Source organism: Pseudomonas brassicacearum, from assembly GCF_000585995.1.
GTDB lineage: Bacteria > Pseudomonadota > Gammaproteobacteria > Pseudomonadales > Pseudomonadaceae > Aquipseudomonas > Aquipseudomonas brassicacearum_A.
In genome coordinates, this window is sequence record NZ_CP007410.1 from 4,693,052 (window position 1) to 4,922,427 (window position 229,376).

Here is a 229,376-nt window from a genome sequence, read left to right on the forward strand (position 1 = left end):
CAGTTCGATACGCAAGCCACGGATTTTCACCTGATGGTCCATGCGCCCGGCGTATTCGATCACACCGTCGGTGCGGTAGCGCGCCAGGTCGCCGGTGCGGTACAGCCGCTGGCCGTGGCCAAAGGGGCCGGTCACGAACCGCTCGGCCGTCAGCGCGGCGCGGCGGTGGTATCCACGGGCCAGTCCCTCGCCCGCCAGGTACAGTTCGCCGATCACGCCCACCGGAACCGGCGAAAGCTCATCATCGAGGATGTAGGTCCCCAGGTTGGCGATCGGCTGGCCAATCGGCACGCTGTCGCGACCCTCCTCGACACAGGTCCAGTGAGTCACGTCGATGGCGGCCTCGGTCGGGCCATAGAGGTTATACAGGCCGGCGTTCGGCAGTTTGGCGAACACCTGCTGTTGCGCGTCCACCGGCAGGGCTTCACCGCTGCAAACGATGCGTTTGAGGCTGGTGCATTCGGCCACGTGGGGGTCTTGCACAAACGCCTGCAACATCGATGGCACGAAGTGCAGCGTGGTGATGCGCTGCGCCGTGATCAGCCCGATCAGTTGCGCCGGGTCGCGATGCGCTCCCGGCGCGGCCACCACCAGCGTCACGCCGGTCAGCAGCGGCCAGAAGAACTCCCACACCGACACGTCGAAACTGAACGGCGTTTTTTGCAGCACGCTGTCGCTGGCATCGAGCCCATAGGCCTGCTGCATCCAGCACAGGCGGTTGACCAGCGCCGAATGACGATTGCCCGCGCCCTTGGGCTTGCCGGTGGAACCGGAGGTGTAGATCACGTAGGCCAGGTTCTCGCCGTCGACCACCACGTCCGGATTTGTGTCGCAACCTGCGTACACCCCGCCATCAGGCAGGTCCAGCACCAGACTGTCGATCCCCTGCGGAATCGGCAATTGATCAAGCAAATGCTGCTGGGTCAGCAGCAAACCGATGCCGCTGTCTTCGAACATGTAGGCCAGGCGATCCCGTGGGTATTCCGGGTCCAGCGGCACATAGGCACCGCCGGCCTTGAGAATCGCCAGCAGCCCCAGGACCATTTCCACCGAACGTTCCACGGCAATGCCCACCAGCACATCCGGGCCGACGCCATGCTCGATCAAGGTGTGAGCCAGGCGATTGGCCCGGGCGTTGAGCTCGCCGTAGCTCAGGCGTTGCTCGCCGAACACCAGCGCCGGAGCATCCGGCGTCCGGCGTACCTGTTCTTCGATCAACCCCTGGACACTGCGATCGAGCGGGTACGCAACTGCCGTCGCGTTCCAGTCGACGAGCAGGCGCCGACGCTCGTCAGCATCCAGCAACGCCCACTGCGCAACCGGGCGATGCAGGTCCTGCACCAAGCCGTGCAACAGGTTGAGCCAATGCTGGCCCATGCGCTTGAGGGTGGCCGGCTCGAACAGGTCCGTCGCGTAGATCAGCGCGGCGTGCAGGCCCTGCGGGCTGTCGGTGGTCTCCAGGCTCAGGTCGAACTGCGCGGTGCGCTGCGCCCAGCCAAGGGGTTCGACCGTCAGGCCCGGCAATGCGTCTTCAAAGGCCGAGGCGGTTTCGTTGCGATGGTTGAACATGGCCTGGAACAACGGGCTGTGACTCAAGTTACGCTGGGGCTGCAAGGCATCGACCAATTGCTCGAACGGCAGGTCCTGGTGCATCTGCGCCGCCATAGCCGTCTGCTTGAGCTGTTGCAGCAAATCGGCCCCGGTCAGATCGCTGTGGAACTCGGCGCGCAGCACCTGGGTATTGACGAAGAAACCAATCAACCGCTCGGTTTCCAAGCGTTGGCGGTTGGCAATCGGCACCCCGACACGGATGTCGGCCTGGCCGCTGTAGCGGTGCAGCAAGGCTTGGAAAGAACCGAGCAACAACACGAACAGCGTGACGTTTTCCCGCCGGGCCAGGGCCTTGAGGGCATCGCTCAACGCACGATCCAACACAATCGGCAGCCGCGCGCCGCGCAGGCTTTGCTGGGCCGGGCGCGGATGGTCGGTGGGCAGTTCCAGCAGGGGTTGCTCGCTGCCCAGTTGCGCGGTCCAGTAGGCCAGTTGTCGATCCTGTTCACCGGCGGCCATCCATTGGCGCTGCCAGACGGCATAGTCGGCGTATTGCACTTCCAGCGCTGGTAACTGCGCGGGCTGCCCCTGGGCGAACGCCGAATACAGGCTCATCAGGTCATCGACCATCACCTGCAACGACCAGGCGTCGGAAACGATGTGGTGCAGGGTCAACGCCAGGACGTGGTCCTGCTCACCCAGTTCCAGCAATGCCACGCGCAGCAGCGCATCGCTCAAGAGGTCGAACGGGCGTTGTGTCTGCTCTTCGAGGAAGGCCTGAATGCTGGTCTCATCCGCTCCGGGCAAGCATTGCTCGATAAAACTGACTTGCCCTTGCGGGCGAATCACCTGGCAGGTGCGTCCATCGTCCTCCACGAACACGGTGCGTAAGCTTTCATGCCGTTGCACCAGCGCTTCAAAGCTGCGGCGCAAAGCGACTTTGTCCAAGGTACCGCGCAATCGCAGCGCCGTGGGAATGTTGTAGGCGGCACTGTCCGGGTCCATTTTCCACAGGAACCACTGGCGCTCCTGGGCAAACGACAGCGCCAGCGGCTGGTCCCGCGCCACGGCGACCATGGCCTGCGGCTGTGGGCCCGCCCCGGCGTCGAGGGCCGCGACAAAATCCTGCAACGTGCTGTATTCGAACAGGCTGCGCAGCGGCACCTCGATGTCCAGCACCCGACGGACCCGCGAAACCACCTGGGTCACCAGCAACGAGTGCCCGCCCAACTCGAAAAAGTTGTCGTGCAGACCGACACGCTCAAGCTTGAGAACCTCCTGCCAGACCTGCGCCACTTGCTGCTCGCGCTGGCTGCGGGGCGCCACGTAGGTACGTTGCAATTCGCTGGCATCCGGGGCCGGCAACGCCTTGCGATCGACCTTGCCGTTGGGCGTCAGCGGCAGTTGCGCCAGGAACAACAGGTGCGCCGGGACCATGTACTCGGGCAGCTGCGCCTTGAGCGCGGTTTTCAGCGAGGCGCGCAATGCGGCCTCGGCCTCTGTGTCCAACACTTCACCGGTGGCCGCCACCACGTAGCCCACCAGTTGCGCCCCGGTCGGGCCTTCATGGGCTACCACCACGGTTTCACGCACGCTCGCCTGGGCCAGCAACGCCGCTTCGATTTCCCCCAGTTCGATCCGCAAGCCACGGATCTTCACTTGATGGTCGATACGACCGATGTACTCGACCACGCCTTCAGCCCGATAACGGGTCAAGTCGCCGGTGCGGTACAGCCGCTCGCCCGTGCGCGAAAACGGATCGGGCACGAAGCGTTCGGCGGTCAGGGCCGGGCGTTGGAAATAGCCGCGGGCCAGGCCTTCACCACCAATCAGCAGCTCACCCGGCGCACCGGGTGGATTGAGCGTCAGGTCGCTGCCAACGATGTACAGCGCGGTGTTGTCCAGGGGTTTGCCCAGGAACGGACGGCTGCTTTCCAGGCTCAAGGGGTGCACCGCCGACCAGATCGTGGTTTCGGTCGGGCCGTAGAGGTTCCAGACCTTCGGCGAAAGGGCCAGCAAGCGTTGCGCCAGCTCCAGGGGCAGCGCCTCGCCGCCGCACAGGAACGTGCGCCCGGCCAGCAGCGCGGATTGTTCGTGGTCCAGCAGCATGCGCCAGCTCGAAGGGGTGGCTTGCAGTACGGTCACGTCATGGCGCTCGATCAGCGCCAGCACCGCTTGCGGATCCTGGTGGACGTTCTGGCCGGTCAGCACGATGCTGGCCCCGGCCGACAGCGGTCCGTAGATTTCCAGGCCAAAAATGTCGAAGGAAAACGTCGTCAGCGAGAGCATACGGTCGCTGGCCGCAAGCCCCGGCTGGGCGACCATGCTGGCGACGAAATTGCTCAGCGCGCCATGGCGCACCATCACGCCCTTGGGTTTGCCGGTGGAGCCGGAGGTGTAGATGACATAGGCCAGGTGTTCGGCGCTCAGTGGCACCACCGGACAGCTGCGCGGTGCGGCCTGCAGCGCGGCGTCGGGCTGGTCCAGCAACAAGGTTTGCAGGGTGGCCGGAATCGGCAGCAGCGCTTGCAAACGGGCCTGGGTCAGCAGCAGTTGGATGCCGCTGTCCTCGATCATGTAGGCCAGGCGATCCTCGGGATACGCCGGGTCCAGGGGCACATAGGCGCCACCGGCCTTGAGGATCGCCAGCAGGCCGACGATCATCTCGACACTGCGCTCCACCGCGATGCCCACCGGCTGGTCAGGCGTCACGCCCAGGGCCATCAAACGGTGGGCGAGCTGGTTGGCGCGCGCGTCCAGTTGCCCATGGGTCAGGGTCTGTCCATCGATGGTCAGCGCCAGCGCGTCGGGGGTCTGGCGCGCCTGTTCGGCGATGCGCCAATGCACGCATCCGGTTCCGGCACCGTGCTCGGCCACGCGGTACCAGTCTTGCTGTGTCAGGCGCTGCTGGGCGGCGTCGAGCAACGGCAACTCACCGATACGTCGTTGCGGCGCCTCGACAATGCCTTGCAGCAGGTTCTGCCAGTGCTGGGCCAGGCGTTCGATGGTCTGCGGCTCGAAGAGGTCGGTGGCGTAGGTCAGCTCGGCGGCAACACCCTGCTCGGTTTCATAGGTGCCCAGGGTCAGGTCGAACTGGGCGGTGCGTCCTTCCCACACCAGGTCCTCGATGCTCAGCTGTGGCAGCTGCAACTGCCGGTCCTGGGTATCGCCGGCTGTCTGGTGGTTGAACATGACCTGGAAGATCGGGCTGTGGCTCAGGCTGCGTTCCGGTTGCAGGGCTTCGATCAACTGCTCGAAGGGCAAGTCCTGATGCGCCTGGGCGGCCATGGCCGACTGCTTGACCTGATGGAGCAAACGATCGAACGGCAACTGCCCATCGACATCGGCGCTGAGCACCTGGGTGTTGACGAAAAAGCCGATCAGGCCCTCGGTCTCGACCCGGTTACGGTTGGCCACGGGCACGCCGACGCGGATCTGCGGCTGGCCACTGTAGCGGTGCAGCAACGCCTGGAACGACGCCAGCAGCACCATGAACAGGCTGGCCCCTTCACGCTGGGCCAATTGCTTGAGCGCCGCGCCCAGTTCCGACGACAGGTTCAGGTCCAGGCGCGCACCGCGAAAACTCTGCACGGGTGGGCGTGGGTGATCGAGGGGCAGCTCTAAAACCGGTTGTTCGCCCCCCAGGGTCTGGATCCAATAGGCCAGTTGCCGCTCGCGCTCACCGGCCTCCAGCCAGTGGCGCTGCCAGATGGCGTAGTCGGCGTACTGCACGCTCAATTCCGGCAATACCAGCGGCTGGCCAGCGGTGTCGGCGGCGGTGTTGAAGGCATAGTGGCGCACCAGCTCATCCACCAGCACCTGCATCGACCAGCCATCGGAGATGATGTGGTGCTGGATCAGCGCCAGCACATGGTCATCTTCGGCTATTTGCAACAGCGAAACCCGCAGCAGCGGTCCTTGGCGCAGATCGAATGGGCGCGCGCTTTGCGCCTCGACGAAGGCTTTGATGCTGTCGTCCTGGCTGGCCGGCGAACCGGCGGGTAATGCCTGGACCGCAATACGCAGCGGCATGTGCGGGTGGATGACCTGCACGGCCTGCTCGCCATGCTCGATGAAGGTGGTGCGCAGGCTCTCGTGGCGCTCGACCAGGGCGTTGAAGCTGCGCTCCAGGGCGACCACGTCCAACGGCCCCTTGAGGCGCAGGGCACTGGGGATATGATAGGCCGAGCTGTGCGGGTCCATCTGCCACAGGAACCATTGGCGTTCCTGGGCGTAGGACAGCGCGATGTGTTCGAACCCGGAGCGCACCTCGGGGATCGGCAGGTTGGCCGGCGAGACGCCCTCTTCGAGCATCTTTTCCAGGTACAGCCGGCGTTTGTCCAGCGGCAGAGTGATAAAGCGCTTGGCAATCCTCAAAGCAACACTCTTATCCATCAGACTTCCTCCATTTCATCAAGCAGGGCTTCCAGCTTGTTCAGTTTCTGTTCGTTGATTGGCCCGTCCCCGGTGTCGAGTTGCGCGACAAAATCCCCCAGGACGGGGTGCTGGAAAATCAGTTGTGGGGTCAGCGTCAGCCCCAGTTCGAGGGCCAGGCGCGAGACGGCATTGACCGCCAGCAGCGAATGGCCGCCCAGCTCGAAGAAGTGATCGTTCAGGCCCACGCGTTCCACCGTGAGCACCTGGGCCCAGATCGCCGCGACCTGCTGCTCGAGTTCACTGGCCGGCGCGACATAACCGGCTTGCAGCAAGCTGGTCTCCGGGGCCGGCAAGGCCTTGCGGTCGAGCTTGCCGTTCGGGGTCAGCGGCAGTTGATCGAGGAACAGCAGATGGACCGGAATCATGTAGTCGGGCAAGTGTTCCCTGAGACCGGCCTTGAGTTGATCGCGCAGGGCGCGCTGCTCTTCGCTGGCGTTCAAATTCAACGACGGGGCAACCACATAGGCCACCAGTTGCTGGCCTCCCGCCGCGTCCTGGGCCAGGACAGCCACCTCACGCACCTCGGGTTGTTGCAGCAGCCGCGCTTCGATTTCCCCCAGCTCGATACGGAAGCCGCGGACCTTCACTTGATGGTCGATCCGGCCCTGATATTCGAGCACGCCATCGACGCGATAACGGCTCAGGTCGCCAGTGCGATACAAGCGCTCGCCGTTGCTGGAAAACGGGTTGGGCACGTACTTCTCGGCGGTCAGCGCGGCACGGCCGAGGTAGCCACGGGTGATGCCCGCGCCGCTCAGGTACAGCTCGGCCGAGACGCCTTGGGGCACCGCTTGCAAGTCACTGTCCAGCAGGTAACTGGCGGTGTGCTTGAGGGGCCGGCCGATGTTCGCGGTGCCGCCGACGGTGCGGCGGGTCCAGGTGGAATAGGTGGTGTCTTCCGAAGGGCCGTAGAGGTCGTAGACATGCTCGATGCCCCCTTTCAAAGGCGACTCGGTCAACTGTGGGAGCGAGCCTGCTCGCGATGGCGATCCATCTGCTGGCTTATGTGTAATTGATCCACCGCTATCGCGAGCAAGCTCGCTCCCACCTTGGTACACACATTGGTACAACGCTTCCACCAGGCTCTGCTTCAACGGCTCGCCGGCCAGGTTGATGATGCGCACGCTGGCCGGGATTTCGCCGCTGCGCTGCAACGCGGCAATCGCCGACGGCACGGTGTTGATCAGGCGCACCTGATCCCGGGCCGGCAGGTGCGGCAGTTCCAGGGCGTTACGCGCAATGATCAGCGAACCGCCATTGGCCAGGGTCACGAACAGCTCCCACACCGACAAGTCGAAACACACTGAAGTGGAGGCGAGCACGCCTTGGATGTCGTCGCGGCTGTAGACCGATTTCGACCAATCGATCAGCGCCAGCACGTTGCGATGGGCGATCGCCACGCCCTTGGGCTGGCCGGTGGAACCGGAGGTGTAGATCACGTAGGCGAGGTTGTCTGGCGTGACCTGGGTGTGGGGTACGCTCGATGGATATTGCGTCAAGTCGAGCTGATCCAGCCGCAACACAGCGGTCTCGGCCGCAACGGTCAGCGTCGCCGCCACCGCGTGCTCGGTCAGCAGTACCCGCGCACGGCTGTCGTCGAGCATGTAGGCCACGCGTTCGGCCGGATAGTCCGGGTCCAGCGGAACGTAGGCGCCACCGGCCTTGAGCACCGCCAGCAAGGCGATCAGCAACTGCTCGGAGCGCGGCATTGCCACGCCTACTCGCACTTCCGGGCCCACCCCCAGCTCAATGAGTTTATGGGCCAGGCGATTGGCCTGACCGTCCAGTTCGCCGTAGCTCAGGCGGGTGTTGGCGAAGGTCACCGCCAGGGCATCTGGCGTGACTTCGACCTGACGAGCAATCAGCTGGTGAATGCACAGCGTTTGCTCGAACGGAGCGTCCACCGGGTTCCAGTCATGGGTCAGGCGCTGATGCTCATCAGACTCAAGCATCGACAGTTCACCCAGGCAGCGCTCGCCATGGGCGCTCATCTGCCCCAACAGTTGCGCCAGGTGCGCCGCCAGTCGCGCCACGGTGGCGGGCGCAAAACTGGCCCGCTGGTAGCTCATGTGCACTGACAGCTGCCGATCAAGGCCCACCAACAGCGTCAACGGGTAGTTGGTCTGCTCCTGGGTGGCCACCGGGCCGAAGCGCAGGCCGTCTGGCGCGCCTTGCTCCAAGGCTTGGGCAATCGGGTAGTTCTCGAACACCAGCAGGCTGTCGAACAGGGTTTCACCGCCCTGCCCGGCCCAGCGCTGGATGTCCAGCAATGCGGTGTGCTCGAACTCCCGCAGCGCCAGGTTCTGCCCTTGCACCGCTTGCAACCAACTGTCCAGGGACTGCTCGGCCCGCGGGCTGGCGATCACCGGCAAGGTGTTGATGAACAGGCCGATCTGCTGCTCGATGCCGGGCAGATCCGCCGGGCGACCGGCGACCGTCGCACCGAAGGCCACCGTGTCTCTACCGGTGTAACGCTGCAACAGCAGTAGCCATGCCGCCTGCACCAAGGTGTTGACGGTGACTTTCGAGGCACGGGCGAAGGCTTCCAGGCGTCGGGTCAGCGCTTCGTCCAGCACCTGGACATGATCGCCATAACCGGCATCGGCCCGTGCTGGCTTCGGCATGACGTCGGCCAGGCGGGTCGGGGTCTCCAGGCGTTGCAGCGCAGGCGTCCAGAACGCTTCGCTGATGGCCTCGTCCTGGCGTTGCAGCCAGGCAATGTAGTCGCGATAACGCCCGGACGGACGGGCCACGCTGGCACCCCGGTAATGCTGCAAGACTTCACCGAGCAACTGCGCGCTGCTCCAGCCGTCCATCAGGATGTGATGGTTGGTGTAGATCAGGTGATGACGGTCGGTGGCGGTGCGTACCAGCACCAGGCGCATCAGCGGCGCCCGGGTCAGGTCCACGCCTTGGGCACGTTCTGCATCGGCCAGGGTTTGCAGGGCGCTATCAATATCAGTGCGCCCGTTCCAGTCGAGCACACGGAACGGCACCTCGACCTGTCGCTGCACGATCTGCACCGGCTGCGCCAGGTCGCCCTGCCAGAAGAAGCCGCTGCGCAGGATGTCATGGGCATCGACCGCCGCTTGCCAGGCGGCGCGGAAACGCTGCGAATCGATGCCCTCGACGTCGAGGCGCATCTGGTTGATGTAGTCGCCACTGCCCTGGCCGAGCAAGGAATGAAACAGCATGCCCTGCTGCATGGGTGACAACGGGTAGATGTCGTCGATGGCCTGGGGGTGTTGCACCAGGGTGTCCAGCTGCGCCTGGGTCAGCCGCGCCAGGGGGAAATCCGACGGCGTCACGCCGCGGCTGTTGTCGTCGCAGCAATGGGCGATGAGCGCAGTGAGCTCCTGCACATAGTCGTCGGCCAGGCGCTGAATGGTCGCGACGTTGAACAGGTCGCCGCTGAAGGTCCAGCTCAAGTCCAGCTCGCCGCCAAACACTTGGCCATCGAGGGCCAGCGGACTGCCCAGCGGGCCTTGCAGGTTCACTTCTTCGCCACCGCGCTCGGTGGTCGGCACGAACAAGGCGTCGTCAGTCCCATCGAAACTGCCGTCGAACTGGCCGAGGTAGTTGAAGGTCAGTTGCGGTTTCGGCAAGGCTTGCAGGGTCTGGCGCGCAGAGTCATCGCCCAGGTGTGCCAAGGCGCCGAAGCCAATGCCTTTGTTGGGAATGGCGCGCAGTTGTTCCTTGATCTGCTTCAGCGAGGCGCCGAGATCGGCAGCCGGGGTCAGCTTCGCGGGGAACAGGCTGGTGAACCAGCCGACGGTACGGCTCAGGTCGACGTGGTCGAACAGATCTTCGCGGCCGTGGCCTTCGAGTTGTACCCACACGCTGTCGTCGCCGGTCCAGCGCACCATCACCCGCGCCAGCGCGGTCAGCAGCAGGTCGTTGATCTGGGTGCGATACGCCGCCGGGGCTTGCTGCAACAGTTGCCGGGTGAGGGTTTTATCCAGTGCCGTGCGGATCGTCACGGCTTGGCCGTGTTGCTGCCCGCCCTGAGGATTGTCCCACGGCAACCCCGCCGAAGCGCCTTGCAACTGTTGCTGCCAAAAGCCCAGCTCAGCCTGCAAGGGTGCGCTGGCAGCGTAGTCCTGCAACGCGGCGGTCCAGGCTTTGACCGCGCTGGTCTTGGCCGGCAGTTGCAGCGCTGCGCCTGCGAGCATCTGCCGATAAGCGCTTTGCAGGTCTTCGAACAGAATCCGCCAGGACACCCCGTCTACCACCAGGTGGTGCACGATCAGCAACAGCCGCTGCGTGCCGTCGGCGAGGTTCGCCAGCAGCCCGCGAAGCAGCGGCCCGCCATCCAGTTGCAGGCTGCGCTGGGCCTGATTGCCCAGCACTTCCAGCTCAGCGAGATCGGCGACGTCGGCATGCCACAGCAGTGTGCCCGCCGCCTGCGCCTCGACGTCACGATAACGCGCGGTCCAGCCTTCGCCCTGCTCGATAAAGTCCAGGCGCAAGCTGTCGTGGTGCGCGATCAGCGCGCCCAAGGCCCGCTCCAACGCCTGCGCATCCAGTGCCTGCGCCGGCTTGAGCATCACCGATTGGTTCCAGTGATGGCGGTCGGGAATCGGCTGGGCGAAGAACCATTGATGGATCGGCAGCAGTGCGGTTTCGCCGGTCACGGGTTGCTGGTCGATCGATTGCAGTGGCCCGCCAGTCTGGACCACGGCGGCCAGGGCCTCGATGGTCTGGTGCTGGAACAGATCCTTCGGCGTGAAATGAATGCCGGCCAGCCGGGCGCGACTGACCACCTGGATCGAGACGATAGAATCGCCCCCCAGTTCGAAGAAGTTGTCCTGCAGGCCGACTTGCCCAAGCTTGAGCACGTCCTGCCAGATGGCCGCCAGTTGCTGCTCCAGCGGGCTGCGCGGCGCCACGTAGGTTTGCTGCAATTGGCTGACGTCGGGCTTGGGCAGGTTCTTGCGGTCGAGCTTGCCGTTGGGGGTCAGCGGCAAGCGTTCAAGCAGCAGCAGATAGGCCGGGACCATGTGCGCCGGCAGGGTCGCCTTGAGCTGTTCGCGCAGGTGCTCGGCGAACGCCTCACGTTGGGCTGCGGGCTCATCAGCCACGACATAGGCCACCAGGCGCTTGCCGCTGCCGGCAGTGCCTTCCTGGGCCACCACGACCGCTTCGCGCACGCCATCCAGGGCTTGCAGGCTGGCTTCGACTTCACCCAGCTCGATGCGGAAACCGCGGATCTTCACTTGGTTGTCGATACGATCCAGGTAATCGAACGTACCGTCGGCGCGTTGGCGCACCAGGTCGCCGGTGCGGTACAGCAAGCCGCCTTCAGCGCTGAACGGATCCGCCACAAAGCGCTCGGCCGTCAGGCCCGGACGGTTCAGGTAACCCCGGGCCAATCCGCTGCCGCCCAGGTACAGTTCACCGGCCATGCCTTGGGGCAGCAGGCTCAGGTCAGCGTCCAACACGTAGGCACTGCGGTCGCCGATGCGGCTGCCGATGGGCGCATACGCGGCGCCGCACGCCACGTCACGACCGGCCTTCCAGATCAGCGGCGTGACCACGGTTTCGGTCGGGCCGTAGCCGTTGATGATGAAGTCCGGATCGAGGGCGCGCTTGACCCGTTCGAAACTGGCGTTGGCCACCGCATCGCCGCCGAAGCAATAGATGCGCACCTTGGGTGGGTTGCCTTCGCGCTCGGCGTGTTCGGCCAGTTGTTGCAGGTACACCGGCGGGAACGCCACCACGGTCACGCCGTGCTCGCGCATCGCGTTGTAGGTTTGCTCCGGGGTCCACAGGCTGTCGTCGCGAATCAGCAGCGACGCGCCGTGGGTCAGGCTGGTGAGCCAGCGCTCATGGGCGCCGTCGAAGGCGAAGGACATGAAATGGAATTCGCAATCGCTGCCCTGCATTTCATAGCGCTCGCCGATGGCCTGGCAGTGCATCGCCAGCGGTCCATGGGCCACGCTCACGCCTTTGGGGTTGCCGGTGGAACCGGAGGTGTAGATCACGTACGCCAGGTTCTGGGGATCGACCTCGATCGCAGGTGCATGGATGGGTTGCAGGCTCAGGTCCAGGCGATCGAGTTCCAGCACCTGTGCAGCACTTTCCAGGGGCAGCTGCGCCGACACCCGGGAATCGGTGAGCAACAGCGCCAACCCAGAATCCTCGATCAGGTACGCCAGGCGTTCACGAGGGTAGCTGGTGTCCAGCGGCACGTAGGCAGCGCCGGCCTTGAGCACCGCCAGCAGCGCGACGATCACCCCTTCGCTGCGCGGCAGGGCCACGCCGACGCGGGTTTCCGGGCCCACGCCACGAGCGACCAGCGCATGGGCCAATTGGTTGGCCCGGCGGTCGATCTCGCCATAGCTGAAGCGTTGTCCATCGAAAATCACCGCCGTGCCGTGCGGTTTCAGCGCCGCCAGATGGGCGATGCGTTGATGCACGGCAATGTCGGTCGGGTACGGTTGCGGGTAGTTGGCAGCCTGTTGCGCTGTATGTTCCTCATCGTTGGCCAGGGCGATCTCGCCGAGGCGACGCTCGGCGGATTCGGCAAACCGCTCCAACAGGTGCAGCAATTGCGCACTCAAGCGCTCGATGGTCGCGACGCTGAAATGCGCCCGGTCAAAACTCATGTGCAGCGCCAGCGTCTCGCCCAAGGTCACGCCCAGGGTCAGCGGATAGTGCGTCTGATCCTGGTTGGCGACTTCGCCGAACACCACGCCTTGGGCGGTGCCGCGTTGCAACGCCGCAGAAATCGGGAAGTTCTCGAACACCAGCAAGCTGTCGAACAGCGCTCCACCGCCCTGCCCGGCCCAGCGCTGGATGCTCGCCAGCGGCGTGTGCTCGAATTCGCGCAGGCTCAGGTTCTGAGCCTGCACAGCGGCCAGCCAGGCTGCGACCGTCTGGTCCGGACGAGAGCCTGCGATCACCGGCAAGGTGTTGATGAACAGGCCGACCTGTTGTTCGATGCCAACCAGCTCTGCCGGCCGCCCCGCCACGGTGGTGCCGAACGCCACGCAATCACTGCCGGTGTAACGCTGCAACAGCAGCAACCACGCCGCTTGCACCAGGGTGTTGACGGTGACTTTCTGCTGGCGGGCGAATGCATTGAGACGGCCCGTGCGCGACGCATCCAGCGTGTAATGCCTGAGCGCGTGAGCGCTTTCGCTGCGCACTTCAGCACTCGCCGCGGCGGCGTTTGCGAGCAGCGTCGGCTCCTGGAGATCGGCCAGTTGCCCCAGCCAGAACGTTTCGCTGAGGGCCGTGTCCTGGCGCTGCAACCATTGGATGTAATCGGCATAGCGGCTGACCGGACGCGGCGGCTGTTGACCGGCGTAACGTTGCAGCACTTCGCCAAGCATCTGCGCGCTGCTCCAGCCGTCCATCAGGATGTGATGGTTGGTGAAAATCAGGTGATGACGCTCATCGCTCAACTGAATCAGCGTGACCCGCAGCAGTCCGGCCTGAGTCAGGTCGAACCCCTTGGCCAGGTCGGCGGCGGTGAAATCCTTGAGGGCCTGGGCGACATCATTGCGCCCGCGCCAATCGAGCAGGGTGTAAGGCAGCGCCAGGCGGCGATGGATGATCTGCAACTGCTCCTGCAACTCACCCTGCCAGATGAAGCCGCTGCGCAAGATCTCGTGGGCGTCCAGGGTCGCCTGCCACGCGGCGCGGAAACCCTCGGGGTCGAGGCCATCGACATCCACGCACAGTTGGTTGATGTAGGTGCCGTTGCCCTGCTCGTACAGGGTGTGAAACAGCATGCCTTGCTGCATCGGCGACAGCGGGTAGATGTCCTCGATAGCGGCAGCCGGCACTGGGATCGCGTCCAACTGCGCCTGGGTGATGCGCGCCAGCGGGAAGTCCGACGGTGTGGTGCCCATGGATTGGGCCTGGCAACAATGACCGATCAGCGCTTCCAGTTCGCGGGCATAGTCATCGGCCAGACGGGCGATGGTCGCCTCGTTGAATTGCTCACTGCTGAACGTCCAACGCAAATCAAGCTCGCCGTCGTACACCTGACCCTCGACGCCCAGCCCGTTGTCCAGCGGCGCATCAAGGCTCTGCTCGAGCCCGGCGCTTTCGTCCGCCGGGCTGAACAGCGCGCCCTCGCTGGCATCGAAACTGCCGTCGAACTGACCGAGGTAATTGAAGGTGATGCACGGCAATGGCAAGGCCTTGAGACAGGCTTGTGCCGCGTCGTCGCCCAGGTAGCGCAGCACACCAAAACCTATGCCCTTGTTCGGGATCGCCCGCAGCTGCTCCTTGATCTGCTTGATCGCGGCAGCCACGCTGTCGGCCGGAGTCAGGCGCACCGGGAACAGGCTGGTGAACCAGCCGACCGTGCGGGTCAGATCGACGTCGCTGAACAGCTCTTCGCGGCCATGGCCTTCCAGTTGAATCAGTGTGTCGGCACGCCCGGTCCAGCGGCAGATCACTCGCGCCAGGGCGGTCAGCAACAGGTCGTTGACCTGGGTGCGATACGCCGCAGGCGCCTGTTGCAGCAGTTGCTGTGTGAGGGTTTTGTCGAGTCGGCTGTGCAGCACTTTTGCGTATCGGCTTTGCCGGCTGCCTTGGGGGTTATCCCAGGGCAGATCCACCACGGCGCCTTGCAGTTGTTGCTGCCAGAAGGTCAACTCGGCCTGCAGGTTTTCAGTGCTGGCGTAGGCCTGCAAATGTTCGCCCCAGGCCTTGTAGGCGCTGGTCTTGGCCGGCAACTGGAGGGTGCTGCCAGCACTGGCCTGTTGATAAGCCCGTTGCAGATCTTCCAGCAGGATGCGCCACGACACGCCGTCCACGGCCAGGTGGTGCACGGCCAGTAACAGACGCTGGCTGCCATCGGCCATGTTCGCCAGTACTGCACGCAGCAGCGGGCCATTTTGCAGATCCAGGCTGCGCTGGGCCTTGGCACAGAGGTCTTGCAGCTCAGCGGCGCTCAGGTTGTCCGCAGTCCACAGCAGCTCGGGGTCGATCGCGATCGGCGCCACGTCGGCACGCCAGCCCGTCGGGGTTTCGGTGAAGCGCGAACGCAAGGCATCGTGATGCGCCAGCAGTGCGTTGAGCGCCTGGAGCAGCGCTGGCGCCTGTAATGGCAGGTGGCTGCGCAACAGGACAGCCTGGTTCCAGTGGTGGCGCTGGGCGATGGTGTCCTCGAAAAACACCTGCTGGATAGGCAGCAACGGCAGCTCGCCGCTGACCGGTTCTTGATCGATCTGCAAGCCACTGCCGCCTTGCTGCGCGACGCTCGCCAGACCTTGCACGGTTTGATGCTGGAACAGGTCACGGGGGGTGAAATGGATCCCGGCCTGCCGCGAACGGCTGACCACCTGGATCGAGATGATCGAGTCGCCGCCCAACTCGAAAAAGTTGTCGGTCAGGCCGACCTGCTCAAGCTTGAGTACGTCTTGCCAGATGGCCGCGATGCCTCGTTCCAGCTCACTGCGGGGCGCGATGAAGGCTTGCTGCAGTTGGCTGGCATCGGCTGAAGGCAATGCCTTGCGGTCGAGCTTGCCGTTGGGGCTCAGCGGCAATTGCGCGAGGAACAGCAGCTGCGTCGGCACCATGTAATCCGGCAGGTGTTCCTTGAGTTGCGCCTTCAGGGTTTCCCGCGCCGCGCCTTGTTCCTCGGCCGAGGCCGACACCAGCGATGGGTCCTTGGGCACTACATAGCCCACCAGTTGCAGGCTGCTGCCGCCCTGCACCGCCAGCACGACCGCCTCATTTACCGCGTCCAGTTCCAGCAGGCGCGCTTCGACTTCGCCCAGCTCGATGCGCAAGCCGCGGATCTTCACTTGATGATCAACGCGACCGACGTATTCGATCTGGCCCAAGGTGTTGAAGCGTGTCAGGTCGCCGGTGCGATACAGGCGCGCGCCAGTGGTGGAAAACGGATCAGGGATGAACCGTTCGGCGGTCAAGCCCGGACGCTGGAAGTAACCGCGCGCCAGCAGCTCGCCGCCAATCAGCAACTCGCCGACCACGCCCACCGGCGTGGGTTCGAGGTGCGCATCGAGCAGATAGGTGTGCCGACCTGGAAGCGGTTGGCCAATGGGCAAGGTCAGCGGCAGCGGCCGGCGATTGAAGACGTAGTCACTGCAATCCAGCGTGGTGGCGGTGACCGTGGCTTCAGTCGGGCCGTAGGTGTTGAGCAGCTTGACCTGCTCGAGCCCGGCCCGGCGCCAGGCCTGCACGCCTTCGGGCGGCATCGCTTCACCACCGCTGTGCACCTGGCGCAACGCCGCGTAGTCACGCGGACCGACAGCGGCGAACTCCTTGGCGATCATGTTCCAGTAGGCAGTGGTCAGGTCCATGACCGTGATGCCCTGCTCGACGATGTGGCGGTACAGGGTTTCGCTGTCCCACACCTCGTTGCCACGCAGCAGCACCGAGGCGCCGCAGGTCAGCGGCCCGAACAGTTGCTCGCCAAAGGCATCGAAGTTGAACGTGGCGAATTGCAGCACGCAGTCGGCACTGCTCAAACCGTAATAGTGCTGCGAGGCGAACGCATGCTTGCTCAGCGCGCCGTGGCTGATGCCGACGCCCTTCGGGCGCCCGGTCGAGCCGGAGGTGAACATGACGTAGGCCAGGCTGTCGGCCCACACCTGGCGCTGCAGATTGCCGGGCTCGGCGTCTTCCCAAGACTGGCTCTGATCCAGACACAAGCAACGCACGCCATCGGGTACAGGCAGGCGTTCAAGCCAATGGCTTTGGGTCAGGAGCAGGCGACTGGCGCTGTCTTGAATCATGAACCGCAGGCGGTCAACCGGGTACTGAGGGTCCAGCGGCACATACGCACCGCCGGCCTTGAGCACGGCAAGAATGGCGACCACCAGTTCCTGGCTCCGGTCGACAGCAATGCCCACCAGCACGTCAGGACCGACACCCGCCGCCACCAATGTGCGCGCCAGGCGATTGGACCGGGCGTTGAGCTGGCCATAGGTCAATCGTTGTCCATCGCAGATCAAGGCGATGGCGTCCGGGCTGCGTTCAGCTTGCGCCTCGAACAGTTCGTGCACCGGGCGCTCGCTCGGCCAGGTCGTGTCGTGACGCCCCACTCTGTCACCAACTGCCGATATTCAGCCGGCGCCAGCAACGCGAGTTCGCCGACGCGCTGCTGTGGATCGCTGACGATATTGCGCAATAGCAGCGTCCAGTGCCGCGCCATGCGCTCGATGGTTTCGGGGTTGAACAAGTCGCTGGCGTAGGTGAACGCGGCATGCAATTGGCCGCCCTTTTCGTAGGTGTCCAGGCTCAAGTCGAACTGGGTGCTGCGCGACTCCCATTCGATGACGCCCAGCTCCAGACCGCTGCCGACTTTCAGCGTGGTGACATCGGCCACTTCCGGCTGGTGGTTGTACATCACTTGGAACAACGGGTTGTAGCTCAGGCTGCGCTCAAGCTTCAGCGCCTCGACCAGCCGTTCGAAGGGCAGGTCCTGGTGGGCCTGGGCGCCGAGGGCGGTTTCCTTGATGTCACGCAACAGGTCGCCAAGGCGGGCCTGGCCATCCACTTGCACCCGCAACACCTGGGTGTTGACGAAGAAACCGATCAGCCCTTCGATTTCCTGGCGGTTGCGGTTGGCGACCGGGACGCCGACCCGCAGGTCGGCTTGTCCGGTGTAACGGTGCAGCAGGATATTGAAGGTGCCCAGCAACAGCATGAACAAGGTCACCCCCTGCTGCCGGGCAACGCCGCGCAGTTGCTCGACCAGCGCGGCCTCCACCACATGCTCCAGGCGGCAACCGCGATAGCTCGGCAGCACCGGGCGTGGATAGTCGAGAGGCAGTTCCAACACCGGATGCTCGTCGCCCAGTTGCGCTTGCCAGTAATCGAGTTGCCGCTGCAGCTCGCCGGCCTCCAGCCAACGGCGTTGCCACAGGGCGTAGTCGCTGTACTGGATCGGCAAATCAGCCAACTGCGGGGCAACGCCCGCCTCATGGGCGTCGTAGAAACGGATGAACTCATCGATCAACACGTTCATGGACCAGCCATCGGAGACGATGTGGTGCAGGGTCAGCAGCAGCACGTGCTCCTGCTCATCGAGCTTGAGCAATTCGACCCGCAGCAACGGGCCGCAGGCCAGGTCGAAGGGCCGCATCGACTGGGCCTCGGCGGCCAGGCGAACCGCCTGCTCGCGCTCGGCGGCCGGCATGGCACTGAAGTCTGCGTGGTCGATCACCAGCGGCGCGCTGGCCGGCACCTGCAGGAGACGGTCGTCGGCCTGGCGCTGGAACACCGTGCGCAGGGTTTCATGTCGTGCCACCAGGCTGGCGAAAGCCTGCTCCAGGGCCGACAGGCTCAACGTGCCTTTGAGACGCACCGCCCCGGGCAGGTTGTAGGCGCCGCTGTCCGGCTCCAGTTGCCAAAGAAACCACATGCGCTGCTGGGCATAGGACAAGGCCTGGCGATCCTCGGCCTCAACGCCCTGGGGGATGGGAAAACCGCTGAACTCCACGCCCTCCTTGGCCAACGCCGCGAGGAACATCCGGCGCTTGTCCAGGGGCAACCCGATAAACCGGCGAGCAAGTTTCAAGGCGTCTTCAGCATTCATTTCTGGGGTATCCGGAATCAGTGGGCACAAGGCACAAAGGCAAGTCGTCCCTATAAAACGAATGCAGACCGGAAAAATTAGCGTTTGAGAACAGGTATCAGGAAGTGAGGTAGAACGGGGATTTTGAACATGATGCTGGTTACAAATGTGGGAGCGAGCTTGCTCGCGATGGCGCAGGATCAGCCAACGTATAGGCAAGCTGACACACCGCTATCGCGAGCAAGCTCGCTCCCACATGGGACTGCATTCCAATGAACTTGGGAATCAAATCACGCGCTGATCGCCAACCCATGCCGCCGATGATGCACGCTCAACTGATCCTTGATCAGCCGCAGCACCCTGGCCTCGTGCTGGTGAATGAAGAAGTGCCCACCGGCCAGCATGTCCACCGAAAAACTGCCCGTGGTTTCCTGGCGCCAGCCAATCAGTTGCTCGGTGGTGGCCTTGTCGGTAGTGCCGCCAAGCACATGCACCGGGCAGTTGAGCCGTGGTCGCACCCGGGGCTGGAAACGTCCGCACAGCAGGAAGTCCGCCCGCAGGATTGGCAAGGTCAGGGCCATCAGCTCTTCGTTGGCCAATATTTCCTCGCTGGTACCGTTGAGGGTGCGCAGCTGGTCGATCAGTTCAGCGTCGGTTTTCGGCTCGGCGAAACCACGGTCGTAGTCAGCCCGCATCGTCGGCGCCGCAGTACCCGAGGCAAACAGCGCCACCGGTTCGGGGCAGCCGAGTTCGCGCAAGGCGTAGGCGATTTCACAGGCCAGCAGCGCGCCCAGGCTGTGACCGAACAGCGCGTACGGGGCCTGGATCGAGGGCAGCAGCTCTCGCGCCAACTGCATCGCCAACGGGCCCATGTCGGTGTGCAGCGGTTCGTCGAAGCGCGCCCCGCGCCCCGGCAGCTCCACGGGCTGCACGTGCAGCCACTGCGGCAACGTGCGCCGCCAGCGGCTGTAAACCATTGCGCTGGCGCCGGAATAAGGCAGGCACAGCAGGGTCAGTTGAGTCACTGCGGTTTTCTCCGATCGGTCGTGTATGGAGGATAACGAAGCGGCGGCACGCAGAATTAATCAAAGAACGCTGCATGCGCTACATCCTGTGTACTCCCCCTATACTGGCGGCACCTCGACTCACTCCACCACAAAGGAGCAAGCCATGAGCTGGTCCGCCAAGCAATACGTCACCTTCGAACAGGAACGCACCCGCCCGGCCCGGGACCTGCTGGCCGCCATTCCCTCCGTGGAAGCGCGCTCAGTGATCGACCTGGGTTGCGGCCCCGGTAACTCCACCGAGCTGCTGGTGGAACACTTCCCCGGCGCCACGGTGCGCGGCCTGGACAGTTCCAGCGACATGATCGAGGCCGCACGCCAGCGCTTGCCCGCCGTAACCTTCGACACGGCGGACATCGGCCGATGGAACGAACCCGGGCCGTTCGACGTGATCTTCGCCAACGCCGTGCTGCAATGGCTGCCCGACCACGCCACCCTGCTGCCTTCGCTGGTGAGCAAGCTCGTCGAGGGTGGCAGCCTGGCGGTCCAGATGCCCGACAACCTGCACCAACCGTCCCACCGATTAATGCAGGAAGTCGCGGCCAACGGCCCCTGGGCCAACCAACTGGCCGGGGTGGCTGATATGCGTACGAAAGTCGAGGACACCAGCACTTATTACTCGATCCTCAAGCCCCACTGCACCCGCGTCGACGTGTGGCGCACCACCTATCACCACCCACTGGCCGGCGGTGCCGCGGGCGTGGTGGAGTGGTTCAAGGGCAGCGCGTTGCGGCCGTTTCTCGAGCCGCTGGATCAGGCGCAACGCGAGCAGTATCTGGAGCGTTATCTCCAGGCGATCGAACAGGCTTACCCCGCCTTGGACGATGGCACGGTATTGCTGCCGTTTCCCCGTGTGTTCATGGTCGCGACGCGCTAGGGCGACGGTCAGCAGCGAGGGCTAAATTTCTGAGGGAGGCCCTCGTTACCTGCTAAGACCAAAACCCACAAGAGTGACCGCCGTGGACCTGCAAACCATCCTGGGCAAACTGTTCGCCAATGCCGGCGCCGTCGGTATCGAAGGCGTCTTCCAATTCGTGTTCGGCCCGCATCAGGCGTATTGGTCTGAGGTCAAAGCCAGCAGCCACACCCAGGCCGGTCGGCACACCAGCCCCGACGTCACCATCGAGGTGGCGGAACAGGATTTTCTCGGGATCATGGCCGGCATGGCCAATGTCGAAGAACTGTTTGCCAGCGGTCGCCTGAAGATCGGCGGCAACATGGGCCTGGCGACGTTGCTGCCGCAGATCATCGACCATGCCCGTCATGGCGGTGGCATGGTGGAAAAGGTCGACATGAACAAGCGCTACCCCACCCCGGCGCGTTTCAGCGAAAAACTCACCGCCAGCCTGCCCACTCAATACAGTGTGGAACGACGACCGCGTAGCGAGCTATCGGTGCAGGAGTTTCAAGCACGCTACCTGCCCCATGGCGTTCCGGTGGTCATCAGCGATGCCTTGCAGGACTGGCCGTTGTTCAAGCTCAGCCGCGAGCAATCCCTGGTGCACTTTGCCGAGCTGCAAGGCATCACCCGCCATGGCGACTACGTGAAGAAAACCTTCTCTACCGAACGGGATTTCCGCTCCACGTCCATGGCCGACTTCATCGCCTCCCTGGACAGCCCGGCGGTCAAGGGCGCCGACGGCGAACCACCGGCCTACATGGGCAACAACATCCTGCCGGCGCAGTTGATGGAGCAGATCCAATACCCGCCCTATTTCGACCCGTCACTGTTCATCCCACCGCGCATCTGGATCGGCCCCAAGGGCACCCTGACGCCGCTGCACCGCGATGACACCGACAACCTGTTTGCCCAGGTCTGGGGGCAAAAAACCTTCACCCTCGCCGCCCCCCATCACCGCGAAGCGCTGGGTACTTGGTCCACAGCGCCCCAAGGCGGGCTGGACGGTTGTGACTTCAACCCCGATGCGCCGGACTACCAGCGCTTCCCCCACGCCCGGGACGTGACCTTCCTGCGCGTGACGCTGGAGGCCGGGGATCTGTTGTTCCTGCCGGAAGGCTGGTTCCATCAGGTGGAGTCGGTGTCCACGTCGTTGTCGGTGAATTTCTGGGTGAATTCGGGGCGGGGTTGGTAGCCGCCGAACACTCTGTTTTTGTGAACACAGACCTGTGGCGAGGGAGCTTGCTCCCTCGCCACAGGGTTAGCGTCCAAATGTGGCTGAAGTGTGAAGATCGCTTCACCCAAATGAACTCTGCACGCTTCACGCCAGTCAGCAGGTAAGGCCCTCAGTTCAAGGTGCTAGACCCATGCAGATATCCCTCGCCCAACAAGTCGCCCTCGTCACCGGCGCCAGCTCGGGCATTGGCGCAGGTTCGGCCAGGGCGTTGGCGAACGCCGGGGCCGCTGTGGTGCTCAACTACTATTCCAGCGCTGGTCCGGCCGAAGACCTGGCCCGTGAAATCAATGAAAACGGCGGCCGTGCCATCGCCGTCGGTGCCGACGTCTCGAAGGAAGATGACGTCGAGCGCCTGTTCGCCCAGGCCCTCGACGCCTTTGGCACGCTGGACATCCTGGTGGCCAATTCCGGCCTGCAAAAAGACGCCGCTGCCGTCGACATGAGCCTGGAAGACTGGAACACCGTGATCGGCACCAACCTCACCGGGCAGTTCCTCTGCGCCCGCGCTGCCCTGCGGATTTTCACTCGCCAGGGCATTCGCCAAGGCGTATCCCGGGCCGCTGGCAAGATCATCCACATGAGTTCGGTGCACCAGCGCATTCCCTGGGCCGGCCACGTCAATTACGCCGCATCCAAGGGCGGCGTCGATCTACTGATGCAGAGCCTGGCCCAGGAAACCAGCCATCAGCGCATCCGCATCAACAGCATCGCCCCCGGCGCCATCCGCACGGCCATCAACCGCGACGCCACCGAAGGCGCACAGGAGCAGAAACTGCTGGAGCTGATTCCTTATGGTCGCGTGGGCGACGTGGAGGACGTCGCCAATGCGGTGGTCTGGCTGGCGTCGGATTTTTCCGATTACGTGGTAGGCACCACGTTGTTCATCGATGGCGGGATGAGCCTTTACCCGGGGTTTCGCGGCAATGGCTAATGATCACGAACCACAAAGTCCTATCGAGAACCACGGCATCATTGGCGACATGCGCACCGCCGCGCTGGTCAACGACCGCGGCAGCGTCGACTTTTTCTGTTGGCCGGAATTCGACAGCCCGTCGATCTTTTGCTCGCTGCTGGACACCCCCGAAGCGGGGATTTTCCAACTCGCGCCAGACCTGCCTGAAGCTCGTCGCCAACAAATCTACCTGCCCGACACCAACGTGCTGCAAACCCGCTGGCTGAGCGACGGCGCCGTGGTGGAAGTCACCGACCTGCTGCCCATCGGTGACAGCGAGGATGATTTGCCGGTGTTGATGCGCCGGGTCCGCATGACCATTGGCAGCGCGACGTTTCGCATGCGCTGTGCGGTGCGCCACGACTATGCCCGGGCCGCCACCACGGCGCGCCAGGACGGTACCGACATCTGTTTCGAGGCGCCGGGGCAACCGAGCCTGCGCTTGTGTTCCGACCAGGCCATGACGCTGGACGGCAACACGGCGGTGGCCGAGTTCACCCTGGAACAGGGCCAGACCGCCGAGTTCCTGTTGGGCGGCATCGACGACCCGCGACTTCAGGATGACGTCAGCGCGATCTGCCTGGAACGCACCCTGGCGTTCTGGCGCGGCTGGATCGGCCAATCGAATTATCGCGGGCGCTGGCGGGAAGTGGTCAACCGCTCCGCCCTGGCGCTGAAGCTACTGACCTCGCGCAAACACGGCGCCATCCTCGCTGCGGCCACCTTCGGCCTGCCGGAAACCCGTGGCGGCGAGCGCAACTGGGATTACCGCTACACCTGGATCCGCGACGCTTCGTTCACCGTCTACGCATTCATGCGCCTGGGCTTCGTCGAAGAAGCCAACGCCTACATGCGCTTCTTGCGCAATCGAGTCAGTGACTGCTGTGACCAGCCGACCAAACTCAACATCCTGTACGGCCTGGATGGCCGGCTGGAGTTGCCGGAAACCGAGCTGCCGCACCTGAGCGGTTTCGGTGGTGCGCAGCCAGTGCGCATCGGCAACCTCGCCTACCAACAGGTGCAGCTGGATATCTTTGGCGAGTTGATGGACGCGGTGTACCTGGTCAACAAATACGGCGAAGCCATCTCCCATCAGGGCTGGAAACACACCGTCGACGTGGTCGACCAGGTGTGCAAGGTCTGGCAGGACAAGGACGTGGGCATCTGGGAAATGCGCGGCGACAAGCAGCACTTTCTGCATTCGCGGTTGATGTGCTGGGTCGCCGTCGACCGCGCCATCCGCCTGGCCGAAAAACGCTCCCTGCCCGCCCCGTTCGCCCGGTGGGATGAGACTCGCCAGGCCATTTACCAAGACATCTGGACAAATTTCTGGAACGAGGAACGCCAACACTTCATCCAGCGCCAAGGCAGCACCGCCCTGGACGGTTCGATGCTGTTGATGCCCCTGGTGCGCTTCGTCAGCGCCCGCGATCCGCGCTGGTTATCGACCCTGGAGGCCATTGAAAAAAGCCTGGTGCGCGACGGCATGGTGTACCGCTACCGCAACGACGACAGCCCCATCGACGGCCTCAGCGGCACCGAAGGCTCATTCGCCGCCTGCTCGTTCTGGTACGTCGAATGCCTGGCCCGCGCCGGCCGCGTGGAAAAAGCCCAGCTGGAATTCGAACAACTGCTGCGCTATGCCAACCCGCTGGGGCTGTACGCCGAAGAGTTCGACAGCCATGGGTACCACTTGGGCAATACCCCGCAGGCCCTGACCCACTTGGCGTTGATCAGCGCGGCGAGTTTTCTGGATCGCAAGTTGAGTGGGGAGAAAAATCATTGGCAGCCGTGAGCCTTGGATTAAACGCGGTCCCCTGTGGCGAGGGAGCTTGCTCCCGCTCGACTGCGCAGCAGGCGCAAAATCCTGGGGTCGCTTCGCAACCCAGCGGGAGCAAGCTCCCTCGCCACAAGAGCGGTGTGTCAGTTAGCTGGTCGGCTCGATGTCATCCAACGCCCGATTGGCCAGCAACGTACCCAGTTCGATCAACTGCTGAATACCCAACGCCACATGCCGCCGCGAGCCCTCCAGCTCGAACGCCAAGTCACTGACCATGACATTGGCGGAGGCCAGGGTTTCGCTGAGGCTGGTCAGCACCGATTCGGTGTTTAGCCCGGGGACCACGGTGAACACCTGGCCGTCCTGGGTATCGGGTTTGGCTGGGGTGGGAGACAAGTGAATGTTCAGTGCCCGGTCGGCGGCTTCGCGGAGTTTTTTTGTGTCGAGGGTGGTGTAGGCAGAAAGGTCTTCGGCGCGTGGGGGGTTGGGGGTGATCTTGACCATTGTGAAACTCCTGACTTGAAGTTGAGCTCACTCACCTCGTGACCAAACGAGGATGGTGGGCTATACGCAGGTTGGTCAACCGGGAAGTCAGGCACCCGGCGCACTCGAAAGTGCCCCGCGCACAGCCCACCGCAAAGCATACCGACAAGCACATAAAAAAGCGCCGACATGCTGAGGTTGGCGCGTGTGCGCCTGACATTGGACGGGTGACCAAACCCGGTCGCTGATTTTGCAGCGACCGGCAAAGCCTATCCCCGCCCCTTCCGAACCGGCAACCGCCGCGACTCGTCGGAAAATTCCGGTTTACCTAATTTTTTGTAGGACACAAACCCCGTGGCGAGGGAGCTTGCTCCCGCTCGACTGCGCAGCAGGCGCAAAAATCTTGGGGTCGCTTCGCAACCCAGCGGGAGCAAGCTCCCTCGCCACAAGAGCGGTGCGCGCATCAAGCCTATCGATCACCACAACCCGTTACAGGTTGCCAGCCCCCCAAACCCCTCCTAAGATCGATGCACTCACGGGTGCAGCGGAGCTGCCCGATAAAAACCCGACTCAAGGACCTGACATGACCCATATCAAACGCCCCATCACCACCCCACCCCGAACAGGCCTGACCCGGGAAGACCTCTGGGAAGGCCAGGACCGGGGCTTGATCAAATGCTGGGAAATCGGTCGCGACCGCGCGCTGAAGTTTCCGGAACTGGCGCAACGCTGCCTGGCCGGTGAATTGCCGGTGCTCGGCTGGAAAGGCGGCGTCAGCCGCAGCCTGAAGAAAACCGCAAAATTCGGTTGTCTCAAATATCTCGCCCAATGGCAGGGCCTGCGCGGTGAAGACCTGGACATCGACCTGACCCAGGAACGCACCCTGACCTGCTCGAGCACGAACATGATCGTGACGTTCACGCCGGATCGGGCCAAATACGTGAATCAGGAACCTGCCTGAGCGCAACCACGCAATGCCGGAGGCCAACATGAACCTCGAGCCCAGGATCAACTTCGCAGTGACGCCGTTGTTGCGTATCGCCTACGAAGAACACGGCCCCGCCACCGGCGAACCGGTGATCCTGCTGCACGGCTTCCCCTACGACCCAAGGGCGTTCGATGAAGTCGCGCCGGCTCTGGCCCAGCGCGGCTATTGGGTCATCGTGCCCTACCTGCGCGGCTACGGCCCGACCCGGTTCAACAACCCAGCTATCCTGCGCTCCGGCCAACAAGCGGCGCTGGCCCAGGACCTGCTGGACCTGATGCACGTTCTCTCCATCCCCCAAGCGGCGTTGTGCGGCTATGACTGGGGTGGTCGGGCCGCGTGTATCGTCGCGGCGCTGTGGCCCGAGCGCGTGCGCTGCCTGGTGACCGGGGATGGCTATAACCTGCAGGATATTCCCCGATCCAAACAACCGCTGGACCCGCAAACCGAACATCGCCTGTGGTACCAGTATTACTTCCACACGGCGCGGGGCGTCGAGGGCCTGACGCAGAATCGGCGCGAACTGTGCGAGCTGCTCTGGCGTCTGTGGTCCCCCACCTGGAAGCGTGGCGCAGAACTCTATCCCCTCAGCGCCCCGTCGTTCGATAACCCGGATTTTGTCGACGTGGTGATTCATTCCTACCGTCATCGCTTCATGTACGCACCGGGCGATCTGACGCTGGAGTGGCTGGAAGAACGGCTTGCCAAGCAACCGGTCATCAGTGTGCCGAGCATTTCCTTGTGCGGAGCCGACGATGGCGTGGGGCCTGCGCCGGAACACGATGAAGATGCCGAGCATTTCAGCGGCTTCTACGAGCGCCGAGTGCTGGCCGGTGTAGGCCACAACATTCCCCAGGAAGCCCCTGAGGCCACGCTCAAGGCGTTGCTGGATCTGCTTGAGGGCTGAGCGCAAACCGCTCGCGATACGCCTGGGGCGTCACCCCCATGGCCCGCAGAAAACTACGACGCAGGGTTTCTTCGCTGCCAAAGCCGCATTGCACCGCCACGCGCTTGATCGACAGCGCCGTGTCGGCCAGCAGGCGCCGTGCGGTTTCCACGCGAATCAGCTCCACCGCCCGCGCCGGGGTCTGGCCGGTGTCGGCGCGGTAGTGACGGACAAAACTGCGTTCACTCATGCCCACCTCGGCGGCCAGGCTCGGCAAGCCCAGGTCGCGGGTGAGGTTTTCGGCGATCCACGCATGCAGGTCGTCAAAACGGCTGCCCTGTTTCTGCAGCGACAGCGTCACGCTGAACTGCGATTGCCCGCCAGGCCGCTTGAGGAATACCACCAGGTGCCGGGCGACCTCCAGGGCCACGGCACGGCCCTGGTCTTCCTCGACCAGTGCCAAGGCCAGGTCGATACCGGCGGTAACGCCAGCCGACGTCCAGACCGGGCCATCGTTGATGAAAATCGGATTGGGTTCGACCCGCAGTTGCGGATGCTGCTCGGCCAGTTGCTCACAGCGGGTCCAGTGGGTGACCACTCGCCGCCCGTCCAGCCAACCGCTGGCGGCCAGCAGGAAGGCCCCGGTACACACCGACGCCACACGCCGCGAGCGCAGGCCATGCGCCTTGACCCAGGCCACCAGCGTCGGATCCTTCGCCGCTTCGTACACACCCCAGCCGCCGGCGATCAGCAAGGTGTCGCTGCCTTCGCTCGGCAGCGGCTCGGCCATCAACGCCAACCCTGCCGATGACATCACCGCCCCGCCACCGGCGGCGATCACCGTCGGCGCGTACGGCAACGGCAAGCCTTGCTGGCGAGCCAGGTCATTGGCTGAGGCAAACACTTGCAAGGGCCCGGTGACATCCAGCACTTGCACGTTGGCGAAGGCCAGGACGTGAACGGTTTTCGGGGCGTTTGGCATATTGGCGTAATTCGTGGGCTTATTGGCGGATGCGCCAGATCCTACGAGCCTAAAGTAAAGCCGTCCACCCCTCGGGCATCACTTAAGGAGAAATCACCATGACGCTGCAGATCGGTTTGCTGTTATTCCCCCAGGTTCAGCAACTGGACCTAACCGGTCCTTATGACGTGCTGGCCTCGTTGCCTGACGTGAAGGTTCACCTGATCTGGAAGGACTTGGCGCCGGTCACCTCCAGCACCGGGTTGATGCTGCTGCCTACCACCACATTCGAGGATTGCCCCAAGCTTGACGTGATCTGCGTCCCCGGTGGTACCGGCGTCGGCCCGTTGATGGAAGACGAGCAGACCCTGGCGTTCATCAAGCGACAGGCCAGCCACGCGCAATACATCACCTCGGTGTGCACAGGTTCGCTGGTGCTCGGTGCGGCGGGCCTGCTGCAAGGGAAACGCGCCACCACCCATTGGGCCTACCACAGCTTGCTGTCCACCCTGGGCGCGACACCGATCAAGGAACGGGTGGTCCGCGACGGCAACCTGCTTACCGGTGGCGGCATTACCGCCGGGATCGATTTCGCCTTGACCCTGGCGGCGGAGTTGTTCGACCAGGACACCGCCGAACTGGTCCAACTGCAACTCGAATACGCCCCTGCCCCGCCGTTCAACGCCGGCTGCCCGGACACTGCACCCGCGCAAGTATTGGAAGAAGCCCAGCGGCGCGCGGCGGAGTCGTTCCGGATACGCTCGCAGATCGCCCAGCGCGCTGCGGCGCGGTTGGAACAGGCGTAACGATCAGTCCCGATCCGTGGTGAGGGGACTTATCCCCCCACCACAAAGGGTCTTCGGTTCATCACTCCTCCTGGCGATACAGCACCATCCCCGCGTGATAGAGCACGCCTTCGCGAAAATCCCCGTCGGCGGTAAAACCGGTGTCGTCGTGGTATTCGATATGGTCGTCCTGCAACCAGTAATCGCCTTGATAAGCACTTTCACGCAAACCCCGTGCTTCGTCATAGCGTCCACTCGGCAGCAGCCGATGGCGGATCACGCCATCGGCCGTCACCCACAGGCCGACGAATTTGTCCTGGTCTCCAAATGCCTTTCTCATGGAGCATCTCCCGTCGTTTGGCTCGGTTCAGAACGGGCTGGCGGTTGGCCGCACAATCAGTTCGCTGACGTCCACATCTGCCGGTTGCTCGATGGCGTAGGCAATCGCCCGGGCAATCGCTTCGGCAGGAATCGAGATTCGGCGGAATTCGCGCATTTCGGCACGGCCACCCTCATCGGAAATACTCTCGGCCAGCTCCGACTCCGTGACCCCGGGGGAAATCACTGTCACCCGCACATCACCGCCGACCTCCTGGCGCAGGCCTTCGGAAATCGCCCGCACGGCATACTTGGTGGCGCAATACACGGCAGCGGTCGGGCTGACGGCATAGGCACCAATGGACGCGATGTTGATGAACTGGCCGCTGCGCTGGCGCTGCATCAAGGGCAGGCCGGCCGCGATGCCGTGGAGCACGCCACGGATGTTGACGTCGATCATGCGGTCCCACTCCTCGACTTTCAGCGCCTCAAGTTTGGAGAGGGGCATGACCCCGGCGTTGTTGATGATGACGTCGACTTTGCCGAAACGCTCGACAGCGAAATCGATCAGGTTCTGGACATCATCGCGGCGAGTCACGTCCACGGCTTTGCAGACGGCCTGCTGGCCGGCGCCTTCGAGCTCCTGGACCAACGCCTGCAAGCGCTCGACACGTCGCGCCCCCAGTACAACACGAGCGCCCCGGGCCGCCAGCAGCCGTGCAGCAGCTTCGCCAATTCCACTGCTGGCACCGGTGATGACTACGACTTTGTTTTGGATATCGGACATGATGGGTTCCTCGTCTGGATGTGCTGGCTCCCGGTGGGAGCGTTTGGACACATTCAGATTAGGGAACCGGTCGATGTCTGGGTTAGCCGGATCCTCCTGTGCGCTTGCACGATCCTGTAGCGAGAAAACGGACTCTAGTCGCCAGCCGCACAATCGGCTTTACTAGCGCGATCTACGCATTTGGCCAGGGAGATTGAGCGGCATGTCGGTATCCACGTCCATCCACATTGCGGCTGATGACGGCGTCAATCAGCGTCGCGCCGAACTGGCGGCGCTGATGAAGCGTTTCGCGCCGGAATACGGCGTCCACCCCACGGCCATCGAGGCCTTGCACCTGATCCGCAGCGATCAGCCGAGCGAAGCCTTGCACGTCGTGCACAAGCCCGGTCTGTGCGTGATCATCGAGGGGCGCAAGGAAGTGCGCCTGGCCGATGAATGCTACGTGTATGACCCGCTCAACTACCTGGTGGTCTCGGTGACCCTGCCGTTGGCCGGCCAGGTGATTGAAGCCAGTCCCGAACGTCCTTATCTGTGCATTCGCCTGGACATCGACCCGGCACAGATCTGCCGTCTGATCGCCGATGCCAGCCCTATCGGTGTACCGGTCCAGCGAGCCGGGCGTGGGCTGTTCCTGGACCGCATCGATGCGCCGCTGCTCGATGCGATGTTGCGCCTGCTACGGCTGTTGGACAGTCCGGATGATATCCCGACCTTGGCCCCCCTGGCCCAACAGGAGATTTTCTACCGGCTGCTGCGGGGTGCCCAAGGCCAGCGCTTGCACGAAATTGCGATTCCCGACACTCAGACCCATCGCATCAGCAGGGCCATCGAGTGGCTCAATACCCATTACGCCGAGCCGCTGAGCATCGACAGCCTCGCGCAAATGATCAACCTCAGCCCTTCGGCATTGCATCACCGGTTCAAGGCCGTGACCGCCATGAGCCCGCTGCAATACCAGAAACAACTGCGCCTGCAAGAAGCCCGACGGTTACTGTTGGCGGAGAACAGCGACGTTTCGTCAATCGGCTACAAGATGGGGTATGAAAGCCCCTCACAGTTCAGCCGCGAATACAGTCGTCTATTTGGCGCGTCACCGAGCAAGGACATAGCTCGTTTGCGTGCCCTGGCGCTGCAGGCCAGTAGCACCTGATCCTGCATACAAACAGGATCAGGCAAACCGCGGGCAGTATCCGTCTAACGATCGCCCCCCCTCCGCCCTAATCTGAACCCATGCAGCAAGACAACCGTCCGCGCTGCAACGGGTTCAGCAGATCACGACATCTGAACGACCCGGCACTCAACCCTTGATATGACCGGAGTCTTTACCATGAAAACTTTCAGTACTTTGATCGCCGCTACCACCTTTGCCCTGAGCGCCGGCGCGTTTGCCTTGCCGAGCCAGCAGCAAGACCGTTTCTTTACCCAGGCCACCGAATATCAACAGCCTGTGGCCGCTGATGGGGCGGACCGTACGCCGGGTGGACAGACCTTGGCTGCTGATGGCGCGGATCGTACGCCGGGTGGGCAGACCTTGGCTGCCGATGGCGCGGATCGCACGCCGGGTGGGCAGACCCTGGCTGCTGATGGCACGGATCGTACGATGACTCGGCGTCTAGCATGATCGGCACCACTTTTTCACACACGAAAAAAAACCCGCCTAAGCGGGTTTTTTGAGGACCAATTTGACTCCCTGTCCGGCATTCCATGCCTGGTCCAATCATCCATGACCCCGAGCACTCCCTGTACTCAGTGGATGAACATAGATTAGTCCCACCACTGCCTTGGAAAAAGACGAGAAAGCAGCGCCAACGTGTAAGCATTTCGCTATACAGCGCCTTCGGGCCTTTTTTATGGACGAAAAAAAACCCGCCGAAGCGGGTTTTTCCAAGACCATTACGACTCCCTGTCGGTAGCCATCCTTGCAAGGTCGATCGTCCCTGATCCTGAGCACTTCCTGTGCTTCAGTGGATGAGTCCAGATTACGCCTCGGATCCAAAGTGCAATAGACGACATAGCTACCATCTCGTGTAAGACATTCGCTATACCAGCGCTTCCGCAAACCCTTAGCCTCGCCAGGCATCGCAGCATTTGCGTCAGCGGAGAAAGATCAGGCGTTGCTCAGAAACGCCTCAATGTTAGCCATCTGTTCGTCCCAGCCACGGCTGTCCATGCGAAAGGCCTTGAGTCGGCGCGCCTCAGGAATATTGTTGAACCCCGACTCCACCACTTTCAGCAAGGTGCCGCCATCCATGTCTTCAAGTTCGAATTGCACCCGTGTTTCGGACTCTTGAGAGTAATCAACCTGAGGCTCGATGGCGTATGGATGCCAGCGAAACGAGAACACCCGCTCGGGCTCGACCCGCTCCACCGCCACGTCCCAAATGAGGTGTTCATAACCTGGATAAGTGATCTGTCCCTGCGTACGCTCGCCCGCCACAAACCGCTTGCCCTCAAGGGCGACGCCAAACCATTGGCCAAAGGCTTCAGCATTGGCCAGGGCACGCCAGACTTGAGAGCGCGGCGCCTTGAGCAGGATCTTTCTTTCAATGCGATCGGATGAATACATGGGTCACCTCCTGTGTTCAACAGTAGGCTTGTAAGACCACGAGGCCAACCGGAAAGTTGTATCAGTCCATTGTTTGGGTACACTCCTCCGGCATTTTGTCCCCCCCTCAAGGAGAGATCGACCATGCCACCACGCTTGCTTCTGGCCCTCACACCGTTGTTTTTTATCACCGCGGCTCAAGCCGACGACTGCGCCAATGCTACTACTCAGGGTGAGATGAACCAGTGCGCGGCCAAAGAAAACAAGGCCGCCGACAACGAGCTGAACAGCCTTTATAAGCAAATCACAGCACGCCTGAAAGACAATCCCGAGGCCAAGCAAATGCTGGTCAAGGCACAACGGGCCTGGATCGGCTTCCGTGACGCCGAATGCAATTTCTCCGCGTCTGGAGTCGAGGGTGGCAGCGTCTATCCGCTGATCTACAGCAACTGCATCACAGCCCAGACCAAGGCTCGGGTCGAGGCATTCAAGACCTATCTCAAGTGCAAGGAGGGCGATTTGAGCTGCCCTGTACCCGAGGCCTAACGACCCGGATAAAAAAGATGACCTCTAAAGGTCATCTTTTTTTGGAACAAGTTTTTTCTAGCACAAAAACAAAACCCCTACCTGCGTCAGCAGATAGGGGTTTCGGAATTTAATCTTGACGATGACCTACTCTCACATGGGGAAACCCCACACTACCATCGGCGATGCATCGTTTCACTACTGAGTTCGGGATGGGATCAGGTGGTTCCAATGCTCTATGGTCGTCAAGAAATTCGGTAGCCAGCGCGTGCCTTGCGGTCACGTTCCAGCGAATGGGTATGCGATAGTTTGTGTGTTGCTTTGTGAGCAGCGTCGAACTTTCGGTTCGTGTCGTCTTCACACACCGCAATCTGATGCTCCGTATTAAAGAGCCGACTCAAATTGCTTGGGTGTTATATGGTCAAGCCTCACGGGCAATTAGTACAGGTTAGCTCAACGCCTCACAGCGCTTACACACCCTGCCTATCAACGTCGTAGTCTTCGACGGCCCTTCAGGGGACTCAAGGTCCCAGTGAGATCTCATCTTGAGGCAAGTTTCCCGCTTAGATGCTTTCAGCGGTTATCTTTCCCGAACATAGCTACCCGGCAATGCCACTGGCGTGACAACCGGAACACCAGAGGTTCGTCCACTCCGGTCCTCTCGTACTAGGAGCAGCCCCTCTCAAATCTCAAACGTCCACGGCAGATAGGGACCGAACTGTCTCACGACGTTCTAAACCCAGCTCGCGTACCACTTTAAATGGCGAACAGCCATACCCTTGGGACCGGCTTCAGCCCCAGGATGTGATGAGCCGACATCGAGGTGCCAAACACCGCCGTCGATATGAACTCTTGGGCGGTATCAGCCTGTTATCCCCGGAGTACCTTTTATCCGTTGAGCGATGGCCCTTCCATACAGAACCACCGGATCACTAAGACCTACTTTCGTACCTGCTCGACGTGTCTGTCTCGCAGTCAAGCGCGCTTTTGCCTTTATACTCTACGACCGATTTCCGACCGGTCTGAGCGCACCTTCGTACTCCTCCGTTACTCTTTAGGAGGAGACCGCCCCAGTCAAACTACCCACCATACACTGTCCTCGATCCGGATAACGGACCTGAGTTAGAACCTCAAAGTTGCCAGGGTGGTATTTCAAGGTTGGCTCCACGCGGACTGGCGTCCACGCTTCAAAGCCTCCCACCTATCCTACACAAGCAAATTCAAAGTCCAGTGCAAAGCTATAGTAAAGGTTCACGGGGTCTTTCCGTCTAGCCGCGGATACACTGCATCTTCACAGCGATTTCAATTTCACTGAGTCTCGGGTGGAGACAGCGCCGCCATCGTTACGCCATTCGTGCAGGTCGGAACTTACCCGACAAGGAATTTCGCTACCTTAGGACCGTTATAGTTACGGCCGCCGTTTACCGGGGCTTCGATCAAGAGCTTCGCGTTAGCTAACCCCATCAATTAACCTTCCGGCACCGGGCAGGCGTCACACCCTATACGTCCACTTTCGTGTTTGCAGAGTGCTGTGTTTTTAATAAACAGTCGCAGCGGCCTGGTATCTTCGACCGGCATGGGCTTACGCAGTAAATGCTTCACCCTCACCGGCGCACCTTCTCCCGAAGTTACGGTGCCATTTTGCCTAGTTCCTTCACCCGAGTTCTCTCAAGCGCCTTGGTATTCTCTACCCAACCACCTGTGTCGGTTTGGGGTACGGTTCCTGGTTACCTGAAGCTTAGAAGCTTTTCTTGGAAGCATGGCATCAACCACTTCGTCACCCAAAGGGTAACTCGTCATCAGCTCTCGGCCTTAGAATCCCGGATTTACCTAAGATTCCAGCCTACCACCTTAAACTTGGACAACCAACGCCAAGCTGGCCTAGCCTTCTCCGTCCCTCCATCGCAATAACCAGAAGTACAGGAATATTAACCTGTTTTCCATCGACTACGCTTTTCAGCCTCGCCTTAGGGACCGACTAACCCTGCGTCGATTAACGTTGCGCAGGAAACCTTGGTCTTTCGGCGTGGGTGTTTTTCACACCCATTGTCGTTACTCATGTCAGCATTCGCACTTCTGATACCTCCAGCAAGCTTCTCAACTCACCTTCACAGGCTTACAGAACGCTCCTCTACCGCATCACCTAAGTGATACCCGTAGCTTCGGTGTATGGTTTGAGCCCCGTTACATCTTCCGCGCAGGCCGACTCGACTAGTGAGCTATTACGCTTTCTTTAAAGGGTGGCTGCTTCTAAGCCAACCTCCTAGCTGTCTAAGCCTTCCCACATCGTTTCCCACTTAACCATAACTTTGGGACCTTAGCTGACGGTCTGGGTTGTTTCCCTTTTCACGACGGACGTTAGCACCCGCCGTGTGTCTCCCATGCTCGGCACTTGTAGGTATTCGGAGTTTGCATCGGTTTGGTAAGTCGGGATGACCCCCTAGCCGAAACAGTGCTCTACCCCCTACAGTGATACATGAGGCGCTACCTAAATAGCTTTCGAGGAGAACCAGCTATCTCCGAGCTTGATTAGCCTTTCACTCCGATCCACAGGTCATCCGCTAACTTTTCAACGGTAGTCGGTTCGGTCCTCCAGTTAGTGTTACCCAACCTTCAACCTGCCCATGGATAGATCGCCCGGTTTCGGGTCTATTCCCAGCGACTAGACGCCCTATTAAGACTCGCTTTCGCTACGCCTCCCCTATTCGGTTAAGCTCGCCACTGAAAATAAGTCGCTGACCCATTATACAAAAGGTACGCAGTCACCCAACAAAGTGGGCTCCCACTGCTTGTACGCATACGGTTTCAGGATCTATTTCACTCCCCTCTCCGGGGTTCTTTTCGCCTTTCCCTCACGGTACTAGTTCACTATCGGTCAGTCAGTAGTATTTAGCCTTGGAGGATGGTCCCCCCATATTCAGACAAAGTTTCTCGTGCTCCGTCCTACTCGATTTCACTTCTAAGATCCTTTCGCGTACAGGGCTATCACCCACTATGGCCGCACTTTCCAGAGCGTTCCGCTAAAATCAAAGAAGCTTAAGGGCTAGTCCCCGTTCGCTCGCCACTACTAAGGGAATCTCGGTTGATTTCTTTTCCTCAGGGTACTTAGATGTTTCAGTTCCCCTGGTTCGCCTCTTGCACCTATGTATTCAGTACAAGATAACCATCTTATGATGGCTGGGTTCCCCCATTCAGACATCTCCGGATCAAAGTCTGTTTGCCGACTCCCCGAAGCTTTTCGCAGGCTACCACGTCTTTCATCGCCTCTGACTGCCAAGGCATCCACCGTATGCGCTTCTTCACTTGACCATATAACCCCAAGCAATCTGGTTATACTGTGAAGACGACATTCGCCGAAAATTCGTACGCTTGCTCACTTAAGAGCAACTCACAAATTTTACCTTAGCCTGAGCCGTTACCAGTGAAAGTAACGTCCAGTCTATCTTTCTATCACATACCCAAATTTTTAAAGAACGAACTAGTCAAAGACTAGAAATCAACATTCACCATCGAACCGATGGAATGCTCATTTCTAAGCTTTACAAGAGAAGCAGTAGTGGTGGAGCCAAACGGGATCGAACCGTTGACCTCCTGCGTGCAAGGCAGGCGCTCTCCCAGCTGAGCTATGGCCCCGTATTTCTACAGGCGTTTCCCACACAAAATTGGTGGGTCTGGGCAGATTCGAACTGCCGACCTCACCCTTATCAGGGGTGCGCTCTAACCAACTGAGCTACAGACCCAATTTCGGGCTGCTTCTTTCGTCTTCTTCAATGAATCAAGCAATTCGTGTGGGAGCTCATGGAGCAGCTGCGGTCGTCGATTAAGGAGGTGATCCAGCCGCAGGTTCCCCTACGGCTACCTTGTTACGACTTCACCCCAGTCATGAATCACACCGTGGTAACCGTCCTCCCGAAGGTTAGACTAGCTACTTCTGGTGCAACCCACTCCCATGGTGTGACGGGCGGTGTGTACAAGGCCCGGGAACGTATTCACCGCGACATTCTGATTCGCGATTACTAGCGATTCCGACTTCACGCAGTCGAGTTGCAGACTGCGATCCGGACTACGATCGGTTTTGTGGGATTAGCTCCACCTCGCGGCTTGGCAACCCTCTGTACCGACCATTGTAGCACGTGTGTAGCCCAGGCCGTAAGGGCCATGATGACTTGACGTCATCCCCACCTTCCTCCGGTTTGTCACCGGCAGTCTCCTTAGAGTGCCCACCATAACGTGCTGGTAACTAAGGACAAGGGTTGCGCTCGTTACGGGACTTAACCCAACATCTCACGACACGAGCTGACGACAGCCATGCAGCACCTGTCTCAATGTTCCCGAAGGCACCAATCCATCTCTGGAAAGTTCATTGGATGTCAAGGCCTGGTAAGGTTCTTCGCGTTGCTTCGAATTAAACCACATGCTCCACCGCTTGTGCGGGCCCCCGTCAATTCATTTGAGTTTTAACCTTGCGGCCGTACTCCCCAGGCGGTCAACTTAATGCGTTAGCTGCGCCACTAAGAGCTCAAGGCTCCCAACGGCTAGTTGACATCGTTTACGGCGTGGACTACCAGGGTATCTAATCCTGTTTGCTCCCCACGCTTTCGCACCTCAGTGTCAGTATCAGTCCAGGTGGTCGCCTTCGCCACTGGTGTTCCTTCCTATATCTACGCATTTCACCGCTACACAGGAAATTCCACCACCCTCTACCATACTCTAGCTTGTCAGTTTTGAATGCAGTTCCCAGGTTGAGCCCGGGGATTTCACATCCAACTTAACAAACCACCTACGCGCGCTTTACGCCCAGTAATTCCGATTAACGCTTGCACCCTCTGTATTACCGCGGCTGCTGGCACAGAGTTAGCCGGTGCTTATTCTGTCGGTAACGTCAAGACAGTTACGTATTAAGCAACTGCCCTTCCTCCCAACTTAAAGTGCTTTACAATCCGAAGACCTTCTTCACACACGCGGCATGGCTGGATCAGGCTTTCGCCCATTGTCCAATATTCCCCACTGCTGCCTCCCGTAGGAGTCTGGACCGTGTCTCAGTTCCAGTGTGACTGATCATCCTCTCAGACCAGTTACGGATCGTCGCCTTGGTGAGCCATTACCCCACCAACTAGCTAATCCGACCTAGGCTCATCTGATAGCGCAAGGCCCGAAGGTCCCCTGCTTTCTCCCGTAGGACGTATGCGGTATTAGCGTCCGTTTCCGAGCGTTATCCCCCACTACCAGGCAGATTCCTAGGCATTACTCACCCGTCCGCCGCTCTCAAGAGAAGCAAGCTTCTCTCTACCGCTCGACTTGCATGTGTTAGGCCTGCCGCCAGCGTTCAATCTGAGCCATGATCAAACTCTTCAGTTCAAACATCTTTGGGTTTTGAGAAAACCCTAAACTTGGCTCAGCAATCGTTGGTTACATCTTTGATTTCTCGCGGAGTAACTTGTGATGCTGATAATCTGTTGACTAGCAGTCTGACTCCACAAGCACCCACACGAATTGCTTGATTCAGTTGTTAAAGAGCGGTGGGTTGAGCCTTTCGTCTCAACCGAGGCGCGCATTCTACAGCGCCTCGTGCATCTGTCAAGCGGTTATTTTCAGAAGTTTTCAAAGTTTCGTTTGTGAAACATCAACAACTTCAACCACTTGCGCTTCCGATCTCTCGTTAGCGGGAGGCGAATTCTACAGCGTTACTCGCTGCTGTCAACACCTCTTTTTCTCCGCTTTCGACCGAGAAGATCGAACCGTCAATAAGGCCAAACAAACCACCTTATTAGCTGCTTCCCAGGCTTCGATGATCTGAAGCCCGACACTCTCAAAACAAGGATAACTCATTGAAACTCAAGGAGTTTTCCGTTTCGACTGCGCCGGAAGTGGGGCGAATTATAGACGTCCAGGATTTGCCGTCAACCCTTAATTTCGCTTTTCTATCCGCAGGACGCAGTCTTAATTAAATCTGCCTTATATATAGACGGAAGCGCCTCAAGTGCGCAGTATATTGCTCAAATCAGATCCCACCGCCTTTGCTCTGGACGACATTCCGTAATGACTCCCCCACATCGCAGCCTGGCATCCGCCCTGTACCCGGTGGCCCTGCTATTAATAGCCATGGCATCCATCCAATCTGGCGCCTCCCTGGCTAAAAGCATGTTCCCGGTAGTAGGCGCACAAGGCACCACGACGCTGCGGCTCATTTTTGCCAGCATCATCATGCTTATATTGCTTCGCCCTTGGCGCGCCAAGCTCACGGCCCAATCCCTGCGCACCGTGGTTGTGTACGGGATGGCCTTGGGCGGCATGAACTTTCTCTTCTATATGTCACTGCGCACCGTTCCACTGGGAATCGCCGTCGCGCTAGAGTTCACTGGCCCTCTGGCGGTGGCCATTTACGCCTCGCGCAGGGCCATCGACTTTCTCTGGATCGCCCTGGCAGTGATTGGCCTGCTTCTGTTGATACCCACTGGAGCCGCCAGTGCCGGCATTGACTTGGTCGGAGCCGGCTATGCACTGGGCGCCGGATTCTGCTGGGCGTTGTACATTCTATTTGGCCAGAAGGCCGGGGCGGACAATGGCGTGCAAACCGCCGCGCTGGGGGTCATGATCGCCGCCCTGTTCGTCGCCCCTATCGGCATCGTGCATGCCGGCGCCGCACTGCTGACGCCGAGCCTGATTCCAATCGCCATTGGAGTCGCCATTTTGTCTACCGCCCTGCCCTACACCTTGGAGATGATCTCCCTGACCCGAATACCGGCCCGCACCTTCGGCACCCTGATGAGTATCGAACCGGCATTCGGCGCGTTGTCGGGGCTCGTGTTCCTCCAGGAGTACTTATCACTGGCCCAATGGACAGCCATTACCTGCATCATCCTCGCGTCTGTCGGCGCCACACTGACCATGGGCAACACAGCGAAGCCCGCCATCGCGGCAGATTGAAGTAGGAATTAACGAAGGACTGGTATTTACCCCGCATTTAGGCCATGTTTAGCTCCGTAACCCAATGCCAAACATGGATTTTTTTCACACAGGACGTCATGAACGCTTCAAGCGAAAGCGAACACAACCGTATGTGGGCATAAGATCCACGACGGTATAAGGACGGGAATGAAACGAATTTTGATATTGATCGCCGTACTTGCAGTTGCGGGCTGCGCGGCGACATCGAAAACTGAAGTCAAGCGCGGTAAAAAGGGTCTGCACATCAACTGCTCTGGTCTTTCCTCATCCTGGGACCAGTGCGCCGCCAGCGCCGCCAATTCATGCGCCCCCAAAGGCTACAAGGTCATCGCCAAGTCCGGTGACGTGGTCGAGGAGCCAGGGGATTATCCTTTCGGACTCAACCCCGCCGGTTATACCAGCCGCAGTATGATCGTCATCTGTAAATAAGCGGGCGTCAGTCGAGCCGTTGTTCGACGATTCGACGACTGATCTCGTCATAGTTGGACTTGAGGACATCACGCTGGACCTGCGGCGTGGCCAGCATCCGCGCTACAACCAGCGCACCCACGCATTGGGACAGGATGGACCAGGCCAGGCTGTCGCTTCCCAATATCCGCGTCCAACTTTCATGCAGCCGGCAGATCCACGTTTGCGCCGCCTCCCTCACCTGCCCATCCGATCGCGCGATCTCGGCGCCCAGCACCGGCAATGCACAACCGGCCTGCGGTTGCTCAACGTGACTCATGCTCAGGTACTGCTTGAGACAGCGCTGCAGTTTCGTTGCATCCATGACCCCATCGCCGCTCAAGCGATCCAGGCTTTGGGTCAACTCCCGCTCAACAATCGCCTTGAACAGCTCATCCTTGGATGAAAAGTGGCTGTAGAACGCCCCGCCGCTCAACCCGATCGCTTTCATCAGGCCATCGACACCGACCGTGGAGAAACCCGATTTCTTGGCGGACACAGCACTGCTGGCGAGCAGTTTCTCTCGGGTTTCCATCTTGTGATTGGCTGAATAACGCATTGTCCTGCCTCTGATTACTCACCTTGACGCTCGGCGAATCTTAGCATAACGTCCGTTTAGTTAACGATCGTTTACCAATGAGGCTACTCATGAATAACAAGAAGGTCGTACTGGTTGTTGGCGCGGGTGATGCCACTGGTGGGGCGATTGCCAAGCGTTTCGCGCAGGAAGGGTTTATCGCCTGCGTCACCCGCCGCAGCGCCGACAAACTCGAGTCCTTGGTTGACGAGATCCGCGCCCAGGGCGGGGAAGCTCACGGTTTTGCCTGTGACGCCCGTAAAGAGGACGACGTGATTGCGTTGGTCGAGCAAATCGAGAACCAGATCGGCCCGATTGAAGCCTTTGTGTTTAACATCGGCGCCAATGTGCCCTGCAGCATCCTCGAAGAAACCGCGCGCAAATATTTCAAGATTTGGGAGATGGCCTGTTTCTCGGGTTTCCTCAACGCACGGGAAGTGGCCAAGCGGATGGTCAAACGCCAGCGTGGGACCATTCTGTTTACCGGGGCAACGGCGGGTTTGCGCGGAGCCTCAGGGTTCGCCGCGTTCGCTGGCGCCAAGCATGGCATTCGGGCATTGGCCCAGAGTATGGCGCGGGAACTGGGCCCGATGAATATTCACGTGGCTCATGTGGTGGTGGACGGCGCTATCGACACCGATTTCATCCGCGATAATTTTCCAGAAAAATATGTCACCAAGGATGAGGACGGCATCCTGAATCCCGAGCACATTGCCGACAATTATTGGTATCTGCACAGCCAACCCCGTGATGCCTGGACCTTTGAGCTGGACCTGCGCCCCTGGAATGAACGCTGGTAAACCCTCCCCCACAACAATAAGAGAGCAGATCCCATGAGCAAATCGGTGGAGTTTTACTTCGATCTCGGCAGCCCTACCACGTACCTGGCCTACACCCAGTTGCCGACGCTTTGTGCACAGACGAACAGCCAACTGGTCTATCGCCCAATGCTGCTGGGAGGTGTTTTCAAGGCCACCGGCAATGCGTCACCGGTCACCATACCGGCCAAGGGCCCTTATCTGTTCAAGGATTTGAATCGCTTCGCCAAACGCTACGGCGTTGCCTTCAAGCTTAACCCTTACTTTCCCATCAACACGCTATTGCTGATGCGTGCCGTGACCGGCATGCAACTGCGCCACCCCGAACGTTTCGAAGCTTTTATCGACTGCCTGTTCCGCGCCCTGTGGGTGGATGGTCGAAACCTCAACGACCCGGGAACGGTGGCAGCGGTCCTGGATGAAGGAGGTTTCAATCCTGAATATGTACTGGCCATGACGACCGACGAACAGGTCAAGCAGGCGCTCAAGACCGCCACCGAGGGAGCCATTGAACGGGGCGTGTTCGGCGCCCCGAGCATGTTTGTCGGCGACGAGCTGTTCTTCGGTCAGGATCGGCTGGACTTCGTCCGTGAAGCCCTTGCCTGATCGCCTGCGTCAGATCGCCAATGTCCGCGTGTTCAGCCATTGCAGTGCGTCGCCTTCCAGCAACGGGCTCAATCGACGCTGAACCTCGGCGTGATAAGCGTTGAACCAGTCTTTTTCGTCCTGGGTCAGCAGCGACGCCTCCAGGCAACGGGTATCGATCGGGCAGAGCGTCAGGGTCTCAAACTCAAGGAACTCACCGAACTCGCTTTTACCTGCCTCGCGGTTCAACACCAGGTTCTCGATGCGTACACCCCAACGGCCCGGACGATAAGTGCCCGGTTCAATGGAGGTGATCATGCCCGCCTGCATCGCTGTCTGCGGCGCGGCAGCGGCCTGATAGGCAATCACCTGCGGACCTTCGTGAACGTTGAGGAAATAACCCACGCCATGGCCGGTACCGTGCCCGTAATCCACCTGCTCGGCCCAGATCGGCGCACGGGCGATGGCATCCAGCAAGGGCGACAGAATGCCTCGCGGGAATTTGGCCCGGGACAAGGCAATCACGCCTTTGAGCACGCGGGTGCAATCACGCTTCTGCTCGGCGGTGGGTGTTCCGACCGGCACCATGCGGGTGATGTCGGTGGTGCCGCCGAGGTATTGTCCGCCGGAATCGATCAGCAACAAGCCATCGCCTTCGATGACCGCATGGGCTTCTTCGGTGGCGTGGTAATGGGGCATCGCGCCGTTGGCGTTGAACGCAGCGATGGTATTGAAGCTCAGGGAAACAAAATCCGGCCGACGGGTGCGGGCGGCGGTCAGGTGCTCATCGATGGTCAGTTCGGTAATGCGCTCGCGGCCCCAGGCGCTGTCCAGCCAGGCGAAGAATTCGCAAAGAGCCGCACCATCCTGCTCCATGGCCCGACGGATGTGCTCGGCATCGGCCAGGCTTTTGCGGGACTTGGCCAGCGTCGTCGGATTAAGGCCTTCGACCAACTTCACGTCACTGCCCAGGTTATCCAGTAAGCCGACCGTAACCCGCGCCGGATCAATCTGCAGACTCGCCCCGCCCGGTATTTCACGCAACACGGCCGCTGCTTCGCTGTAATCGCGCAAGGTCACGCCGTCCTGTTCGAGAACGGCACGCAACGGTGCGTCAACCTTGTCCTGGGCCACGAACAGCGTTGCCTGTTGCTGGCTGATCAAGGCAAAAGAGACGAACACCGGGTTGAACGACACATCCGCGCCGCGCAGGTTGAACAGCCAGGCGATGTCATCCAGCGTGGCGATGAAATGCCAATCGGCGCCGCGCTCCTTGAGGGATTCGCGCAGCTTGGCGAGTTTCTCGACCCGGCTGACGGTCGCCTGCGGGGGCAAGTGCGCGTAGACCGGCTGATCGGGCAGGCTTGGGCGATCAGTCCAGACCTCCTTGAGCAGATCGATGTCAGTGCGCAATCGCGCGCCGCGTTCCTCGAGCTTGCCGCTCAGGGTCCGGGCCGACGCCACGGCCATGACCGCACCGTCGACCGCGACCACGCCACCTTCAGGCGTCTGTTCGGCGAGCCAGTCCAAAGGCCCGGGCTGGCCAGGAATGAGCTTGACCAGCTCGATACCGCTGCCCTCCAGTTCCTTGGTAGCCTGTTCCCAATAACGGCTGTCAGCCCAGACGCCGGCGAAACTTGCGGTGACAATCAACGTGCCCACCGAGCCATGAAACCCCGACAGCCATTGCCGCCCCTGCCAATAGCCCGGCAGGTATTCCGACAAATGTGGGTCGGCCGACGGCACCAGCAGCGCGTGAATGCCCTCCCGGCTCATCAGTTGGCGGATTCGGGTCAGGCGCTGGGGAACCAGTCCATGGGTCAAAGGCTCGGTGCTCATCGTTTTTCCTGTTCATCAATAATTGTTGTTCGGTACCGAAGACGCTCGGCTTACGGGGTCGCGGCCCAGAACGCCGGCGCAGTCGCGCAGGCTGCCTTGATCAGCCGCACCGCCTCGTCGATATCCTGCTCGCTGGTAAAACGCCCCAGGCTCAAACGAATGGTCCGCCCAGCTGTGCGTACATCGTGCCCGAGGGCCAGGAGTACGTGAGACGGCGCGTTACTCGCTGAATTGCACGCCGAAGTCGCGGAAAATGCAATCGACGCGCCCAAGGTTGCCGGGTTGAATTCACCTTCGTTGAACGTCAGGCTCAGCGTGTGAGGAATTCGCTGGGTCGCACTGCCGTTTATACACACACCAGGCAAAGCCAGCAGCGGCTCAAGCAAACGATTGCGCAACCGGGCGATTTTAGCGAGTTCTTCGTCGAAGGCCTGGGCGGCCAGTTCGAATGCAGCGCCCATGGCGGCGATCTGATGGGTCGCCAGGGTGCCGGAGCGCAAACCGCCTTCATGTCCGCCGCCATGAATCTGCGCCGACAGCCGTGGCCGGGCGCGGTCGCCGACGTAAAGGGCACCGATGCCCTTGGGGCCGTAGATTTTATGCGCGGAAAAAGACATCAGGTCCACCGGCCAACGGGCCAGGTCGATCTTCACCTTGCCGGCGCCCTGGGCCGCGTCGACATGCAACAGCGCACCGTGCTCGCGAACGATCTCGCCAATGGCGACGATGTCATTGACGGTACCCAGCTCATTGTTCACCAGCATCAGCGACACCAGGAACGTATCGTCACGCAGGGCTTCGCGAACAGCTTGCGGGTTGATCAGGCCTTCGGCGTCCGGCGCCAGCCAGGTCACCGCGACGCCGCTTTCTTCGAGCTGCCGCGCCGTATCGAGAATGGCCTTGTGTTCGATCAGGCTGGTGATGACATGGCCGCCGGAACCGCTGCGCGCCTGGGCTACACCCTTGAGGGCCAGGTTGTTGGATTCGGTTGCGCCGGAGGTCCAGACGATCTGTTCGGACTGTGCCCCCACCAATTGCGCCACCTGCTGGCGCGCCCGCTCCACCGAGCGCCGGGCCTCCTGGCCGAAGGCATGGGAACTGGAGGCCGGGTTGCCGAAGTTACCGTCAAAGCCCAGGCATTGGACCATGACCTGGATGACCCGCTCATCCACTGGGGTGGTGGCGGCATAGTCGAAATATAAAGGACGTTTATTCATAGGAATCTCGCAGAGCCTGTTCCGGGATCGGGTGCCCTCGTTGGGTTCGAGACAAGCTGTACCTGATCAAGACCTTAAAGAAGTCGGACTTCGTTTAAAAGTGCGTAGGAACGCTCCTGAACAGCGAGCTTAGCAGGCATCGCGTCGAAGCTCAGCCCTCAACGGAGGCTTTCGAGCAACAATGGATACAGCGAGGCGACCAACAATAGCGCCATCCCCCAGTTGAACAGGCGCAGCCAGCGGCGATCACGCAGCAAGTTGCGCAACAGGCTGCCACAGACCACCCACAGGCTCACGCTCGGCAGGTTGATCAGGGCAAACACCGCCGCGATCACCACCACATTGAAGAAATAACCTTGAAGCGGTGTATAGGTGCTGATCGCACCGATGGCCATGATCCACGCCTTGGGGTTGACCCACTGGAAGGCCGCCGCGCCCCAATAACTGATCGGCGTATTGTCCCCTGCCTGACTTTCCGACACCGGACCGGAGTGAGCAATTTTCCACGCCAAATACAACAAGTACGCCGCACCGATGTAGCGCAGCGCGGTATAGAGCAGCGGGTAAGTCTGGAACACCGCCCCCAAGCCAAGGCCTACCGCCAACACCAGGGAAAAGAACCCGCAGGTGATACCCAGCATGTGAGGAATGGTGCGGTTGAAACCGAAGTTGACACCTGAAGCCAGCAACATGGTGTTGTTGGGGCCAGGCGTGATCGAGGTCACGAGGGCAAACAGGGCGAAGCCCAGCAGCAGGTCAAGCGAAAGGGTCATGGCAGGTCAATCCATCGGGGCAGTCGGTCAAGTCATGACCCTACCCCACGTCCCGGCGCAAACCCATGGACAGTTGGGCAAAACTTCGAGCGGTACAGTCCTTCAGCTGGACCGGCCAGGCTGTTGCACGACCCGCTCGGCACTCATCTGGCCCTGATCGTCGAAACCCACGTTTTTTGGCGAAGTGCCGAGCAACTCGGCTTTTTTCGCGTGGTATTCGTCGAACGACAGGCCACGGCGATTCAACGCTTCGAGGGCCAGCTCCCGGGTTTCTTCGGCGGTGTAGGGGCGCAGCTCAGGAGACGAGGTAGAGCAGCCGCTCAATACGGTGGCAGTCAACAGCAGCAAAACAGCGAGGGTACGGTTCATGGCGGGTGTCCGGCGTTCTGTCGTTGGGCGATGAACAAAGGCTACCCGCCGGCCCTGTCCGGCAGAAATCAACCCTCTCGATAGTGGGTATCGCCCCCTCGGATCTCCCGCTGCGCTCAATCGACCAGCGGGCAATGCAACGCTTTGTCCAAGCTGCGCTCAATGTTGCGCAGGACCTGGAATGAGCCAAATGTCACGGCTTTGGCGCGGTGTGCCTGGATCAGCCGCCAAAAATCCTGCTCGCCGCTTTCAAAGTGTCGAAATGCTGCTTCACCCGCCTCACGGGTTTGCCACTGCAAGTAATTGAGCACGCGTCGACCGTCTTCACTGGCCTGGATACTGGCACTCAAGAATCCCTGATGATCCCGGGCCAGGCGCTCGGTCTGTTCTGACAGGGCCGTAACCAGCGCCTGCAGCGATTGCGGCTCGATGTCGAATTCCATGAGTTGAGTGAAGCTGTGATTGTTGCTTGGCGATTGCATGAAAAGCTCCCCGATGCTCGTAAGGCGAATCTTGCGATCCGAAGGCATGCAGGGTAAAACCTCTAGTTAACTCAAGGTCAAGCAATGAATTCAGACAATGGCACAGCTCAATATCCACAAGGAACTCACCGTCGGCCAAGTGGCCGCCCGCAGCGGCGTGGCGGTCACGGCCCTGCACTTCTATGAATCCAAGGGGCTGATCAAAAGCACTCGTAACCAAGGCAACCAACGCCGCTATCCGCGGGAGGTATTGCGCCGTGTTGCGCTGATCAAGGTCGCCCAGCGCTTGGGCATTCCTTTGGCGGAAATTGGCGAAGCGCTGAAAACCCTGCCGGACAACCGCGCCCCAACGGCCGCTGACTGGCAGATCTTGTCGGCGCGCTGGAGCCGGGACCTGGATGCGCGGATCCAGCAATTGATGGCACTGCGCGATCGGCTCAACGGTTGCATCGGTTGCGGCTGCCTGTCGATGGAAGCTTGCCCGCTGCGCAATTACGGTGACGTGTTGGGTGAGCAAGGTCCGGGCGCGCATCTGTTGGACGAGCCGCAGACGCTCGTCGGGCCGTGAGCCGGCCCCAAGGTGCTGGCCTATAGTGGATAGGCGCAAATCGACGAAGACCCACTTCGCCTCCCATAACAACAAGGAGAACCGTCATGGGCGTCAAATCTACTCCCGAAGGTTTCAATAACATCACGCCCTATCTGGGCATCCAAAAAGCCGCCGAAGCCATCGACTTCTACAAAAAAGCCTTCAATGCCACCGAGGTCATGCGTCTGGCCATGCCCGACGGGGGCATCGGGCATGCTGAGCTGCGGATCAATGGCTACCCGATCATGCTCGGCACGCCTTGCGATCAAGGCCCGCTGAGCAACCCCGACCAATCGCCGTCGGTCGGCCTGCATTTATATGTCGAGGACGTGGACAGCGCCTTTGCCCAGGCGATTGCGGCTGGTGGCAAGGTGATTTCCGAGGTCAAGGATCAGTTTTATGGTGACCGCACCGGCACCTTGAAAGATCCCTATGGGCACGTGTGGTTCCTGGCGACACACAAGGAGGACCTGACCCAGGAGCAGATCGAGCAGCGGGCCCGGGAGATGTTTCAGCAGCAAGGCTGACGTGTTCTAACGCTCATCGACTGTGGCGAGGAAGCTTGCTCCCTCGCCACACGTCATGGACATTAAACGCGAAACATTTTCTTTCATCTTTCCCTTCAGGATTTCACTGACTCGTTCGTCTCAATTAGATGCAGCAGGCCGCGTCGGCAAAAGCCACGGCCGGCCTTTCAGGGTTCAGGGTATTGCGAAGCCCGTAATACCGAGCCTTTCATCGAATCAAGACGTTCAATCATGTCGAAGAAGTCCCGCTCCAAACTCTGGTTCCTGGTTCATAGCTGGCTGGCCCTGCCCATCTGGTTTTTCGTGCTCATCGTTTGCGTGACCGGCACCCTCGCGGTGGTCAGCCAGGAGATCGTCTGGCTGGTCAATCCCGACATGCGCGCCAGCAAGCCCTCGGACGATGCCCCGCTGCTCAGCTATGACCAAGTGATTGCCGCGATCAAGCAAGCCCAACCACAAACCCAGGTGCAAGGCATCACGCGTCCGGACGAGTCGCATTTTGCGCTGGAGGCCAAGGTGACCTACCCCGACGGGCGCCCCGACACGGTCTACGTCAACCCATACAGCGGCGTTATCCAGGGCTCGGCGCCGGCGTTCAATTTCAGGGGTTTCACCCGCGCGCTGCATGGCTGGTGGTTGGTGCCGTTCACCAACGGCTATAGCTGGGGCTGGTACCTGGTGTCGCTCCTGGGCCTACCGTTGCTGGCGTCCCTGGTGACCGGCCTGGTGGTCTACAAGCGTTTCTGGAAAGGCTTTTTCCGTCCAACCCTGCGGATCCGCCACGGCGCACGGATTTTCTGGGGCGATTTCCACCGGCTCAGCGGGATCTGGTCGATCTGGTTCATCGCGGTCATCTCCATCACCGGCACCTGGTTCCTGATCGAAGCCATGCTGTCCGACAACCAGATTTCCATTTCCAGCGCCCCGGTCATTCCAGTCGTCGCCCGGGAAAGTGTGCCCTTGTCCGCCGATGGCGGTGCGCCGCCGCAACTGAACCTGGACCGCGCCATCGAGATCGCCCAACAGCGCATCCCAGGCTTGGAAGCAAGCTTCGTCAGCCTGCCCGGCAACGCCTACAGCCATCTGGAAGTCGGCGGCCGTGGTTGGTACCCGCTGATGTACCAGACCGCCACCATCAATCCCTACAACGGTGACGTAGCGGCCTCACGGCTGTTGTCGGACCGTACGACGCTGGAGTTCGTCACCGAGTCCATGCGCCCACTGCACACCGGGGATTTCGGCGGTATCTGGATCAAACTCATCTGGTTCTTCTTCGGCTTGATCCTGAGCATGATGGTCCTCAGCGGATTGCTGATCTGGACCAAACGCACCGCCCTGGCCACCGCCAATGCATTCAAGCGCAGCCAGAAACCGGCACGTGAAGCCCGAACTGCGCGGTCATTGCAGCCGTCCATGCAGCGTGAATCGCCGGAGGGCAACCTGTGAACCCGTCCAACACAGCCTCACCACCGTCACGCCTGAGCCTGTTCTGGCACAAATGGCGCTTTCACCTCAACGTGCTGTTGCTGCTGATTCCCTTGGGCTTCATGCCCAAGTATTTCTCGGAAGCGTCGCTGTTTCGCGGTGATGGCGGACTCGGCGAGCGGGAGGTCGGTGAAGTCCAGATCGGGCCCTGGAGCTTGCGGCTGGCCGAATTTCGCAACGAAGCTCCGCGCCCCGATGGCCCGGCCGGGCATATGAAACATTTCAACGCAGCCCTGTGCCAAAGCTGCATCGGCCAGGTCAAGGCCACCTACCTGCGCATCGGCAAACCCCGCAGCCTGCGGGCCGCCGGGGTGATTTTCTTCGGCTCGCCCTATCGCATGGGCGCCTTGTTGCCGGTGCCGCAAAAGACCCAGCCCGACGCTGAGTTGTGGATAACCCTCGAAGGCTGGGACGGTTCGATGCACCAGGCCTCCATTCCCCTGAGCCAGGCCTCCCCCGCCACTGTCGCCTGGCTGAAGACTCAAGGAACCCAACCATGACTCCCCGCGCCTCTCTCAACAGCCTGGCGCTGCTGCTCTGCACCGGCTTCAGCAGCATCGCCCTGGCCCACAATCCAATGTGCGAATGCAAGGCCATCGACGCCGAGCAAATCCAGTGCACCGGCGGCTTTTCCGACGGCAGCGGCGCGCCCGGGGTGACCCTGGACGTGATCGGCTACGACGAAACCATCCTGGTGCCGGGCAAACTTGGCGCCGATTCGACGCTGACCTTCAAGAAACCAAACGCCGAATTCTACGTGCTCTTCGACGCCGGTCCCGGCCACGTGGTGGAAATCGACCAAGCCGATATCGAGGCCCCATGACCAGCCCCACCACCCAAGTCATCCGCCCCGCTGGCGCGGGCCATGAAACCCTGTACGTGTTGCTGCTGTGCCTGATCATCGTGCTGGTGGCCGGGTCAGTCGTGGCCTGGCACGGCGAAGCCGAGGACACCGCTCACCTCGCCTCGAACCAACTTGATGCCCGCCGCGACCTCAGCGCCGCCGAGCAAGGTATCTATGCCGACCTGCGGGTGACCCTGGATGAGATCCGCCTGCTGCGTGAAGAGCAACAGTCCCTGCCCGGCCCGCGGGCGTTGGCCGATGAAGGCTTTGCCCCGTTCGCCCAGGATGCCAGCTCCGTCAGCCGCGGCGGCCATGTCTGGCAACAGTTGGAGGACCGGGCCTACTTCGGCGCAAGCACCCGTTCATCCGTCGCCGGCTCGTTTCTGATGCGCATCAGCGAAGCGTCCGACGCCGCCCCGGACATCTGGCTCAATCGTAGCAATACCCCAACAGCCCCCACCGCACTGGACGATGCCACGTTGTCCGCCGCCGGCTGGCAACAGATCGTCGCGCAATTCGACGCCGGCGTAACCCGCCAGCACCGACACTGACCCCACGCCCTCATTCGAGAGAAGATCCTTCGCCCATGCCTATTGCATCTCAACGCCGCCCCTTGCTGCGCCTGCTGTTGATCGGCCTGCTGGCCTGCCTGTTCACCTCGCAGGCCAGCGCCGAAACAGCCAAGCGCCTGCGCATCGGTATCACCTTGCACCCGTATTACAGCTACGTGGCCAACATCGTCGGCGACAAGGCCGAGGTGGTGCCGCTGATCCCGGCAGGCTTCAACCCCCATGCCTATGAACCACGGGCCGAGGACATCAAGCGCATCAGCGGCCTCGACGTGATCGTGCTCAACGGCGTGGGGCACGACGATTTTGCCGACCGCATGATCGCCGCCAGCGAAACCCCGAACGTGAAAGTGATCGAGGCCAACGAAAACGTCCCCTTGCTGGCGGCAACCGGCACTGCGGCCCGAGGCGCGGGCAAGGTCGTGAATCCACACACTTTCCTGTCCATCAGCGCTTCCATCGCCCAGGTCAATAACATCGCCCGGGAGTTGGGCAAGCTCGACCCGGACAACGCCAAGGCCTACACCCAGAACGCCCGCGCCTACGGCAAGCGCCTGCGGCAGATGCGCGCCGACGCCCTGGCGAAGCTGACCCAGGCACCCAATGCCGAGTTACGGGTCGCCACGGTGCATGCCGCCTACGACTATCTGTTGCGCGAATTCGGCCTGGAAGTGACCGCCGTGGTCGAGCCCGCCCACGGCATCGAACCGAGCCCCAGTCAGCTGAAGAAGACCATCGACCAACTGCGCGAGCTGGACGTGAAGGTGATCTTCTCGGAGATGGATTTCCCGTCCACCTACGTCGACACCATCCAGCGTGAATCAGGCGTGAAACTGTACCCGCTCTCACACATTTCCTACGGCGACTACAGCGCCGAGAAGTACGAGAAGGAAATGACCGGCAATCTCGACACCGTGGTCCGAGCGATCCAGGAGTCCGGCGCATGACCGTCCAGGAAACCGTCACCCCGCAGCGCGTCGGCCCTTTGATCGAGTGCTCCGACGTCAGCCTGAACTTGGGCCGCACCACGATTCTCGACGCCGTCACCTTCCAGGTACAGCCCGGCAGCATCCATGCATTGGTAGGCCCCAACGGCGGCGGCAAGAGTTCGTTGATCAAGACCTTGCTGGGGCAGATGCCGCATCAGGGACGCTTGAGCCTGCAGTGGCCGGGCGAACCCGGCGTCATCGGCTATGTGCCCCAGGCGCTGGAGTTCGACCGGGGCCTGCCCATGACGGTGGATGACTTCATGGCGGCGATGTGTCAGCGGCGGCCGGCGTTCCTGGGCCTGAGCAAGCATTACGCCGGCGCCATCGGTCAGGCCCTGGAGCGGGTCGGCATGCAGGACAAACGCAAGCGGCGCATGGGCGCGCTGTCCGGAGGCGAGCGCCAGCGGGTGTTGCTGGCCCAGGGGCTGATTCCGCCGCCGCAATTGCTGGTGCTGGATGAACCGATGTCGGCCCTGGATGAGGCCGGTATCCAGGTGTTCGAACGCTTGCTACAGGACTGGCGTAAGGCCGGCATCACCGTGCTGTGGATCGAACATGACCTGGAAGCCGTCGGGCGCCTGGCCGACCGCGTCACGGGCTTGAATCGCCGAGTGCTGTTCGATGGCCCACCCCGCCAGACTCTGACGCCGGAGCGCTTGCTGACGCTGTTTTCCACCCATCCACGCACGAACGGGAGCGCTGCCTGATGAGTTATGAAGCCTTTCGTTTGATGGTCCAGGGCTGGGCCTCGTCCGGTTACCTGCCCGAGGCCTTGGCCTATGGGTTTGTGGTCAACGCGCTGTTGGCCGGGCTGTTGATCGGTCCGGTGCTGGGCGGCCTTGGCACATTGGTCGTGGTCAAGCGCTTCGCGTTTTTCTCCGAGGCGGTGGGCCATGCGGCGCTCACCGGCGTGGCCATCGGCATCCTGCTCGGTGAACCCTACACCGGGCCGTATGGCAGCCTGTTCGGTTATTGCCTGCTGTTTGGCATCCTGCTGAATTACCTGCGCAACCGCACTGGCCTGGCGCCGGACACGCTGATCGGCGTGTTCCTGTCGGTATCCCTGGCCCTGGGAGCCAGCCTGCTGTTGATCCTGGCGGGCAAGATCAATGTGCACATCCTGGAAAACGTACTGTTCGGCTCGGTGCTGACGGTCAATGGCAATGACCTGCTGGTGCTGGCGGTGGTCGGCTCGCTGGTGATGGCCCTGGCCTTGCCGCTGTACAACCGCATCATGCTCGCCAGCTTCAACCCGCAACTGGCGGCGGTGCGGGGGGTGGCGGTCAAGACCCTGGATTATCTGTTCGTGGTATTGGTGACCTTGATCACCGTCGCGGCGGTGAAAGTCATCGGCGCCATTCTGGTGGGCGCCCTGTTGGTGATTCCGGCAGCGGCGGCGCGTCTGCTCAGCCAGTCATTGAAAGGATTCTTCTGGTGTTCCGTGTTGATCGCCACCGCCAGCACCTTGTGCGGGATCCTCGCGCCGATTGTGTTCGACCTGCCGATCCCGTCCGGTGCCGCGATCATCCTGGTGGCCGGCATCGCCTTCGCCCTGAGCGCCATCGCCCGCGGTGTCGTCCCCAGCCTCAAAGGGAATCTTGGATAAATGGTTTTTTCATTGCGACAACTGACCTGGGCCGTGGCCCTGTGCGGCGCGGTCACCACCTCGTCATTCGCCACCGAAGGCAGACCGGTGCACTTACTGGCCTCGTTGCCGGTCACCTATGGTTTGGGCGAGGCCTTGCTCAAGGGTACCGACGTGAAACTGGAGAGAGCCGCACCTGCCAATCTGCCCGGCACTCGGCAGAGCGCCTACTTCAGCGGCCGTGGTGCGCCGGCCCTGAGCAAACTGGCCAATGATGCCGATGGGGTGATCGGCCTGCGCTCGTTGTGGCCGGACGATCCGCTGTACCCCATGGCGCGGCGCAGCAATATTCGCATCGTCGAAATCGATGCCGCTCGCCCGGTAGACGGTGCCCTACCCGGCATTGCCACACAACCGGGCACGGCCGACGGGCTGGCGAGCCAGCCGTGGATGGCCAGCCATAACCTGGGGCGCATGGCCGATGTGATCGCCGCCGACCTGGTGCGCCTGGCCCCTACGGCCAAACCGAAAATCGACACCAACCTGGCAGCCCTCAAGCAACGCCTGCTCAAACTCAGCGCCGACAGCGAAAAGCAGCTCGCCAGCGCCGACAACCTGAGCGTGGTCAGCCTGAGCGAACATTTCGGCTACCTGATCAGCGGGCTCAACCTGGACGGCATCAGCACCGATACCCGGCCCGACGCCGACTGGACACCCGAAGCCCTCAAGCAATTGACCGCTAACTTGAAAGACAACGACGTGGCCTTGGTGCTGCACCATCGCCAACCTTCGGAGGCGCTGAAAGCAGCCATCGCCGAGGGGGGTAGCCAATTGCTGGTGCTCAGCATCGACGCCAACGACCCCGTGGCGGAGCTGGAGAGCAATGTGGGACTGGTGGTCGCGACGCTGACAAAGAAGGGTTGATTACAGAAACGCAATCCCCCTGTGGGAGCGGGCTTGCTCGCGAAGAGGCCGGTACATTCAACATTGATGTCGACTGACACACCGCCTTCGCGAGCAAGCCCGCTCCCACATTTGATCGCCGATGTTCACAGATTTCGCGTACACCACAACGCCCATGTGGGAGCGGGCTTGCTCGCGAAGAGGCCGGCACATTCAACATCGATGTTGACTGACACAGCGCCTTCGCGAGCAAGCCCGCTCCCACATTTGATCGCCGATGTTCACAGATTTCGCGTACACACAAAGCACATGTGGGAGCGAGCTCGCTCGCGAAGAGGCCGGCACATTCAACATCGATGTTGACTGACACAGCGCTTTCGCGAGCAAGCTCGCTCCCACAGGTTTTGTGTTGGTCTTGAAATACTTGCGTTAAAACACATCCCCCGGCACCCGCACAAACCCTTCCATCAACACCCGCGCGCTGCGGCTCATGATGGCTTTTTTAACGGTCCATTCGCCGTTGACCACGCTGGCCTCGGCGCCGACGCGCAAGGTGCCGGACGGGTGGCCGAAGCGCACGGCGTTGCGTTCGATGCCGCCCGCTGCCAGGTTCACCAAGGTGCCGGAAATCGCTGCGGCCGTGCCGATGGCAACCGCAGCAGTGCCCATCATGGCGTGGTGCAGCTTGCCCATGGACAGCGCCCGCACCAGCAGGTCGACATCCCCCGCCGCGACGGCTTTTCCACTCGATGAAAGGTAGTCGGCCGGCGGTGCGACAAACGCCACTTTCGGTGTGTGCTGGCGCTGGGCGGCTTCGTCCAGGTGCTTGATCAAGCCCATGCGCAGGGCGCCGTGGGCGCGAATGGTTTCGAACATGGCCAACGCCTTGGGATCGCCGTTGATCGCCCCCTGCAATTCAGTGCCGGTGTAACCGACATCGCGGGCATTGATGAAAATCGTTGGAATCCCGGCGTTGATCAGGGTTGCCTTGAACGTACCAACACCGGGCACTTCCAAGTCGTCCACCAGGTTGCCGGTGGGAAACATCGAGCCACCACCGCCCTCCTCCTCGGCCGCCGGGTCCAGGAACTCCAACTGCACTTCGGCCGCCGGAAAGGTTACGCCGTCGAGTTCGAAATCACCGGTTTCCTGCACCGCGCCGCCGGTGATCGGCACATGGGCGATGATGGTCTTGCCGATGTTGGCTTGCCAGATCCGCACCACCGCCACGCCGTTTTGCGGAATACGGTCGGACGCCACCAAACCACTGCTGATGGCAAACGATCCCACCGCCGCCGACAGGTTGCCGCAGTTGCCGCTCCAGTCCACGAACGGCTTGTCGATGGACACCTGGCCGAACAGGTAATCGACATCGTGATCGGCCTGGGTACTCTTGGACAGGATCACGGTCTTGCTGGTGCTGGACGTCGCACCGCCCATGCCATCAATCTGCTTCTCGTACGGGTCGGGGCTGCCGATTACCCGCAGCAGCAAGGCATCTCGGGCCGGGCCTGGGACGCGGGCCGCTTCGGGCAGGTCTTGCAGGCTGAAAAACACGCCTTTGCTGGTGCCGCCACGCATGTAGGTCGCGGGGATCTTGATTTGAGGCGAGTGAGCCATGTGCTCTAACTCCTGAAAAAAGGGTGGCCAGAGAATGGGCCACCCAAGCGATTTAAACGGCCACCGCCGCTTCAAGGAAGTCCTGGGCGAAGCGTTGCAGCACGCCACCGGCTTCGTAGATCGACACTTCTTCGGCAGTGTCGAGGCGACAGGTCACCGGCACCTCTACGCGCTCGCCGTTCTTGCGAGTGATGACCAAGGTCAACGTCGCACGCGGCGTACGTTCGCCGACCACGTCATAGGTTTCACTGCCGTCGATGCCCAGGGTCTTGCGATCAGTCCCGGGCTTGAACTCCAGCGGCAACACGCCCATGCCCACCAGGTTGGTGCGGTGGATGCGCTCGAAACCTTCGGCGGCGATCGCCTCGACACCGGCCAGGCGCACGCCCTTGGCCGCCCAGTCCCGGGACGAACCCTGGCCGTAGTCGGCGCCAGCAATGATGATCAGCGGCTGCTTGCGCTCCATGTAGGTTTCGATCGCTTCCCACATACGCATGACCTTGCCTTCCGGCTCGACCCGGGCCAGGGAGCCCTGCTTGACCTTGCCGTTCTCCTGGACCATTTCGTTGAACAGCTTCGGATTGGCGAAGGTCGCGCGTTGCGCCGTCAGGTGATCGCCGCGGTGGGTCGCGTAGGAGTTGAAGTCCTCTTCCGGCAGGCCCATTTTCGCCAGGTACTCACCAGCGGCGCTGTCCAGCATGATGGCGTTGGACGGCGACAAGTGGTCCGTGGTGATGTTGTCCGGCAACACCGCCAGCGGGCGCATGCCCTTGAGCGGGCGCGCACCGGCCAGTGCCCCTTCCCAATAAGGCGGGCGACGGATGTAGGTGCTTTGTGGGCGCCAGTCGTACAGCGGCGTGACTTTCGGCCCGGTGTCTTCCTGGATGGCGAACATCGGGATGTACACCTGACGGAACTGCTCCGGTTTCACCGAGGCCTTGACCACCGCGTTGATTTCTTCGTCGCTCGGCCAGATGTCCTTCAGGCGAATTTCCCGCCCGTCCACCACGCCCAGCACGTCCTTCTCGATGTCGAAGCGGATGGTCCCGGCGATGGCGTAGGCCACCACCAGTGGCGGCGACGCGAGGAACGCCTGCTTGGCGTATGGGTGGATGCGCCCGTCGAAGTTGCGGTTGCCCGACAGCACGGCGGTGGCGTACAGGTCACGGTCGATGATTTCCTGCTGGATCACCGGGTCCAGGGCGCCGGACATACCGTTGCACGTGGTGCAGGCAAAGGCCACGACACCAAAGCCCAGTTGTTCCAGCTCCTTGGTCAGACCGGCTTCATCCAGGTACAACGCCACGGTTTTCGAACCCGGCGCCAAGGACGACTTGACCCACGGCTTGCGGGCCAGGCCCAGGCGATTGGCGTTACGCGCCAGCAGGCCAGCGGCGATCACGTTGCGCGGGTTGCTGGTGTTGGTACAACTGGTAATGGCGGCGATGATCACCGCGCCGTCCGGCATTTGCCCTGGCACATCATCCCAATGACCGGAAATGCCTTTGGCGGCCAGATCCGATACCGCAACGCGGGCGTGGGGGTTGCTCGGGCCGGCCATGTTGCGCACTACCGACGACAGATCGAATGTCAGGCCGCGCTCGTATTGCGCGCCCTTGAGACTGTCGGCCCACAGGCCTGCCTGCTTGGCGTAGGTCTCGACCAGTTGCACCTGCTCGTCTTCGCGGCCGGTCAGTTTCAGGTAATCGATGGTCTGTTGGTCAATATGGAACATCGCCGCCGTGGCGCCGTATTCCGGGGCCATGTTGGAAATGGTCGCACGGTCGCCCAGGGTCAGGGCACTGGCGCCTTCGCCGAAGAACTCCAGCCAGGCACCGACGACTTTTTGCTTGCGCAGGAATTCGGTCAACGCCAGCACCATGTCGGTGGCGGTGATGCCCGGTTGCAGCTGGCCGGTCAGCTCGACGCCGATGATTTCCGGCAGGCGCATCCACGAGGCGCGGCCCAGCATGACGCTTTCGGCTTCCAGGCCACCGACGCCGATGGCGATCACGCCCAGGGCATCAACGTGGGGCGTGTGACTGTCGGTGCCCACGCAGGTGTCGGGGAACGCCACGCCGTCACGTTGCTGGATCACCGGTGACATTTTTTCCAGGTTGATCTGGTGCATGATCCCGTTGCCCGGCGGAATCACATCGACGTTCTTGAAGGCTTTCTTGGTCCAGTTGATGAAGTGGAACCGGTCTTCGTTGCGCCGGTCTTCGATGGCGCGGTTCTTGGCGAAGGCCTGGGGATCGGAACCACCGCTTTCCACGGCCAGGGAGTGGTCGACGATCAGTTGGGTCGGCACCACCGGATTGACCTGCGCCGGGTCACCGCCCTGCAGGGCGATGGCGTCGCGCAGGCCGGCCAGGTCCACCAGCGCGGTCTGGCCGAGGATGTCATGGCACACCACGCGGGCCGGGAACCAGGGAAAATCCAGGTCGCGCTTGCGCTCGATCAGTTGCAGCAGCGACTCGCGCAGCGTGGCCGGGTCGCAGCGACGTACCAGGTTCTCCGCCAGCACGCGAGAGGTATACGGCAGGCCGTCGTAGGCGCCGGGGCGGATGGCATCCACCGCCTCGCGAACGTCGAAATAATCCAGCGAAGTGCCGGGCAGCGGTTTGCGAAATTCTGTGTTCATCGTCAGGACTCGGGTCACGGTGGTTTCAGAAGGGGCTAGCGCAGCTACTGAAGTGAACTCGGTCCACTGTGGGAGCGGGCTTGCTCGCGAAGGCGGTGTATCAGTCGGCATCAATGTTGGATGTCAGTTCGCATTCGCGAGCAAGCCCGCTCCCACAAGGGGTTTTAGATTCCTTCAGTTGCAGCGTCAGCGCCCTTCCACTCAGCGTTGTTCGATTGGCACGAACTTGCGCTGTTCGACGCCGGTGTATTCGGCGCTCGGGCGGATGATGCGGTTGTTGGCGCGTTGTTCGAACACATGGGCGGCCCAGCCAGTCAGGCGCGAGCAGACGAAGATCGGCGTGAACAGCTTGGTCGGGATGCCCATGAAGTGGTACGTCGAGGCATGGTAGAAATCGGCGTTGGGGAACAGTTTCTTTTGCTCCCACATGGTCTTGTCGATGGCTTCGGAAACCGGAAACAGCACCGTGTCGCCCACTTCATCGGCGAGTTTTTTCGACCAGCCCTTGATCACCTCGTTACGCGGGTCGTTGTCCTTATAGATCGCGTGGCCGAAGCCCATGATCTTGTCCTTGCGCTCGAGCATCGCCAAGGTGCCCTTGACCGCCTCCTCCGGCGATTGGAAGCGCTCGATCATCGCCATCGCCGCTTCGTTGGCCCCGCCATGCAACGGGCCGCGCAGCGAGCCGATGGCGGCGGTGATGCAGGAGAACAGGTCCGACAGGGTGGACGCGCAGACCCGGGCGGTGAAGGTCGAGGCGTTGAATTCGTGCTCGGCGTAGAGGATCAGCGACACGTTCATCACCTTGACGTGCAACTCGCTCGGCTTCTTGCCATGCAACAGGTGCAGGAAATGGCCGCCGATGGACGCTTCGTCGGTCACGCATTCGATGCGCTGGCCTTCGTGGCTGAAGCGATACCAGTAGCACATGATCGCCGGGAACGCGGCCAGCAGGCGGTCGGTCTTGTCATGCTGCTGGGAAAAATCTTCCTCGGGTTCCAGGTTGCCCAGGAACGAGCAGCCGCTGCGCATCACGTCCATCGGGTGGGCGTCGGCGGGAATACGTTCCAGCACTTCTTTCAAGGCTTGGGGCAAGTCGCGCAGTTGGCTCAGCTTGCGCGTATAGGCGTCCAGCTGTGCCTGGGTCGGCAGCTCGCCGTACAGCAGCAGGTAGGCCACCTCTTCAAATTGTGCGTCAGCCGCCAGGTCGCGAACGTCATAGCCGCGATAGGTCAGGCCAGCGCCCGACTGGCCTACGGTGGACAATGCGGTTTGCCCGGCCACCTGGCCACGGAGCCCGGCGCCACTGAGTACTTTTGCTTCGGCCATTTGCTGTCTCCATTTTTGAATTTGTTGGGAATCGGCAAGTTGTAGGGGATCGCGCCTTACTTCTTCGACGCGAACAACGCATCGAGCTTCTGCTCGAAGGTGTGGTAGTCGATGCGGTCGTAAAGCTCCATGCGCGTTTGCATGGTGTCGATGACGTTCTGTTGCGTGCCGTCGCGGCGGATCGCGGTGTAGACGTTCTCGGCGGCCTTGTTCATGGCACGGAAGGCCGACAATGGGTACAGCACCAGGGACACGTCGGCACCGGCCAACTGTTCGGTGGTGTACAGCGGTGTCGCGCCGAATTCAGTGATGTTGGCCAAGATCGGCGCCCGTACGCGGCTGGCGAACAGCTTGTACATCTCCAGTTCGGTGATGGCCTCAGGGAAAATCATGTCGGCACCGGCCTCGATGCAGGCGGCGGCGCGATCCAGGGCAGACTCCAGCCCTTCCACGGCCAGGGCATCGGTACGGGCCATGATCACAAAACTGTCGTCGGTGCGGGCATCGACGGCGGCCTTAATGCGGTCGACCATTTCCTGCTGCGAGACGATCTCCTTGTTCGGACGGTGACCGCAGCGCTTGGCGCCGACCTGGTCTTCGATGTGAATGGCCGCCGCGCCGAACTTGATCATCGACTTGACCGTACGGGCCACATTGAACGCCGAGGAACCAAAACCAGTGTCCACGTCCACCAGCAATGGCAGGTCGCACACGTCGGTGATACGCCGCACATCGGTCAACACGTCATCCAGGCCGGTGATGCCCAGGTCCGGCACGCCGAGGGAACCGGCCGCCACGCCGCCGCCCGACAGGTAGATCGCCTTGAAGCCGGCGCGTTTGGCCAGCAGCGCGTGGTTGGCGTTGATCGTGCCCACCACTTGCAGCGGATGCTCATTGGCGACCGCATCGCGGAAACGCTGGCCTGGAGTGCTGTTGCTCATGACTCACCTCGTTCAGTGGCGCTGTCCTGGAAATGACGCGCGATGTTGCGTTTGGAAGCGCCGATGTGCCGACGCATCAATAATTCAGCCAGTTCGCCGTCGCGGTCGGCGATGGCGTCTAGAATCCGATGGTGCTCGGCAAACGCTTGGCGTGGCCGGTTGGGCGTGGTGGAGAACTGGATGCGGTACATGCGCACCAGTTGATACAGCTCGCCGCAGAGCATTTGCGTCAGGGTGCGGTTGCCGCTGCCCTGGATGATCCGGTAATGGAAGTCGAAATCGCCTTCCTGTTGGTAATAGCCGACACCGGCCTGGAACGCCGCATCGCGCTCGTGGGTTTCCAAGACCCGGCGCAGCTCGTCGATTTCTTCCAGGGTCATGCGTTCGGCCGCCAGGCGGCAGGCCATGCCTTCGAGGGATTCACGGATTTCGTAGAGTTCCAGCAGCTCGGCGTGACTCAGGGACACCACCCGGGCACCGACGTGGGGAATGCGCACCAACAGGCGTTGGCCTTCCAGGCGATGGATCGCCTCGCGCAGCGGCCCGCGGCTGATGCCGTAGGTGCGGGCCAGCTCGGGCTCGGAGATCTTGCTGCCGGGGGCGATTTCACCTTTGACGATGGCGGCCTGGATACGTCGGAAGACGTTCTCGGAAAGGGTTTCCGAGTCGTCCTGGGCCATCGCCGGGGATTCGAGCTGATCGAGCATATTGTCGACACCTTGAAAATCATTACGACAAAAACTACTCAATAAGCCCATAAACGTCAAAGGCAAAATCAACATTGTCGACAATCGTCTAATAACAGCACCAGACATAACCGGCCGTTTGGATGACTCGTAGCGTCCGGCCAGCGGTGGCGTCAGAAAACCACCGTGCTAGAATGCCGCGCGATTTGCTGCTCTCCTTTTATAGGGAAGGCTGCCCAGGGAGCTTGTGCAGTAATGCCAGGGCCTGAACCGATAAACGGAACGCTGCGCACCAGGATCTATGACACTCAAGCCCTTATCCGCTGTTCTTTATTTCATGTGCCTGCCAGGGCTTGCCGTGGCGGGCGAAAAAACCGTGTACGGCCTCAATGAATACGCAGCCCTGCAGGGCATCGACCTGGAGGTCGCCGCCAAGCTCGACACCGGCGCCAAGACCGCTTCGCTCAGCGCCCGTGACATCAAGCGCTTCAAGCGCAATGGCGAATCCTGGGTGCGTTTTTACCTGGCCATCGACGCGGCCCATTCGCACCCCATCGAACGTCCGCTGGCCCGGGTCAGCAAGATCAAGCGCCGCGCCGGTGACTACGACCCGGAAGAAGGCAAGAAATACACGGCGCGGCCGGTCATCGAGCTGGACATTTGCATGGGCTCGGCCCTGCGCAGCATCGAAGTGAACCTCACCGACCGTAGCGCCTTCCAATACCCGTTGCTGATCGGTTCCGAGGCGCTCAAGCGCTTCGACGCACTGGTCGACCCCAGTCTTAAATACGCTGCCGGCAAACCCGCCTGCGCCAATGCCGCTCAAACCGCAGAGTAATTCCAATGCGCTCCCTTACCCTCCATCTGAAAATGCTGATCGCCATCCTGGTGGTGCTGGGCCTGTCGGTGACGGCCTATCAGATTTTCGTGCTCGGCATTCCGGTCACCGAAGACGCCACCGACGACCTGTGGAACATCGACGCCAAGGTCGAGTTCGTGCCCAATGCCAAGGATCCGGTCAAGATCCAGATGTTCGTGCCCCCCCTGAGCCGCGACTACGTGAGCCTCAACGAAAGCTTCATCTCCAACAATTACGGGGTGGCGGTGAACCGGGTCGACGGTAACCGCAAGGTGACGTGGTCGGCCCGGCGGGCCAAGGGCAACCAGACGCTGTATTACCGGTTGGTGTTGACCAAGCGCTACAGCGCCGAAAAAACCAAGGTCAAGGGCCCGACCTTCCGCGACAGCATCGCCGTCGAAGGCCCGGAAAAGCTGGCCGCCGAAGCCCTGCTGGCGCCGATCCGCCAGCATTCGGCCGATGTCGAAACCTTCATCAGCGAGGCCATCAAGCGCGTCAACAACCTCAACGACGACAACGTCAAGCTGCTGCTGGCCGGCGATCCCTCATCGGCCAACAAGGCCAGGATCGTCGAATTGGTGCTGTCCATCGCCCACGTGCCGGTGGAAAAGGTCCACACCATCCGCCTGGTCGCCGATCAACCGCAGACACCTGAACTCTGGTTGCGCAGTTTCAACGGCGCCGACTGGCTGTACTTCAACCCGGACAGCGGCGAACAGGGCCTGCCCACCGACCGCCTGCTGTGGTGGACCGGCGATGAAAACCTGATCACCGTCGACGGCGGCAAGAAAGCCACCGTGACCTTCAGCATGAACAACAGCGAAATGAACGCCATTCGCCTGGCCAAGCTGACGGACGAGAACACCGACGCCAACTTCCTCGAATACTCGCTCTACGGCCTGCCGCTGCAAACCCAGCAGACCTTCATGATCATGGTGATGATCCCGATTGGCGTGCTGGTGATCCTGGTGCTGCGCAACCTGATCGGCCTGCAGACCCTGGGGACCTTTACCCCGGTGCTGATTGCCCTGGCCTTCCGGGAAACCCAACTGGGCTTCGGGATCATCCTGTTCACGGTGATCACCACGCTGGGCCTGTCGCTGCGCTCGTACCTGGAACACCTCAAGTTGCAGATGCTGCCAAGGCTCTCGGTGGTGCTGACGTTCGTGGTGGTGCTGATCGCTGCCATCAGCTTGTTCAGCCATAAGCTGGGCCTGGAACGTGGCCTGTCGGTGGCGTTGTTCCCGATGGTGATCCTGACCATGACCATCGAACGCCTGTCCATCACCTGGGAAGAACGCGGCGCCGGCCACGCGATGAAAGTCGCCATCGGCACCTTGTTCGCCGCCTCCCTGGCGCACCTGATCATGAGCGTGCCGGAGCTGGTGTACTTCGTATTCACCTTCCCGGCGATCCTGCTGATCCTGGTGGGCTTCATGCTGGCCATGGGGCGTTATCGCGGCTACCGCCTGACCGAGCTGGTGCGGTTCAAGGCCTTCCTCAAGGCTGACTCCTGATGTTCGGCTTCTGGAAGACCTGGAAGGCCCTGGAAGCCCGGGGCATCATGGGCATCAACCGGCGTAACGCCGATTACGTGCTCAAGTACAACAAGCGCAGCCTGTACCCTATCGTCGATGACAAGATCATCACCAAGGAACGGGCCATCGCCGCCGGTATCCATGTGCCGGAACTGTATGGGGTGATTTCCACCGAAAAGGAAATCGACAAGCTCGACGGGATCATCGGCGGGCGTACCGACTTCGTGATCAAGCCGGCCCAGGGCGCGGGCGGCGACGGCATCATTGTGATTGCCGACCGCTTCGAGGGCCGTTATCGCACGGTGTCTGGCAAGATCATCAGCCACGAGGAAATCGAGCACCATATCTCCAGCATCCTCACGGGCCTGTACTCCTTGGGCGGTCACCGTGACCGGGCATTGATCGAGTACCGCGTGACGCCGGACCAGATCTTCAAGAGCATCAGCTATGAAGGCGTGCCGGACATCCGCATCATCGTGTTGATGGGCTATCCGGTGATGGCCATGTTGCGCTTGCCAACGCGCCAATCCGGCGGCAAGGCCAACCTGCACCAGGGCGCGATCGGCGTGGGTGTCGACCTCGCTACCGGCCTGACCCTGCGTGGCACCTGGCTGAACAACATCATCACCAAACACCCCGACACCACCAACGCGGTGGACGGGGTACAGCTGCCCTACTGGGACGGTTTCATGAAACTGGCCGCCGGTTGCTATGAGTTGTGCGGGCTGGGCTATATCGGCGTCGACATGGTGCTGGACCAGGAGAAAGGTCCGTTGATCCTGGAGCTGAACGCCCGCCCGGGGCTGAACATCCAGATCGCCAACGATTGCGGCCTGACCCTGCGCACCCATGCGGTGGAAGCACGCCTGGAAGAACTCAAGGCCCGTGGTGTCGTTGAAACCGCGGAAGAGCGCGTCGCGTTTGCCCAGGAGTTGTTTGGGCATATTCCGCCGGTTGAGGGCTGAAACTGAGGTTTGAAGTTTGCCCCTGTGGCGAGGGAGCTTGCTCCCGCTGGGGTGCGAAGCGCCCCCAAGCCCGCCACCACGGTGCATCAGGCTGACCGCGTTCAACTGCCTGGGGGTTGCTTCGCAACCCAGCGGGAGCAAGCTCCCTCGCCACAAGGTGTTCACACCCAAGTATTTTCGATAGCCCCGGACGTGCTCATCTCCGACATCCCTCTAGGAGCAAATCCTACAGAGGATTACAATCGCTCCCCCGCCTGAACGGCTGACCCGCCCCGCCCATGCCAACCTGCTCCGTACACCCGCTGCCCTACCGCGCCAACCCCGCCGAATACTTCGCGGCGATCCGTCACGCTCCGGGTAGCGTGCTGCTCGACAGTGGCCGGCCAAGCGCCGAACGCGGGCGTTACGACCTGCTCAGCGCCTGGCCACTGGAGCAACTGGCGGTGCAACCGGACGAGAGCGGTGGCGATTTCCTGCAACGCTTACGCACTCAACTGACGCAGCTAGGGCATGCAGTCCTGCCAGACACGGTGCAATTGCCCTTCGCCGGCGGCCTGATCGGCTACCTGAGCTACGACTTCGGCCGCCACCTCGAAGCCTTGCCGTCCCACGCCAAGGACGACCTGCAACTGCCCGATGCGCGGTTCGGCGTGTACGACTGGGCGCTGGTCACCGACCACCAGGCCGGCACCAGCCAATTGGTCTTCCACCCCCATTGTGGCGAAGACGAACGCCAACGCCTGATCGCGCTGTTCAGCCAGCCGGCCGCACCATCCGTTACTGCCTTCAGCCTTGAAAGGCCCATGACGCCAGACCTCAGCGCCGAAGACTATCGACAGGCGCTCGAGCGTATCCAGGCGTATATCCAGGCGGGCGACTGCTACCAGGTCAACTTTTCCCAGCGCTTTCGCGCCCCCTGCGAAGGCGACGCCTGGGCGGCTTACCAGGCGCTGCGGGCGGCTTGCCCGACGCCATTCTCCGGCTTCCAGAGCCTACCGGATGGCGGTGCGGTGCTGAGCCTGTCGCCCGAACGTTTCGTCAAGGTCAGCGAGGGCCACGTGGAGACCCGGCCGATCAAGGGCACCCGGCCCCGAGGCGCTACACCTGGCGAAGACGCTGCCCACGCCGCCGAGCTACTGGCCAGCCCCAAGGACCGGGCGGAAAACCTGATGATCGTCGACCTGCTGCGCAATGACCTGGGCCGTACCTGCCGTATTGGTTCGGTGCGGGTACCGGAGTTGTTCAGCCTGGAAAGCTACCCGAACGTGCATCATCTGGTCAGCAGCGTGACCGGTGAGCTGGCCGCCGATAAAGACGCCCTGGACCTGATCGCCGGCAGCTTTCCCGGCGGCTCGATCACCGGAGCGCCGAAAATCCGCGCCATGCAGATCATCGACGAACTCGAACCGACCCGGCGCGGGCTGTATTGCGGCTCGTTGCTGTACCTGGACGTACGCGGGGAAATGGACAGCTCCATCGCCATCCGCAGCCTGCTGGTCAAGGATGGGCAGGTGTGTTGCTGGGGTGGCGGCGGGATTGTCGCGGACTCGGATTGGCAGGCGGAGTATCAGGAGTCGATTACCAAAGTGAAAGTGCTGCTGGAAACCTTGCAGAACCTTTAGTTACCACACCATCTTCTGTGGGAGCGGGCTTGCTCGCGAATGCGGTGGGTCAGAAATGATGATGTTGACTGACACACTGAATTCGCGAGCAAGCCCGCTCCCACAGGGATAGTGGTTAAAGAGTCAAATTGCGGTTCGACGCCTTGATAAATTCCTGCTTCAACTCGGCAAAGCTGTGCACCGCCGGGAATTGCGGGAATTCACGGATCACATTCTCAGGCGCATGGAACAGAATGCCGGCGTCGGCTTCACCTAGCATCGTGGTGTCGTTGTAGGAATCCCCCGCCGCAACCACGCGGTAGTACAGGCTCTTGAAAGCCAGGACCGACTGGCGCTTGGGATCTTTCTGACGCAGTTGGTACCCGGTCACCCGCCCACTGTCATCGGTAATCAATCGATGACACAGCAAAGTCGGAAAGCCGAGTTGACGCATCAAGGGTTGGGAAAATTCGTAGAACGTGTCGGAAAGAATCACCACCTGGAAGCGCTCGCGCAACCAGTCGACGAACTCGATGGCGCCGTCCAGCGGCTTGAGGGTGGCGATGACTTCCTGGATATCGGCAAGCTTGAGACCGTGTTCATCGAGGATGCGCAACCGTTGCTTCATCAGCACGTCGTAGTCGGGAATGTCCCGCGTGGTTGCCCTGAGGGATTCAATCCCGGTTTTTTCAGCGAAGGCGATCCAGATCTCCGGGACCAGCACACCTTCCAGGTCGAGACAGGCAATTTCCACAAGACACTCCCATTTTTTTGATGTTTATCGATTGAGCGAACAAAAGGCCTGCCGACTCTAGCCATTCGCCGGAGGCTGCGCAACGCACAGGAGCGCGCCAGCCTCGACAGCTTTTGTTACCATCAGCCCCATATAGAGCGCCCAGCGCCACCGACCTGTAGGAAGCCGCCCTGATGAGCCCATCGTTTGACGTCGTGGAACTCGCCACGACCTATGCCAACAAGTCCCCGCAGGACATCCTCAAATTGGCCTTCGCCGAATTCGGCGATGACCTGTGGATATCTTTCAGCGGCGCCGAAGACGTGGTGCTGGTGGACATGGCCTGGAAGCTGAACAAGAACGTCAAGGTGTTCAGCCTCGACACCGGCCGCCTGCACCCGGAAACCTATCGCTTCATCGATCAGGTGCGCGAGCACTACAAGATCGAGATCGAACTGGTTTCGCCGGACTACACGAAGCTTGAGCCCTTCGTGAAGGAAAAAGGCCTGTTCAGTTTCTACAAGGACGGCCACGGCGAGTGCTGCGGTATCCGCAAGATCGAGCCGCTGCGCCGCAAGCTCAGCGATGTCCGCGCCTGGGCCACCGGCCAGCGTCGCGACCAGAGCCCCGGTACCCGCAGCCAGGTGGCCGTGCTGGAAATCGACACGGCGTTTTCCACCCCGGAGCGCACCCTGTACAAATTCAACCCGCTGTCGCAGATGACCAGCGAAGAAGTCTGGGGTTACATCCGCATGCTGGAGCTGCCTTACAACAGCCTGCATGAACGCGGCTTCATCAGCATTGGTTGCGAGCCCTGCACCCGCCCGGTGCTGCCGAACCAGCACGAACGCGAGGGTCGTTGGTGGTGGGAAGAAGCCACGCAGAAAGAATGCGGGCTGCACGCCGGGAATATCATCAGCAAATCCAAGGCTTGAACAAACCGCAGCACCGTGGAAGCCAGGGGCCGCTTTATTTTGCGTTGGAAAGGACAGCTCATGCGAATTCTCGTGGTCAACGTCAACACCACCGAATCCATCACCCAGGCCATCGCCCGCCAAGCCCAGGCCGTGGCCGCGCCGGGCACCGAAATTGTCGGGCTCACGCCGTATTTCGGCGCCGATTCCATCGAAGGCAATTTTGAAAGCTACCTGGCGGCCATCGCGGTGATGGACCGGGTGATGTCCTACGACCAGCCATTCGACGCGGTGATCCAGGCCGGTTACGGCGAACACGGTCGAGAGGGCTTGCAGGAACTGCTGAACGTGCCGGTGGTGGACATCACCGACGCCGGCGCCAGCACCGCCATGTTCCTGGGCCACGCCTATTCGGTGGTCACCACCCTGGACCGCACCGTGCCGCTGATCGAAGACCGGCTCAAGCTGTCCGGCCTGTTCGACCGCTGCGCCTCGGTACGGGCCAGCGGCCTGGCGGTGCTGGAGCTTGAGCAAGATCCGCAACGGGCGGTCGAGGCGATCGTGCGCCAGGCCGAACTGGCGGTCAGCCAGGACAAGGCCGAGGTGATCTGCCTGGGCTGCGGCGGCATGGCCGGGCTCGATGAGCAGATCCGCCAGCGCACCGGGGTGCCGGTGGTCGATGGCGTGACTGCGGCGGTGACCATTGCCGAATCCCTGGTGCGACTGGGGTTGTCGACCTCGAAAGTGCGCACCTATGCGACGCCTCGGCCCAAGACCATCATTGGCTGGCCGGGGCGGTTTGGGCGGTGAGTTTTATTTTCTAAACGGCGGCGGTCCCATCGCGAGCAAGCTCGCTCCCACATTGGTTTTGCGGTGAGCACACATTTCGTGAACACCAAAATCCATGTGGGAGCGAGCTTGCTCGCGATAGGGACAATGAGATCGTTCGGCCAGCCTCAAACCGCACTGAACCGTTCTCCCCAGCCCTGCTCGGCAAACTGCTCGATGATGAAATCCACAAACGCCCGGGTCTTGCCCGGTAAGAGCTTGTGCTCGGCGTAATAGATGGAAATGTTGCCATCGTCGACGTACCAGTCCGGCAGCACCCGTTGCAACGCGCCGGATTCCAGGTAGGGAACGGCGAACGGCATGCTCACCAGGGCAATGCCCAGCCCTTGGGCTGCGGTAGCGCAGGCCGCTTCCGAGTCACTCATGGTCATGCGCATTTTAAGCGTCAACGGGCTGTGTTGCCGGGTGCGGCTGGTCAGTTGCCATGAGCGGATCCGCCCGGTCTGGGGCGAGCGGATCAGGATGCCCTGATGCAGCGCCAGCTCTTCCGGCTCGGTCACTGTGGCATGGTTTTGCAGGTAGTCAGTTGATGCAACCAGTACCCGATGGGCCACCGTCAACTTGCGCGCCACCACCCCCAAGGGCAACTCGAAACCTCCACCGATGGCCGCATCGAAGCCTTGGCCGATCAGGTCCACCTGCCGATTATCGAAATGCCAGTCTGGATTGATCGCCGGGTACCGTTGCAAAAACTCCCCGAGCAACGGCACGACATACAGGCGACCGAATGCCGTGCCCATGCTCACCTTCAGCGTCCCCGCCGGCTGCCCGCCGACGCTCGCCAGGTTGGCGACAGCGTTCTGGATGGTACTGAAGCTGGTGCCAACCTCTTCCAGGAACAACTGGCCGGCCTCCGTCAGGGTCAGGCTGCGGGTGCTACGCTGGAACAGCCGGACGCCCATCCGCGCTTCAAGCTTGGCCACGCTTTTACCCACCGCCGCCGGGGTCACGCTCAAGCGTCGCGCGGCCTCGGCAAAGCTGCCGACTTCGGCGCTGCGCACAAAGCATTCGATACTGCTGAAGGTCTCCATAGGCGCCACTCTAAACTTTTGGTTTACACAGACTGTATCAATAAGCGTCTACACAGCCGAGAACCATTTCTCGATACTCCGTCCATCAACCGCGGCATCTCGCCTCGGCACACTTGGAGAACACCATGAGCACGCAAACATTGAGCGGTAAAGTCGCCTTGATCCAGGGCGGTTCTCGCGGCATCGGCGCCGCCATCGTCAAACGCCTGGCCGCAGAAGGCGCCGCAGTGGCCTTCACCTACGTCAGCTCTGGGGCAAAGTCTGAAGAACTGCAAAACAGCATCATCGCAGCGGGCGGCAAGGCCCTGGCGATCAAGGCCGACAGCGCCGACGCCGACGCCATCCGCAACGCAGTCGCTGCCACGGTCGAGACCTTTGGCCGATTGGACATCCTGGTCAACAACGCCGGCGTCCTGGCCATGGCACCGCTGGACGAATTCAAACTCGAAGACTTCGACCAGACCCTGGCGATCAACGTGCGCAGCGTGTTCATCGCCACCCAGGCCGCCGCGCGACACATGACCGAAGGCGGTCGGGTCATCAACATCGGCAGCACCAACGCCGACCGCATGCCCTTCGCCGGTGGCGCGCCTTACGCCATGAGCAAATCCGCGCTGGTGGGGCTGACCAAAGGCCTGGCCCGCGACCTCGGCCCGCGCGGCATCACCGTCAACAATGTACAGCCCGGCCCAGTGGACACCGACATGAACCCGGCCGACAGCGACTTCGCCTCCAGCCTGATGTCGCTGATGGCGATCGGGCGCTACGGCAACGTCGATGAAATCGCCAGTTTCGTCGCTTATCTCGCGGGGCCGGAAGCCGGCTACATCACCGGTGCCAGCCTGACCATCGACGGTGGTTTCGGCGCCTGATCAGGCATGAAAAACGCCGGTCATGGCTTCCACCCATGTGGCGAGGGAGCTTGCTCCCGCAGGGCTGCGCAGCAGCCCTTTTTTTAGGCCCATTCCAGTTCCGGCAAACCACACAGGCCCGGCTGGAACATTTTCAAAGAGCGAATGATCCCGTCGGCATGGGCGTATTTTTCGTCCGCCATGGCCGAATCCGGAATGGCAATGGCGGTCATGCCGGCGGCTTTCGCGGCCGTCACGCCGAACGGTGAATCCTCGAACACCAGGCAGTCACGCGGCGCAACGCCCAAGCGGCGTGCGGCAGTAAGGAAGATATCCGGCGCCGGTTTCGCCGCAGTGACGTCAGGATCGTCCGCCGTCACGATGAAATCGAACAGCGCGAACCAGTCCCGGTGCAACGTGGTTTTAAGCTCGAACGTAAGGCTCGACGAACTGGTACCCACCGCAATCGGAACGTTGTGGGCTTTCAGATGCCGCACCAACTCCTCGGCGCCAGGCATCCCCAGGGCGTGAGGAAAACGCTCGCGCATCAAGGGCTCGCGGATAACCAGGAACTCTTCGGGAGTGATCGGCAGTTCCAGCGCCTGGACAACGTAATTGGCCAGATCCGTGGCGCCGCGCCCGATGATGTTCTGCTTGACGCTCCAGTCGAACGTGCGCCCGTAACGCTCGGCGATGATGGAGGTGACCTCGGTGTAAATCCCCTCGGTGTCCAGCAGCAGCCCATCCATGTCGAAAATCACAGCCTTGATCGGGCCAAATTCTTTCAGCGGTGCATTCATCGCATCTGATCCGTTATCAACACAACATTCCAGGGATGGCTCAGGTGCGGCCAGGTCAGCGTGTTCGCCTTAAAGGATTCAGCAGGATAACGAGGGGGGCTTGGGACAGGCAACGGAAAATCTATATGTCGTCCATTATTGTGGCGAGGGCGCTTGGTCCCTCGCCTTAGAGAAAGATCCGCATCAGGCTGGCGTTATTGGCTCGAGCCACTGGACCCACTCGAACCACTGCCCGAGCTACCGCCGCTGTCGCTGGTGCCGGCTCCGGTGCCGCTGCTGGAAGAATCGCCGCCCATGGAGCTACCGCCGCTCGTTGAACCACTTCCCGTACCCGGGCTGGTGCTGCTGCCGCTGGCGTCGCTGCCGTTACCGCCCTCGACGGAGCCTGGTGGCAAGGCATTGCTGGAGGGTGAACTGGAACCAGCCTCCATCTCGGTGGAAGGCGGCATTCCGCCTTTATCCACAGGCGGATTACTGCCCGAGGACTGTGCGTAGACAGCCAGCGAACTGAGGGAAAGAACGCTGGCGAGTGTCAACGCCGTCATGTTGAGCTTCATCATGGTGAGTCTCCTTTCCAAGATACTTACCTGATGTGTGGCAACCTTAGTTGGCCGATGGTGCCGCGAAATCGACGGGCGGACGCGGCTATCAGCTCGGTTTGCCAGAAGCATCGTCACCGGCGATGTCCGGGTCATCGGGGGTCGCCTCGACCTCGTCATCGTCGCTTGGCACTTGCTCTACGCCGGCCTCGTCGTCAGGCGGACGCTGGTCGCGGCTCAGGGAGTCGGTCGGCGATGGCAGCGGGTATTCCGGGGTTTCATCGTCGTCGGGGACAGGTAAATCGGCAGTCATATAACCTCCTGGCAGGCGGAATCACCTGTCATGCAGTTCGAGGACGCGGGGCATCAGCTTGAGCCGCCTCAATCGTAGGATTCATCCTCAAGCTCAGCATCTTCATCCTCGATCAAGGGCACCTGGGCGTCATCCATCAGGGAACCGGGGTCTTCATTGCCCGGGTCGTTGACGCCCGGATCATTGACGAAGGGAACGCCCGTGGGACCTTTTTCTTCCTTACCTTCGGTTTCCGGCGTCATGGCACACCTCGCGATTGCTGATGGATGTATGAGTTCGAGGCGGGGCGCGGCCAATCGTTCCAGATAGATGCTCAAGAAAAACCCGGCACATGGCCGGGTCTTTTCATCCAAGCATCCGCTTAGCGATGCTTTCTCTTATGCTTGTGCTTCTTGCCGCCGGAGTGACCGTCGTTGTCATTGGACAGGTTGCTGCCCAACGCGCCGCCAGCCGCGCCGCCAATGCCCGCGCCGATGGTGGAGCCGGTAGAGCCGCCCAAGCGGTTGCCGACAATCGAACCACCAGCCGATCCCAGGCCACCGCCAATCGCCGCTTCCGTACGGCTGCCCTTGCGCGCGCCCACTGCACTGCCGGCAGCACCACCAACACCAGCGCCAATCGCGGCGCCTGTACTGCCGCCCATCTGCTGGCCGACCACGTTACCCAACACACCGCCAAGGCCACCACCCACCGCAGCGGTACCGTCACCGGCAGCCATCGCGCCCTGGGCAACCAAAAGCCCGAGCACCAAGGTGGACAAAGTCAAACGCATGATAGAAACCTCAAGAATGCCGCATCGGGAAGAGATGGCCGGTGCGCGCTAGCGTCAGTTTACGCTAGATAGCGATCGGCCATACTCGTTGGACAGTAAACAGATGGGGAGTTTTATGACAGGCAAAAAAAAGCCCGCTGGGGAAACGGGCCAGGTACTGCTTTCTAACGGATGAGCTGAGACTACGTGCCTGCTTGTGAAAGAAACGTGAAAGAAACCCTTCGTTGAAAAAAGATTAAAAATATTTACGGGGCGGCCTGTTCCCTGGCGAAATCCGGCTGAAAAAAAGCCCCGTTCAGTGACGGGGCTGCGCTTGCTGTTATTTCCTGATCGGGACCTTGGGTAAAAACTTGGCCTTTTCCCCACGCTGCACTTTGGGCACCTTCGTCCTGATGGACTTGATCGGCTCGTCGCCAAAGTCTGCATGATAGGCCGATTGGCCACACTGCAACCCTTCATTGATCGGATACGTGGCTACATTCTCCTCGCTGTACGGTGCTCCCATTGCCTTTCCCCTGTCATCGAGGTCGATACCGGCAACAACCGATTGCCTGAAAATATCGACCTTCCCGACCATGAGACTAGTCGGTCATTAAAAGACCGACGCTTGCGTAAAGCCCTTGGCCGACGAATGGAACTCACTGTTTCAAAAAGGAAACACTCACTCAGCCCGCAGCATCGTCCGGTTTAAAACCCGCGAAACCTGATCGGCCGAATAAGGTTTGGACAAAAACTCAAAGCCTTCATGACCACTGTGGGCCAACTCTTCGCTATAACCAGACGTCAAGACCACCGGCAGGTCCGGGCGACGCCGACGCAACTCCTTGGCCAGGGCTATGCCGCTGATGCCCGGCATGACGACGTCAGAAAATATCGCATCGAATACCCTCGCATCGGGGCCGACCATTTCCAGCGCCTCTTCGGCGTTGGTCGCCCAGGCCGTTTCGTAGCCCAGGTCCTGGAGGATCTGGTTCGCAAAACGTCCTACCTCCAGGTTGTCTTCCACGATCAATACCCGGCGCCGGCCCTTTTCCAGTACCAGATGCGGGGTTTCGTCCTTGGCGGGCTCATGGTTTTTTTCGGGTTCCACTTCCGGAAGGTACAACGTAAACACCGTCCCTTCTCCCACCACAGTCGAAACGTCGACGTTGCCGCCGGACTGTTTGGCAAAACCAAACACCTGGGACAACCCCAGCCCGGTGCCCTTGCCCACTTCCTTGGTGGTGAAAAAAGGTTCGAAAATGTGCTCGAGCACATCCAACGTAATGCCGGTGCCGGTATCCGTCAGGGCAATAGCGGTAAAGGCCTGCCGGGATCCGGCATGACCGCGGATCGGCGGCATGCCGTCACCGCAATGAAGCCTAAGCGACAACGTGCCTTGTCCATTCATGGCATCTCGGGCATTCAGCGCCATGTTGATCAGGGCCGTTTCAAACTGGCTCAGATCAGCACGAACGTAACAAGGCCGGTCGCACAACTCGACCTTGACCTGAATGCGCGCCCCCGTGACGGTTTCCAGCATGTCCCCCAGACTCTGCACCTGCTTGCCCACATCGATGACTTGCGGCTTCAACGGCTGACGCCGGGCAAACGCCAGCAACTGGCTGGTCAACTTGGCAGCGCGCTCGACTGTCTCGGCAACCGCCGTCATGTAGCGATTGCGACGCTCAGTGGACAGGTTGGGCATGCGCAGGAAGTCGACGGAGGAGCGAATGATCGTCAGCAGGTTATTGAAGTCATGGGCCACGCCGCCAGTGAGCTGGCCGATGGCTTCGAGTTTTTGCGACTGGCGCAGCGCCGCCTCGGTCTGCTTGAGACGAGTGGTGCGCTCCTCGACCCGCTCCTCCAGCGTCGCATTCAGCTCAGCCAGGGCCGCCAGGCCTTCACGCACGGCAGCGTCCGCACGGGTGCGTTCGATGTGGGCCCAGGAGCGCTCGGTGACTTCCATCAGCAGCGCCAGATCGTTGGATGACCAGACCCGGGGCGTTTTATCGTGGATGGCCATCAACGCGGTCAAACGGCCATTTTTGATCAGCGGGACGCAAATGGTCGCGGCGATACCAATCGCCTGGAACGTTGCCGCCTCGTCTGGCGCCAGCTCCGCGAGGTTATCGTTGATCACCAACGGCTTGCCAGAACGCAGATTGGTGACCGCCAGCCGACCGAAATCCGCCAATCGATAATGCCCGATAATATGAGGCGAACCCGCCCGGGCCCAATCGCCGCGAATCGTGAAACCGTCCTCATCCTCGTCCATGTCCGCATACGCACAATTGGACAGGTTCAGGTGCGCCGCCAGAATCCGCGTGGTGGTCGCCATGATGGCCTGTGGGTCGGTGGCGTTCGCCACGGCATTACCGATGGCATCCAAGACAGCCAGGCGCTGGGTCATGAACACCGTCGAGGTGGTCTCGGTGACCGTGTCCAGCATGCCCAAGACCTTGCCGAACGGATCGCGAATGGGGCTGTAGCAGAAGGTGAAATAAGCTTGCTCGGGGCCACCGCCACGTTCGATGACCAAGGGAAAGTTTTCGATATAAGTCGCCTGCCCATCGAAAGCCCCCTGCACGATCGGGCCAATGTCACTCCAGACCTCCTGCCAGACCTCATTGAAGGGTCGCCCCAGCGCCTCGGGCTTATCGCCGAGAATGGGCAGGAAAGCATCGTTGTATACCGTGATCAGATCCGGTCCCCAGACAATGGCTTGGGGAAAATGCGAGGCAAGGCTCAGCGCCACGGTGGTTTTCAACACGTCAGGCCACTGCTTCGGCGGCCCGAGCGGGGTGTCGTCCCAATCATGGCGGCGTATCCGTTCGGCCATTTCTCCGTAGCTTTGCAGCCAGTCTGTCATTGCGATCGATCCTTCTGCCGCCAATACAAATCAAGGGGAGGCACTCATGACCTCAAGCCGGGCCGTATTATCCCGTGTCAGGTGGGAATGCGCGATTGGATTGTGGGATTTGTAGGGCTGCAAATGGGGGTGAATGGCGGGAATGGACAGTAGGGCTACAGCAATGTCCTACAAATGATTAGGAAACATCTGGCCTATCAATCCCTTGTGCAGGGTTTGCGGGGGTGTTCATAGTCTCGCAGTTGCCCAAATGCCTGGGTTTGGCAACTCGATAAAAGGAGCAATCTGAAGTTGGCGGACAATAGCGCAGTAAAACCTTCCGCGACGTTGCGGGCAGACAGCTTCTGGATGCAGATTTGGCAGAGTGGAGCTTTGAGCATCCAGGAAGCCGAAAGGCGGGCGCTGGGCTCGCAACGTTTAAAAGAGGCTTACTCGTCGGTACCCTTCTACGCCAGGAAAGCGGCTCGAGACCCGCAGTTCTGGAGCAAATTTTACGCGAGCCGCGTGAATTCGTGGGACTGTCAGATATTTTGTGTGCGGGCCGGTAACGGCCTGCCGTTAGGCAGGCCATGCTTTTACCAGGTCGGTCTGATAAATCGATCTCCGTACAGAATCGCGAATTGATTCATCGCACTTTTCCAGTCATGGGCCGCTGAACCCCAGTTTGCTGTGATATTGCGCAGCCCAAGCCAGATCAGCTTGGTCGCCGCATCGTCGGTCGGGAAGTGGCCTCGGGTCTTGATGATCTTGCGCAGTTGAGCGTTGATGCTCTCAATGGCGTTGGTCGTGTAGATCACTTTTCGGATCGCCGGCGGGAAAACGAAAAAAGGAATCACACGATCCCAAGCGCGGCGCCAAGCAGCCACTACCGTCGGATACTGCTTGCCCCATGGCCCGCTTTCAAACGCATCCAGCGCTTGCTCGGCCGCTTCGGCGGTGACTGCCTGATAGATCGGTTTGAGCGCCTTGGCCAGTTCGCGGCGCTTATCCCAAGCCGCGTAATCAAGACTGTTGCGGATCAGATGAACAATGCATGTTTGCAGTGTCGTGTCCGGAAATACAGCGCTGAGAGCTTCCGGCATGCCTTTAAGGCCATCGGTCACAGCAATCAACACGTCTTCGACGCCGCGTGTCTTGAGGTCGTTGAACACCTTCATCCAGAATTTGGCGCCCTCGGTCGTTTCGATCCAAATGCCGAGAATATCGCGTGTTCCGTCAGGCAAAACACCCAAGGCCAGGTAGATTGCCTTGTTGCGAACCAGCCCCTCTTCGCGGATTTTGACCCGCAGAGCATCGAAGAAAATAACCGGATACATCGGCTCCAAAGGCCGCTGTTGCCAGGCACCGATCTCTGCCATGACTTCGTCGGTTACAGAGCTAATGAAGTCGGGAGAAACGTCCGTACCGTACTGCTCGGAAAGAAACGCACGGATCTCTCTAACAGTCATTCCGCGGGCATACATGGCGATGATCTTGTCGTCGAACCCAGTGTAACGCCGCTCGTGTTTGGGGATCAGGATGGGAGAAAAACTGCCGTCCCGGTCGCGAGGAATATCCAGTCGGAGCGGACCATCACCGGTTAGAACCGTCTTGCCGCTTTTGCCATTGCGCTGGTTGGTTTCATCCTCTGGGCGCTGCGCGCCCGGCGGATAGCCCAGGTGGTGGCCAAGCTCAGCACTCAAGGCTCGCTCGATCAAAGCCTTCTTGAACGCCGCAGAGGCATCCTCAATGGCTTCAGCGGTCATCGGTCCATCGGTAAATTGCTCAAGCAGCTCTTTCGGGATTTTCGGCAGCTCTCGCAACGCGGGTTTCTTCTTGGTTGGCATACATGCACCTCTTACTCATGTTATGCCCGAACACAAAATTTCTGACACCCCCGAATTCGTAGAGAACGGCAATCTTGCCGGGATTTTCTATTAGCAATTTGAAACTTCCCTCAGCCGTCTCGAGCCATTCTTGCTCAATTAGCTCCACCCCTTCTTCCCCAGGACATCTGCCCACGAAAGATGTAGGCGGTGGGCCCGATGAGTTGTAGGTCCCATAGCTCGAATGCCTACGGCTATGGCAACGTCCTACATATGATTGGGAATCCCCTTCCCTATCAATCCCTTGCGTATTTTTTGCGGTGGCGGCTATAGTCCTGGCGTCGCCCAGATGGCGACCGGGTTTGGCGACCCGCAGTGGTGTGCGAAAGCGCTTGCTTGTTGCAGGCGTTCTCGTATCTGTAGAGTTGTCGTTATGGCAGCTGTACGCGGGAGATCTTCGGGTCTGCCGGCTTCCACTCCGGTTCGCCAACCTGCGTACAGTTGCCACCTTTTCGTTTGGCGACGATAGGTGGCGAAACTCTTCCAGTGGAGCTTACTTATGAATCAATATATGGGCCTTACCAGCAACGCCGACGATCAACCCCTCTACGTCGATACCACCGCCCCACTACACATCCTGCTCGATGCAGCAGCCTACCGAATCCGTGCCGCTACCCAGTTTCTGGAGAACATCGCGATGCGTGACGACCAGACCATCGACCCAGCCACCCTTCAGGACCTGGCGCAGCTTTGTTGCATTCCGCTGCGCGATGGTTGCGACGTAATGGATGCGATTGCTCGACGATTGGATGCGGCACCGGCAGGCTCCACTTTATAAACCTGCCAGCCAACAACCCTGTGGCGAGGGAGCTTGCTCCCGCTTGAGTGCGAAGCGCTCACCAAAAGGGGCCGCTACGCAGCCCAGCGGGAGCAAGCTCCCTCGCCACGGATTCATCGTTTTCTTAAGTGCGCGTTACTGAGCTGTAGGCAGAGGACTTTTCAATGACCTAAGCAGCTGCTGATAGCGTCGCGACTCGGGTCCGTAGGCTTGCTAAAGCCCACAATGTCACTGCTGAAGCTGACGATATGAGTCGTAGGGCCGTGAGCATCCCCGTCTGGTTGGCGATGTTGTCGAGTTGGATGACATCGAACAGTTGCTCGTCAATCTCTAGAGGAAAGGCGTTCTTAGCAAATCAGCGATCTTGACGCTCCAGGGCGAGCACCTTGAAGAGAAGAGGTGCTGTAAGAAGCATTTTTAGACCAAATAAGTATAGGGCCGGCCCACTCTGCTACGGGTCATATGGATGAGCGCTGCTCTTCGACTATCCGGAGAAACTCTTTCTTCGATAGCAACGGGCAAGAAACCCAGTTTCGAATAAAGCAATAGACCTGCTGTATTTTCGTTGAAGCATGATATCTGCACTTCTGAAGCGTTATAGCGGTTAAACGCCAATGCAGACATGGTCTCGACGATGAAGGTCGCGACGCCGTTACCTCGTGCTTCTAGAGCAACGACAACATTGCCGATGCAACACACCCCATCCATTTCAGCTCGATAGAAGTTGGCAAAACCGACGACACTGCTCCCTGCCTCGACAACCATCGAGTCGAATCGGAGAGCAATCGCGTGGGACAGCTGAGCTTCAGTCAGAGGGTATTGAGCTTTCGGGAACATATAAAACAGTTCCTGGGCATTGAGGGGAAAGCTGCAGATAGTTTTGATGTCATCATCCATCACTGGCCTGTGTCGCAAGTTCATCATTCGTCCTTAAGGTTTGCTTCCCCGGTACTCAGCTCAGCTGGGTTTTCTCAAACATCGGACCGGGAGATTGCTTTTAGCCGCCACTTAAGCGTCGATCTTCCCAAGTTTTCACAATCGTCATTAGAAACGGCTAAGCATACGAGAGTAATTTGCATCATTTCGGGGACGCAACGTGTTGGCCCTCTACATATCGTTGCGCTAGCGTCCCCGACGGGAACCTGAACGGCGCCAAGGATGAATGAACACCACTGCGGAAGCTGTCTGTGCGGTGTTGTACGCTATGAGATCTCGGCCGAATTAAAGGCGTTGACGCATTGCGCCATTGCAGGCGCTTTCAAAAGCTCATGGTGCGGCATTCACAACCTATGCCAGTGTTCTCGCCGAATCATTACAAATTGCTGGAGGTGTCGATAGGGTCGGGCTATACGAACCCGAAGCCGGCGTCAGACGTCAATTTTGTCTGTCGTGCGGCTCAAGCTTGTTCTGGTCTGATCCTCGCGGTACGTTCCAAATTGGATATCCATCCGAAATCAGGATTAACCCACCCAATCAGCCGTCAAATCAACCTATCCACAACCCTCGCATTCCACAATTCCCGGTACTTTTCCCGCCACCCCGGACTCCCCTTATCCAACCACTCCAACGTTGCTTCAATACTGTCAGGGCTGATGATGAAGTGATTGATATGCTCCTCGATCCGCTCTTGAGACAGATGCAGCAAATCCAAGTAACCATTGAAGGACTCCGCCAACACTACATACTCATCGCCCTGCTGACGGCGACCGGTCCAGGCAGGTAAGCCCGCCACCATCGCAGCCACGTCCTGGCGCCCGTCCCGCAGGTCCAGCAACAATAGACTCGCACCGCCGTCGCGACCGATGGGCAGCAATCCGGTGGTGGGGAAGCCGGGCTGAGCCCGCAGTTGCTCCAGTTCGAAGGGGTTGGATTCATACTCTTTGTCCGGGCCCAACCCGTACAGTGAAAAACTGAGCAATTCCTCATCGCCGTTGGCTAACGTAGCCAGCACGTCGTATTCCACATAGGCGCCGTTGCAGCTCTTGAGAAACTGGCGATAGTCATCCGGCAAGCGGGCGCCAAGACTGGCTTCCAGTTCCGCGATGGCACGGTCGGTGGCGCCTTCACGGGTGTCTTCGAGGATTAACCCACGGTAGTCAGTCATTGATGTCTCGAAAGGGAGTTGGGTAGAACGCGGTATTAATTTACAAAAGCCCCGTTCACTTGGGGTGGTTTTTTATCGGTACCTTCGGCGTCACACAACACTCGCCCGATGCAGGCTGCTCAAATGCCCAACACCTGCCGCCTTCAAACGGCTCACCAGATCCTCCCGCGCCGCTCGTCCACCGGAACGGACATACTCCAGCTCCGCCGCGGTGATCAAGACCACCGGCACCAATGTAACCGGGGACAAGGGCATGTCATCCAGTTGGGTAGGGAAATCCGGCTCCGGGGCGCCGAGCAGAACGCCGGCGGCGTCGTCATCTGTCACGAAGAGCTGGGGCAGTTGATCGCTCATGTGATGCGACTGGCTGACCCCGGGAAGTTCAAGGGATAGCGTCCCGTGCTGTTCGAGTTGGTGCGTGATGCCGCCCGCGTCGGCCACTGTTTTGGCGACGTTTTCTATCACCTCGAATGCCCAACTGCGCTTGAAGGGATCGACCTCACCTAGGGGGCCATAAGCGTGCTCGGGTATATCCGCGGTTTCGATGAATAACTCCATCTCGAAACCGTTGCCCATTCCTTCGGTATCATCGAATGGATCGGACAGGCCTTCAGTGGCGAGAATGATTGTGTCGCCACGGCGAACTACGCGATAGGCCTGACGGGTCGAAGGCCAGTACGGGCCGCCCGAAAAAGTCGGGCTGATCAGGTAGGCAAGGACATCCCGCTCGACTGTGCCGACAGAACGCCAATGACGATCCAGGCATGCTTCGCCGGCTTCTCGGATGGCCAGATTGGCTGCTTCAGCCTCGGTCAGGTCGCCAAGCTCGTTGGATTGCGGTGTGGGCTGTGCGTCTTGGGGTTCAGGGCCTTTCAGTGAACCGAGAAGCTTCTTGAAGAAATTCATGGGCGTTCCTTGCTGGATTTTCCCTCGGCCTCACCCGTTTCAGCACTCGCTGATCCGATGGCAGGCGTTGGGCGCATTGTGGCGTGATGGCGTTGATATGAAAACGCGGGTAGACACTTGCGAGCAGTTTCGACGAAAGGCGTGACAATCAGGCTATACACCGTCAGGTAACGCTGGTGGTCCTGTTCTCCGGTGCCGAAACGCAAGTGCTCAGGCTGCGTGCTGGTGACATAGAGCGTGCCAAACATCCAGTCCCACAGCGACAGGTTGACGCCGAAATTGCGGTTGAAATGACGCGGTGCATCGCTGTGGTGGATCTGGTGCTGGGCCGGACTGTTCAGCACATGTTCCAGCACCGGACCAAAAGACAGCCAGACATGGGTGTGACGCAAGTTGGCCGCCAGGCTATTGAAGATGAACACCAGGTACGTCACGCCGAACAACGTGTAGCGGCTGATCTCACCACCACAGACATACCAGAAGCCACCCGCGAAGAGACCCAGGCAGGCGGTGACGCCGAGCTTCTCGACGATCTTTTCCACAAAATGCACCCGACTCGCGGTGGCCGGCACCAACACTGGCGCCGAGTGATGAACTTTGTGAAACGCCCAGAGCCAGCGCGAATGAAACGCCCGGTGCGCCCAGTAGTGGACGAAGTCCTTCACCAGGAACACCCCCAGCCCATAGAGCAAGGCAAGCGAAAAATTCTCCCCCAGGCGCGGACGCGCGCCCCAGAGGTTGCTGAAAAAAGCCAGGTAATCCCCGGAGCGCAGGATGTACGGATCGACCAGATGGACAATGGGCAACACCAAGGCAATCTTGAGAATGGCCCGGACGAAGTAGTAGCGATAATCCAGCAGTGCCGAACGATGCAGATGCACCTGGCTGCCGCCAGTGAATTGCCAGAACGAACGGGCGACGGTCAGGCCACGATGCTTTCTGTATCGGAACAAGCCATAGGCGACGCCGTAGGAAGCGCAGAGAAACAGGATCCCGAGGCGGCCGTTCAAGTTGAAGATGCTGAAAAACTGATCGGTGATGGGGGCGATGACCCACTGGATCAGGTGTTGATAGACAAGGGAAAAAGCATCCACGAAATGCCAGCCTCGGTTGAAGGACAGGCATTGTAAATCAATCGCGTTCAGGCTTGCTGTCACGTCAACGACACTGGTGTCGCTTTCTGTCGTTCCCAAGCCCGTTTTATGGCCTCGACGCTCGGCACAAACCTGGACATATGCCGTATCCCCACAACGGGTACCTTACGGCTGCCAAATGTCGCGATGAACCCGTAAGTCGCCCGGTAGGAAGAGGCGTCGACGTGGTCCAGGGTCTCTCCACTCCCAAATCGCTCCCATAAGATTTTGGCGGCCGAAGGACCTCCCAACCCGTTGCTGTAAGCAATGATCAACTCGGGCTCGGCGAGCGTAACCGTTACCCGCTCGAAAAAATCCATGGACTTGCGCGTCAGCGATTCCAGACTTGTCGCAGCAGATTGCTGCGCGACTTTTTTTATCGACGCGGCATCGCCAGAGCAAAGCAGCAAGGCATTGGTATAAAGGGTGTCGCGCCAGTCAAAACCCAATTGAGTCGGCAACTCAGTCAGCCGCCGGGCCAAGGTTTTCGGACCCCAGCCACCTTCCAGCCCATGAGCGACATTGGAAAATGTGGGATCTTCGTAGCCTGCTCGTACCGCACCGGCATTGGTGTGGATGGCATCGGCCAGGGAGCCGTTGAATCCGACCATGACCAAGCGCTTGCGACTGGGCGGCGCGGCGAGCAATTCGAAGGCACAGTCGAAGGGACGGGAAGAGAAATCGCCGATGGACAGATCTTCGAGCACTTCAAGAATGAAATCGCGGGTTTTCAGCGGCATGCTTCAATCCAAAGGCCAAAGGCGAATAAGAATCCTGGAATCCTGGAATCCTGGAATCCAGGCTAACACGCAAGACAATATTAAAACGCCAAGGAACGATAGCCGACGGTCTATCAGCAATGGTTGTAGGCGCGTGTGGGCGTGGATGCATACGCGTAGGCCGGCTGTGATCGGCCTCTGTTTGTCACGCGGTTGCTGTGAATAAGCTATCTGCCGTCATCCCCGAAAAACTGACCTCCACCGGCCCAATGAGGAAGACCGTACCCTCGCCGTCCCATCGAACCGTCACACTGCCGCCGTCACACTCAACCTCAACGCAACTGTCCAACAAGCCACGCCGAATCCCGTTAACAGCGGCGCCACACGAGCAGGACCCCGAACCGAGCGCAATACCAGCCCCACGCTCCCAAATGCGCAACCGGATGTGCTTGCGGTTAATGACCTGGACGAAATGCACATTCGTGCCAATGGGAAATAGCGGATCAGTTTCGATTGCCGGTCCGATCGTCGCGATATCCACGGCTGCCAAGTCGTCTACAAAATAAGTGCAATGCGGATTTCCCATGCTGCATGTTGCCGGGCTACCCGAAAGTGGCAAAGCAGCGGTGTCCAGTTCCCGAGCCAAGGGAATATCTTGCCAGTCGAAAAGCGGCAGACCCATGTCGACCGAGATTTCCCCGGTCGAGGTTCGCTCGCAGGTGAGTAGACCGCGGTTGGTGCGCAGCACTATCGAACTCGTATTGGATTCGCGCATGAGCAGGTCCGCCGCACCTCGAGTTGCGCTGCCGCAAACGTCTAGCGCAGAACCGTCTGCATTCCAGAAAACCAAACGCGCATCGGCATCGTCGCAATCGAGCAGTGCCGCGAGTTGATTGAAGCCGATGCCTCGATTCCGATCACCCATTCGCCGGGCCATGGCGCTTGTCACTGGATTGACCGAGTTTCGTGAATCCACGACAACGAAGTCATCGCCATTGGCGTGCATTTTATGAAAGCTCAGTGGCATGAACGGATCCTGGAAACGAGGCTGATGAAATGTCACTTGAAGGCACCCAGGCCTCCATTCGAATGCTACTCAGAACGCAGCCTTTTTCCTAAACCACTCCTCACGCGTTGTTTCCCAGATCTCCTTAAGCAATGGCCCACACACAAACTCACCCTGCTGCGTTGCAATCAGGCGCATGCCTTCATGCTCCGAAACCCTGCGTGAAGCCTGGTTGCCCACCGCCTTGGGCACTTGCATGACGGGGCGCTCCAGTGTTTCGAACCAATAGGTGTTGATCACCTTGCAGGCTTCGCGCATGTAGCCGTTTCCCTGCCACTGAGGCGCCAGCCAGAAGCCCCGGTTGTTCCCCGGTTGGTCGTACAAGCTGATGCTGCCAATGCTGTGCGCCGGGTCTTCGAGCGTGCGGAGCATCCAATGCCATTCGCGCCCCGCGGCAATGGCGGGGAGTGCGTGGTCGCGAATGTATGTCAGCGCGCCGTCATCCGGGTAAGGCCAGGGCACGCGTTTGTCGAGATACCGCACCACTTCCCAACACGGAAACAGCTGTTGAATAGCCGCAGCATCCGTCAGCTCAAGCGGCGTGAGGATGAGGCGGTGGGTCTGGAACGTGGGGATGGTTTCTATCATGAAAATTCCCTTTCAAACGTCATGGCGTCCTTGAAAAACACCCACATTAAAGTATGGCGTTGACCCGCTCTGCCCTCAATCCAAACGGCGACACAGATAGGCTTGGGTTTGATAGGGGAAATCAATAGTGTCACGCCCCCTCAAGGATGGATGCGTGTCTATAAGGTCCTGCAACTGATCGCTCACCTTGGCCTTTTCGGCTACAGGCAAGGCGGCGATGAAGCTCACCGACAGGAACCGGTCCATGATGACTTCCTTGGCAGTTCCTGAATGCGTGTATTGAAAACAGGTCAGTTCGGGCGTCGAGAAGTCGTTTCCCGCGAAGGGTGACCGCCACGCTCCGGTATGAAAACGTGGAGTATCGCCTTCGTACGGCGTGATGATGTCAGTGATGGCAGCCACCCAGTCCACCGACTCATCACGTACGTTCCAGATCAGCCCCAGTCGGCCATTCGGCCTGAGCACTCGGTGAATCTCGGCAAGCGCTCTTTCGTTTGCAAACCAGTGGAAGGCCTGGGCGCACACCAGCGCTTGTGCTGTTCCAGAGCCGAACGGGATGCTTTCAGCCGTCCCCTCCACCATCCTGACGTCCGGTAGGCTTTTGGCAAATTCGGCGCGCATGGCTTCAACGGGTTCGACTGCAACAACATCGAGCTCCATGGCCTTCAACAATCGAGTGAATTTTCCTGTGCCGGCTCCTAAATCGATAACCGCCGAACCCGGAACAAGGCCCAGCTCTTCTTCAAGCCAGGCACGTAGTTCGCTTGGGTAGTCCGGACGCCCCTTGGCATAAGTGTGGGCTTGGGATGAGTATCCGATCTGGGCGGCCTTTTGAATGTTTGCCATGAGCAACGACCCTCATTGTGATGTTCATTAGCCGGCCTGCCCCTGGATTGAAGGGGTGAATAATTGCCTAGCCCTTTTCCGGATCTTCAACTGTCTTTCTGCGCCCTTTCGGAGTCACCACTTTGTATTCACCGGTACCGGCCTCTGCAACTGGATGGGCGGTCAAAGCGTCGCTACGAAAGCGGTAATGAGCTGAGGTTTTCTTGGCGGCGGGGCGAACGGTTTGGATAGGCGTCGCCTTTGCCGGGGCTGCCAATAGGAAAGCACTCGGTTCCATCGCAAACCGCTCTGCCAGCGCGTAAGCCATCTTGTGACTGATGGGCCGATCCCCACTGAGGACCTTGGACACCGCCGTTTTATCACCAATTTCAGGGAGGTCTGAACCGGTGAGCCCGAGCGTCTCCATCAAATCCTTGATCAGTTGCACAGGGGTGCAGGCTGCCTCAAAAGCGGCATTCGAGTCGCGGAACTGGTCGGAGTCACGCTGGTAGGCCAGGATTTCATCCTCGAGCTCAGCGAGAATTTTCTCCTCGGTCTTGCTCAGTTCACGCCCGTCGGTGAGTTCATCGAGCAGGCCGGTCGCACGCTCATAGTCGGCGGGAGTCTTAATGCCGTGCACAAATTCCCCCCGCAGGCGCTCCAACACCGCGTGCAACTCACCAAGCGTTGCAATCACGGTTTGAAAGTCGTTCCGGGCTGCACTCATCGTTTTACCCCTTTGTTTCTTGCATACCAGCTGTTGGCAACGTCGTAATCGGCATGCGTGTAGATGTGTTTGACGTAGAACTTCTGCCGGGTGTAGTTGACGCCGCCTATCACCCTGAGATTGTTGCCGCCTACGTCGATCACAACCCAATTCATCGCGGCCCTGGGCTTGAACAAGTCGACACCGTGCGTACCAAAAAGCTTTTGCAGGTCCGCGAACACCTTGGGGCGAGCCATCCTCAAAATACGCAGGCAACGATCAAGCCCAGCCTTGTCGTTCGGGTACAAAATCGCAGCGTCGTCAAACCGTGATGGCGTGAGTATATCCATGGGCTTCCCTGTCTTTGAGCCGATGGTACTCTGGTTGTGTTTTTTCACAACCTCAGTATTGTAACCATGGCGCAACATAGCTCCCGCCCGGATATAACTGACGCAGCGCACGGCCACTTCAAGGAATCGTCACATATCCCTGAAGCAGCCTGGGCATTCAACCCGTCACACACCCCTGCGGCACTTTCCCAGCAAAACTGTCCACCAGGCTCGCCACCACCATCTCCCCCATCCGCGTGCGGGTCTGCAAGGTCGCACTCGCGCGGTGCGGTTGCAGCACCACCTGTTCATTGCCAAACAACGCCTCGGGAACGTTCGGTTCATCGACGAACACATCCAGCGCCGCACCGGCGATGTCACCGGCAGTGAGTGCTGCTACCAGGTCGCTCTCGTTGACCAGTTTGCCCCGGGCCACGTTGATCAAATACCCACCCTTGCCCAGGGCTTGCAGTACCTCGGCATTGATGATGGCTTCGCCCTTGTCGGCAGCGGCCGCGAGGATCAGGGCGTCGCTGTCGCGGGCCAGTTGCTTGAGGTCGGCGACGAAGGTGTGGTTCACATCGCTCATGGGCTGCAGGTCGGTGTAGCTGATCCGGCACCCGAACGCTGCGGCTCGGGTGGCGACTGCGCGGCCGACCCGGCCCATGCCGACGATGCCGATGCGCATGCCGGACACCTGACGCGCCAATGGCAGCGGGGCCAGCGGCGTCGGGCTCTGGGGCCATTGGCCCGAACGCACGTAACGATCACCGGTGCACAACCCACGGCACACGGCAATCAATAGGCCGATGGCCAGGTCGGCGACATCTTCGGTCAGCGCACCGATGGTGGCCGTGACACGGATTCCACGATCCCGGGCGTAGGCCAGGTCCACCGCATCGGTGCCCACGCCGTTGACCGCCACCACTTCCAGTTTGGGCAGTTGTGCCATGAGCGCCTGGCTGATGCCGGTATGGCCGCCAGTGATCACCCCGCGAATATTGGCGCCATGCGCCTGCAAATAGGCCGGCTTGTCGGCCTGTTCAAAGTAGCGTCGGATCGTGAACAGCTCGTTGAGCCGTGTGTTGATTTCAGGGATCAGGATCGGGCTGAGCTGCAAGACTTCTGGCTTCATGTAGACCTCGTGTAACGAATAAAAAAGCCGGCTTAACCGCGGCCGGCAAAAGGCATGGCCGTGGCCATGACGGTCATGTTCAGGACATTGGCCGACAACGGCAGGCCGGCGATGTAGCGCACCGCATCGGCCACGTGCTTGACGTCCACCATCGGCTCCACCGCGATGCTGCCGTTGGCCTGGCGCACACCTTTGGTCATGCGCACGGACATTTCGGTGAGGGCGTTGCCGATGTCGATCTGGCTGCAGGCGATGTTGTATTCGCGGCCGTCCAGCGCCAGGGATTTGGTCAATCCCAACACCGCATGTTTGCTGGCGGTGTAGGCACTGCTGAATGGCCGTGGGGTGTGGGCCGAGATCGATCCGTTATTGATGATGCGTCCGCCCTGGGGCTGTTGCCGGCGCATCAGGCCGAAGGCGCCACGGGCGCAGAGGAAAACGCCGTTGAGGTTGGTGTCGATCACGTTTCGCCACTGTTCGAACGTCAGTTCATCCAGCGGCACGGCGGGCGCGTTGACGCCGGCATTGTTGAATACGACGTCCAGGCGTCCGTAGGCCTCGGCGATGGCTGCAAACAACGCATCGACACTGTCCGGGGCGCGCACATCGGTAGGCACCGCCAAGGCCTCGCGCCCCTCGCAGGCCGCCAACTCGACCAATGCCTGCAACGGCTCTGGCCGGCGGCCGGCCAACACCAGCGTGTATCCATCAGCCATCAGGCCCAGGGCCACGGCACGACCAATCCCGCTACCCGCGCCAGTCACCAAAGCCACTTTCAATGGGGTGGACATGTCGTTTCTCCCTTTCTCAAATCAATAAGACGAGCGCCGGACTCAAGGTCGCTGACCGACGCGCATTTCCAGTTGGCCGATACCATCGATTCCGGCGGTGATGACATCGCCCGGTTGCAGCGCATCGACGCCTGCCGGGCTGCCGGTCATGATCAGGTCGCCGGCCCGCAGCGCCACCGACTGGGAGATGCGGGCGATCACTTCACTGACCGACCAGATCTGGCTGTCGAGGCTGTCGCGCTGGCGCTCCTGGCCGTTGACGTTCAACCACAACTCGCCGTCGGGATGCCCCGCCCGGGAAACCGGCACGATGGCGGTCATTGGTGCGGCGCCGTCGAACACCTTGGCGCCCTCCCACGGCAACCCGTTGCGCTTGGCCCTGAGTTGGACATCACGCCGAGTCAGATCAAGGCCGGCGGCGTAGCCCCACACATAGGCCAGCGCCTGGCTTTCCGGGATGTTGGCGCCGCCCTCGCCGATGGCCACGACCAATTCGATTTCGTGAACGAACTCCTCCGTCACCGATGGAAACGCCACTTCGCCGACCGCCTCCACCACGCTACTGGCGGGTTTCATGAAGAACACCGGTGGCACTCGGGATTCGCCTTGGGTATCCGGCCAAGGGTAGTTGCGGCCGACACAAAAAACCCGGCCGACGGGAAAGCGCTGCTGGGTGCCGAGAACCGGCAAGGTCACTGGCAGGTCCGGGGTAAAAACGTACTCGGGCATGTTCATCCTGGTAAAAGTCCTGATAGAAACGTCAGCGTACGGCGGCAATCCCAGGCGAAGTTGGAGGAATGCCGCCTCGTGTTGGAGAAAAACGGTTTTTTCCGGGTTCAGCGCACCTTGAGTTCAATGCGATACAAACGACCGAGCAGCAACGAGTAGGACAAGGTGCCAATCAACGCCACACCGCCGATGAACCAGAAGGCCAAGGCGAAGGAGCCCGTCTTGTGGACGATCGCCCCAATCACAATCGGAGTAACGATGCCGCCGATGTTGGCCGCCAGGCTGGTGATGCCGCCGGTCAATCCGATCAGTTCCTTGGGCGCCACTTCCGACACCGCTGCCCATGAGGACGACGCAATGCCCTGGGCGAAGAAAGCAACCGTCAGCACGGCAATGCAGATCACGTTCGAATCGGTGAAATTCACCAGGACGATGGACATGCCCAGCATCGACCCGACCACCAACGGCAATTTGCGCGCGAAGGACAGCGAATAGCCCCGGCGTATCAGCAGATCGGAGACGATCCCGGCCAGCAGGATGCCCACCGTCGCGCCCACGAACGGCAGTACGGCGAAGACGCCCGCCTTGATCATGGTCAGTTGACGCTCTTCGATCAGGTACGTCGGGAACCAGGTGAGAAAGAAGTACAGCGCCGACGTGCTGGCGAACTTGCCGATGCAAATCGCCCAGACCTGCCGATAGCTGAACAGCTCGGCGATCTGCCGCCAGTTGAACCGGGTGCGCTCCTGACTGCTTTTGACCAGCCCTCCCCCAGCCTCGATGTACTTCAACTCTTCCTTGCTGACTTTCTTGCAGTTCATCGGGTCGCGATAGAGGAATAGCCAGGCCACCCCGAAAACGATGCCGAGTGCACCGGTGCTATAGAACACATGGCGCCAGTCATAGGTGGTGGCCAGCCACAGCAGCGCACCGGTAAACAACGCCGTGCCCAGGTATTGGCCACAGACGTAAATGCTACTGGCCAGGCCGCGCTCCCGCGCCGGGAACCACACCGTGACCGCTCGGCTGTTGGCCGGAAACGCCGGCGCTTCCATCGCACCGACGGCCAGGCGCAGGCCGAACAGTGAAGCGAAACCCGTGGCAAAGCCCTGGCACACGGTGACCGTCGACCAACTGATCAGCGACACCCCGTAGGTGAACCGGGAACCGAAGCGATCGGCGATGAACCCGGCGGGTACCAAGGCGATTGCATAGGTCCAGGCAAACGCGGAAAAAATCAGGCCCATTTCGATTTTATCCAGGCCCAGGTCCTTAGCGAGGAACGGCGCGGCAATCGAGATATTCACCCGGTCGATGTAGTTGATGATCGTCGCGATCAGCAGCAACGACAGCATGAACCAACGCCGACGCGACGGCAGTCGCTCAGGCACTACGGCGTCCCGGGCGCCGGCAATCACCGGCGCTGCGGTGGCTTGGGAAGTGTGGGAGTTCGACATGAATAAACCTCGTTATTGTTAGAAGCGTCGAAATGTTTACGAGCAGGCGAAGCCATTGCCCGCGATGACGGGGCAGGATGTTCGCTACTGGAATGAGCGGCGCGGACAGCGCGTGTCAGGCGTTCGAAGACGCCTTGCAACAAGAGCAGCCAGGAGGATCAACGAGGGACGGGAACAGCTTCATGACATGCGCACCTTTGATTGTTTTTGGATGTGGCTGGGGTTGCGAGGGCTCAACAGTGGTCGTACAACAATCCGAAATCAACCAAGGCGTTAGATCATTTTTCCCTGTGAAAACAGTAACAAGGGAACCTGTCCAAAAAAATCAAATCGGCGAAAGTTCTCAGTTTATTTTTTTGTTTTCTATAACTAATTGTTTTTAAAGGAAAATACACACACCCCATCCGATATCGCTTTTGGACAGCCGCCCTCCATCGGCAGGAGGCAAAAAATTCACCCTCGGCGCCATCTCATCGTATAACTTCTTGAAAGGCGGCCAAATGCCCCGTCACAATCGTTGTCATCACCATGCACTTGTAGAGGATTCCCAGGAGATGTCATCACCGAGCCGAGTCCCCACCTATGTCATGCAGCAACGCAGCGAACTGACGGACTTTTACATCCGTGACAAGAAAGGCCGACGCGCCGAAACCAGCCCCCATCGCCACGAGTATTTCCAGATCCAGATCAACCTCGGTGGCGACACCGTGCAGCACATTGGCAATGTCGAACGTCCGTTTCCGCGCAATACCCTGGCCTTCATCCTGCCCCACCGCGTGCACGTGATTCCGCACCCGGCCGACAGCAATTTCATGGTGATCAATTTTTCCCAGACCTTCCTGCTGCCGCACTTGCAGTGCGACCCCATGGACCTCGAAGAAGTCTCGATTCTAATGGCGCCCGAACTGTCGCCATTCCGTTTCCAGGAACACTTGGACTTCATCCTGGGCGATGAGGATTTCGCCAAAGTCTGCACCTTGATCGAACAAATGCGTGTCCTGGACGAGAACCGCCAGTTCGGCACCCGCGAGATGCTGAAAGGTTTGCTGCTGCAACTGATCGGCAGCGTTTGCGCCTTGTACGCTGAGCCACTCAAGCGCCTGGCCGAAGAGAATGCCGCCGAAGTCAGCCGCCGCGATGCGTTGAGCAGGATGTCCGAATACCTGCGCAAAAACATCGCCGACCCCGACCTCAACCTGATCAAGGTCGCCGCCGCGACGTACCTGTCACCCACATACCTGACCCACTGGCTGCGCAAGGAAATCGGCAAGACCTTCACTGAACTGGTGCTTGAGCGCCGCATGCATGCGGCGCGCAACTACTTGTTGAATGGAACACGGCCCGTGGGAGAAGTGGCGAGGTTGTGCGGGTTTGCCGATGAGGCTTATTTTTCCCGGCGTTTTCGCCAGATACATGGTCAGCCACCGGGACAGTTCAGGCGGCAACAGTTGAATCCGGACAGTCCGCAGTTGCCGTTGAACAATGGCTAGGGGCCTCAATGCCGGGAGCCGATATCGTCAGGTTATCTATACTGGCTTCCCGGACGACAGCCAGAGCGTGAACAATGCCCCTCACCCCCCATCAAAATCCGCCCATCATTTTGGTCCCTGCTCAACAAAGCGACTCGGACGATCTGGTAGACATTCGAATCGAGGCCATGCGCGAAAGCCTGGAGCGTGTAGGGCGATTTGATCCCCGGCGCGCGCGCGAGCGGTTTCTCAGCGGTTTCGAACCGTGCAACACGCGCCACATCGAACTGGGGGGAAAGAGGGTTGGGTTCGTTGTGGTCAAGCCTTTCAACAATGAGCTCTTGCTTGACCACCTTTATGTGCGGCCGAGCGCACAAGGATCAGGAATAGGCTCTGCTGTTCTCAATCATATTTTCAAAGAAGCGGATGCGGCCGCGCTCCCTGTAAGGGTTGGCGCCCTTAAAGAAAGCGCCTCGAATCGCTTTTACATCCGCCACGGTTTCCAATACGTCGAAAGCAGTGAGTTCGACAATTATTATGTTCGGCAGAACGTTTGCGCGGCTGGCTAGCTGGCCAATCGATGCTGTCAGCGCAGGATCAATACCGCCGCCACTGCGATCACGGCCACCACGCCGAAGACCATCCGCGCGATCCAGGGCGCGGTGAGCCAGACGCCGGCAGCCCCGGCAATCTGCCCGACGTTTTTCTCGGTCAGGCGGAAGCTCGGTTCGCGGAAGGGATTGCCGCAATGAGGACAGGCGTAGGCCTTGTCGGAAATTCGGGAAGCGCATTCTGGGCAATCGATCAGACTCATTGTGCAACCTCAGGGTGAGTTGAATTTGTGGTCTTCAACAGACTGCTTATTTGCAGTTTTTGTTCGGGATCAGCTTAGTCTTTCGATTAGCGCTGTACAAAAAAACCAACGACTTCACAAAAAAACCATAGCCCTGGACACTCGAACACTGATCGAACCCCTCGCAATGCCATGGGTCTGCTCCTGTATGACCTCTTCGGAATCTGCTCCTATGTCCCCACACCAAAGCCTCGTTTTCCTGGCACGAGGCGGCTATGCCGCTCGAGGCGTTATTTATCTGATCATGGGTATCTTCGCCTTGCTGGCGGCTCGAGACTCAAGCAATCCGAAAGACAGCCACAGCAGCCTGGAAGCGTTGTTGAGCCAACCATTCGGCCACGCCCTCGTCGGTCTGGTGGTAATAGGCCTGCTCGCCTTCGCCGGATGGCGCGTGTTGCAGGCCACCCGCGATGTCGATCATCACGGCAACGAACTCAAGGGCCTGGTCATTCGCGCAGGCCTGCTGGCGGGAGGATTGATCAACGGCGCGCTGGCGTTCTTTGCGTTGAGCCTGCTCGTCAGTGGGTTGAAAAACTCCGGTGGCTCCGGCGACGGACAGACCCAGGACCTGCTGGCGCGCCTGTTGTCCTGGGACCATTCGAATGTGTTGATCTACCTTATCGCCCTGGTGCCATTCGGGGTGGGTATCGCTCACATCATCAAGGGTTGGAAAGCGTCATTCGAAAAGTACTTTGAAGCGGACGAAGACGTCATGCGCTATGTACGCCCGGTATCGCGCTTCGGTCTTATCGCCCGTGGCGTCGTCTTTATTGAAATCGCCCTGCTGCTGATCATCAGTGGTTCGAAATATAAAGCCATGGACCCACCCGGCATGAAAGAAGCCCTCGATGCGCTTCAAAACCTGCCGGCTGGAGGCGCGATGTTGATGGTTGTGGCGCTGGGTTTGATCGCTTTTTCGGCCTACAGCTTTTCCGAAGCGGCCTGGCGCAAGATCAACATGGATGTGCCTGGAATGTCGGACACCTCGCGCTGACTTATTTCTGCACAGGTTCTACGCGACGCATAAGATCGTTCAGCACATAGGTGTCGAGAAAGGCGTTTACCTCGGTGACCTGGCCATCCCTGAATGTCATGTGCCACAGGTACGTGTTGTTGTAGGGTTTGCGATCCAGTGCGGTTGCCTCGCCGTTCCACAGAACGACGACAACATCGTCCTCGGCAACAATGCTCTGGACGGTGGGGGAAATAGGCGTCGCCAGCCGGGCAGTGATGGGGCGTACGGCTTGCTCCATTAAATCGGCCTTGCTGTTGTACACCCCAGATACGGGACTGGATCCGGCAACGGTCCATGTGGCATTGGGCGCCAACAGATCGAACACCGTGCCTTTGCCTTGCTGCCAGTTCGTGAACGCCTGGCGCACCCGATCTGTATTGGTGTTTTGAGTCGCGGTTTCCGATGCCCACACTGGGCTCGCTGAAAGAGCCAGAGGCAATGCGATAGCTAAAAGGCGTAAAGCCGAACTCATCCGAGTGGTCATGATTGTTCTCCCAACAATGCCGTTGATAGGAAGCGCTTGAAGGGGAACCTTAACGGCATGCGTTTGGATGCTGTTGCTCGATACTGTTGCGCATTTGCCTGATGCTGTCCGGGGATAAGTCCTGGCGCGATTAGAAGGTGGATACCCGTTTCCAGAGTCGCCCCGCCAGCCGACTTAGGCTCAAGGCCCAGGCAAGGAAAGCGATCAACCCGACACTCAGCAGCATCCCATCCACGCCCAGGCTGCCGATGAGCCTGCCGGCGATAAAGGGAAACCCGAATACGCTAGGCTGAAAAGCAGGAGTGCCTGTGCGGTCAATCCACGTGCCGCCTCGTTGGCGACCAAGCCTTTAATGACCGAAGCTAGTGTGGCGCGCGGGGATTATCATTGTGATGGTGGAGTCAAGGTTTGGAAATCCGCACCATTGCTGACTTGAGTGAGGTTGACGGGGGCGACCGGCGTATATTCAATCGATACACACGTATAGACATTAGCTATACACAGACGTAGTATCTACCGCGAAGCCAACCCAACGGCATCAAACCTCAATCGATAGATCTTTCCAACGACGGATCACATTAAGCGAAGCACCGAGGCATCTCCAAGGCGGGAATAAACATGACCGTATGTATTGAAGAAAAATCCAAGCCCGTGCCCATCAACATGAGAGCGGATGAAAAAAAACGCAACCTGATCGATCTGGCGGCTGCTATGTCCGGTCGTGATCGAACCAGCTTTATCTTGGAAGCTGCTTGTCAGAAAGCAGAGGAAGTCATTCTGAATAAACGGCTGTTCCTTCTCGACGACGCGGCGTTTGACGCATTTGAGCAGGCCATGGAAGCGAATCCAATTCGAGGTAACAAGTGCCTGCATCAACTTCTCGAAAGGCCCAAACGGTGGAGCTGAGGGCTCCGGAAAAGCTGAACGATGAACACATCCTGGATGAATTCGATTCTGGTGTGGCATCGATCAACGATTACCTCCAAAGACAAGCGCGCAAAGCTCAAGCGGCAAAACAGGCCGTTGTATACGTGATCTGTCGAAAGGATACGCCCGTCGTCATGGGCTATTACACCCTGTCGAGCGGATCGATCGCACGCGAGAACGTCGTTCCGAAAAGCCATCAACGCAACTCTCCAAGCGTGCATCCGGTGACACTCCTGGGGCGCATGGGGGTCACTCTCGCAGCGCAAGGCCAAGGCTTTGCAATTGACTTGCTGCAAGATGCGATTGAACGAGCGATTACTGCGTCAAGCACCATCGGCTCTACCGCAATGATTGTTCACCCGCTTACTGAACGTCTGTCGAGCTTTTACATCAAATACGCCGGGTTTATACCGTGTCCAGGGCTTTCGCCCATTACGCTGATGTTGCCGCTTCGGTAGCAGTTGATGGATTCAAATCAGAAAAAAGACACTCCAGCGCCATATCAGTCCCAACATGGACATTTTCCAGACGCCAAAAACCACAAACCCCCGACTTTCTCTAGGAAAACCGGGGGTTTGTGTTTGCAGAATGTGGCGGTGAAGGAGAGATTCGAACTCTCGATACAGTTTCCTGTATACACACTTTCCAGGCGTGCTCCTTAAGCCACTCGGACACTTCACCGTATCTCGGCAAACTGTTCAGTCTGTCGAGGCGCGCTAATGTAGTCGAAAGCTTTTCCGATGGCAAAGGTTTTTTTCAGAATTTTCATGCGGTTAAGGTGGTCGGGCATTTCAAACGAGCCGAGGCATGGCAAACCGGCCAATCTTCGGGTTTGCGTATGCGCGGCCCTTTAGATGGAGGCGCGGCTGGATTGGGCGGGCCAGGCTGTTTACGCGGTGCGACGCTGACCGGTGAGTCAGTCACGGCGCTTTACCTGGCCTGCGTCGGTGGGTAACGTCTGCGTCACTTCTCTTACAAGGAATTGCGTCATGAGCGATCTGATTGCCTACCATCTCGAAGACGGTATCGCGACCCTGACCTTGAACAATGGCAAGGTGAATGCCATCTCGCCGGATGTGATTGCCGCGTTCAACGCTGCGCTGGATCAGGCGACAGCGGATCGGGCGGTGGTGATCATTACCGGGCAACCGGGGATTTTGTCGGGCGGTTACGACCTGAAAGTAATGACCGCCGGCCCCAAGGAAGCAGTAAACCTGGTCACGGCCGGCTCGACGCTGGCCCGCCGCCTGTTGTCGCACCCCTTCCCCGTCGTTGTCGCCTGTCCGGGACATGCGGTGGCCAAGGGTGCGTTCCTGCTGCTGTCGGCGGACTACCGCATTGGCGTGGACGGGCCGTTCAGCATCGGTCTGAATGAGGTGCAGATCGGCATGACCATGCACCACGCGGGTATCGAGTTGGCCCGTGATCGCTTGCGCAAGTCAGCGTTTCACCGCTCGGTGATCAATGCCGAGATGTTCAACCCGCAAAGCGCGGTGGACGCGGGGTTCCTCGACAAAGTGGTGTCGGCAGAAGAACTGCAGGGCGCGGCCTTGGAGGCGGCGCGTCAATTGAAGAAAATCAACATGACGGCCCACAAGAACACCAAGCTGAAAGTCCGCAAGGCGCTGCTGGAAACCTTGGACAGTGCGATTCTGCTGGATCAGGAGCACATGGGCTAACGAGCCTTCCTCCGCCAAACTAAAAGCCCGACCCCGTGTCGGGCTTTCTCCTACATGCATTGTTTAAAAATCAGCAACCGCTCTAGCCCGCTTCTGTCACGTTACTCAGAAACATACGCTTAAATATCGTCCATCTCCTACCTCTATAGCGGCAATTGCCGAAATCAGTGCACATCCGTACACTGCGCCACCTTTTGTCCCGATAGGGCCTGTAGATGCTGTTTGTACTGCGTATGTTGTTGATGGGGCTGCACTTTGTCTTGGCGGGTGTGCTTGGCGTAATCCTGGGGATATGCCGCCCGTTCAACCCGGACAACAGTCGTTTATGCGCCAGGCTGTATGCCCTGCCCGCCATGTACATCTTGGGCCTGCGGATCAGGGCTGACGTTGGCGCGCTAGCGGATAAACCCCAGAGCTGCGTGATCATCGCCAACCACCAGTCCAACTATGACCTGTTCGTGTTTGGCAATGTAGTGCCGCGCCGTACTGTGTGCATTGGCAAGAAGAGCTTGAAGTGGGTACCACTGTTCGGGCAACTGTTCTGGCTAGCGGGCAATGTGCTGATCGACCGCGGCAATGCGATCAAGGCGCGCCAGTCAATATTGACCACCACGCATACCTTGCAGCACGAGGACACGTCGATCTGGGTGTTCCCGGAAGGGACGCGAAATTTTGGCGAAGACCTGCTGCCCTTCAAGAGGGGCGCATTCCAGATGGCCATAGACGCCGGCGTGCCCATTGTCCCGGTCTGCGTCAGTAACTACATCAAGCACATGCGCCTGAATCGTTGGCACAGCGGTGAAGTCCTCATACGCTCATTGCCGGCAATTCCTACAGCAGGGCTGAGCATGGATGACATGCCCCAGCTTATCGCCCGGTGCCGTGAGCAAATGCGCGAATGCATTGAGACCATGGACCGGCAGTTGCAACGGACCTGAAAGAAACCCGCTCTTGCAGCGGGTTTTCTTTTGCCTACGAACTTGGCAGATTTTGCTGACTCTCAACCAGTAGGGCACGTTAAGCTGGACAGTGCCTTGCTACTGCCATTTTCCAATAAGAAGTGAACAACCATTATGGGTAGAGTCGTTGCTGCTGCGGTTTACAGCGCCGGAAAAAAAGTCACCAACATCACCCTCGACGAAGGCAGCGCCTGGGCTGCCAAACCAGGTCACTTTGTGTGGATCGGCCTGGAAGAGCCCAGCGCCCTGGAACTGACCAACCTGCAGCGTCAATTCAATCTGCATGAACTGGCGATCGAAGACGCCATGGAGAAGCACAGCCGCCCTAAGCTTGAGACCTTTGGCGATGCGCTGTTTATCGTCACGTATTCGCCGATACGCAAGGACGGCAAGCTGCAGTTCATCGAAACCCATATCTTCGCCGGCAAGGGCTACATCATCACCGCCCGTAACGGTCACTCAGCGTCCTACGCCCATGTCCGGCAACGCTGTGAGGCGCGTCCTCTTTTGCTGAAACACGGGGAAGATTTCGTCCTCTACGCCATCCTTGATTTCGTGATTGAAAACTACCAGCCCATGGGTGAGGCCATTCACGCCGAGATCGATGAGCTGGAACGTAATGTGTTGTGCAGCGCCCTCAACGAGCGAGACATCCAGAACCTGCATAGCCTGCGCCGCGACGTGTTGCGCCTGCGTCGCTATGCAGCACCGATGGTGGAAATCAGCGAAGAACTGCAGAGGCTGGACTTTCCCTTCATCGACAAAAACATGAGTCCGTATTTCCGCGACGTGCAGATTCACGTCACGCGGCAAATGGAAGACCTGGCGACCCTGGCCGACATCGCCAGCCAGACCATCGAGGTTGGCGTACTGCTCGAAGCGTCGCGCCAGAGCGTTGTGCAACGCAAGTTCGCGGCTTGGGCGGCAATCCTGGCGTTTCCGACAGCAGTGGCGGGGATCTATGGGATGAACTTCCGAGACATGCCGGAGTTGAACTGGCACTACGGGTATTTTGCGGTGCTTGGGTTTATTACCGTCGGCTGCACCTCGTTGTGGGTGAGCTTCAAGCGATCGGGATGGTTATAGGCAAGTCCCTTGGGGATCTGCGCGGCATCCATCGCGAGCAGGCTCGCTCCCACATTTGATCTTCTGTGCACCGGAAATCAAATGTGGGGGCAGCGCATGATGGTTAGCCTTGGGCCGTTTCGACCTGCGGTTTATGAGCCACAAACCGCATCATCCACTCCGCCACCGTAGTGCCATGGTGCTCATGGGCCAGGCTCGCCACACCCTGGTTGTAGATCTGCTCGCCGAGGTGTTGCTGGCGAATCTCCAGCAAGGCCCGGGAGTAATCGTGGATGAATTCCGGATGGCCCTGGAAGCACAGCACCTGATCGTTGATGTGATAAGCAGCGAACGGGCAGAAATCGCTGGAGGCAATGACCGTGGCATTTTCGGGCAATTGGGTCACCTGGTCCTGATGGCTGATCAGCAAGGTCAGTTCTTCCATCACCGGGCTCATCCACGGCGCCTTGGCCGCGAGTGTGTAGCGATGGGTGCCGACGCCCCAGCCCTGGGTGGCGCGTTCAGTCTTGCCGCCCAGCAACAGCGCCAACAGTTGATGGCCGAAGCACACGCCCAGCAGCTTGTCGCCACGCTGATAACGGTCGAGCAGGTAGGTCTTGAGGGTTTGAATCCAGGGGTCGCTGCCGAAGGAGTCAGCCTTGCTGCCGGTCACAAGATAAGCGTCGAACTGCTCGTCATCGCTGGGGTAGTGCCCCTGCATTACGTTGTACACCGTGAACTCGGCCGCCACGGGCTGTTGTGAAAACAGGCGCTGGAACATCTGCCCGTAACCCTGATATTGGTCGACCAGTTCCGGACGCAGGATATCGGTTTCCAGAATGCAGATGCGTAACGACATAAAAAATACCTGACACGATGATGGGAATATTGCACACCCCAGAGCCTGCCCTGAAACACGGTCCCAAGGCAAGCCCCTCCCAGGGTCTGTCAGAACAGTTCGTGCCTGGCGGCTTTCTCCAACAGCAAAGCCGGCGGTGAAAAACGCTCGCCGTATTGTTCGGCCAGATACTGGGCCCGGCCGACAAAGTCCTGTAGGCCGTATTGGTTGATGAACTGCAATGCACCGCCGGTCCAGGCCGCAAAGCCGATGCCCAGGATCGAGCCAACGTTGGCGTCTGCTGTCGAGGTGAGCACGCCCTCCTCCACGCAACGCACGGTTTCCAGGGCCTGGATGAACAGCAGCCGATCACGGACATCCTGCGGCGAAATCTGCCCATCGACTTTCTCGAAACGGCTTTTGAGTTCCGGCCACAGGTGCTTTTGCCCATCGGCCGGATATTCATAGAAACCCGCCCCGGCGGCCTTGCCCGGCCGCTTGTATTCGTTGAGCAACAAGTCAATCACGGCGAACGCCGGGTGCTCAATCGGCGTTTTCCCTTCTGCTTGCAGGTCCTTGGCGGTTTGCGCGCGGATATGGCTCATCAGGCTGAGGGAAATTTCATCAGAGATCGCCAGCGGCCCAACCGGCATCCCGGCCTTGCGCGCTTCGGTCTCGATCATCGGCGCACTCACGCCCTCGCCGAGCATGGCGATACCCTCCTGGGTAAAGGTGCCGAACACGCGAGAGGTAAAGAAGCCGCGACTGTCATTGACCACAATCGGCGTCTTGTTGATTTGCAGGACAAAATCGAAGCCTCGTGCCAAGGTCCCGTCGCTGGTGCGGGCGCCCTTGATGATTTCCACCAGGGCCATTTTTTCCACCGGACTGAAAAAGTGCAGGCCGATGAACTTCGTCGGGTCCGGTACTGCCGTGGCCAAACCGCTGATGGGTAAAGTCGAGGTATTGGAAGCAATCAGCGCGTCCTGCCCCACCACCGCCTGGGCAGCGGCCGACACCTTGGCTTTCAGGGCACGGTCTTCAAACACCGCTTCGATGATCAAATCGCAACCGGCCAGGTCCGCGTCGCTGTCGGTCGTATGGATCCGCGCCAGCGTGGCTTCGCTTTGCTCGGCGGTAAGTTGACCGCGGGCGACTTTCTTCTCCAGCAGCACCGCCGAACGGGCTTTACCCTTTTCGGCGGCAGCCAGGTCGACATCCTTGAGCACCACCTCGACGCCGGCCACGGCGCTGACGTAGGCAATACCGGCGCCCATCATGCCGGCACCGAGCACGCCGACTTTTTTCGTCAGATAAGGCGCAAAACCCCGTGGGCGAGAGCCGCCGGCCTTGATCTCATTGAGCTGGAACCAGAAGGTGCCGATCAGATTCTTCGCCACCTGGCCGGTGGTCAACTCAGTGAAGTAGCGGGTTTCGATCAGGTGGGCCGTGTCAAAATCTACCAGGGCGCCTTCCACCGCAGCACAGAGGATCTTCTCCGGTGCAGGCAGGCAACCTTGGGTCTTGTTACGCAGGATAGAGGGGGCAATCGCCAGCATTTGCGCGACTTTCGGGTCCGACGGCGTACCACCTGGAATCTGATAACCCTTCATGTCCCATGGCTGGACCACACTTGGGTTGGCGAGAATCCAGGCCCGGGATTTGGCCAGCAGTTCGTCATGGTCGGCTGCCAATTCATCGATCAGCCCCGCCTGCAGCGCTTGCTGTGGGCGAACCTTTTTCCCCTCCAGCAGATACGGCAAGGCCTTCTCCAAACCGAGCAGGCGCACCATCCGCACCACCCCGCCGCCGCCCGGCAACAGGCCAAGGGTGACTTCCGGCAGGCCGATCTGCACCGATGGGTGATCCAGGGCCACGCGATGATGGCAGGCCAGGCAGATCTCCCAGCCGCCGCCGAGGGCCGCGCCGTTGATGGCCGCCACTACCGGTTTGCCCAACGTTTCCAGAGCACGCAGTTGCGCCTTGAGCCCCAGGACCCTTTCGTAGAAAGCCTTGGCCTCGGGCTTGCCGACCTTGATCAGTTCGTTGAGGTCACCGCCGGCGAAGAAGGTTTTCTTGGCCGAAGTGATGATCACCCCGGCAATCGTGTCCTTTTCGGCGCTCAAACGGGCGACGCAGGCGGCCATGGCCTCGCGATAAGCGGCATTCATGGTATTGGCGCTCTGGCCCGGCATGTCCAGGGTCAGGACGACGATCCGGTCCTGGCCGGTTTCATAACGGATGGCATCGGTCATCAGCAGAGTTCCTTGAAGTCGTGGCTCAGAGGCGTTCGATAACGGTGGCAATGCCCATGCCGCCGCCGACACACAGGGTCGCCAGGCCATAGCGCAGGCGCCGCACCTCCAACTCATCGAGCAGGGTGCCGAGGATTGCGCACCCGGTAGCGCCCAAGGGATGGCCCATGGCGATGGAGCCGCCGTTGACGTTGACCCTGGCGGGGTCGATGGCCATGTCCTTGATGAACTTGAGCACCACCGAGGCGAAGGCTTCGTTGACTTCGAACAGGTCAATGTCCTCCACTCGCAGGCCTGCCTTGGCCAAGGCCTTGCGGGTGGCCGGCGCCGGGCCGGTGAGCATGATGGTCGGGTCGGTGCTGGTGACGGCCGTGGCGACGATCCGTGCCCGGGGTTGCAGGCCCATCTCACGCCCCTTGGCCTCGGAACCGATCAACATCAGCGCAGCACCATCGACGATGCCGGAACTGTTGCCCGGCGTGTGCACATGGTTGATTCGTTCGACATGGCTGTAGACCCGCAGCGCCGTGCCGTCAAAACCCGTCTGGCCCATGGCTTCGAAACTCGGCTTGAGCTTGCCCAGGCCCTCGAGCGTGGAGTCGGCGCGAATGAATTCGTCATGGTCCAGCAGGACGATGCCATTCTGGTCCCGCACCGCCACCAGGGACTTGGCGAACGAACCGTCAGCCCGGGCCCGCGCGGCTTTTTGCTGGGAGTGCAGCGCATAGGCATCGACATCCGTGCGGCTGAAGCCCTCCAGGGTGGCGATCAGATCGGCGCCGATGCCCTGGGGAGTGAAGTGCCCGTGCATGTTGGATTGCGGGTCGAGCGCCCAGGCGCCGCCATCACTGCCCATGGGCACCCGGGACATGGATTCAACGCCGCCAGCCACCACCAGTTCCTCGAAGCCGGATCGCACTTTCATGGCCGCCAGGTTCACCGCTTCCAGGCCCGAGGCGCAAAACCGATTGAGTTGCACGCCCGCCACACTGACATCCCAATCGGCCATCAGCGAGGCGGTCTTGGCGATGTCGGCGCCCTGCTCCCCCACCGGCGTTACGCAACCCAGCACGATATCGTCGACCTGGCTGGTGTCCAGGCTCATGCGCTGTTGCAAAGCGACGAGCAGGCCAGCCATCAGGTTCACCGGCTTGACGCTGTGCAAAGCGCCATCGGCCTTGCCTTTGCCGCGAGGCGTGCGCAGTGCGTCGAAAATCAAAGCTTGGGTCATGACATCCTCGAAACCACGGGGGTAATGCGATGCCTACAACCATAAGCCCAGCGGCGCGGGATTCAATGACCGCAGTGCTCAACCCCGTTGACGACGGCGCTCAGACGAACGGTAGCCTGCTATCGGGTTAACCGATTCAGGTAAGCAAGCTGTCTAGCAAAAGGGCCGGCAAGAAGCTGGCAATAGGCCTCATGCCGTTTTAATAGCAAATAGTAGGAACCTGATACGAATTGGATCTAAGACAACGGCGCTGTGGCCCCTAATGTAATCCTTGTACAAGAAAGTCGTCGGGTTTTGCCGAGGCACTTGTCACACAGGAAGTACACCGCCAGTCGCCATGGATATGCAGGCTGGCCTCAGGAAATAACAAAAAAGGCGGGTCAGCCATGTTCAAACATTCGAAAGTTCGTCAAGCCGGACTCATTCTCTTCGCCACGACGCTGCTGTTGATTTTACCGAATATCACCAAGGTGATCGGCTGAATCCTGCGCGCGGGTACCTGAATCATCAGCACGTTGTATCGCCAAAAAATGTGACGGGTTCGTTGTTCCGGCGGTGGTGGCTGTGCCAACCTTTATGGCATCCCCCTCGACATGGAAGGCGATCCATTTGAAAACTCTCATTGTGTTCGGGGCGTTGCTGTTCAGCACGCCCCTGTATGCCGCGCAACTGGTGTTGGAGTTGGGCGCGGGTACTCGCACCTGGCAAACCGAAGAACTGCTCAAGCATCCTGAAGTTCGAACGGTCCAGATCGCTGACGATGTTTCCTACAAAAAAGCGATGAGTTATCGCGCCGTGCCGTTGACAGCGTTGTTGACCGGCATCCAGCCGGACGACCACTTGCAAGCCGTGGCGCTGGACGGTTTCGCCGCCGAAATGCCCGCGGCGCCATTGCTCAACAAAAGCGGCGCCCGTGCCTGGCTGGCGATTGAAGACCCTGCCAAACCCTGGCCGTCACTGGGCGAAGGCAAACACAGCGCCGGGCCTTTCTACCTGGTTTGGACGGACCCTCAGGCGGGCCATATCAGCCCTGAACAATGGCCGTACGCGGTGGCGAGCATCAAGCGCCTGTCAGCAGTGGCCGAACGCTTCCCGGCCCTGCTGCCGTCGCCCACGCTGGCCAAGGACGATCCGATCAATAAAGGCTTCGAGCTGTTCCAGAAGAACTGCCTGGCATGCCATCGCCTCAATGGCGCAGGTGATGCGCAGTTCGGCCCGGACCTGAACATCCCCTTCAATCCTACCGAGTACTTCTCGGGGGACTTCCTCAAGCGCTATATCCGCGACCCGCAGGGCCTGCGCCGCTGGCCCCAGGGCAAGATGCCGGGTTTTTCGGAGGCGGTGCTGCCGGACTCGGAGCTGGATTTGTTGGTGGGGTATCTGAAGCATATGGCGGGGCGCAAAACAGCTCTGGGCCAATAAGCCCACGTATGCGGCTGACATGACCTCTGTGGCGAGGGGATTTATCCCCGCTGGGCCGCGAAGCGGCCCTGACCCTGACACCTAGGTGTACCAGACAAATTGAGTTGATTGTCTGGGGGGCCGCTTCGCGGCCCAGCGGGGATAAATCCCCTCGCCACAGTGAATGAGTCGCAAGTTACTGCCGCTGCACGGTGATCAGCGGCGCCGGTGTCACGACCACCTTGGCATGCATCTGCTCACAACCGCCGCCACGGCGCATGCCGCGCACCGGGCAGGCGTCCAGGTAATCCAGGCCCACGGCCAGTTTCAGGTGTCGCTCCGGGCGGCTCAGTTGGTTGGTCACATCGAAGCTGTACCAGGCGTCATCGAGCCAGGCCTCGGCCCAGGCGTGGCTGGCCAAGTGTTCGCTGTTGTCGCTGAACAGATAGCCCGATACGTAGCGTGCCGGTACGCCCAGGCTGCGGACGCAGGCGAGGAATGCATGGGTGTGATCCTGGCACACCCCGCTACGACCGGCAAAAGCCTGGGCCGCGCTGGTCTCGATTTCAGTGGAGCCCGGCGCGTAGCTCATATGTTGGTTCAGCCCATGCATCAAATCGATCAAGGCCGTGCGATCGCGACGCTGCTTGCATAGCTGCAGGGCAAAGGCACGAAGAGCCTCGTCCGCTTCAGTCAACCGCGTGAACCGCAGGAACGGCAGCGCCGATTGGCTCTCATGCTCAGCCTCGTGCAACGGATCGATGTCCACCTGCCCGCGAGCACCGATGATGATCTTTTCGTGGGGCTCGTCCAGCGTGAGTACATGAAGGATGTTGCCGAACGGATCCAGCTGCGCCCGCACCGGCCGAGGCAGATCGAGCTGCCAGCTCAGCACATGCTGGCGTTCGCTGTCGTGGGGTGTCAGGCGCAGGTACTGGATACTGGCGCGAACCTGATCTTCATAGTGGTAGGCCGTTTCGTGGCTGATTGAGAGTCTCATATGACCTCCAGGTAGGAACTGTGGATGGCATTGCCCAGTTCGCGGACCAGTGGGATGAACTCGGTGAGCCAGGCATGCAGGCCCCCGTCGAGGATTTCGTTGATACCGGTGTAGCGCAGGCGCGCGTCCATTTCCGCCCCCAGGCGTTGTGCCTGCCGGCCATTGGAGCCCGGCAGGCTCGCGAGAATCTGCTCGATTTCTTCGGTGCAAGCGCGCAGTGAGCGCGGCACGTCGGCGCGTAACAGCAACAGTTCAGCCACATGGCGGGCACCCGGGGCATCGCGGTAGATCTCGGTGTAGGCCTCGAAGGAAGACAAGGCCCGCAACAGGCGCTCCACTGGTAATACGCGTGGGCCGTGCCGTCGCTGACCGTGTCGGCCTGATCGCCGGCCATTTCGTAGCGGGCGTCGAGCAGGCGCAGGGTGTTGTCGGCCCTTTCGATAAAGGTCCCCAGGCGAATGAACCTGAAGGCGTCGTTACGCATGATGGTGCCGTAGGTTGCGCCTCGAAACAGGTGGGACCGCTCCTTGACCCACTCGCAGAAACGGCTCATGCCGTAGCGACTCAAGCCTTGCTCGGCAATATCGCGAATTTCCAGCCAGGTGGCGTTGATGTTTTCCCACATGTCGGCGGTGATTCGCCCACGTACCGCATGGGCACTGGCCCGCGCAGAGCCGAGGCAGCTGTAGATGCTGGCCGGGTTGGCGGCGTCCAGGGCAAAGAAGTGCAGCAATCGCTCGGCATGCAAATCGCCGTGGCGTTCCCGGTAATCGTCCAGCGTCCCGGTGATCAGCAACGGCATAGCCAACTCGTGCAGGCCGTCACCGCGCCCGTCCTGGGGCATCAAGGACAGCGAGTAGCTGACGTCGAGCATCCGCGCGAGGTTTTCCGCACGCTCCAGGTAACGCGACATCCAATACAGGTCCGAGGCGGTTCTACTTAACATGGCAGCTCCTTCAATCCTCGACCACCCAGGTGTCCTTCGTGCCACCGCCCTGGGATGAGTTCACCACCAGCGACCCTTCGCGCAGCGCCACACGGGTCAGGCCGCCAGGCACCACACGGGTTTCCCGGCCGGACAGCACAAACGGTCGCAAGTCGATGTGCCGTGGGGCGATGCCCTTTTCGACAAAGGTCGGGCACGTCGAAAGCGACAGCGTCGGCTGGGCGATGTAGGCGTGGGGCTTGGCCTTGATCCGCTCGCGGAAGGCATCGATCTGCGCCGTCGTCGCCGCCGGCCCCACCAGCATTCCGTAACCGCCGGAGCCCTGGGTTTCCTTGACCACCAGGTCCGGAAGGTTCGCCAGCACGTGGGAAAGCTCGGCAGGATTACGACACTGCCAGGTCGGAACGTTCTTCAGGATCGGCTCTTCGTCCAAGTAAAAACGGATCATGTCAGTCACGAACGGGTACACCGACTTATCGTCCGCCACGCCCGTACCGATGGCATTGGCCAGCACCACGTTGCCCGAACGGTAGGACGACAACAGCCCCGGTACACCGAGCATCGATTCCGGGTTGAAGGCCAGGGGATCGAGGAACGCATCGTCGAGGCGACGGTAGATCACATCGACGGTTTTCGGCCCATCAGTGGTGCGCATGAATACCTTGTCGTCGCGTACGAACAGGTCTGCACCTTCCACCAGCTCCACACCCATCTCCCGGGCCAGGAACGCGTGTTCGAAGAAAGCACTGTTGAAACGTCCCGGGGTGAGGACCACGACACTGGGGTCATCCAACGGACTGGCGCTTTTCAGGGTGTCGAGCAGCAGATTGGGATAATGATCAATCGGCGCGATGCGTTGGACGGCGAACAGTTCGGGAAACAGGCGCATCATCATCTTGCGATCTTCGAGCATGTAGCTGACGCCGCTGGGCGTACGAAGATTGTCTTCGAGCACGTAGTACGTGCCGTCACCGTCGCGTACCAGGTCGACCCCGCAAATGTGGGCATAGATGTCGCGGTGCAGATCCAGCCCCTGCATCGCCAGTTGATATTGCTCGTTGGCCAGCACCTGTTCGGCCGGAATGATGCCGGCCCGGATGATGCGTTGTTCGTGGTAGAGGTCGGCCAGGAACATGTTCAGCGCCTTGACTCGCTGGATGCAGCCACGCTCGACGACCCGCCATTCACTGGCGGGGATGCTGCGCGGGATGGTGTCGAAAGGGATCAGGCGCTCTGTCCCCTGCTCGTCACCGTAGAGCGTGAATGTAATTCCGGCGCGGTGAAACAACAGGTCGGCTTCGCGCCGCCGTTGTGCCAGAAGCTCGTCAGGCGTTTCGGCCAGCCATCGGGCAAACGCCCGATAATGCGGGCGGACCTGGCCGTCGGCGTCGTACATTTCATCAAAACCGGTGCGGATCATGCCGTACTCCTTGTCACCCTGACATCCGGCTTCGCAAGGCCCGTGCCATCGGCATAAACGCTTCATGATCAACGGGTTGGATTATCCCTCGGGAGGTTGCGCACCCTTGTAGTGCAGCCCATGCCCCTACCCCGCCTCATAGCGACGCATGGGACTTGGCTACCCTGAGCATAGACACGGAAAAAGGACGTAGCCTGCTGCGGATACAGTTAGCTACAAAACCTGGGGAATGATGGCGGGGGTCAGTTGGCGGCTGGCGGGCAGACGTGAAAACGGCCGACACAAAGGTCAGCCGTTGCTAGGTTTGCAGCAAGTGAAGTATCAGGCCTGCAGGCGCCGAATCTCCTGCTTGACGCCCCAACCCTCGATGATGCCGCCCAAGGGTTCAACCACGGCCTCGAAGTCTTGCTCGAAGTCTCCAATGTCGTCGTAGGTGGCGTACATTACCCGGCTCAGTTCCAATGACCAGGCCCCGTCGTCCCGGGCGCTGATCTGCGCGTTCAATGACTCACCCCGAAATTGACCTGCTGCCCTGCGCGCCCGCTCCTCATCCGGGAAAATGGCGTAGAACTCGATGGGATGGAATTGTGAGAAATCGAAACCGCCTTCTTTCATGCGGCGAAGCACGCTGGTGCTGATGTCTTCTTGATAGGCTGTGCTCATGAAACGTCCTCCTCAAACCGATGGATAGACTTTCCGTCTTCCCGTGCGTGCAATCCAGGGGTGGCACGCGGTACGGCATCAACTGACCGTCGGGACACAAGCATGTAGCTGACAAGACCGGACCTTCGCGATCCTTTCGCTGATCTCAATTGCAGAGTAGCCGCAAGTCGTAGTCACTGCCAAGCGGGGCCAGACACTGATTTTCATGAAATCGGTTTAATGCTGATGATTTCGATGCTGTGCTGGGATTTGAGGTTTTTGACCGTTGGGTCTTCGGTGCGACCTTCCAGGTCATTGAGATCAAGCTTGGCGGGCACGGGTAGCAACTTCTCACGGATCAATTGCGCAGCCTGCTCCATGGTGGGCTCCTGGTCATAGTCGAACTGCTCGGCGATGGCTTCGCCGTGGTCATCAACGAAAGTGATCTCCCACTTTTGCATCGGTTTCTCCTTGATCAATTCAGGGCCTGGCTTACCTTCATCTCGACATTGAGCACTGAGCAATCGTTCCGCCGGGTTGTTGGACGGCACGTACGAAAAGACCGCCTCGAAGGCGGTCTTTTGGCGTGTCGCATGGCCGATTATTTCTCGGCACGTTCCTTCAGGGCTTTCAAAGTGTTGAACGGCGCGTCCACCACAAACTTGTTGGCCAGCCAGGACGGTACGCTGCCACCCGGATCGGTGTGGACCTGATAGGTCACTTCGACCTGACCCGCGCCCTTGGGTACGAACTTCCAAAAGCCCTCGACCTGGCTCACCCGCACATAATCCTGCTCTTCGGGCAGGTACTTCGGCACGCCCTTGAGGTTGCGGGTCAGGCTGCCATCGGCGCCTTCGACGGTGGTCACTTCCAACACCGAATCCCGGGCCGTGACCGGCCACGGCGTATTGAACTGGGTGTAGGTCCAGCTCTTGTCGCCCTCGTGCTTGACCAGTTTCTGGCTCTTGCACTCGTGAATCCAGGCACAGGCACCCGGAACGTCTTCCTGCAGGGCACGCAGCTTGGCCATGGTGGTTTTCATGACCGTCACACCTTGGTAGGCCTTGTATTTGGAGCCGGCCACTTCACTGAGCGAAACCTTGATACCGTCCTGCTCCTTGACCACTTGCCAGTCTTCTGCCTGGGCGGTTGCCGTTGCCAACAGCACGGTCAAACCACACATCACAGCCATCCGATGCAGCGAACCCATAATTTTTTCCTTATTGTCCAAGTTCGTTCATTTCAGTTCCGATCATTAACCCATTACGCTGCGGTGACTTGCTCCCACCAACCGATCAGCCGGATAGCGTCTTCGCTGCTGTTGCCGCAGACTTCGATGTCAGCTTCGAACGCCGAACACACCGCCGGACGCTCTGGCTCGCCGAAGATCCGGCACAGGTTATCGACCGACAATTGCACGCAGCGTTCTCCCGCGGGCTTGCCTTGGGGCATGCCTGGGATCGGCGAGCTTATAGAAGGGGCGATGCAGCAAGCGCCACAGCCTTCACGGCACTTCATGACGACAACATCCTCACGACAGGTAATGATTGGTAACAGGGCACAGAGTAGCCGCTAAAACACTCGTTTTAAATTACTGCTTGCGTGTTTTTTCGCCGCAACAAGATGACTGGACAGTCAGCAACGACTGCGAGCATGGCCAAGGTCTACTGCTTGAACTCGAAATCCAGCGCCGCCCCTTCCACTTCATGACGCTCCTGACTCCGCAGCGGCAGTTGCATTTCATTGCTCAGCAAACGGCCATTGAGCTGGAACGGTCCGGGTTTCTCTCCAAAAAATGAGGGCAGTAGTGGCTCATGTTTGGGTGACAACACCTTACCCGGTGGCTGCAGTTCCTCGACCATGTCATGGGGCAGGCTCAAATCCAGCTTGGCCGGTGGTAATGGTTTTTTGGCGATCTCGTGGGCAGATTTGCTCTTGGAAGCGATGGGAGCGCGTTTTTTCTTCGCGGGAGCTGCTTTTTTCACGGACGCCTTTTTGACCACTGTCGGCTTTTTCGGCGCATTTTGCGTGGCGCTGACGGCAGGTTTATCCTGCGCCGAAGCCGCCACGACGCCTCCGGTATGGAAGGCAGTCAACAGTCCGATCAAAACCCACGCGACAGGAACAATGGCTTTCATAAATACAACGGCACTTACGGCAGAGAACCCCATGCTCGCCTGATAATGAGACGCTGACAAGCACATCAGGCTAAGCCGCTGATTCCTATAAAAATCCGCTGGCAGTCTCTTGGCACAATTGAGTGGCCAACAGCCCCAGCGTCATCAAGGCCCGCTCTGCCTCGCGGTTCCAGGGCGTACCACAGTTCAGTCGGATACAGTGATTGAACTGCTCGGTGTTACTGAAAATCAGCCCGGGGGCGATACTGATGCCTTGCTGCAATGCCCGCACATGCAACTCCTGGGTGTTGACCCGCCCCGGCAGGCTGACCCACAGGATGAAGCCTCCGGTGGGCCGACTCATTTGCGTGCCTTCGGGGAAGTACTGCTGCACCGCCAGCTGAAAGGCGCTGAGATTTTTGCGGTACTCCTGGCGGATATAGCGCAGGTGTCGGTCATAGCCACCATTTTCCAGGTACGCCGCAATGCCCATCTGCGTGACGCTGCACGCCGAGTGGGTACTGAAGGTCTGGAGCCGCTGGATTTCCTGCTGGAATTTGCCGGCGATCATCCAGCCAATACGCACGCCCGGCGACAACGTCTTGGAAAAACTCGAACAGTAGATGACCCGATCCAACCGGTCATAGGCTTTTAGCGCCTTGGTGCGACCTTGCTCGAACATCAGCTCACCATAGATATCGTCCTCGACGATCTGGATGTCGAAATCCGACGCCAGGCGCAACAGTTGCTTTTGCCGCTCCTCCGGCATCGTGCCACCCAGGGGGTTGCTCAAGCGCGTGGTCAGCACCAGCGCCTTGATCGACCATTGGTTGGCCGCCAGTTGCAGGGCCTCAAGGCTCATGCCTGTGACCGGATCACTGGGGATCTCGATGACCTTGAGCCCCAACAGATCCGCCAGTTGCAGCAAGCCGTAGTAGGTGGGTGATTCGGCAGCGATCAGATCCCCTGGCCGGGTCAACACGCGCAACGACATCTGCAGCGCATCGACACAGCCGTGGGTGATCACCACTTCGGAGGGATCCACCACCACACCGGCATCGCGCATGCGAATTGCCACCTGACGTCGCAATGGTTCGAAGCCCGGGCTGAACATGTAGCTGAACGCCCGCGGGCTGTGGAACCGCGTGACCTTGGCCAATTGCTGATGCAGCGCCCGCACGGGTAAGTAATCAACGCTCGGCACTGCCGCCCCCAGGGGAAACACCCCTTCACGGCGCGACTCGACCAATACCTGCTGGATGATGCTGCTGCGCGTCACCAGCCCCGGACGCTCGACCCGGGCGATGTCCGGCGTCGGCGCCGTCAAGGCTGGGGTCTGGTGCACGTAGTAACCCGATTGCGGCCGCGCACGGATCAGCCCCTGGTCTTCAAGGTTGGCGTAGGCCTGCAGCACCGTCGCGTGGCTGACGTTGAGCTGCGAACTCATCTTGCGCACCGAAGGCACGCGTTCTCCGGGCTGATACACACCACGGCGGATGTCTTCAGCCAGTTGTTGCGCAATACGTTGATAGAGCAGGAGGTTGGTCATGACGCAGCACTCGATTTCACGGGCATTTTATTTTTGTCGGAAACGATACCGGAACAGTTTAGAAGTGTACGGGGACAGTTGCCAGATTACTCGACAGTACAGTGGAGTGACAGCTCTAACTGTACCCCTCATAGGACAATTTGCGGGCCCAAAAAAACCCGGCGCCGTTGAACGGGCCGGGTTTTCCAGTGACGCAGCCCTCAGCGGGCGGCGCCGAGCTGGCCTTTCTCGTCGGAGAACACAATTTCAACGCGACGGTTCTGTGCCCGGCCACGCTCGGAAGCGTTGACATCCACCGGGTATTGGTCGCCGTAGCCTTCGACCTGGATACGCTTTTCGTCAATCCCCAGATCCACCAGCACGTCCGCCACCGCCTGTGCGCGATCCCGCGACAGCTTGAGGTTTTCCTGCTTGCCCCCGGTGCTGTCGGTGTAGCCCTCGATGCGCACCACGCGCTTGGGATTGAGCTGCAAGAACTGCACGATCTTGAGCACGACCCGGTTGGCCGAGTTCTTCAACTCCGCTTCGCCGGTGTCGAACAGCACGTCACCGAGGGTCATCACCAAGCCGCGATCGGTCTGGGTGGTCGCCATCGCCATGATCTGTTCTTCGAGCCATTTGCCTTGCTGCTGCACACTCAGCAGCTTGGATTCACGCAGCGCCAATTGCAGGCGCTGGCGCTCCAGTTCAAGCTTCGCCGCACGCTCTTCGTTAAGCAGCTGATTACTGTGTTCCCGGGCGATCTCACTGTAGCGCTGGCTCAGGTAGGCGTAATGCTGCACATCCTCACCGCTGCCCCAGTAGGAGGACAAGCGATCGGCACGGGCCAGGGACTCGCCAGCGCGGATCACGTCCCGGGGGGCGGCACGTAATACGTTGGCGTCTTCCTTGACCTTCTGGAAGTCGGTACTGGCCTGCTCGAGTGCTGCTTCGCTGCGCTGGCCGGCGCAGCCATACAAACTGGCCAACCCTGCGAGGACCAGGCCGCCCAATACGTGGGAGTGCTTCATTGGGCATCCTCCCTCAACTGTTTGCGCAAGCGCTTGATGCGGGTGTCGAGCACGTTCAGTTGCTCCTGGCTCTTGAGGGTCAACACCTTCGCTTCGGCCAGGCGCGCATCCAGCTCGGCCTGTTCGGCGCGCATGCGCGCCTTCTTGTACGATTCGTCGGTCATGTTGGATTTGGCCCGGGCGAATTTTTCTTCAGCCAGTTTCAATTCGGGCACTTCGTCGGCATTGGCACCCACGGCCCGGGCTTGTTCCAGTGCCTGTTCGGTCAGGCGGATCTGTTCATTCGGCGCCGGATCGGCTGCGCAGCCCGCCAGAGCCAGAACGGCCAGGGCAGCGAAAAGAGGTCGAATAGTCACTAATGTTCCCTACTGTTTTGGGGCACCGACAGGTGGCTGCAACTGTGTTTTCCAACGTTCGAGATTGCGCTGCAACACAGCCTCCGTCAGGCCGGACGCGGCCAATTCTGTCATCTTTTGCGCCAGCTGTCCGCGTAACCATGGGTCATTGCAGGCAGAGTTATGGGAAACCGCGAGGAACAGTCCCGGTTTATCCACGGGTTGCGGTGCGCCCTGCAGGTCGTTCGCCATCCCCAGTGTCTGCGCCATTGCCAGGCCCGAATAGCGCCCCGCCAGGACATATTCCACCTCTCCCAACAGCAGTTTCTGAAAAGCCTGGGTCAGGTTGGGCGTGCGGGTCAGGGACAATTTCTGCTCGGCAAAAACGCCGAATCCCGGAGTCATGCGTGCCTTTTCCGACAACGCGCCGGGATGGCCCTGTAGGTCTTCGGGCTGATTGATGACCAGTGTCGAATCCTTGCGGGTCCAGACCAGGTAATCGTTTTCCAGCAAGGGCGGATGAACGTAGTCCAAGGCTTCAAGCCCGGTGCTGGTCAGCGGAGCATCGGTGAGCAGGTCCATGCGTCCGCTGCGCACTTCGTCCAGTGCCTGGGCGCGCTTGCCGGCGTAAAGCAATTCGATCTTGATGCCCAACTCCCCCGCCACCTGCGCGAGCAGGTCGGCACCGGCGCCGATCAAGTGCTTGGGGTCCTGAGGGTCTTGCCAAAGGTAGGGTGGCGCATCCGGGCTGCCGGTGGCGATCAACCGCTCACACTTGCCAGCGGCGGCAGACAGGCCCGGCACACCCGCCAGCGCCCACAGCAACGACCAGCCGGCCAAACGGCGAAGATCCATGGCAATACGCTCCCCTTGCAGCGAAAACAAATAATGCAGAAATAAAAAGCCCGGCCAAAGGGCCGGGCTCTTTATAAGTGAAGACGCCGGATTAGACCAGCTTCTCCAGCTCAGGGATGGCTTCGAACAGGTCCGCCACCAGGCCATAGTCGGCCACTTGGAAGATCGGTGCTTCTTCGTCCTTGTTGATCGCTACGATCACCTTGGAGTCTTTCATGCCGGCCAGGTGCTGGATCGCGCCGGAGATACCGACGGCGATGTACAGCTGTGGTGCAACGATCTTGCCGGTCTGACCGACCTGCATGTCGTTGGGTACGAAACCTGCGTCGACCGCCGCGCGGGAAGCGCCGACGGCAGCGCCCAGCTTGTCGGCCAGGGCGTACAGGTGCTTGAAGTTGTCACCGTTCTGCATGCCACGGCCGCCGGAAACGACGATCTTGGCAGCGGTCAGTTCAGGACGATCGGACTTGGCCAGCTCTTCGCCAACGAAGCTGGAGATCCCAGTGTCGTGGGCAGCAGCAACAGCTTCAATGGCAGCCGAACCACCTTCGGCGGCAACCGGGTCGAAACCGGTGGCGCGGACGGTGATGACCTTGACCGACGCGTTCGATTGCACGGTGGCAATGGCGTTACCGGCGTAGATCGGACGCTTGAAGGTGTCGGCGCTTTCTACCGAGATGATTTCGGAGATTTGGTCGACGTCCAGCGCAGCGGCAACGCGCGGCAGGATGTTTTTGCCGTTGGACGTGGCGGCGGCCAGGATGTGGCTGTAAGCCTTGCCCAGCTCCGCCACCAGTGGCGCGACGTTTTCCGGCAGTTGATGCGCGTAGGCGGCGTTGTCAGCCGACAGCACTTTTGCCACGCCAGCGATTTTCGCAGCGGCTTCGGCAACGGCGCCAGCGCCCTGCCCGGCCACCAGAACGTGGACATCGCCACCGATTTTGACAGCGGCAGCAACGGTGTTCAGCGTGGCCGGAGCCAGCGCCTTGTTATCGTGTTCGGCGATTACCAAGATAGTCATATCAGATTACCTTCGCTTCGTTTTTCAGTTTCTCGACCAGTTCAGCCACCGACTTGACCTTGATGCCCGCGCTGCGTGCAGCCGGCGCTTCGACTTTCACGGTCTTGTTGGTGGAGGCGGTGGAAACGCCCAAAGCGTCAGGTGTCAGCACTTCAAGCGGCTTCTTCTTGGCTTTCATGATGTTTGGCAGGGACGCATAGCGCGGCTCGTTCAAACGCAGGTCGGTGGTGACGATGGCGGGCAGTTTCAAGGAAACCGTCTGCGCGCCGCCGTCGATTTCGCGGGTCACGGCAACACTGTCACCGCTGACTTCGACCTTGGACGCGAACGTGCCCTGGCCGTAGCCGCTCAATGCAGCGAGCATCTGGCCGGTCTGGTTGTTGTCGCTGTCGATAGCCTGTTTGCCGAGGATCACCAGCGATGGCTGTTCCTTGTCGACAACGGCCTTGAGCAGCTTGGCCACTGCCAGGGAGGTCAGGTCTTCGGTGGATTCGACGAGGATGGCGCGATCGGCACCCAGTGCCAGCGCGGTGCGCAGTTGTTCCTGGGCGGTGGTCGGGCCGATGGAGACGACGACGATCTCAGTCGCCACGCCTTTTTCTTTCAGGCGTACGGCTTCTTCTACGGCGATTTCGCAGAAAGGGTTCATCGACATCTTGACGTTGGCGAGGTCGACGCCGGAGTTGTCCGCTTTGACGCGAACCTTGACGTTATAGTCGACCACTCGTTTGACAGCTACAAGAACCTTCATGGATTCCTCGTTACTCTCCGGTGAAAAGAAAGTCGCCTAGGCGAACCTGGCGGTTGATGCTCATGGGCGCAAGGGCACCTCTAAAAACGCCGGCATGAACCACACATGACCTAGCACACGGGAGTGAAGACCGTTCGTCAGTGATGACCGACGAGTCATTCATTATCGCGGCGTGTAAACTGCGCGTCCGAACCACGCAATACGTCACTTTGTGCTGCCTTCGCCCTGTCTTTAGAGGTGCTCTTGAAACCAACAGTCAGCCTACGGCGAGCGCAAAACCGACCGTATCTTGACCGGAACGCCTATTCCGGTCAATACGGCAAAATGGTCAGTCATAAGCCGTACGTCAGTGATTTATCTGGGCTGCGGCAATTTCAAACGAACGTTTGTATTGGACCCTGAGAGTGGTGTAGATATAATGCGCCGCTTAAGAGAGAACCGCGTGTCATCCATTGTCGCTTTCGTCGCTTTTCGAAGGAAACAACGGATGCAACGCCAAACCTCCAATTAGAAAAAACTGTAGAGCCTTGAGTAGGAGATAGCCTGTGGAACGCGAATACATGGAATTCGACGTGGTCATCGTCGGTGCCGGCCCCGCTGGCCTGTCTGCCGCCTGCCGACTGAAACAGAAGGCCGCCGAAGCCGGTAAGGAAATCAGCGTCTGCGTGGTCGAAAAAGGCTCCGAGGTCGGTGCGCACATTCTCTCCGGCGCGGTGTTCGAACCCCGCGCCCTGAACGAACTGTTCCCGGACTGGAAAGAACTCGGCGCGCCGCTGAATACGCCCGTCAAACGCGATGACATTTATGTCCTGAAAAACGCCGAGACCGCGAGCAAAATCCCTGACTTCTTTGTGCCCAAGACCATGCACAACGAAGGCAACTATATTATTTCCCTGGGCAACCTGTGCCGCTGGCTGGCCCAGCAGGCCGAAAACCTGGGCGTGGAGATCTACCCGGGCTTCGCCGCCCAGGAAGCGCTGTTCGACGAGAACGGTGTCGTGCGCGGGATCATCACTGGCGACCTGGGTGTCGACCGTGAAGGCCACCCGAAGGAAGGCCTCTACACCCCAGGCATGGAACTGCGCGGAAAATACACCCTGTTCGCCGAAGGCTGCCGTGGCCACATCGGCAAGCAACTGATCAAGCGCTTCAACCTGGACAGCGAGGCCGACGCCCAGCACTACGGCATCGGCCTGAAGGAAATCTGGGAAATCGACCCGGCCAAACACCAACCAGGCCTGGTGGTGCACACCGCCGGCTGGCCGCTGGACATCATGGGCACCGAGAACACCGGCGGTTCGTTCCTTTATCACCTGGAAAACAACCAGGTGGTGGTCGGCCTGATCGTCGACCTGTCCTACAGCAACACCTACCTGTCGCCGTTCGATGAATTCCAGCGCCTTAAGCATCACCCGGTGCTCAAGCAGTATCTGGAAGGCGGCAAGCGCGTCAGCTACGGCGCTCGCGCCATCTGCAAGGGCGGCCTGAATTCGCTGCCGAAAATGGTCTTCAAGGGTGGTGCGCTGATCGGTTGCGACCTCGGCACCCTGAACTTCGCCAAGATCAAGGGCAGCCACACCGCGATGAAGTCCGGCATGCTCGCTGCCGATGCCGTGGCCGATGCTCTGTTCGCAGGTTCCGAAGGCGCGGACGAACTGACCACCTACGTCGACGCTTTCAAGGCCAGCTGGCTGTATGAAGAGCTGTTCGCCAGTCGCAACTTCGGTGCCGCGATCCATAAGTACGGCGCCATCATCGGGGGCGGCTTCAACTGGCTCGACCAGAACATCTTCGGCGGCAAGCTGCCGTTCACCCTGCATGACAACAAGCCCGACTATGCCTGTCTGAAACTGGCGGCCGATTGCAAGAAGATCGACTACCCGAAACCTGACGGCAAGATCAGCTTCGACAAGCTCAGCTCGGTGTTCATCTCCGGTACCAACCACGAAGAAGAACAGCCCTGCCACCTGAAGCTGACCGACCCGAGCATCCCGATCAGCAAGAACCTGCCGTTGTACGACGAACCGGCCCAACGCTACTGCCCGGCCGGCGTGTATGAAGTGGTCACCAAGGAAGACGGCGAGAAGCGCTTCCAGATCAACGCCCAGAACTGCGTTCACTGCAAGACCTGCGACATCAAGGACCCTGCACAGAACATCACCTGGGTTTCGCCGGAAGGCGCCGGTGGGCCGACTTACCCGAACATGTAAGCCGATTCGCTGAACATCAAGGCTCCCGCAATGGGGGCCTTTTTGTTGCCTGCAATTCAAGAGACACAACAGTCCGCATGTGGGAGCGAGCTTGCTCGCGATAGCGATTTATCATTCAACATCAACGTCGACTGATTTACCGCTATCGCGAGCAAGCTCGCTCCCACAGGGAACCTCGCGGGATCAGGCGGCGCGCTCTTCCCCGGGGTTGCGCTCGAAGTAGCGTTTGTACTCCCGGCTGAACTGCGACGAACTCTGATACCCCACTTGATGCGCGACCTGGGCCACGCCCAAGCCTTCGCTGAGCAGCAGTCGCTGAGCCTTGAGCAGACGCAAGCGCTTGAGGTACTGCACGGGCGACAACAACGTGCTGCGCTTGAAATGCTCATGGAAGGTCGAGGCGCTCATGTTCGCGCAACTGGCCAGCGTCTCGACGTTCAGCGGCTCGGTGAAGTGTGCATGCAGATGGCTCAGGGCCGCGGCAATCCGGGCGAACTGCCCTTGCTGCTCCACCAGCGCCCGCAGCACATCGGCCTGGGGCCCGCGCAAGGCGGCGAAGAGTAGTTCGCGCAACCGCGCCTGGCCCATGACCTGGCACTCCAGCGGGTCGTGCAAGCACTGCAACAGACGCTCGACGCATCCGCGCATGGCGCCATCGAGCACGGCACTGGTCATGGACTCCGGCGTCTGGGCCGCGAGGCTTCGCCCCGGCATCAACCCCATTGCCAGCACCAGCTCGCCCAACAGCACCCGATCGATCGCAACGGATATCCCGAGCAGCGGAGCATCGGGCATGGCATAGGTTTCGCACTCGAACGGCACCGGCAACGCCTGGATCAGGTAATGCCCAGCGCCGTACTCCAGCGTACGCGGCCCCAGGTACGCCAGTTTGCTGCCCTGGGCAATGATCACCAGGCTCGGCTCGTAGAGCTGCGGGCCACGGGCAATGTCCTGGCTGCACCGCAGCACTTGCACGCCAGGCAACCGTGTAGGAATAAAGCCGTCACGGGTCGCCAGGGGTTCGATCAGCGAAACCAGCGCCGCGTTGGCATCGAGATGACGGGTCAGAAACATGGGAAAAACTTCACGGAAAAAGGGATGGAAACATCATCGCAGGTCTAGCGTCACATAGAACCAATCCACGGCCAAGGTCGGAGGATTAGGCATGACACCCGTAGGAATCACCATCGCCGAATGCCGCCATGGCTACCAGAATAGATCGCCTCACCACTGTTCACTGCTTAGCGAGGTCCATTATGTACACCGCCATCGGATACGCCGCTCAATCGCCCACCGCCCCCCTCGCCCCCATGAAGTTCGAGCGGCGCAGCCCGCAGGCCGACGATGTGGCGATCGACATTCTTTACTGCGGCGTCTGCCACTCCGACATTCACCAGGCTCGCAACGAATGGGGCATCGCTGTCTACCCGCTGATGCCGGGCCATGAGATCGTCGGCAAGGTCACCGCCGTCGGCGCGGACGTCACGCGCTATAAGGTCGGCGACCTGGTGGGCGTTGGCTGCATGGTCGACTCCTGCCGCGAGTGCGAAGCTTGCCACGCCAACCTGGAACAATACTGTTTCGAAGGCATGACCCAGACCTACGCCAGCCCGGACCGTATCAGCGGCGGCCACACCATGGGCGGTTACTCCAACAGCATCGTGGTCAACGAGCACTTTGTGCTGCGTATCCCGCAAGGCCTCGACCCAGCCAGCGCCGCGCCGATTCTCTGTGCCGGCATCACCACCTACTCGCCCCTCAAGCATTACGGCGTGAAGGCCGGCGACAAGGTCGGCGTGCTGGGCATGGGCGGTCTCGGTCACATGGGCATCAAGTTCGCCAAGGCCATGGGCGCGGAGGTGACGCTGTTCACCCGCTCGGCCAGCAAGGCTGACGAGGCCCGTCGCCAGGGCGCCGACCATGTGATCGTGTCCACCGACGCCGAGCAGATGGCCGCTGCCGCAGGGCGCTTCAACTTCCTGCTGGACACCATTCCGGTGCAACACGACCTCAACCCCTACCTCAACACGTTGCATTTCGATGGTGTACACATCCTGGTGGGCCTGGTCGAGCCGATCGATCCACCGGTCCATGCGGCCAACTTGATCTTGGGTCGTCGCGTCCTGGCCGGCTCGTTGATCGGCGGTATCGCAGAAACCCAGGAAGTGCTGGATTTCTGCGCCGAACACAACATCAGCTGCGACATTGAAATGCTCGACATCCGCCAGATCAACGAGGCCTACAGCCGCATGATCGCCGGGGACGTGAAGTACCGCTTTGTCATCGACATGGCGACGCTCAAGGCCTGACCTTCGTCAAACCTTGGCACCCAGTTCCGCCGATAGCCGGGCTGTGACCCCTTTGACCAGGGGAATCAGCTCGGCCATTTTTTCCAGCGGCATATATGGCACGGTGCTAGCGATGCTGATGCCGGCAACGATGCGCTTGCCAGCGTCACGAATCGGCGCCGCCACGCAGCGAATCGACGGTTCGTTGTCTTCCAGGTCGAACGCATAGCCCCCCGCCACATACTCCACCATCCGTTGCTGGAACTGTTCCCAGGATTGCTCTTGGTGCTGGGGCCAGAACTGATTTTTCCCGCCGGCCGGAAGGCTGATTTCGTACAGCCGTTTCCATTGTTCCTGAGCGTCATCGAGCATCAGCGCCTTGCCAATCCCCGTGCGCGCCAACGGCATGCGATGGCCTACGCGCGAGCGCATTTCCGGGCCGTTACGCCCCGGATTCTTCAGCAGGTACAAGACCTCGTCGCCCTCACGAATCGCCAGGTGAACAGTATCCCCGGTCAGCGCCGACAGCTCGTCCAGGTACGGCCCCGCCAGACTGACCAGTGGCAATTCTTCCCGGGCCTGGAAACCCAGCTCGATCAGCTTCGGCCCCAGCAGGTAACCCACTTGCGGCACCACCCGCAGATAACGCTCGTCCACCAGGCAACTGGCCAGGCGATGGGTGGTGCTGCGGGTGGTACCGATCAGCCGAGCGATTTCCTTCAAGTCACGGGCGCCGCTGGCGACCGCCTGCACGACACCCAGGCCGCGCAGCAATGTCTGGGTGCCTGTAGGCGCTGCGTCCTTGGTGGTTTTTGGATCGTCTTGCTGCATAGCCGGCCTTCAACAGTGAGCGGGGGGAACGGGCGGCATTATGGTCGCCCGCCTCGTCGGACTACAACTCGATGCGCTCGACCTTCCCCACCAGCAGGATGTAGGACAGCGCGCCAGCCAACGCCAGAACAGAGATGTAGGTAATGGCCGGGGCAAACGAATCGCCGCTGGCGAGAAAGCCAATGACGATCGGCGTGGCGATGGCAGCCAGGTTACCGATGAAGTTGAACACCCCGCCCGTCAGCCCGAGCAACCGCGCCGGCGCCAGTGTGGAGACCAGTGACCAGGTGATCGACGCCAGGCCGTTGCCGAAGAACGCCAGGGCCAGGAAAGCGATCACCAGCGGTGTCGATTCAACAAAGTTGGCGCCGATGATCGCGGTGGAAATCAACAGGCCGCCAATGATCGGCAGCTTGCGGGCAAACCCCACCGTGGCGCCGCGACGGATCAGCCAGTCGGAGAAGAACCCGGAACACAACACGCCCACGAACGCCGCGAGAAATGGCAGCGACGCCAGCAGGCCAGACTTGATGAAGTCCATACCACGATATTTCACCAAGTAGGTCGGGAACCACGTCAGGAAAAACCACAGCGTGGAGTTGAGGCAGAACTGGCCCAGGTAAATGCCCCACAATTTTCGTTGGGTCAGGACAATACCCAGGTCGGTCCAGCTGAATTTTGCCTTGGCCTTCGCCGTATCGGCCTGGATATCCACCAGCCCGCCGCCTTCGCGGATCAGCTCGATTTCGGCGGCATTGGCGCCTTTGAAGTCCCGCGGCTCGCGATACACCGCGTACCAGATCACCGCCCAGAGAATGCCCACCGCGCCGGTGGCGACAAACACCATGTGCCAACCGAACGCGTGTTGCAGCCACGCCAGTACTGGCGTCAGGAAGGCCAACCCGACGAACTGCCCGGACGTGTAGAAACCGATGGCCGTAGCCCGCTCACGCTCTGGAAACCAGGTGGTGACCACGCGGCTGTTGATCGGGTATGCCGGCGCTTCCAAGGCACCGACCGCCATGCGCAGGACGAACAGCGCGATGAAACTGGCGGCGAAACCGAGCATCACCGTGGCCAGCGACCACAGCAGCAGCGCCACGCTGTACAGAATGCGTGGCGGTACCCGGTCCACCAGCCAGCCGCCGGGAATCTGCATGGCTGCGTAGGTCCAGCCGAATGCCGAGAAAATCAGCCCGACATGGATCGGATCAATGCCCAGTTCGCTGGTCAGCGCAGGGGCGGCAATCGAGAGGTTACTGCGGTCCAGGTAGTTGATCACCACGGTGATGAACAGCAGGACCATGATGAAAAAACGCTTGCGGCTGGGCGTCACCAACGACGCTTGCGCGCTCAGGGTGTGCGCTTGCATGTGAGGTGCCTCTTCTTATGTTTATTGAGGTCGAAACGAATGAGCAGTCCAGTCGACCCGTGGCGAGGGAGCTTGCTCCCGCTGGGCTGCGCAGCAGCCCCCTGGATGTATGGGCTGACATCTCTGCGACTGCTGCGCAGTCGAGCGGGAGCAAGCTCCCTCGCCACAGGGACAGTGGGTGTCTAGGCGATCACCACTCGGCAAAACTGCCATCGGCATGGCGCCAGATCGGGTTGCGCCAGCGGTGGCCGATGGCCGCGCGTTCGATGACGTATTCCTCGTTGATCTCAATGCCCAGGCCCGGGCCGTTAGGAATTTTCACGAAGCCTTTGTCGTAGTCGAACACCTGTGGATCCTTGATGTAATCCAGCAGGTCGTTGCTCTCGTTGTAATGGATGCCCAGGCTTTGCTCCTGGATGAACGCGTTGTAGCAGACCGCATCCAATTGCAGGCACGCCGCCAGGGCGATGGGCCCCAACGGGCAGTGCAGCGCCAGCGCCACGTCGTAGGCTTCGGCCATGTTGGCGATCTTGCGGGTTTCGGTGATGCCGCCGGCGTGGGATGCATCGGGCTGGATGATGTCCACGTAGCCTTCGCTGAGCACGCGCTTGAAATCCCAACGGGAAAACAACCGCTCACCGAGGGCAATCGGGGTACTGGTCAGCGGCGCCAGTTCCTTGAGCGCTTCGTAGTTTTCGCTGAGCACCGGCTCTTCGATGAACATCAGCTTGTAGGGATCGAGTTCCTTCATCAGCACCTTGGCCATCGGCTTGTGCACCCGGCCGTGGAAGTCCACGCCAATGCCGACGTTCGGCCCTACCGCGTCCCGCACCGCCGCCACGTTGGCCAGGGCGAGGTCGACTTTCTCAAAGGTGTCGAGAAACTGCAGCTCTTCGGTACCGTTCATCTTCACTGCGGTGAAGCCCCGCGCCACGGCCTCTTTCGCCGCCCGGGCGGTGTCCGCCGGCCGGTCGCCGCCGATCCACGAATACACGCGGATCTTGTCGCGCACCTGACCACCGAGCAAATCGCTGACCGACACGCCCAAGGCCTTGCCCTTGATATCCCACAGCGCCTGGTCGATGCCGGCCAGGGCGCTCATGTGAATGGCGCCCCCCCGGTAGAAACCGCCGCGATACAGCACGGTCCAGATATCTTCGATGTTGCGTGGGTCTTTACCGATCAGGTAGTCAGATAATTCTTCAACGGCAGCCGCCACCGTGTGGGCACGGCCTTCGACCACGGGCTCACCCCAACCGGTCACGCCCTCGTCGGTTTCGACCTTGAGGAAGCACCAGCGCGGCGGAACGATAAACGTGGTCAGTTTGGTGATTTTCATCTTGTTGTCTCTCTTGTCAGATGCAGCGCACGGGGCGCTGGATAAGTCTTCAGTTCAAGGCATTCCACGCGACCACGTAGGCCTTGGCGCGCACCGCCACCTCATCGGCCGTCATCCCTGGCTTGAACAGCCCGGAACCGAGGCCAAAACCCTTGACCCCAGCCTCGACGAACACCGCCATGTTGTCCGGCGTAATCCCGCCCACCGGCACCAGCACGGTCCCGGCCGGCAGCACTGCCAGCCAGGCCTTGACCACCGCCGGGCCCATTTGCTCAGCCGGGAACATCTTCAACACGTGGGCACCTTCGGCCAGTGCGGCAAAGGCTTCGGTGGGTGTGGCGACGCCTGGCGACAAATAGAGCCCTGCCGCTTTCGCCGCCCGCAGTACTTTCGGGTCGCTGTGGGGCATGACGATCACTTGGCCGCCGGCGGCTTTCACCTGCTCGACCTGTTCCGGCGTAAGCACCGTGCCGGCACCGATCAGGCAATCGGAGGGCAAGGTACTGCGCAGGATGCGAATACTTTCGTACGGCTCGGGGGAATTGAGCGGCACTTCGATAACACGAAATCCGGCGCTGTAGAGGACGTCGCCAATGGCGGCCGCCTCCTCGGGACGCAGACCGCGCAGGATTGCGATCAGCCCGTTGTGCGCCAGTGCTTGTGTGAGCATGTCAGACCTCCAGTCAGGTTTAACGCGATGCGGTGGAGTCGAGCAGTCCGGCCGCCACGGCCAGTTGCCACAAACCACGTTCGGTGGCCTGCTCGGCCAGGGTCACCCGGGCGAAACCGCAGGCGTCGAGGGCCCGTTGATAACGGGCACAGAGTTGGGAATTGCCGATCAACACCACCGTCGGCAGGTGGATGCTGTCGCGCCGCCGACGCTGTACCGTGGCCAGCGCCGTCAGCTCATGGCCAATCAACAGGCCAGAGAGGTAATCCGCCTGGGCGCTGGCCCCCAGTTCGCCCGTCAAGCCCAGGCTGCGGGCGCTGAACACGGTGGACAACGGGCCGATCTGGCCGTCCACCGACAGCGCCACCTGCACACCACGATCAAAGGCCTGACCGTCGAACGTCGCGCCGCGCTGCTGGGTGCGGCCGAGAATGCTGTGGTCGCTGAGCACGGCGAAGATCTCGCCGGTCATGAAGGTGTCGAAATGCACGATACAACCGTCGGCGACTTCCACCCATTTGGAATGACTACCGGGCAGGCCGATCAGCACCGCTTCGTTCGGCAGGCTATGCAAGGCGCCGAGCACCTGGGTCTCTTCACCGCGCATCACATTGGGCAACCGTGAACGCTGGATCACTCCCGGCACGATATGCACATCGACACCGCGAAGACTGCGTACGGTTTGTAGGGAGTGTCCGAGATTGGCGACGTTGGCGGGCGTGTCGCAGTAAGGCGCTTCGCGCCAGCCTTGAGCGCTACCGACCATGCCGCAGGCAATGACGGGCAGGCCTGGCTGCGCATCGAGCCAATCGCCGCAGGCCTCGTCGAAGGCCAGTTCGAAGCCGTCGATGCACACGCGACCGGCCAGGGTCCGCGGCCCGGAAGGCAACTGCATGATCCCCGAGGACAGCGAGCGCTGTTCGAGCACCTCGCCCCCGGCGGCGAGTTTGTAAGCCCGTAATGAGGTGGTCCCCCAATCGAGCGCAATCAATTGCGCCTGCATCCGTTTCACCTGTTCTGTTTTTTGGCAGTGAGTGAACGGACTATAAACCTGGGCGCGGCAAAATCTCAATATATAAATATCACTCCCACATAATGGGATACGAAGATCAACAAAAATCCAATCGCCATTCCTCCACGACCCTGCTACGTTTTCTGATCGGACCGCCTCAGCACTCAGGGAAACGTTATGGGACAACTGTTGAAAATCCTCGGCCGCACTTCCTCTATCAACGTCAGAAAAGTGTTGTGGACCTGCCAGGAACTGGAAATCGCCTACGAACGCGAAGACTGGGGCATAGGTTTTTCCTCGACCCATGATCCGGCATTCCTGGCACTCAACCCCAACGCCCAAGTGCCGGTGATCATTGATGAGAACGGTGTGCTCTGGGAATCAAACACGATCTGTCGTTATCTGGTGGGCAAGCACGGGCGCAGCGATCTGCTGCCGGTCGAGCCTGCTGCCCGGGCGCGGATCGAACAGTGGATGGATTGGCAGGCGACGGAACTCAACCCGTCCTGGGGCTACGCGTTCCACGCACTGGTGCGCAAGAATCCGGATTTCCAGGACCCGCAGCGCATTGCCGCCGGGATCAAAGGCTGGAACGAGAAGATGGGGTTGCTGGAACAACAGTTGAACCGCACCGGCGCCTATGTGGCCGGTGCAGATTTTTCCCTCGCCGATGTGCTCATCGGCCTGTCCGTGCACCGCTGGCGCCAGGCGCCCATGGAGCGTCCCGACTACCCAGCCGTGGCCGCCTACTGCAAACGCCTCGAACAACGGCCGGGGTTTGCCGAGTACGCATCCGCCGCGCACTCATGAACGGCTCAGTTGCCCTGGGCGAAATCCCGTAGCACCTTACCGTCCATTCGGTAGCGCACCCATTCTTCCTGGGGTTGCGCACCGAGGGATTTGTAGAACTCGATAGCCGGGGTGTTCCAGTCCAGCACGCTCCACTCGAAACGACCGCAATCATTGTCACAGGCCACTTTCGCCAGGTGGCGCAACAAGGTCTTGCCCGCCCCGCCGCCGCGTTGTTCCGGCGTGATGTACAAATCTTCGAGGTACAGGCAGTTGCTGCCCAGCCAAGTGGAGTAACTGAAGAAAAACACCGCGAAACCAATCGGCACGCCGTCACGCAGGCAGATCAGCCCATGGGCGGTCGCACCCTCGCTGAACAGGCTACGCTCGATGTCCGCCACACTGGCGATGACCTCGTGGCGGGCCTTTTCGTAATCGGCCAGCTCAGTGATGAAGGCAAGGATTTGAGGCGCATCGCTGGGTTGCGCAGGACGGATCTCGATCGACATGAACGGGCCTTGTAGCCAATTGAAAGCGCCATACTAAGCCGCCTGAGGGCGCTCGTCACACTTCAAGATAAATTTGAGGGGCCGGGCCCAAAACACCATTCGTCGCTCCCCAGGCACCAACCCAAATCCGGCGAGGCCAAAGATCAGGCAAGCATTCTGAAAAATGGAGGCGACACCATGATCACTTCAAGGCTGACTGCATTCACATTTGCCACGCTGCTGTCTTCAATCGCTTTCGCGGCTTCCACCTCCGGCACCGGACCAACCGACCCGGTGCAGGCACCCAATTCCCCCGCTACACAAGGCATGCCCAAGTTGAACACCGACGGTACCGGCGGCGGCCTGAACAATGGCCAGCCCGCCACTGGCAACGGCACCGATCCGCGTGTGCAAGGCAATGACATGGGGCGTCAGGGCGGCTTGAATACGCCGGACTCCAACACCCCTGACAACGCCGAGACCGGCGTGGGCTCGAAAACCACGACCGGTGGTTCGGGTTCCGAAGGCGGCGCCGCCAGCCAGTAGCCTCTGCTCAGACACTTGAGGAGGAAAATCCCATGCCTCGTGGAAGCAAAGACAAATACACCGCCGAGCAAAAGCGCAAGGCCGAACACATCGAAAAGAGTTACGAGAACAAAGGCCTGTCCGAGGACAAAGCCGAGGCACGCGCCTGGGCGACGGTCAACAAACAGTCCGGCGGCGGCGAACGTTCCGGCGGTTCAGGGAAGGCCAAACCGGCCGCGGAAAAGAAAACCGACCGCAAGGAATCAGCCCGACGTGCCGCCAAGACCCGCGAAGGCCATCCACGCACCAGCAAAGCCTCCCACGGGGCCCAGACGGTGGACAGCCTTATGAAGGAAGCCCGGGCGAAGAATATTTCCGGGCGATCGAAGATGCGTAAGCAAGAGCTGATCGAAGCCCTGCGCAAGGCGGGATGATCGTCGGCGTCAGGGAGGACGCCTTCGCGGGCAAGCCCGCTCCCACATGGGGTTTGCGGTGCGTGGCAGTGTAGTGCCGGACTCAAGAACTGTGGGAGCGAGCTTGCTCGCGATAGCGGTGGGTCAGCTTGCATCAATGCTGAATGTACCATCGCCTTCGCGGACAAGCCCGCTCCCGCATGGGGTTTGCGGTGCGTTGCAGTGTAGTGCCGGACTCAAGAACTGTGGGAGCGAGCTTGCTCGCGATAGCGGTGGGTCAGCTTGCATCAATGCTGAATGTACCATCGCCTTCGCGGGCAAGCCCGCTCCCACATTGCTGGGTCTGCACCAGGCCAAAAAGCCGGGCCTGCCCGCGAGGGACAGCCCGGCCGACGCAAGTCTCAGCGTTGTTTCAAACGGTCGATCACTACCGCCAGCAGCAGGATCGAGCCGCGGATGACGTACTGGTAGAAGGTGTCGATGTTCTTCAGGTTCATCGCGTTCTCGATGATCGCCAAAATCAGCACACCCGCAATGACGTGGCGAATCATGCCGATACCGCCGCTCAACGACACCCCACCCAGTACGCAGGCCGAGATCACGGTCAGCTCGAAGCCCTGGCCGATCATCGGCTGGCCCGAGGTCATGCGCGACGCCAGGATGACCCCGGCCAGGGCGCCGATCAAGCCATGCACGGCGAAGATGATGATCTTGGTGCGATCAACGTTCACCCCTGCCAACAGCGCCGCTTCCTGGTTGCCACCGATGGCCATGGTGTTGCGCCCGTAGGTGGTGTAGTTCAGCAGCCAGCCGAAAAACAGGAAGCAGACGATGGTAATCAGGATCGGCACCGGCACGCCGAACAGTTGACCGTTGCCGAACACGAAGAACGATTCCTGCGAGACACCCACCGCCTTGCCGTTGGCAAAGATGTAGGCCAGGCCACGGACGATCTGCATGGTCGCCAGTGTGGTAATCAACGCATTGACCCGCAGCTTGGCAATGACGATGCCGTTGATCAAGCCGACAATCAGCCCCATCGCCAGCGCCGCGCTGACGCCGAGGAACACGCTGTTGGTGTCGCGCATCACCACCGCCGCGACCACGCCGGCACAGGCAATCACCGAACCGACCGACAAGTCGAAGTGCCCGGACGCCAGGCAATACAACATGGTGCAGGCCGCGATGCCGGTGGTGGAAATCGCCAGGCCCAGGCCACGCATGTTCAGCGGCGACAGGAAGTTGTCGATCATCAAGGTGCAGAGCACGAAGATACCGATGGCCGCCAGCAGCATGACCCAGTCATCCAGGAAACGACGCAGGTCCAGGGGTTTGCGTGCCGTTGGCAGTGCATTGTTTTGAATGGTCATGATTTACCTCTCAGTTCGCCGCGTCGGCAACGCGTTGGCGCGGCAGCGCCAGTTGCAGCAGGTTGGATTCGTTGGCCTGGTCACGCGACAGCTCGCCGCGCATGGCCCCTTCGCAAAGCACCAGGATTCGGTCGGAAATACCCATCACTTCCATCAGGTCGCTGGACACCACAATCACCGCGATGCCGTCGGCCGCCAGGTTGTGGATAATCTGGTAGATCTCCGCCTTGGCGCCGATATCGATGCCACGGGTCGGCTCGTCCAGCAGCAGGACTTTCATCGGCATCGACAGCCAGCGACCGAGAATCGCCTTCTGCTGATTGCCGCCGGACAGGTACATGATTTTCTGGCTAGCCGCCGGGGTCTTCACCTTCAGCGACTTGATCTGCTTGTCGGCATTGCCCCGCTCCCAGTCGCCGCGCAGCAGGCAGCCGAGCGCGGAATGAGCCGGACGGGCACTGATGTTGATGTTCTCGCCCACGCTGCCCAGCGGAATGATGCCTTCCTTCTTGCGGTCTTCCGGGCAGAGCAGCACGCCAGCCGCGATGGCATCCCGGGGCGAACGCAGTTTCAATTCCTTGCCGTGCAGCACGAGACTTCCCTCGCTCTGGCGCTCCAGGCCACTGAGCAAGCGAAACAGCTCGGTACGACCGGCACCGACCAGCCCGAACAATCCAAGGATTTCACCCTTGTGCACCTGGAAGCTCACCGGTTCGCGCAAGCCCGGCCCCAGCAGGTCCTTCACCTGCAACGCCACATCGCCACGCTCCCGAGGACGGTAGTCATAGATGTCCTGGATATCGCGCCCCACCATGCACGTGACCAACTGATCGTGGGTCAGCTCGCTCATGTTTTCGAAGGTCCGGACATAACGACCGTCCTTGAACACCGTTACCGCATTACAGATACGGAACACTTCTTCCATGCGGTGGCTGACGTACAGCACCACTTTGCCCTCGTCTCGCAAGCGGGCGATGATCGCCATCAAACGGTCGATTTCACGGGCCGACAGACTACTGGTGGGTTCGTCGAAAGCAATGACGTGGGCGCCACGGGACAAGGCCTTGGCGATTTCCACCAATTGGCGCTGGCCGAGGGACAGGCGACCGACTTTTTCCTGCGGATCGATTTCGTCGGCCAGGCCTTTGAGCAGCGTCAGCGCCTGCTGGCGCAGCACGCCACGATTGACCAGGCCGAAACGCGCCGGCAAATGGCCGAGAAACAGGTTTTCAGCCACGGTCATTTCCGGCACCAGGTGCAGCTCCTGGTGAATCACCGCTACCCCGCTGGCGATGCTGTCGGCGGTGCCTTTGAAGGCCATCGTCTGTTCGCCGATCTGCAGGTCACCGCTGCTCGGGATATAGGCGCCACCGAGGATTTTCAGCAACGTGGACTTGCCCGCGCCGTTCTCGCCCATCAAGGCATGGACCTGCCCCGGATGAGCGACGAAACTGATATTGGCCAACGCCTGCACGCCGGGAAAGGACTTACCGATCCCGTTGAACCGCAAGCTGCCGCCAATGTTGTGTTGCCGTGTCGCTGTTTGCGCTTGCATAACCACCTCGAACTTACAGAGATCAAGCGGCCCCGCCATTCGGTGACCAGGGCCGCTTTTGAATCAACCGACCGTCAGTTCCACAGGCCGATCTTTTCCAGCTCCTGCTTGAAGTTCTCCCGGGTGATCAGCGTCACCTCGTCCATGGCGGTGTACTTCGGCGGTTCCTTGCCGGTGGTGATCCACTCGTACATCATCTCGGCGGTCTTGTAGCCTTCGATGTGCGGGCTTGGCAGCATCGAACCGAAGAAGCCGCTTTTCGGTTTCTTCAGCTCACCGATGGCGTCGGTGCCGTTGATGCCGATGCCGATCACGTTGTCGGCCTTGAACCCAGCTGCTTCGGTGGCGCGCACGCCGCCCAGCACGGTGTTGTCGTTCATGCCGCCGATGATCAGGTTCTTCGCGGCGCTTGGCAGCTTCACCAACGCCGAGTTGGTGGAGTCCATGCTGCCGGGTACGTCGAGGGTCTTGAGCGCCGAATAAAGGATATGGTCTTCCGGCATCCCGGCTTTCTTCAGGGCATCGACCGAACCGTCGGTGCGCTTCTTGCCGGTGTCCAGCTCGTTGAAGGTGTTGATCACCGCGTAGGTATCTTTCCACTCCCAGTTGCGTTTTTTCGCTTCAGCGGCCATGGCAGCGCCCTGCTTCTGGCCCACTTCGAACGCGGCCATGCCCAGGTACGGCACGTCTTCCATGAACTTGCCGCTGGCGTCGACGAAACGGTCGTCCACGGCAATGACCTTGAGATCGTTGAGCTTGGCCTTGGCCATGATGGCCGGGCCGAGGGACACATCCGGCGGGCAGATCACGAAGCCCTTGGCACCGTTGGCGGCCAGGCTGTCGATGGCCGAGAGGGTTTTCTCGCCGTCGGGCACGGCGATCTTGATCAATTCGAAGCCTTTGTCCTTGCTCGCCTTCTCGGCGAACGCCCATTCGGTCTGGAACCAAGGCTCCTCGGCCTGCTTGACCAGAAAACCGATTTTCACGGGATCAGCCGCCAGCAAGCTGCTGCTGAGGCTGACCGCGGTAACCGCCAAGGCGGCGCGACACAGGGAACGGATCCCACGACGATGATTCATAGTTGACTCCTTGTTTTTTTTATTGAAAGCCAAACGTCCAGGGTCTGCTCCACCGACGGTGGAAATGCGCAGGCTGGGCGGTTACATCAAGTTGCTACACAGCATAGGCCTAAATAGTCATATCGTATGATGATTGGATTACAGGCGAAGTTTCCCACTGCAATCCAGGAATATTCAGTCGTGGTACATGACCGAACGTCCTCCATCAATGGTGATGCATGAGGCATTGATAAACGGTGCTTCGTCACTGGCCAGGAACACGGCCGTCATTGCCACTTCGATCGGTTGCCCGACGCGCCGTGGCGGGTGCAGATCCAGCGCACGCTGGCGTTCGGCATGAGGATCGGCAAAGCCGTTCCAGTAGTCGACGTTCAGTTGGGTTTCGATATACCCCGGTGCAATGGCGTTGACGCGCACCCCTTTGGGCGCGTACTCGATGCCCAGGGCGCGGGTCAGGCCGAGCAGGCCGTGCTTGGCCACCGGGTAAGGGAAACAGCCGGGAATGATGTGGGACGAATGGACGGAGGCAATGTTGATGATGCTGCCCACGCCCTGCTCGAGCATCTGCGGCAATACCGCCTTACAGCCGTACCAGGCGCCATCCAGGTCGATGGCGAAGCAGCGACGCCAGTCTTCTTCGGTCATTTCCAGCGGATCACGGAAGACATTCACGCCCGCGCAGTTGACCAACACATCGATGCGGCCGTGCAGCTCGACAGCACGACGGGCCATGGCCTGCAAGTCCTGCTGCTTCGACACATCGGCCTGTAGTGCGTGCACATCGGCCCCGCGTTCACGCCAATGGGCGGCCACCGCCTCGACCTTCTCGGCCTGGATGTCACTGATCACCAACCGTGCCTGTTGCGAAGCGAACGCGGCGACGATCGCCTCGCCAATGCCCTGGGCAGCGCCGGTCAGCAGCACCACCTTGTTTTTCAGGCGCTCGCCCTTCGGCGGCTCAGGCACCGGCGGCAAGACAAGAGCCTCAGCCATGGATCAAGACCCCTGTTCGCAGGCACGACAAAAACCGGGCACCCAGGGATGGCCGGTCAAAAGGCGTGGCAAAAAACAGTGAGTCGCGTATGCCACCGGGGCGTACGGGGGAGGATCGTTGCATCACTTCACCTGTTTTGTTTTTTTAGTGTGAGTGCGTATTGCTGATGGAGCCGACTATAAACCCGACCGCCGAATAATCTCAATATATATATTTACATCCCATATTTTGGGATTCATCCCGCAAACCGAGTACAGGCCACGCCCGGTACGTCGACCCGCATCGACAGTACCGCGCCGTCCAGGGGATGACCCAAAGGACTCGCGGCACTGGTGATGTACAAGGTCTTGAGGTCTTCCCCCCCAAACACACAGCTGGTTGGGCGACTGACGGGTAACTCGATCACCCGGTCGACATGGCCATCCGGATGCAGCCGCAACAGGCAACTGCCGTCCCAGCGCGCGTTCCAGATATAACCCCGGGCATCCATCGCCGAACCGTCCGGCCCACCGCGCGGGTGGGGACCGAACCAGGCCTCGGCGGGTGCCAGGTGGCCTTCAGGGTAGATAAAGTGTCGATACAACGTGCCGTCGAGGCTTTCGCCGAAATACACCGTGGTGCCATCGGGGCTCCACAGCAAGGTGTTCGGGATGCCCAGTCCGCGCAACAACGGCATGACCCGGCCATCGCCTCCGACGCGAAACAGGCCCCCGGACCGTCGCTCGACCGGCAAGTCTTCGCCCGCTTCACCGATGTTGTTCTGCATGGTGCCGAGCCAGAGTTGGCCCAGGGCATCACAACGGGCTTCGTTGGGACGATTGCCGGGTTGCGGATCGGCCATGCACAGCAGGGTCAGGCGTGGTTCCAGGCCCGGCGAATCCAGGTCCAGCCGGTAGACACCACTGCTCAGCGTCACCAGTGCGTCGCCACTCTGCGTCGGGATGAACGCGGACACGTGCTCGGGCATCTGCCAGATCTGCACATTGGCGCCGATCAACCGCAGCGCCTGCTTGCCGGCGATATCGACCCAGTACAAGGCCTGGGTCGGCTCATCCCAGAACGGCCCCTCGCCCAATGTCGCCCGATGTTCCGTAACAGCCGTCCACTTCATTGAAACCTCCCGTTCCCAGTTTGCCCGGTGGCGTCTGTTCGACCGGCCATGACGTTAGGGTAAAAGCGCTTGATGGCCAGGTCAGCGTTATCGATCAGGGTCATGCAGGCCCAGACGCCCCGCGCCGCGTCACGGGCCTCGATGGCGTCGGCGATATCCTTGTGGATGGGCAATGTGCGGCGTAGTTCATCCGGATCGGCAGCCGACACCTCGAACGATACCGCCAACAGCGCGCCCAGGGCCGGGACCATTTGTTCGATGAATTGATTATGGCTGGCGGCGAGGATGCACTCGTGGAAAAACTGGTCGGCGCGGTTGTAATCGGCGCCGCTGTCCACGGCCCGCTCCAGCGCATGATAAGCCAGGCGGATTGCCTGCACCTGGTCGGCCGTGGCCCGCTCGCAGGCCCAACGCACCGCCATCGGCTCGATGGTACGGCGCAGGTCCAGCAGGTCATCGACGAAGTTTTCCGGCAGGCCGCTGCGTGACAGCCAGCCGACCACTTGTGGGTCGAACAGGTTCCAGCGCCGCACCGGCAACACTCGCGTGCCGACTTTCGGCCCGACTTCCAGCATGCCCTTGGCCACCAGGGTCTTGATCGCCTCGCGAATGACCGTGCGGCTGACGCCCAGTTGCTGGCCCAGGTCCGCCTCAACCTTGATGGTCTGCCCAGGCTTGACCTGGCCGGCGGCTATCCAGCCACCCAGCCAATCGACGGTCGATGCATGAAAACTGCTGGACATGAACACCCCAGGGCCACTCTTATTGGAGGCCCACGCTAATCATCATATGATTGGGTGTCAATTTGAATTTTACTTGGCCACTGTGGGAACGAGCTTGCTCGCGAAAGCGGTGGGTCAGTCAAGAAGATGCTGGATGTGCCGACGCCTTCGCGAGCAAGCCCGCTCCCACAGGGTTCAAGGCTCCAGGCCGATCGGGAAGAACACGCCGCCACTCCACACGCCCAGCCATCTCTGCCCATCGATCTCGCGACTGACCGCCAGCTCCACCAGTTGGTAGAACACATTGCGATGGATCAGCGCTTCGAGATTGCTGCGCACATGCACATAAGGCGCGGGTTCCTGGGTCTGGGGATCAATCACCACCCGCATCGGATGTTCGTCGCCGGCCTCAGTGGTTTCGTCGACATTCGTCGTGAAGCGCAATAACTGCCCTTCTCCCTCGCCTTCAACCTCAAGGGTCACGGCCACGAACGGCGTATCGTCGACCTTGATGCCGACTTTTTCCACAGGGGTAATCAGGAAGTAATCATCGCCGTCGCGGCGGATGATGGTGGAGAACAGCTTGACCATCGGCTTTCGCCCGATCGGCGTGCCCAGGTAATACCAGGTGCCGTCCCGGGCGATGCGCATGTCGATATCGCCGCAGAAGTCGGGGTTCCACAAGTGGACCGGCGGCAGCCCTTTGGTCTTGGGGATTTGCCCCAGCAAGTCATTGGCTTTTTGCGGTCCGCTCATGGTGACTCCTTGTATTTATTCGTCGCTCATCCCCAGCAGGCTGCGGGCATATTCACGCAACGGTGTAGCGATGAGGTCTTGTGGCTGCTTGTCGTGCAACGTCAGTAAACCGCCACGACTCTTGATACGAGCAGTATCAATCAAATACTGGGTGCTGGTCTCGATCAACATGATTTGAATCACGCTGGTGTCGACCCCCAGGCGATCCACGGCTTCTTCATCCTGCCACTCGTCGGTGTTGCCGATGCGGTTGTCGGCTTTGGCAAACCGGGTGTAGAGCAAGTAATGGGCACCGGCGGAACGGGCTTCGCCCATGGCCTGATCGAGTCCTTCGGGAGCCCGGGCGCGACGGACCATGGGGAAATACTCGATAAAGCCATTGAAGGCTTCCTCGGCCACCACATTGGGACGTGGATAGGCACTGCCTGGCGGAGCAAAGGCTCCCTGGGCGATGTAGATGAAGGAATCCGGCTGAATACGCAGATTGTTCACTCGACGGCTGTCGCTATGATCCAGCAGGCCGGCATCGCTCATGTGATAACGAACGCCCTCTCCCATGTCGCTGACATTCATGCAGCCACCAAGCGCCAAAACGGCCAGCAGCAAAACCAGGCTACGCATCCTACCCTCCAAAAACCGGTGTCGGAAAACCGGCGAATGGCCAGTGGATGCAGCTTTTGCGCCAGACCAGGAGATTGACTGGATTTTCAGCCTGGAATGCTGTTGTGGCGAGGGAGCTTGCTCCCGCTGGGCAGCGAAGCGGCCCCCGCTTGGCTTTGCAAAGGCTTACGACTGCTGCGCAGCCGAGCGGGAGCAAGCTCCCTCGCCACAAAGGCCGGTCAGCCGCCGATGATCTTCATGATGGTCGCACCGCCAGAGAACGCCACTTCCTGCTTATCCCCCAAGGCTTTTACCAGCAACCGCTGAAGCGCCGGCAATGCCTGATGCCGCGGTTTGTCCAGGAGATCACCGACAAAGTGACGATTGCTGGACGACAGGCAGCCATGCAACCACCCCGTAGAGGACAGCCGCAGCCGCGAGCAGGTACGGCAGAAAGGCACGCTTTCATTGGCGATCACGCCGAAATAGCCCTGTCCCGGGATCTCATAGCGCACCGCCGTGGCATCCACCGGGGCATCGGCCTGCAGGTATTCGTACTGATCGCCGATCAGACTCAACAACTGTTGGAGACTGACAAACTGCTGCAAAAATGCGTTGGAATCGCTGGCCAAGTGGCCCATGCGCATCAACTCGATAAAACGCAGTTCATAGCCGCGTTCCATGCAGTATTCGAGCAAGGGCATCACCTGATCCAGGTTTTGCCCGCGCAACGGCACCATGTTGACCTTGATCTTCAGGCCCGCCGCCCGGGCCTGATCCATACCGTCGAGCACCGTCGCCAAATCACCGCCGCGGGCGATGCTGCGAAACGCGTCGGGATCCAAGGTATCGAGGGAAACATTGATGCGGCGGATGCCGGCATCCACCAGCAAGGGCAGTTTTTTCGCCAGCAATTGACCGTTGGTGGTCAGGCTGATGTCTTCCAGCCCCATCTGCCCCACCGCCATCATGAAGCTTTCAAGCTTGGGGCTGACCAGGGGCTCGCCGCCGGTGATACGCAACCGCTCGATTCCAGCGGCCTCGATCAGATAGGCCACACCCCGCGCCATCGCCTCGGCCGACAGTTCATCCTGCGCAGCCACCAGCCGCTTGCCGTTGGGCACGCAGTAGGTACAAGCGTAATTGCAGGCGGAAGTCAGGCTGATCCGCAAATTGCGAAAGCGCCTGCCTTGACGGTCAACGATCATGGATCACTCCGGCGAAAGAAGAATCGGACTCCCGAAACTTGACCTAGAAATCAAGTATGCGCAAGGCCCAAGCCTGAGTATATTCCTGGGGCACTGCGCCATGTAAGCGGACATGGCGCAATAAGGCATCTGAATGTCAGCTGCTAGGAACGTCGGTATCGCGCTTGCGCTTGTTGCCCATGCGCACGCCAATGTCCATCAGGAACTGGAAGAAGCCTTCCTGGTCTTCCAGCACATTGCTCCAGAACGGCGAGTGATACAGCGCCACCGCGCCGTGCACCAACGCCCAGGCGGCGCAGTAATGGAAATAAGGCGGCACGTCTTCGAGCTTGCCTTCGCTGATCCGGCCCTTGATCAGTAGCGTGAGGCGTTCGAAGTTCGAGGCGCGGATCTTGTGCAGCTCCTCGACCATCTCCGGCACCTGGTTGCCCTTGACCACCTTCTCTTCCAGGCGATCGAACAAGCGGTAACGCTGCGGGTCGCGCATGCGGAACTCGAAGTAGGCCCGGGACAGGGCCTCCTTGTCCTTGTCCACGTCAGCCGAATGCAGCAGCTCGTTCAAATCGCGCTCGTAATCGAGCATCAGGCGCAGATAGATCTCTGCCTTGGATTTGAAATGTTTATAAATCGTGCCTTTGCCGATACCCACGGCATCCGCAATCATCTCGACGGTGACACTGTCTTCACCCTGATCGAGGAACAACTTGAGCGCGGTGTCGAGAATTTCCTGCTCGCGGCGACGAAACTCACGGACCTTACGGGGTTCTTTGTGCATAAGAAAAAGGTCTGAAGGGTCAAAATTCGAAGCCCGGTATTATGCCTAACTTACGTAAAAATGCACGGATCATCCGTTCTCGACCACAGTTCTTCCTAAAACCGTGCACGCCCGGAGCCGCTCTTTTCGCCCCGACACGCCGCCCCGGCGAGCTTTGGCGACAGTGAGAACTTATCCGAAGCGAGCGTATTCCAAATATGTTTAAAAACCGCCTCGGCCCGACTGGACGCGTTGGGATACTGATCAATACTTGAACTGTCAGCGCGACATCTCCCCCAAGTGACGCGCTGATAAAGGTACCAACGGACCGCGTGCCTTTGTTTTACTCCTAATGGTCTTAACCCGGATTCACCCCCCAGAACCCGGGTTTTTTTTGCATGAAATTCAGGCTTGCGCCGGACGAACGTGAGCCAGCGGAAACAATTGCTTAAAATTTTTCGTCGTCTGCTCAGCGAACCGCTCGTAGGACTCGCCGCGCAACATCGCCAGAAACTCCGCCACTTCTCGTACGTATTGCGGAAGGTTCGGCTTGCCACGATACGGAATCGGCGCCAGGTACGGTGAGTCGGTCTCCACCAGCAAGCGATCCGCCGGCACTTTACTGGCGACGTCGCGCAGGGCGTCAGCGTTGCGGAACGTGACAATTCCAGACAAGGAAATGTAGTAACCCATGTCCAGCGCAGCCTTGGCCATGTCCCAGTCTTCGGTGAAGCAATGCAGCACCCCGGCCTGGGGCAGCGCCGCGTCACGCAGCAAGGCCAGGGTGTCGGCCCGGGCGCCACGGGTGTGGATGATCACCGGTTTACCGGTCTGTTGCGCAGCCTCCAGGTGCAGTCGGAACGAGGCTTGCTGGACCTCGGCGGCTTCTGGTTCGTAGTGATAGTCCAGACCGGTCTCGCCAATGGCCACCACCCGCGGGTGGTCGAGCTCACGCAGCAGCCAGTCCAGGGCCGGCGCGGCATCGGGCTGCACATCCAGCGGATGGATACCGACCGAACAATCGACATCTTCATAGCGTTCAGCCAGCGCCTTGACATCAGCAGCGTTGTCGGCGCTGACACCAATGCACAGGAAGTGGCCGACGCCTCGTTGGCGGGCGGCGTCCAGTGCGGCATCCAGGGAGCCGTCATGGGCAGCAAGGTCGAGGCGGTCAAGGTGGCAATGGGAATCTACAAGCATAGAGGGCTGGGCTACATCGTATGGGTGGGACGGTCGGACTTCAGGGTTCCGGCCAAGTGGGTTTCGATCTGATTACGGGCCGAACTGTCGCCTTCATTGAACTGCACGCCTACGCCAGCGGCCCGATTGCCCTGAGCGCCTTTGGGGGTCATCCAGATCACCTTGCCGGCGACCGGGATCTTCTCCGGTTCATCCATCAGGCTCAACAGCATGAACACCTCGTCGCCCAAGCGATAATTCTTGTTTGTGGGAATGAACAGGCCACCATTTTTGATGAAGGGCATGTAGGCGGCGTAAAGCACCGACTTATCCTTGATGGTCAGGGACAGGATGCCGTTGCGTGGCCCGGGGCTGACAGATTCGTTCATGCTGATCTCCGCTGCGATTGAGCTGAGTCTAGGCCGTGTCTGTCAGTTTCGACCAGGCAAACTCGCCCACTGCACCAACAGAGCCTCGAGCAACAACACCCGATTGAGGTTTGCCTTACCCAGCACCTTCTGACGTTGGGCAAGAATCCAGTCCTGAATGTTCAAGATTTTGTCCTGGCTGCTTTTTTGCGCCAGGTATTGGATCACCTTGCGCATGTCCGCCAACCCCAGGCCGGCCTCGTCCTCGGTGAGCTGGTAGCGCAGGATCAGGCTCGACCAGTCGCAGAACCAGTCAAACAGCAATAGCAGCGGGATGGCATTCCAACCTTCAGCCAGTTGCGTGGGGGATTGCTGCTGCTTGAGCAGTTTTTTCACTCCGTCCACCACCAACGCCCGCTGCTCCAATACGCCCTGGGCCCGAAGACTGACGGCCGCCAAGGGCGAACCGGCGGCCAGGGTCAGCAATTCGACGCGTTCTTCATCGCTGCTGTCAGGCAAGGCCTGGGCCAGCCACTGCAGGCTCGCCGCCTCGCTTGGCAGCGGACAGGCCTGCTGTACGCAGCGGCTCTTGATCGTCGGCAGCAAGCGGCTCGGCTGGTGGCTGACCAGCAACAGCACGGTGTCGCCAGACGGTTCTTCGAGGCTCTTGAGCAAGGCGTTGGCGGCGTTGATGTTCATCGACTCGACCGGCTCGATCAACACCACTTTGCGCCCACCCATCTGCGCAGTCTGGACCACGAAACTGACCAGATCACGAACCTGATCGACCTTGATCGCCTTGTCCGCTTCCTCCGGTTCCAGCACATAGTTGTCGGGATGGCTGCCAGCCTTGAGCAGCAGGCAGGATTTGCACTCGCCGCAGGCGTTAGAGGCGCCCGGGTGCTGGCATAACAGGCTGGCCATCAGACGCTCAGCCAACGCCCGCTTGCCAATGCCCACCGGGCCGTGCAGCAAATAGGCATGGGCATGCTGGGCACGCCCGGCGAGCTGTTGCCAGAGGCCGTCCTGCCAGGGATAGGCTTCAGCCACGGGCACGCTCCAGCAAACGTGGCAGCAGGCCGTCCAAGGACTGCTGGACCTGCGTCAACGGTTGCGCGGCATCGATCAACAGGTAACGAGCCGGATCGGCCTTGGCGCGACTCAGGAAGGCATTGCGCACCGCGTTGAAAAAAACCTGGCCTTCCAGTTCAAAGCGATCCAGCCGGCCTCGCGCACTGGCGCGGGCCAAGCCGATTTCCACCGGCAGATCGAATACCAGGGTCAGGTCCGGCCGCAGGTCGCCCTGGACGAAGGTTTCCAGCGCGGCAATGCGCTCCAGGGACAAGCCTCGGCCGCCGCCCTGATAGGCGTAGGTCGAATCGGTAAAACGGTCGCAGAGCACCACCGCGCCACGGGCCAACGCCGGGCGAATCACCTCGGCCAAGTGCTGCGCCCGGGCAGCGAACACCAGCAACAGCTCGGTGTCGGGGTTCATGACTTCTTCGATCGGGGCCAACAACACCTCGCGAATCCGCTCGGCCAACGGCGTACCGCCGGGTTCACGGGTCAGCAGTACCTCGATGCCGGCAGCCCGCAGGCGTTCGGCCAGGTATTCGCGGTTGGTACTCTTGCCGGCGCCTTCGGGGCCTTCCAGCGTAATAAACAAGCCAGTCACGGGCGATCCTTAATCAAAGTCATTGCGGGCTCGGCGGCTCGCTGGCACTCGGTTCGGGGGCAGGTTGCTGTGCAGGTATCGGGGGCATGGCTTCGGGCGCGGTATCAGGCGAAGCGGCGGGAATCGGCACCTGCTCGTCCGGCGTGGCCGGGGTCGGGCTGGAGCGGTAATCGGCGCGGCGCTTGAGCTGGAATTCGCGCACCGCGTTGTTGTGCGACTCCAGATCATCGGAGAACACATGGCTGCCATCACCGCGGGCGACAAAGTAGAGGCTGTTGCCCTCCGCCGGGTTCAACGCGGCATGAATCGCCTCGCGCCCCACCATCGCAATCGGCGTCGGCGGCAGCCCCGGAATCAAATAGGTGTTGTACGGGTTTTCTTCTTTCAAATGGGCGCGAGTAAGTTTGCCGGTGTAGCGCTCGCCCAGGCCGTAGATCACCGTGGGGTCGGTTTGCAGCAGCATGCCCAAGCGCATGCGGCGCACGAATACGCCGGCAATCTGCCCGCGCTCCTGGGGCACGCCGGTTTCCTTTTCCACCAGGGACGCCATGATCAAGGCTTGATAAGGCTGGGTGTAAGGCACATCGGCGGCACGCTGTGCCCACTCCTTGGCAAGCACGTCTTCCAGCCGGTCATAGGCTTTTTTCAGCAGATCGGCATCCGACGTACCGCGCACAAAGCGATAGGTGTCCGGGAAGAACCGCCCTTCGGGAAATACCCCGGAATGGCCAAGACGTTCCATCACCTGGCTGTCGCTCAGCCCGGTGAGTGTCTTCTGGAGCTTTTCATCCTTGGCCAGCGCCGCACGAACCTGACGGAAATTCCAACCTTCCACCAGCGTCACGCTGTACTGCACCACTTCACCACGCTTCCAGACACCGATCAGGTTCTCCATCGTCATGCCCGGCACCATCCGATATTCACCGGAGTGCAACGGCTGGTCAGCGAGATTGAAGCGCCAATAGACCCGCAGCCAGAAAGCGTCCTTGATCAGGCCGTCGGATTCGAGGCGCTTGAGGGTACCAGTCGGGGTGGTACCGTTGGGTACGTCCAGCATTTCTTCCTGGGTGATGTTCAGCGGCTGTTGCAACGCCGAATGGATCTTCCAGGCCGAAGCGCCCAACAACAGCCCTGCCAGTACCAGTCCGGTTTCCAGCAGCAGCAAGAATTTACGTCTCACGAATCAAACATCCAATAGCGCGCGGGCAAGGGTCTGCAGTTTACGGGTGAGCGGCCCAACCGACCAGCGCATCGAACCACATGCCTGCACTGGCCACACGCCATAAACACTGTTGCAGACAAAGACTTCGTCAGCCTGGTGCAGCTGTTCGAGGCGAATGTCGGTGATTTGCGTGGCGATGCCTTGAGACTCGGCTTGAAACAATAACTCTGCGCGCATCACGCCGGCCACGCCGCAACGACTCAGATCCGCGGTGAACAATACGCCATCGCGCACCAGGAACAGGTTGCTGAAGACGCCTTCGATCACCCGCCCAGACGTGTCCAGCATCAAGCCTTCGGCGTATTGGGCATCGGTCCATTCGGCGCGCGCCAGCACTTGTTCCAGGCGATTGAGGTGCTTGAGGCCGGCGAGCAAGGGCTGCTCGGACAAGCGTACGGCGCAAGGAAACAGATGTACGCCTCGTTCGGCATGCGCAGCGGGATAAGCGGGCGGCGAGCTCCCTTGCAGGATCCTGCGCCCCTTTGCAGAGGGATCGGCGGCATAACCGCGCAAGCTGTCGCCACGCGTCACGATCAGCTTCAACACCCCTTCACTCAGGCGTTGCGCATAGGCGTTCAGCTCGATGCTCAACTCGGTCATGTCAACCTTGAGCGCCAATCGCTGGCAACCCAGCCCCAGGCGTTGCAGATGACGCTCCAGCAACATGGGCTTGCCATCGCGCACCGCGATGGTTTCGAACAGCCCGTCGCCGTAAGCCAGGCCGCGATCTTTCAGCGACAGAACGTCGGCCGGCTGACCGTCGACCCAGCTTTCCATCAACCAGCGAACCGGCGGAACACCAGCGAGCCGTTGGTCCCACCGAAACCGAAGGAGTTGGACAACACCACATCGATGTCCATGCTCCGGGCCGTGTGCGCTACGAAGTCCAGGTCGCAGCCTTCATCCGGTTCATCGAGGTTGATGGTCGGCGGCGCCACCTGGCTGTTGATCGCCAACACGCTGAAGATCGCCTCCACCGCACCGGCGGCGCCCAGCAGGTGACCGGTCATGGACTTGGTCGAGCTGACCGCCAGTTTATAAGCGTGCTCGCCAAACACCGTCTTGATCGCCTGGGCTTCAGCCAGGTCTCCAGCCGGGGTAGAAGTACCATGGGCGTTGATGTACTGCACCTGCTCGCCGTTGATTTTCGCGTCGCGCAAGGCATTGGCAATGCAACGAGCAGCGCCGGCGCCATCGGCCGGTGGCGACGTCATGTGGTACGCGTCGCCGCTGGTACCAAAGCCGATCAGTTCGGCATAGATGGTCGCGCCGCGGGCCTTGGCGTGCTCCAGCTCCTCGAGCACCAGCGCACCGGCACCGTCGGACAGCACGAAACCGTCGCGGCCCTTGTCCCACGGCCGGCTCGCGCGGGCTGGTTCGTCGTTGCGGGTCGACAGCGCACGGGACGCACCGAAACCACCCATGCCCAGGCCGCAAGCCGCCATTTCGGCGCCACCAGCAATCATCACGTCGGCTTCGTCGTACATGATGTTGCGCGCGGCCATGCCGATGCAGTGGGTACCGGTGGTGCACGCCGTGGCGATGGCGTAGTTAGGTCCCTGGGCACCCAGATGGATGGACAGGAAACCGGAAATCATATTGATGATCGAGCCCGGCACGAAGAACGGAGAAATCCGTCGCGGCCCCGATTCGTGCAGCGTGCGGCTGGTTTCTTCGATATTGGTCAAACCACCAATACCCGATCCCATGGCCACGCCGATGCGTTCACGGTTGGCGTCGGTGACTTCCAGACCGGCGTTACGCACCGCCTGGAAACCGGCTGCCAGGCCGTATTGAATGAACAGGTCAAGTTTGCGGGCTTCCTTGACCGACAGGTATTCCTCGACATTGAAACCCTTTACCGAGCCGCCAAAACGGGTGGAATAGGCAGAAAGGTCGGTGTGTTCGATCAGACCAATGCCACTGCGGCCAGCCAGAATGCCCTGCCAGCTGCTCGGCACATCCGTGCCCAGTGGCGACAACATACCCATACCGGTGACTACGACGCGTCTACGCGACACAGCACTCTCCTTTTTCTAATGACGACTTTGCATCAGGCCTAAAGAAAAAACCGCACGCCGTGATGGCAGTGCGGTTTTTCCATGACAGCTAGCGACGACTAAAAACAATTACGCCTGGTGGCTGGTAACGTAGTCGATAGCAGCTTGTACAGTAGTGATCTTCTCAGCTTCTTCGTCAGGGATTTCGGTCTCGAATTCCTCTTCCAGAGCCATCACCAGCTCAACGGTGTCAAGGGAGTCGGCACCCAGGTCCTCAACGAAGGAAGCGGTGTTCACAACTTCTTCTTCTTTGACGCCCAGTTGCTCGGCAACGATTTTCTTGACGCGCTCTTCGATGGTGCTCATACCTTGTTTTCACTCCTAATGGACAAATTCAGGCAGCTGGCCGGTGGGTAAGTGTATAGAAGAACTTTTCGGTTTTTCAACCGAAAGCTTCACTCCTCAGACCCCGCGGCCCGCCGTCTATAAATTGATTGCAGCTTTATAACGGATTTTAGACAGCTCGTATGACATTTTTTTGAAGCAATCCGTCACATTTAACTCATGTACATCCCGCCGTTTACCGGGATTGTAGCCCCAGTCACGTATGCCGCACCGTCCGACGCAAGAAAAGCGACCACAGACGCGATTTCTTGAGCTTGCCCCAGACGACCCAGCGGAATTTGTGTCAACAACGCTTCACGCTGTGCTTCTGGCAGTTCACGGGTCATGTCGGTGTCGATAAAACCCGGGGCTACCGAGTTTACCGTAATCGAGCGCGAACCCACTTCACGGGCCAGTGCACGGCTGAAACCTTCCAGACCGGCTTTTGCCGCAGCATAGTTTACTTGGCCTGCGTTGCCCATGGCACCCACAACCGAGCCGATACTGATAATTCGGCCCCAACGCGCCTTGGTCATGCCACGCAGAACGCCCTTGGACAGCCGGTAAAGGCTGTTCAGGTTAGTGTCGATCACATCGAACCATTCGTCATCTTTCATGCGCATCATCAGATTATCGCGGGTGATACCGGCATTATTGACCAGGATCGCCGGCGCGCCGAACTGCTCTTGGATGCTTGCCAACACCGCCGCGACGGATTCGTCGCTGGTGACATTCAGCTCAAGGCCGGTGCCTTGAATGTCGTTTTCCTTGAGGGTCGCGGCGATGCGCTCGGCGCCCGAAGCGGAAGTCGCGGTACCCACGACGATGGCGCCTTGGCGACCCAGTTCCAGGGCAATGGCCTGGCCGATGCCACGGCTTGCACCGGTCACCAGTGCAACTTTACCTTGCAGACTCATGCAAGCTTCTCCTGTTCAGGCCTGCGCTGCACGGGTGGCAGCGAAAGCATCTGGGGTATTGAGATTGGAAGTCGACACGCCTTCGGCGCAACGTTTGTTCAGACCGGCCAGCACTTTACCAGGGCCGCACTCGACCAATTCGGTCGCGCCCCTGGTCGCCAGGGCCTGCACCGATTCGACCCAGCGAACCGGCTTGTAGAGTTGTTCCAACAGATCGCGCTTGAGGGTCTCGAGATCCGGCGCCACGTTGGCGCTGACGTTCTGTACCACGGGAATCTGTGGCGCTTGCCAATCGATGGCGGCGATGGACTCGGCAAAACGCTCGGCAGCCGGGCGCATCAGCTCGCAGTGCGACGGCACGCTGACCGGCAGCGGCATCGCGCGCTTGGCGCCACGAGCCTTGCAACCTTCGATGGCGCGCTCGACAGCCGCCTTGGCACCGGCAATCACTACCTGGCCCGGCGAGTTGAAGTTCACCGCACTGACCACATCGCCTTGCGCTGCTTCGGCACAGGCGGCCAGTACATCGGCATCGTCCAGACCGAGGATCGCGGCCATGCCGCCCTGCCCGGCCGGAACGGCCTCCTGCATCAACTGGCCACGACGCTCCACCAGCTTCACCGCATCGCCCAGGCTCAGGCTGCCGGCCGCCACGAGGGCGCTGTATTCGCCCAGGCTATGCCCAGCAACGAACGCCGGACGCGCACCGCCTTCGGCCAACCATAGACGCCAGAGCGCAATAGAGGCGGTCAGGATGGCCGGTTGGGTTTTATCGGTTTGATTGAGCTGTTCTTCCGGCCCCTGCTGGGTCAGTGCCCACAGGTCGTAGCCGAGCGCATCGGAAGCTTCTTTGAATGTTTCGAGGACCAACGGGTATTGCGCGCCCAGCTCGGCCAGCATGCCGAGGGACTGCGAGCCCTGTCCTGGAAAGACGAATGCGAGGGAAGCAGACATGAAAACAAAGCCCCTAATGATCTTGTCGTCAAAAATTGACGCCCCGGGGGGGCGCTAGGAAACTGACAGTTGGATGGTGGGTTGAACCGACCGGTCACATTTAAGCATTGTCGGACGAAAACGCCTAAGTTAACAAATCTTCGAGGCGACCATGAAGGCGCTCAGGCAGGTTTTCCTGGATTTCAATCACCGCCCGGTTAATCGCGCTTTGAAACCCCAGCACGCCCGCCGAACCGTGGCTCTTGATCACAATCCCCTGCAATCCGAGGAAACTCGCACCGTTGTGCCGCGCCGGCGCCAGGTCCGCTTGCAACCGACGCATCAACGGCAGCGCCAGGGCCCCCACCACACGCGAGGCCAGGCTTTGCTTGAACAGGGTCTCGATGCGCTGGCCAATCATGGTCGCCAGGCCCTCGCTGGACTTGAGTAGAATATTGCCGACGAAGCCATCACACACCACCACATCCGCCTCGCCGCGGTACACGCCATCCCCCTCGACGAAGCCGATGTAGTTGATACCCCGCGCACGCTGCAGCAACGTGGCGGCCAGCTTGACCTGCTGGTTGCCCTTGATGTCTTCGGTGCCGATGTTCAGCAGCGCCACGCGAGGGCGCACGATGCCCAGGGTTTCAGCCGCCACCGAGCCCATCACCGCGAACTGCAACAGATGCTCGGCGCTGCAATCGACGTTGGCGCCCAGGTCGAGCAACTGGCAAAAACCCCGCTGGGTCGGAATCGCCGCGACCATCGCGGGTCGGTCGATCCCCGGCAACGTCTTGAGCACATAGCGCGACAACGCCATCAGCGCGCCGGTATTGCCCGCACTGACACACGCCTGAACCTTGCCGTCACGCAGCAGCTCGAGAGCCACCCGCATTGAGGCGTCAGGTTTGCCGCGCAAGGCCTGGGCCGGTTTTTCGTCCATGGTGATGACTTCGGACGCCGGCGCAATGGCCAGGCGCGAGCGATCCACAGCCGATTGGCCGCTGAGCATTTCTTCAAGAAGGGAGGGTTGACCGACAAGGGTCAGGTGCAGCGAGGGCGTAGCATTCAGACAAGCAAGACTGGCCTGAACAATGCTGCGGGGACCGAAGTCCCCGCCCATTGCGTCAATCGCGATGACTTGAGCAGACAAGGATTACTCGTCAGCGCCCTTGTCGATCACTTTGCGACCACGGTATACGCCTTCTGGCGATACGTGGTGACGCAGGTGAACTTCACCGGTGGTTTTTTCTACGGACAGGGTGCTAGCCTCGAGCGCGTCGTGCGAACGGCGCATGTCACGGGCAGAGCGGGATTTTTTGTTCTGCTGAACAGCCATAATTGATTAACTCCTAAACGTTTGGGTCACGCTTTAACTGCGCCAATACACTGAACGGGTTGGACCGCGTTACCTCGTCCTCGCTCGGTTCGGGCTCATCTGCTCCCGCCGGCTGCTGGCATTCTTCCGGATGATGAGCAGGCACAATGGGCAAGGCGAGCAGAAGCTCCTCCTCGATCAGTGACTGCAGATCCAATGGATCTTCGCCCAGTTCCAGCACGTCATAACCTTTCGGCAACGACTGGGTATTCGCACCCTCCTTCACCACGGCGTAACTGCATTCGCTGTGGATCGGCAGGGTGACCAGCTCAAGACAACGCTGGCAAACCATTTTGACTTCAGTGTCGATAAAGCTGTGGATTACCACAGATTTACGTTCATCTCGTTCAAAAACGAATTTGGCCTGGACCTTACCGACATCGTCGGAAAGCGGGTCGCAGAGTCTCTTCAAATCGGCCAGCAGCAGTTCACCTTGAAGGGTGGTGCCACGGTCAGCCAATTTGCGCGGGTCAACGTGAGGTGGAATCGGGTCATTCAACATAGGCGCAGCATTATAGGGATGCACCCGGCCATGTCAAAGGAAATTCAGCCCTGTCCGTTACTTGCGCGCCTCGCTAGAATTCGGCCCTGCCTTTTGGAGACACCCATGCTGCCTTTATTACTCGCCTCAAGCTCCGTCTATCGCCGGGAATTGCTCGCCCGCCTGAGGCTACCGTTCGTCTGCAGCTCCCCGGACATCGACGAAAGCCATCGCCCCGGCGAACCCGCCCTCGACCTGGTAAAACGCCTGGCCCGGGAAAAAGCCCTGACGCTGAAAGGCAGTCACCCGGCGCACCTGATCATCGGCTCGGACCAGGTGGCCGTGCTCGGCGAGCGCATCCTGGGCAAGCCTCATACCTTCGAGAATGCCCGCGAACAACTGCTGGCCGCCAGCGGCGCCAAGGTCACCTTCCTGACAGGCCTGGCGCTGCTCAACAGCCAGACCGGCACCTGCCAGGTCGATTGCGTTGCGTTTACCGTGAACATGCGCGCACTGGATCCAGAGCGCATTGAACGTTACCTGCGGGCCGAGCAGCCCTATGACTGCGCCGGCAGCTTCAAGGCCGAGGGGCTTGGCGTCAGCCTGTTCCAGAGCACCGAAGGCCCGGACGCCACCAGCCTGGTCGGGCTGCCGTTGATTCGTCTTGTGGATATGCTGCTGGCCGAGGGCGTGCAAATCCCCTGAAGCCTGGGCCTGCATACCTGTTGGCGAGGGAGCTTGCTCCCGCTCGGTTGCGAAGCGACCGTAACAAACGGGCCTGCTGCGCAGCCCAGCGGGAGCAAGCTCCCTCGCCACAGGGATCGGCGCGATATTTCAAAGCAGCGCTGGCAATCAGCGCAACGCCGGCCCCTGGAACCCCATCCACATCGCCAGATGCTCGGCGATGCTGGCCCCCAGTTTTTTCGAGAAGCGGTCAATCGGCGACTCTTCGATGGTGAAATCCACCAACTCCTTCTCGCCAATCACGTCCCGAGCCACCGAACTGGCGCTGCCCAAGCCGTCGATCAAGCCCAGCGGCAATGCCTGCTCCCCCGACCAGACCAACCCGGAGAACAACTCCGGATGCTCTTTGTCTTTCAGCCGCTCACCCCGGCCTTTCTTGACGCTGGCGATGAACTGCTTGTGGGTGGTATCGAGCACACCTTGCCAGAACACCGTTTCCTCAGGTTTTTTCGGCTGGAATGGATCAAGGAAGGATTTGTGTTCGCCAGCGGTGTAGACCCTGCGCTCCACTCCGAGCTTGTCCAGCGTCTCGACGAAGCCATAACCCGCGGCGGTCACACCAATGGAACCGACCAGGCTGGCCTTGTCGGCATAGATCTGATCTGCCGCACTGGCAATGTAATAGGCACCGGAGGCACCGAGATCAGAGATGACCGCGTAGAGCTTGATATCCGGATGCGCCGCACGCAAGCGAACGATTTCGTCATAGACGTAACCCGCCTGCACCGGACTGCCGCCCGGACTATTGATGCGCAGCACCACCCCTTTGACCTTCGAATCTTCGAACGCAGCCCGCAAGCTACCGATGATGTTGTCAGCGCTAGCGGTTTCCTTGTCGGCAATCATGCCCTCGATGTCGATGACAGCCGTATAGGCCGAACCACCTCCAGAAACCTTTTTCATATCAACGGCCTGGAAGATCATCGCCAAGCCGAAAAACAGATAGATGAAGACCAGGCACTTGAAGAAGATCCCCCAGCGGCGCGCACGACGCTGCTCTTCCACCCCAGCCAGCAGGGTCTTTTCCAGCAACTTCCAGCTTTTATCGTCACCGTTGTCAGCGCTCGCTTTGGCCGGTGCCTTCCATTCATCGGTCATACATGCATCCTCAACAGACTTTAATCGGCGCGCTGGCTCAGCCAGGCGTGCAATTCAGGAAAATGGTCGATTGCCAGCCGCGGCTCGAATGCCCGTAGCGCCTCGATGGATTGTGCGCCATAGCTGACAGCCACCGAGCCCATGCCGGCATTGCGGGCCATTTGCAGATCGAACGACGAATCCCCCACCATCAACGCCTGTTCCGGTCGCATCTCGCAATGAGCCAGTATCTGCTCAAGCATCAATGGATGCGGCTTGCTGGCGGTTTCATCCGCTGCACGGGTGATATCGAAGTAATCGTCCCAACCATGGGATTTCAAGACCCGATCCAGCCCACGACGGGCCTTGCCAGTCGCAACAGCCAAGTGATAACCCTCAGCGCGCAAGGCATCGAGGGTGTTGGCCACACCCTCGAACAACGGCGAAGGCTCAGCCTCCAGCGCGATGTAGTGATCGGCGTAATGCTGGCGAAAAACCACCAACTCATCATCGCCAATCTCCGGATACAGGCTGCGAATCGCTTCTGGCAGACCCAGGCCGATGATGCCCTTTACTGCAAAGTCATCACGCCGGGCAAAACCCGTACGATCCGACGCGACATGCATCGACTCCACGATACGACCGATGGAATTGGCCAGAGTGCCGTCCCAATCGAAGATCAGCAGTTTGTAATCAGGATGCACTCAACCGCTCCACGGTCTTGGCCCACATGTCATCCACCGGAGCCTGCAATTTCAACTCACCGCCATCGGGCAGCGGCACGGTGAGCATATAGGCATGGAGAAACAGGCGCTTGCCGCCCAGATCGCGGATTTCCTTGGTGAAATCGTCATCGCCGTATTTGCTGTCGCCGGCGATGCAATGCCCGGCATGCAGGGTATGGACACGGATCTGGTGAGTACGCCCCGTCACCGGCTTGGCCTCGACCAGGGTGGCGAAGTCGCCGAAGCGGCGTAGCACCTTGAAGATCGTCAGCGCCTCCTTGCCCTCCTCATTGACTTCCACCATGCGCTCGCCGGAACGCAGATTACTCTTGAGCAACGGCGCGCGGACTTGCTTGATGGACGTATCCCAACGCCCCCGCACCAGCGCCATGTAGCGCTTGTCGACGCCGTCGCCGCGCAGTTGCTCGTGCAAGTGGCGCAACATGCTGCGCTTCTTGGCGATCATCAGCAGGCCGGAGGTGTCGCGGTCCAGGCGATGGACCAGCTCCAATTCCTTGGCATCGGGACGCAACTGACGAAAGGCTTCGATTACGCCGAAATTGAGGCCGCTGCCGCCATGAACCGCAATGCCCGCGGGCTTGTTGATCACGATCAGGGCTTTGTCTTCAAAGACGATCGAAGCTTCCAGGCGCTGCAACAGACCTTGGGCCAGGGGCACAGGCTCATCGCGCTCGGGCACGCGAACCGGCGGCACGCGCACGATATCGCCGGCCTGGAGCTTGTATTCGGGCTTGATCCGGCCCTTGTTCACCCGCACTTCGCCTTTACGCAAAATGCGGTAAATCAAGGTCTTGGGCACGCCTTTGAGCCGGGCTAGCAGGAAATTATCGATTCGTTGGCCGGCATATTCCGGCGAGACCTCGAGCAGTTGAACGCCAGGGGTCGAAGGGGCAGTAGTTGTCATGGCGGCGATCATAACAATTTTTTATGGAATTGAAGCACTTAATCATTGCTGCTATAGTCGCGAACGCCGCCAAAAGTGGCTGGACAGCGGACTAACGGCCAAAAACCGGCCCTGACCAACGCAATTCACGAGGACGAGAGGCCGTCCTACGGGGCTTTCGCTACGTAACGGTAGAGTTTGCAGGTGTAACGAGCGCAGGTGACATGAGGCCTGAAATACGCGGCAAAGCAGAGTTTTGACTCGCTTTGCGCGCCATATTCACGGCCAGTTCACAAAGTGCAGTCAGCTACGAACGAACCCGAGCGAGAGCTTCGGAAACAACGCCTAAATTAGCCATGATGCGTGACCTCCCCTTCCGGAGCTCACGGTAAATGCCAACCCGCTGCGGATTCTGCGCGCGGCAGCACCCGATTATCAGGGATACGTGTAGGGTGGAGATGTACAACCGTCGGACTGTGTAGCACTAGGCTTATATTTAGACGCTTCATCTCGTCCACAGGCGCCGGTTGATTCCTCCTCCTGACTGAGTGCTTGAATAGCCAGCAAGCAGGACGCGTCCGTCGCGACTTCGCCATCATTGGGTCGAACTCGCTGGACACTGGAATGGCCCCGCCACTTCCATGACGCACCTGACACCGACCGTGAGAAGTCGTGTGTGCCGAACGCCGTTTCCGGCAGCCCGGAAACCGACGGTACTACATGAAAAGAATGCTGATTAACGCAACTCAACCCGAAGAGTTGCGTGTTGCACTGGTAGACGGCCAGCGCCTCTACGACCTGGATATCGAATCCGGTGCACGCGAGCAGAAGAAGGCCAACATCTATAAAGGCCGGATTACTCGCATCGAACCGAGCCTTGAGGCTGCCTTTGTCGATTTCGGCTCCGAGCGCCACGGCTTCCTGCCCCTCAAAGAAATCTCCCGCGAGTACTTCAAGAAAGCCCCTGAAGGCCGCGTCAACATCAAGGACGTCCTGAGCGAAGGCCAGGAAGTCATCGTCCAGGTCGAAAAAGAAGAACGTGGCAACAAGGGTGCAGCCCTGACCACCTTCATCAGCCTGGCCGGTCGTTACCTGGTCCTGATGCCGAACAACCCGCGTGCCGGCGGCATCTCCCGCCGCATCGAAGGCGAAGAGCGCAACGAACTGCGTGAAGCCCTGAACGGCCTGGTTGCACCGGCCGACATGGGCCTGATCGTTCGCACGGCCGGCCTTGGCCGCAGCAGCGAAGAAATGCAGTGGGACCTCGACTACCTGCTGCAACTGTGGACCGCCATCAAAGAAGCCTCGCTGGATCGCTCCGCGCCGTTCCTGATCTACCAGGAAAGCAACGTGATCATCCGCGCCATCCGCGATTACCTGCGCCAGGACATCGGCGAAGTGCTGATCGACAGCGTCGAAGCCCAGGACGAAGCCCTGACCTTCATTCGCCAGGTGATGCCGCAGTACGCCAGCAAGATCAAGCTCTACGAAGACAGCGTTCCGCTGTTCAACCGTTTCCAGATCGAAAGCCAGATCGAGACCGCCTTCCAGCGCGTCGTCGAACTGCCGTCCGGCGGCTCCATCGTCATCGATCCGACCGAAGCCCTGGTGTCCATCGACATCAACTCGGCGCGCGCCACCAAAGGCAGCGACATCGAAGAAACCGCCCTGCAGACCAACCTTGAAGCGGCCGAAGAAATCGCCCGTCAGTTGCGCCTGCGTGACATCGGCGGCCTGATCGTCATCGACTTCATCGACATGACCCCGGCCAAGAACCAGCGCGCCGTGGAAGAAAAAGTCCGCGAATGCCTGGAAGCCGACCGCGCTCGCGTACAGGTCGGCCGCATCTCGCGCTTCGGCCTGCTGGAAATGTCCCGTCAGCGCCTGCGTCCGTCCCTGGGCGAAAGCAGCGGCATCGTCTGCCCGCGTTGCAATGGCACCGGCATCATTCGTGACGTCGAGTCGTTGTCCCTGGCGATCCTGCGCCTGATCGAAGAAGAAGCCCTGAAAGACCGCACCGCCGAAGTTCGCGCGCAAGTGCCGATCCCGGTGGCCGCGTTCCTGCTCAACGAAAAACGCAACTCGATCACCAAGATCGAGCTGCGCACCCGGGCCCGTATCGTCATCCTGCCGAACGACCACCTCGAGACGCCGCACTTCGAAGTGCAGCGCCTGCGCGATGACAGCCCGGAAGCCCACACCAACCAGTCCAGCTACGAGATCGCCGCAGCCGCTGCCGAAGTGGAAGAAGTCCAGCCAGCTGCCGCCGCCACCCGCACCCTGGTTCGTCAGGAAGCAGCGGTCAAGACTGCCCCGGCCCGCGCCAACGCTCCGGTCCCGACCGAAGTGGCCGCTCCGGTTGCCGCCCCGGCCGCCGCACCAGAACCAAGCCTGTTCAAAGGCCTGGTGAAGTCCCTGGTCAGCCTGTTCGCCACCAAGGAAGAGCCTGCAGCGCCAGCCGTTGTCGCCAAGCCAGCCGCTACCGAGCGTCCTGCCCGCAACGAGGAGCGCCGCAACGGTCGCCAACAGACCCGCAACCGTAACGGTCGCCGCGATGAAGAGCGCAAGCCCCGCGAAGAACGTGCACCGCGTGAAGAACGCGCACCACGTGAGCCGCGTGAAGAACGCCAGCCTCGCGAAGCCCGTGAGGAAGCCCCAGCAGCCGTAGCCCGCGAAGAACGCGCACCGCGTCCGCCGCGTGAAGAGCGTCAACCACGCGCCCCTCGTGAAGATCGCAAGCCACGTGGCGAGCGTGAAGAACGTGTTCGCGAACTGCGCGAGCCTCTGGATGCCGCTCCGGCCGTTGCCGCCGCCACCACTGAAGAGCGTCCGGCCCGCCAACCTCGTGAAGAGCGCGCACCGCGTCCGCCACGTGAAGAGCGTCAGCCACGCGCTGAGCAGGCAGCCGCCGCTGCCAGCGAAGAAGAAGTGCTGAATACCGAAGAGCAACTGCTGGAAGATGGTCAGGACAACGCCGAAGGTGATCGTCCACGCCGCCGCTCCCGTGGTCAGCGTCGTCGCAGCAACCGTCGTGAGCGTCAGCGTGACGCCAATGGCAACGTGATCGAAGGTTCGGAAGAATCCGAATCCGCCGAGAACGCTGAAGCACCAAGCGCTGCGGACTTGGCTGCGGGCCTGGCCGTGACTGCGGCAGTTGCCAGCAGCAACATCAGCGCCCCTGCCGAAGCCGAGGCGAATGAGCAGGCGGAGCGTGCTACCGCTGCGGTGGAAAACGCGCCGGTTGAAGCCCCCGTGGTCGAAGCCACTACCCCGGTAGACGCCACCGCGTCGCCAGAAGTGGAACTCGCCCCGGCTCGCGAAACCCAGCCTGGAGCCGAAGCCGCCGTCGAGCCGGCACCGGTCATCGAGCAACCAATGGTTGCCGCTGAGCCTGTCGTCGAAGCGGCCTTCGAGACACCGGCCGAGGAAAAAGCACCGGAGCCTGCCCGTGAAGAGCAAACTGCGTTCAACTGGACCGCGGAGCCCGTCGCACCGGCGTCCGTTGTCGAGCCAGAGCCGACACCAGAACCGGTGAAAGCGGTCGAACCCGAAGTGGTCGAGCCGGCTCCAGTGGTCGAAGCCCCTGTGGTTGTCGAAGCACCGGTCCCGGTGGAAGAGCCTGCACCTGCCAGCGCCCTGACCGCGAACGGCCGTGCGCCGAACGATCCGCGCGAAGTGCGCCGTCGTAAGCGTGAAGCCGAGCGTCTGCAGAAGGAAGCCGAACAAGCTGCCGCTGCCGCCGCTCATGCGCCTGTTGCCGAGCCAACTCCAGTCGTGGAAGAAGTCGCCGAGGCAGCCCCTGCCCCGGTCGCCGAAACCCCGGTTGAGTCGGCTCCGACGTTCGACGAACCTCAGCACACTGCTGAAGAAATCGCGCCGCGTCACACTGAAGCCCTGGAAAAAGCGCACGAGCCTAAACCTCACGCCTGATTCCATCGCCCAATGAAAAGCCCCGCCTGGTAACCCCAGGCGGGGCTTTTTTATGCCTTCAGACTTATCCACAGCGGGACTGGGACCAGACACAAGACTTATGCCACTGAAAATCCAATGTGGGAGCGAGCTTGCTCGCGATAGCGCCGGGTCAGTTTGCATCAATGCTGAAGTCAGACCGCTTTCGCGAGCAAGCTCGCTCCCACAAGGTTCTGCGTCGGCTGCTATTTGAAGGCCAGCGCCTCAGGCACGTCTATATCCCAAGTGACGCCAGGATCGTCCACCGCCACCTCGACCACTTGTGCCCCGGCAAACAATGCCTTGGCACCGCGATCCCCGGTCAGAGCCATCAGTTTCGGGCCAAACGCACGGCCGAATCCCACCGGATGCCCGTATTCGCCAGAGAAGACCGGCACACTGATGCCATCCTCGCGAATCCCCGCCGCCACCTGCTCGATACTCGACGGCAGAATGAACGGCATATCACCCAGTACCATCAACCACCCAGCAAGGTCCGGGCAGGCCTGGACCCCGGCCGCGATGCTGTCCCCCAAACCGGGCGAGTCCAGCTCCACGAAATCGCAGCCGTAGGCTTGGGCCATGCGGATGACTTGCGGACGATCCCGGCTCGTCACCAAGACGCGCTTTTCCAGGGAGGCAGGCAAATTCACCAGCACCTGCTCGATCACCGAACGGACGGCACCGTCGCGCCCGGTGCAATCGGCCAGCAACTTATCCTTATCGGCACCTGCCACCTGACGGAAACGGCTGCCCGATCCGGCCGCGAGAATGATCACGCCTATCGATCCACTCATACGCCCTCCTCACCTTCGGCTTACAGCGGCTTTTTCTGACGCAGTTCTACGCCATTTTTGATCGCCACGATTTCGGCCAGCAGCGACAACGCGATTTCCGCGGGTGTGTGGCTGCCGATGTGCAGGCCGATCGGCCCATGCAGCCGCTCGATGGCCTGTGCTGACAAGCCTAGCTGAGCCAGGTTATCCCGGCGTTTTTGACTGTTAACCCGCGAACCCAAAGCGCCGACATAGAAGGCCTTGGAATCCAGGGCGGTCAGCAGCGCCATGTCATCCAGGCGTGGATCATGGGTCAGGGCCACAATGGCCGTGCGCTCGTCGGTCTCGATGCTCAGCACCGCTTCGTCGGGCATACCCGAGACGAAGCGGCCATGTTGCTCTTCCCAACCGTAGACAAACTCCTTGCGTGGATCACAGATCAGCACTTCGAAGTCCAGCAACCGGGCCATTTCCGCCACGTAACGCGACAGTTGTCCGGCGCCGATCAGCAAAAGCCGCCAACGCGGACCGTAGATGGCTCGCAGGACTTGTCCATCGAACAGCAAGGCGTCGGTTTTACTGGCCGGTGTCAGCACCACTTGACCGCTGGCGACCGTCAGCTCACGGGCGACAATCTCATGGGCTTCGCAGCGCTCCAGTAATTCAGCGACCCACTGAGGATCGCCGACCCGCTCTTCGGTCAAACGCAAGGTGCCGCCGCACGGCAGGCCGAAGCGCGCCGCCTCCTCACGGGTCACGCCGTAGGTGATCAGTTGCACCGGCGGGCCGTCCGCCGGAATGCGGCCGTCGTGCAACCGGGCGATCAAGTCATCCTCGACACAACCGCCCGACACCGAGCCAATCACCACGCCATCTTCACGCAAGGCCAGCATTGCCCCTGGCGGCCTCGGTGCAGTGCCCCAGGTCTGGACCACGGTGAACAACACCACCCGCTGCCCGGCGCGGCGCCATTGAAGCACGCTGCGCAGGACGTTCAGATCAACGCTGTCCATCAAGCTTTGGCCTGTTGCCAGCCTTGCAGCTGATAACGCACCGGCAGGTTACGAATGCGCTTGCCGGTGGCAGCGAAAATCGCGTTGCACAGCGCCGGCGCAATCGGCGGTACGCCCGGCTCGCCGACACCGCCCAGCGGCACCTCCCCCGGCGGAGTGACCAAATGCACCGCCACTTCCTTAGGCGCAAGGGACATGCGTGCCACTTCGTACATGTGGAAATTGTCCTGCTGCACCTTGCCGTCCTTGAAGCTGATTTCCCCCACCATGGCATTACCCAGGCCCATGACGCAGGCGCCTTCGAATTGCGAGCGGATGCGCTCAGGGTTGATCTGCGGGCCGCAGTCCACGGCGATGTCCGCCTTGTGCACGATCACCGTGCCATCGTCCTTGACCTCCACCTCGAGCACCGCCGCCACGTAGGTGACGAAGCTGTAGTGCACCGCCAGCCCCAGGCCACGGCCCTTGGGCAGTTCCCTGCCCCAACCGGCGGCCTTGGCGGCGGTTTCCAGCACCGTGCGGATCCGCGCCGTATCAATCGGGTAACGCTCGGGGGATTCGCCGTAGTTCCATTCTTCGCTCAAGGTACGCGGATCGATCTTACGGTCCGGTCCGAGCAATTTGAGCTGGTACTTCAGCGGATCCTGGCCGGCTTTGTGGGCCAGCTCATCAATGAAGCTCTGGATTGCGAAGCCGTGTGGAATGTTCGACACCGAGCGATACCAGCCCACCCGGGCATGAGCCACCGCTTCGGGGTTTTCCAGACGCAGGTTGGGAATGGCGTAGGCCATGTTGGTCACGCCCATGCCTATTTCGAACGGCGCCTCGTGAGTCATGCCCGGTGCAAACAGTGCGGTGATGCTCGGGGCTACGGTGCGGTGTAGCCAACCGGACGGCATACCGTCCTGGTTCAGGCCAGCCTTCAGGTATTCGGCCGATACGGTGTGGAAATACGAGTGATGAATGTCGTCCTCGCGGGTCCATTGCACCCGTACTGCCTGGCCGGGAAACTGCTTGGCGAGGACGGCCGCTTCGACGACAAAGTCAGGTTTTGACTTGCGTCCGAAACCGCCGCCCAGCAACGTGATGTTCACCGTGACCTTCTCGAAAGCAATACCCAGGCGTTCGGCGACACGTTCACGGGTCACTTGCGGCGCCTGGCTCGGCGCCCAAGCCTCGCATTGACCGTCCTTGAACCGGGCAACGGCGACCATCGGTTCCATAGGGGACTGGGACAGGTGCGGCAAGTAATACGACGCCTCCAACGTCGAATCAGCCTTGGCCAGCGCATCATCGAGATCACCGCTGCTGCGCACGACTTTCCCGGGCTTGAGGGCCGCCGCTTCCAGTTCCTTGCGATAGGCAATGGAGTCATAACCGGCATTCGGGCCGTCATCCCACTCGATTTTCAGCGCTTCGCGGCCCTTGATCGCCGCCCAGGTGTTTTTCGCCAGCACCGCCACACCGCCCAGGGGTTGGAACTCCGAGGGCAGCGGACGCCCTTCGATCTGCACCACCTTGACCACGCCCGGCACTTTCAGCGCCGCGCTGCTGTCCACGGTCTTGACCTTGCCGCCATAGACCGGCGGGCGGGCGATAACGGCGTAAAGCATGCCGTCGAAATGCACATCGGCACCGTATACGGCGCGGCCGTTGACGATATCTTCGCCATCGATGGCCCGGCTCGCTTCCTTGCCGATGTAGCGGAATTCAGAAGGCTGCTTGAGACGCAGGCTGTCGCGGGCCGGCACCGGCAAGGCACTGGCGGCGGCGGCCAACGCACCGTAGCCCAATTGGCGGCCGGAAGGCTGGTGCAGCACTGTGTGCAATTGCGCACGGCACTCACCCACCGGGACATTCCACTGCGCGGCGGCGGCCTGTTCCAGCATGGTCCGGGCAGCGGCACCGCAACGGCGCATCGGCTCGTACCAGTGACGCATGCTGCGCGAACCGTCGGTGTCCTGGTTGCCAAAACGCGCTTCATCGGCCGGCGCCTGCTTGACCAAGACCCTGGCCCAATCGGCGTCCAATTCATCGGCCACCACCATGCTCAGGCTGGTACGTACACCTTGGCCCATTTCCGAACGATTGCAGATGACCGTGACACTGCCATCGGCGGCGATGCTCACGTACACCTTCGGGTCGTCGACCGCACCATGGGGCATGCCCTCGGCGCCGTATTTCTTATCCTCGGCAAAAGCATCTGGCACGCCCCAACTGGCAGCCAGCACCAGCACACCGATGGCGCTTGCGCCTTTGAGGAAACCACGACGACTGAGATTACTCAGCACAAAATCATCGGGCAAACGGCTCATGCCTTGGCCTCCTTCAGGTGGGTGGAGGCCTGGCGAATCGCGGTCTTGATCCGGTTATAGGTGCCACAGCGGCAGAGGTTGCCGACCATGGCTTCTTCAATCTGCTCATCGCTCGGGTTGGGATTGGTCTTGAGCAAGGCGGTCGCGGACATGATCTGGCCGCCCTGGCAATAACCACATTGGGCCACTGCGCTATCGAGCCAGGCCTTCTGGACGACTTGCCCGACGGGGTCGGTATGCAGCGCGTCGATGGTGCTGATGTCCTGCCCTTTCACCGAGCCGATCGGCGTAATGCAGCTGCGCGCCGGGGCGCCGTCGATGTGGATGGTGCACGCGCCGCACAGGCCCATGCCGCAGCCGAACTTAGTGCCGTTGTAACCGGCCACATCCCGGATAGCCCACAGCAGCGGCATGTCCTCTGTCACATCCAGTTGATGATCTTTTCCATTGAGTTTCAGGGTAATCATGGGCACGCCCGCATAGTGATCGAGTTATGGGGTCGAGCAATCTGCCGTTTGGTTCACGGTTCGGTTGTCGCAGACTGGCTCAGGCTGATCGGGCTCTCTTATGCATACGCACGCAGGCGTCTGCACCGGGCCTTCAAGATGCCGATGGTGACATCGTTAGGGAGCTAAATTAACCCAGGATCAAGCAAAACGCCCTGCACAATCCTGCACAAATGATCGCGTGCAGGATGTGCAGGACGTTTTTTCAGAGGGTTGCGAAAGCGCGCTTCAGTACCGATTGGGTTCCATTTCCAGCTCGACCTGGAACCGTTCGGCGATGTCTTTCTGGATGCGCTGGGCCAGGTCCAACAGTTGCGGGCCAGTGGCATTGCCATAGTTGACCAGCACCAGCGCCTGCAACTTGTGCACCCCGGCGTCACCTTCGCGGAAGCCCTTCCAGCCGGCCCGTTCGATCAGCCAGCCGGCGGCGACTTTCATCTGCCCTTCGGGCTGTGGATAAGCCACCAAGTCCGGATACTGCACTTTGAGTTGCGCCACGTGCGAGGCCGGCACCAGCGGATTCTTGAAAAAACTGCCAGCGTTGCCCAACACGGCCGGGTCTGGAAGTTTTTCGCTGCGAATGCTGCAAATGGCCCGACTGACATCGGTAGGCGTCGCCTGCTCGATGCCCTGCTCGGTCAACCGTTGGCGGACCGGGCCGTACTCCAGATGCAGATGCGCGGCGCGACTGAGGGCAAAGCGCACCCGCAGGATCAGCCAGCGACCCGCCTGCTGCTTGAACAGGCTGTCGCGGTAGGTAAAACGGCATTCTTCGAGGGTGAAATCGCGCAGCCCGCCGGTCTGGCGATCCAGGGCGGTGAGGCCAGCGAAGACGTCCTTGATCTCGACCCCGTAGGCGCCGATATTTTGCATCGGCGCCGCCCCGACGGTACCGGGAATCAGGCTGAGGTTCTCCAACCCCGACCAACCCTGCGCCAACGTGTGCTGGACGAAAGGGTGCCACGGCTCCCCTGCTTCGGCTTCGATCACCACCCGTTCGCCGTCATCGCTGAGCAGGCGAACCCCTTTGCTCGCCATGCGCAGCACCAGCGCATCGATGTCGTCGGTCAGCAACAGGTTGCTGCCGCCGCCAATCACCAGCAGCGGCACCTCATGTCCAGCGGCATAGGCCAGCGCCTCGCGAACATCATCATCACTGTGGGCTTCGGCGAACAACCGAGCCTTCACGTCCACGCCAAAACTGTTGAAGGGCTTGAGGCTGACGCCGGCCTGTACCTGCAAGGTCATAAGCGCCCCTTCAATTCGATCACCAAGCGATCGGTGGCGAGTTCGATCAAGTCCAGCACTTGCTCGAAGCCCTGCTCGCCGTCGTAGTAAGGATCCGGCACGTCATCGAGTTCAGCCTCGTAGCGCCGCAGGAACAGGTCCAGTTCGGCCCTGCCGTTGGCCGGTTGCATGACCTTGAGGTGGCGCAGGTTGCTGCTGTCCATCGCCAGGATCAAGTCGTAGGCGGCGAAGTCGGCGCGGGTCACCTGCTGCGCACGCTGGGCCGACAAGTCGTAGCCTCGCTTCAAGGCCGCCGCCTGGCTGCGTTTGTCCGGGGCCTTGCCCACATGCCAGTCACCGGTGCCGGCGGAAGCGACTTCCACCTGCCCGGCCAGCCCGGCCTCGTGCAGCTTATGCCGCAAGATGCCTTCGGCGGTGGGCGAGCGGCAGATATTGCCGAGGCAGACGAACAGAACCCGCATCAGGCCTCCAGCAGGCGACGAACGCGCTCGAGGTCTTCAGCGGTATCGACGCCCGTTGGCGGGGCGATCAGCGCATCGGCGACATGAATTCGCACGCCATGCCACAGGGCACGCAGTTGCTCCAGGGATTCGGTGTTTTCCAGCCAGCACGGGCCCCATGCAACGAAGTCCTGGAGGAAACCGGCGCGGTAGGCATAGATGCCGATGTGGCGGCGGTACGGCACGCCTTGCGGCATCACGTCCTGGTTTTGCGCGAACGCATCCCGGGCCCAGGGCAATGTCGCGCGACTGAAGGTCAGCGCCAGGCCGTTGAGGTCGCTGACCACCTTGACCACGCTGGGATTGAAGAGGGTTTGCACATCCTTGATCGGCTCGGCCAGGGTGGCCATGCGCGCCTCGGTATGGGCCGCCAGGTTCGCCGCGACCTGATCGATCACGCTGGGCGGGATCAACGGTTCATCACCCTGCACATTGACCACGATGGCGTCAGGTGCCAGGCCGAGTTTCTCGGCGACCTCCGCCAAGCGATCAGTGCCGGAATTGTGATCCTCGCGGGTCAGGACTACCTCGGCGCCAAAGCCCTTGCAGGCCTCCATGATGCGCGCATCGTCCGTCGCCACCACCACACGCTGGGCGCTGCTTTTGCAGGCCTGTTCCCACACGTGCTGGATCATCGGCTTGCCAGCGATCAACAGCAGCGGTTTGCCGGGCAGGCGTGTCGAGGCGAAGCGCGAGGGAATGACGACGGTAAAGGCTGTGGTCATTTATCCAGGCGCTCATCGGTAGTCAGGGTACGGGCTTCGCTTTCGAGCATCACCGGGATGCCATCACGAATCGGATAGGCCAGGCCAGCGCCCTTACTGATCAGTTCGGTCTTGTCGGCGCTGAGCTTGAGCGGGCCTTTGCAGACTGGGCAGGCCAGAATGTCGAGCAATTTGGTGTCCATGGAACTCCCCTGGATAAAAGGTTTTAAGGCAAAAGCCGATCCGGCAACAGGCGCATCAACTGCGTATCGAACCAGTCCACGAAGGCCGGCGATGGCGCGGCGTCTACCGCCAGGTACCACCAGTCGGGTGCGGCGAAGGCACGGCATTTGACGGCGTCCTTTTCCGTCATGACCACGGGCAACGAAGGCGTGAAATTCAACGCCTGGGCGCTGTATTCGGCATGGTCGGCAAACCCGTGTGGTATTGGCCGCCAGTGTAGCGTTTCGAGGGTCTTGAAGAAACGCTGGGGATTGCCGATGCCAGCCACGGCGTGCAAGGCCTGGCCGGCTGGAAAATGATCAAGGGGCCGTCGTTCGCCGCTGGCCAGGTTCACCAGCTCGGTGGGGCGCAACTCGAAAGCGAAGCCGTCTTCTCGGTCGGCACTGGCGCCGTTGTACAGCACGGCGTCGACCGATTGCAGGCGCTCGACCGGCTCGCGCAACGGACCGGCGGGCAGGCAGCGTCGGTTGCCCAGGCCACGGGCGCTATCGATCAGCACCAGTTCAAGGTCCCGGGCCAGACGGTAATGCTGCATGCCGTCATCAGACAGGATCAGGTCCAGCGCCTCGGTTTCCAGCAGTGCCCGGACCGCACGGCTGCGATCAGGATCGATCATCAGCGGCACGCCGGTGCGCTGGACAATCAGCAGCGGCTCGTCGCCCGCGACGTCGGCGCCCTGCTCGGCCTCGACCCGCCATGGCAATTGCGGCGGCTTGGCGCCGTACCCCCGGCTGACCACACCGACCCGCAGGCCACTGCGCTGGCAGTGCTGGATCATCCACAGGATCAACGGCGTCTTGCCGGTGCCGCCGACCGTGATATTGCCGACTACGATCAGCGGCACGGGGGGCTGGTAGATCTCTCCCTCGCCGGCCAGGAATCGCTCCCGCTTGCCCACCACCACTCGCCGGTACAGCCATTCCAGTGGCCGCAACAACGTCAGGGCCGGATGACCTTCGTACCACGCGGCAAGCAAACGATCGGACATGGCCATCAGGGTGCAGGCGCCGCCTCGACGGTGGTCATGCGTAAATGGCTGAAACCGAGCTTGCCGGCGGCGTCCATGGCGGTGATGACCGATTGATGAGGGGTCTTGCCGTCGGCGCTGATGGACAGCGGCAGGGTGGTGTCGCCGCCGGACTCCTTCTGCAGGGCCTCGATCAGGCTCGCCAGGTCACTCTTGGGCAGCAGCTGGTTGTTCACCGAGAACGCGCCTTCGGCGCTGATGGTGATTTCCAGATTCTTCAGTTGCTGCTCTTCAGCCGGCGAGCCACTGACGGCTTGCGGCAATTCGACCTTGAGCTGGGTTTCACGGGTGAACGTGGTGGTCACGACAAAAAACAGCAGCAGGATGAACACCACGTCGATCAACGATGCGAGGTTGATCTCGATGTTTTCCCGAGGTTTGCGGCGGAATTTCACTGCTTGCCCCCGGCCAGGTCCACGTCACGATCACCTTGCACCACCTCCACCAACTTGATGGCTTCCTGCTCCATGCCCACCACCAGTTCGTCGACGCGGCGTTGCAGGAACCGATGGAAGAACACCGCAGGGATACCCACCATCAGGCCGGCAGCGGTGGTGATCAAGGCTTTGGAAATCCCCCCCGCCAGCACGGCGGCGTTGGTGGTCATGCCGGAGCCGGTGAACGCGCTGAAAATGTCGATCATGCCCAGCACCGTACCCAACAGGCCCAGCAGCGGGGACATGGCGGCGATGGTGCCCAGGGTGCTGATGTAGCGCTCCAGTTCATGGATGACCCGGGCGGCGGCCTCTTCGATGCACTCCTTCATGATCTCGCGACCATGCTTGGAGTTCGCCAGGCCTGCGGCCAGGACTTCGCCCAGGGGCGAACTGGCCCGCAGTTCCTTGAGCTTGTCCTTGTTCAGTTGTTTGTCCTTGATCCAGACCCAGACCTGCCCGAGCAAATGCTCTGGGGTCACGCGGCTGGCCCGCAGGGTCCACAGGCGTTCGGCAACGATGCCCAGTGCCGCGATGGAACTCAGAATGATCGGCAACATCATCCAGCCGCCGGATTTGACCAATTCCCACACAGTGACAGCCCCCTCGAAAAAGTGCGCCACTTTATCATACAGACACGTCTTGGAGGCCCGACCTGCCAATAAGTCCGTCGCGCAAGGTGACCTGCGTCAATGTCCGGCCTTTGGCCCCGCAGGCGGCGGACTGCGCCAATAGCGTCGTTGCCCGGCCTCGGTGAAAGGGGGTTCATGGGCGCCCAGTTGCAGACGAATGGCGCCTTGTTCGGCACTGTCATAAATCGCCATGCCCAGCCGTCGGTAGCGAGCGAGCACCCGGGGATGCGGATGACCAAACGCGTTGCCTTGTCCCCGGGAAATCAGCACCGAATGAGGTTTCAAGCGCGACAATAGCGCCATCGACGAGGAGCTGCGGCTGCCATGATGCGCAGCGGCCAACCATTGGATCGGTACCGCCAGGGGCCCGCCGAGCAAGGCGTGTTCGGCATGGGTATCAATGTCGCCGGTCAGCAGCAAGCGCTCGCCGCCAGCCTCGACCAGCAAGACACAGGACTTCTGGTTGCTTTCAAGAGCTGCGGACCATTGCCAGAGTTCGAACCTGACCCCGTCCCACTCCCAACGCTCGCCGCTGTCGCAGGCACCCGCCTGCAGTTCATCAGGTAGCGCGGCAGGATCTCCGCTGATCACACGCGTCGTTGACAGGCCGTTACGCACGGCACGGGCACCGCCAGCGTGGTCGGCGTCGGCATGGCTGAGCAGCATCAGGTCCAGGGCCTGTACCCCCAGTTTGCGCAAGGTGGGCAGCACCACACGCTCGCCCGCGTCAGCCTCACCAAAGCGCGGCCCGGCATCGTAGAGCAGGGTATGGCGACGGGTACGCACGAGCACCGCGAGCCCTTGGCCTACGTCCAGGTGCCAGATTTCGGCATGGCCTGGCGGCACGCTTTCTCGCGGCGGGAAAACCATCAACAGCAGCATCGGCCACCCCAGCACCCGCAGCGGCAGGCCCTTGGGCAACAGCTGCAAAAAGGCACCGAGGGCGGCGATGCCCCAGGCCCAGAACGGGACCGAAGCAGGCATCCACGCCGGCATTCGCCCGGCAACCCATGCCAGCCCCTTGAACAACAAATCGAGCAAGCCGCCCGCCATCCACAGCAGCCCCTCACCGATGAATGGCACCGGCAACAACGCCGTGCCGAGCAGCGCCGACGGCAACACCAACAGGCTGATCCAAGGCACTGCCAGCAAGTTCACCAGGGGTCCGCTCAGACTGACCGGCAAGCCCAATACCAACAGCAACGGACACAGACCGACCGCCACCAGCCATTGGGCACGGGTCCAGGTCTGCCACCAGCGCCAGGGGCCCAGGCGACCGCCAAAGGTGAATATCAATATCGCCACTGCCGTAAACGACAGCCAGAACCCTGGCCGCAGGCTAGCCAGCGGATCGAACAGCAGCACGCCATTAAAGGCCAGCAGCCAGGCCCACCAAGGATCCGGATGTTTGAAGCGCCAGCGCCACAGCAGCACCAGCCCGATCATCGCGCAGGCCCGCCGCACCGGCACCTCAAAGCCGGCGAGCAAGCCATAGCCCAGGGCCGCGCTGAAGGCCAGCGCGCAGGCCCAAGGCAACCACGGCAAACGCGCCGGCCACACGCCATAGCGTGCTGCACCGGCCACAAGCAGGTACACCAGGCCGGCGAGCAGGCCGATGTGCTGCCCGGAAATCACCAGTAAATGGACGGTGCCTGTGTCTTGCAGCACTTGCCAGTCATCGCGGCTCAATCCGCTGCCGTCGCCAAGCACCAAGGCCGCCAACGCACCGGAACGACCCTGGGCATCGACCTGGGCCAGCGCCTGTCGCACGCCGTCACGCCACGCGCCCTGCGCCGGCAGGAGACGACGGCCGTCCTTCACCGTGCCAGTCGCCCCGATGCCTCGACTCAACAGCCAGGCTTCATAGTCGAAACCGTGTGGGTTCAGCAGCCCGGCGGGCCGTTTGAGTTTCACTGCCAATCGCCATCGCTCGCCGCTGCTGACGGGTGGACCACCAAACCAGGCCAGGCGCATCGAGGTCGGCAGCCGGGTACGACGTGACTGGGCATCGGCCAGTTCGAAACGCACCACGCCGTCGCTGTACTGCGGCAAGCCGACGACGCGCCCTTCGACCCAGCGGGTTTCTCCCTCCAGCGTGACGGGTAATCGGTCGTCCAGCGCAAACTGCGCCGACAGGCAGGCCCAGGCCAACCCGAACAGGAAAAAACCCAGCGGATAGGTTCGAAACGGCAAAACCATCAGCGCGAACACCGGCATGACCGCAATCAGCCACAGCGGCGGCAGTGCCGGTAAAAAAACCGGGGCCAACAGCCCCAGTGCAAGCGCGACTAATCCTGTGCGCATAACCCCGTCCTTGAGAGTCCCCTCTTCAGGCATAGCCGGTCAGGGGCACCGCGGGCGTTATCAATTGTCACAAAGTCTGAATCTGCCAGCCGTAGAATCCGGACATACTTGCGGCTTTATTGCTTTGAACCGACCGAGAAGCCTTATGCCCCGGCGCCTATTCAAACGTTACATGCCTGACCCAGAGAGCATTCGGGAACACAAATCCTTACGCTTTCTCGGCACCCTTTTGCACGATCCCAACCTTTGGCACCTCAATCGGCATTCCGTGGCACGGGCGATGGCTGTCGGCCTGTTTGCCGCTTTCCTGCCGATCCCTTTGCAGATGTTGCTGGCCGCGGCGCTGGCTATCACGGTGCGCGGCAATATACCGATCGCGGTGAGCCTGGTCTGGCTGACCAATCCGATCACGATGCCGGCGGTATTTTTCTGCACCTATCAGACCGGCGCCTGGCTGATGGATGTGCCGCCCCGCACGTTGCCTGAGGAACTGACTTGGGAATGGATCAGCGGCCAGTTGGCCACTTTGTGGCAACCGTTTCTGTTGGGTTCAGTGGTGACCGGCCTGGTACTTGGTGCCCTCGCCTACTTCGTCACCATGAGCTATTGGCGTTGGTGGGTGACTCGGCAGTGGAAGCGGCGCAAGAAAAGTCGGATGTGAGGGGTTTTGTGTGTATATCCGTTGCTGTGGTAACGGCTACTGGCGGTTCCGCTCTTACAGCGGCTCACTTTTGAGAAGCCTGCGCGGCCCGGCGAAAAGTAAGCAAAACGCTCTTGCCCCACCACTCGGTGCCTCGCTAGGGCTCGGCATGCCTGAACGAAGGCATTGCTCCGTGGGCCGCCGCGAAGGGCCATCCATGGCCCAGCGCGGCTAACCCGGCATCCATGCCGGGTTGCCCACTGCGCAATACCTTCGTTCAGCCAGCGTGGTTAATGGGGCGCCCCAGATCAAAAGCTAAAGCGAGGCGGCCTTATAGCCGACCTGATTTGGGATGAACGCGTTCCACCTGTGGGAGCGGGCTTGCTCGCGAAAGCGGAGGGTCAGTTTGTGGTGATGTTGGCTGTGCTGACGTCATCGCGAGCAAGCTCGCTCCCACAGTTTTTTTGTGTCGTGTGCAGATGCTGTGAACACCCACAACTCCATGTGGGAGCGAGCTTGCTCGCGATAGCGATGGATCAGCCACACAGATGCTGGATATAACCCCCGCTCGTGCTTTGCTTTAGATCTTGATCTTGATCTCGACGCCCCATTAACCACGCTGGCCGAACGCAGGCATTGCGCAGTGGGCACCTCGGCATGGATGCCGAGGTAGCCGCGCTGGGCCATGGATGGCCCTTCGCGGCGGCCCACGGAGCAATGCCTGCGTTCGGGCATGCCGAGCCCTAGCGAGGCACCGAGTGGTGGGGCAAAGCGCTTTTGGTTACTTTTGGCTGGTCCGGCTCCCGGCTCTTCCAAAAGTGACCCGCCGTAAGGGCGGAACCGCCAGTAGCCGTTACCGCAGCAACGGATATACACACGGTCACCACTCGCTTAAGTCCGCATCCCCCGCCCACTCACCAACAACCGCGCACACCCCACATAAAGCACCAAAGTCGCCACCACCATGAAGGTAATCGCAATACTGATCCTGATGTCCGAAACCCCAAGAATGCCGTAGCGGAAAGCGTTAACCATGTGCAGCACCGGATTAGCCAGCGACACAGTCTGCCAAAACGGCGGCAGCAGCGAGATCGAGTAGAACACCCCCCCCAGATAGGTCAGCGGCGTCAGCACGAACGTCGGAATAATGGAGATGTCATCGAAGTTGCGCGCAAACACAGCATTGATGAACCCCAGCAGCGAAAAGATCGTCGCCGTGAGCACCACCACCAATATCGTCACCCCCAGGTGATGCACCTGCAAATCGGTGAAGAACAGCGACAGCAAGGTCACGATCAAGCCCACCGCCAAACCGCGCAATACGCCACCCAGGGCGTAGCCGACCAGGATGGTATGGGGCGAAACTGGCGAGACCATCAGCTCTTCGATCGAACGCTGAAACTTGGCGCCGAAGAAACTCGACACCACGTTGCCGTAGGCATTGGTGATCACCGACATCATGATCAGCCCCGGCACGATGTAGTCCATGTACGTGAAGCCACCCATGTCGCCGATCTGCCGGCCGATCAGGTTGCCGAAGATCACGAAGTACAAAACCATGGTGATGGCCGGCGGCAGCAGGGTCTGTGGCCAGATCCGCATGAAGCGCCGAACTTCACGGTAAACGATGGTATTGAGGGCGATGAGGTTGGGGCGCAGTTCGGAACTCATACAGCCACCTTCGCCAGATTTTTCTCCACCAGGGACACGAACAACTCCTCAAGGCGATTGGTTTTGTTGCGCAGGCTCAGCACGTCGATGTTTTGCAGCGCCAACTGGCTGAACAATCCGGTAATGCCGACGGCTTTATCCACTTGGACTTCCAGGGTGTGGTTGTCCACCAGCCGGGCCGGATAACCGATGAGCTGCGGCGCAACCTGCAGATCGTTTTTCAGGTCCAGCAGAAAGGTTTCCACATGCAGTTGGCTGAGCAACTGTCGCATGCTGGTGTTCTCGACGATGGTGCCATGGTCGATGATGCCGATGTTGCGGCACAGCTGCTCGGCCTCTTCCAGGTAATGCGTGGTGAGGATGATGGTGATGCCTTTCTGGTTCAGCTCGGTCAGGAAGGTCCACATCGAACGGCGTAGCTCGATGTCCACACCCGCGGTCGGTTCGTCGAGGATCAACAGACGCGGCTCGTGCACCAGTGCGCGGGCAATCATCAATCGGCGCTTCATGCCGCCGGACAAGGAACGGGACGGCACGTCACGCTTGTCCCACAACCCCAACTGAGTCAGGTACTGCTCGGCGCGCTCCTTGGCGATCTTCGGCGGGATGCCGTAGTAACCGGCCTGGGTCACGACGATGTCGAAGGTTTTCTCGAACTGGTTGAAGTTGAACTCCTGGGGCACCACGCCGATGCAGCGCTTGAGCGCGGCGGGTTCGCGGTCCAGGTCATGGCCGAAGATATTCACCGTACCGCTGGTTTTGTTCACCAGGGTGGAAAGAATACCGATGGTGGTGGATTTGCCGGCGCCGTTGGGGCCGAGCAAGGCGAAGAAGTCACCTTCGGCGACGTCCAGATCGATACCACTCAGGGCCTGGAAACCGTTGCCGTAGGTTTTGGTTAACTGCCGGATGGACAGAGCGGAACTCATATCGGATTTACGCACCAAGAAGGGAAGAAAGAATGAAATAAGGGCGGGCGGCGAGTAATGCAACCACGGCGCATGAAGGTAATGGTGCGTGGCGTCGCCGCACAAGTACAGTCACGCGTGTCGATAGTAAGTATTAAGTCAACGCGGTCATGACGGCCTTACGGTAAGCCGGGCGCTGTTGCAACCGCGCGTACCAGGCCTGCACGTAAGGCAACGCAGCCCGCTCGATAGGCATCTCTAACCAGGCATAAATGAAACTGCCCAAGGGGATGTCGCCCATGCCGATTTCATCGCCCGAAAGGTAGGGCTGTTCGCTCAAGGTCTGCTCCACCATCGCCAGCAAGTGCTCGCACTCTTTGATCGCCGCCTTGATGGCCACCCAGTCCTGCTGCTCGGCCGGAGTGCGCAAGACGCCCCAGAATACGGTGCGAAACGGTCCGGCAAAACTGGACGTGGTCCAGTCCATCCATTTTTCAGCCTTGGCCCGTGCCTGTACGTCAGCGGGATACCACGGCGAACCCGCTGCATGGCGGGCGGCCAGGTAACGCACGATGGTGTTGGACTCCCAAAGCACGAAGCCGTCGTCTTCGATCATTGGCACGCGGCCGTTGGGATTTTTCGCACGGTATTCGGGGGTGTCCACCACGCCGAATGCCCCACCGGCGTCGATGGCCTCGTAGGCCAGCCCCAGCTCTTCGGCGCACCAGAGCGCCTTGCGCACATTCGATGAATTTTTCCGGCCCCAGATCTTCAGCATCATGGCTTCCTCGATGGATAAATGCCGCAGCAGCATACGCCGGATCAGTGTGGCGAGGGAGCTTGCTCCCGCTGGGCTGCGCAGCGGCCCCAGCTTTATGCGGTTGCTGCGCAACCGAGCGGGAGCAAGCTCCCTCGCCACAGGACATCGGTTCGCAAATTGCTGAGTCTATCCACAGCCCTTACCCAGTGATAACGACATTTCAGCCAAACAATGGCGTTTTCTCACTTTGTTAACGAACGATTTCCCACGGCTGTTGCCAACCAGACTGGCGCCATGCATCCCGGGTTTCCCACGAAATCAATCACATTGCGCTGACCGCCGGTTTTGCAGATGCCGTCTAAGCTCTGAGGGTCGGTTTTGCCCTGGTTCACGGAGGATTACATATGCTGTTGTTGTGGATACTGGTTCTGGTCGTCGGGATAGCCTGGCTGGCGCATCGGCGCACTGCCCCGCTGCCCGCGCTGGGTATCGTTGCGATCTACCTGCTGGCCATGGGCATTTTCAGCCACGCCTCCGGCTGGCTGATGCTGATCCTCTGGGTGGTGCTCGCGGCCGTCGCGGCCCCCTGCTGCTGCCAGACCTGCGCCGCAAGTATTTCAGTGCGCCGATGTTCGACTGGTTCCAGAAAACCCTGCCGCCCATGTCCCAGACCGAACGCGACGCTATCGACGCCGGCACGGTGTGGTGGGATGGTGAGCTGTTCAGCGGCCGCCCGGACTGGGACATGCTGCTGGCCTACCCCAAGGTACAGTTGACCGACGAAGAACAGGCGTTCCTCGATGGCCCGACCGAAGCGCTCTGCGCCATGGTCAGCGACTGGCAGATCGGCCAGGCCATGGACCTGCCCGCCGAAGCTTGGGCCCACATCAAGGAGCATGGCTTCTTCGCGCTGATCATTCCGAAGGAATACGGCGGTAAAGGTTTTTCCGCCTACGCCCACTCCCAGGTGGCGATGAAACTGGCCACTCGCAGTGGCGACCTGGCGTCCACCGTGATGGTCCCCAACTCCCTCGGCCCGGCGGAATTGTTGCTGCACTACGGCACCGACGAACAACGCGACCATTACCTGCCGCGACTGGCCCGTGGCGACGATATTCCCTGCTTCGCCCTGACCGGGCCGCTGGCCGGCTCCGACGCCGGAGCGATGCCCGACACCGGCATCATCTGCAAGGGTGAATGGGAAGGCCAGGAAACCCTCGGCCTGCGCCTGAACTGGGAAAAACGCTACATCACCCTCGGCCCGGTCGCCACGCTCCTCGGCCTGGCCTTCAAGGCGTATGACCCCGACCACCTGCTGGGTGACGAAGAAGACCTGGGCATCAGCCTCGCCCTGATTCCCACCGATACCCCCGGCGTGCATATCGGCCGCCGTCACCTGCCCCTGGGCGCCGCCTTCATGAACGGGCCGAACTGGGGCAAGGACGTGTTCATCCCGCTGGACTTCCTCATCGGCGGCCAGGCGATGCTCGGCAAGGGCTGGATGATGCTGATGAATTGCCTGTCGGTCGGGCGCTCGATTTCCCTGCCGGCGGTCGGTACGGGTGCGGCGAAGTTCACCAGCCTGGTGACAGGCCAGTACGCCCAGGTGCGAGAACAGTTCAACGTGCCGTTGTCGGCCTTCGAAGGCATCCAGGAAGCCATGGCGCGTATCGGTGGCAACGCCTGGATGATGGACGCCGCACGCATGCTGACCGCCAACGCGGTGGACCTGGGGGAAAAACCCTCGGTCCTGTCGGCGATCCTCAAGTACCACCTGACCGAACGTGGCCGCGAGTGCATCAGCCATGCCATGGACGTGCACGGCGGCAAGGGCATCATCATGGGCCCGAACAATTACCTGGGGCGCAGCTGGCAAGGCGCACCGATCTTCATCACCGTTGAAGGCGCGAACATTCTGTCGCGCAACCTGATGATCTTCGGCCAGGGCGCGATCCGCTGCCATCCGTTCGTGCTCAAGGAAATGGCCCTGGCCACCCGTGAAGACAAGGACCAGGCGCTGATCGAGTTCGATGGGTTGTTGCTCAAGCACATTGGTTTTGCCGTCAGCAATGCCGCCAGCACCTTGGTGCTGAACCTGGGCCTGGGGCATTTTGAAAAAACGCCTGGCAACGCCTTGAGCCAGGGTTATTTCCGCGCCCTCAACCGGCAGGCGGCGGCGTTCGCCTTGCTGGCGGACCTGAGCATGATGCTACTGGGTGGTGAGCTCAAACGCCGCGAGCGCCTGTCGGCGCGCCTGGGCGATGTATTGTCCAATCTGTATCTGTCCAGCGCAGCGCTCAAGCGTTACCACGATCTCGACTCGCCGGATCACATGACACCGCTGTTCACCTGGGCCATGGAAGAAAGCCTGGGCCAGTCGGAGCGAGCACTGGACGAACTGCTGCGCAACTTCCCGAACCGGGTGCTCGGTTGCCTGTTGCGCTTGGTGGTGTTCCCCTTCGGTCGTCGCCACAAAGGCCCGAGCGACAGGCTGGACGCCGAAGTGGCGGCTGTGATCGGCCGGGCCAAGGGCGATCCGACCCTCGAAGAGTTGCTACAGGGCTGCTATCGCCCGCAATCGAGCGACGATCCGGTGGGCGCCCTGCAACACGCCTGCGACCTGCTGGCCGCCGCCCATCCGCTGCAGAAAAAACTGCACACCGCGTTCAAGCAAGGCCAGCTCAACCCGGCCCCGGGCGAACACCTCATCGATGCAGCCCTCGAAACCGGTGTACTGCAGGCCGGTGAAGCGCAGACCCTGCGCGCGGCCGAAGCGGCGCGGCGCAAGGTCATCGATGTGGATGATTTCGATAAAGAGGAACTGACGCTCGCCGAAGCTAAAGTCCGCTGATCCTGGCGACGATGTACGCTCAACCATGTAAAAGCAGGCGCAGGGGCTTTATACTCCTGCGCCCGTTTTACTCTTGAGGACTTATCTCGTGTCCAATGTCGTTGCCGATCACCTTGTCTTGCTTGACCACTTGCGCAGCATCCTGGTCGCCGTAGGTGAGGCCGAACAGGTCCCTGAAGAAAGCCATGCCCTGTTTCTGGAGCGCTTCGACGAATTGCGCGCGCAACTGCCCGTTGACCCGATCGAAAGCCAATACCTGGGCCAGGACCTCTTGTGCCAGGTGATTGTCCGTTACCCACAGATCGCCCACCTGGTGCCGCGCGACCTGCTCTGGTACTTCGCCGGCGACTGCCTGCACTACATGCCCGACGAAGAAATCGCCCTGTACCAGGCCTTGGAAGAACGTCGTTTCGAGGCCGAACAAAACGACGAGCCCTTCGACTGGAACCAGGAAAAGCAGTTGCTGGCGATGTCGGATCAAGACAGCAAGCACTGATTGTGATCAATCAGGCAAAAGGCCCGCACGGTTAGCCCTGCGGGCCTTTTTTACGGCCGTTGCCCAAATGCGCTGCCTGGACGGGCCTCATCGCGAGCAAGCTCGCTCCCACAGAAGAACTGCTGTAAATGCAGAATGCTGCTCACCATCGGCTCAGTGTGGAAGCGAGCTTGCTCGCGATGAGGCCCGTCAAAACAACCCATCACGCTCTGGCAGCTCATAGTGCGCCGCGTCATTACGGGTACGACTCTCCCCGCCCATTGTGTGCAAGGTCGGCTCTTTCTCCAGGCACTCCACCAGATAGTCAATGAACACCCGCAATTTCGGTGGCAGGTAACGCGTCGGTGAATGCAGCAGCCACAAACCGCCATGGTAGGAAGCCAGGAACGTCCAATCGGCCAACACCTGCACGATCAACCCCTGCTCCAGCGCATAACGGGCCGTGAAGTACGGCAAGCTGCCAATGCCGATGTGCTGCAAAACCGCCCCCAGCCGCACGCCCGTGTGATTGGCCGCATAGCGTCCGCGCACACCGACGGTGACAGACTTGGTGCCTTTCTTGAATTTCCAGCGAGCGTCACTTGGGTTTTCCCCCAGATAGATACAGCTGTGCTCCAGCAAGTCGTGGGGATGCTTGGGAACGCCGTGCTCAGCCAGGTACTGCGGCGTGGCGCAGAGCAGGTGATCAATGGTCAACAGCTGACGCCCCACCAGCCCGGCCGGCGGTTGGTCAGTGATCCGGATGGCCAGGTCGACGTAATCGTCGATCAGGTCGACCTGCCGATCTTCCAGAAGCAACTCCACATCGATGTTGGGGTAACGCCGCAAGAACTCCGGCATGTGGGGATGGATCACAAAGCGCCCCACCGCCTTGGGCACGCTGATCCGAATCCGCCCCTCGGCTTGCTGGGTGAACTGACCGCTGATTTCCATCACTGAGCGGGCAGCCGCGACCATCTCCTGGCACCGTTTGAACACCTCCTCCCCGCCATCGCTCAAACGCAACTTACGGGTGGTGCGTTGCAGCAATCGGGTCGCCAGGGCTTTTTCCAGGCGAGAAATGCTGCGGCTCACAGCCGACGGCGACGACCCTGACTGGCGGGCCGCCTCGGAGAAGCTTCCGGTCTCCACGACCTTGACGAAAATGGCCATTTCGGCGAGCAATGGAAGCGGTAGATTTGTGCTCATGGCGCAACAGTCCTTTGAAATTTGAATGGATTATCACCAATTTCAGCGCATCCTATAATCCCGCCACAAAATTCTTATAAGGACATGGAATGTGACCCTTCGCCTCTTTTTCCATAGCGATGACCTCAAGGCCAATGTGGAAGTCCTGGATTGCAGCTCCCGGGAGAATGAATTTGCCGTGGTCCTGCGCGCCACGCTGTTCCATCCTCAGGGCGGAGGTCAGCCGTGCGACACCGGATGGATCGGTGAAAGCCAGGTCCTGCGCGTTGTCCAGGATGGAGCACAGATCATTCATTACGTCGACAGCCCAGTGGTCCTGGGCATGACCTCGATTTGTGTGGATGAGCAACGGAGACGATTGAATTCACGCCTGCACTCGGCCGGGCACCTGATCGGCCATTTCGCCGAAACCCGCGGCTGGACGCCGATCAAGGCACATCACTGGCCAGGCGAAAGCCGTGTGCAATTCCAGCCAGGGGAAGATCCTCAGGAACTGGACAGATCAATCATCCAGCAAGGCATCGATGGATGGATTGCCGAGGACCTGCCTCGCCTGATCGCATTACGCGAAGGTACGCGCGAAGTCGGTTTCGGTGAGCTGGCCACCTATGGCTGCGGCGGCACTCACGTGCGATGCCTGCAGGAACTGGGAGCAGTCACCATTGCCTCACTTTCACAGAAGAAAGGCACCTTGTCGGTTCACTACCACGTGGACTGATACGCTGCGGTCTGGAGCACGGCTCACGTTGAGCGTTCATCTGTTGATGAAGCCTATCGCGATCTGAAACCGGTCAGCAAAAACGCACAAAAAGACAGTTTATTGACGGCCGCTCAGCCTCTAATTCTCCTTCCGTCACTTTTTAGGCGTTTTTTACTTTTAGGCGTGGCGCTTTGCCATGTTTGAACTACCTTCAAAAAGAAGCGAGTACGGAGACAGGTAAGCCGCTCCTCAAACGATCCGATCAACATCGGTCACCTTGCTCGACAACCCGGACATTCCGGTTCCCACAAAGTTTTTCGTAAGCTGCCTGCCGTTCGGTCAGGCCGGCGTCATGCGCCCGTTTGCTTGTAGCAACGAGGCCTGTGCCCGGACCGCTGAAGGGTTGAGTGAAACAGAAGGGGCAGCCCGGGCCTCTTAAGTGATCCGTGGCACTGGTTAAGCCTAAGGATGGCCTCTCTATCGAGGATCACTTCATGACCCATCGTACCGTGCCCGTTTTAAAACAATTCATTCATGGCCTGTTCTGGATGGGCCTTGGCCTGGAGGCGGCTCAGGCCGCAGCAGCAAACTGTTCGCAGTTGGACAATTTGCCGGCAACCTTCGAGGTCGGCCAAGGGCTTCAGAGCGAACTGCGCATCCTCGCCCCCGTGACGAAATTGGCGGTGGGCGACCCGAAAATTGCCGATGTGCAACCCAGTGGCAGCGATGCCTTCATCCTTACGGGCCTGACGCCCGGCGCCACCAGCCTGATGGTCTGGACGGACTGTTCGAAGATACCTCGCCAGAGCATGGTCTTTGTCAAAGGCCGGGCCACTGAGGCGCTGACCAGTGCAGCGAGCCTCCCTTCCGAAGACCCGATGCTGCTCGCCCAGGTGCAGACCGAAATCCGTTTCGTTGAAGTCAGCCGGACCAAACTCAAGGAAGCCTCGACGTCGATTTTCGGCACCCGTGGCAATTTCCTGTTCGGTTCGCCGAGGACCTTGCCCACCATCGGCGGCATTGTCCGGCCTTCATTGCCGGTCAATAACGACATGTTCAACCTGTCTTTTGCCACCGGCAAGACCCTGTTGATGATCAACGCACTGGAAGGCAGCGGCTTCGCCTATACCCTGGCACGGCCGAGCCTGGTGGCCCTCAGCGGGCAGAGCGCCAGCTTCCTGGCCGGCGGCGAAGTGCCGATCCCGGTGCCCAGTGCCGGCAGCGACAACGTGTCCATCGAGTACAAGGAGTTCGGTATCCGCCTGACCCTGACACCGACCGTCATCGGCAAGAACCAAATCATGCTGAAGGTCGCGCCGGAAGTCAGCGAGCTGGATTTCACCAACGCAGTGAACATCGCCGGGACACTGGTTCCGGCGCTCACCGTGCGTCGCACCGATACCAGTATCGCCCTGGCCGATGGCGAGAGCTTCGTCATCAGCGGCCTGATCAGCACACGCAACAGCTCCCAGGTGAACAAATTTCCAGGGCTGGGTGATGTGCCGATTCTCGGCGCGTTCTTTCGCGACAACTCCATCAACCGCGAAGAGCGCGAGCTGCTGATGATCGTCACGCCGCACCTGGTCCAACCGTTGGCGGCCAATGCGCAACTGCCGAGCTTGCCGGGCGAACAGCTGCGCAATTACGACCCGAATTTCTACCGCATGTACTTCCTCGAACACGGCGAGTTCGACAACCGCAGCGGGCTTTCCCAATGAGCCGGCACCTGATGGGCAAGGCGTCCGATATCCAACGGGTTGCCAAGGGGCATTCAATGAAAGCAGTGATCGCAATAGCGGCGAGCTTGATGCTTGTCGGCTGTGCCAGCAACAGCGTGGTGGCGTCACGCACGGCCGATTGCGCCAAGCCCGGATCCGACCAGGAACTGGCCCTGAACATGGCTGAAGACATGGCCAATGAGGGCCGTTTGTACGCCAGCCTGGCGAACCTCGAACGCTTGCCCGAGGATCTGGTCCAGGTCCGCCTGCGTAAGGCTCGGGTGCTGCGCCTGATGGGGCGCAACGAGGCCGAACCGTTGTACAAAAGCCTGCTCGGGACGTGCCTGGCCGCGGATGGTGAACATGGCCTTGGTCAGTTAGCGGCCGCCAAAAATGACAATGCGGCCGCGACGCAATACCTCGAACGCGCAGCGAAAATGGCCCCGACCGAAGGCAAGATCCGCAATGATCTGGGGGTCGTCTACCTCAATCAACGACGCATTTCAGAAGCCCGCTTCGAGTTCATGACCGCCATGGAGCTTCAGCAGTCAGACACGCTGGCAGCGCTCAACATGGTGACCCTGCTGATCTACCAGGACAACTGGAAACAGGCCGCCGAGCTCGCGAACATGGCCAAGCTGAGCCCCCAGCAAGTGGCAGATGCCCAAGCCCGTGCGGAAAAAATCAGGGGTTCGGCCACAAACACAATGACGTTACCCGCCAACCGCCCCACCGAGATCGTCGATGCCTCAACCGGCGCGGTCAAGTAGAACGTTACGAGGAGTCTGAGCGATGAAAACCAAACAACTGATGTTCGTATGCATGGCATGCCTGTCCACCACCGCCTGGGCAATTGAGCCTGGTCCCTCTTCGGCCGCGCAACAAGGCACCGAGAGTTGGATGCAACTGCAGATCCGCGGCGTGGTGGCCTCCACCCACCTGCAAACCGCCTCGGCCACCGAACGCGAACTGGCCATGCAACGCTGGCTCAACAGCTTCAACTACCCGATCCCGGAATTCTTCGACCAGGACTCGGCAGGAGAAATCACCAGTAGCAAATGAAACACGCGGCAAGCTAAGACCACAGCCTCCGGGAGTGCCTACATCGGATCGAATGTAGGCACTCCCGGAGGCTGTGGTCTTTTGGTTTGAACGGTCGACAGATCACAGGAGCTGTAGGAGCGAGCTTGCTCACCAAGGCGGACGACAGCCAACACCTTCATTGACTGACCCATCGCTATCGCGAGCAAGCTCGCTCCCACAATGGGCCGGTGCGGAACACAAGACTCATGAACACCCACAATGTGGACTGTGCTGAACACAAGACTCATGAACACCCAAGATCACTTGTGGGAGCGAGCTTGCTCGCGATGGCGGACCGACATTCAACACCGTCATTGATTGTCAGACCGCTATCGCGAGCAAGCTCGCTCCCACAATAGATCCCGGTGGTCTACATATTCCCGAAGGCCCTGAACACGCCGATCATGGCTGGGCCGATGGCGACCAGGAAGAAGCTCGGCCACAGGCAGAAGATCAACGGGAAGATCAGCTTGGTGCCGATCTTGGCACCCATTTCTTCTGCGGCCTGGGTACGCCGGTCACGAAACTCATCGGCGTAAATTCGCAGGGTGTCGGCCACGCTGGTGCCGAAGCGAATGCTCTGTGCCAACAGGCTGACCAGACCCTGGATATCCTCCAGGCCGGTGCGCACGGCCAGTTGCCTGAGCGCCTCGGTACTGGTGATACCCGCCCGAATCTGTGCGTTGACCAAGGCCAGCTCTTCAGCTAATTCAACCTGGCTGACCGACATCTCTTCCGCCACCCGTTCGATGGTCGTGGGCAGGGCCAGGCCCGACTCGACACACACCACCATCAAGTCCAGCGCATCCGGAAAGGCCGCACGCAACCGACCTTGTCGCGCTTGCTTGCGCTTGCCGACATAGAGCGCCGGCAACAGCCAGCCGATACCGACCACCATGGTGACCGCCAGCAAAACGATGATTGCATTCACCTTGATCATCGGCAACACCAGCACCGCAGCGCCAAGCAGCGACAACGGCAGCATCAAGCGCACGGCCCAGTAGACCTGTACCGCCGAAGCGGAACGGTAACCGGCGTGGGTCAGCAAGGTCTGGGTAGCGGAGGTCCGGGTCGGGTCGGCCGAGGCGAAGCGCTGGCCAACCCGCTCCAGCAACAGTTGCAGGTTACCGGGTGCCTCCTGCCCCGCCGAACTACCTGAATACCCCCGCTTGATCAGCGCCAGGCGCCGCTGCACCGGATCCTGCAGGCCCATCAGCAGCATCAGCACCGCAACCACCGCCAGCACCGTACTGAGGCCGACCGTGGTGACGAACAACAGGCGCGCCAGCTCCTGGTTTCCGGTGAACCGACTGAACAACCCAAGCAAAAAATCCATGACTGATACCTCGCCGCGCAACAGCGTTTAAACCTGGATCCGGATGATTTTTCGTATCCAGAAAATCCCGATCAACATGGCGCAGAACGCGCCGATAATCAGCTTGTGGCCGATGGGATCATTGATCAGCACCGGCATATAACTGGGGCTTGTGAGCACGATGGCGATCGCCAGAACGAAAGGGATCGCCACCAGCACCCAGGCCGACATCCGCCCTTCTGCCGACAATGTCCGGATCTTGCGCTGGAAGCGAAAGCGCCCGCGGATCAGCCGGCTCAGGCGCTCCAGCACTTCGGTCAGGTTGCCGCCGGTTTCGCGGTGGATGAGGATCGAAGTCACCAGCATCATCACCGTCATGCTCGGCATGCGTTCCAGCAGGCCCAGCATGGCCCGGCGCACGTCGTTGCCATAGTTGATGTCAGCGAAGGTCATGCCGAATTCCTGGGCAACCGGGCCCTTGTGTTCATCGGCAACCAGGCGCAGGGTTTCGTTGAAGGGGTGCCCGGCGCGCAAGGCCCGGCACATGGCGTCCAGCGCATCCGGCAAACCCTCTTCGAACGCGGCGAAACGCCGGCTGCGGTCACGCATGATTTTCAGCACCGGCAGCCAGGTCAGTGCAAACGTCGCCAGCAGCGCCAGCCACCAGACCGACGAAACCATCAGCACCAAGGCACCGGACGCCACGCCCAGGACCAGCCCCAGCAGCATCACCCGATAGGCCCGGTATTCGTGGCCGGCCTGCTCGATCAGTTGGGTCAGGTTGGCCATGAACGGCAGCTGTTCAAGCCTGGCCTCCAAGGGCGACAGGCGCGTCAGGTACTTCTGCCGCAGCACGGTTTGCATGTTGGGCAAATGGTTGGCTTTCTCCAGCACATGCAGGCGCCCACGGATGCGTTTGCGCATTTTGCCGGCCTCGCCGAACACCGGCACCACCACGCCCTGGGACAAAAGGAAGACCGCAATGAACACCATGGCGAGGAAAATCAGAATGAATTCACCAGGAATGCTGTTCATGACTGCCGAGCCTCCATCCACTCAGGACGGAACAGGGTCAGCGGCAACTCGATGCCGCGCTTGGCTAGCACATCGCGGAATGCCGGGATCATGCCACTGGGCCGATAGTCGCCAAGTACCTCACCGTGTTCACCGATGCCCTGGCGCGAAAAGGAGAAGATTTCGGTCATGGTGATGATCTCCCCTTCCATCCCGTTGATCTCTTGCATGCTGACCACCCGTCGCTTGCCGTCTTCTTGACGCTCGAGTTGGATCACCACATCGATGGCCGAGGCAATTTGTTGACGCATGGCCTTGATGGGAAAAGTCGCGCCGGTCATCGACACCATGTTCTCGATTCGACCCAATGCGTCCCGGGCGGTGTTGGCGTGAATGGTGGTCAGGGAACCATCGTGGCCGGTGTTCATGGCCGTGAGCATGTCCAGCGCTTCGGCGCCGCGCACCTCGCCAATGACAATGCGGTCCGGGCGCATCCGCAGGCTGTTGCGCACCAATTCCCGCTGGCTCACCTCGCCGCGTCCCTCGATGTTCGAAGGCCGGGTTTCCAGGCGCACCACGTGGGGTTGTTGCAGTTGCAATTCGGCCGAGTCCTCGATGGTGACGATGCGTTCGTTGTGTGGGATGAAACTGGACAGCACGTTGAGCATGGTGGTCTTGCCGCTGCCGGTCCCGCCGGAGATCAGCACGTTCAGGCGCCCGCGGACGATGGCCTTGAGCAACAGGGCAATGGCCGGGGTCATGGTGCCCACCTGGATCAGGCTGTCGGTGTTGAGCAGATCCACCGCGAAGCGCCGGATCGACATGCTCGGGCCGTCGATGGCCAGCGGTGGAATGATCGCGTTGACCCGCGAGCCGTCCTTGAGCCGGGCATCCACCAACGGCGAGGACTCGTCGATACGCCGCCCCAGGCTGGAGACGATACGGTCGATGATGTTCAGCAGATGCTGGTCATCACGAAAGCGCACGTCGGTCCTTTGCAGTTTGCCGAAGCGCTCGACATACACCGAGGCAAAACCGTTGACCAGGATGTCGGAGACGCTATGGTCGGCCAGCAACGGTTCCAGAGGTCCCAAGCCAAGCACTTCGTCGGTGATCTGCTTGATGATCAACTGACGGCTGGCAGAACTCACCGGTGCCGAGTGCTCATCGAGCAGGCGCTGGCAGATGTCGCGAATCTGCCGCGTGGCCTCGATTTGCTCCAGGGCATCGAGCAAGGACAGGTCCATGACCTTGAGCAATTGCTGGTAGATTTTTTCCCGCCACTCGGCTTCCAGTGGGGTGACCTGGCTGCGGGTTTCGTAGAGCACGTCCGGGATGGCGTGTTCCCAGGCCATCAATTCCTCGGTCGTGTCCGCCGGGCTATCGCCACGCGAGGCGACCACTGAAGGTTTACCGGACTGTTTGCGCAAGCGGTTGCGAAAGTCACTGATCATGGGTCATCCCCCGAAGAAACGGTTGAAGGCACGTTTGAGCAAGCCTTTGTTCGTGGCCATCTGGTGACCGACCAGGTCTTCGGTCAAATCGCGCAAGGCGGCGGTGATGGCCGCCCTCGGCGCATGCAGTCCCAACGGCACGCCAGTGTTCTGACTCTGGCTGACCAGGTTGAAGTCATTGGGTAGTTTCGACAGGTTCGTGCAACGCAGGGCCTCGCCGATGTCCTTGAGGCTGATGGCGGCTGACTTGTCATAGCGGTTGACCACGATCTGCAATTGATCCCCGCGCACACCCAGGTCTTCGCGAAGAATCCGCACCAGGGCGCTGGCGTCGCGCAGGTGGCTGACGCTCTGTTGCACCACCACATACACCCGGTCCACCTGCTCCAGCACGGAGCCGGTGAGGTGATCGATCTGCCGCGGCAGGTCCACCACCACCCAGTCATAGCTGGCACGGGCCAGTTGCAACAAGGTATCGAGCTGTTCGGGTTGGGCGTCCTGGGGCAGGCACAACTCGCCGGCCCGGCCACCGAGCACATGCAGGGTCGGGCTGAAGTGGCTGCAGAAGCCCCGCAGCGCGATGCTGTCCATATCCTCGACCTGTTGCAGCACCTCCAGATGGCTGTGGGTCTGCGCCACGTCCAGGTAATGGGTCACGCTGCCGAACTGCAGGTCCATATCCAACAACAAGGTATTACCCGCCCGGGCACTGAGCTGCTGGGCCAGATTGCAGGCCACCAACGTGCCGCCAGAGCCACCCTTGGCGCTGATCACGGCGACCAGCTTGCCTTCGGCCCCGTTGCCGAGGCGAACCTCCGCCACCAGGCGGTTCAAGGCCGCCACCAATTCCGTCTCGGCAATCGGCTCGGGCAGCACATCGCGGGCGCCGGCCTGCATCGCCAGGCGCATGCCTTCCTGTTCACCCAGCGGACCGCAGACCAACAGCGGGGGGCGCTCATGGGCCGGGCGTTGCAGCAACGCCGCCAGCTCTTCGCGCCACAAGTGGCTGACCCGCAGTAGCAACAAGTCGGGCATCCGGTCCAGGCCATAGAGCGGGTCGACATGCCCGTTGCTCACCAGGCGCGTGCTGACTTCCAGGCTTGGCATGCGCTGGCAGACGCATTGCAGGTCGCGCAGGGAGGTGGCGTCGCGGCTGCTGATCAGTATTCGCAGCCCGGCTCTGCCGGTAGCGGTCGAGAGCGGAGTTTCCCTGGTATTCAGCATGGTGTGATCTCCCCGGAATCGGAATGACGCCCAAGGCTTTCGCGTGGCAAGGTTGCCCTGAACGTGGGCAAGGTAATGGGCACGCCTAAGCCGGGAATGAATAGGTTGAAAACGAAGTTCTGCACGCTCAAGCGAACGTAGCGAATGGCACGAAAACCGTTGGCGCCGGAGGTGTCGGCGGGATTCGCCACGACGGCACCGTCGACATCCAGATAGGTCAGCGCCAGGTTCGAGGTCGCCAGGCTGCTGATCAGTTGGCTGGTGCCGGTGTCCGTCGCGGCGTTGAAGATGGCCCGGCGCAACACCACCGGGTCGCTGATATTGCACACCGCCGCCAGCCGCGCACCACGCCGTGCTGCTTCATCCAGCGCATTGACCGTGAAGTACAGCCGGCCCATTTCCACCACGCCGAACAGCAGGATGAACACCAGCAGGCCAACGAAGGAGAACTCCACGATGTAAGTACCGCGCATGTGTTTATTGTTCATCACAGCACCCTCATGACAGTGGTCGCGACCAGTTGGATGCCCAGGGGAATGGCGTTGCCGAAAAAACCCGGAATCGAGCCAGCGCAGTTGCCCGCGCCAATCACCGGGCAGAAGGTGTAGGTAATGGTGACGCGCACATGGTCGATGCCCACGGCGGCGACCTGCACATTCGCCGTCGTCAACCCTGATACCACGGCGCTGCCGACCGCGCTGGGCACGCCATACACCGCCACGTTTTTCGTCTGGGTCAGTAGTGTGTTGCTCAGGGCCACGGTGCCGAGGGTGGAGTTCCAGGCCTGGCTGGCGACGAAGCGATCGGCATCCCGACTGGCCTGCAGCAGCACGTTGTATTGGTAGAGCATGCGACCGAACTCGCCGAAGGCCAGCAACAGCAGCAGCAACAATGGCAGTACCAGGGTGAACTCCACCAGCGCCACGCCTTGTTGGGCCTGCGGTGGCTTGAATTGGGCAAGTCTCATGACGCCTCCTACGAGTCGGTGCTCGGAGTGCCGCTGCCGTTGAGATAGGTTTTGTAGAGCTGGATGATCTGCGGGCCGGAATCGTTGAAGGGCGTGGGACCGGGTACGTTATCGCCCTCGCACTCCTGGACGAATTGGCCGAAGACCAACGAGTCCGTCCCCCCACCATTGACCGGTTGCACGACGAAATAGCAGCCGAACCCCAGGACAGGAATCGAGGTGGAGCCGCCCTGCTTGCCCGTGCAGTTGCCGATCACGATTTTCAGCATCCGGCGCTCGAAAACCCCATTGCTCTGGCAGCCACTGGCGCCTCCCGCCACGCAAGCGGCGACCTTGGCCCGCCAGTCGTTGTAATCCTGTATCGCCTCGCCGTTCGCCGAAAGATCACCGTTGTTCGACGTGATAGGCTTGTTTTTGTATTGCGCCTGGGCGAGCGCATCGTTGTAGGTCATCGCCGGGGAGCTCGACGTCGTGACCAGGTCCGGTGGATAGTCCGACGCACTGACCGGACCGTTATAAATGCCGAAACGCGTGTTCAAGCCCTGGGACGTCGGGCCGGCGGTATTGCCCGGCGACGTCTGGACGGTGTCCCCGACACTGCGGCAGGCCGAGCCGCCACCCGCCAGATCCTCCCGGACCGCGCTGCCGCCCGAGCCAAAATCGAGCAGTTGGAAGTTGCCCGGCCCGATGGGCGATGAATTGCCCGCCGCTGTCTTCAAGACCTCCAGGTCGCCAAAACGGTAACCCCAGAAATTCCCGGTGGACGGGTCATATTGCGAGGCGTCGCCGCAGACCATCAGGGGCGCCAGATCACAAGGCGAAGTGGGGCTGGGACCGGCGGTGGCGATCGCTGCAACCCTTTTGCTGCCCAGGCCGGCGCTGCCCATCGTTTGCACGAAACTCCAGAAAAAACCGTTCAGTTGATAGCTGGGCACCGACACCCGCACGTATTTGGCGTCCGTCGGGCCGGGATAGGAGAACGGGCCATAGACGCTGCTCGACAGCTCCACCACGGCAAACGCCCCCGGGTTGCCGGCGACGGCGGTGGACAGTTCAGTGTTGCCCAAGGCTTGGGCATTTTTTGTCAGCGTATCCAGGGCCGCGGTTCGGGTCGTGCTCGCCATATTGACGCCGCCGGTGACCTGGCTCAGGGTCTTGGCACCGCTCAGGGCCGCGGCGTCCACTGCATTTTGCAAGCGCGTCTTGTTCAACAGCATGTGTCCGCCGTCCAGGGCCAATGCGGCCATCATGGAAATCGCCACCAACGCGATTACCACCAACACACTCACCGCCCCTTCCTGGTGCCGAGGCACAGGGAAAGGCTGCCGGATACTGGGGTTCATCATCACATCCTCGTGGACTGACGTTGAGGATCGGCATCGCCTGGAAGACCAGGCGTTTTTCTGCGCCCGTTAGCGAACGTTGATCACGCTGCGCTCGGTTCCACGGATCACCGTGACCGAGCCAACGTCCTGCGCCTTGGCGATACGTTGCACCATGGGTCTTGGCGCCGGAGCGGCGACCGCCATGACCGGTGCAGGCGGTGTCGGCGCAACAGCCACGGCCTTTTTCTCCAGGTTCAACGGGTTGCGCAATGCCAGTTGCAGCTTGCCTTCGGTCTGCGCGGTGACCAGTGCCTCCGCTTCGCTGGCCGACATTTCCAGCGTGACGGCCCGCACCACCACTGGCTGGGTCTTGTCGGTGCCTGCGGTCTGGTCCACCGCCAATACCCGCAGGTTTTCAAGGATGGTCCGCGACACGGCGTTGTTGCTGCCAGCGGTGGTGGTTTTGGTCGCCAGGACATCGACCCGGTTACCCGGTAACAGGAAACCGCCCACGCCGACCACGTCGTCCACTCGGACTGATATGGCGCGCTTGTCAGGGGCGATCAGTGAGGCCAGGGTGCTGCCACCCAGGTGTTCGCTCAGACGGGCACCGCGCACGATGTCGCCACGCAGGATGTCGAACGTGGCGATCTTGCCCACGGCCTGTTCGCTGGAATCGAAGGCGTCATCCGGAATCGTATCCATGGGCATGCGCACGGTCGTGACCTGCTGGGCCTCGACCATCTGCCCGAAAGGAATTTCCACCGTGGCAATCACTACGCTTCGCAAGTGATCATCGGGGGTGGCGTTAAGTCGTGCGCTCAGCCAGGAGTCAGCCATCCATGCGGCACCAAGGCCCATTACCAGGGAAACGCCTATCAGCGAAAGCGTACGAGAGCTCATGTCGGTATCTCCGAATCAAAGAAAGTCCAGCTGAACGAAGTAGTTGTGCCAGGCCCATTCCAACTCTTGCGGCAACAGAGGGCCGGAACCGCCCAGGTAACGTTGGCGGTCGAGCGCCATGTTCAGCAGGTCACGGGGATGGCAAGGCACCAACGGCATGCCTTCGCCTGCATACAGCCGCTGCAATACATAGCGCACCAGCAGCGGGTCATACGGGATGCCCAGGCGCTCGCATTCCTGGCGCCAGATACGTTCGTAATCCTCGGGCTTGAGGTAACCGAATTGCACCTTGTAGCCAATGCGCCGCAGAAAGGCCTCGTCGGCCAATTCCAAGGGGTTGAGGTTGGTGGAAAACACCAGGACTAGGTCGAACGGCAGTTCGCAATGCCGGCCGCCGCCCAGGTTGATGAAGTCGCGCTTCTCTTCCATCGGCACGATCCAGCGATTGAGCAGCTCGGCCGGGGCCATGCGCTGGCGCCCCATGTCATCGATGATGAACAGGCCATTGCTGGCCTTGAGCTGCAAGGCAGCCTGATACTGCCGGGTGAAAGGGTCGTAGCGAACGTCCAGCTGTTCCATGCTCAACTCGCCACCGGTGATGACGATGGGGCGCTTGCAGCACAGCAAGCGGCGGTCGATGCCTTCATTTAGCATCAAGTTGTTCGATTGACTGCCGTCATCCAGGCGCTGGTGCACCTGCGGGTCGTAGATCTCGATCACCGACTCGTTGATGACAATGGCATGGGGCACCCAGATGGCCTCGGCAAACAGGCGGATCAACCGGCTGCTGACATAGGTCTTGCCGGTGCCCGCAGGGCCGTAAATCATGATCGCCCGGCCGGAGTTCAGCGCCACGCCCAACTGGTCAAGCATCCCTTGGCTCAGCACGACGCCAGCCAGGGCCTGGTTCATATCGCTGGCGGTGATGCGGCCATGGTGAATGGTCTGGATCTTGATCAGGGAGCGATAGGTACTCACCGGGAAAGGTGCGGCACCGATATAGCCGCTGCGGGCCAGGGCATCACGGGCGCAACTGCGACCGCGTTCAGTCAGGCCATAACGCAGCGCCTGCCCGCCCGTTTGCCCCAACTGGCCCAGCACTTCGACGCGACCGTCCTTGCGCAGGAACGCCAGGACTTCTTCCAGCACCGCGCCGGTCAGTGCCAGGCGCTCCACCAGCCGCGTCATGTCCAGTACACCGGCATCGTGTAGATGCTTGCACACCAACTCACCCAGAAAACTGTCGGTCAGACCGGTGTCGCCAATGGTGCACGGCTGAGGCGCCAGGCGTTGCACCGCTTCTCGCTCGCTGGGGTAGGCATCGCTATCATTGATGACGTGCATGGCTAGACTCCCCATCCAGCGGCATCCATCTGCCAGTAGACGCTGTTCAACGTACCGATCAGGATCGCAATCGAATAAGGAAACGGTTTGCCGGCCACTTCGTCCGAGGTGGGCGCCAGATAAGCCTGGGCTCGGACAATCAGCCAGTAACGTCCGAGGGTTTGCAGCAACTGGCCGCGACCCAGGACAATCAGGAAACCGCATACGCCGCCAGCGATCAGGCTGAACAACGCCGCCCACAGCGCGTAATGAAAGGGTAGGAAGCTGCCAACCATCGTCATCAACTTGACGTCGCCAGCCGCCATGCCGCCCACCACATACATGGGCAGGAACAGCGCGAAACAAATCAGCATGCCCAGCAGGCTGTCGCCCAACCCGCTGATCCCGCCGGTATAAACCTGCCCGGCCAATCCCAGGGCAAGGCCCGACAGGACCAGTAAGTTGGGAATGCGGTGGCGAAGCAGATCGCTCACCACCGCCACACCCAGCAGCCCCAGCAGCAATAACGTCGAGACCAGCAATTCCATGGACATGATGCGTCTCCCTATTGCGATTATCGTTAGCAGGCAGAACCTTTAACCGCGGCGCAGAGTGCGGTGATTTGGGTATTCACCGCGCCGCCCAGTAGAAGGAACATCGCGGCAACAGCCACCGTAATCACTCCACCGGCCACCGCGTACTCCACAATGGTCAAGCCCTCTTCATCGTTGGCGAACCTAACGATCGAAGTTCTAACTGCTTGAAGCGTCATGTTATTTACCTCAGTCAGGGTGGGGAAAACCAAGTGATGAAGAACCCATCGATCAATGTCCGGAGCCTTATCAGAGAAAATACAAACCGGTACTTCGATGACTTCACCGCATGATTCTTCTGGAATAACCGTTAGCAGGCAGAACCCTTGACCGCGGCGCACAGCGCAGTGATTTTGGTGTTCACGGCGCTGCCCAGCAGAACGAACATCGCTGCCACAGCCACCGTAATCAACCCACCGGCCACGGCGTATTCCACGATGGTCAGGCCGTCTTCATCCTTGGCAAATTTCAGCATCGAAGCCTTGATTGTTTGAAGAGTCATTTCGCACACCTCATTGGGTTGTTTATCAGGGCAGTACATTGCGAACTGCCTGATGCAACCCTAGTCAGGGGGTGGGTAAAGCCGTTAGGAGGATTTTGCACATCGGTAGGATTTTTTTGCGGGGACTGGGTTGGCGTACCGGCGACCTCCCGATACATCTACCGCTTCGGGGGTATGGCGCTAAAGGATAGTTTTTTTATAAAAATATATTCGGCGAGATAGTGGCATATTGACAATACTGCTAGCTAAACGGCAGCAAGCACCGCTGAGTAAGCCTATGACGTCAAACCTGACTGGAAGACCAAGGTTGTTGTGGTTCGATCTGACACAGGATCGGTCCACCCAGGAACTCATCAGTCAGTTCGAGGACACGTGCGACTGCACGCTGGCAAAAAACGCCCTGTTGTCCAACGGCGAGCAGGCCGACATGATCTGCGTCCATTTCGACCGTCCGGACACGCCGGGCCTGAGGCGGTTGCTGGAAATCAAGCGCACCGTCCCGGCCATTCCCATCACCATGTTCACCGTGCAGCATTCCGAAGAGCTGGCGGTCTGGGCCATGCGCTCCAGTGTCTGGGAGTACATGGTGCTGCCCCTGCCTGCCTCCGAAAGGAAACGCTACCTCACAGCCGTGGTGCAATTGTGCGAATTGCGCCGCCATGCCAACGGCCAGCGCAAGACCTCACAGATCGACCACGCCCCGACCCTGCCAGACAGCATCCGCCTGACCTCCGGGCACCAGAAACACCAGGCCCTGAGTCACATCATGCTGTACATCGACCAGCATTTTCGCGACAGCATTGATCAGCGAGATCTAGCAAAGCGCTGCGGCATGACGACGTTTCGTTTCAGTCGCCTGTTCAAGGAAGCCAATGGGCTCGGCTTCACCGACTACGTACTGAACAAGCGCATGAGCTTTGCCAAGGAACTGCTCGACAACAGTCAGATGCCCATCACCAGCATCGGTTATGAGGCCGGCTTCAAGGACCCGTCCTACTTCGCCCGGGCCTTCAAGCAATACGCCAACTGCACGCCCAGTGAGTACCGCTCGGCATACCCCACGCGCAGCGCCAGCCCCACAAGAACGCTGGATGATACGGCGGTAGAAGCGCTGGAAAGCCTGGTGCACAGCCTGGAAGGTTGAAATCCTTCAGAAAGAACGTAGTCGGTGCGCAACGCACGCGCTCACGGAGCGAGCTTTCTTCTCTCGATAGGGACTGACAGAACAATGCTGGTACGCGTCTCTCCATACGCGTTGATATTCGCAATGATACTTTCGATCTCTGCCATCGACTTGGCGTAGATCCTGATCAGATAGGAGTCATTACCCGTGATGTGCAAGCACTCAACGACTTCAGGGATGTCGGTGAGCGTCGCTATTAGTTTGGATTTCGCCGGCTTGAGGGTGGTGATGCCAACCACGGCAGATATGCCGTACCCCAGTTTGGTTGGATCTAACTGAGCGCTATAACCCTTGATAACCCCAGCGTCTTCCAGCTTTCGCAACCTGTCCGTAGTGGCAGGAATAGAAAGACCCGCATGCTTGGAAAGCTCGGTGATCGAAATGCGGCCACAGTCCTGTACCTTTCCCAGGATTTTTACGTCTATACGATCCATGTGCGTCTCCCCCGGTAAAAAGTATAAAATTTAATGAAAAGCTCGCGTTTTTCATTAAAAAAAGCATGCACCAAAATAAAGCAGAGTGCTAGTCTATTTCCTGCCTGAAAAGCCTAAAAAGAATCCGGGCATTCAATAGCCCCTCCTCTTTAGCATGACGCACTGCATAATAAAATATTTCTCTCCAGGGATGGTGTTCGCATGGAAGATGAAAAAATAAAGTGTGGGAAAAAGTCTTACTTATTAACCCAGTATATTGGAACGCAAGTCCTAGATCTCCGCAGCTTCAAAAGGGATCAGATGCTGATGTACCTGATGGGCGTCTGCTTCTTCTCGGTGGGCGCCAAGTGCTTCATCATCAGTCAACTGGGAACCGATCCTTTAGATGTCCTGATCATCTCGATAGATAAAATACTTATGCTCGGAATGGGCATGTGTTCGGCTATCGTGTCCCTGTTTTTTCTAATATGGTGGATGCTCTGGAACAAAAAATACCCTCCGATCAGTCCATTTATTACAACCACGCTGACGGGCCTGCTGATTGACCTCTGGTCGATACTGGGGCTCGGAGAGTATTTAATCGTCAGAATGAATGAGTACACATTATTAGCGACAGGGCTAATATTATGCGCCTATTCATCCGCATTGATTATCATGAGCGGCATCGGCATCAGAATCATGGACCTCGTGGTACTGACCATGGTTTCCAAATGGGGCTGGTCATTTACCAAAGCCAAGATGATCATTGAAATCGGTATCTTTTCGACCGGCTGGCTTTTAGGGGGTCCCTTCGGCGTGGGAACGATTGCATTCTTGTTGGTGATCGGCCCTCTTATCCAACCCTTCATGACTATGAATACCAAGCGTTTGTCACTTAAGAACTATGGATTGATGCGCGCTTCGTCTGCTTACTAATAACAACAGAGTGACGGCCACTTGTGGCGGTGAAATTGTTTCGCCTCGACTTTTTTAACCGATGATACTGATAGCAACTTCCGTGATGAGGAGTGAGAGATGGACACTACAAAAAATAAAAACTGGACCTTGGAAAGCACCCCCGCAAAACTGGAAGAAATACTCCCCGGGGGCGTCGTGAAGTGCCATCTTTCCCCGCGAAATTGTGTCATACAGGAGGGCAAGGTCGGCTTTTGCAAAGTGCGCGGAAACCGAGGAGGCAGACTCGTTACGTTGAACTACGGGAAAGGCGTTCACAGCACCGAAGAGACAATCGAAACCGAGGCGGTCTTCCACTTTGCGCCCGGCGAGCGAATCCTTTCCCTGGGCAACATCGGCTGCATGCTCAACTGCGGCTATTGCCACAACTGGAAGACTTCGCAGGCCAAGTATGTAACCGACAAAGACGTTTACTACTATACCCCCGAGCAGGTGGTGGAAACTGCGCTCAAGCACGGAATACGCGTCATTTCCTGGACGTACAACGATCCTGTGGTCTGGCATGAATTCATCCTCGACACAGCAAAGCTGGCCAAGGAAGCGGGCTTGATCAACCTCTATAAATCAGCCTTTTTTATCAGTGAAGAAGCCATTGATGAATTATTGCCGGTCATCGATATTTTCTCGATTTCGCTCAAATCCATTTCCCCCGAATACTACCGAAAAGTCACAACGGGCTGGGTAGAGCCAGTCCTGGCCGGCATCAAGAAGGTCTACGACGCCGGCAAATACGTTGAAGTCAGTACCTTGATGGTGACCGACATCAGCGACGATGAAGACACCGCCAGGAAAATCAGCCAGTGGGTACTGGATGAACTGGGTCCGAATGTACCCCTGCACTTCGTACGGTTTCACCCCGATTACAAAATGAGCAACAGCATCCGAACCCCCGTGGACCGGCTCCTGAAGGCTCGGGATGTCGCCCGGAGCATGGGCGTCGAGCACGTCTACCTGGGTAACGTGAATGATGTCGAGGGCACCAATACCAGCTGCAACAACTGTAACGCCCTGCTCGTCACTCGCTACGGCCTGAACGCTGAAATCATCGGGCTGGACAGTAAAGGTTGCTGCTCTCAGTGCGGGCATGATGCGCATTTCAGATTGCTGGGCGAACCCGCAGCGAACACCGCTGTTGAGCTGCGCGAGGAGGCATTGACTGATTACGAGAAGCGAAAATTCGAGTGGCACGGGGATATCGTATCGCTGCACGCCCAAGTGTTGAATACCGAAGACTTCGAACAGACGGTGTACCTGCGGCGTAATTACACCGATGGGCACAACAGCGATTGGAAATCGCTGACACTGCGAGCCCATGAAAGCTATCGATTCATTATCGCCAAGGCACGCATCGATGAATCAGGCCCTGAGGTCTGGCTTCCCAAGGGGGTGAATTCTAACCTTCATGAAGTCTTCGACAGGGCCCACTTCCCAACCGAGTCGATTGAAGAGATTGGTATCTCGCAGAATGACATTACCCCGACCATTGGTTATGAGGGCAAGCAGAACATGTATGAGCAGGTCATCAAAATGGTCAGCCAGTCATGAATGTGTCTACTGAAATACTTCATATCAAGGTCGATGACCGAGAGGCTCATCCCTCCGTAACGCCTATTTATCAGTGCAGTGCTTTCAGTGCGGACTCGGCGTTCTTCTACTCAAGGAAGGCCAATCCCAATGTGACGGAATTGGAACAGGTTGTCGCGGCCCTGGAAGGCAGCGAATACGCCTTGGCCTACAGCACCGGGATGAGCGCCATTTACATGGTTCTGGAGCTGTTGAAACCGGGTGGCTCGCTGGTGATCAACAAATTTATCTATGGCTGCTCCTATAAGTTGTTTCAGAGGTATGCGGCACGTATCGGTGCGCAGCTGACGATCCTGGACCTCACCACAAAAGAGGGCTTGAAAGCGTTGCCGGCGAACGTGGACATGGTCATTTTCGAAACACCGACCAACCCATTCCTGAAAGACATTGATATTCATGCGGTCAGCAAGGCCGTTAAACAAAACAACCCACAGGCCCTGGTGGTCGTCGACAACACCTGGGCCACCCCGATCTATCAGAAGCCGCTGAACTTTGGCGCCGACATTTCACTGTACAGTGCAACGAAATACTTCTCCGGGCATAGCGATGTCATGGGCGGCTTAGTGCTTGTCAACAATGAGAGGATCTATAACCGTCTCCTCGAAGGTCGCTTTTATTCAGGTTCGATATTAACCCCCAATAGTGCATGGTTGCTTCGCAGAAGCATGCAGACGTTCAACCTGCGCATGGAGAAACACAGCCATACGACCTCGAGCATGCTCAACTACCTGCGAGAACTGCCTTTTATCGAACATGTCTATTATCCGCGAGTCGATGGCAAACAATTGACCGGCTATGGCGGCATAGTGTTCGTGGATATTCGGCCCGACTTGGTTCCCTTTTACAAAACGTTCACCAGCGCACTCAAATGGTTTGGCACTGGCACGGGAATGGCCTGCGTCACGTCGATGGTTGCACAGCCCTTTAGTGGCAGCCATGCTTCGATGACGGATCAGGAAAAAGCGGACATGGGCATTGAAAAAGGTTTGGTTCGATTGTGCTTTGGCTTGGAGGACCTCGAGGATCTAAAAGAGGATCTGCTGCAAGCCTTCGAAGCCATGGAGAATAAGGTGGATCAAACAAGTTCTCTCAATCCTGCATAGCGATTGTTAATCATGAGCAACGGGCCCGCCAAGGCTCGTTGCTTTTTTATGGAGAAGCGAAATTGTCCAGCGCATTCGAAAACACGGTATTCGAAGACCCTATTCTGAATGTTATCCATCTTCTGAATTCGATTGCCCAAGAAAACCCGACGGCGATTTCCCTGGCTTCCGGACGGCCTGATGATGAGCAGTGCGACCCCTCTCTCATTGACAAGGGATTGGCCCGTTACAGGGATCACGTTGCCAGCACTGAACATTCACTTGCGACACTGCTCTGCCAATATGGGAAAACGTCCGGAATCATCAACAAAATAATTGCAGATTATCTGCAGACGGATGAAGGGATAAACGTTTTCAACCCTGAAAGTATCGTGGTGTGCATGGGCTTTCAGGAGGCTTGTACCTTGACGCTCTTATCCATTTTTGAAGGAGGCGGTATTTTACTCGTGCCAGACCCGGTGTTTTCCGGGATCACGGGTATTGCAAAGCTATTGGGCATAAAAATGCTGCCCGTTCCAATAAAGACCTTTCTCGATCCCGTCGCCCTGCGCAAGATCGCTGAAGATCTTGAATCCAGAGGCGAAAAAATAAGAGCACTGTATGCGATTCCAGATTTTAGTAATCCTACTGCTGACAGCCTTTCCTATCACGGCAGGAGGGCAATGCTTTCCTTAGCCCACGAATTGAATTTTTTCATCCTGGAAGACACTGCCTACCGCTACTTCAGATACGAGGGAGACGAGATTGCGTCGATGAAGTCGATGGACAGCAGTCGGGTGTTCCTGCTTGGTTCGTTTTCAAAGTCGATTTTTCCGGGCTTACGTATGGGTTACGTGGTCGCTCCAGAAGGCGCAGCGGTTATGCCCTTCAGCGCCAGGTTGTGTAAGGCCAAAAGCCTGATCACGGTCAATACCCCGGCCCTGTGCCAAGCGGTTGTCGGGGGTTTACTGATCGAGAACAATTACTCGTTGAAAGGCCTGAACCAACCCAGGATGTTGTCTTACGCAAAGAAAAGAGACCACATGATTGAATGCCTTGAGCGTGAATTCCCACCCAAGGTCGACACCCCTGGGACAGTCACCTGGAATCATCCGGCGGGCGGCTTCTTCATCAATGTGCACTTGCCTTTCGTCTTCGGGCACTCTGAGATGTGCGAATGCGCCAAGCATTTCAACGTTATTGTATTTCCAACGTCCTTATTCTCACTGACGAACGAAGCGGTTACTCAGGTCAGGTTGTCGTTCAGTAATGCGACAGCAGCAGAAATCACGCAGGCAATAAGCCGTTTCAGGGCCTATGTTGAGTCGAGAATGCGGTAGACGTCCCCTCGTGGTGCCACAGGGGACTGATACAGGCTCTTAAGCGCCTCTCAGGTCCCAGTGGCCAGCATGACACCGGTGGCTACCTGGTAGGCCCCTAGAATGGTAATGGTTGCCCCAGACAGGTAGTTGATCAATTTGAGCTTTGATTGGGCGATCCTGGCCTTGAAAAAAGAAGAGAACCCGCTCAACCCCAGCCACCAGACAGCCGAGCCCAGAAATATACCGGTCACCATGGGCAGCACTGAGTGTTGACTGCTTTGATCACCGACCATGCCATCACTCAGCGCAGCAAATATCGCAATAAACGACAAAATGGTCATTGGGTTCGACAAGGTCAAAAACAGCGTGGTCGAGTAGGCTTTGAACATGTTGGCGCGTTCACCCGCCATGGCAGTTGCACTGCCCTTCGATCGTATTGTTTGATAACCAATGTAGGCGAGGAACATTCCCCCAAAGATACACAGCCATGGTTTGAAGCTAATGAGCGTCGCGATGATCGCAGTGATACCCAAGGCCCCAACAAATCCATAGATCGAATCGGCAGTGGCGGCCCCCAACCCGGTCGCGAAACCGGCCCTCCAGCCAAGCATGAGACTCCTCTGCATGCACAGCAGCCCAATGGGCCCCACAGGGGCCGCAATGCAAAGCCCAATGACCATCGATTTAACGAAAATCAACATAAATGCATCTCCAAAATGGGTATTGGAAGGTTAGGAGAAGTGCATTTTTTTAGAAATTAATTATTAATCTTCCGAACTGTTTTTCCGACTGTTTTGCATGAAGTGCCGTCATTTCCCCTTCATTATTAAGGTGCAGCGGTACCCTGCCCGTCAGACCACAATGATCCTGCAAATTATTCGTTAAAGACGCTTGAGAGCCGGCACAGCCCCAAGAATTGAGATGGCTTTTCCACAGGCATAAAAAAACGCCGCTCAATGAGCGGCGTTTTTTTGAATTTGGAGCGGGAAACGAGACTCGAACTCGCGACCCCGACCTTGGCAAGGTCGTGCTCTACCAACTGAGCTATTCCCGCAAATGGCGTCCCCTAGGGGACTCGAACCCCTGTTACCGCCGTGAAAGGGCGGTGTCCTAGGCCACTAGACGAAGGGGACACGCTGCCCGGAACACATGGTGTGTGTTCCAGTGCCCAGATCCGTACCCGAAGATATCGGCTCTGGTTTCACTCAGCCTTGCCCGAAAGCAACGCTGTTTAAAATTGGAGCGGGAAACGAGACTCGAACTCGCGACCCCGACCTTGGCAAGGTCGTGCTCTACCAACTGAGCTATTCCCGCATTGGCGTCCCCTAGGGGACTCGAACCCCTGTTACCGCCGTGAAAGGGCGGTGTCCTAGGCCACTAGACGAAGGGGACACACGTACAACATTCACTACTTAATGGCGTTTAGCTGAGTGCTTTACGCTGTAAGTGGCGCGCATTCTATGGATGGATTGGGGGGTCGTCAACCCCCAGATATAAATTTATTTAAATCAATGACTTCGCCCGGTTTAGGGTCGTTTCGCAGATTTTGCCCGTCCGATCCCTGACGCCTATATTCTGCCGCCCGCCAAGACGTTATAGTCGCGCCCGGCAAATAGTGGCAATGTGCATCCATCTCCGTCGCGCTTCATATAAGCAGCACGACGCCCGTCTAATGTCGTCGCACGGGCCTATGCGCTTAAAAGCCAAGCCACTACACTCATCACATGCGTATCCCATTAAAGAGGTCTTACCGGTGACACCACTCATGATCACCCTGCTCGTCGTAGCCGGGATCGCACTGTTGATCGCCATTGGCTACATGAACCATGTGGTGGAAAACAACAAGCTGGAAAAGGCTCGCACCAAGGTTGAACTCAACGACCGCCTGCGTCGTTGTGGCGAGATCACCGAAACCTTCCCCGGCCAGTTGATAACCCCGGCCCTGAAGTTGCTGATGACGCGCCTTGAGCTCAACGTTTGCCAGCGTTTGTTGAACCTGGAGAAAACCAATACCGCAGTCAAGGTGCGCCTTGATGAACTGAACGCATTGGCCGCCCAGGGAGAATCAATCCCGGTGAACAATCCGCCGGCACCGATCCAGACCGAAGCCAAGGCCAAGGATGTACGGTTTCTGCTCGAGGCTTTGCACGGTCAGATCACTCGCGCCGCCCAGGACGGTTTTCTGCCAGCCAACGAAGCCAAGCGCTGGATTCGCGAAGTGCGGCACATCCTGGTCCTGCTGCACATCGAGTTCTTCAACAACCTCGGCCAACAAGCCTTGCAACAAGAACAACCGGGGCAGGCCCGCCTGGCGTTCGAACGCGGCGTGCAATACCTGCGCAAACAACAGGAACCGCAGGTCTACGCCGAACAACTGGCCTACCTGGAGAAACTCCTGGCTCGCGCCAATTCCATGGTCCTGGCCAAGACCCAACCCGTGGAAGGCGAAGTCAACCAGTTGACCGAAGGGCTCAAGGAAGTCGAAGCGGACGCGGACTGGAAGAAGAAGAAGGTCTACGACTGAGAACTCAGCCGGATAGAACCATATTGTGTGGCGAGGGAGCTTGCTCCCGCTGGGCTGCGTAGCAGCCCTAAAGAAGTGAACTCAATCTTCCCGACACACCGAGTCGCCTGGTTTTGGGGCTGCTGCGCAGCCCAGCGGGAGCAAGCTCCCTCGCCACAGGGTTGTGTATCGAACCGCCGACGGTTCACAACCTGAAGTGCCCCACCATCCCCTTCAGTTTAACGCCCAACTGCGCCAGCTCTATGCTGGACGCGGCGTTGCCCCGCATTGCCAGGGAGGATTGGTCGGCACTGGCCCGAATGCTGGTGACGCTGCGGTTGATCTCTTCGGCGACCGAACTTTGCTGCTCGGCCGCCGCCGCGATCTGCTGGTTCATCTGTTGGATCAACGACACCGCCGCCGCAATGCTGCCCAGGGCGCTTTCGGTCTGCAGTGCATCGCTGACCGCCATTTTCACCAGCTCGCCACTGCTCTGGATCTGCTGCACGGAGGTCTGGGCCGCTGAGCGCAAGGCGCTGACCAACCGCTCGATTTCCTCGGTGGACTGCTGTGTGCGCCTGGCCAAGGCCCGCACCTCATCAGCCACCACCGCAAAGCCTCGGCCCTGCTCTCCGGCCCGAGCTGCCTCGATAGCGGCATTGAGCGCCAGCAAGTTGGTTTGCTCGGCCACACTCTTGATCACACTCAGCACAGTGCCAATGTTCTGGATCTCGGCGCTGAGGCTTTCGATGCTGGTACTGGCCGACGTGGCCGAATCGGCCAATTGCTCGATGCGCACCATGCTCTGACGCACCACCTGCTGGCCACTCTCGACTTTATCGTCGGCGGTCTGGGCCGCTTGGGCCGCTTCTTCGGCATTGCGTGCCACGTCGTGCACGGTGGCGGTCATCTGGTTCATGGCCGTGGCAACCTGCTCGGTTTCCTCTTTCTGGCTGCTGACCTCCAGGTTCGTCTGCTCAGTCACGGCCGACAGCGATTGGGCCGAATTGGCCAACTGTTCGATCCCTGCCTGCAAGCCGCTGACAATACCGCTCAGGCCGGCCCCCATCTGTTGCATGGCCAACATCAATTGACCAATCTCGTCCCGGCGCGTCACTTCAACCGTTGCGCTCAGGTCGCCCGAGGCGATCTTCTGCGCGACGCGAATCACGCTGCGCAGCGGTGCAACGATCAGCCGGGTAATGACCCAGGCCGCAATCAACCCCACCAGCAGCGCCAGGGCCGACGAACCGATGATCAGCAGGGAGTTCTTTTTCAGCTCGCTCCGCATCGCACCGTCTTCGGCAACATAGGCTTGGTCAACCCGCTCCACGACTTGGGCGGCACGCTCGTGCAGTTGCTGGTAGACGACTTTTTCCTTGGCCAAGAGGTCGGTGTATTCGGCCAGTTGCTGGTTGAACCCGGCGATATGCCCAGCCACTTCGTTAAGCACGGTCTGGTAACCCGGGTCCTTGACGGTAGTCTTGAGCGCTTCGGCCTGTGTCATGGCCTGCTCGGCCTGTTCAATAGTGCCTTGCCCGGCCTCTGCACTGCCCTTGCGGCTCTGGTCCAGACGAACCCGCGCCTCGTTCATGGCCTGCAGCATCAACCGCGATACTTCACTGATCTGGTTGGCCTGCTCGATGAACTCGGCGCCCTCCTTGCCTTGGGACTCTTTCAAGTTGTAGGCACCATCATCCGCCAGCCCTGCCTGCAGCACATCCAGGTTATTGGCGACACTGGACACCGACCAACTGGCCATCTCCAGCGCCAGGTCCTTGCTCTGGCTCAGCCCGACAAACTCGTCGAACGCCTTGCGATAAGCCGCCAGCGCCTGCTCCACGTCGTTCATCACCGGGACATTGGCAGCCTTCTGCGCCTTAAGCTCGTTGGCCTGGGCAATCAGCCCGTCGACGCCCTGGCGCAAGGCATCAGCCGTTTTAGGGTCGGAGCGCAAGGCGTATTCCTGCTCAAGCAGCCGGACCTTGAGCAGCTCGCTGTTAAGGGAGGACATCTGCTTGAGTCCCTCAAAGCGGTGGCTGATAGTCTGCAGGGACCAGACTCCAATGGCCGCAACCACAGCGGTGAGCAACAACACCAGGACGAACCCGATGCCCAGTTTCTTTGCCATACCCAGGTTGGCAAAACTTCCTTGCACGGCCGAAATCATTGCGCTCAGTCCTCTGCCAGTGTGTGTTGACGCAGATTCGCAACGAGACGCCCCGCAACACAAGATGCCGGCGTCGGAATAATGGCAAAAAGCTACAGCCGCGTCGTTTTCAGGACACTCAAGGTCGATCCAGAGCCGAGCTCCGGAAAAACGCTTGCGCCCTGGGGTCCAAGGCGTAGGCCACGTTGATCCGCAACCAAGCACTGTTGGCGCCCGAAGGGCTGAAGGCTGTACGCGAAGACAGCTGCACGCCGAACCGCTTGGCCAAGCGTTGTAATGCAGCATAGTCAGATATGGGTGGGCGTGCCCAGATGAACAGTCCCCCCGCTGGTTTGCCAAAGACTTCCCAGTCGGCATCTTCAAGCATCTGCAGCACAGCCCTCATATCACCATTCAGGCGTTGCCGCTGGCGTTGCACCAGTTTGCGATAAGCACCATTGGCCAGAAGGCTGGCAATCACCGACTCACAGAAACGCGACCCGCCCATACTGGTAATGCCCTTGACCTCGCTCAGGCGCGCCACAACAGACGGCGCGGCCGTCACAAAGCCCACCCGTAACGAACTGCTCAGGGTTTTCGAGAAACTGCCCACGTAGACCACGTCGGCATCCAGCGCTGCCAGCCGGGTCCGCGCTGAGCTCTGGAAATCGGCATAGACGTCGTCTTCGATCACCAGCATGGCGTGTTTTTTCGTCAGCTGCAGCAACCGCTGGGCCACGGCCGGCGCCAGGCTGCTGCCGGTGGGGTTGTGGCAGGCGCTGTTGACGAACAAGGCACTGGGCCGATGAGTCGCCAGGAGGCACTGCAACGCATCGAGGTCCGGGCCGCGCGGGGTCCTGGGCAGCTCGAGCATGTCGATTTCATGCAACCTGAGCAGGTCGAACAGCTTCGAATAACCAGGGCTCTCCACCACGACGCAGCACCCCGGCTGCAACAATGTCCGTACGATCAGGTCCAGCCCGTGGGTGGCGCCGGTCGTGGTCAGGATCAGGTTCTTGTCGGCGTCGATATTGAACTGCTTCAGGCGACGGGACAGTTGTTCACGCAGGGCCGGCAGCCCCAACGGCGTACTGTAGTTGAACAGCCCCGCCATATCGGTACGGGTGACCTGACGGATCGCGTAACCCAAGTCATCGCTTTCACGCCAGCTTTCGGGCAGCCCGCCACACCCCAACTTCAACGCCCATTGCGAGCTGTCGGTCAAATGCCCGTGGATTGGCAGCGCGTCTGGCGAGCGGTTTTCGTCGATGGACTCGTGCCAGGGCGAAGGTAACGGGGCGACAAAAAAGCGTGAGCCATGACGGGACGCCAATAGCCCTTGGGCCACCAGGCGTTCGCACGCTTCATTGACACTGGACTGACTGAGCAGATTCTCCCGTGCCAATTGCCGGATGGATGGCAGCCGGGTGCCCGGTTGCACCGCATCCTGCCGGATCCAGCCCGTCAGCGCGTCGACAATCTGCTGCACGACGGGCACCAGGGCCTGTCGGTCGATTCTCAATTCCATGAGTAACCAAGCTCCTAAGCGTTTGTTTTCTTTCTGGAAACAGTTAAGCACAGGCCACTGCCAGACGATGTACGACATCATCGTCAAAACCGCTGATTCTCACTCTTTGAAACACATTGATCGCCTGATCCAAGGCGGTTCTCGCCGCCCAAGAAAAAGCCCGCAGCGAGTGCGGGCTTTGTCCTACAAGCTGAGCCGCCTGTCCTCAGAACGCCGTGACGCCACCGTCCACCGCCAGGGAATGGCCCGTGGTGAAAGCCGCGCCATCGCTGCACAAATACAGCACGGCGCTGGCGATTTCCTCGACCTTGCCGATACGCCCCACCGGGTGCATGGCGTTGGCGAACTCGCCTTTTTTCGGGTCCGCCTCATAAGCCCGACGGAACATGTCGGTGTCGATCACTGCCGGACAAACCGCATTCACACGGATTTTTTTCTTGGCATATTCGATGGCCGCCGACTTGGTCAGGCCGATCACGGCGTGCTTGGAGGCCGCATAGATACTCATCTTCGGTGCCGCCCCCAGGCCGGCCACCGAAGCTGTATTGACAATAGCTCCACCGCCCTGGGCCAGCAGCAAGGGCAGTTGGTATTTCATGCACAGCCAGACGCCCTTCACATTGACGCCCATGATCGCGTCAAACTCATCGAGGGTCCCGTCGGCCAGCTTGCCCTTCTCGATCTCGATCCCGGCGTTGTTGAAGGCGTAATCGAGGCGACCGTAGGTCTTGATCACCTCGCTCATCAAATTCTGCACGTCGCTTTCCAGGGTCACGTTGCAGCGCACGAACACCGCCTCGCCGCCCGCCTCACGAATCAACTGCACCGTGCCCTCGCCGCCCGCCACGTCCAGGTCGGCCACCACCACTTGCAGGCCTTCTGCCGCGAATGCCTGGGCCGTAGCGCGGCCAATACCTGCGGCTGCGCCTGTCACCACGGCGACCTGTCCGGAAAACGTCATGCTCATTGTCAATTCCTCGATGAATGCGGGGGATGACGCCAGTCTAGTCACAGGTCCCGATGGCACGGCAGCACTATCCAATTGCCGTTTGAGCATTCATGGGTGCCAGTGATAAGGCCCGTGGCTGAACTATCACTGTGTTGGATCGAAGTGCATTCGCTGTATCAGCAAACCTTGCGACAAACGTTTCGAAGGTCTATCAACAAGGCTTCATTCATCTTGAGTGCCAGCCATGACTGCCCAGACCAATCGCCAGTTCCTGCTCGCCAAACGCCCGGTGGGCGCCGCGACCCGCGAAACTTTCACCTATCAGCAAGTACCGGTCGGCGAGCCGGCAGCCGGTCAGATCCTGGTAAAGAACGAATACTTGTCCCTGGACCCGGCCATGCGTGGCTGGATGAACGAAGGCAAGTCCTACATCCCACCGGTCGGCCTCGGTGAGGTGATGCGAGCGCTGGGTGTCGGCCAGGTGATCGCCTCGAACAACCCGGGGTTCGCGGTGGGGGACTACGTCAACGGTGCGTTGGGCGTGCAGGATTATTTCCTCGGCGAGCCAAGAGGTTTCTACAAGGTCGATCCGAAACTGGCGCCGCTGCCACGTTATTTGTCCGCACTGGGCATGACCGGCATGACCGCCTATTTCGCCCTGCTGGATGTGGGCGCGCCCAAGGCCGGCGAGACCGTGGTGCTGTCGGGCGCCGCCGGTGCGGTGGGCAGCATCGCCGGGCAGATCGCCAAGATCAAAGGCTGTCGCGTGGTGGGCATTGCCGGTGGCGCCGACAAGTGCAAGTTCCTGATCGATGAATTGGGCTTCGACGGCGCCATCGACTACAAGAGCGAAGACGTCCACGCCGGCCTCAAGCGCGAATGCCCCAAAGGCGTGGATGTGTATTTCGATAACGTCGGCGGCGACATTCTGGATGCCGTGCTCAGCCGCTTGAACCTCAAGGCCCGTGTGGTGATCTGCGGCGCCATCAGCCAATACAACAACAAGGAAGCGGTGAAAGGCCCCGCCAACTACCTGTCGCTGCTGGTCAACCGGGCGCGCATGGAAGGTTTCGTGGTCATGGACTACGCCGCGCAGTTCGCCGCCGCCGGGCAGGAAATGGCCGGGTGGATGGCCAAGGGGCAGCTCAAGAGCAAGGAAGACATCGTTGAAGGACTGGAGACGTTCCCCGAGACACTGACCAAATTGTTCAGCGGGGAAAATTTCGGAAAACTCGTGCTCAAGGTCTAGTCACATAACACCTGTGGGAGCGGGCTTGCTCGCGAAGGCGGTGTGTCAGCTGGCATAAATGGCGCCTGACACTTCGCGTTCGCGAGCAAGCCCGCTCCCACAAGGGCAAACTTCGGGGTTGGATCAGGCCAGTTCAGCCACGACCGCCGCCAGCGCCTTGGCCGGATCAACTGCCTGGCTGATCGGACGGCCGATCACCAGGTAATCAGAACCGGCGTCCAGCGCCTGGCGCGGGGTGAGGATGCGACGCTGGTCGTCCTGGGCGCTGCCTGCCGGACGAATCCCCGGAGTCACCAGTTGCAGCGACGGGTGCGCCGCTTTCAGGGCACTGGCCTCCAAGGCCGAACAGACCAGACCGTCCAGGCCGGCCTTCTGGGCCAGCGCCGCCAGGCGTAGCACCTGCTCCTGGGGCTCGATGTCCAGGCCGATCCCGGCCAGGTCCTCGCGCTCCATGCTGGTCAGCACGGTCACGCCGATCAGCAAGGGTTGCGGGCCACTGCGCTGATCCAGCACTTCACGGCAGGCCGCCATCATGCGCAGGCCGCCGGAGCAATGCACATTGACCATCCACACGCCCATCTCCGCGGCAGCCTTGACGGCCATGGCGGTGGTGTTGGGGATATCGTGGAATTTCAGGTCCAGGAACACCTCGAAACCCTTGTCTTGCAAGGTACCAACGATCTCCGAAGCACAGCTGGTGAACAGTTCCTTGCCGACTTTGACCCGGCAGAGCTTGGGGTCCAACTGGTCGGCCAGCTTCAGGGCGGCGTCACGGGTAGGGAAATCCAGGGCGACGATAATAGGCGTCTGGCAGGCGGACATGAGCGGGCTCTCAGGCAAGTCGAAATCGGCGCGCATTGTAGCGGAACCAGCGCCGGTGCGGGACCCGATGATCGGTAAATCCTCATCGCGTCCAGGGCAGCATGGACGATACCGCCCATTGTGTCGAAGTCGATACACTCATGACATGCCAGCAACACGCCGGCACGCTACCGTCCGCCGCCGCAACCCGTTCTTTCAGCGCTTCACGCCTCGCGGCACCAAGCCTATGCTGAAGCCTCAACCTCGCCGCCTTCTTTGCGGTTGGCAGCCTACCTGGCAGATGATGCATCCATGCAGAACACCCCTGTTGCCAATTCTGACGATCCAAAAGCGCCCGACGATGACAAGCGCTGGGCCACCCGCGCGCTGATCGTCGACGACGATGTGCCGATCCGCGAGCTGCTGATCGATTACCTGGCCCGTTTCAGCATACGCGCCAGCGGCGTGACCGATGGCGCGACCATGCGCCAAGCGATGCAGGCCGAGCATTTCGACGTGGTCGTGCTCGACCTGATGCTGCCGGGCGAAGACGGCTTGCAACTGTGTCGCTGGCTGCGCGCCGAATCGGACATCCCGATCCTTATGCTCACCGCCCGCTGCGAACCCACCGACCGTATCATCGGCCTGGAGCTGGGCGCCGACGACTACATGGCCAAGCCTTTCGAACCCAGGGAACTGGTGGCGCGGATCCAGACGATCCTGCGCCGGGTGCGTGACGACCGTACCGAGCAGCGGGCCAATGTTCGCTTCGACAACTGGCGACTCAACAGCGTCCTGCGCCAACTGATCTCCGCCGACGGGTTGGTGGTGCCGCTGTCCAACGCCGAATTCCGCCTGTTGTGGGTCTTCATCGAGCGACCGCGCCGGGTGCTCAGCCGCGAACAACTGCTGGACGCCGCCCGTGGACGCTCCATCGAGGCGTTCGACCGCAGCATCGATCTACTGGTCTCGCGGCTGCGGCAGAAACTGGGCGACGACCCGAAGGCGCCGCAACTGATCAAGACCGTGCGTGGTGAAGGCTATCTGTTCGACGCCCGGGACATTGGCTGATGCAACTGCGCCTCGACTCCCTGTTCGGCCGCCTGTTTGGCGTGTTGTTGCTGGCGATTGTCCTGGCGCATCTGCTGGCCTTTGCCTGGTTTTTTCATTACGACCAGCCACCCCCTCCGGGGCCACCACCGGAATTTTCCCGACAAGGCGAAGGGCCGCCACCCTTTGGCCCGCGCCCCAGCCGCCCTCCGCGCCCCTGGTTCGGCGGCCCGGTGGTGCCACTGACGTTTCAGTTCGTGCTGCTGATCGCCGCTGCCTGGTACGGCGCCAAGCTGCTGACCCGGCCGATCCAGCGCCTGAGCGATGCCGCCGAGCGCCTGAGCGAAAACCTCGACAGCCCGCCACTGGATGAAAACGGCCCACGGGAGGCGCGGCAAGCGGCCCATACGTTCAATCTGATGCAGCAACGGATTCGCGAGCAGGTGCAGCAACGCTCACGCATGCTCGGCGCGGTGTCCCATGACCTGCGCACCCCTCTTTCACGGCTCAAGCTGCGCCTGGAGCAGATCGACGACCTCAAGCTGCAAGGCCAGATGCGCCAGGACCTGGACGATATGATCGGCATGCTCGATGCCACCCTCACCTACCTGCATGAACAGCGCACCAGCGAAGCGTTGCAGTGGATGGACGTGCAGGCCTTGGTGGAATCACTGAGCGAAAACGCCCAGGACCAGGGTGCCGACGTGCAAGCCAGCGGTTGCTGCGCCCCGCTGCAAGTACAACCGATGGCGCTGCGCTCGTGCATCAACAACCTCATGGACAATGCCCTGCGCTATGCCGGCCATACCTTGATTACCCTGGAAGACCAGGGTCATCAGGTGCTGATTCGCGTCATCGACCACGGCCCCGGTATTGCGGCGGACAAACGCGAAGCCGTGTTCGAACCCTTCTTCCGCCTGGAAGGTTCGCGCAACCGTAATTCCGGCGGCGTCGGCCTGGGCATGACCATCGCCCGGGAAGCCGCCGAACGCCTGGGCGGACAGTTGAGCCTGGAAGAAACGCCCGGGGGCGGCTTGACAGCGGTGATCAGCCTGCCTCGCGCCTGAGCACACACCTATCACCTGTGGAAGCTTGCTCGCGATGGCGTCAGCCCATTCAACAGGATTTGCAAGCTGACCCACCGCTATCGCGAGCAAGCTCCCACAGGGGCCAGCGTTGATCTGGCGGCTTTGTACAACCGCAGGTACAAACTCCACACACCCACGACAACTGCCCCGCTGAGGCTGCATAAGCCGGTGGACCCACCGGCCATTTCAGTCCAAGGAGAGCGCCCATGATCGGTAGCGTCAGCAGTTACTCGCCATATACCAGCACCAGCAGTGCCGCGACCAGCAGTGCCCGCAGCCAGCAGTTTCAAAAGGAGCTGCTCAGCAAGCTCGACAGCAGTGGCGACGGTTCGGTTGATCAGGACGAATTGAGCAGCGCCCTGTCGCAGAAGAGCGACGACGGTATCCTGGTCAGCCTGAGCGACAACTTCAGCGACCTGGACAGTGACGGCAGCGGTGACTTGAGTAGCGAGGAAATGGCCGCGATGGCCCCTCCACCTCCACCACCACGGAACCAGGCGCCGGATACCGAACTGGCCGAGGCGCTGCTCAGCGCCTTGGACACCGACGGTGATGGCGCAGTCAACAGTGACGAATTGAGCAGCGGCCTGGCCAGTGCTGGCAGCGATGCCGACAGTCAGCAAGTGTTCTCGGCGCTGGACAAGAATGAAGACGGTACCGTCAGCGCCGACGAACTCGCCGCCAGCCTCGCCCCACCGCCTCCACCACCGCAACAGGCCTCCAGCGAAGAGCTGTTCAGCCAGCTCGACAGCGATGGCGACGGCAGTGTTACCGCCAGCGAACTGACCAGCACCCTGCAGGCCAGCGCCAGCGCCACCACGAGCACCGACAACAGCGCAATGCTGATGAAAGCACTCGACAGCGACAGCAGCGGCGGGGTCGACAGCGACGAGTTCAACAGCACCTTGCAGGCCGGACGCAGCCGCGACAGTTCCACCGCCCAGGCCAACGTCAGCGAAGCGTTGAACAGGATGATCGCCAACCTCAGCCGGCAATACTCGCTGGATAACGTCGCCACCGTGGGGAAACACCTGAACGTGGCGACTTGATTCACCGGAAAGCCTGGCCCCTCGGGAGCCAGGCTTACTTGACTGGATCGAAGAATCACTTGGTGCTGGCCTCAGGGGTGGGTTATCGCGCCTGGCTCTTGCTCCAATCCGTCAGCAAACTGTACGCCACCGCCAACAACGTCGGACCGATGAACAGGCCGATAAAACCGAAGGCGATCAACCCGCCGAACACCCCCAGCAGCACGATCACCAATGGCAGGTTTCCGCCACGGCTGATCAGGTAGGGTTTGAGCACGTTGTCCACGCCGCTGATGATAAAGGTGCCCCAGATACCGAGGAACACCGCCATCCCGTATTCACCCTTCCACGCCAACCAGGCCGTGGCGGGGATCCAGACCAGCGGCGGGCCCATGGGGATCAGGCTGAGCAGGAACGTGACGATGCCCAGCACCAGCGCCCCCGGCACCCCCGCAATCAGGAAGCCGATCAACGCCAGCACGGCCTGGGCCGCCGCAGTGCCAATCACGCCGTTGACCACTCGCTGCACCGTACCGGCCACCAGCTCGATGTAGTAACCGGCACGATCACCGATCAGGCGTTCCAGCAGCCCGTGGACAAACACCGCCAATCGCGGACCGTCCCGATAGAAAAAGAACACGAACACGATACTCAGGGTCAGCTCGAGAATACCGCCGCCGATCTGCGCGCTACGGGCCAGCAGCCAGTTGCCGACCTGCCCCAGGTAGGGCCTGGCGGACACCATCATCGCCGCACCCTGCTGGTCGATGCTGTTCCAGATGCCCACCAACCGTCCGCCCACCAAGGGGACGCCGGCCAGCCAGGTCGGGGCTTCGGGCAGACCGTCGACCTGCACGTCCTTGATGAACGCCGTGGCATCGCGCACATGGTCGGCCAGGTTGAAACCGAGCCATACCAGCGGCACTGCCACCAGCAGCATCCAGCCCACCGTCAGCAACGCCGCGGCCAGGGATTCACGTCCATTGACCCAGCGGGTCAGCAGGCGCATCAGCGGCCAACTGGCGAAAGCCAGCACCGCGCCCCAGAACAGCGCCGACCAGAACGGCGCCATCACCCAGAGGCTTGCACCGAACAACACCAGGAGCAGGATCTGCACCAACAGCCGATCGTTATTGAGCATGTAAGGTCTCGAAAAATGGACAAGGCCAGGGTAACGGCGTCAAGCCCGTCACCCGAAACAGCTTATCGCAGCAACTCAAGGTGCAGGCCCGCCGCATCGCCACTGGCCGCCTCCATCCGCGCCGCTCGGACGCCCTGGTCGATCAAGGCCTGACGCCAGGCCTCGGCCTCGGGGCCGGCGATACTGACCCGAAGGCCAGTGTCCAGGTTCAGCGCCCGGGACAGCAGGCGTAACCAGGTGTCGTCCGGCTCACCGGCAAGACGCGGCAAGTCCAGCGCGCCGGTGTCCTTGAGCTGGCGCAACAGCGTGGCCGAAGTCGGCAGCACATCGCCCAACGCCGCGCTCGACTCGAACTGCTCGACATGCAGGTAGGCCTTGCGGTTGCCGCGCGTGATGCCGTACAGCGCGATCAGGGTGTTATCCGCCGGTGGCGCCAGGCGTAGCAGCAGGTAGGCCTGTCCATTATCGGCACCGTAGAGCTTGGCGTTGCCGAATACTTCGTTGGCCCACAGGCTGCTTTCACCGCAATCGCGGGCCTGGCACCAGAACAACAGCTCGGCGCCCTGTTTCTGCAATGCTTCGCGAGCCAAGGTAAAAGCCTGGTTAGCGGAATGTTCCGGCGGCAGTTCGTAAGTGACCGATGTAACGTTGCCACGGGCATCGACCTGGCCGTCGAAGCGTAATTGGCCGCTGATCCTGCGGATCGAGCCCATGGGGTAGACACGTTCCAGGTCGCTGGTTTGCCGGTAATCGACGATCTGCGCATCGGGCATGCGTGGCACGCGCTCCAGATCGTGACTGCCGGGCACATCGACGGCGAACGATGCCGGGCTGACGCAAGCCAGCGCCAGCAGGGCGAGTGAATGAACGGATAATTTCATCGGATCGGCTTGGCCTGAGTTTCTTGGACGAAACGGGCGTCGCCGGTGCGCCGCGAGGTGGGTAAACAGAGATCTGTCATGGTTGTCTCCCTTTCAACCCGCCCAGCCTCGACAGTTGCCCGGCGCAAGTCAAGAAACGGTGAAGAACCGATTGAAACAGTCTGCTACAAGCGCGGCACCGACCTCGTCGTTCAGGTGCAAATGATGACCACCGGGCAACTGCTCATGACTGAAGGGTAGACGCTCCAGCAACTCAGGGTGCTGGGCAAGCATGCCGTCGGCCGCCACCACCAGATGCGCAGGACAACCGACCCGCGCCACGAACGCCATCGCCTGTTCATCAGTCAGGCGCAGCGGCGATGGCAGGGTCAGGCGGTTGTCGGTGCGCCAGGTATAGCCCCCGGGAACCGGCATCAAGCCGCGCTGGGCCAGTAACTCGGCAGCCTCGCGACTGACCGCCACCAGGCCTTTCATGCGGGCTTCGATGGCCCGGTCGAGGGTTTTGTACACGGGCTTGCGTTTTTGCTGCAAATCCAACTGGGCTTGCAGGGCCATGCCCATGCGTTCGGCCGCGTTATCGCCTTTGGCTGTAGGAGGAATCACCCCGTCGATCAACCCCAGGTGCGTCACCCGTTCCGGCAGGGAACCGGCCAGCACCAGCGAGACAATGGCGCCCATGGAATGCCCCAACAGGGCGAAACGCTTCAGACCCAATTGTTCCGCAACCTGCAGCACATCATGGGCATAGTCCCACAGCGCGTAGCCGGCGCCGGGCGGCCGATGCCCGGAATGACCGTGCCCAGCCATGTCCAGGGCAATCACCCGCAGGCCCTCCAGCCGAGGGGCCAGTCGCGCGAAGCTGTTGGCGTTGTCCAACCAGCCGTGCAAGGCGATCACCGGACGGCCCTCCTCCGGCCCGAACAGATGCGCCGCCAGTTCGATGTGGGGCAGGCTCAGGCGGACTTCTTCGACTGTACTCATGCGCTGCGCCCTTCCCAGCGCCGGAACAGATCCTTGAGCAGGTTGGCCGTGTCTTGAGGACGCTCCAGGGGAAACATATGGCCGCCGGGCATGCTCAGGGATTCGCCATGGGGCATGCGCCCCACCGAACGGGCGTGATGACGCATCACCACGCGACTCTGCCGGCCACGCACCACCGCCAGCGGCACTTTGAGCTTACGGGCCCGCCCCGGACTGGTGTGCGGCACGCCCCGATAGATGCTGATTTCCGTGGCCGGGTCAAAGCGCAGCCGCAAGCGGTCGCCGACTTGCTGCAGGCCATGTTGCAGATAGGCATCGAAGCATTCCGGATCAAAACCGCGGAACAGGGTCTTGCCAGCAAAATATTGCCGGGCCGACTCCAGGTCGGCGAACTCCTCGCGCCGCCCCAGCGTCCGGCCGGCGGGCGTCAGGCGATCGATGAAGCCCAGGCGCTTGGCGGCCAGGATCACCCACCGGTCGGCGCGGGTCAGCACCGGCGAGTCGAGCATGACCACGCCCCGGTACAACTGCGGACAACGCAACGCCGCGTGCAAGTGCAGGACGCCGCCCAGGGAATGACCGACACCCCACACAGGCTCCGGCTGCTGTTCCAGGTGATGGATGAGTTCGTCCACCAGGTTGTGCCAGTTATCATCCACCGGGAAACGCGGGTCATGACCGTGCAACTCCAGGTGCGCGACCTTGTACTGCGGCGCCAGCGCGGCGAACAACTTGCCGTAGGTGGCCGAGGGGAAACCATTGGCGTGGGCGAAAAACACCTGTTGCGACATGACGGCCGATCCATTGGGGGAACTGGGAGCGATTGTCCGCAGAACCCAACGGTGCGGCAATGACCGTAACTGACAGGAATGATGACAGTCGGGCTTGGGCTATGGGGTTATGGCATGCGTCACAAGATTTATTGTTGGCACCCTGTGGCGAGGGAGCTTGCTCCCGCTGGCCTGCGCAGCAGGCCCAAAACCAGGCGACTCGGTGAGTCAGGCTGATCGAGTCGGTGGGTTTGGGGCCGCTTCGCGACCCAGCGGGAGCAAGCTCCCTCGCCACAAGAGCCTTGCACCAGACAAAAAATGCAACCGGCTTCACCGCCCCGGCGGTTGCTCACCCAGCGGCACCACCGCCATGGTCAGGCGCGACACACAGTTGACCTTGCCTTCGTCATTGGTCAGGCGAATATCCCAGACCTGAGTGGTGCGACCCAGGTGAACCATTCGGGCCGTGGCCGTCACCCGCCCACTGCGCACACCGCGCAAGTGGTTGGCATTGATTTCCAGGCCCACGCAATAGAACTTGCTGGCGTCCACGCACAGATAGGCGGCCATCGACCCGACTGTTTCAGCCAACACCACCGACGCACCGCCATGCAGCAGGCCGAACGGCTGGTGGGTGCGGTGATCGACTACCATGCTGGCGGTCAGGGACTCGTCGTCGAAAGATTCGAAACGAATGTCCAGCACTTCGCTGATGGTGTTTTTACCGGCGGCGTTCAATTGCTCAATGTTGGGAGTGGTGCGCCACAGACTCATCGTTGTCGTTCCTTTGTGGTTTTTATTGGGCTCAACCCGGCTGCCAACCTGCCTATGGGTGCTTGATACCCTTGAGTGACATCACCCCAGCCAATGGCAGGTCACCTTCCAACTCAGCCAGGCCCGCCGTCAACACTTGTTCAGGTTGCTGCAGATGACCGTGTTGCAGCAAGCCCAGCAGGCTGCCCACCAACGGGTTATGGCTGACCAGCAGCACATCGTCCGGCTCATCGAGATGGTCCAAAACTGTTTGCGGCCGGGTATCCGGCGTCAGCCAGTCGACCGTTTTCAACTCCGGCTCGAAACCCAGGGCTTCGCGCACCAGCTGCGCGGTCTGCTGGGCGCGCAGGTAAGGGCTGGCATAAATGGCGCTCAGCGGCTGGCCGATCAACTGCGCGGCACTGCGCAACACTTCTTCGCGACCGTGAGCGGTCAGGGCCCGCTCGGGATCGGGACGCGCGCCGTATGGCTCGGCTTCACCATGGCGCATTACCCACAATTTCATAGCTTCGGCTCCTCGTCCCGGACCGGATGCGGGGCGGGCGCCACGACGTGAGGCGCTTCTCCTTCCGGCGTGCGCGGGGCCGGCCAGTCAGCGAACGGCCAGGGTTTCTGGTCGCTGTGGAAGGTGCCGAACCGGCCGATCTGGGCCAGGAATTGGCTCAGGCTGTCGCCGAAATTCATCAGGCTGGCACTGGGTGCGCCGTAGATCAGCCGATAGATCAGTTGCACCAGCACCACGGCGCCCAGGATGAATTGCGCCACTTGCCAGACCAGCAGATAAATCACCATCCACAGCACGCGCAGCAGGATGGATTCGTATTGAGGCTGCCCTTTCGGATCGTTCATGGTTCGCTCCTGCTTGCGGTCAATGGAAACTCAGTTGAAACCACTGGTGGAAATGAAATCGACGTCGGTCTTCGGTTCGCCCCGCATCAACAGTTCGATCACCTGTTCCAGCGTGCGCCCCTCGAACAGGATCGCATGCAGCCCGGCGACCAGTGGCATGTACACGCCAGCCTCCTGGGACTTGGCCTTGAGCACCTTGAGGGTGTTCACCCCTTCGGCCACTTCGCCCAGTCGCGACACCGCCTCGTCCAGGCTCAGGCCCTGGCCGAGGGCGAAACCGACCTGATAGTTACGGCTCTTGGGCGAGGAACACGTGACGATCAGATCGCCCACCCCTGCCAACCCGAGGAAAGTCATCGGATTGGCGCCCTGGCTGACGGCAAAGCGGGTCATTTCCGCCAGCGCCCGGGTGATCAGCATGCTCTTGGTGTTTTCCCCCATGCCCAGCGCCACCGCCATGCCGGCGATGATTGCATAGACATTCTTCAGCGCCCCGCCCAGTTCCACACCAAAGCGGTCGGCACTGGCGTAGACCCGAAAGGTACGGCCATGGAGCGCCGCCTGGACCCGCTGGCACAGTTCTTCGTCTTCACTGGCGACCACCGTGGCGGTCAAGGCGTGCTCGGCGATCTCCCGCGCCAGGTTCGGACCGGAAATCACACCGATTCGAGCCTTGGGGGCGATTTCCTCGAGAATCTCGCTCATCAGCTTGAAGGTCTGGGCTTCGATGCCCTTGGTCAAACTCACCAGCAGCTTGCCGCTCAAGCATTCGGCATGGGGTGCCAATACCGAGCGCAAGGCACTGGACGGCAAGGCGACGAAAAACAGATCGCTGCCCTGCAGGGTCGCCTGCAAGTCGGTGACCGGCTCCACTTCCGGGCGGATCTTGATGCCCTTGAGGTAGCGCGGGTTCTCGCGGTTGACCCGGATGGCCTCGGCCTGTTCAGGGTCACGCATCCATTGGCGTACCGGGTGACCATTCTCGGCCAGCAGGTTGGCCACGGCGGTGCCGAAACTCCCGCCTCCCAGGACCGCAATCGGGCGCTGTTCAGTCATATGCAATCCGTTCATCCATACCAAGTGGCAATGCGGGGCATTATACGGAGCGGCCGGATCGCGACCAGCCCCGGCAACAATTACCGCCAGCTGTAGGAAGCTGACCATCATTTCCTAGGAAAATGCTGTCAACGTGAATGGAAAAGTCGTTCAGCTCAGTTAACATGCCCGCCATTCTTTCGTTATCGAAGGCTGTGCCGTGTTCGTTGGCCCTTCCCGTTCAGGTTCGTCACTGCTACTGGCGCTGATCATCAGCCCGCCAGTGCTGGCCGACGATCTGTTCGTGGACAGCCAGCCCCTGCCCGAAGTGTTGACGGCCACGCGCCTGAAGCAATCGCCGGCGGCGGTGCCGGGCAGCATGACCGTGCTCGACAGCGAATTGATCAAGGCCAGCGGCGCCCGGGACATCAGCGAACTGCTGCGCCTGGTGCCGGGCATGATGGTCGGCAATATCAGCGGCAACCAGGCCGCCGTGAATTACCACGGCACCAACGCCAGCGAAGCTCGACGCATGCAGGTACTGATCGATGGCCGCTCGGTGTACCGCGCCGGCCTGGCCACGGTGGACTGGAGCGATATTCCGGTGGCCATGGAAGACATCGACCGGATCGAAGTCTTCCGCGGGCCCAACACCGTCAGCTACGGGGCCAATGCGCTGATGGCGGTGGTCAACATCATCACCCGCGCGCCCGCCGACAGCCACGGCACCCGGCTGAAAATCACCCGGGGCCAGCGGGGCATCAGCGACTGGTACGCCAGCCAGGGCAGCGGTTGGGAGGGCGGCGACCTGCGGCTGTCGTTGTCCGGCCAGGAAGACGATGGCTTTGACAGCGACCGCAACGACGCCGATTACCGCGACAGTCGACGCCTGAACCGCTTCAACCTGTCCGTCAGCCAGACATTGAACGAGCAGCAAAGCATCGACTGGCAATTGAACGCCAAGGACGGGACCAATCAACGGCCCTATACCTATCATCCGGTGTTCGCCGGGATTACAGCCGCTGGCGACAATTCCGACGTCATCGCCAAGGACTACGCCGGTTCACTGCGCTGGAACCTGGACCTGGACCCCAACCACAGCCTTTACGTACAAGGCTCGATCCAGCATTGGGATCGCCAGCAAACCTGGCGCGCCTGCGATGCCGAGGTGTCCTTCAGCCCGCAACTGACCGACCTGTGGCTGCTCAACCCCAATTACGCCGAGCGGCTGGCACGTAACATCCCCAGCTTCACCAGCACGGGCGCGCCGCCCGGCACCCCACAGGAACAAGCGCTGGCCAACCAGGTGCTCGACCAGTGGCGCAACGGCGCCTCGCAAACCCTGTGCGGGGACATCGACCAAAGTGCCCGGGAGTCACGCTACGACCTGGAAATCCAGGACACCTTGAGCCTGTCCGACAGCCTGCGACTGGTCACCGGGGCGAATTACCGCTACGACCGGGCGAACTCCGAAACGTACTTCAACGGCACGCTGGACGACACCACCTGGCGGCTGTTCGGCCAGCTCGAATGGCGGGCCACCGAGCACTGGCTGTTGCAGGGCGGCGCGATGTTCGAAGACACCCGCCTGACCGGAAGCTCGCTGACCCCGCGGGTGGCGGTCAACTACCTGATCACCCCACGCCATGGCTTGCGGGCGGTGTACTCCGAAGCCGTGCGCTCCCCGGACATGTTCGAGAACAACGTCAACTGGAGTTACCAGGTCACTAACCTGCAGCCCACCGCCTTCGGCCAGAGCAGCGCCCGTTACTTTGTCCAGACCCGTGGCCCGGGGAATCTGGAACAAGAGCACATGCGCTCTCGGGAACTGGGCTACAACGGTTATTTCATGGAGTTGGGCCTGACGCTCGATGTGAAGCTGTTCCATGACGAAATCACCGGCATGATCAGCGAACCGCTGCGCAACAATCAGTACATCGCCAGCAACAGCAACGAATCACAATTCTCCGGGGCCGAAACCCAGGTTGATTGGCGAATGACCAGCGCCGACCGCCTGCGCCTGACCTACGCCTACGTTGATGCCCAGGCCAGTAACCCCCTTGATGAACAACTGACCGCCCGTAACAGTGGTTCGGCCGGGTGGCTGCGGGATTGGGGCCAGGGCTGGAACAGCGCGGTCTTCTATTACGCCGCCGATGCGCTCAACGGTTATCGCTTCGAACGGCTCGACACCCGCCTCGCCCGACGCATCCCGCTGGGCAAGGCCAACCTGGAGCTGGCGGGCATCCTGCAACAACGCCTCGACAATCAGCCCACCACCTTCGTCGACAACCGCTACGACTCCCGTCATGTCCTGTATTTCAGCGCGGAGTTGTCCTTCTAAATGGCCCGGAGCCAACCCCGCAAGACGCCATTTCGTGGCCGCCTGACGCTAGCGCTATGCCTGGTGTTTGCAGGGTTGCTGGCGACGATCGAGGCCCGCGCCGCCGAGATTCTGCTGACCGGTGTCGAGGACAGTCCCGGCGTGCAGTCCTTCACCCTGGCCCTCAAGGCCCTGCGTCCCGAGGACAATGTGCGGTTCACCCGGCTGGCGGACCTGCCGACGCCGGACAAGTTGCCGGGCAATGTCCGTCTGGTCCTGCTTGACCTGCCCAGCCTCGACTGGCGCCTGCAAGACAGCCGTGGGCCGGCCACGCTGGTGCTACGCATCAGCCGCCAGCAAGCCCGGGATCGCCTGGGCGAGGCAACGCCCGATCACCTGAGCCTGCTGTGGAGCGACCCGCCGATGGCGCGGCAACTGCGGCTGATCCGCACGGTCCTGCCGCAAGTACGACGGGTCGGCGTGCTGTTCGACAGGCACAGCGAGTTTTTGCTCAAGGACCTGCGCCAGGCCGCCCTACCACTGGACCTGGAAATCGTCGCCGAACGCTGGGACGACACCAGTGACAGTCGCGCCCTGCAAAACCTGCTGGGCCAGAGCGATGTGTTGTTGGGCCTCGACGACCCCGACCTGTACAACCCCAAGACCGTGAAAAACCTCTTGCTCAGCAGCTACGCCCGGCAACGTGCGCTGATCGGACCGAGCGCCGCGTTCGTCAAGGCCGGCAGCCTGGCCAGCACCTACAGCGACCAGGACGACTGGCTGGCAATTCTCGACGAACTGCTCGACCGCCCCCCCGCCACCTGGCCGCGCACCTTGTATCCGGCCCGCTTCAAAGTCCTGAGCAACCGACAGGTCACCCGCTCACTGGGGATCGAACCGATTGACGCCGAATCCGTCGCTGCGACATTGGCCGAAGGAGAACACCGCCCATGACCTTGCGTCGCCGCTGGGACATCAATACCCGCACCCAGCTCATCGCCCTCGGCCCGGCGCTGTTGCTGACCGTGCTGCTGATCAGCTTCTTCACCTTCGTGCGGATCCAGGACTTGCGCCAGGAACTCAATCACACCGGGCAACTGATCGCCAACCAACTGGCTCCAGCCACGGAGTACGGGGTGATCTCCGGCAACAAGGAGGTGCTGGAAAGCCTGCTCACCGCCACCCTGGCGACGCCCCACGTGCGTTTTCTGGAGATTCAGGACAGCACGAACCGGATGCTGGTGTACGTCGAGCAATCCGAACCAACCGACGACCACTCTCAGCAGGTCGAAGTGTTCCAGGCCCCGGTTCGCCTGCAACGCATTGCCCTGAACAATGATTTCCTGCAAGGCGACAGCGCTTCCACTGAGGCCCCCGGTGAAGACTACCTGGGCCGCGTGATCGTTGGCATGTCCAGTGACGCCTTCAGCCAGCGGCAGCAGGAAATTCTGTTCAAGGCCGCCATCCTGGCGCTGTTCGCCCTGTTGTTTACCTTTCTCGTGGCGCGCCGCCTGGCATCGAACCTGTCCCGTCCGATCCGTGATATCGGCAACGCGGTCAAAGCGATCCAGCAAGGCGACTACAGCACGCCGCTGCCCATCGTTGACGACGGCGAATTGGGAGCGTTGTCGCGGCACATCAACAACCTGGCCGACGGGCTCGAGCAAGCCAGCCGCGAACAACACCAGGCCATGGAGCAACTGATCAAGACCCGGGAGGAAGCGGAAAAGGCCAACAGCGCCAAGTCTGAGTTCCTGGCGATGATGAGCCATGAACTGCGCACGCCCATGAACGGTGTACTGGGCATGCTGCAACTGCTGGAAACCACCCGGATGACCGACGAGCAGCACGAGTACACGGCGCTGGCGTCCGAATCCACCGAGCACCTGCTGAAGGTGATCAACGACATCCTCGACTTTTCACGCATCGAGCGCTCGGCCCTGGAGCTGGAACACATCCCGTTCAATCTGGCGGAGCTGGTGGGCAGTTGCGCCCAGTCGTTCCAGCACAGCGCCGCGCAACGCAAACTGGGCCTGGACCTGCTGATCCCCGACGACATGCAAGCCTTGCAGGTCCAAGGCGATCCGACGCGGATCCGGCAGATTCTGGTGAACCTGATCGGCAACGCGCTGAAATTCACCGAGCAAGGTCAGGTCACCGTGCAGTGCCAATGGCAGGCCCTGGATCACGAACTGTTGTGGTTCACCTGCACGGTGCGGGACAGCGGCATAGGCATTCCGGCCGAGAGCCTGGAGCGCATGTTCGACGCCTTCCAACAGGCCGACAGCTCGATTTCCCGGCGTTACGGCGGCACCGGCCTGGGCCTGCCAATTGCCCGCACCCTGGCCGAACGCATGGGCGGCACGCTGCGAGCCCAGAGTGAAGAAGGCCTGGGCTCGGTGTTCACCCTCGAGATTCCGCTGGCCCGCTCGCGGCAGATCCCGCCGCCCCTGGCGCCGCGCCTGTCGAACGGCAGCGGCGATGGCGAAGGCCGTAACGTGTTGTTGGTCGAGGACAACCCGGTGAATCAGACGGTGATCGAAGCCATGCTGCGCAGCCTGGGCTTCACGGTCAGCGTCGCCGTCGACGGTGCCCAGGCCGTACGCAGCGCCGAAAGCCTGATATTCGAAGCGATCCTCATGGATTGCCGATTGCCCATTATCGACGGTTACGAAGCCACGCGGCAGATCCGGCAGTTACCCGGCTGCAGCGAAGTGCCGATCATCGCCCTGACCGCCAATGCCTTGCAGGGCGACCGCGAGGCCTGCCTGGCGGCGGGTATGAACGATTACCTGGCCAAGCCGTTCAAACGCGTTGACCTGCAGCAAATTCTGCAACGTTGGGTGCATTAGTAGCCTGTGTGACTGGCGTGAAAGGCGAAAGTGCGGCAGTCTTAGGCACCCGAACAAGCCTCGATTGGGGCTTGAATAAAAATTTCAGTGCACAGGTGTACATTCATTTCCCGTGTGCTGTGACTTTCACTACAACGCAATAGTCTATGAGTAGGCTGTCGATTCGAGGCATGAACGCTTCGATCGGCCGGGAAGATTTGCCCCACCCTGCCGCATGGGACTATTGAGGAGCTCGCATGACCAAACAAAACGCCTTTACTCGGGAAGACCTGCTGCGCTGCAGTCGCGGTGAGCTGTTCGGCCCAGGTAACGCGCAACTGCCCGCCCCGAACATGCTGATGGTGGATCGCATCACCCATATCAGCGAAGAGGGTGGCAAGTACGGCAAAGGTGAATTGGTCGCCGAGCTGGATATCAATCCGGACCTGTGGTTCTTCGCCTGCCACTTCGAGGGTGATCCGGTGATGCCAGGCTGCCTGGGCCTGGATGCCATGTGGCAACTGGTCGGTTTCTTCCTCGGCTGGCAAGGCCTGCCGGGTCGCGGTCGCGCCCTGGGTTCAGGCGAAGTGAAGTTCTTTGGTCAGGTCCTGCCGACCGCCAAGAAAATCACCTATAACATTCATATCAAACGCGTCCTCAAGGGCAAGCTGAACATGGCCATTGCCGATGGTTCGGTGACCGTGGACGGTCGCGAGATCTACACCGCCGAAGGCCTTCGGGTCGGCGTTTTCACCTCCACTGACAACTTCTAAGGGTTATCCGCATGCGCCGCGTCGTTATCACTGGTCTGGGCATCGTTTCGTGCCTGGGCAATGACAAAGAGACCGTCTCCGCTAACCTGCGTGCAAGTCGCCCTGGCATCCGGTTCAACCCGGAATATGCCGAAATGGGTCTGCGTAGCCAGGTTTCCGGCTCCATTGACCTTCCCCTCGAAGAGCTGATCGATCGCAAGATCTACCGTTTCGTCGGCCACGCGGCGGCTTACGCCTACCTGGCCATGAAGGACGCTATCGCTGACTCCGGTCTGACCGAAGAGCAAGTGTCCAACCCGCGCACCGGCCTGATCGCCGGTTCTGGTGGCGCCTCGACGCTGAACCAGATGGAAGCGTTGGACATCCTGCGCGAAAAAGGCGTCAAGCGTGTCGGCCCGTACCGCGTCACGCGGACCATGAGCAGCACCGTTTCCGCCTGCCTGGCGACCCCGTTCAAGATCAAGGGCCTGAACTACTCCATCGCCTCTGCCTGCGCCACCAGTGCTCACTGCATTGGCAACGCCATGGAACAGATCCAGATGGGCAAGCAGGACGTCGTATTCGCCGGCGGCGGTGAAGAAGAACATTGGAGCCAGTCGTTCCTGTTCGACGCCATGGGCGCCCTGTCCAGCCAATACAACGACACCCCGGAAAAGGCCTCCCGCGCCTACGACGCCAAGCGTGACGGTTTCGTCATTGCCGGCGGCGGCGGCATGGTGGTGGTCGAGGAGCTGGAACACGCCCTGGCCCGTGGCGCGAAAATCTACGCGGAAATCGTCGGCTATGGCGCCACTTCCGATGGCTACGACATGGTCGCCCCAAGCGGCGAAGGTGCCATCCGCTGCATGCAGATGGCCATGTCCACCGTTGATGCACCGATCGACTACCTGAACACCCACGGCACCTCGACCCCGGTCGGTGACGTGATGGAAATGAAAGGTGTGCGTGAAGTCTTCGGCGACAAGGCCCCGGCCATCAGCTCCACCAAGAGCTTGTCGGGTCACTCCCTGGGCGCCGCCGGCGTTCACGAAGCGATCTATTGCATGCTGATGATGGAAGGCAACTTCATGGCAGGTTCGGCCAACATCGACGAACTGGATCCGGAAGTGGCCGACATGCCAATCCTGACCAAGACTCGCGAAGACGCCACCATCAACACCGTGATGAGCAACAGCTTCGGCTTTGGTGGCACCAACGCCACCCTGGTATTGAAGCGCTGGCAGGGCAAGTAAGCCCCGCCGGTACGCCGCACACAAAAACGCCCCGACTGGTTCGGGGCGTTTTTTTTGCGCCTACTCAATACACCGTAGTTCCCCTGTGGGAGCGAGCTTGCTCGCGATTGCAGTGTGCCATGCAACAGATCAGTTGACTGGCCTACCGCAATCGCGAGCAAGCTCGCTCCCACATTGGTCTGTGACGAATGAAACTCAGCGCACCACAAACCGTTGCTGCGTCAGCAGCCGATCCCCCTGGAACACCATGAACCGCCACTCTCCCGGCACCACTTCGTGGCTTTCGGTGAACTCGTAGGCCATGACGTCCTGAGGCGCGCCAGGCACCAGTTTCTGGATGACTTCGAATTTATCGTGGCGCACGCCGTCAGGGGTGCGGATGCCAGGCGTGAAGTACAACAGCGTCAACGGCTGGTCATCAGCGACCTTGCCCGCCAACTGGTAGCGCATGCCAAACTTGGTGCCCAGTTTCGCCGGTACGCTTTCAGTCTGGCGGATCTGCTCGTTGCTGCGACGCAGAACCCTCTCCCCCGATTGCAGCTCGGCTTGCGGGCCGTCGAAAACGCCGTATTCCACCGGGCCTTCGACACGAACTTCTGCCTGGGCCAGACCGCAGGTCAACAACAGCGCGACCAATGCGCTTGAACGGGTGAGGTGCATAGTGCGCTCCTTGATTGAGATGAGCGCGAGGGTATGACGCGGGGGTGACAGGCTGATGACAAACCTTGCCCACCGATAATCCCGTGGCGAGGGAGCTTGCTCCCGCTGGGCTGCGCAGCGGCCCCTTGTTCTTGCGGTTGCTGCGCAACCGAGCGGGAGCAAGCTCCCTCGCCACAAAAAGCCGTTCAGCGGACGACTGAACGCGGCAACACCGCTAGGAAATTATCCCGCGCCACCTTCCTGGCCACGTCTTCCGGCAAGGCATCCAGGAACGGATCGAAGCTGTGCAATTCCTTACCGAGCTTGTTGAAACGCCCGACCACATCCGACCCCACCATGAAGCGCTCCGGAAAGCGCTCTACCAGCTGCACCCACTCCGGCCGGGGCTTTCCCGCCTCGTCCAGCAAGTACGGCGTGAGCAGGCTCCAAGACAGGTCTACGTACAGATTGGGGTAGGACTCGAGCATCCGGGTCAGGGTCGGCAACAGAAAATCCAGCTGGGTCTGGTGGCGGTGGATCTCCATGCTGGTGCCGGCGTGGGCCCAGATGAACCGCGTGTGCGGATGATTACGCAGGGGTTCCTCCATTTCTGCCAGGTACAGCGGATTTTTCTCACGCTTGGAAGTGATGTTTGAATGCAACATCACCGGCAGATCGTTCTCCGCCGCCAGGTGATAGATCCGCGTCATGGCTTCGTTATTGGCCCTCGGGGTATCACCGGAGGTCAACGCCGTGAGGTCATCGTGGCGGGTGAACACCTCCCCGATGCCTTGCCACAGCCCCGGGTACAGGTCGAGCATGCGCTGGATGTGCGCGGCGGAGTTCTTGTCGTTGGGATTGAAGCCCGACAGGAACGGATGGAAGCGCTGGCGTTGCTCGGCACTCAGTTTGCTCACCGCAGCGGCGACGATCACATCGGTGGCGCTGTACCAATAGGCGTCCGCATCGTCACCGGCGTAATAACGTGGACGCTTGGGCTCGTCCTCATGCCATTTCTTGGCCACCGGAATGCCGGAAATCATCACATGCTCGATGCGATTGTCCGCCATTGCCTGGAGCAGCTTGGGCATGCCGGCGGTTTCCTGGAAGAAATCGACGTAATGCAAGTGCGCATCGCTGTAGACGTATTCGCGGGCCATGGCGCTGCTGCTTATAACGACCAACAGCCAGGCGAAGATGAGATGGGGCAAGGGCACAGGCAGACTCCAAAGGTCATGAGCAGCATAGACCCTGCTCGTCCCGTCCGGGTTCAAGCCGTCTGTGCCGCGCTGGCGGCGACGAGTTATGCTTTCTGCATCCGTTGTTCAACCTGGAAGACACCATGACCACGCCCCTGACCGTCCGCCCCCGCGCAGAAGATGTTGAAGGCCAGCCGATTCTTCGCCCGTTGCCGTCCGCCAAGTGTCGCAGTGTCGGACCTTTCGTGTTTTTCGACCACATGCTGCAAACCTCCTACGCGGCCGGTAGAGGCATGAACATCCGTCAGCATCCCCACATCGGGCTGTCCACCCTCACCTACCTGTTCGAGGGGAAACTCCAGCATAAGGACAGCCTGGGTTCCGATCAGGTGGTGGACGCTGGGGATGTCAGCTGGATGACCGCCGGCAGCGCCATTGCCCATGTCGAACGCACCCCCGAATCACTGCTGGGGAGTGATTTCGTCATGCACGGGTTGCAAGTCTGGCTGGCCTCGCCCAAATCCCACGAAGAAGGGCCAGGGCACTACAGCCATCATCCGGCACACAGCCTGCCCGTCAGCGACAACCTGGGGGTCAGTATCCGGATGATCGCCGGATCAGGCTTTTGCCTGGAATCGCCGGTACCGGTGTTGTCTCCTACGCTGTATGCCGAACTGAACCTACAAACCGCGACGACCTTGCTGATTCCCACCGAGCATGAAGAGCGGGCCCTGTATGTCTTGAGTGGCGAGGCGTTGCTGGAGGGCGAGCCGGTGGAACCCCACTCGTTGGTGATCCTGCCGGTCGGGGAAGAGATGGCGCTGTTTGCGGGCAGTGACTGCCATGCCGTGCTGTTCGGCGGCGCACCGCTGGATGGGCCGCGGCGGATAAACTGGAACTTCGTCTCCAGTGATCCGGCCCGGATAGATGAAGCCCGCCGGCGCTGGGCGGCTAGGGACTGGCCGACCGTGCCGGGGGAAAGCGAGCGGATCGAGTTGCCCTGAGTTCAGGATTGCTTGTCAGACCGCCATCGCGAGCAAGCTCGCTCCCACATTGGATTTGAGTGATCACAGAATGTGCGTTCACAGCGGATCATTGTGGGAGCGAGCTTGCTCGCGATGGCTTTATGTCGGACAACAAGAGCACCAAATCCAGAACCCGACGTCAGCCCTTGAACACTTCATCCAGCAAGTTATGCATCGACCTGAACGCCCGTCCAGCGACCTTGGCGTTGTACATCATCTTGCCCGGCACATTGGCCTGCGGGTCGGTGAACGAGTGCACCGCGCCACCGTAGCTCAGCAGTTGCCAATCCACCCCGGCGGCGTTCATTTCGTCTTCGAAGGCGGGTAGTTGTTCTTTAGGCACCAGCGGATCCGAAGCCCCGTGCATCACCAACACCGAACCCTGGATGTTCTGCGCATCCGCCGGGTTCGGTGTATCCAGGGTGCCATGGAATGAAATCGCGGCCTTCAGCGGTGCGCCGGTACGGGCCAATTCCAGGGCGCAGCAGCCACCGAAGCAGAAGCCGAACGTGGCCAACCTGGAAGCATCGACCTGCGCTTCACCCTGGTTTTGCAGTTGCTCGAGCGCCGCCTGCATGCGCTTGCGCAACAGCGCCCGGTCGTTCTTGAGGGGCATCATCGCCGCCCCGGCCTCATCGGCATTGCTCGGGCGCAAAGCCTGCCCGTACAGATCGGCAATCAATACGACGTAGCCGTTGGCCGCCACCGACTTGGCAATGTCCTCGGCCCCTGCCCCCACGCCCATCCAGTTCGGCGCCATCAGTAAGCCGGGGCGCGAACCCTGCTGGCTAATGTCGAAGGCCAGTCGGCCTTCATAGGTTTGACCTTCAATCTGATAGACCAGCGAACGAACCGTAACCTGACTCATGACGGACTCCTCTTCAATCGGAACACCAGAAATGAAAAAACCCGCCGAAGCGGGTTTTTCCTGCACTTGATTAAGCTGACAGTTCAACCAGCAGCTTGTTCAGGCGGCGTACATACGCCGCCGGGTCCTTCAGGCTGTCGCCGGCCGCCAGGGCTGCCTGGTCGAACAGGATGTGCGACAGGTCGCCAAAACGCTCTTCGCTCTGCTCGTTGTCGAGTTTTTCCACCAGCGGGTGGGCCGGGTTGAATTCGAAGATCGGCTTGGAGTCCGGGACCTTCTGACCGCTGGCTTCGAGGATCTGGCGCATCTGCAGACCAAGGTCCTGCTCGCCAATGGCCAGGATCGCCGGAGAGTCGGTCAGACGGTGCGAGACGCGCACTTCACTGACAGCATCGCCCAGGGCGGTCTTGATCCGCTCAACCAGACCTTCCTTGCTCTTGGCGACTTCCTCGGCGGCTTTCTTGTCTTCTTCCGAATCCAGGTTGCCAAGGTCCAGGTCACCACGGGCCACGTCGACAAAGCTCTTGCCGTCGAACTCGTTGAGGTAGCTCATCAGCCACTCGTCGATGCGATCGGTCAGCAGCAGCACTTCGATGCCTTTCTTGCGGAAGACTTCCAGGTGCGGGCTGTTCTTGACCTGTGCATACGTTTCACCGGTCAGGTAGTAGATCTTGTCCTGACCTTCCTTGGCACGGGCCAGGTAATCGGCCAGGCCAACGATCTGCTCGCCATCGTCACCCTGGGTCGAGGCAAAGCGCAGCAGGCCGGCGATCTTCTCTTTGTTGGCGAAGTCTTCGGCCGGACCTTCTTTCATCACCTGGCCGAAGTTCTTCCAGAAGCTCTTGTACTGCTCGGGCTCGTTCTTCGCCAGTTTTTCCACCATGTCCAACACACGCTTGGTCAGCGCCGACTTCATGGAGTCGATGATCGGATCTTTCTGCAGGATTTCCCGCGACACGTTCAGCGACAGGTCGTTGGAATCCACCACACCCTTGATGAAACGCAGGTACAGCGGCAGGAACGACTCGGCCTGGTCCATCACGAACACGCGCTGGACATACAGCTTCAAGCCGCGTGGCGCTTCGCGCTGGTACAGGTCGAACGGCGCACGGGCCGGCACGTACAGCAGCGAGTTGTATTCCAGCTTGCCTTCGACCTTGTTATGGCTCCAGCTCAGCGGGTTCTCGTAATCGTGGGCGATGTGCTTGTAGAACTCCTGGTATTCCTCGTCTTTCACTTCGGTGCGCGGACGGGTCCACAGGGCACTGGCGCGGTTGACGGTTTCCCATTCCACTTCAGGCTTTTCTTCGCCTTCGGCAGCGGTGACTTCCTTCGGCAGCTCGATTGGCAGCGCGATGTGGTCGGAGTACTTCTTGATGATGTTGCGCAGACGCCAGCCATCGGCGAACTCGTCTTCGCCGGACTTGAGGTGCAACACGATGCGGGTACCGCGATCAGCCTTGTCGACAGTGGCGACTTCAAACTCGCCTTCGCCCTTGGACGACCAGTGCACGCCTTCGCTTGCAGCGAGGCCGGCACGGCGGCTGAACACTTCGACCTGGTCGGCCACGATGAACGCGGAATAGAAACCGACGCCGAACTGACCGATCAGGTGGGAATCTTTCTTCTGGTCGCCGGACAGGTTCTTCATGAAGTCGGCGGTGCCAGACTTGGCGATGGTGCCCAGGTGCGTGATCACCTCTTCGCGGCTCATGCCGATGCCGTTGTCTTCGAGGGTGACGGTTTTCGCGTCCTT

At 60.4% G+C, this 229,376-nt stretch carries 211 protein-coding genes, 7 tRNA genes, 3 rRNA genes and 5 pseudogenes (2 of these 226 running past the window's edge); 73 read left to right on the forward strand and 153 right to left on the reverse strand.

The window, feature by feature from the left end; translation table 11 throughout:
• The 4 genes from CD58_RS19855 to CD58_RS19865 form a co-directional block, all read right to left on the reverse strand.
• Positions 1–5,946, reverse strand: partial view of a non-ribosomal peptide synthase/polyketide synthase gene (locus CD58_RS19855; RefSeq protein WP_025214734.1) — the start only. It extends 7,602 nt beyond the left edge of the window; 5,946 of the gene's 13,548 nt are visible here — the first part of the coding sequence; the start codon lies at positions 5,944–5,946; its stop codon lies off the left edge, out of view.
• Positions 5,946–16,979, reverse strand: coding sequence for an amino acid adenylation domain-containing protein (locus tag CD58_RS19860; RefSeq protein WP_419178809.1), 11,034 nt, complete (start codon positions 16,977–16,979; stop codon positions 5,946–5,948). The genes CD58_RS19855 and CD58_RS19860 overlap by 1 nt, the downstream gene beginning before the upstream one ends.
• Entirely contained in the window at positions 16,925–18,514 is a 1,590-nt protein-coding gene (locus CD58_RS31955; RefSeq protein WP_419178810.1) for a condensation domain-containing protein, read from the reverse strand. The genes CD58_RS19860 and CD58_RS31955 overlap by 55 nt, the downstream gene beginning before the upstream one ends.
• Before the next feature lie 269 nt (positions 18,515–18,783).
• Entirely contained in the window at positions 18,784–19,518 is a 735-nt protein-coding gene (locus CD58_RS19865) for a thioesterase II family protein (RefSeq protein ID WP_025214735.1), read from the reverse strand.
• 145 nt (positions 19,519–19,663) lie between these two features.
• Between CD58_RS19865 and tam the strand changes: the two genes are divergently transcribed.
• The 4 genes from tam (at position 19,664) to CD58_RS19885 (ending at position 24,439) form a co-directional block, all read left to right on the forward strand.
• Positions 19,664–20,434: a trans-aconitate 2-methyltransferase gene (gene tam, locus CD58_RS19870; RefSeq protein ID WP_025214736.1), complete on the forward strand. Its 771-nt coding sequence runs from the start codon at positions 19,664–19,666 to the stop codon at positions 20,432–20,434.
• An 82-nt stretch (positions 20,435–20,516) separates the two neighbouring features.
• A complete protein-coding gene (locus CD58_RS19875) occupies positions 20,517–21,650 on the forward strand; it encodes a cupin-like domain-containing protein (RefSeq protein WP_025214737.1) in 1,134 nt (377 codons plus the stop codon).
• 172 nt (positions 21,651–21,822) lie between these two features.
• A complete protein-coding gene (locus CD58_RS19880) occupies positions 21,823–22,623 on the forward strand; it encodes an SDR family oxidoreductase (RefSeq protein WP_025214738.1) in 801 nt (266 codons plus the stop codon).
• Positions 22,616–24,439, forward strand: a complete 1,824-nt coding sequence (locus tag CD58_RS19885; protein ID WP_025214739.1) for a glycoside hydrolase family 15 protein — start codon at positions 22,616–22,618, stop codon at positions 24,437–24,439. Before CD58_RS19880 ends, CD58_RS19885 begins: the two co-directional genes overlap by 8 nt.
• Before the next feature lie 132 nt (positions 24,440–24,571).
• Here the strand turns inward: CD58_RS19885 and CD58_RS19890 are convergent, their stop codons facing one another.
• A complete protein-coding gene (locus tag CD58_RS19890; protein WP_025214740.1) occupies positions 24,572–24,928 on the reverse strand; it encodes a DUF6124 family protein in 357 nt (118 codons plus the stop codon).
• 562 nt (positions 24,929–25,490) lie between these two features.
• Here CD58_RS19890 and CD58_RS19895 point away from each other — a divergent pair.
• Positions 25,491–25,868: a hypothetical protein gene (locus CD58_RS19895; protein ID WP_025214741.1), complete on the forward strand. Its 378-nt coding sequence runs from the start codon at positions 25,491–25,493 to the stop codon at positions 25,866–25,868.
• 28 nt (positions 25,869–25,896) lie between these two features.
• Positions 25,897–26,799 carry an alpha/beta fold hydrolase gene (locus CD58_RS19900; RefSeq protein WP_025214742.1) on the forward strand — a complete coding sequence of 301 codons (903 nt, stop codon included), beginning with the start codon at positions 25,897–25,899 and terminating at the stop codon, positions 26,797–26,799.
• Here the strand turns inward: CD58_RS19900 and CD58_RS19905 are convergent.
• Entirely contained in the window at positions 26,768–27,760 is a 993-nt protein-coding gene (locus CD58_RS19905; RefSeq protein WP_025214743.1) for a GlxA family transcriptional regulator, read from the reverse strand. The two genes, CD58_RS19900 and CD58_RS19905, sit on opposite strands and share 32 nt — an antisense overlap.
• Before the next feature lie 98 nt (positions 27,761–27,858).
• On the opposite strand from CD58_RS19905, the gene inhA reads away from it, so the two are divergent.
• Complete coding sequence (gene inhA / locus CD58_RS19910) at positions 27,859–28,545, forward strand: isonitrile hydratase (protein WP_025214744.1); 687 nt, start codon at positions 27,859–27,861, stop codon at positions 28,543–28,545.
• 61 nt (positions 28,546–28,606) lie between these two features.
• Here the strand turns inward: inhA and CD58_RS19915 are convergent, their stop codons facing one another.
• Both CD58_RS19915 and CD58_RS19920 read right to left on the reverse strand, forming a co-directional pair.
• Complete coding sequence (locus CD58_RS19915) at positions 28,607–28,864, reverse strand: Atu4866 domain-containing protein (protein ID WP_025214745.1); 258 nt, start codon at positions 28,862–28,864, stop codon at positions 28,607–28,609.
• Positions 28,865–28,891: 27 nt separating this feature from the next.
• The gene (locus tag CD58_RS19920) at positions 28,892–29,629 is read right to left on the reverse strand and encodes an SDR family oxidoreductase (RefSeq protein ID WP_025214746.1); all 738 of its coding nucleotides are present in this window, start codon (positions 29,627–29,629) and stop codon (positions 28,892–28,894) included.
• 202 nt (positions 29,630–29,831) lie between these two features.
• Between CD58_RS19920 and CD58_RS19925 the strand changes: the two genes are divergently transcribed.
• Together CD58_RS19925 and CD58_RS19930 are read left to right on the forward strand one after the other, a co-directional pair.
• The gene (locus tag CD58_RS19925; RefSeq protein WP_038436699.1) at positions 29,832–30,779 is read left to right on the forward strand and encodes an AraC family transcriptional regulator; all 948 of its coding nucleotides are present in this window, start codon (positions 29,832–29,834) and stop codon (positions 30,777–30,779) included.
• A gap of 177 nt (positions 30,780–30,956) precedes the next feature.
• Positions 30,957–31,250 carry a hypothetical protein gene (locus CD58_RS19930; RefSeq protein WP_025214748.1) on the forward strand — a complete coding sequence of 98 codons (294 nt, stop codon included), beginning with the start codon at positions 30,957–30,959 and terminating at the stop codon, positions 31,248–31,250.
• 486 nt (positions 31,251–31,736) lie between these two features.
• Here the strand turns inward: CD58_RS19930 and CD58_RS19935 are convergent, their stop codons facing one another.
• The gene (locus tag CD58_RS19935; protein ID WP_025214749.1) at positions 31,737–32,195 is read right to left on the reverse strand and encodes an SRPBCC family protein; all 459 of its coding nucleotides are present in this window, start codon (positions 32,193–32,195) and stop codon (positions 31,737–31,739) included.
• Between the two features lie 123 nt (positions 32,196–32,318).
• On the opposite strand from CD58_RS19935, the gene CD58_RS19940 reads away from it, so the two are divergent.
• Positions 32,319–32,720, forward strand: coding sequence for a lysozyme inhibitor LprI family protein (locus tag CD58_RS19940; RefSeq protein WP_025214750.1), 402 nt, complete (start codon positions 32,319–32,321; stop codon positions 32,718–32,720).
• A gap of 113 nt (positions 32,721–32,833) precedes the next feature.
• On the opposite strand, the gene rrf is transcribed toward CD58_RS19940, so the two are convergent.
• The 5 genes from rrf to CD58_RS19965 all read right to left on the reverse strand — a co-directional run bounded on the left by rrf (position 32,834) and on the right by CD58_RS19965 (position 38,057).
• Positions 32,834–32,949: ribosomal RNA gene (gene rrf / locus CD58_RS19945) — 5S ribosomal RNA — on the reverse strand.
• Positions 32,950–33,116: 167 nt separating this feature from the next.
• Positions 33,117–36,008 (reverse strand): 23S ribosomal RNA (locus CD58_RS19950).
• Positions 36,009–36,256: 248 nt separating this feature from the next.
• Positions 36,257–36,332 (reverse strand) — tRNA-Ala (locus CD58_RS19955).
• 30 nt (positions 36,333–36,362) lie between these two features.
• Positions 36,363–36,439 (reverse strand) — tRNA-Ile (locus CD58_RS19960).
• Between the two features lie 81 nt (positions 36,440–36,520).
• Positions 36,521–38,057 (reverse strand): 16S ribosomal RNA (locus tag CD58_RS19965).
• Together the 16S, 23S and 5S rRNA genes with 2 tRNA genes alongside form the textbook arrangement of a ribosomal RNA operon.
• 681 nt (positions 38,058–38,738) lie before the next feature.
• On the opposite strand from CD58_RS19965, the gene rhtA reads away from it, so the two are divergent.
• Together rhtA and CD58_RS19975 are read left to right on the forward strand one after the other, a co-directional pair.
• Positions 38,739–39,626: a threonine/homoserine exporter RhtA gene (rhtA, locus tag CD58_RS19970; RefSeq protein ID WP_025214751.1), complete on the forward strand. Its 888-nt coding sequence runs from the start codon at positions 38,739–38,741 to the stop codon at positions 39,624–39,626.
• 168 nt (positions 39,627–39,794) lie between these two features.
• Entirely contained in the window at positions 39,795–40,076 is a 282-nt protein-coding gene (locus CD58_RS19975; protein WP_003204018.1) for a hypothetical protein, read from the forward strand.
• 7 nt (positions 40,077–40,083) lie between these two features.
• Here the strand turns inward: CD58_RS19975 and CD58_RS19980 are convergent, their stop codons facing one another.
• A complete protein-coding gene (locus CD58_RS19980) occupies positions 40,084–40,653 on the reverse strand; it encodes a TetR/AcrR family transcriptional regulator (RefSeq protein ID WP_025214752.1) in 570 nt (189 codons plus the stop codon).
• Between the two features lie 89 nt (positions 40,654–40,742).
• On the opposite strand from CD58_RS19980, the gene CD58_RS19985 reads away from it, so the two are divergent.
• Both CD58_RS19985 and CD58_RS19990 read left to right on the forward strand, forming a co-directional pair.
• Positions 40,743–41,471, forward strand: coding sequence for an SDR family oxidoreductase (locus CD58_RS19985; RefSeq protein ID WP_025214753.1), 729 nt, complete (start codon positions 40,743–40,745; stop codon positions 41,469–41,471).
• A gap of 33 nt (positions 41,472–41,504) precedes the next feature.
• Entirely contained in the window at positions 41,505–42,095 is a 591-nt protein-coding gene (locus tag CD58_RS19990; protein ID WP_025214754.1) for a 2-hydroxychromene-2-carboxylate isomerase, read from the forward strand.
• Between the two features lie 9 nt (positions 42,096–42,104).
• Here the strand turns inward: CD58_RS19990 and CD58_RS19995 are convergent, their stop codons facing one another.
• From CD58_RS19995 to CD58_RS20015, 5 genes are all read right to left on the reverse strand, one after another.
• Positions 42,105–43,913, reverse strand: coding sequence for an aminopeptidase P family protein (locus CD58_RS19995; protein WP_025214755.1), 1,809 nt, complete (start codon positions 43,911–43,913; stop codon positions 42,105–42,107).
• A 50-nt stretch (positions 43,914–43,963) separates the two neighbouring features.
• Positions 43,964–45,130: a cysteine desulfurase family protein gene (locus CD58_RS20000; RefSeq protein WP_025214756.1), complete on the reverse strand. Its 1,167-nt coding sequence runs from the start codon at positions 45,128–45,130 to the stop codon at positions 43,964–43,966.
• Positions 45,131–45,288: 158 nt separating this feature from the next.
• Entirely contained in the window at positions 45,289–45,903 is a 615-nt protein-coding gene (locus CD58_RS20005) for a LysE family translocator (RefSeq protein ID WP_025214757.1), read from the reverse strand.
• Positions 45,904–46,005: 102 nt separating this feature from the next.
• Complete coding sequence (locus tag CD58_RS20010) at positions 46,006–46,272, reverse strand: hypothetical protein (protein ID WP_025214758.1); 267 nt, start codon at positions 46,270–46,272, stop codon at positions 46,006–46,008.
• Positions 46,273–46,388: 116 nt separating this feature from the next.
• The gene (locus CD58_RS20015) at positions 46,389–46,754 is read right to left on the reverse strand and encodes an antibiotic biosynthesis monooxygenase (protein ID WP_025214759.1); all 366 of its coding nucleotides are present in this window, start codon (positions 46,752–46,754) and stop codon (positions 46,389–46,391) included.
• Between the two features lie 97 nt (positions 46,755–46,851).
• Here CD58_RS20015 and soxR point away from each other — a divergent pair, with 97 nt between their 5' ends.
• The 10 genes from soxR (at position 46,852) to CD58_RS20065 (ending at position 54,266) form a co-directional block, all read left to right on the forward strand.
• Positions 46,852–47,322, forward strand: coding sequence for a redox-sensitive transcriptional activator SoxR (soxR, locus tag CD58_RS20020; protein ID WP_025214760.1), 471 nt, complete (start codon positions 46,852–46,854; stop codon positions 47,320–47,322).
• An 86-nt stretch (positions 47,323–47,408) separates the two neighbouring features.
• Positions 47,409–47,870 (forward strand): VOC family protein, encoded by a 462-nt coding sequence (locus CD58_RS20025; RefSeq protein ID WP_025214761.1) that lies wholly within the window; start codon positions 47,409–47,411, stop codon positions 47,868–47,870.
• Between the two features lie 231 nt (positions 47,871–48,101).
• The gene (locus tag CD58_RS20030; protein WP_025214762.1) at positions 48,102–49,316 is read left to right on the forward strand and encodes a PepSY-associated TM helix domain-containing protein; all 1,215 of its coding nucleotides are present in this window, start codon (positions 48,102–48,104) and stop codon (positions 49,314–49,316) included.
• Positions 49,313–49,855 carry a hypothetical protein gene (locus CD58_RS20035; RefSeq protein WP_025214763.1) on the forward strand — a complete coding sequence of 181 codons (543 nt, stop codon included), beginning with the start codon at positions 49,313–49,315 and terminating at the stop codon, positions 49,853–49,855. The genes CD58_RS20030 and CD58_RS20035 overlap by 4 nt, the downstream gene beginning before the upstream one ends.
• Positions 49,852–50,178 (forward strand): hypothetical protein, encoded by a 327-nt coding sequence (locus CD58_RS20040; RefSeq protein ID WP_025214764.1) that lies wholly within the window; start codon positions 49,852–49,854, stop codon positions 50,176–50,178. The genes CD58_RS20035 and CD58_RS20040 overlap by 4 nt, the downstream gene beginning before the upstream one ends.
• A complete protein-coding gene (locus tag CD58_RS20045; RefSeq protein ID WP_025214765.1) occupies positions 50,175–50,750 on the forward strand; it encodes a DUF6162 family protein in 576 nt (191 codons plus the stop codon). Before CD58_RS20040 ends, CD58_RS20045 begins: the two co-directional genes overlap by 4 nt.
• 35 nt (positions 50,751–50,785) lie before the next feature.
• Positions 50,786–51,715, forward strand: coding sequence for a metal ABC transporter substrate-binding protein (locus CD58_RS20050; protein ID WP_025214766.1), 930 nt, complete (start codon positions 50,786–50,788; stop codon positions 51,713–51,715).
• On the forward strand, positions 51,712–52,464 hold the full coding sequence (locus tag CD58_RS20055) for a metal ABC transporter ATP-binding protein (protein ID WP_025214767.1): 753 nt from the start codon (positions 51,712–51,714) through the stop codon (positions 52,462–52,464). Before CD58_RS20050 ends, CD58_RS20055 begins: the two co-directional genes overlap by 4 nt.
• Positions 52,464–53,363: a metal ABC transporter permease gene (locus CD58_RS20060; protein ID WP_025214768.1), complete on the forward strand. Its 900-nt coding sequence runs from the start codon at positions 52,464–52,466 to the stop codon at positions 53,361–53,363. The genes CD58_RS20055 and CD58_RS20060 overlap by 1 nt, the downstream gene beginning before the upstream one ends.
• On the forward strand, positions 53,364–54,266 hold the full coding sequence (locus CD58_RS20065) for a metal ABC transporter solute-binding protein, Zn/Mn family (RefSeq protein ID WP_025214769.1): 903 nt from the start codon (positions 53,364–53,366) through the stop codon (positions 54,264–54,266).
• 408 nt (positions 54,267–54,674) lie between these two features.
• Here CD58_RS20065 and prpF read toward each other — a convergent pair whose 3' ends face one another.
• The 5 genes from prpF to CD58_RS20090 all read right to left on the reverse strand — a co-directional run bounded on the left by prpF (position 54,675) and on the right by CD58_RS20090 (position 61,486).
• Positions 54,675–55,865, reverse strand: coding sequence for a 2-methylaconitate cis-trans isomerase PrpF (prpF, locus tag CD58_RS20070; protein ID WP_025214770.1), 1,191 nt, complete (start codon positions 55,863–55,865; stop codon positions 54,675–54,677).
• 52 nt (positions 55,866–55,917) lie between these two features.
• Complete coding sequence (gene acnD / locus CD58_RS20075) at positions 55,918–58,509, reverse strand: Fe/S-dependent 2-methylisocitrate dehydratase AcnD (RefSeq protein ID WP_025214771.1); 2,592 nt, start codon at positions 58,507–58,509, stop codon at positions 55,918–55,920.
• Positions 58,510–58,710: 201 nt separating this feature from the next.
• Positions 58,711–59,838, reverse strand: a complete 1,128-nt coding sequence (prpC, locus tag CD58_RS20080; protein ID WP_025214772.1) for a bifunctional 2-methylcitrate synthase/citrate synthase — start codon at positions 59,836–59,838, stop codon at positions 58,711–58,713.
• A 56-nt stretch (positions 59,839–59,894) separates the two neighbouring features.
• Positions 59,895–60,779, reverse strand: a complete 885-nt coding sequence (gene prpB, locus CD58_RS20085; protein WP_025214773.1) for a methylisocitrate lyase — start codon at positions 60,777–60,779, stop codon at positions 59,895–59,897.
• The gene (locus tag CD58_RS20090; RefSeq protein ID WP_025214774.1) at positions 60,776–61,486 is read right to left on the reverse strand and encodes a GntR family transcriptional regulator; all 711 of its coding nucleotides are present in this window, start codon (positions 61,484–61,486) and stop codon (positions 60,776–60,778) included. Before CD58_RS20090 ends, prpB begins: the two co-directional genes overlap by 4 nt.
• 280 nt (positions 61,487–61,766) lie before the next feature.
• Between CD58_RS20090 and CD58_RS20095 the strand changes: the two genes are divergently transcribed.
• The 4 genes from CD58_RS20095 (at position 61,767) to pabB (ending at position 66,449) form a co-directional block, all read left to right on the forward strand.
• Positions 61,767–62,303 (forward strand): ATP-dependent zinc protease, encoded by a 537-nt coding sequence (locus CD58_RS20095; RefSeq protein WP_025214775.1) that lies wholly within the window; start codon positions 61,767–61,769, stop codon positions 62,301–62,303.
• A 5-nt stretch (positions 62,304–62,308) separates the two neighbouring features.
• A complete protein-coding gene (locus tag CD58_RS20100; protein ID WP_025214776.1) occupies positions 62,309–63,841 on the forward strand; it encodes an inactive transglutaminase family protein in 1,533 nt (510 codons plus the stop codon).
• Positions 63,841–64,827: an alpha-L-glutamate ligase-like protein gene (locus CD58_RS20105; protein WP_025214777.1), complete on the forward strand. Its 987-nt coding sequence runs from the start codon at positions 63,841–63,843 to the stop codon at positions 64,825–64,827. Before CD58_RS20100 ends, CD58_RS20105 begins: the two co-directional genes overlap by 1 nt.
• A 278-nt stretch (positions 64,828–65,105) precedes the next feature.
• On the forward strand, positions 65,106–66,449 hold the full coding sequence (gene pabB, locus CD58_RS20110) for an aminodeoxychorismate synthase component I (protein ID WP_025214778.1): 1,344 nt from the start codon (positions 65,106–65,108) through the stop codon (positions 66,447–66,449).
• A 115-nt stretch (positions 66,450–66,564) separates the two neighbouring features.
• On the opposite strand, the gene thrH is transcribed toward pabB, so the two are convergent.
• Positions 66,565–67,182: a bifunctional phosphoserine phosphatase/homoserine phosphotransferase ThrH gene (gene thrH, locus CD58_RS20115; RefSeq protein ID WP_025214779.1), complete on the reverse strand. Its 618-nt coding sequence runs from the start codon at positions 67,180–67,182 to the stop codon at positions 66,565–66,567.
• A gap of 173 nt (positions 67,183–67,355) precedes the next feature.
• Between thrH and CD58_RS20120 the strand changes: the two genes are divergently transcribed.
• Together CD58_RS20120 and CD58_RS20125 are read left to right on the forward strand one after the other, a co-directional pair.
• On the forward strand, positions 67,356–68,096 hold the full coding sequence (locus CD58_RS20120; RefSeq protein WP_025214780.1) for a phosphoadenylyl-sulfate reductase: 741 nt from the start codon (positions 67,356–67,358) through the stop codon (positions 68,094–68,096).
• A gap of 60 nt (positions 68,097–68,156) precedes the next feature.
• Positions 68,157–68,885 carry an aspartate/glutamate racemase family protein gene (locus CD58_RS20125; RefSeq protein WP_025214781.1) on the forward strand — a complete coding sequence of 243 codons (729 nt, stop codon included), beginning with the start codon at positions 68,157–68,159 and terminating at the stop codon, positions 68,883–68,885.
• Positions 68,886–69,031: 146 nt separating this feature from the next.
• Here CD58_RS20125 and CD58_RS20130 read toward each other — a convergent pair whose 3' ends face one another.
• Positions 69,032–69,955: a LysR family transcriptional regulator gene (locus CD58_RS20130; protein WP_025214782.1), complete on the reverse strand. Its 924-nt coding sequence runs from the start codon at positions 69,953–69,955 to the stop codon at positions 69,032–69,034.
• Positions 69,956–70,080: 125 nt separating this feature from the next.
• On the opposite strand from CD58_RS20130, the gene CD58_RS20135 reads away from it, so the two are divergent.
• Positions 70,081–70,827, forward strand: a complete 747-nt coding sequence (locus CD58_RS20135; RefSeq protein WP_025214783.1) for a 3-oxoacyl-ACP reductase family protein — start codon at positions 70,081–70,083, stop codon at positions 70,825–70,827.
• Positions 70,828–70,910: 83 nt separating this feature from the next.
• Here the strand turns inward: CD58_RS20135 and CD58_RS20140 are convergent, their stop codons facing one another.
• The 8 genes from CD58_RS20140 to CD58_RS20170 form a co-directional block, all read right to left on the reverse strand.
• The gene (locus CD58_RS20140) at positions 70,911–71,606 is read right to left on the reverse strand and encodes an HAD-IA family hydrolase (RefSeq protein ID WP_025214784.1); all 696 of its coding nucleotides are present in this window, start codon (positions 71,604–71,606) and stop codon (positions 70,911–70,913) included.
• 194 nt (positions 71,607–71,800) lie between these two features.
• Positions 71,801–72,166 carry a hypothetical protein gene (locus tag CD58_RS20145; RefSeq protein ID WP_025214785.1) on the reverse strand — a complete coding sequence of 122 codons (366 nt, stop codon included), beginning with the start codon at positions 72,164–72,166 and terminating at the stop codon, positions 71,801–71,803.
• An 88-nt stretch (positions 72,167–72,254) separates the two neighbouring features.
• On the reverse strand, positions 72,255–72,458 hold the full coding sequence (locus CD58_RS20150) for a hypothetical protein (protein WP_025214786.1): 204 nt from the start codon (positions 72,456–72,458) through the stop codon (positions 72,255–72,257).
• A gap of 68 nt (positions 72,459–72,526) precedes the next feature.
• Positions 72,527–72,700 carry a hypothetical protein gene (locus CD58_RS31280; protein ID WP_200868892.1) on the reverse strand — a complete coding sequence of 58 codons (174 nt, stop codon included), beginning with the start codon at positions 72,698–72,700 and terminating at the stop codon, positions 72,527–72,529.
• A gap of 119 nt (positions 72,701–72,819) precedes the next feature.
• Positions 72,820–73,230: a glycine zipper domain-containing protein gene (locus CD58_RS20155; protein ID WP_025214787.1), complete on the reverse strand. Its 411-nt coding sequence runs from the start codon at positions 73,228–73,230 to the stop codon at positions 72,820–72,822.
• Positions 73,231–73,549: 319 nt separating this feature from the next.
• Positions 73,550–73,807: a hypothetical protein gene (locus CD58_RS20160; RefSeq protein ID WP_235195278.1), complete on the reverse strand. Its 258-nt coding sequence runs from the start codon at positions 73,805–73,807 to the stop codon at positions 73,550–73,552.
• 84 nt (positions 73,808–73,891) lie between these two features.
• On the reverse strand, positions 73,892–76,081 hold the full coding sequence (locus tag CD58_RS20165; protein WP_025214789.1) for a response regulator: 2,190 nt from the start codon (positions 76,079–76,081) through the stop codon (positions 73,892–73,894).
• A 575-nt stretch (positions 76,082–76,656) separates the two neighbouring features.
• The gene (locus CD58_RS20170; RefSeq protein ID WP_025211138.1) at positions 76,657–77,907 is read right to left on the reverse strand and encodes an IS256 family transposase; all 1,251 of its coding nucleotides are present in this window, start codon (positions 77,905–77,907) and stop codon (positions 76,657–76,659) included.
• Positions 77,908–78,445: 538 nt separating this feature from the next.
• On the opposite strand from CD58_RS20170, the gene CD58_RS20175 reads away from it, so the two are divergent.
• Together CD58_RS20175 and CD58_RS31525 are read left to right on the forward strand one after the other, a co-directional pair.
• Positions 78,446–78,724, forward strand: a complete 279-nt coding sequence (locus tag CD58_RS20175) for a hypothetical protein (RefSeq protein ID WP_025214790.1) — start codon at positions 78,446–78,448, stop codon at positions 78,722–78,724.
• Between the two features lie 185 nt (positions 78,725–78,909).
• Positions 78,910–79,145: pseudogene (locus CD58_RS31525) on the forward strand (hypothetical protein); the annotation flags it as partial.
• On the opposite strand, the gene CD58_RS20180 reads toward CD58_RS31525, so the two are convergent.
• Complete coding sequence (locus tag CD58_RS20180) at positions 79,142–79,645, reverse strand: GNAT family N-acetyltransferase (RefSeq protein WP_025214791.1); 504 nt, start codon at positions 79,643–79,645, stop codon at positions 79,142–79,144. The pseudogene CD58_RS31525 and the gene CD58_RS20180 sit on opposite strands and share 4 nt — an antisense overlap.
• Before the next feature lie 325 nt (positions 79,646–79,970).
• On the opposite strand from CD58_RS20180, the pseudogene CD58_RS31960 reads away from it, so the two are divergent.
• Positions 79,971–80,129: pseudogene (locus CD58_RS31960) on the forward strand (GFA family protein); the annotation flags it as partial.
• A gap of 75 nt (positions 80,130–80,204) precedes the next feature.
• Here CD58_RS31960 and CD58_RS20185 read toward each other — a convergent pair.
• From CD58_RS20185 to CD58_RS20245, 13 genes are all read right to left on the reverse strand, one after another.
• Positions 80,205–80,828: an SMI1/KNR4 family protein gene (locus CD58_RS20185; RefSeq protein ID WP_025214792.1), complete on the reverse strand. Its 624-nt coding sequence runs from the start codon at positions 80,826–80,828 to the stop codon at positions 80,205–80,207.
• Positions 80,829–80,918: 90 nt separating this feature from the next.
• The gene (locus CD58_RS20190) at positions 80,919–81,734 is read right to left on the reverse strand and encodes a suppressor of fused domain protein (RefSeq protein WP_025214793.1); all 816 of its coding nucleotides are present in this window, start codon (positions 81,732–81,734) and stop codon (positions 80,919–80,921) included.
• Positions 81,731–82,828, reverse strand: a complete 1,098-nt coding sequence (locus CD58_RS20195) for a sterol desaturase family protein (protein WP_025214794.1) — start codon at positions 82,826–82,828, stop codon at positions 81,731–81,733. The genes CD58_RS20190 and CD58_RS20195 overlap by 4 nt, the downstream gene beginning before the upstream one ends.
• Before the next feature lie 59 nt (positions 82,829–82,887).
• A complete protein-coding gene (locus tag CD58_RS20200) occupies positions 82,888–83,607 on the reverse strand; it encodes a hypothetical protein (RefSeq protein ID WP_025214795.1) in 720 nt (239 codons plus the stop codon).
• A 184-nt stretch (positions 83,608–83,791) separates the two neighbouring features.
• Entirely contained in the window at positions 83,792–84,613 is an 822-nt protein-coding gene (dapF, locus tag CD58_RS20205) for a diaminopimelate epimerase (RefSeq protein WP_025214796.1), read from the reverse strand.
• A 69-nt stretch (positions 84,614–84,682) separates the two neighbouring features.
• The gene (locus tag CD58_RS20210) at positions 84,683–85,237 is read right to left on the reverse strand and encodes a GNAT family N-acetyltransferase (protein ID WP_025214797.1); all 555 of its coding nucleotides are present in this window, start codon (positions 85,235–85,237) and stop codon (positions 84,683–84,685) included.
• A gap of 78 nt (positions 85,238–85,315) precedes the next feature.
• Positions 85,316–86,086 carry a class I SAM-dependent methyltransferase gene (locus tag CD58_RS20215; protein WP_025214798.1) on the reverse strand — a complete coding sequence of 257 codons (771 nt, stop codon included), beginning with the start codon at positions 86,084–86,086 and terminating at the stop codon, positions 85,316–85,318.
• 67 nt (positions 86,087–86,153) lie between these two features.
• Positions 86,154–86,792 (reverse strand): helix-turn-helix domain-containing protein, encoded by a 639-nt coding sequence (locus tag CD58_RS20220; RefSeq protein WP_025214799.1) that lies wholly within the window; start codon positions 86,790–86,792, stop codon positions 86,154–86,156.
• A complete protein-coding gene (locus tag CD58_RS20225) occupies positions 86,789–87,121 on the reverse strand; it encodes a type II toxin-antitoxin system HigB family toxin (protein WP_025214800.1) in 333 nt (110 codons plus the stop codon). Before CD58_RS20225 ends, CD58_RS20220 begins: the two co-directional genes overlap by 4 nt.
• Positions 87,122–87,278: 157 nt before the next feature.
• Positions 87,279–88,235: a 2-hydroxyacid dehydrogenase gene (locus CD58_RS20230; RefSeq protein ID WP_025214801.1), complete on the reverse strand. Its 957-nt coding sequence runs from the start codon at positions 88,233–88,235 to the stop codon at positions 87,279–87,281.
• Between the two features lie 32 nt (positions 88,236–88,267).
• Positions 88,268–89,026 (reverse strand): SDR family oxidoreductase, encoded by a 759-nt coding sequence (locus CD58_RS20235; RefSeq protein WP_025214802.1) that lies wholly within the window; start codon positions 89,024–89,026, stop codon positions 88,268–88,270.
• Between the two features lie 42 nt (positions 89,027–89,068).
• The gene (locus CD58_RS20240) at positions 89,069–89,761 is read right to left on the reverse strand and encodes a fumarylacetoacetate hydrolase family protein (protein ID WP_025214803.1); all 693 of its coding nucleotides are present in this window, start codon (positions 89,759–89,761) and stop codon (positions 89,069–89,071) included.
• 101 nt (positions 89,762–89,862) lie between these two features.
• Positions 89,863–91,212: an MFS transporter gene (locus CD58_RS20245; protein ID WP_025214804.1), complete on the reverse strand. Its 1,350-nt coding sequence runs from the start codon at positions 91,210–91,212 to the stop codon at positions 89,863–89,865.
• 554 nt (positions 91,213–91,766) lie between these two features.
• On the opposite strand from CD58_RS20245, the gene CD58_RS20250 reads away from it, so the two are divergent.
• Both CD58_RS20250 and CD58_RS20255 read left to right on the forward strand, forming a co-directional pair.
• Positions 91,767–92,702: a helix-turn-helix transcriptional regulator gene (locus CD58_RS20250; RefSeq protein WP_025214805.1), complete on the forward strand. Its 936-nt coding sequence runs from the start codon at positions 91,767–91,769 to the stop codon at positions 92,700–92,702.
• 74 nt (positions 92,703–92,776) lie between these two features.
• Positions 92,777–93,250, forward strand: a complete 474-nt coding sequence (locus CD58_RS20255; RefSeq protein ID WP_025214806.1) for a GNAT family N-acetyltransferase — start codon at positions 92,777–92,779, stop codon at positions 93,248–93,250.
• Between the two features lie 17 nt (positions 93,251–93,267).
• Here the strand turns inward: CD58_RS20255 and CD58_RS20260 are convergent, their stop codons facing one another.
• Positions 93,268–93,495, reverse strand: coding sequence for an integrase (locus tag CD58_RS20260; protein ID WP_025214807.1), 228 nt, complete (start codon positions 93,493–93,495; stop codon positions 93,268–93,270).
• Positions 93,496–93,706: 211 nt separating this feature from the next.
• On the opposite strand from CD58_RS20260, the gene CD58_RS20265 reads away from it, so the two are divergent.
• Positions 93,707–94,528 (forward strand): DUF1206 domain-containing protein, encoded by an 822-nt coding sequence (locus tag CD58_RS20265; protein ID WP_025214808.1) that lies wholly within the window; start codon positions 93,707–93,709, stop codon positions 94,526–94,528.
• A gap of 1 nt (position 94,529) precedes the next feature.
• On the opposite strand, the gene CD58_RS20270 is transcribed toward CD58_RS20265, so the two are convergent.
• Positions 94,530–95,033: a nuclear transport factor 2 family protein gene (locus tag CD58_RS20270; protein ID WP_327205555.1), complete on the reverse strand. Its 504-nt coding sequence runs from the start codon at positions 95,031–95,033 to the stop codon at positions 94,530–94,532.
• Between the two features lie 618 nt (positions 95,034–95,651).
• On the opposite strand from CD58_RS20270, the gene CD58_RS20275 reads away from it, so the two are divergent.
• Positions 95,652–95,939 carry a DUF1778 domain-containing protein gene (locus tag CD58_RS20275; RefSeq protein ID WP_038436701.1) on the forward strand — a complete coding sequence of 96 codons (288 nt, stop codon included), beginning with the start codon at positions 95,652–95,654 and terminating at the stop codon, positions 95,937–95,939.
• Positions 95,897–96,418, forward strand: a complete 522-nt coding sequence (locus CD58_RS20280) for a hypothetical protein (protein ID WP_049866969.1) — start codon at positions 95,897–95,899, stop codon at positions 96,416–96,418. The genes CD58_RS20275 and CD58_RS20280 overlap by 43 nt, the downstream gene beginning before the upstream one ends.
• 133 nt (positions 96,419–96,551) lie before the next feature.
• Here the strand turns inward: CD58_RS20280 and CD58_RS20285 are convergent.
• A tRNA-Ser gene (locus CD58_RS20285) sits at positions 96,552–96,641 on the reverse strand.
• 308 nt (positions 96,642–96,949) lie between these two features.
• Between CD58_RS20285 and CD58_RS20290 the strand changes: the two genes are divergently transcribed.
• The 3 genes from CD58_RS20290 to CD58_RS20300 all read left to right on the forward strand — a co-directional run bounded on the left by CD58_RS20290 (position 96,950) and on the right by CD58_RS20300 (position 99,684).
• The gene (locus CD58_RS20290; RefSeq protein ID WP_025214812.1) at positions 96,950–97,639 is read left to right on the forward strand and encodes a crotonase/enoyl-CoA hydratase family protein; all 690 of its coding nucleotides are present in this window, start codon (positions 96,950–96,952) and stop codon (positions 97,637–97,639) included.
• Positions 97,640–97,854: 215 nt separating this feature from the next.
• Entirely contained in the window at positions 97,855–98,577 is a 723-nt protein-coding gene (locus CD58_RS20295; RefSeq protein WP_025214813.1) for a 1-acylglycerol-3-phosphate O-acyltransferase, read from the forward strand.
• A gap of 135 nt (positions 98,578–98,712) precedes the next feature.
• Positions 98,713–99,684: a magnesium and cobalt transport protein CorA gene (locus CD58_RS20300; protein WP_025214814.1), complete on the forward strand. Its 972-nt coding sequence runs from the start codon at positions 98,713–98,715 to the stop codon at positions 99,682–99,684.
• Between the two features lie 103 nt (positions 99,685–99,787).
• Here CD58_RS20300 and CD58_RS20305 read toward each other — a convergent pair whose 3' ends face one another.
• From CD58_RS20305 to CD58_RS20315, 3 genes are all read right to left on the reverse strand, one after another.
• A complete protein-coding gene (locus tag CD58_RS20305) occupies positions 99,788–100,522 on the reverse strand; it encodes an amidotransferase (protein WP_025214815.1) in 735 nt (244 codons plus the stop codon).
• An 89-nt stretch (positions 100,523–100,611) separates the two neighbouring features.
• Entirely contained in the window at positions 100,612–102,756 is a 2,145-nt protein-coding gene (locus CD58_RS20310) for a 3-hydroxyacyl-CoA dehydrogenase NAD-binding domain-containing protein (RefSeq protein ID WP_025214816.1), read from the reverse strand.
• 25 nt (positions 102,757–102,781) lie between these two features.
• Positions 102,782–103,987, reverse strand: coding sequence for an acetyl-CoA C-acetyltransferase (locus tag CD58_RS20315; protein WP_025214817.1), 1,206 nt, complete (start codon positions 103,985–103,987; stop codon positions 102,782–102,784).
• A gap of 609 nt (positions 103,988–104,596) precedes the next feature.
• Here CD58_RS20315 and CD58_RS20320 point away from each other — a divergent pair.
• On the forward strand, positions 104,597–105,409 hold the full coding sequence (locus tag CD58_RS20320; RefSeq protein ID WP_025214818.1) for a c-type cytochrome: 813 nt from the start codon (positions 104,597–104,599) through the stop codon (positions 105,407–105,409).
• A gap of 175 nt (positions 105,410–105,584) precedes the next feature.
• Here the strand turns inward: CD58_RS20320 and CD58_RS20325 are convergent, their stop codons facing one another.
• The 14 genes and pseudogenes from CD58_RS20325 to CD58_RS20390 form a co-directional block, all read right to left on the reverse strand.
• Positions 105,585–106,388 (reverse strand): transglutaminase family protein, encoded by an 804-nt coding sequence (locus CD58_RS20325; RefSeq protein WP_025214819.1) that lies wholly within the window; start codon positions 106,386–106,388, stop codon positions 105,585–105,587.
• A pseudogene (locus tag CD58_RS20330) lies at positions 106,385–107,334 on the reverse strand (alpha-E domain-containing protein). The gene CD58_RS20325 and the pseudogene CD58_RS20330 overlap by 4 nt, the downstream one beginning before the upstream one ends.
• 10 nt (positions 107,335–107,344) lie before the next feature.
• Positions 107,345–108,754 carry a circularly permuted type 2 ATP-grasp protein gene (locus tag CD58_RS20335; protein ID WP_025214820.1) on the reverse strand — a complete coding sequence of 470 codons (1,410 nt, stop codon included), beginning with the start codon at positions 108,752–108,754 and terminating at the stop codon, positions 107,345–107,347.
• A 321-nt stretch (positions 108,755–109,075) separates the two neighbouring features.
• Positions 109,076–109,417: a ribonuclease E inhibitor RraB gene (locus CD58_RS20340; RefSeq protein WP_025214821.1), complete on the reverse strand. Its 342-nt coding sequence runs from the start codon at positions 109,415–109,417 to the stop codon at positions 109,076–109,078.
• 203 nt (positions 109,418–109,620) lie between these two features.
• Entirely contained in the window at positions 109,621–109,857 is a 237-nt protein-coding gene (locus CD58_RS20345; RefSeq protein WP_025214822.1) for a hypothetical protein, read from the reverse strand.
• Between the two features lie 140 nt (positions 109,858–109,997).
• Positions 109,998–110,606, reverse strand: coding sequence for an START domain-containing protein (locus CD58_RS20350; protein WP_025214823.1), 609 nt, complete (start codon positions 110,604–110,606; stop codon positions 109,998–110,000).
• Positions 110,607–110,659: 53 nt separating this feature from the next.
• Positions 110,660–110,914, reverse strand: coding sequence for a YkgJ family cysteine cluster protein (locus CD58_RS20355; protein WP_025214824.1), 255 nt, complete (start codon positions 110,912–110,914; stop codon positions 110,660–110,662).
• A gap of 146 nt (positions 110,915–111,060) precedes the next feature.
• Positions 111,061–111,534, reverse strand: a complete 474-nt coding sequence (locus CD58_RS20360; RefSeq protein WP_025214825.1) for a hypothetical protein — start codon at positions 111,532–111,534, stop codon at positions 111,061–111,063.
• Positions 111,535–111,619: 85 nt separating this feature from the next.
• A complete protein-coding gene (locus CD58_RS20365) occupies positions 111,620–113,062 on the reverse strand; it encodes a PLP-dependent aminotransferase family protein (RefSeq protein WP_025214826.1) in 1,443 nt (480 codons plus the stop codon).
• 200 nt (positions 113,063–113,262) lie between these two features.
• Positions 113,263–114,072, reverse strand: coding sequence for an OmpA family protein (locus tag CD58_RS20370; protein ID WP_025214827.1), 810 nt, complete (start codon positions 114,070–114,072; stop codon positions 113,263–113,265).
• Positions 114,069–114,428: a DUF4398 domain-containing protein gene (locus tag CD58_RS20375; protein WP_025214828.1), complete on the reverse strand. Its 360-nt coding sequence runs from the start codon at positions 114,426–114,428 to the stop codon at positions 114,069–114,071. The genes CD58_RS20370 and CD58_RS20375 overlap by 4 nt, the downstream gene beginning before the upstream one ends.
• Before the next feature lie 9 nt (positions 114,429–114,437).
• Complete coding sequence (locus CD58_RS20380; protein ID WP_025214829.1) at positions 114,438–115,262, reverse strand: substrate-binding periplasmic protein; 825 nt, start codon at positions 115,260–115,262, stop codon at positions 114,438–114,440.
• A 91-nt stretch (positions 115,263–115,353) separates the two neighbouring features.
• Positions 115,354–116,283, reverse strand: a complete 930-nt coding sequence (locus tag CD58_RS20385) for an electron transfer flavoprotein subunit alpha/FixB family protein (RefSeq protein ID WP_025214830.1) — start codon at positions 116,281–116,283, stop codon at positions 115,354–115,356.
• 1 nt (position 116,284) lies between these two features.
• On the reverse strand, positions 116,285–117,034 hold the full coding sequence (locus tag CD58_RS20390; RefSeq protein ID WP_025214831.1) for an electron transfer flavoprotein subunit beta/FixA family protein: 750 nt from the start codon (positions 117,032–117,034) through the stop codon (positions 116,285–116,287).
• A 545-nt stretch (positions 117,035–117,579) separates the two neighbouring features.
• Here CD58_RS20390 and CD58_RS20395 point away from each other — a divergent pair.
• On the forward strand, positions 117,580–119,244 hold the full coding sequence (locus tag CD58_RS20395; protein ID WP_025214832.1) for an electron transfer flavoprotein-ubiquinone oxidoreductase: 1,665 nt from the start codon (positions 117,580–117,582) through the stop codon (positions 119,242–119,244).
• Positions 119,245–119,427: 183 nt separating this feature from the next.
• Here CD58_RS20395 and CD58_RS20400 read toward each other — a convergent pair whose 3' ends face one another.
• Positions 119,428–120,318 carry an AraC family transcriptional regulator gene (locus CD58_RS20400; RefSeq protein ID WP_025214833.1) on the reverse strand — a complete coding sequence of 297 codons (891 nt, stop codon included), beginning with the start codon at positions 120,316–120,318 and terminating at the stop codon, positions 119,428–119,430.
• 182 nt (positions 120,319–120,500) lie between these two features.
• On the opposite strand from CD58_RS20400, the gene CD58_RS20405 reads away from it, so the two are divergent.
• Positions 120,501–121,553, forward strand: coding sequence for an NAD(P)-dependent alcohol dehydrogenase (locus CD58_RS20405; protein ID WP_025214834.1), 1,053 nt, complete (start codon positions 120,501–120,503; stop codon positions 121,551–121,553).
• A 6-nt stretch (positions 121,554–121,559) separates the two neighbouring features.
• Here the strand turns inward: CD58_RS20405 and CD58_RS20410 are convergent, their stop codons facing one another.
• The 5 genes from CD58_RS20410 to CD58_RS20430 form a co-directional block, all read right to left on the reverse strand.
• Positions 121,560–122,363, reverse strand: coding sequence for an IclR family transcriptional regulator (locus CD58_RS20410; protein WP_025214835.1), 804 nt, complete (start codon positions 122,361–122,363; stop codon positions 121,560–121,562).
• 61 nt (positions 122,364–122,424) lie between these two features.
• Positions 122,425–123,735 (reverse strand): MFS transporter, encoded by a 1,311-nt coding sequence (locus CD58_RS20415; RefSeq protein ID WP_025214836.1) that lies wholly within the window; start codon positions 123,733–123,735, stop codon positions 122,425–122,427.
• A gap of 190 nt (positions 123,736–123,925) precedes the next feature.
• A complete protein-coding gene (gene dgoD / locus CD58_RS20420; protein WP_003179439.1) occupies positions 123,926–125,074 on the reverse strand; it encodes a galactonate dehydratase in 1,149 nt (382 codons plus the stop codon).
• Positions 125,075–125,123: 49 nt separating this feature from the next.
• Positions 125,124–125,744, reverse strand: coding sequence for a 2-dehydro-3-deoxy-6-phosphogalactonate aldolase (locus CD58_RS20425; protein WP_025214837.1), 621 nt, complete (start codon positions 125,742–125,744; stop codon positions 125,124–125,126).
• 19 nt (positions 125,745–125,763) lie between these two features.
• Complete coding sequence (locus tag CD58_RS20430) at positions 125,764–126,747, reverse strand: 2-dehydro-3-deoxygalactonokinase (protein WP_025214838.1); 984 nt, start codon at positions 126,745–126,747, stop codon at positions 125,764–125,766.
• 186 nt (positions 126,748–126,933) lie between these two features.
• Between CD58_RS20430 and CD58_RS20435 the strand changes: the two genes are divergently transcribed.
• A complete protein-coding gene (locus tag CD58_RS20435; protein ID WP_025214839.1) occupies positions 126,934–127,566 on the forward strand; it encodes a glutathione S-transferase family protein in 633 nt (210 codons plus the stop codon).
• A 5-nt stretch (positions 127,567–127,571) separates the two neighbouring features.
• Here CD58_RS20435 and CD58_RS20440 read toward each other — a convergent pair whose 3' ends face one another.
• On the reverse strand, positions 127,572–128,054 hold the full coding sequence (locus CD58_RS20440; protein WP_003179435.1) for a GNAT family N-acetyltransferase: 483 nt from the start codon (positions 128,052–128,054) through the stop codon (positions 127,572–127,574).
• 177 nt (positions 128,055–128,231) lie between these two features.
• On the opposite strand from CD58_RS20440, the gene CD58_RS20445 reads away from it, so the two are divergent.
• Positions 128,232–128,579 (forward strand): hypothetical protein, encoded by a 348-nt coding sequence (locus CD58_RS20445; RefSeq protein WP_025214840.1) that lies wholly within the window; start codon positions 128,232–128,234, stop codon positions 128,577–128,579.
• Between the two features lie 32 nt (positions 128,580–128,611).
• Complete coding sequence (locus tag CD58_RS20450; protein ID WP_025214841.1) at positions 128,612–128,992, forward strand: Rho termination factor N-terminal domain-containing protein; 381 nt, start codon at positions 128,612–128,614, stop codon at positions 128,990–128,992.
• A 380-nt stretch (positions 128,993–129,372) separates the two neighbouring features.
• Here CD58_RS20450 and araH read toward each other — a convergent pair whose 3' ends face one another.
• The 23 genes from araH to CD58_RS20565 form a co-directional block, all read right to left on the reverse strand.
• Positions 129,373–130,341 (reverse strand): L-arabinose ABC transporter permease AraH, encoded by a 969-nt coding sequence (gene araH, locus CD58_RS20455; protein ID WP_025214842.1) that lies wholly within the window; start codon positions 130,339–130,341, stop codon positions 129,373–129,375.
• 10 nt (positions 130,342–130,351) lie between these two features.
• The gene (gene araG, locus CD58_RS20460) at positions 130,352–131,896 is read right to left on the reverse strand and encodes an L-arabinose ABC transporter ATP-binding protein AraG (protein WP_025214843.1); all 1,545 of its coding nucleotides are present in this window, start codon (positions 131,894–131,896) and stop codon (positions 130,352–130,354) included.
• Positions 131,897–131,970: 74 nt separating this feature from the next.
• Entirely contained in the window at positions 131,971–132,975 is a 1,005-nt protein-coding gene (locus CD58_RS20465; RefSeq protein ID WP_025214844.1) for a substrate-binding domain-containing protein, read from the reverse strand.
• 174 nt (positions 132,976–133,149) lie between these two features.
• On the reverse strand, positions 133,150–133,968 hold the full coding sequence (locus CD58_RS20470; protein ID WP_025214845.1) for an SDR family oxidoreductase: 819 nt from the start codon (positions 133,966–133,968) through the stop codon (positions 133,150–133,152).
• A gap of 236 nt (positions 133,969–134,204) precedes the next feature.
• Entirely contained in the window at positions 134,205–135,080 is an 876-nt protein-coding gene (locus CD58_RS20475) for an SMP-30/gluconolactonase/LRE family protein (RefSeq protein ID WP_025214846.1), read from the reverse strand.
• Positions 135,077–135,823, reverse strand: a complete 747-nt coding sequence (locus tag CD58_RS20480; RefSeq protein ID WP_025214847.1) for a FadR/GntR family transcriptional regulator — start codon at positions 135,821–135,823, stop codon at positions 135,077–135,079. The genes CD58_RS20475 and CD58_RS20480 overlap by 4 nt, the downstream gene beginning before the upstream one ends.
• A 174-nt stretch (positions 135,824–135,997) precedes the next feature.
• The gene (locus tag CD58_RS20485) at positions 135,998–136,558 is read right to left on the reverse strand and encodes a DUF1285 domain-containing protein (protein WP_025214848.1); all 561 of its coding nucleotides are present in this window, start codon (positions 136,556–136,558) and stop codon (positions 135,998–136,000) included.
• A gap of 15 nt (positions 136,559–136,573) precedes the next feature.
• A complete protein-coding gene (locus CD58_RS20490) occupies positions 136,574–137,179 on the reverse strand; it encodes a DUF4823 domain-containing protein (RefSeq protein ID WP_025214849.1) in 606 nt (201 codons plus the stop codon).
• A gap of 218 nt (positions 137,180–137,397) precedes the next feature.
• A complete protein-coding gene (locus CD58_RS20495) occupies positions 137,398–138,366 on the reverse strand; it encodes a GTP 3',8-cyclase MoaA (RefSeq protein WP_025214850.1) in 969 nt (322 codons plus the stop codon).
• 136 nt (positions 138,367–138,502) lie between these two features.
• Positions 138,503–139,141 (reverse strand): TetR/AcrR family transcriptional regulator, encoded by a 639-nt coding sequence (locus CD58_RS20500; RefSeq protein WP_003204240.1) that lies wholly within the window; start codon positions 139,139–139,141, stop codon positions 138,503–138,505.
• A gap of 384 nt (positions 139,142–139,525) precedes the next feature.
• Entirely contained in the window at positions 139,526–140,320 is a 795-nt protein-coding gene (locus tag CD58_RS20505) for a TatD family hydrolase (RefSeq protein ID WP_025214851.1), read from the reverse strand.
• 11 nt (positions 140,321–140,331) lie between these two features.
• A complete protein-coding gene (locus CD58_RS20510; RefSeq protein WP_025214852.1) occupies positions 140,332–140,688 on the reverse strand; it encodes a PilZ domain-containing protein in 357 nt (118 codons plus the stop codon).
• A 42-nt stretch (positions 140,689–140,730) separates the two neighbouring features.
• Entirely contained in the window at positions 140,731–141,717 is a 987-nt protein-coding gene (locus CD58_RS20515; RefSeq protein ID WP_025214853.1) for a DNA polymerase III subunit delta', read from the reverse strand.
• On the reverse strand, positions 141,710–142,342 hold the full coding sequence (tmk, locus tag CD58_RS20520; RefSeq protein WP_025214854.1) for a dTMP kinase: 633 nt from the start codon (positions 142,340–142,342) through the stop codon (positions 141,710–141,712). The genes CD58_RS20515 and tmk overlap by 8 nt, the downstream gene beginning before the upstream one ends.
• Positions 142,343–142,361: 19 nt before the next feature.
• Positions 142,362–143,522: an endolytic transglycosylase MltG gene (gene mltG / locus CD58_RS20525; protein ID WP_025214855.1), complete on the reverse strand. Its 1,161-nt coding sequence runs from the start codon at positions 143,520–143,522 to the stop codon at positions 142,362–142,364.
• A 3-nt stretch (positions 143,523–143,525) separates the two neighbouring features.
• The gene (gene pabC / locus CD58_RS20530) at positions 143,526–144,341 is read right to left on the reverse strand and encodes an aminodeoxychorismate lyase (protein WP_025214856.1); all 816 of its coding nucleotides are present in this window, start codon (positions 144,339–144,341) and stop codon (positions 143,526–143,528) included.
• Complete coding sequence (gene fabF / locus CD58_RS20535) at positions 144,341–145,585, reverse strand: beta-ketoacyl-ACP synthase II (RefSeq protein WP_025214857.1); 1,245 nt, start codon at positions 145,583–145,585, stop codon at positions 144,341–144,343. Before fabF ends, pabC begins: the two co-directional genes overlap by 1 nt.
• Positions 145,586–145,693: 108 nt before the next feature.
• Positions 145,694–145,930, reverse strand: coding sequence for an acyl carrier protein (acpP, locus tag CD58_RS20540; protein ID WP_003175607.1), 237 nt, complete (start codon positions 145,928–145,930; stop codon positions 145,694–145,696).
• Positions 145,931–146,121: 191 nt separating this feature from the next.
• Positions 146,122–146,865, reverse strand: coding sequence for a 3-oxoacyl-ACP reductase FabG (gene fabG / locus CD58_RS20545; protein ID WP_025214858.1), 744 nt, complete (start codon positions 146,863–146,865; stop codon positions 146,122–146,124).
• A 15-nt stretch (positions 146,866–146,880) separates the two neighbouring features.
• A complete protein-coding gene (fabD, locus tag CD58_RS20550) occupies positions 146,881–147,819 on the reverse strand; it encodes an ACP S-malonyltransferase (protein ID WP_025214859.1) in 939 nt (312 codons plus the stop codon).
• 124 nt (positions 147,820–147,943) lie between these two features.
• On the reverse strand, positions 147,944–148,954 hold the full coding sequence (plsX, locus tag CD58_RS20555) for a phosphate acyltransferase PlsX (protein ID WP_080712593.1): 1,011 nt from the start codon (positions 148,952–148,954) through the stop codon (positions 147,944–147,946).
• Between the two features lie 3 nt (positions 148,955–148,957).
• Positions 148,958–149,140 carry a 50S ribosomal protein L32 gene (gene rpmF / locus CD58_RS20560; protein WP_003179396.1) on the reverse strand — a complete coding sequence of 61 codons (183 nt, stop codon included), beginning with the start codon at positions 149,138–149,140 and terminating at the stop codon, positions 148,958–148,960.
• Between the two features lie 13 nt (positions 149,141–149,153).
• Positions 149,154–149,681, reverse strand: coding sequence for a YceD family protein (locus CD58_RS20565; protein ID WP_003227058.1), 528 nt, complete (start codon positions 149,679–149,681; stop codon positions 149,154–149,156).
• A gap of 105 nt (positions 149,682–149,786) precedes the next feature.
• On the opposite strand from CD58_RS20565, the gene CD58_RS20570 reads away from it, so the two are divergent.
• Entirely contained in the window at positions 149,787–150,365 is a 579-nt protein-coding gene (locus CD58_RS20570) for a Maf family protein (RefSeq protein ID WP_025214861.1), read from the forward strand.
• Positions 150,366–150,512: 147 nt separating this feature from the next.
• On the opposite strand, the gene CD58_RS20575 is transcribed toward CD58_RS20570, so the two are convergent.
• Genes CD58_RS20575 through rluC form a run of 3 tightly spaced genes read right to left on the reverse strand, consistent with a single transcriptional unit; the run spans position 150,513 to position 153,131 of the window.
• Positions 150,513–151,502: a S49 family peptidase gene (locus CD58_RS20575; RefSeq protein WP_025214862.1), complete on the reverse strand. Its 990-nt coding sequence runs from the start codon at positions 151,500–151,502 to the stop codon at positions 150,513–150,515.
• A gap of 20 nt (positions 151,503–151,522) precedes the next feature.
• Complete coding sequence (locus CD58_RS20580) at positions 151,523–152,185, reverse strand: HAD-IA family hydrolase (protein WP_025214863.1); 663 nt, start codon at positions 152,183–152,185, stop codon at positions 151,523–151,525.
• Positions 152,175–153,131, reverse strand: a complete 957-nt coding sequence (rluC, locus tag CD58_RS20585) for a 23S rRNA pseudouridine(955/2504/2580) synthase RluC (RefSeq protein ID WP_025214864.1) — start codon at positions 153,129–153,131, stop codon at positions 152,175–152,177. The genes CD58_RS20580 and rluC overlap by 11 nt, the downstream gene beginning before the upstream one ends.
• Positions 153,132–153,830: 699 nt before the next feature.
• Here rluC and rne point away from each other — a divergent pair.
• Positions 153,831–157,040 carry a ribonuclease E gene (gene rne, locus CD58_RS20590; protein WP_025214865.1) on the forward strand — a complete coding sequence of 1,070 codons (3,210 nt, stop codon included), beginning with the start codon at positions 153,831–153,833 and terminating at the stop codon, positions 157,038–157,040.
• Between the two features lie 224 nt (positions 157,041–157,264).
• Here the strand turns inward: rne and CD58_RS20595 are convergent, their stop codons facing one another.
• The 12 genes from CD58_RS20595 to CD58_RS20650 form a co-directional block, all read right to left on the reverse strand.
• On the reverse strand, positions 157,265–157,855 hold the full coding sequence (locus tag CD58_RS20595) for a nucleotidyltransferase family protein (protein ID WP_025214866.1): 591 nt from the start codon (positions 157,853–157,855) through the stop codon (positions 157,265–157,267).
• Positions 157,856–157,875: 20 nt separating this feature from the next.
• Complete coding sequence (locus tag CD58_RS20600) at positions 157,876–158,847, reverse strand: XdhC family protein (protein ID WP_025214867.1); 972 nt, start codon at positions 158,845–158,847, stop codon at positions 157,876–157,878.
• Positions 158,847–161,162, reverse strand: coding sequence for a xanthine dehydrogenase family protein molybdopterin-binding subunit (locus CD58_RS20605; RefSeq protein ID WP_025214868.1), 2,316 nt, complete (start codon positions 161,160–161,162; stop codon positions 158,847–158,849). The genes CD58_RS20600 and CD58_RS20605 overlap by 1 nt, the downstream gene beginning before the upstream one ends.
• The gene (locus CD58_RS20610) at positions 161,159–161,629 is read right to left on the reverse strand and encodes a (2Fe-2S)-binding protein (RefSeq protein WP_025214869.1); all 471 of its coding nucleotides are present in this window, start codon (positions 161,627–161,629) and stop codon (positions 161,159–161,161) included. The genes CD58_RS20605 and CD58_RS20610 overlap by 4 nt, the downstream gene beginning before the upstream one ends.
• Positions 161,630–161,896: 267 nt before the next feature.
• Entirely contained in the window at positions 161,897–162,916 is a 1,020-nt protein-coding gene (murB, locus tag CD58_RS20615; protein WP_025214870.1) for a UDP-N-acetylmuramate dehydrogenase, read from the reverse strand.
• Entirely contained in the window at positions 162,913–163,377 is a 465-nt protein-coding gene (locus tag CD58_RS20620; protein ID WP_025214871.1) for a low molecular weight protein-tyrosine-phosphatase, read from the reverse strand. The genes murB and CD58_RS20620 overlap by 4 nt, the downstream gene beginning before the upstream one ends.
• A complete protein-coding gene (gene kdsB / locus CD58_RS20625; protein ID WP_025214872.1) occupies positions 163,377–164,141 on the reverse strand; it encodes a 3-deoxy-manno-octulosonate cytidylyltransferase in 765 nt (254 codons plus the stop codon). The genes CD58_RS20620 and kdsB overlap by 1 nt, the downstream gene beginning before the upstream one ends.
• The gene (locus CD58_RS20630) at positions 164,138–164,323 is read right to left on the reverse strand and encodes a Trm112 family protein (RefSeq protein WP_003179363.1); all 186 of its coding nucleotides are present in this window, start codon (positions 164,321–164,323) and stop codon (positions 164,138–164,140) included. Before CD58_RS20630 ends, kdsB begins: the two co-directional genes overlap by 4 nt.
• A 23-nt stretch (positions 164,324–164,346) precedes the next feature.
• On the reverse strand, positions 164,347–165,357 hold the full coding sequence (gene lpxK / locus CD58_RS20635) for a tetraacyldisaccharide 4'-kinase (RefSeq protein WP_025214873.1): 1,011 nt from the start codon (positions 165,355–165,357) through the stop codon (positions 164,347–164,349).
• The gene (locus CD58_RS20640) at positions 165,357–165,785 is read right to left on the reverse strand and encodes an ExbD/TolR family protein (protein ID WP_025214874.1); all 429 of its coding nucleotides are present in this window, start codon (positions 165,783–165,785) and stop codon (positions 165,357–165,359) included. Before CD58_RS20640 ends, lpxK begins: the two co-directional genes overlap by 1 nt.
• The gene (locus CD58_RS20645; RefSeq protein ID WP_025214875.1) at positions 165,782–166,417 is read right to left on the reverse strand and encodes a MotA/TolQ/ExbB proton channel family protein; all 636 of its coding nucleotides are present in this window, start codon (positions 166,415–166,417) and stop codon (positions 165,782–165,784) included. Before CD58_RS20645 ends, CD58_RS20640 begins: the two co-directional genes overlap by 4 nt.
• A gap of 96 nt (positions 166,418–166,513) precedes the next feature.
• Entirely contained in the window at positions 166,514–168,760 is a 2,247-nt protein-coding gene (locus CD58_RS20650; RefSeq protein WP_025214876.1) for a DNA internalization-related competence protein ComEC/Rec2, read from the reverse strand.
• A 145-nt stretch (positions 168,761–168,905) separates the two neighbouring features.
• Between CD58_RS20650 and CD58_RS20655 the strand changes: the two genes are divergently transcribed.
• On the forward strand, positions 168,906–169,421 hold the full coding sequence (locus tag CD58_RS20655) for a DUF2062 domain-containing protein (protein WP_025214877.1): 516 nt from the start codon (positions 168,906–168,908) through the stop codon (positions 169,419–169,421).
• 870 nt (positions 169,422–170,291) lie between these two features.
• Here the strand turns inward: CD58_RS20655 and CD58_RS20660 are convergent.
• The 3 genes from CD58_RS20660 to CD58_RS20670 all read right to left on the reverse strand — a co-directional run bounded on the left by CD58_RS20660 (position 170,292) and on the right by CD58_RS20670 (position 172,757).
• Positions 170,292–171,071 (reverse strand): ABC transporter permease, encoded by a 780-nt coding sequence (locus CD58_RS20660; protein WP_025214878.1) that lies wholly within the window; start codon positions 171,069–171,071, stop codon positions 170,292–170,294.
• On the reverse strand, positions 171,068–172,000 hold the full coding sequence (locus CD58_RS20665; RefSeq protein WP_025214879.1) for an ABC transporter ATP-binding protein: 933 nt from the start codon (positions 171,998–172,000) through the stop codon (positions 171,068–171,070). The genes CD58_RS20660 and CD58_RS20665 overlap by 4 nt, the downstream gene beginning before the upstream one ends.
• A gap of 133 nt (positions 172,001–172,133) precedes the next feature.
• On the reverse strand, positions 172,134–172,757 hold the full coding sequence (locus CD58_RS20670) for a glutathione S-transferase family protein (RefSeq protein WP_038436924.1): 624 nt from the start codon (positions 172,755–172,757) through the stop codon (positions 172,134–172,136).
• Between the two features lie 386 nt (positions 172,758–173,143).
• Between CD58_RS20670 and CD58_RS20675 the strand changes: the two are divergent.
• Both CD58_RS20675 and CD58_RS20680 read left to right on the forward strand, forming a co-directional pair.
• Positions 173,144–175,590, forward strand: a pseudogene (locus tag CD58_RS20675) (acyl-CoA dehydrogenase).
• Positions 175,591–175,678: 88 nt separating this feature from the next.
• Positions 175,679–176,086, forward strand: a complete 408-nt coding sequence (locus CD58_RS20680) for a PA2817 family protein (protein WP_003204309.1) — start codon at positions 175,679–175,681, stop codon at positions 176,084–176,086.
• A gap of 189 nt (positions 176,087–176,275) precedes the next feature.
• On the opposite strand, the gene CD58_RS20685 is transcribed toward CD58_RS20680, so the two are convergent.
• The gene (locus CD58_RS20685) at positions 176,276–177,274 is read right to left on the reverse strand and encodes a LysR family transcriptional regulator (RefSeq protein WP_025214883.1); all 999 of its coding nucleotides are present in this window, start codon (positions 177,272–177,274) and stop codon (positions 176,276–176,278) included.
• Between the two features lie 91 nt (positions 177,275–177,365).
• Here CD58_RS20685 and CD58_RS20690 point away from each other — a divergent pair, with 91 nt between their 5' ends.
• The 4 genes from CD58_RS20690 to CD58_RS20705 all read left to right on the forward strand — a co-directional run bounded on the left by CD58_RS20690 (position 177,366) and on the right by CD58_RS20705 (position 180,754).
• Positions 177,366–177,992 (forward strand): serine-tRNA(Ala) deacylase AlaX, encoded by a 627-nt coding sequence (locus tag CD58_RS20690; RefSeq protein ID WP_025214884.1) that lies wholly within the window; start codon positions 177,366–177,368, stop codon positions 177,990–177,992.
• 476 nt (positions 177,993–178,468) lie between these two features.
• Positions 178,469–179,692: a type II and III secretion system protein family protein gene (locus CD58_RS20695; protein ID WP_025214885.1), complete on the forward strand. Its 1,224-nt coding sequence runs from the start codon at positions 178,469–178,471 to the stop codon at positions 179,690–179,692.
• 56 nt (positions 179,693–179,748) lie between these two features.
• A complete protein-coding gene (locus CD58_RS20700; protein WP_025214886.1) occupies positions 179,749–180,462 on the forward strand; it encodes a tetratricopeptide repeat protein in 714 nt (237 codons plus the stop codon).
• Positions 180,463–180,484: 22 nt separating this feature from the next.
• Positions 180,485–180,754: a DUF3613 domain-containing protein gene (locus CD58_RS20705; RefSeq protein WP_025214887.1), complete on the forward strand. Its 270-nt coding sequence runs from the start codon at positions 180,485–180,487 to the stop codon at positions 180,752–180,754.
• Positions 180,755–181,145: 391 nt separating this feature from the next.
• Here the strand turns inward: CD58_RS20705 and CD58_RS20710 are convergent, their stop codons facing one another.
• The 12 genes from CD58_RS20710 to CD58_RS20765 form a co-directional block, all read right to left on the reverse strand.
• Entirely contained in the window at positions 181,146–182,111 is a 966-nt protein-coding gene (locus tag CD58_RS20710) for a type II secretion system F family protein (RefSeq protein ID WP_025214888.1), read from the reverse strand.
• 27 nt (positions 182,112–182,138) lie between these two features.
• A complete protein-coding gene (locus CD58_RS20715; RefSeq protein ID WP_025214889.1) occupies positions 182,139–183,125 on the reverse strand; it encodes a type II secretion system F family protein in 987 nt (328 codons plus the stop codon).
• Positions 183,122–184,558: a CpaF family protein gene (locus CD58_RS20720; RefSeq protein WP_025214890.1), complete on the reverse strand. Its 1,437-nt coding sequence runs from the start codon at positions 184,556–184,558 to the stop codon at positions 183,122–183,124. The genes CD58_RS20715 and CD58_RS20720 overlap by 4 nt, the downstream gene beginning before the upstream one ends.
• Positions 184,559–184,561: 3 nt before the next feature.
• Positions 184,562–185,782 carry an AAA family ATPase gene (locus CD58_RS20725; protein WP_025214891.1) on the reverse strand — a complete coding sequence of 407 codons (1,221 nt, stop codon included), beginning with the start codon at positions 185,780–185,782 and terminating at the stop codon, positions 184,562–184,564.
• Positions 185,776–186,270, reverse strand: coding sequence for a TadE family protein (locus tag CD58_RS20730; RefSeq protein WP_025214892.1), 495 nt, complete (start codon positions 186,268–186,270; stop codon positions 185,776–185,778). Before CD58_RS20730 ends, CD58_RS20725 begins: the two co-directional genes overlap by 7 nt.
• Positions 186,270–186,749: a TadE/TadG family type IV pilus assembly protein gene (locus tag CD58_RS20735; protein ID WP_025214893.1), complete on the reverse strand. Its 480-nt coding sequence runs from the start codon at positions 186,747–186,749 to the stop codon at positions 186,270–186,272. The genes CD58_RS20730 and CD58_RS20735 overlap by 1 nt, the downstream gene beginning before the upstream one ends.
• 8 nt (positions 186,750–186,757) lie before the next feature.
• Positions 186,758–188,095 carry a TadE/TadG family type IV pilus assembly protein gene (locus tag CD58_RS20740; protein WP_025214894.1) on the reverse strand — a complete coding sequence of 446 codons (1,338 nt, stop codon included), beginning with the start codon at positions 188,093–188,095 and terminating at the stop codon, positions 186,758–186,760.
• Between the two features lie 66 nt (positions 188,096–188,161).
• Positions 188,162–188,977 (reverse strand): Flp pilus assembly protein CpaB, encoded by an 816-nt coding sequence (cpaB, locus tag CD58_RS20745; protein ID WP_025214895.1) that lies wholly within the window; start codon positions 188,975–188,977, stop codon positions 188,162–188,164.
• 15 nt (positions 188,978–188,992) lie between these two features.
• Positions 188,993–190,321, reverse strand: coding sequence for an ATPase AAA (locus tag CD58_RS20750; RefSeq protein ID WP_025214896.1), 1,329 nt, complete (start codon positions 190,319–190,321; stop codon positions 188,993–188,995).
• 2 nt (positions 190,322–190,323) lie between these two features.
• The gene (locus tag CD58_RS20755) at positions 190,324–190,854 is read right to left on the reverse strand and encodes an A24 family peptidase (protein ID WP_025214897.1); all 531 of its coding nucleotides are present in this window, start codon (positions 190,852–190,854) and stop codon (positions 190,324–190,326) included.
• 26 nt (positions 190,855–190,880) lie between these two features.
• The gene (locus tag CD58_RS20760) at positions 190,881–191,072 is read right to left on the reverse strand and encodes a Flp family type IVb pilin (RefSeq protein WP_025214898.1); all 192 of its coding nucleotides are present in this window, start codon (positions 191,070–191,072) and stop codon (positions 190,881–190,883) included.
• Between the two features lie 131 nt (positions 191,073–191,203).
• The gene (locus CD58_RS20765) at positions 191,204–191,395 is read right to left on the reverse strand and encodes a Flp family type IVb pilin (RefSeq protein WP_025214899.1); all 192 of its coding nucleotides are present in this window, start codon (positions 191,393–191,395) and stop codon (positions 191,204–191,206) included.
• A 277-nt stretch (positions 191,396–191,672) separates the two neighbouring features.
• Here CD58_RS20765 and CD58_RS20770 point away from each other — a divergent pair, with 277 nt between their 5' ends.
• Complete coding sequence (locus CD58_RS20770; protein ID WP_025214900.1) at positions 191,673–192,539, forward strand: DNA-binding response regulator; 867 nt, start codon at positions 191,673–191,675, stop codon at positions 192,537–192,539.
• A gap of 41 nt (positions 192,540–192,580) precedes the next feature.
• On the opposite strand, the gene CD58_RS20775 is transcribed toward CD58_RS20770, so the two are convergent.
• Positions 192,581–193,012, reverse strand: a complete 432-nt coding sequence (locus tag CD58_RS20775) for an Lrp/AsnC family transcriptional regulator (RefSeq protein WP_025214901.1) — start codon at positions 193,010–193,012, stop codon at positions 192,581–192,583.
• 201 nt (positions 193,013–193,213) lie between these two features.
• Here CD58_RS20775 and CD58_RS20780 point away from each other — a divergent pair, with 201 nt between their 5' ends.
• The 4 genes from CD58_RS20780 (at position 193,214) to CD58_RS20795 (ending at position 197,972) form a co-directional block, all read left to right on the forward strand.
• Positions 193,214–193,927, forward strand: a complete 714-nt coding sequence (locus CD58_RS20780; protein WP_025214902.1) for a YczE/YyaS/YitT family protein — start codon at positions 193,214–193,216, stop codon at positions 193,925–193,927.
• A 99-nt stretch (positions 193,928–194,026) separates the two neighbouring features.
• The gene (gene amrS / locus CD58_RS20785; protein WP_025214903.1) at positions 194,027–195,511 is read left to right on the forward strand and encodes an AmmeMemoRadiSam system radical SAM enzyme; all 1,485 of its coding nucleotides are present in this window, start codon (positions 194,027–194,029) and stop codon (positions 195,509–195,511) included.
• Positions 195,508–196,653, forward strand: coding sequence for a trans-sulfuration enzyme family protein (locus CD58_RS20790; protein ID WP_025214904.1), 1,146 nt, complete (start codon positions 195,508–195,510; stop codon positions 196,651–196,653). Before amrS ends, CD58_RS20790 begins: the two co-directional genes overlap by 4 nt.
• A gap of 62 nt (positions 196,654–196,715) precedes the next feature.
• Positions 196,716–197,972: a PLP-dependent aminotransferase family protein gene (locus CD58_RS20795; RefSeq protein WP_025214905.1), complete on the forward strand. Its 1,257-nt coding sequence runs from the start codon at positions 196,716–196,718 to the stop codon at positions 197,970–197,972.
• A 50-nt stretch (positions 197,973–198,022) separates the two neighbouring features.
• Here the strand turns inward: CD58_RS20795 and CD58_RS20800 are convergent, their stop codons facing one another.
• The 5 genes from CD58_RS20800 to CD58_RS20820 all read right to left on the reverse strand — a co-directional run bounded on the left by CD58_RS20800 (position 198,023) and on the right by CD58_RS20820 (position 199,346).
• Positions 198,023–198,655: a LysE family translocator gene (locus tag CD58_RS20800; protein ID WP_025214906.1), complete on the reverse strand. Its 633-nt coding sequence runs from the start codon at positions 198,653–198,655 to the stop codon at positions 198,023–198,025.
• A gap of 277 nt (positions 198,656–198,932) precedes the next feature.
• Positions 198,933–199,008 (reverse strand) — tRNA-Gly (locus CD58_RS20805).
• 3 nt (positions 199,009–199,011) lie between these two features.
• A tRNA-Glu gene (locus CD58_RS20810) sits at positions 199,012–199,087 on the reverse strand.
• Between the two features lie 105 nt (positions 199,088–199,192).
• Positions 199,193–199,268: transfer RNA gene (locus CD58_RS20815), tRNA-Gly, on the reverse strand.
• A gap of 2 nt (positions 199,269–199,270) precedes the next feature.
• A tRNA-Glu gene (locus tag CD58_RS20820) sits at positions 199,271–199,346 on the reverse strand.
• Between the two features lie 373 nt (positions 199,347–199,719).
• Here CD58_RS20820 and CD58_RS20825 point away from each other — a divergent pair.
• Positions 199,720–200,478, forward strand: a complete 759-nt coding sequence (locus tag CD58_RS20825) for a hypothetical protein (protein ID WP_038436702.1) — start codon at positions 199,720–199,722, stop codon at positions 200,476–200,478.
• Positions 200,479–200,662: 184 nt separating this feature from the next.
• Here CD58_RS20825 and CD58_RS31965 read toward each other — a convergent pair whose 3' ends face one another.
• The 4 genes and pseudogenes from CD58_RS31965 to CD58_RS20840 all read right to left on the reverse strand — a co-directional run bounded on the left by CD58_RS31965 (position 200,663) and on the right by CD58_RS20840 (position 205,101).
• Entirely contained in the window at positions 200,663–201,544 is an 882-nt protein-coding gene (locus tag CD58_RS31965) for a methyl-accepting chemotaxis protein (protein WP_419178845.1), read from the reverse strand.
• Positions 201,524–202,627 (reverse strand): annotated as a pseudogene (locus tag CD58_RS31970) (HAMP domain-containing protein); the annotation flags it as partial. The gene CD58_RS31965 and the pseudogene CD58_RS31970, both read right to left, overlap by 21 nt.
• Positions 202,628–202,745: 118 nt before the next feature.
• Positions 202,746–204,134 carry a PLP-dependent aminotransferase family protein gene (locus tag CD58_RS20835; protein ID WP_038436703.1) on the reverse strand — a complete coding sequence of 463 codons (1,389 nt, stop codon included), beginning with the start codon at positions 204,132–204,134 and terminating at the stop codon, positions 202,746–202,748.
• Positions 204,135–204,339: 205 nt separating this feature from the next.
• Positions 204,340–205,101: an SDR family oxidoreductase gene (locus CD58_RS20840; protein WP_025214909.1), complete on the reverse strand. Its 762-nt coding sequence runs from the start codon at positions 205,099–205,101 to the stop codon at positions 204,340–204,342.
• A 226-nt stretch (positions 205,102–205,327) separates the two neighbouring features.
• On the opposite strand from CD58_RS20840, the gene CD58_RS20845 reads away from it, so the two are divergent.
• Positions 205,328–206,332 carry an NADP-dependent oxidoreductase gene (locus tag CD58_RS20845; RefSeq protein ID WP_025214910.1) on the forward strand — a complete coding sequence of 335 codons (1,005 nt, stop codon included), beginning with the start codon at positions 205,328–205,330 and terminating at the stop codon, positions 206,330–206,332.
• Between the two features lie 123 nt (positions 206,333–206,455).
• Here CD58_RS20845 and pyrF read toward each other — a convergent pair whose 3' ends face one another.
• Positions 206,456–207,154 (reverse strand): orotidine-5'-phosphate decarboxylase, encoded by a 699-nt coding sequence (gene pyrF / locus CD58_RS20850; protein ID WP_162178157.1) that lies wholly within the window; start codon positions 207,152–207,154, stop codon positions 206,456–206,458.
• A gap of 291 nt (positions 207,155–207,445) precedes the next feature.
• On the opposite strand from pyrF, the gene CD58_RS20855 reads away from it, so the two are divergent.
• The 3 genes from CD58_RS20855 to xopAW all read left to right on the forward strand — a co-directional run bounded on the left by CD58_RS20855 (position 207,446) and on the right by xopAW (position 210,320).
• The gene (locus CD58_RS20855) at positions 207,446–208,204 is read left to right on the forward strand and encodes a response regulator (protein WP_025214912.1); all 759 of its coding nucleotides are present in this window, start codon (positions 207,446–207,448) and stop codon (positions 208,202–208,204) included.
• Entirely contained in the window at positions 208,204–209,250 is a 1,047-nt protein-coding gene (locus tag CD58_RS20860; protein ID WP_025214913.1) for a sensor histidine kinase, read from the forward strand. Before CD58_RS20855 ends, CD58_RS20860 begins: the two co-directional genes overlap by 1 nt.
• A 227-nt stretch (positions 209,251–209,477) precedes the next feature.
• Complete coding sequence (gene xopAW / locus CD58_RS20865) at positions 209,478–210,320, forward strand: EF-hand domain-containing protein (protein WP_025214914.1); 843 nt, start codon at positions 209,478–209,480, stop codon at positions 210,318–210,320.
• A gap of 82 nt (positions 210,321–210,402) precedes the next feature.
• Here xopAW and CD58_RS20870 read toward each other — a convergent pair whose 3' ends face one another.
• The 8 genes from CD58_RS20870 to CD58_RS20905 all read right to left on the reverse strand — a co-directional run bounded on the left by CD58_RS20870 (position 210,403) and on the right by CD58_RS20905 (position 216,751).
• Positions 210,403–211,440: an AI-2E family transporter gene (locus CD58_RS20870; RefSeq protein WP_025214915.1), complete on the reverse strand. Its 1,038-nt coding sequence runs from the start codon at positions 211,438–211,440 to the stop codon at positions 210,403–210,405.
• 62 nt (positions 211,441–211,502) lie between these two features.
• Positions 211,503–212,321: a DUF4892 domain-containing protein gene (locus CD58_RS20875; protein ID WP_025214916.1), complete on the reverse strand. Its 819-nt coding sequence runs from the start codon at positions 212,319–212,321 to the stop codon at positions 211,503–211,505.
• Between the two features lie 129 nt (positions 212,322–212,450).
• Positions 212,451–213,302, reverse strand: a complete 852-nt coding sequence (locus tag CD58_RS20880; protein WP_025214917.1) for an alpha/beta hydrolase — start codon at positions 213,300–213,302, stop codon at positions 212,451–212,453.
• The gene (locus tag CD58_RS20885) at positions 213,299–214,093 is read right to left on the reverse strand and encodes an alpha/beta fold hydrolase (protein WP_025214918.1); all 795 of its coding nucleotides are present in this window, start codon (positions 214,091–214,093) and stop codon (positions 213,299–213,301) included. The genes CD58_RS20880 and CD58_RS20885 overlap by 4 nt, the downstream gene beginning before the upstream one ends.
• Before the next feature lie 309 nt (positions 214,094–214,402).
• Entirely contained in the window at positions 214,403–214,846 is a 444-nt protein-coding gene (locus tag CD58_RS20890; protein WP_025214919.1) for a hotdog fold thioesterase, read from the reverse strand.
• Between the two features lie 52 nt (positions 214,847–214,898).
• Entirely contained in the window at positions 214,899–215,351 is a 453-nt protein-coding gene (gene sixA, locus CD58_RS20895) for a phosphohistidine phosphatase SixA (protein WP_025214920.1), read from the reverse strand.
• Complete coding sequence (locus CD58_RS20900) at positions 215,348–215,695, reverse strand: DUF4389 domain-containing protein (RefSeq protein WP_025214921.1); 348 nt, start codon at positions 215,693–215,695, stop codon at positions 215,348–215,350. The genes sixA and CD58_RS20900 overlap by 4 nt, the downstream gene beginning before the upstream one ends.
• 30 nt (positions 215,696–215,725) lie before the next feature.
• A complete protein-coding gene (locus CD58_RS20905; protein ID WP_025214922.1) occupies positions 215,726–216,751 on the reverse strand; it encodes an NAD(P)H-dependent glycerol-3-phosphate dehydrogenase in 1,026 nt (341 codons plus the stop codon).
• A 199-nt stretch (positions 216,752–216,950) separates the two neighbouring features.
• Between CD58_RS20905 and CD58_RS20910 the strand changes: the two genes are divergently transcribed.
• The 5 genes from CD58_RS20910 to fabB all read left to right on the forward strand — a co-directional run bounded on the left by CD58_RS20910 (position 216,951) and on the right by fabB (position 223,889).
• Complete coding sequence (locus CD58_RS20910) at positions 216,951–219,074, forward strand: TonB-dependent receptor plug domain-containing protein (protein WP_025214923.1); 2,124 nt, start codon at positions 216,951–216,953, stop codon at positions 219,072–219,074.
• Positions 219,075–220,007 carry an ABC transporter substrate-binding protein gene (locus CD58_RS20915; protein ID WP_025214924.1) on the forward strand — a complete coding sequence of 311 codons (933 nt, stop codon included), beginning with the start codon at positions 219,075–219,077 and terminating at the stop codon, positions 220,005–220,007.
• Complete coding sequence (locus CD58_RS20920; protein WP_025214925.1) at positions 220,004–221,905, forward strand: ATP-binding protein; 1,902 nt, start codon at positions 220,004–220,006, stop codon at positions 221,903–221,905. Before CD58_RS20915 ends, CD58_RS20920 begins: the two co-directional genes overlap by 4 nt.
• 236 nt (positions 221,906–222,141) lie before the next feature.
• The gene (fabA, locus tag CD58_RS20925; RefSeq protein WP_024780603.1) at positions 222,142–222,657 is read left to right on the forward strand and encodes a 3-hydroxyacyl-[acyl-carrier-protein] dehydratase FabA; all 516 of its coding nucleotides are present in this window, start codon (positions 222,142–222,144) and stop codon (positions 222,655–222,657) included.
• 11 nt (positions 222,658–222,668) lie between these two features.
• Positions 222,669–223,889, forward strand: coding sequence for a beta-ketoacyl-ACP synthase I (fabB, locus tag CD58_RS20930; RefSeq protein WP_025214926.1), 1,221 nt, complete (start codon positions 222,669–222,671; stop codon positions 223,887–223,889).
• Between the two features lie 195 nt (positions 223,890–224,084).
• Here fabB and CD58_RS20935 read toward each other — a convergent pair whose 3' ends face one another.
• Together CD58_RS20935 and CD58_RS20940 are read right to left on the reverse strand one after the other, a co-directional pair.
• A complete protein-coding gene (locus CD58_RS20935) occupies positions 224,085–224,549 on the reverse strand; it encodes a DUF3859 domain-containing protein (RefSeq protein ID WP_025214927.1) in 465 nt (154 codons plus the stop codon).
• 185 nt (positions 224,550–224,734) lie between these two features.
• Complete coding sequence (locus CD58_RS20940) at positions 224,735–225,688, reverse strand: amidohydrolase family protein (RefSeq protein ID WP_049866997.1); 954 nt, start codon at positions 225,686–225,688, stop codon at positions 224,735–224,737.
• Positions 225,689–225,870: 182 nt separating this feature from the next.
• On the opposite strand from CD58_RS20940, the gene CD58_RS20945 reads away from it, so the two are divergent.
• Positions 225,871–226,731 carry a pirin family protein gene (locus CD58_RS20945; protein ID WP_025214929.1) on the forward strand — a complete coding sequence of 287 codons (861 nt, stop codon included), beginning with the start codon at positions 225,871–225,873 and terminating at the stop codon, positions 226,729–226,731.
• Positions 226,732–226,891: 160 nt separating this feature from the next.
• Here CD58_RS20945 and CD58_RS20950 read toward each other — a convergent pair whose 3' ends face one another.
• Both CD58_RS20950 and htpG read right to left on the reverse strand, forming a co-directional pair.
• Positions 226,892–227,620, reverse strand: coding sequence for a dienelactone hydrolase family protein (locus CD58_RS20950; protein ID WP_025214930.1), 729 nt, complete (start codon positions 227,618–227,620; stop codon positions 226,892–226,894).
• A 70-nt stretch (positions 227,621–227,690) separates the two neighbouring features.
• Positions 227,691–229,376: the 3' portion of a molecular chaperone HtpG gene (gene htpG / locus CD58_RS20955; RefSeq protein WP_025214931.1), read on the reverse strand. 219 nt of this gene lie beyond the right edge of the window; 1,686 of the gene's 1,905 nt are visible here — the last part of the coding sequence; the start codon falls outside the window, past its right edge — the gene reads right to left on this strand; its stop codon occupies positions 227,691–227,693.

Bases quoted from the DNA above. Each gene is read 5' to 3' on its own strand.
- CD58_RS31955 (WP_419178810.1), bottom strand. From the start codon at position 18,514: ATGAATGCTGAAGACGCCTTGAAACTTGCTCGCCGGTTTATCGGGTTG.
- tam (WP_025214736.1), top strand. From the start codon at position 19,664: ATGAGCTGGTCCGCCAAGCAATACGTCACCTTCGAACAGGAACGCACC.
- CD58_RS19880 (WP_025214738.1), top strand. From the start codon at position 21,823: ATGCAGATATCCCTCGCCCAACAAGTCGCCCTCGTCACCGGCGCCAGC.
- CD58_RS19885 (WP_025214739.1), top strand. From the start codon at position 22,616: ATGGCTAATGATCACGAACCACAAAGTCCTATCGAGAACCACGGCATC.
- CD58_RS19890 (WP_025214740.1), bottom strand. From the start codon at position 24,928: ATGGTCAAGATCACCCCCAACCCCCCACGCGCCGAAGACCTTTCTGCC.
- CD58_RS19895 (WP_025214741.1), top strand. From the start codon at position 25,491: ATGACCCATATCAAACGCCCCATCACCACCCCACCCCGAACAGGCCTG.
- CD58_RS19900 (WP_025214742.1), top strand. From the start codon at position 25,897: ATGAACCTCGAGCCCAGGATCAACTTCGCAGTGACGCCGTTGTTGCGT.
- CD58_RS19905 (WP_025214743.1), bottom strand. From the start codon at position 27,760: ATGCCAAACGCCCCGAAAACCGTTCACGTCCTGGCCTTCGCCAACGTG.
- inhA (WP_025214744.1), top strand. From the start codon at position 27,859: ATGACGCTGCAGATCGGTTTGCTGTTATTCCCCCAGGTTCAGCAACTG.
- CD58_RS19915 (WP_025214745.1), bottom strand. From the start codon at position 28,864: ATGAGAAAGGCATTTGGAGACCAGGACAAATTCGTCGGCCTGTGGGTG.
- CD58_RS19920 (WP_025214746.1), bottom strand. From the start codon at position 29,629: ATGTCCGATATCCAAAACAAAGTCGTAGTCATCACCGGTGCCAGCAGT.
- CD58_RS19925 (WP_038436699.1), top strand. From the start codon at position 29,832: ATGTCGGTATCCACGTCCATCCACATTGCGGCTGATGACGGCGTCAAT.
- CD58_RS19930 (WP_025214748.1), top strand. From the start codon at position 30,957: ATGAAAACTTTCAGTACTTTGATCGCCGCTACCACCTTTGCCCTGAGC.
- CD58_RS19935 (WP_025214749.1), bottom strand. From the start codon at position 32,195: ATGTATTCATCCGATCGCATTGAAAGAAAGATCCTGCTCAAGGCGCCG.
- CD58_RS19940 (WP_025214750.1), top strand. From the start codon at position 32,319: ATGCCACCACGCTTGCTTCTGGCCCTCACACCGTTGTTTTTTATCACC.
- rhtA (WP_025214751.1), top strand. From the start codon at position 38,739: ATGACTCCCCCACATCGCAGCCTGGCATCCGCCCTGTACCCGGTGGCC.
- CD58_RS19975 (WP_003204018.1), top strand. From the start codon at position 39,795: ATGAAACGAATTTTGATATTGATCGCCGTACTTGCAGTTGCGGGCTGC.
- CD58_RS19980 (WP_025214752.1), bottom strand. From the start codon at position 40,653: ATGCGTTATTCAGCCAATCACAAGATGGAAACCCGAGAGAAACTGCTC.
- CD58_RS19985 (WP_025214753.1), top strand. From the start codon at position 40,743: ATGAATAACAAGAAGGTCGTACTGGTTGTTGGCGCGGGTGATGCCACT.
- CD58_RS19990 (WP_025214754.1), top strand. From the start codon at position 41,505: ATGAGCAAATCGGTGGAGTTTTACTTCGATCTCGGCAGCCCTACCACG.
- CD58_RS19995 (WP_025214755.1), bottom strand. From the start codon at position 43,913: ATGAGCACCGAGCCTTTGACCCATGGACTGGTTCCCCAGCGCCTGACC.
- CD58_RS20000 (WP_025214756.1), bottom strand. From the start codon at position 45,130: ATGAATAAACGTCCTTTATATTTCGACTATGCCGCCACCACCCCAGTG.
- CD58_RS20005 (WP_025214757.1), bottom strand. From the start codon at position 45,903: ATGACCCTTTCGCTTGACCTGCTGCTGGGCTTCGCCCTGTTTGCCCTC.
- CD58_RS20010 (WP_025214758.1), bottom strand. From the start codon at position 46,272: ATGAACCGTACCCTCGCTGTTTTGCTGCTGTTGACTGCCACCGTATTG.
- CD58_RS20015 (WP_025214759.1), bottom strand. From the start codon at position 46,754: ATGCAATCGCCAAGCAACAATCACAGCTTCACTCAACTCATGGAATTC.
- soxR (WP_025214760.1), top strand. From the start codon at position 46,852: ATGGCACAGCTCAATATCCACAAGGAACTCACCGTCGGCCAAGTGGCC.
- CD58_RS20025 (WP_025214761.1), top strand. From the start codon at position 47,409: ATGGGCGTCAAATCTACTCCCGAAGGTTTCAATAACATCACGCCCTAT.
- CD58_RS20030 (WP_025214762.1), top strand. From the start codon at position 48,102: ATGTCGAAGAAGTCCCGCTCCAAACTCTGGTTCCTGGTTCATAGCTGG.
- CD58_RS20040 (WP_025214764.1), top strand. From the start codon at position 49,852: ATGACTCCCCGCGCCTCTCTCAACAGCCTGGCGCTGCTGCTCTGCACC.
- CD58_RS20045 (WP_025214765.1), top strand. From the start codon at position 50,175: ATGACCAGCCCCACCACCCAAGTCATCCGCCCCGCTGGCGCGGGCCAT.
- CD58_RS20050 (WP_025214766.1), top strand. From the start codon at position 50,786: ATGCCTATTGCATCTCAACGCCGCCCCTTGCTGCGCCTGCTGTTGATC.
- CD58_RS20055 (WP_025214767.1), top strand. From the start codon at position 51,712: ATGACCGTCCAGGAAACCGTCACCCCGCAGCGCGTCGGCCCTTTGATC.
- CD58_RS20060 (WP_025214768.1), top strand. From the start codon at position 52,464: ATGAGTTATGAAGCCTTTCGTTTGATGGTCCAGGGCTGGGCCTCGTCC.
- CD58_RS20065 (WP_025214769.1), top strand. From the start codon at position 53,364: ATGGTTTTTTCATTGCGACAACTGACCTGGGCCGTGGCCCTGTGCGGC.
- prpF (WP_025214770.1), bottom strand. From the start codon at position 55,865: ATGGCTCACTCGCCTCAAATCAAGATCCCCGCGACCTACATGCGTGGC.
- acnD (WP_025214771.1), bottom strand. From the start codon at position 58,509: ATGAACACAGAATTTCGCAAACCGCTGCCCGGCACTTCGCTGGATTAT.
- prpC (WP_025214772.1), bottom strand. From the start codon at position 59,838: ATGGCCGAAGCAAAAGTACTCAGTGGCGCCGGGCTCCGTGGCCAGGTG.
- prpB (WP_025214773.1), bottom strand. From the start codon at position 60,779: ATGAGCAACAGCACTCCAGGCCAGCGTTTCCGCGATGCGGTCGCCAAT.
- CD58_RS20090 (WP_025214774.1), bottom strand. From the start codon at position 61,486: ATGCTCGATCAGCTCGAATCCCCGGCGATGGCCCAGGACGACTCGGAA.
- CD58_RS20095 (WP_025214775.1), top strand. From the start codon at position 61,767: ATGACACTCAAGCCCTTATCCGCTGTTCTTTATTTCATGTGCCTGCCA.
- CD58_RS20100 (WP_025214776.1), top strand. From the start codon at position 62,309: ATGCGCTCCCTTACCCTCCATCTGAAAATGCTGATCGCCATCCTGGTG.
- CD58_RS20105 (WP_025214777.1), top strand. From the start codon at position 63,841: ATGTTCGGCTTCTGGAAGACCTGGAAGGCCCTGGAAGCCCGGGGCATC.
- pabB (WP_025214778.1), top strand. From the start codon at position 65,106: ATGCCAACCTGCTCCGTACACCCGCTGCCCTACCGCGCCAACCCCGCC.
- CD58_RS20120 (WP_025214780.1), top strand. From the start codon at position 67,356: ATGAGCCCATCGTTTGACGTCGTGGAACTCGCCACGACCTATGCCAAC.
- CD58_RS20125 (WP_025214781.1), top strand. From the start codon at position 68,157: ATGCGAATTCTCGTGGTCAACGTCAACACCACCGAATCCATCACCCAG.
- CD58_RS20130 (WP_025214782.1), bottom strand. From the start codon at position 69,955: ATGGAGACCTTCAGCAGTATCGAATGCTTTGTGCGCAGCGCCGAAGTC.
- CD58_RS20135 (WP_025214783.1), top strand. From the start codon at position 70,081: ATGAGCACGCAAACATTGAGCGGTAAAGTCGCCTTGATCCAGGGCGGT.
- CD58_RS20140 (WP_025214784.1), bottom strand. From the start codon at position 71,606: ATGAATGCACCGCTGAAAGAATTTGGCCCGATCAAGGCTGTGATTTTC.
- CD58_RS20145 (WP_025214785.1), bottom strand. From the start codon at position 72,166: ATGATGAAGCTCAACATGACGGCGTTGACACTCGCCAGCGTTCTTTCC.
- CD58_RS20150 (WP_025214786.1), bottom strand. From the start codon at position 72,458: ATGACTGCCGATTTACCTGTCCCCGACGACGATGAAACCCCGGAATAC.
- CD58_RS31280 (WP_200868892.1), bottom strand. From the start codon at position 72,700: ATGACGCCGGAAACCGAAGGTAAGGAAGAAAAAGGTCCCACGGGCGTT.
- CD58_RS20155 (WP_025214787.1), bottom strand. From the start codon at position 73,230: ATGCGTTTGACTTTGTCCACCTTGGTGCTCGGGCTTTTGGTTGCCCAG.
- CD58_RS20160 (WP_235195278.1), bottom strand. From the start codon at position 73,807: ATGGTCGGGAAGGTCGATATTTTCAGGCAATCGGTTGTTGCCGGTATC.
- CD58_RS20165 (WP_025214789.1), bottom strand. From the start codon at position 76,081: ATGACAGACTGGCTGCAAAGCTACGGAGAAATGGCCGAACGGATACGC.
- CD58_RS20170 (WP_025211138.1), bottom strand. From the start codon at position 77,907: ATGCCAACCAAGAAGAAACCCGCGTTGCGAGAGCTGCCGAAAATCCCG.
- CD58_RS20175 (WP_025214790.1), top strand. From the start codon at position 78,446: ATGAATCAATATATGGGCCTTACCAGCAACGCCGACGATCAACCCCTC.
- CD58_RS20180 (WP_025214791.1), bottom strand. From the start codon at position 79,645: ATGAACTTGCGACACAGGCCAGTGATGGATGATGACATCAAAACTATC.
- CD58_RS20185 (WP_025214792.1), bottom strand. From the start codon at position 80,828: ATGACTGACTACCGTGGGTTAATCCTCGAAGACACCCGTGAAGGCGCC.
- CD58_RS20190 (WP_025214793.1), bottom strand. From the start codon at position 81,734: ATGAATTTCTTCAAGAAGCTTCTCGGTTCACTGAAAGGCCCTGAACCC.
- CD58_RS20200 (WP_025214795.1), bottom strand. From the start codon at position 83,607: ATGCCGCTGAAAACCCGCGATTTCATTCTTGAAGTGCTCGAAGATCTG.
- dapF (WP_025214796.1), bottom strand. From the start codon at position 84,613: ATGCCACTGAGCTTTCATAAAATGCACGCCAATGGCGATGACTTCGTT.
- CD58_RS20215 (WP_025214798.1), bottom strand. From the start codon at position 86,086: ATGGCAAACATTCAAAAGGCCGCCCAGATCGGATACTCATCCCAAGCC.
- CD58_RS20220 (WP_025214799.1), bottom strand. From the start codon at position 86,792: ATGAGTGCAGCCCGGAACGACTTTCAAACCGTGATTGCAACGCTTGGT.
- CD58_RS20225 (WP_025214800.1), bottom strand. From the start codon at position 87,121: ATGGATATACTCACGCCATCACGGTTTGACGACGCTGCGATTTTGTAC.
- CD58_RS20230 (WP_025214801.1), bottom strand. From the start codon at position 88,235: ATGAAGCCAGAAGTCTTGCAGCTCAGCCCGATCCTGATCCCTGAAATC.
- CD58_RS20235 (WP_025214802.1), bottom strand. From the start codon at position 89,026: ATGTCCACCCCATTGAAAGTGGCTTTGGTGACTGGCGCGGGTAGCGGG.
- CD58_RS20240 (WP_025214803.1), bottom strand. From the start codon at position 89,761: ATGAACATGCCCGAGTACGTTTTTACCCCGGACCTGCCAGTGACCTTG.
- CD58_RS20245 (WP_025214804.1), bottom strand. From the start codon at position 91,212: ATGTCGAACTCCCACACTTCCCAAGCCACCGCAGCGCCGGTGATTGCC.
- CD58_RS20250 (WP_025214805.1), top strand. From the start codon at position 91,767: ATGTCATCACCGAGCCGAGTCCCCACCTATGTCATGCAGCAACGCAGC.
- CD58_RS20255 (WP_025214806.1), top strand. From the start codon at position 92,777: ATGCCCCTCACCCCCCATCAAAATCCGCCCATCATTTTGGTCCCTGCT.
- CD58_RS20260 (WP_025214807.1), bottom strand. From the start codon at position 93,495: ATGAGTCTGATCGATTGCCCAGAATGCGCTTCCCGAATTTCCGACAAG.
- CD58_RS20265 (WP_025214808.1), top strand. From the start codon at position 93,707: ATGTCCCCACACCAAAGCCTCGTTTTCCTGGCACGAGGCGGCTATGCC.
- CD58_RS20270 (WP_327205555.1), bottom strand. From the start codon at position 95,033: ATGACCACTCGGATGAGTTCGGCTTTACGCCTTTTAGCTATCGCATTG.
- CD58_RS20275 (WP_038436701.1), top strand. From the start codon at position 95,652: ATGACCGTATGTATTGAAGAAAAATCCAAGCCCGTGCCCATCAACATG.
- CD58_RS20290 (WP_025214812.1), top strand. From the start codon at position 96,950: ATGAGCGATCTGATTGCCTACCATCTCGAAGACGGTATCGCGACCCTG.
- CD58_RS20295 (WP_025214813.1), top strand. From the start codon at position 97,855: ATGCTGTTTGTACTGCGTATGTTGTTGATGGGGCTGCACTTTGTCTTG.
- CD58_RS20300 (WP_025214814.1), top strand. From the start codon at position 98,713: ATGGGTAGAGTCGTTGCTGCTGCGGTTTACAGCGCCGGAAAAAAAGTC.
- CD58_RS20305 (WP_025214815.1), bottom strand. From the start codon at position 100,522: ATGTCGTTACGCATCTGCATTCTGGAAACCGATATCCTGCGTCCGGAA.
- CD58_RS20310 (WP_025214816.1), bottom strand. From the start codon at position 102,756: ATGACCGATGCCATCCGTTATGAAACCGGCCAGGACCGGATCGTCGTC.
- CD58_RS20315 (WP_025214817.1), bottom strand. From the start codon at position 103,987: ATGACCCAAGCTTTGATTTTCGACGCACTGCGCACGCCTCGCGGCAAA.
- CD58_RS20325 (WP_025214819.1), bottom strand. From the start codon at position 106,388: ATGAGACTCTCAATCAGCCACGAAACGGCCTACCACTATGAAGATCAG.
- CD58_RS20335 (WP_025214820.1), bottom strand. From the start codon at position 108,754: ATGATCCGCACCGGTTTTGATGAAATGTACGACGCCGACGGCCAGGTC.
- CD58_RS20340 (WP_025214821.1), bottom strand. From the start codon at position 109,417: ATGAGCACAGCCTATCAAGAAGACATCAGCACCAGCGTGCTTCGCCGC.
- CD58_RS20345 (WP_025214822.1), bottom strand. From the start codon at position 109,857: ATGCAAAAGTGGGAGATCACTTTCGTTGATGACCACGGCGAAGCCATC.
- CD58_RS20350 (WP_025214823.1), bottom strand. From the start codon at position 110,606: ATGGGTTCGCTGCATCGGATGGCTGTGATGTGTGGTTTGACCGTGCTG.
- CD58_RS20355 (WP_025214824.1), bottom strand. From the start codon at position 110,914: ATGAAGTGCCGTGAAGGCTGTGGCGCTTGCTGCATCGCCCCTTCTATA.
- CD58_RS20360 (WP_025214825.1), bottom strand. From the start codon at position 111,534: ATGAAAGCCATTGTTCCTGTCGCGTGGGTTTTGATCGGACTGTTGACT.
- CD58_RS20365 (WP_025214826.1), bottom strand. From the start codon at position 113,062: ATGACCAACCTCCTGCTCTATCAACGTATTGCGCAACAACTGGCTGAA.
- CD58_RS20370 (WP_025214827.1), bottom strand. From the start codon at position 114,072: ATGAAGCACTCCCACGTATTGGGCGGCCTGGTCCTCGCAGGGTTGGCC.
- CD58_RS20380 (WP_025214829.1), bottom strand. From the start codon at position 115,262: ATGGATCTTCGCCGTTTGGCCGGCTGGTCGTTGCTGTGGGCGCTGGCG.
- CD58_RS20385 (WP_025214830.1), bottom strand. From the start codon at position 116,283: ATGACTATCTTGGTAATCGCCGAACACGATAACAAGGCGCTGGCTCCG.
- CD58_RS20390 (WP_025214831.1), bottom strand. From the start codon at position 117,034: ATGAAGGTTCTTGTAGCTGTCAAACGAGTGGTCGACTATAACGTCAAG.
- CD58_RS20400 (WP_025214833.1), bottom strand. From the start codon at position 120,318: ATGTTTCTGACCCGTCATCTCGATGCCAACGCGGCGCTGGTTTCGCTG.
- CD58_RS20405 (WP_025214834.1), top strand. From the start codon at position 120,501: ATGTACACCGCCATCGGATACGCCGCTCAATCGCCCACCGCCCCCCTC.
- CD58_RS20410 (WP_025214835.1), bottom strand. From the start codon at position 122,363: ATGCAGCAAGACGATCCAAAAACCACCAAGGACGCAGCGCCTACAGGC.
- CD58_RS20415 (WP_025214836.1), bottom strand. From the start codon at position 123,735: ATGCAAGCGCACACCCTGAGCGCGCAAGCGTCGTTGGTGACGCCCAGC.
- dgoD (WP_003179439.1), bottom strand. From the start codon at position 125,074: ATGAAAATCACCAAACTGACCACGTTTATCGTTCCGCCGCGCTGGTGC.
- CD58_RS20425 (WP_025214837.1), bottom strand. From the start codon at position 125,744: ATGCTCACACAAGCACTGGCGCACAACGGGCTGATCGCAATCCTGCGC.
- CD58_RS20430 (WP_025214838.1), bottom strand. From the start codon at position 126,747: ATGCAGGCGCAATTGATTGCGCTCGATTGGGGGACCACCTCATTACGG.
- CD58_RS20435 (WP_025214839.1), top strand. From the start codon at position 126,934: ATGGGACAACTGTTGAAAATCCTCGGCCGCACTTCCTCTATCAACGTC.
- CD58_RS20440 (WP_003179435.1), bottom strand. From the start codon at position 128,054: ATGTCGATCGAGATCCGTCCTGCGCAACCCAGCGATGCGCCTCAAATC.
- CD58_RS20445 (WP_025214840.1), top strand. From the start codon at position 128,232: ATGATCACTTCAAGGCTGACTGCATTCACATTTGCCACGCTGCTGTCT.
- CD58_RS20450 (WP_025214841.1), top strand. From the start codon at position 128,612: ATGCCTCGTGGAAGCAAAGACAAATACACCGCCGAGCAAAAGCGCAAG.
- araH (WP_025214842.1), bottom strand. From the start codon at position 130,341: ATGACCATTCAAAACAATGCACTGCCAACGGCACGCAAACCCCTGGAC.
- araG (WP_025214843.1), bottom strand. From the start codon at position 131,896: ATGCAAGCGCAAACAGCGACACGGCAACACAACATTGGCGGCAGCTTG.
- CD58_RS20465 (WP_025214844.1), bottom strand. From the start codon at position 132,975: ATGAATCATCGTCGTGGGATCCGTTCCCTGTGTCGCGCCGCCTTGGCG.
- CD58_RS20470 (WP_025214845.1), bottom strand. From the start codon at position 133,968: ATGGCTGAGGCTCTTGTCTTGCCGCCGGTGCCTGAGCCGCCGAAGGGC.
- CD58_RS20475 (WP_025214846.1), bottom strand. From the start codon at position 135,080: ATGAAGTGGACGGCTGTTACGGAACATCGGGCGACATTGGGCGAGGGG.
- CD58_RS20480 (WP_025214847.1), bottom strand. From the start codon at position 135,823: ATGTCCAGCAGTTTTCATGCATCGACCGTCGATTGGCTGGGTGGCTGG.
- CD58_RS20485 (WP_025214848.1), bottom strand. From the start codon at position 136,558: ATGAGCGGACCGCAAAAAGCCAATGACTTGCTGGGGCAAATCCCCAAG.
- CD58_RS20490 (WP_025214849.1), bottom strand. From the start codon at position 137,179: ATGCGTAGCCTGGTTTTGCTGCTGGCCGTTTTGGCGCTTGGTGGCTGC.
- CD58_RS20495 (WP_025214850.1), bottom strand. From the start codon at position 138,366: ATGATCGTTGACCGTCAAGGCAGGCGCTTTCGCAATTTGCGGATCAGC.
- CD58_RS20500 (WP_003204240.1), bottom strand. From the start codon at position 139,141: ATGCACAAAGAACCCCGTAAGGTCCGTGAGTTTCGTCGCCGCGAGCAG.
- CD58_RS20505 (WP_025214851.1), bottom strand. From the start codon at position 140,320: ATGCTTGTAGATTCCCATTGCCACCTTGACCGCCTCGACCTTGCTGCC.
- CD58_RS20510 (WP_025214852.1), bottom strand. From the start codon at position 140,688: ATGAACGAATCTGTCAGCCCCGGGCCACGCAACGGCATCCTGTCCCTG.
- pabC (WP_025214856.1), bottom strand. From the start codon at position 144,341: ATGGAAAGCTGGGTCGACGGTCAGCCGGCCGACGTTCTGTCGCTGAAA.
- acpP (WP_003175607.1), bottom strand. From the start codon at position 145,930: ATGAGCACCATCGAAGAGCGCGTCAAGAAAATCGTTGCCGAGCAACTG.
- fabG (WP_025214858.1), bottom strand. From the start codon at position 146,865: ATGAGTCTGCAAGGTAAAGTTGCACTGGTGACCGGTGCAAGCCGTGGC.
- fabD (WP_025214859.1), bottom strand. From the start codon at position 147,819: ATGTCTGCTTCCCTCGCATTCGTCTTTCCAGGACAGGGCTCGCAGTCC.
- rpmF (WP_003179396.1), bottom strand. From the start codon at position 149,140: ATGGCTGTTCAGCAGAACAAAAAATCCCGCTCTGCCCGTGACATGCGC.
- CD58_RS20565 (WP_003227058.1), bottom strand. From the start codon at position 149,681: ATGTTGAATGACCCGATTCCACCTCACGTTGACCCGCGCAAATTGGCT.
- CD58_RS20570 (WP_025214861.1), top strand. From the start codon at position 149,787: ATGCTGCCTTTATTACTCGCCTCAAGCTCCGTCTATCGCCGGGAATTG.
- CD58_RS20575 (WP_025214862.1), bottom strand. From the start codon at position 151,502: ATGACCGATGAATGGAAGGCACCGGCCAAAGCGAGCGCTGACAACGGT.
- rluC (WP_025214864.1), bottom strand. From the start codon at position 153,131: ATGACAACTACTGCCCCTTCGACCCCTGGCGTTCAACTGCTCGAGGTC.
- rne (WP_025214865.1), top strand. From the start codon at position 153,831: ATGAAAAGAATGCTGATTAACGCAACTCAACCCGAAGAGTTGCGTGTT.
- CD58_RS20595 (WP_025214866.1), bottom strand. From the start codon at position 157,855: ATGAGTGGATCGATAGGCGTGATCATTCTCGCGGCCGGATCGGGCAGC.
- CD58_RS20600 (WP_025214867.1), bottom strand. From the start codon at position 158,847: ATGGACAGCGTTGATCTGAACGTCCTGCGCAGCGTGCTTCAATGGCGC.
- CD58_RS20605 (WP_025214868.1), bottom strand. From the start codon at position 161,162: ATGAGCCGTTTGCCCGATGATTTTGTGCTGAGTAATCTCAGTCGTCGT.
- CD58_RS20610 (WP_025214869.1), bottom strand. From the start codon at position 161,629: ATGATTACCCTGAAACTCAATGGAAAAGATCATCAACTGGATGTGACA.
- murB (WP_025214870.1), bottom strand. From the start codon at position 162,916: ATGACCTTGCAGGTACAGGCCGGCGTCAGCCTCAAGCCCTTCAACAGT.
- CD58_RS20620 (WP_025214871.1), bottom strand. From the start codon at position 163,377: ATGCGGGTTCTGTTCGTCTGCCTCGGCAATATCTGCCGCTCGCCCACC.
- kdsB (WP_025214872.1), bottom strand. From the start codon at position 164,141: ATGACCACAGCCTTTACCGTCGTCATTCCCTCGCGCTTCGCCTCGACA.
- CD58_RS20630 (WP_003179363.1), bottom strand. From the start codon at position 164,323: ATGGACACCAAATTGCTCGACATTCTGGCCTGCCCAGTCTGCAAAGGC.
- lpxK (WP_025214873.1), bottom strand. From the start codon at position 165,357: ATGGCCATGTCCGATCGTTTGCTTGCCGCGTGGTACGAAGGTCATCCG.
- CD58_RS20650 (WP_025214876.1), bottom strand. From the start codon at position 168,760: ATGCGCACAGGATTAGTCGCGCTTGCACTGGGGCTGTTGGCCCCGGTT.
- CD58_RS20655 (WP_025214877.1), top strand. From the start codon at position 168,906: ATGCCCCGGCGCCTATTCAAACGTTACATGCCTGACCCAGAGAGCATT.
- CD58_RS20660 (WP_025214878.1), bottom strand. From the start codon at position 171,071: ATGAGTTCCGAACTGCGCCCCAACCTCATCGCCCTCAATACCATCGTT.
- CD58_RS20665 (WP_025214879.1), bottom strand. From the start codon at position 172,000: ATGAGTTCCGCTCTGTCCATCCGGCAGTTAACCAAAACCTACGGCAAC.
- CD58_RS20670 (WP_038436924.1), bottom strand. From the start codon at position 172,757: ATGCTGAAGATCTGGGGCCGGAAAAATTCATCGAATGTGCGCAAGGCG.
- CD58_RS20685 (WP_025214883.1), bottom strand. From the start codon at position 177,274: ATGAGCACAAATCTACCGCTTCCATTGCTCGCCGAAATGGCCATTTTC.
- CD58_RS20695 (WP_025214885.1), top strand. From the start codon at position 178,469: ATGACCCATCGTACCGTGCCCGTTTTAAAACAATTCATTCATGGCCTG.
- CD58_RS20700 (WP_025214886.1), top strand. From the start codon at position 179,749: ATGAAAGCAGTGATCGCAATAGCGGCGAGCTTGATGCTTGTCGGCTGT.
- CD58_RS20705 (WP_025214887.1), top strand. From the start codon at position 180,485: ATGAAAACCAAACAACTGATGTTCGTATGCATGGCATGCCTGTCCACC.
- CD58_RS20710 (WP_025214888.1), bottom strand. From the start codon at position 182,111: ATGGATTTTTTGCTTGGGTTGTTCAGTCGGTTCACCGGAAACCAGGAG.
- CD58_RS20715 (WP_025214889.1), bottom strand. From the start codon at position 183,125: ATGAACAGCATTCCTGGTGAATTCATTCTGATTTTCCTCGCCATGGTG.
- CD58_RS20720 (WP_025214890.1), bottom strand. From the start codon at position 184,558: ATGATCAGTGACTTTCGCAACCGCTTGCGCAAACAGTCCGGTAAACCT.
- CD58_RS20725 (WP_025214891.1), bottom strand. From the start codon at position 185,782: ATGCTGAATACCAGGGAAACTCCGCTCTCGACCGCTACCGGCAGAGCC.
- CD58_RS20730 (WP_025214892.1), bottom strand. From the start codon at position 186,270: ATGAACAATAAACACATGCGCGGTACTTACATCGTGGAGTTCTCCTTC.
- CD58_RS20735 (WP_025214893.1), bottom strand. From the start codon at position 186,749: ATGAGACTTGCCCAATTCAAGCCACCGCAGGCCCAACAAGGCGTGGCG.
- CD58_RS20740 (WP_025214894.1), bottom strand. From the start codon at position 188,095: ATGATGAACCCCAGTATCCGGCAGCCTTTCCCTGTGCCTCGGCACCAG.
- cpaB (WP_025214895.1), bottom strand. From the start codon at position 188,977: ATGAGCTCTCGTACGCTTTCGCTGATAGGCGTTTCCCTGGTAATGGGC.
- CD58_RS20750 (WP_025214896.1), bottom strand. From the start codon at position 190,321: ATGCACGTCATCAATGATAGCGATGCCTACCCCAGCGAGCGAGAAGCG.
- CD58_RS20755 (WP_025214897.1), bottom strand. From the start codon at position 190,854: ATGTCCATGGAATTGCTGGTCTCGACGTTATTGCTGCTGGGGCTGCTG.
- CD58_RS20760 (WP_025214898.1), bottom strand. From the start codon at position 191,072: ATGACGCTTCAAGCAGTTAGAACTTCGATCGTTAGGTTCGCCAACGAT.
- CD58_RS20765 (WP_025214899.1), bottom strand. From the start codon at position 191,395: ATGACTCTTCAAACAATCAAGGCTTCGATGCTGAAATTTGCCAAGGAT.
- CD58_RS20770 (WP_025214900.1), top strand. From the start codon at position 191,673: ATGACGTCAAACCTGACTGGAAGACCAAGGTTGTTGTGGTTCGATCTG.
- CD58_RS20775 (WP_025214901.1), bottom strand. From the start codon at position 193,012: ATGGATCGTATAGACGTAAAAATCCTGGGAAAGGTACAGGACTGTGGC.
- CD58_RS20780 (WP_025214902.1), top strand. From the start codon at position 193,214: ATGGAAGATGAAAAAATAAAGTGTGGGAAAAAGTCTTACTTATTAACC.
- amrS (WP_025214903.1), top strand. From the start codon at position 194,027: ATGGACACTACAAAAAATAAAAACTGGACCTTGGAAAGCACCCCCGCA.
- CD58_RS20790 (WP_025214904.1), top strand. From the start codon at position 195,508: ATGAATGTGTCTACTGAAATACTTCATATCAAGGTCGATGACCGAGAG.
- CD58_RS20800 (WP_025214906.1), bottom strand. From the start codon at position 198,655: ATGTTGATTTTCGTTAAATCGATGGTCATTGGGCTTTGCATTGCGGCC.
- CD58_RS20825 (WP_038436702.1), top strand. From the start codon at position 199,720: ATGATCACCCTGCTCGTCGTAGCCGGGATCGCACTGTTGATCGCCATT.
- CD58_RS31965 (WP_419178845.1), bottom strand. From the start codon at position 201,544: ATGTTGGCCATGCAACAGATGGGGGCCGGCCTGAGCGGTATTGTCAGC.
- CD58_RS20835 (WP_038436703.1), bottom strand. From the start codon at position 204,134: ATGGAATTGAGAATCGACCGACAGGCCCTGGTGCCCGTCGTGCAGCAG.
- CD58_RS20840 (WP_025214909.1), bottom strand. From the start codon at position 205,101: ATGAGCATGACGTTTTCCGGACAGGTCGCCGTGGTGACAGGCGCAGCC.
- CD58_RS20845 (WP_025214910.1), top strand. From the start codon at position 205,328: ATGACTGCCCAGACCAATCGCCAGTTCCTGCTCGCCAAACGCCCGGTG.
- pyrF (WP_162178157.1), bottom strand. From the start codon at position 207,154: ATGTCCGCCTGCCAGACGCCTATTATCGTCGCCCTGGATTTCCCTACC.
- CD58_RS20855 (WP_025214912.1), top strand. From the start codon at position 207,446: ATGCAGAACACCCCTGTTGCCAATTCTGACGATCCAAAAGCGCCCGAC.
- CD58_RS20860 (WP_025214913.1), top strand. From the start codon at position 208,204: ATGCAACTGCGCCTCGACTCCCTGTTCGGCCGCCTGTTTGGCGTGTTG.
- xopAW (WP_025214914.1), top strand. From the start codon at position 209,478: ATGATCGGTAGCGTCAGCAGTTACTCGCCATATACCAGCACCAGCAGT.
- CD58_RS20870 (WP_025214915.1), bottom strand. From the start codon at position 211,440: ATGCTCAATAACGATCGGCTGTTGGTGCAGATCCTGCTCCTGGTGTTG.
- CD58_RS20875 (WP_025214916.1), bottom strand. From the start codon at position 212,321: ATGAAATTATCCGTTCATTCACTCGCCCTGCTGGCGCTGGCTTGCGTC.
- CD58_RS20880 (WP_025214917.1), bottom strand. From the start codon at position 213,302: ATGAGTACAGTCGAAGAAGTCCGCCTGAGCCTGCCCCACATCGAACTG.
- CD58_RS20885 (WP_025214918.1), bottom strand. From the start codon at position 214,093: ATGTCGCAACAGGTGTTTTTCGCCCACGCCAATGGTTTCCCCTCGGCC.
- CD58_RS20890 (WP_025214919.1), bottom strand. From the start codon at position 214,846: ATGAGTCTGTGGCGCACCACTCCCAACATTGAGCAATTGAACGCCGCC.
- sixA (WP_025214920.1), bottom strand. From the start codon at position 215,351: ATGAAATTGTGGGTAATGCGCCATGGTGAAGCCGAGCCATACGGCGCG.
- CD58_RS20900 (WP_025214921.1), bottom strand. From the start codon at position 215,695: ATGAACGATCCGAAAGGGCAGCCTCAATACGAATCCATCCTGCTGCGC.
- CD58_RS20905 (WP_025214922.1), bottom strand. From the start codon at position 216,751: ATGACTGAACAGCGCCCGATTGCGGTCCTGGGAGGCGGGAGTTTCGGC.
- CD58_RS20915 (WP_025214924.1), top strand. From the start codon at position 219,075: ATGGCCCGGAGCCAACCCCGCAAGACGCCATTTCGTGGCCGCCTGACG.
- CD58_RS20920 (WP_025214925.1), top strand. From the start codon at position 220,004: ATGACCTTGCGTCGCCGCTGGGACATCAATACCCGCACCCAGCTCATC.
- fabA (WP_024780603.1), top strand. From the start codon at position 222,142: ATGACCAAACAAAACGCCTTTACTCGGGAAGACCTGCTGCGCTGCAGT.
- fabB (WP_025214926.1), top strand. From the start codon at position 222,669: ATGCGCCGCGTCGTTATCACTGGTCTGGGCATCGTTTCGTGCCTGGGC.
- CD58_RS20935 (WP_025214927.1), bottom strand. From the start codon at position 224,549: ATGCACCTCACCCGTTCAAGCGCATTGGTCGCGCTGTTGTTGACCTGC.
- CD58_RS20940 (WP_049866997.1), bottom strand. From the start codon at position 225,688: ATGGCCCGCGAATACGTCTACAGCGATGCGCACTTGCATTACGTCGAT.
- CD58_RS20945 (WP_025214929.1), top strand. From the start codon at position 225,871: ATGACCACGCCCCTGACCGTCCGCCCCCGCGCAGAAGATGTTGAAGGC.
- CD58_RS20950 (WP_025214930.1), bottom strand. From the start codon at position 227,620: ATGAGTCAGGTTACGGTTCGTTCGCTGGTCTATCAGATTGAAGGTCAA.